The sequence below is a fragment of the uncultured Friedmanniella sp. genome (assembly GCF_964244285.1).
Taxonomy (GTDB): domain Bacteria; phylum Actinomycetota; class Actinomycetes; order Propionibacteriales; family Propionibacteriaceae; genus Microlunatus.
This window is the reverse complement of sequence record NZ_CAXTHT010000001.1, coordinates 455809-683762: the sequence shown is the minus strand read 5'-3', so window position 1 is coordinate 683762 and position 227954 is coordinate 455809. Positions and strand designations below refer to the sequence as shown.

Below are 227954 nucleotides of genomic sequence, written 5' to 3'. Positions count from 1 at the left end.
CCCGGCCGGCAGGCTGGTGCTGCCGTACCTGTTCCTGGGTGCGCTGGTCGTCTACTTCCTGATCCCGATCTGGTGGCTCTTCGTGGCCAGCACCAAGAACGTCACCGGGCTGTTCAGCGGCGCGCACGGGGCGCTCTGGTTCGACCGGGTCTTCGCCCTGGTGCCGAACCTGCACGACCTGGTCACCTACAACGGCGGGATCTACCTTCGCTGGCTCGGGAACTCCCTGTTCTACGCCCTCACCGGCGGGCTCGGAGCGACGATCCTCAGCGTTCTCGCGGGCTACGGTCTGGCGAAGTTCACCTTCCGGGGGCGACGGCTGATGCTCGCGGTGCTGCTCGGCTCGGTGATGGTGCCGTTGACGGCGCTCGTCATCCCGACCTTCGTGCTGTTCTCCAACCTCAACCTGACCGACACCATCTGGGCCGTCATCCTGCCGTCACTGCTGAATCCCTTCGGCGTCTACCTGATGATGGTCTACGTCAGCGACGCCGTGCCGGACGAACTGCTCGACGCGGCGCGCGTCGACGGAGCCGGCGAGGTGAAGATCTTCGCCCAGGTGGCCTTCCCGCTGATGCGGCCGGCGTTCGTCACCGTCCTGCTGCTCTCGATCGTCGCCACCTGGAACAACTTCTTCCTGCCGCTGGCCATGCTGTCCAACAGCAAGCTCTTCCCGATCACCGTCGGCCTCAACCTCTGGGTCGGCCAGGCCTCGTCCAACAACAGCGGTGGCACTTCGCTCTGGGGCCTGATCATCGTCGGCTCGCTGGTGTCGGTCATCCCGCTGGTGATCGCCTTCCTCTCCCTGCAGAAGTACTGGCAGGGTGGACTGTCCCTCGGCGCGCTCAAGTGACCCCGTAACCCTCTCCTCGGCCCCACCTCCTCACCCTCACGCAACCGGAAGCGGTACGACGACCATGCCCTCAGCCTCGCTCACCCTCGATCCCCACTTCACCGTCGGCACGGTGCAGCGCCGCCTCTTCGGCTCCTTCGTCGAGCACCTCGGCCGCTGTGTCTACGACGGGATCTATGAGCCCGGGCACCCGACCGCCGACACCGAGGGCTTCCGGGCCGACGTGATCGAGCTGGTCCGCGAGCTCGGCGTCTCGGCGATCCGCTACCCGGGCGGGAACTTCGTCTCCGGCTTCCGGTGGGAGGACGCCGTTGGGCCCCACGGTGACCGCCCGGCCCGGCTGGATCTGGCCTGGCACTCGACGGAGACCAACGAGGTGGGCCTCGACGAGTTCGCCGGCTGGCTCGACAAGGTGGGCAGCGAGCTGATGTACGCGGTCAACCTGGGCACCCGGGGCGTGCTGGAGGCTCTCGACGTGCTCGAGTACGCGAACATCCGCTCCGGCACCAAGCTGTCGGACCAGCGGATCAAGAACGGCCGGGTGGAGCCGTACCGGGTGAAGATGTGGTGCCTCGGCAACGAGATGGACGGACCCTGGCAGCTCGGTCACCGCAACGCCGAGGACTACGGCAAGCTCGCCTCGCAGACGGCGAAGGCGATGCGCCAGCTGGACGAGGGTCTCGAGCTCGTGGTCTGCGGCAGCTCGAACGCGAACATGCCGACCTTCGGCTCGTGGGAGCACACCGTGCTGCTGCACACCTACGACGACGTCGACTTCATCTCCTGCCACGTCTACTACGAGGAGCGCGACGGCGACGCGGCCAGCTTCCTCGCCACGGCCACCAACATGGACCACTTCATCGAGTCCGTGGTCGCGACCGCGGACACGGTCCGGGCGCAGCTCAACCGCACGAAGCGGATCAACATCTCCTTCGACGAGTGGAACGTCTGGTACCAGCAGCGGTTCCACGCCGAGGAGCAGATCACCGACATCGAGCAGTGGCCGGTCGCGCCGCGGCTGCTCGAGGACTCCTACTCCGTCATCGACGCCGTGGTGGTGGGGAACCTGCTGATCTCCCTGCTCAAGCACGCCGACCGGGTGACCTCGGCCTCGCTGGCCCAGCTGGTCAACGTGATAGCGCCGATCATGACCGAGCCGGGCGGGGCCGCCTGGCGCCAGACCACCTTCTTCCCCTTCGCGATCACCTCCCGCCTGGCGGTCGGCGAGGCGCTGGACGTCAAGCTGACCACCGGCACCTACGACACCGCCGTCTACGGCGCGGTCCCGCTGGTCGACGCGGTCGCCACCCACGACGCCGGGACGGGCCGGACGGCGATCTTCCTGGTCAACCGCAGCCTCGACGCCGCCACCACGGTCAGCGTCGACGTGAGCCACCTCGGTCCGGTCTCCCTGCTGGAGACCCACACCCTGGCCGACGACGACATCTACGCCACGAACACCCTGGCCGACCAGGACCGGGTCAGGGTGGCCCCGAACGAGAGCGCGGCCGTGGCGGACGGCACCCTGACCATCGAGCTGCCCGCCGTCTCCTGGACCGCCGTCTCCCTGGGCTGACCGTCTCCTGAGCGTGTTCTGTTCCTGAGCTGTCGAAGGTCGATGACTTTTGTCGGCGGTCCTGGTCATGATGGGCAGAACCGGCGGGGTGCCGGTCACCGGCTTCGAGGAGAGCGTCATGTCGTCAGTCCTGAGTCCCTACCTGAGCTTCGCGGGCAACGCCCGGGAGGCGCTGGAGTTCTATGCGTCGGTGTTCGGAGGGGACCTGCTGCTGACCACCTTCGCCGAGTTCGGGATGGACGCGCACGGCGCCGAGCCCGAGCAGATCATGCACGGCCAGCTGAACGCCGCGAAGGGTTTCGTCCTGATGGCCTCCGACACCCCGCCGGGCATGGGCCAGCCGTCCGGCAACAGCATCACCGTCTGCCTCAGCGGCACCGATGTCGACGACCTCCGCGGGTACTTCGACAAGCTCGCCGAGGGCGCCGAGGTCACCATGCCGCTGCAGAAGCAGGTGTGGGGCGACTACTACGGCCAGCTCACCGACCGGTTCGGAACCCCCTGGATGGCCAACATCTCGGGCAACCAGCCCGAGGCCTGACCCCGGCCGCCCCACCGCACACCAGGCCCAGCCCAACCCCACCCACCTCCGCCCCGCCCTCCCCGCTCGACCCCCCCGCCTGTCCTGGCCTGAGGTCGGCCGGTCACTTCACAGCCCTAGGAGTCGCGACACACCGCTCCGCGCGGCCCGTCGCGGCGCGTAGGGGTGTGAAGTGACCGGCCGGAAGGTCCGGGGGCGGGGTCCCGCGCCGGCGATCCCCGGGGCGGCGCCGGGCGGGGGTCGGGCGTCCGGGGTGGGGCCGGGGTGGCGGTCCCGCTCAGGCGGGCGGGCGGGTCATGGCCAGGACGTCGAGGGCGGAGTCGAGCTGGTCTTCGGTGAGGGATCCGTCGGTGACGTAGCCGGACTCGAGGACGACCTCACGGATCGTCTTGCCCTCCTTCAACGCCTTCTTCGCCACGGCGGCGGCCTTCTCGTAGCCGAGGTAGCGGTTGAGGGGGGTGACGATCGAGGGGGAGGACTCCGCCAAGGTGCGGCAGTGGTCGACGTTGGCGGTGATGCCGTCGACGCAGCGGTCAGCCAGCAGTCGGCTGACGTTGGCGATGAGCCGGATCGACTCCAGCACGTTGCGGGCCATCACCGGCAGCATCACGTTGAGCTCGAAGTTGCCCGCCGCACCTGCGAAGGCGACGGTGGCGTCGTTGCCGATCACCTGGGCGCACACCATCACCGTGGCCTCGCAGATCACCGGGTTGACCTTGCCCGGCATGATCGAGGATCCCGGCTGCAGGTCGGGCAGCGCGATCTCGCCGAGCCCGGCGCGCGGGCCCGAACCCATCCAGCGCAGGTCGTTACAGATCTTGTTGAGGCTGACGGCCACCGTGCGCAGCGCGCCGGACGCCTCCACCAGCGCGTCCCGCGCCCCCTGGGCCTCGAAATGGTTGCGCGCCTCCGTCAGCGGCAGTCCGGTTTGCTCGGCCACGATGGCAATCACCGACGGCGCGAAGCCGGCCGGGGTGTTGATGCCGGTACCCACGGCCGTCCCGCCCAGGGGCAGCTCGGCCACCCGCGGCACGACGGCCTGGATCCGCTCGACGCCGTAGCCGATCTGGGCCGCGTAGCCGCCGAACTCCTGGCCGAGGGTCACCGGTGTGGCGTCCATCAAGTGGGTGCGGCCACTCTTGACCACCGCCGCGAACTCGTCGGCCTTGGTGGCCAGCGACTGCTGGAGGTGCTGGAGCGCGGGCACCAGCACGTCGACCAGCCCCTGGGTGGCGGCGATGTGGATCGCGCTCGGGAACACGTCGTTGCTGGACTGGGAGGCGTTGACGTGGTCGTTCGGGTGCACCGTCTCGCCCAGCAGGCTGCTGGCGAGGGAGCCGATCACCTCATTGGCGTTCATGTTGCTTGAGGTGCCTGACCCGGTCTGGAAGACGTCGATGGGGAACTGGTCGTCGTGCTCGCCGGCGGCCACCTCGGCCGCGGCACTGACGATCGCGTCCGCCCGCCCGGGGGTCAGGACGCCGAGCCGGGCGTTGGTCTGCGCGGCCGCGCCCTTGATCTGAGCGAGCGCGGCCACCAGGGCCGGGTCGATGGGAACCCCGGAGATCGGGAAGTTCTCGACCGCGCGCTGGGTCTGCGCCTGCCACCGCGCGGTCGCGGGGACTCGGACCTCGCCCATCGTGTCGTGCTCGATCCGGAAGTCTTCAGCCATGCCGTCATTCTGCCCTGACCCGTCTGCGGGCCGCGCCACCGTGTAGATCACGTAGCTGAAGTCGCGGCCTTCGCGGCGCACCTGGTGGCGCTGCTCGGCGGCCGGACCGAGGGCGGCCAGCGCGGCGAGCAGGGCCGGCGCGCGACCCTGGCACCAGATCGCCAGCACGCCGCCGGGGGTCAACCGGTCGTACGCCCGCGCCAGCAGCTCCGCACCGTAGAGGCCGGCGTTGCTCTCGTGGATCAAGAAGTCAGGTCCGTTGTCGACGTCGAGCAGGACCGCGTCCCACGGTCCCGGCGGTCCGGCCGCGCCGCGCAGCACGGCCGCCACGTCAGCAACGTGCAGTCGAACCCGCGGATCGGTGGCCACGGTGGCCAGCACCGGCGTCCGCCCCTGCTGCGCCCAGCTGACGAGCAGGGTCTCCAACTCGACCACGTCGAGCCGCTCCAGGGCCGGACCGGCGGCGGCGTCGAGCGCGAGAACCGCAGCCGCGGTGTACCCGAGGCCGAGGCCGCCGACCAGTACCCGCCGAGCCCGAACCGGTACAAGAGCGCCGAGCGCGCGTTCGCTCGAGGTCTCCGTGCTGTCCATGGTGAACACGCCGTTCACGACGAGCTCGATCACCGGGCCGGTCGCACCGGGGCGGAGGCGCAGCAGCAGGTCGCCCCGGGACGACGTCCCCGCCGCCAGGATCCTCGGCTGGGTCATCCCCCCATCGTGGACGCTCCTCAGCTGGCCAGCGGACTCATCTCGTCCTCGCCGAGGTACTCCCGCAGCGAGCGCAGCACGCGGACCAGCCAGCGTGAGATCTGCATCTGGCTGACGCCGAACTCGGTGGCGATCTCCCGCTGGCTCAGCTCGGAGTAGAAGCGAAGGTAGACCAGCCGGCGGTCACGCTCGCTCAGTTGGCGGTAGGCCGGCTGCAGGGTCAACGAGGTTTCGACCAGGTCGTAGCGGGCCTCGACCTCGGACAGGCTCTCGCCCAGTGACTCCGCGCGCTGCCCGACGGGCGCGTCCAGCGACGACGCCTGGAAGCAGCCGTCCACCTGTCGTGCCGCCCGGACCTCGTCCTCGGTGAGCGAGAGGTGCGTGGCCAGCTCGCTGACCGTCGGCCACCGGAGCAGCTCCTGGGTCAGGTCCTCGCGGGCCCGGGCGATGCTCGCCGCGTTCTCCTGGATGCAACGCGGCGGCTTGACCGACCACGCCCGGTCGCGGAAGTGGCGGCGGATCACGCCCATCATCGTGGGCAGGGCGAAGCCGAGGAACGAGCCGAGCGCCGGGTCGTAGCGGACGCTGGCCTCGACCAGCCCCAGTCGAGCCACCTGGACGAGGTCCTGGTGGTCCTGGCCACGGCGGCCGTAGTGACGAGCCACCGACTCCGCGGCGTCCAGGTGCAGCAGCACCAGACGGCGCCGCAGCTCGGCGTTCTGTTGCCCGCCGTCGGCGACCAGGAGCTCGGCGGTGATCTGGGCCGAACGCTCGCGACGCAACAGGGCGTTGGTCTCGGGCGGTTCGACCACGGAAGAGAGGTCGAACATGGGGCGCGGCTCGACGGGCGCCGAGGGTTTCGGTGACGAACGGTGCAGGGTGGCGACCGTGGCCGGCGGCCGGTCGCTGCTCGCGGTGACGGTGCGAGTGGGGCTCGTCGGGGTGGTGCTGCGGGGAGTCGTCACCCGAAGCCGAGTGGTGGAGCTGGGCATGCAGCCGCCTCAGGATCTAGAGGACGACGGCAGACTGCTCGACCGACTGCTTTCGACAGTAGCGTGCCTACCCCAGATGCGCGAACACCCCTAGGGCTGGACTGGTTATCCCGCCGCCAGTTGGGTACCTGGACGGCCACGATGCGTTCCCGGCCCCGGGCTGGGTCTGTGTTGAGGTCGGCCGGTTGAGAGGACAGCCGTTCGACCGATCAAAGGTGCCCCCGTGTTTACACCGTAAAGCAGTGGGTACGGTGAGGGGGTGTCGCGCAACCGTGACACCACGTACTAGATCGATTGGAGATCACGTGACTCAGTCGCCATACCTCCCCTCCGACGGGGGACAGGAGCCTCAGACGGGCGAATGGGCGAGCACCGGATCGCCCGCCCCGACCCAGGCCGACTTCGACCCCGCAGCCCCGTACGGACAGTTCGACGAGCCGGTCACCGATCCGCTCGTCGTCAGCACCGCGACTGAGGAGCTCTACGTCCCGGTCGAGACCGACACCACCAGCGGCTCGTCGGCCAAGGAGACGGCCCAGGCCACGGCCGGCGCGGCCAAGGACGAGGCCAGTGACCTCAAGGACACCGCGGTCGACCGCGGTCAGCAGGTCGCCGGTGTCGCCAAGGAGCAGGCCTCGGCCGTCAAGGACACCGCGGTCGACAAGGGCCAGCAGGTCGTCGACGTCGCCAAGGAGCAGGCTGCCGCGGTGACTTCGGAGGCGACCAACCACGCCAAGGACCTGCTCGAGCAGGGTCGTGGCGAGGTCGCGAGCCAGCTGGTCACCCAGCAGCAGCGGCTCGGTTCGCTGGTGCACTCCTTCGCCGAGGAGCTCGGCTCGATGGGGTCCAGCGCCGACAACCCCGGTCCGCTGAGCGGACTGGCCAAGCAGGGCTCGCGGACCGTTGGGGAGCTCGCCCACCGGCTCGAGAACAGCGAGCCTGCCGACCTGCTCGAGGACCTCCGTAACTTCGCGCGTCGCCGGCCGGTCGCCTTCCTCACCGGCGCGGCCGTCGCGGGCATCGTCGTCGGCCGGCTCAGCCGCAGCCTGGCCTCGGAGGCCCACGACAAGAAGGTCGCCGCGGAGACCCCGGCCCTGCCGGCCTCCACCGGTACCTACGCCACGACCACGAGCGGGTACGACTCGGGCAGCTACACCACCGGCGGCTACGAGACCGGCACCTACGCCACCGGCGCCCCGACCTACGCCACCGACGCTCCCGTCGCCGGCTACACCGAGACTGTCGGATACGACGACACCGTCTCCTACGCCGAGCCCGGCCGGGGTGACATCACCCGATGACGAGTCCGTACCCCACCGGGGCCTCGTCGGTGGAGCCCGAGCGTTCCACGTCGGACGGGCCGTCCATCGGCGACCGGCTCGGTGACGTCACCCGCGACCTCAGCACCCTGATGCGCCAAGAGGTGGCCCTGGCCAAGGCCGAGGTCAGCCAGTCCGCGTCGAACGCCGGTAAAGGCATCGGCATGCTCGTCGGTGCCGCCCTCGGCGGCTTCTTCGTGCTGCTGTTCCTCTCGCAGACCCTGTGGGTCGCGCTGGGCAAGCACCTCGGCTACGGCTGGTCGGCCCTCATCGTCGCCGTGATCTGGGCGATCATCGCGGTCGTCCTGGCCGTCGTCGGCCGCGCCGAGCTGAAGAAGATCCGCGGTGTGCCCGACACCACCGAGAGCCTCGGCAAGATCCCGAACGCACTCAAAGGCCAAGAGGAGAAGAACCTGTGAGCAGCCAGAGCCCCGAAGAAATCCGTGCTGAGATCGAGCGCACCCGCGCCAACCTGAGCAGCGACGTCGACGCGCTGGCCGACCAGGCCAACCCGAAGAACATCGCCAAGCGTCAGGTCGACAAGGTCAAGGACAAGGGAGTCGGCATCAAGGACCGGATCATGGGCACCGTCGACGACGCGAAGGACGCGGTGACCGACAAGGTCCACGGCGCCACCGACTCGCTGCACGGTACGGCTGACAACGCCTCCGGCACCGCCTCCGACGTGGCGGGCTCGGTCTCAGACCGGGCCCACGGAGCCGTGTCATCCGCCCAGGGCGCGCTGTCCTCGGCGCAGGGCACCGTGGCCGACGCTCCGGCCCTGGCCAAGCGGCGGACCCAGGGCAACCCCCTCGCTGCCGGTCTGGTCGCCTTTGGTGCCGGTCTGCTGATCAGCTCGCTGATCCCGGCCACCACCAAGGAGAAGGACCTCGCCGTCACGGTCAAGGACAAGGCCGAGCCGCTCAAGGCCGGTATCACCGATGCCGCCAAGGAGGTCGCGTCCAACCTCAAGGAGCCGGCGCAGCAGGCGGCCCAGTCGGTCAAGGAGACCGCGACCGACGCCGTGACCACGGTCAAGGACGAGGGAACCTCCGCGGCCGCCGACGTCAAGGACCACGCGCAGCAGGCGACCGCCACGGTCAAGGACGAAGGTGCGTCTGCCGCGTCCGACGTCCAGGGCCAGGCCCAGGAGGCCAAGAGCAACGTCCAGGACACGGCAACGTCCTGAACGCCCACGCTGATCGCCCGACGATCTCGTCGACCCCAGGTCCCACCGCGCCGCTGGCTCTCGTAGCCGGCGCCTCGCGGGGCCTGGGGTTGCTCGTCGCCCGGGAGCTGGGACGCCGCGGACACCGGTTGGTGATCTGCGCCCGGTCAGGGGAAGAGCTCGACGCGGCGCGTGAGCAGCTGACGGCCGAAGGGCTGGCCGTGCGTACGGCCGTGTGCGACGTCAGCGACGCCGACGCCGTCGACGAGCTGGTGACCGCGGTCGAGACCCAGGACGGTCCGATCGAGGTCGCCGTCGTCGTCGCCGGCGTGATCCAGGTAGGACCGCTGGCCTCGCTGACCCGGGCCCACTTCGACGAGGCCATCTCGATCATGCTCTGGGGCCCGATCAACGTCGGGCTGGCCGTCTCGGGGCCGATGCGCGGTCGTGGCTCCGGCCGGATCGGCATCATCACCTCCATCGGCGGGCTGGTGCCCGTGCCGCACCTGCTGCCGTACAGCACGGCGAAGTTCGGGGCGGTCGGGTTCTCGGCCGGGCTGAGGTCCGAGCTCGCGGGGACCGGCGTCAAGGTCACCACGGTCGCCCCCGGGCTGATGCGTACGGGCTCGCACCTGCGCGCCACGTTCACCGGTCGACAAGGTGCCGAGTACGCCTGGTTCGCCCCCTCGGCGACACTGCCGCTGATCTCGATGAACCCCGAGAAGGCCGCTGCCACGATCGTGGACGGAGTGCTGGCCGGCCGCGCGTACGTCCTGCTGAGTCTGCTCACGAAGGTCGGCGCCCGGGTCAACGGGCTCGCGCCCACCACCACCGCCGCCCTGATGGGCATCTTCTCGCGCTTGCTGCCGGAAGGGCCGGCTCCGTCCGGCACGGACACGGTGCAGGGCTACCAGGTGGAGGAGCGGCTCAAGGCCGTGCCGGCAGCGCTGGTCAAAGCCGTGACGGTGCTCGGCCGGGCCTCGGCCCGGCGCTGGAACCAAGCACCAACCAAAATCTGAGTCGCTCAGGACGTCCCCCGCTGGGTAGGGACGAGAGACACCGCGGTCCCGACGGACCAGGGCCACCAAGGAGACACTGATGACCGATCAATACACGTTCGCCGACCCCTCGAAGCTCTACAGCGACATCACGACCAAGGCCCAGAGCCAGGATGGTCCGGGTCTCGATGCCGACCTCTCGAGCAAGGCCGATCTCGGCGAGGACACCTACCGTGGCCTCGGGCGGCTCGTCGGGCGCAAGGCCCTCATCACCGGTGGGGACTCCGGCATCGGTGGTGCCACCGCGATCGCGTTCGCCCGTGAGGGAGCCGATGTCGCCATCTCCTACTTGCCCGAGGAGGAGGAGGACGCCCAGCGCATCGCCGGCCTGATCACCGCGGCCGGGCAGAAGGCCCTGACGATCCCGGGCGACCTGACTGACCCGGTCTACTGCCGCGAGCTCGTGGCACAGGCGGTCGAGGGTCTCGGCGGCCTCGACATCCTGGTCAACAACGGCGGGAAGCAGCAGACGCGGGACTCTCTCGACGAGATCACCGACGAGCAGTTCGACGAGACCTTCAAGACGAACGTCTACGCCATGTTCTGGATCACCAAGGCCGCGCTGCCGCACCTCAAGCCCGGAGCCTCGATCATCAACACCTCCTCGATCCAGGCCTACTCGCCCTCGGAGACCCTCGTCGACTACGCCTCGACCAAGGCCACCATCAACACCTTCTCGAAGGCCCTGTCCCAGCAGCTCGCGCCGAAGGGCATCCGCGTCAACGTCGTCGCTCCGGGTCCGATCTGGACCCCGCTGCAGACCGCGGGTGGCCAGCCCACGGAGGCGCTGCCCACCTTCGGGGAAGACACCCCGCTCGGGCGCCCGGGACAGCCCGCCGAGCTCGCGCCGGCGTTCGTCTTCCTCGCGTCCGCCGAGTCGAGCTATGTGATCGGGGAGACCCTGCACGTCAACGGTGGGATGCCGACCCCGTGACCGCGGTCGACCTCGACCCCACCGGGTTCGCCGTCGTCACCGGGGCGTCCAGCGGGATCGGACTCGAGCTGGCCCTGCTCTTCGCCGGCGACGGCCACGACCTGCTGCTCTGCGCCGAGGACGACGGCCTCGAGGCGGCGGCGGCGCACTGCCGGGCGGCCGGCGTGGACGTGACGACCTTTCGCACCGACCTGGCCTCCGCCGAGGGGGTCGAGTCGCTCTACGAGGCAGTCATCGCCACCGGGCGGGCGGTGGACGCGGCCGCGCTCAACGCCGGTGTCGGCCAGGGGGGCGCCTTCGTCGACACCGAGGTGTCGGCGCTGCTGCAGGTGGTCCAGCTCAACGCGACCTCGACGATGCACCTGACCCGCCTGCTGCTGGCGGACATGGTGGCGCGCGGCCAGGGTCGGCTGCTGCTGACCTCCTCCATCGCGTCCACGATCCCGGGGGCCTTCCAGGCGGTCTACAACGCGTCGAAGTCGTTCGTGCAGTCCCTCGCCGAGGCGCTGCAGGAGGAGCTCCGCGACAGCGAGGTCACCCTGACCTCGCTGATGCCCGGACCGACGGAGACCAACTTCTTCCACCGTGCCGGGATGGACGACACGGTGATGGGCCGCGGCCCGAAAGACGACGCCGCCGATGTCGCCCGGCAGGGTTACGAGGCGCTGCTGGCGGGCAAGGACCGGGTCGTCGCCGCCTCCCTGATGACGAAGGCCCAAGAGCTGGGGGCGAAGGTGGTGCCGGACAAGATCAAGGCGGCGGTGCACCGCCAGATCGCCGAGCCGCGTCAGTCCGGCCCGGACCAGACCGCCGGCCCCGACGACGAGGTGAGCCGGTGAGCGAGCACGACGACCAGCAGACGTACGAGGACTTCCAGGACGCGGTCACCATGACCCGGAAACAGCTCACGGACTGGCTCGAGACCGACGAGGCCAAGGGTGCCGGCCAGAAGAAAAACGGCGACGCCGAGTCCACCGGGCACGAGTCGGGACGTCACATCCTCGACATCCTCGACAAGAACAAGGCCGACCTCGACGCCGACGACTACGCGCACATGCGCAAGGTGGTCAGCTACGTCAAGCGGCACTCGGCGCAGCGCCCCGACGGCGACGTCACCGAGACGCCGTGGCGGTACTCACTGATGAACTGGGGCCACGACCCGCTCGGCTAGTGGGTCGGCGGCCCGACTTGGCTGGGTCTGTGAGGATAGGGACGTGGCCCGCCCGAAAAAGCCTTCGTCCATGGGCGACCTCCTGCGGTCCATCGCCGTGATCGCGATCCCGCTGGTGATCATCACCTACTTCTTCACGCGCACACCGGACAACCCGCCCGTCCAGGTGGTGGACTACCGGCCGGTGCTGGCTCAGGCCCGCAGCAAGGCGCCTTTCGGGGTGCTCGCGCCGACGGCCGTGCCCGAGGACTGGCGCGCGACCCGGGCCAGCTGGCTCACCACCGGCCAGCCCGGGATCGGCGGGGCCCCCTCGCCGCGGAACCTGTGGCAGCTCGGCTTCCTCAACTCCGACGACGTCTACATCGAGCTCGACCAGGGCGACCTGCGGGGCAAGGACCTGATCGACGACCGCACCCGACAGGGACTGCCCGACGGCCAGAGCACGGTCGGTGGCCAGGTCTGGCAACGGGTGATCAGCCCGGACGAGCGCACCCGGTCCCTGGTGATGGCGTCCTCGGCCGTCACGACGGTCGTCGTCGGCGACCTGCCCTACACCGATCTGGAGTCCTACGCGGCCACCCTCAGCTCCGCCGCCTGAGGTCCCGCACCTGCTCGGAGGTGGGCGGCGCTCTGGCACGAGCGTGAGCGGCCGCAAGATTCCTGCCACTATGCTGACGCCCGTGTCCCCCCGGTCCCCGCTCTCGTCGGTCAGCGTGATCCTGGTCGAGCCCGTGTCGGTGTTCGAGTTCGGCGTGGCGGTGGAGGTCTTCGGACTGGACCGGACCGAGGACGGGGTGCCGCGTTTCGACTTCCGGGTCTGCGCCGAGCGTCCAGGGGGACCGCTGGCCACCACGACGACCTCGGCCCTGACCGTCTCGGCCACCCACGGGCTCGACACCGTGGTCGGCAGCGATCTGGTCATCGTCGCGGCCACCCCGGCCCGCGCGGGCTCGGAGTACCCGGCCGCGGTGCTCGACGTGCTGCGCCGGGCGCACGCAGCAGGGTCGACCCTGCTGAGCCTGTGCTCGGGATCGTTCGTCCTCGGCGCCGCCGGTCTGCTCGACGGGCGGCCCTGCACCACCCACTGGCGCCACGTGGCGGCGATGCAGCAGGAGTTCCCGCTGGCCCGGCTCGACCCACGCGCCCTGTTCGTCGACGACGGCGACATCATCACCAGTGCCGGTACCGCCGCGGGCATCGACGCCTGCCTGCACCTGGTGCGCCGCGAGCTGGGGACCGCCGTCGCCACCCGGATCGCCCGCCTGATGGTGGTGCCGCCTCAGCGGGATGGCGGTCAGCAGCAGTTCGTCGAGACACCTATCCCCACCTCGACGGCGGCCAGTCTGGCCCCGGTCCTGGCCTGGGTGCTCGACCACCTCGCCGACCAGCACACCGCGTCCTCGCTCGCGCGGCGGGCGGCGACAAGCGACCGCACCTTTGCCCGGCGGTTCAGCGCGGAGACCGGCACCACGCCTCACCGCTGGCTGGTCCAGCAGCGCATCCTCGCCGCCCGCAGCCTGCTCGAGGAGAGCGACCTCGGCGTGGAGCAGATCGCCGCCCGGGTCGGCTTCAACTCCGCGGTGGTGCTCCGCGAGCACTTCCGCCGCGAGATCGGTCTCGCGCCGGTCGACTACCGGCGCCGCTTCGTCGCCCCGAAGCCCGCTGCCACCCCGGCCGACCTGGAGCTCTCCGCCTGACCACCGTCGTGCCGCGGCCCCGACGGGTCAGCGCCCTTGGTCGCCCTGGCAACCACCCGCGCTGACAACTCGGTTCAGGAGGGCGGCGTGGTGGCTCGGGCAGCGTCGACCTTGGCCTTGGCGCCGTCCAGTCGCTGCTGGCAGACCGCGGCCAACTGCTCGCCGCGTTCCCAGAGGGCCAACGACTCGTCCAGCGGGACGCCGCCGGACTCGAGCCGCTGCACCACCTGGACCAGCTCGTCTCGGGCCTGCTCATAGGTCAGCTCGGCCAGGTCGACACCGTCCGCGCTCATCGGGCAGCGCCTGCGGTCGGCCAGCTGGCCGGACGCTGTTCCCGGGCCTCGAGCACCAGCTGCCCGTCGACCAGGTAGGCCAGCAGGTCGTCGCCCTCGTCGATCTCGGTCACCGAGGTGACGGCGTGCCCGTCCGGACCGACGAGAATCGAGTAGCCGCGTTCCAACGTCGCCTTCGGCGACATGGCCCGGACCCGGGCGAGCTGGTGGTCCAGACCCACCCGCTCCTGCTCCAGCCGGGCAGCGACCGCGCGCTCGCTGCGGTGCCGGAGACCCGCCAGCTGCTCGTAGCGGACCGCGAACGAGGCGGTCGGGTCGGTCAGCACCGGACGTGAGCGCAGGCCGTCCAGCTGTTGCTGCCGCCGGTCGAGCTGCGTGCGCACCGCCCGGTCGAGTCGGGTGCGGGCCTGACCCAGCCGGGCCAGCTCCTCGGTCACGTCCGGCACCACCCGCTTGGCGGCGTCGGTCGGGGTGGAGGCGCGGTAGTCGGCCACCAGGTCGAGGATCGGGTTGTCGGTCTCGTGGCCGATCGCGCTGACCACCGGCGTCCGGCAGGCCGACACCGCCCGGACCAGCCCCTCGTCGGAGAAGGTCAGCAGGTCCTCCAGGGAGCCGCCACCTCGAGCCACCACGATCACATCGACCTCCTCCAGGGCGTCCAGGGCCCGGACGGCGGTGATCAGCTGCTCGCCGGCCTGCGATCCCTGCACCAGGGCGTGGCGGGTCTCGATCCGGACGGCGGGCCAGCGGCGCCGGGCGTTCTCGACGACGTCGCGCTCAGCCGCACTGCCGGCGGCGGTCACGAGCCCGACGACGCGGGGCAGGAACGGGAGCGGCCGCTTGCGAGCCCGGTCGAACAGTCCCTCGGCCTGCAGCAGCCGCTTGGTCTGCTCGAGCCGGGCCAGCAGCTGCCCCTCGCCGACGGGAGTGATGGCGTCGCAGGCGAAGGAGAAGCGGCCTGAGCCCTCGTAGTAGGAGGGCTTGAGGTGGGCGACAACGGTCGAGCCCTCGGTCAGCGGGCCTGCCGCGTCCAGAGTGGTCGGCGAGACCGTCACCGAGACCGAGACCTCGGACAGCCGGTCTCGCAGGGTGAGGAAGATCAGCTTGCTGCCGGAGCGCCGGTTGATCTCGATCAGCTGGCCCTCGACCCAGACCGCTCCCAGCCGCTCGATCCAGCCGCGGACCAGGTGCACCACCAGCCGCAGCGGCTGCGGGTTCTCCGGTGAGGACTCCAGGGGCACGGGCCGAGCCTAATCGCCGAGCGGCGGCAACGACGGCGACCCGCCACCGCGCCCGGAACCTAGACTGGGGTCATGACCGAGACCACGAGCCCCGGCCTGACCGAGTCGCTGCCTGCCGGCCGTCAGGTCCTGCTCGCCGCTCCACGCGGCTACTGCGCGGGCGTCGACCGAGCCGTCGTGACGGTCGAGAAGGCCCTCGACACCTACGGCGCCCCCGTCTACGTACGAAAGCAGATCGTGCACAACCGGCACGTGGTCGAGAACCTGCAGGCCCGCGGTGCCGTCTTCGTGGAGGAGCTCGACGAGGTACCGGTCGGCGCCACCGTCGTCTTCTCGGCCCACGGGGTCTCACCCGCGGTGCACGCCGAAGCCGCCGAGCGCGGGCTGAAGGCCATCGATGCGACCTGTCCGCTGGTCACCAAGGTGCACCACGAGGCCCGGCGCTTCGCTCGCGAGGGGCTGGAGATCCTGCTGATCGGCCACGCCGGTCACGAGGAGGTCGAGGGCACCACCGGGGAGGCACCCGAGCAGATCACCCTGGTCCAGTCGCCCGCGGACGTGGCCGGCGTCGAGCTCCGCGACCCCAGCCGGGTGGCCTGGCTCAGCCAGACCACGCTCAGCGTGGACGAGACACTGCAGACGGTGGACAGGCTGCGCGAGAAGTTCCCGCAGCTGATGGACCCGCCCAGCGACGACATTTGCTACGCCACCTCCAACCGGCAGCTGGCCATCAAGCAGATCGCGCAGCGCAGCGACCTGGTCATCGTCGTCGGCTCGGCCAACTCCTCGAACTCGGTCCGGCTGGTCGAGGTCGCCCTGGAGGCCGGCGCTCGCGCCTCCTACCGGGTGGACAACGCCGGCGAGGTCGACCCCGCCTGGTTCGAGGGGGTCGAGAGTGTCGGCGTCACGAGTGGGGCGTCGGTGCCCGAGGACCTGGTCCGGGGGGTCCTCGACCTCCTGGTCCAGCACGGCTTCCCGGTCGCCCAGGAGGAGCGGCTGACCGAGGAGTCCCTGGTCTTCGCCCTGCCGCCCGAGCTCCGTCGCGACCTGCGCCGCGGGATCGCCGCGGACTGACCGGCGGCGGACTGACCTGCCGGGCGTCTGACCCGGGGGGACTCAGGACGTGGCCCGGCCCTGCTCGTCCTGCACCTCGGCGAGGTCGCTGGAGGCTTCGACGAGCTCGAGCAGGTCGGGCTCCGGCCGGACCAGCTCTGCGGCCTCCGGGATCGCGGACCGTCGCCTTTTGCGGCCCACCATCGGCTCGACCTGGACGGCGTCCTCGACCAGCTCGACCGCCTGGATCTGGCGGACCGGCTCGTGCACCGGGGTGAGGGCTTCCAGCTCCTTCTCGCTCACCTTGAGGTCACGGAACCGGCGGGCCTGCACCAGCACCGTCCCCTCGACGGTGGCGATGGTCTCGTTGTACGCGTTCACCGACGTCCGCAGGGCACGGCCCAGCTTGTCGAAGCGGTTACCCATCAGACCGAGCCGCTCGTGCAGGTCACGGCCGAGCTTGAACACCTCGGCGGCGCTCTCGGCCAGGGCGGCCTGCTTCCAGCCGTACGCCACGGCCCGCAGCATCCCGATCAGGGTGGTGGGCGTGGCCAGCACGACGTCGCGCTGGGCGGCGTAGTCGTAGAGGTCCGGGACCTGGTCGAGCGCGGCGGAGAAGAACATCTCGTTCGGCAGGAACAGCACCACGAACTCGGGCGTCTCGGCCGCCTTCCAGTACTGCTTGGACGACAGCTGGTCGACGTGGGTGCGGACGTGCCGGCCGTAGCGGGTGAGCGCTTCGGTCCGGACCGCGTCGTCCTCGGCCTCGGCCGCCTCCAGGAAGGAGCTCAGCGGCACCTTGGAGTCGACGAAGATGTGCTTGCCCTGGGCCAGGTTGACCCGCATGTCAGGCCGCAGCGTGCGGTCGTCGGCCCGCGTCGTGTGCTGCAGGTCGAAGTCGCAGCGCTCGATCATCCCGGAGAGCTCCGCCACCCGCTTGAGCTGGGTCTCACCCCACGAGCCGCGGACCTGCGGCTTGCGCAGTGCGGTGACCAGGGCGCTCGTCTCCCGGCGCAGCGTCTCGCCGGTGAGCTGGACGTTCTGCACCTGCGCCCGCAGCTCGGTGGAGATCGCCACCCGCTCCTTCTCCACCTCGGTGAGCCGCAGGTTGAAGCGGTCGAGGCTCTCCCGCACCGGCAGCATCAGCTGCTCGGTGGCCTTGAGCCGCTGCTCCGCGGCGGCGTCGGCCGTCTTGCCCTGACGTTCCAGGGTCTCGGCCGAGAGCACCTTGAAGCGGTTGAGCAGGCTCTCGCGGTCGGCCTCGATCTCCTCGGCGCGCTGCAGGGCCGCGTCCCGCGACGCCTGCATCCGCGCCCGGTCCGCCGACACCTCCGCCGCCTCGGCCTGGGCGTTCGCCGCCTCGGTCCGGGCCTCGGCCGCGTCGGTGCGCGCCGCCGAGAGCTGCTCGGCCACGGCCGCCCGGGTGTCGGCCGCGTTGGCCCGGACGTGCTCGACCTCGCTGCGGACCTGCGCGGTCTCGGCGCGGAAGCGTTCCGCGTCGCCCTTCGCCGCCGCCAGCTCAGCCCGCAGCTGAGCCGCCTCGGTGCGGTCGGTGGCCACCAGCACCTCGCGGCGCGACCGCGCCACGACCAGCGCCGCGGCCGCCCCGATCAGCAACCCCAGCACCAGCCCGCACAGCAACGCCACCACGCCCAACCCGTTCATGCCCTCGATCCTGCGCGAGACCACTGACAAAACCCGGGACGCCGCACCGGCGATAGCGTTGGGCCATGCCCATGGAGTACGTGACATGACTGCGCTCGACCATGCCGCCGACCTCGGCGCCTTCGTCTCCGCCTCGCCCAGCAGCTATCACGCCGCCGCCGAGGGCGCCCGCCGGCTGGCCGCTGCGGGCTTCGTCGCGCAGGACGAGGGAGCCGAGTGGGACCCCGGCCCGGGCGGTCACTACGTCGTCCGCGGCGGGGCGCTGCTGGCCTGGCGGGTACCGGAGGGTGCCGGTCCGACCACGCCGTTCCGGATGGCCGGCGCGCACACCGACTCACCGACCTTCGTGCTCAAGCCCCGGCCGGACATCGGTGGCTTCGGCTGGCAGCAGCTCGGGGTGGAGGTGTACGGGGGCCCGCTGCTCAACTCCTGGCTGGACCGCGAGCTCGGCCTCGCCGGCCGGCTGGTCCTGGGCGATGGCAGCACCCGGCTGGTGCGGACCGGCGCGATCATGCGGATCCCGCAGCTCGCGATCCACCTCGACCGCGGGGTGAACGCCGACGGGCTCAAGCTGGACCCGCAGCAGCACACCGCGCCGGTCTGGAGCGTCGGGCACCGGGGCTTGAGCATCCTCGACCATCTGGCCGATGCCGCCGGCTGCGCCGCCAGCCAGATCGACGGCTACGACCTCGTCGCCTTCGACACGGCGGCGCCGGCGGTCTTCGGGCCGCACCAGGAGTTCCTCGCCTCCGGGCGACTCGACAACCTGTCCAGCGTGCACGCGGCCCTGTCGGCCCTGCTGGCCTCCCCGGGCGGCGACCGGATCGAGCTGGTCGTCGCGTTCGACCACGAGGAGGTGGGCAGCGCCACCCGGTCCGGGGCGTCCGGACCGATCCTCGCCGACGTCGTCGGGCGCATCCTCGGCAGCCTCGGCGCGACGCCGGAGCAGCAGCACCAGGCGTTGGCTCGCTCGGTCTGCCTGTCCGCCGACGCCGGGCATGCCGTCCACCCGAACTACGCGGGGCGGCACGACCCGGCCAACCTGCCGCTGCTCAACGGGGGCCCGCTGCTCAAGATCAACGCCAACCAGCGCTACGCCACCGACGCCGAGGGCGAGGCGTTGTGGCGGCGGGCCTGCCGCCGCGCGGGCGTACCGACGCAGGAGTTCGTGTCCAACAACGCCCTGCCCTGCGGTTCGACCATCGGGCCGCTGACCGCGACCCGGCTGGGGGTCGCCACCGTCGACGTCGGCGTGCCCCTGCTGTCCATGCACTCCGCGCGCGAGCTGGCCGGGGTGGAGGACCCGTGGTCGCTCAGCCTGGCGATCGGGGCCTTCTGGACCCTCTAGGCTTGTCCGAATGGCCCTCAGTATCGGCATCGTCGGCTTGCCCAACGCAGGCAAGTCGACCCTGTTTAACGCGCTCACCCGTAACGACGTGCTCGCCGCGAACTACCCGTTCGCGACGATTGAACCCAACGTGGGCGTGGTCGGCGTACCCGACCCGCGGCTGGCCGTGCTGTCCGACCTCTTCTCCTCCGAGCGGGTCGTGCCGGCGACCGTGAGCTTCGTCGATATCGCCGGCATCGTCCGCGGGGCGAGCCAGGGGGAGGGGATGGGCAACGCGTTCCTGTCCCACATCCGCGAGGCGGACGCGATCTGCCAGGTCACCCGGGTCTTCACCGACCCGGACGTGACCCACGTCGACGGTGCGGTCAACCCCCCGGGCGACATCGAGACCATCTCGACCGAGCTGATCCTGGCCGACCTGCAGACCGTCGAGCGCGCGATCCCGCGGCTGGAGAAGGAGGCGCGGATGAACAAGGACCGCGCCGTCACCCTCGCCGCCGTGCGGGAGGCGTACGAGCTGCTGAACTCCGGCCGGGGCATCTTCGCCTCCGGGGTCGACCGCGAGCCGCTGCGCGAGCTGTTCCTGCTGACCGCCAAGCCGTTCCTCTTCGTCTTCAACTGCGACTCCGACGAGCTGGCGGACGAGGCGTTGCTGGACCGGCTCCGTGCCGCCGTCGCACCGGCCGAGGCGATCTTCCTGGACGCCAAGATCGAGTCCGAGCTGGTCGAGATGGAGCCCGACGAGGCCCGCGAGCTGCTGGCCGAGATGGACATCGCCGAGCCCGGTCTGGACGTGCTGGCCCGGGTGGGCTTCGACACCCTCGGCCTGCAGACCTACCTCACCGCCGGTCCCAAGGAGTCGCGGGCCTGGACGATCCCGAAGGGCGCCACCGCTCCCGAGGCCGCCGGCGTCATCCACACCGACTTCCAGAAGGGCTTCATCAAGGCCGAGATCGTCGGTTTCGACGACCTCGTCGCCACCGGCTCCATGCAGGCCGCCAAGGCCAAGGGCAAGGTCCGCCTCGAGGGCAAGGACTACGTGATGGCCGACGGTGACGTGGTGGAGTTCCGCTTCAACGTGTAGCGAGAGGTGAGACCTGACGGGGCGTACCTCGCGGACGGTCGACATCCGAGTGAGGGTTGCGACGGCTGAAGTCGCACGTGGCGAGGTCCCGAACCTGCAGGCGTACGGGGCGTCACGACGCTGTGACGAGAACGCTCAGGCTTCTTAGCCCCCTCGTCCACCCGGCCTTCCTGGCAACGCCCTGGCCTGTCAGGCAGAGGCGCACGGCGGTCGAGTCGAGGAGCAAGCTGTAGCACCCCTTGCTACGCTGGGGGGATGACGGAGTCGATCTCTCAGCGTGAGCTGCGCAACGACAGTGGTCGAATCATGCGGGGGCTCGATGAGGGGCAGTCGTTCATCATCAGCCGCAACGGCGTCCCGGTCGGCGAGCTGCGTCCGCTTCGGCGCCATCGTTTCGTTTCGGCCCATGCGGTGGTGGAGACGTTTCGTGATGCACCACGCGTGGACGCCGCCACGCTCAGGCGCGATCTCGACGACGTCGTGAACCAGGATCTGCCCGACCGTGTCTGATCGTCTCGATCAGGGCTTGCTCGACACGTCAGTCGTCGTGGACATGGATCTGCTGGACCCTGCGCTGCTTCCCAGAGAGGTGGCGATCTCGGTGATCACTCTCGCTGAGCTCTGCGCAGGGCCCTCAGCCACCAACGACGCTTCCGAACGCGCGCGGCGTCAGGATCGGCTGCAACGTACGGAGGCCGTGTTCGACCCGCTCCCCTTCGATGTCGAGTCCGCGCGCGCCTACGGCAGGGTCCACGCCGCAGTCCTGGAGCACGGCAGGAACCGGCGGCGGCGGTTCGCTGATCTGTTGATCGCCTCGACAGCCCTGGCTGCGCAGCTGCCCTTGGTCACCCGCAACGCGGGAGACTTCGTCGGGCTCGAACGACTCCTCACCATCGTCGAGGTCTGAGAGCGACCGATGGCGACGTGCGCAGCTGCTCGGCGGTCGCCGTGATCGGGGACCTGACCGAGCGCTGACCGCACCCACCCGGATGGTGAAGTCGACGGTCCTTTTGACCGCCGGTTTCACCGAGGCCCACCTGTGGGATGCGGGGACTGTCCTCCCGGGGGTCGACCGCGGTAGGCTCCGACAAGGTCGAATGTGAGGCGACGGGGGACGTGCACACCGACCAGGCCGCGGTGGATGAGGCGAATGCTCCTACCGCGGCCGCTCTATGCGAGGTCCCGCCTGACGCCTCAGCTGTGTTCGGTGGCGGCCCGTTCCACCGGCAGGGCAGCGACGAAGCGCTCCATGTAGGTCGCGAAACCGGCGACGTCAACGGGGTCGGGCTCGACGGTCTCCAGGCTGGCGCCGGCGAATACCTGGTGCTCGAGGTAGTCGGCCAGGCCCTGACCCTCGTCCTTCCGCACGAGGTAGGCGGCCAGGACGGCGATGCCCCAGGCGCCTCCCTCGGCCGCGACGTCACCGACGGAGACCGGGGTGTCGATGGCCGCAGCGAGGAAACCCTGGGCCACGCCTTTGGTCTTGAACAGGCCACCGTGGGCGAACATGTGGTCCAGCCCGACGCCCTCCTCCTGCAGCAGGACGTCCATGCCGATCCGCAGGGTCGCCAGGGACGCGAAGAGGTGGGCCCGCATGAAGGTCCCGAGGTCGAACCTGCTGTCGGGGGAGCGCAGCAACAACGGCCGGCCCTCTTCCAGCTCGGTGATCGGCTCGCCCGAGAGGTAGTTGAACGAGACGATCCCGCCGCCGTCGGGTGCGCCGTTGAGGGCCGCCCGGAACAGGGTCTCGAAGACGCGTCCGGAGTCTGCCTCGACGCCCAGGGCCCGCGCGAACTCGGCGAACAGGCCGACCCAGGCGTTGATCTCGCTGGCGCCGTTGTTGCAGTGCACCATGGCGACGAGGTCGCCGCCCGGGGTCGTCACGAGGTCCAGCTCGCGGTGAGCGCGGCTGAGCTCGTGCTCGAGCACGACCATCGCGAAGATGCTGGTGCCGGCGCTGACGTTCCCGGTGCGCGGGGCGACGGAGTTGGTGGCCACCATGCCGGTGCCGGCGTCGCCCTCGGGCGGGCAGAGCGGAGCGCCGGCCGCGAGCGTCCCGGTCGGGTCCAGCAGCCTCGCTCCGGCCTCGGTGAGCTCACCGGCCGGGTCACCGGCGAGTTTGACCACCGGTAGCAGGTCGCCCAGGTGCAGGTCGGCGCCGGCCTCGGCGGCGAGCTGGTCGAAGCGTGCCAGCTTGGCTTCGTCGTAGCCACCGGTGGTGACGTCGATCGGGAACATGCCGCTGGCGTCACCGACGCCGATGGCGTGCTGGTCGGTGAGCTGGGAGTGGACGTAGCCGGCCAACGTGCTCAGCTGGGCGATCCGCGGGACGTGCTCCTCGCGGTCCAGGACGGCCTGGTAGAGATGCGCGGCGCTCCAGCGGTGCGGGATGTTGGCTCCGAGCTCGACGCTCAGCCGCTCGATGGCCGCACCCGTGTTGGTGTTCCGCCAGGTCCGGAAGGGGGTCAGCAGCTCGCCGTCGCCGTCGAAGGCCAGGTAGCCGTGCATCATCGCCGAGACCCCGAGGGCCCCGACGCTGCTGAGCGCGACCCCGTAGCGGCCCTGCACGTCGGCGGCCAGCGCGGCGTAGCACTGCTGGATCCCTGACCAGACCGCCTTGAGGGAGTAGGTCCACAGCCGGTCGACGAACTGGTTCTCCCAGTCGTGGCTGCCGACCGCGAGCGGGGTGTGGTCCGGGCCGATCAGCACCGCCTTGATCCGCGTCGAACCCAACTCGATGCCGAGCGCGGTGCGGGCCCCGACGATGTCTTCGATGATCTGGCCGCGAGCGTCGGTGGTCACCGACCCGAGGCTAGCGGGCGCTCCCGGGGATCACGAGCGCGGCCGGACCGCGGTGGTCATCCCCGCGGGACAGGGTCAGGCGACGGAGACGGTCTCGCGCAGCAGCGCGTCGCGCCAGGAGGTCACGTCCGGCCGTTGGCGCAGCAGGGCCCGGCGCTCGCGCTCGGTCATCCCGCCCCAGACGCCCCATTCCATGTTGTTGTCGAGGGCTTCGGCCAGGCACTCCCGGCGGACCGGGCAGTCGTCGCAGAGCACGCGGACCCGACGCTGTGCGGCGCCCTCGGCGAAGAGGATGTCGCCGGTGCCCCGGCACCTGGCGTCGGCGGCCCAGTCTTCGCGGAATGAAGCGGTCATGATCATCTGTCCCTTCGGCTTGGCCCCGAGCTCGTCGTGACTAGATTCGGAGACAGACCTCCAGACGACGTGCGGAGAAGCCGCAGGAACGCCTAAGACCGGGTCAGGTTGTCATCAAGGGATGCTCAAGACGGCCGCTTTCCGGGTTCAGAAGAGGGCACGGGCGAGGCGAGAGCGACGTCAGAAGTAGTCGCGGATGTGCTGCTGACGGCCCCCGAAGAGCGCGTCCCAGTCGAGGTCCGCGTCGGCGTCACCGCCGCTCAGGTGCCCCGCCGTCCGTAGGTTGGCGGCTGACTGGGCGCCGGAGTAGAGCAGGGCGAGCCCACGCGGGGTCAGGACCCGGTCGTCGACCTCAACCCGCTCGCAGGTGGCCCGGCCGTTACGGACGGTCAGCCGGAAGCCGCCGTCGAGGTCGGTCAGGAAGTCACCGGCCAGTCTGAACTGCAGCCGGGTGGAGACCGAAGGCGGGTAGCGCAGGGCCGTCAGCGCGCCGACGACGTCCAGCACCTTCAGCATGTACGGCGAGGAGTGGGTGACGCGCCAGGCCGAGCCGGGCAGCTGCAGCCGGAGGAGGTCGTCGCCTGAGGACTCGAACCTGGTCGTCGGGGCCACGCTGGCGAAGCTGCCGAGCAGCCGGAGCAGGGCCTGGTAGCCCTCGGCGGTGGTGGCCAGCAGGTCCTCGACCTCGATCCCCGCGGCGTCGCCGTAACCCGGGCCGCGGTTCCAGGACGCGTAGCCGACGACGTCGCCGTCGGCCCCGACCGCGACGCTGACCCCGGTGAAGTCGCCGAGGTACTCCTCGGGAGTGGCCGGAAAGCTCACCCCGCGCCGCGACAGGGGGCCGTTCTGTGCGGCGGCCCACATGTCGTAGACCCGCCGCACGGCGTCGACGTCGGCCACGGTGGCCCGGCGGGTCGTGGTGGCCGTCGGCACCCGGGCAGCCATCAGGGCCGAGGTCGGCACCTCGGCGGTGACCAGCTCGGCCACCACCTCGTAGCCGAACCGCCGGTAGATGCCCGGCGCCGTCGGGAACAGGGTGGAGACGAGCGCGCCGCGGGCCCGGGCGTGCGCCAGCGTGGCTGCGAAGAGCGGTGACAGGACACCCCGGCCACGTGCCTCGGCGACGACGGTCACACCGGCGATCCCGCTGGTCGGCACCAGGACGCCGCCGAAGCAGGAGTCGTAGACCCGGTCGACCATCCGGCCCACCAGCCGGTCCTCCTCGAAGGCGCCGAACCACGCCCGGCCGCGCTGGTCCAGGGTCGCGGCCTCCGTCGGCGGGGTGGCCGGCAGCCCGAAGGCCTCCCAGCCCAGCTGGCGGGAGATCTCGGCGTCGGCGGGCTCGAGTGGACGGACGGTGATGCTCACCGCCTCATTCTGGCCCGTCCTGGTGACGTCGAGGAGCGGCTGCCAGACTTGGCCGGGTGACGAGCCCCGCCCAGCCCACTGACGCCTCCGGACCCGCTCCGGCCATCGTGGTGGAGGCGGAGCTGCTACCGCGGTTCGACGAGGTACTGACCCCGGACGCGCTCGACTTCGTCGCCGAGCTGACCCGGCGCTTCGGGCCGCGCCGCCTCGAGCTGCTGCAGGCCCGGGCCGACCGCTACGCCGCCGGGAGTCCCGGAGCTGGTCTCGGCTTCCTGGCCGAGACGGCCTCGGTCCGCGAGGACCCGACCTGGCGGGTCGCCCCGCCGGCACCGGGGCTGGCCGACCGACGGGCCGAGATGACCGGCCCGACGTCGCGCAAGATGACCATCAACGCGCTGAACTCCGGCGCCCGGGCCTGGATGGCCGATTTCGAGGACGCCACCGCACCCACCTGGTTCAACGTGGTCGACGGCCAGATCAACCTCTACGACGCCATCCGCCACCAGATCGACTTCACCGACGCCAACGGCCGTCGCTACGAGGTGGGCGCCACCACGCCGACGATCCTGGTCCGGCCTCGAGGCTGGCACCTGGACGAGCGTCACCTGACCCTCGGCGGTGTCCCCGTGCCCGGCGCGTTCGTCGACTTCGGCCTCTACTTCTTCCACAACGCCCAGACCTTGATCAACTCCGGCGCCGGACCGTACTTCTACCTGCCCAAGATGGAGTCCCACCTGGAGGCCCGGCTCTGGAACGACGTCTTCACCTACGCCCAGGAGCGGCTGGAGATCCCGTACGGCACGATCCGGGCGACCTGCCTGATCGAGACCACGCCGGCGGCGTTCGAGATGGAGGAGTTCCTCTACGAGCTGCGTGACCACTCCGCCGGCCTCAACGCAGGCCGCTGGGACTACATCTTCTCCATGATCAAGAACTGGGCAGAGTCGAGGGATCACCTGCTGCCGGATCGCAGCCAGGTGACGATGACGTCGCCGTTCATGGCCGCGTACGCCAGCCTGCTGGTGCGTACCTGCCACGCCCGCGGCGCCCACGCCATTGGCGGGATGGCGGCCTTCGTGCCCAGCAAGGCCAACCCGGAGGCGACGGCGGCGGCGCTGGAGAAGACGACGGCCGACAAGTCGCGGGAGGCCGCGGCCGGCTTCGACGGATCCTGGGTGGCCCACCCGGCCCTCGTGCAGACCTGCATCGACGCCTTCGACGCCGTGCTCGGGGAGGCGCCCCACCAGCTGGGGCGACAGCGCGACGACGTCACCGTGACCGCGGCCGAGCTGGTCGACGTGGCCAGCGCCGGTGGTGAGGTGACGCAGGACGGGCTGCGGACCAACATCCGGGTCAGCCTGGAGTACCTCGCGGCGTGGGTCGGGGGCTCGGGCGCGGTCGCGATCGACTACCTGATGGAGGACGCGGCCACCGTCGAGATCTCGCGGATGCAGGTCTGGCACTGGGTCCGGCACGCCGCGGTCACCGCCGACGGTACGACGGTGACCGACCAGCTCGCCCGGACGCTGCTCGCCGAGGAGGCCGCCCGGCTGTCCGAGGGAGCCGACGAGCGGACGGCCGGCCGGGTCGCCGCGGCGGTCGAGGTCTTCGGGGCCACCTGCCTCACCCCGGACTGGCCCCAGTTCTTCACCACGTACGCCTACGACCACTACCTGGCGAAGCGGTAGCGGTGCCCAGCCTGCTGCGAAGCGAGGCGGAGGAGCGCGCCGGCGCACTACGGGTCGACGAGGTCCTGGTCGAGCTGGACCTGACCCAGCCGGGGGGTGAGACCTTCGGCTCCCGCACGACCCTCACGTTCGCCAGCTCCGAGCCGACGACCTTCGTCGACTTCAAGGGCCGCGAGCTGCTCGGCGCCACCCTCAACGGCGTCGACCTGGACGTCGCGGCCTGGCAGGACGGCCGGATCGGGCTGACGGACCTGGGCCGGGAGAACACGCTGGTGGTCGAGGGCCGGATGGCCTACTCGAGCGACGGCGAGGGGCTGCACCGTCACGTCGACCCGGCCGACGGACAGACCTATCTGTACGCGATGTCGTTCCTGGACGCGGGACCGCGCTGGTTCGCCTGCTTCGACCAGCCCGACCTCAAGGCGCGCTACCGGTTCGAGGTCGCCGCACCGCCCGAGTGGACCGTGCTGGGCAACGGGCCGAGCACGGTCACGTCCCCGGGCCGGTGGACCGTCGTGGCGCCGCAGCCGCTGGCCACCTACTTCGTCACGCTGGTCGCCGGCCCGTACGCGTCGGTGCTGGCCCAGCACGACGGCATCCCGCTGGGCCTGCACGCCCGCGCCTCGCTCCGTGAGCAGCTGGAGGCCGAGGCGCCGGACCTGTTCGAGGTGACGGGGGCCTGCTTCGACTACTACCACCGCATCTTCGGGGTCCGCTACCCGTTCGGGGAGTACCACCAAGCCTTCGTGCCGGACTTCAACGCCGGGGCGATGGAGAACCCGGGCTGCGTCACCTTCCGCGACCAGTTCATCTACCGCGGCCGCGCCACCGAGGCCGACCGTGGCTCCCGCGCCGCGGTGGTGGCCCACGAGATGGCCCACCAGTGGTTCGGCGACCTGGTGACCATGCGCTGGTGGGACGACCTGTGGCTGAACGAGTCGTTCGCGGAGTACATGGGCCAACGCTGCTGCACCGACGCCACCCGCTACCCGCGGTGGACCGAGTTCGGCGTGCGGCGCAAGGACTGGGGAGCCGTGGCCGACCAGGCACCCAGCACCCACCCGGTCGCGGGCAACGGGTCGGTGGACGCGGCGGCGGCGCTGCAGGACTTCGACGGCATCAGCTACGCCAAGGGCGCGGCGGTGCTGCGGCAGCTGGCCGGCTACGTCGGGGACGAGGTGTTCCTGGCCGGGCTACGCCGCTACGTGGAGACCTACGGCTTCGGCAACGCCGAGTTCGCCGAGCTCATCGCCTGCTGGACCGCGGCGGGGGCCGAGGGGCTCGACACCTGGGCGGACGCCTGGTTGCGGACCCCGGGGATGGACACCGTCGACGTCGTCACGGAGGGCGCCGGGCTGCGCCTGCAGGTCACCGGACCCGACGGTGGGGCGTCCCCGCGGACGCACGCGCTGACGCCGGGCAGCGTCGACGCCGCCGGAGCCGTCTCGGCGGTGGCCGGCCTCCGGCTGCAGGGGCGGTCCGACGTGCTGGCTCCGGTCGGGGAGAGAGCGCTGCTGGTACCGGACTCGACGGACGCCACCTGGGCGAAGATCCGGTTCGGCCCGGACGGGTGGTCCCGGGTCGCCGAGGTGCTGCCGCGGGTGCAGGACGAGGCCGTGCTGGTGGTGGTCCACAACGCCATCCGGGACGCGGTCCGCGACGGCGGGCTGGATCCGAGGCTCGCGCTCGAGCTGGTCTGCGCCGCGGTGCCGGGTGAGGACTCCGAGGACCTCGTCGCGGTGCTGCTGGCGTCGGCGGCCGACCAGCTGGCCGGGCCGTTCAGCCCGGCGACCGAGCGGGCCGGGCGGCTGGCGCAGGTGCACGCGGCGGCGCTGGCGGTGGTGCAGGGCAGCCCGGCCGGCTCGGACCGTCAGCTGGCCGGCTTCCGACTGTCCGTGGGAACGGCCGTCGACCCGGCGCGACTGGACAGCTGGGCCGCCGGCCAGGAGCTGCCGGCCGGCGTGGTCCTGGACGCCGAGCTCACCTGGGGACTCGTGGAACGCCTGGCCGCGGTCGCGGGGGACGCCGACCTCGTCGAGCGGACGCTCGCGCGCGACACCTCCTCGGCCGCCTCCGTGCACGCGGCCCGGGCCCGCGCCCTGCTGCCCGACGCGGAGTCCAAGGCCGCGGCCTGGCGGCTGCTGATGCAACCCACCGCGACCAGTGCCTACGAGCTCTACGCCACCGCTGAGGGCTTCTTCGTCGCCGGCCAGGAAGAGCTCACCGCGCCCTACGTCGCTCGCTACTTCGACGAGGTGGCGGCCACCGCGGGGCACCGGCACGGTTGGGCCCTGGCTCGTATCGCCCGCAAGTCCTACCCCGCCCTGGCGATGGACGAGCAGACCGTGGCGTGGTCGGAAGAGCTGCTGGCCACCGACCTGCCCGCTCCGCTGCGGCGCGAGATCGTCGACGCTCTCGACCAGCTGCGCCGGGCGCTGGTCTCGGTCCGGCGCTACGGCTGACCTGCTCCGTGTCGACGAGCGCGGGACGCGTCTAGACCAGGGACCAGGCCTCGGTGAGGACGTAACGGAGCTTCTGCTCGATCTCGTCGAAAATGGCCTGGTCGGAGATGAGCATGGGGGCGACCTGGATGACGGGGTCCCCCCGGTCGTCGGCCCGGCAGTAGATGCCGTTCTCGTAGAGGGCGCCCGAGACGTAGCCGCGCAGGATCCGCTCGGACTCGGCCGCGTCGAAGGTCTCCTTGGTGTTCTTGTCCTTGACCAGCTCGATCCCGTAGAAGTAGCCATCGCCACGGACGTCGCCCACGATGGGCAGGTCGAGCAGCTTTTCCAGGGTCCGGCGGAAGGCGTTCTCGTTGCGGAGCACGTTGCCCAGCAGGTCCTCGCGCTCGAAAAGGTCGAGGTTGGCCAGCGCCACCGCGCAGGAGACCGGGTGGCCGCCGAAGGTGTAGCCGTGCGGGAAGACGGTGTCGCCGTGGCTGAACGGCTCGAAGACCCGGTCCGAGATCAGCGTCGCGCCCAGGGGGGAGTAGCCGGAGGTCAGGCCCTTCGCGCTGGTGATGATGTCGGGCTGGTAGCCGAACTTCTGGGCGCCGAACATGGTGCCCAACCGGCCGTAGGCGCAGATGACCTCGTCGGAGACCAGCAGCACGTCGTAGGTGTCGCAGATCTCGCGCAGCCGCTCGAAGTAGCCGGGCGGCGGCGGGAAGCAGCCGCCCGCGTTCTGCACCGGCTCGACGAAGACGGCCGCCACGGTGTCCGGGCCCTCCTCGAGGATGGCCTCCTCGACCCGGTTGGCGGCCCACAGCCCGAACGCCTTCTCATCCATCGCGACCGGCTCCGGTGCGCGGTAGAAGTTCGTGTTCGGCACGCGGTGACTGCCCGGGACGAGCGGTTCGAACGGCGCCTTGAAGGGCGGGATGCCCGTGATCGAGAGGGCACCCTGGGTGGTGCCGTGGTAGGCGATGGCGCGGGAGATGACCTTGTACTTCCCGGGCCGCCCGGTGAGCCGGAAGTACTGCTTGGCCACCTTCCAGGCGGTCTCGACGGCCTCGGCGCCGCCGGTGGCGAAGAAGACCTTGTTCAGGTCCCCCGGCGCCTCGGCGGCCAGCCGGTCGGCCAGCTCGACCGCCTTGGGGTGGGCGTAGGACCAGATCGGGAAGAACGCCAGCGTGCGTGCCTGCTCGGCCATCACCTCGGCCAGCTCGGCCCGGCCGTGGCCGGCCTGCACCACGAACAGCCCGGACAGGGCGTCCAGGTACTTCCTGCCGTTGGTGTCCCAGACGTAGGCGCCCTCACCGCGGGCGATGGTGGGCACCGGCTTGTCGGCGTAGCTCGACATCCGGGTGAAGTGCATCCACAGGTGCTCGGCCGCGTTCGTGCCGTGCGGGGAGGGCTCGGCCAGGCCGTGGTCGGTCACGCCGTCGAGGGTCGGGTTCGGGCTGGTCATCGGGTTCCCCACTGGTAGGTCTGCTTGGACAGCTTCAGGTAGACGAAGGACTCGCACGAGCGGACGCCGGGGATGGTGCGGATCTCGTTCTCCAGCAGGGCCAGCAGGTGGTCGTCGTCCTCGCACACCACCTCGGCCAGCACGTCGAACGAGCCCGCGGTGACCACCACGTAGTCCACCGCCGGCATCGCGGCGAGCGCCTCGACGACCGGCTCGAGCCGGCCCTCGGCCTTGAGCCCCAACATCGCCTGCCGCCGGAAGCCGAGCTGCAGCGGGTTGGTCACCGCGACGATCTGCATCACCCCGGCCTCGGTCAGCCGCGCGACCCGCTGCCGGACGGCTGCCTCGGACAGGCCGACCGCCGCGGCGATCCTGGCGTAGGAGCGACGGCCGTCCTGCTGCAGCTGCTCGATGATCGCCTTCGCGATGTCGTCGAGGTGCACCGGAGCCCGGTCGGCGTCGACGGTTCTCGACGGGACGGCGGTCAGCAGGCCGGCCTGCTCCGGGTGGGGGGGAGCCGGCATGACCGGTTCGACACCGAGACTGCTCACGTCCTCGATGATGACCCTCCCCTCGTGGCCAAGGCAAGCGGATCCGTAGCAGAAACGCAGAAGTAACACCGGATGCCTTGCCAAACCGTCTCCCTACTGCGATAAACGTAGGACCGGTTACGAAGTGAGGGGAACCCTTGGCTGGATCTGGAGAACGGCGGGGCCCGGTCAGTCGACGCTCGTTCCTGCGCGGGGCGGGTCTGGCCGGCGCCGGGCTCGCGGCGGGTGCGACGCTCTCCGGTTGCGGGATCCCGGGCATCAAGGTGGCCGACTACACCCCGGTGAAGGACACCTCCGCGAGCGACAAGACGCTGAACTGGTCGAACTGGCCCTTCTACATCGACGTGGCCGAGGACGGCTCGAAGGATCCGACGACGCTGGAGCTGTTCACCAAGAAGACCGGGATCAAGGTCGCCTACACCGAGGATGTCAACGACAACGACGAGTACTTCGCCAAGATCCAGCCGCAGCTCACGGGCGGCCAGGCGATCGCGGCGGACCTGTTCGTGGTCACCGACTGGATGGTCGGCAAGCTCATCCGGCTGGGCTTCCTGACCGAGCTCGACCACGCGCAGATGCCGAACCTGAAGAACCTGCGCGAGGACCTCCGCAACGTCAGCTACGACCCCGGCCGCAAGTACTCGGTCACCTGGCAGTCGGGCCTGGCCGGCATCGCGGTCAACCCGGCGGCCACCGGCGGCCGCAAGATCACCTCGATGGACCAGCTGCTCACCGACCCGGCCCTGCGCGGCAAGGTGACCCTGCTGACAGAGATGCGCGACACCGTCGGGCTCACGATGATGGACCTCGGCTACGACTGCTCCGACTTCACCTTCGCCCAGTTTGACGCCGCGATCGCCAAGCTGCAGACCGCCGTCGACTCGGGTCAGATCCGCCGCTTCACCGGCAACGACTACGGCTCCGACCTCGCCCAGGGCAACGTGGCCGCCTGCGTCGGCTGGACCGGAGACGTGGTCAGCCTGCAGGCCGACACCCCCGACCTCGGCTTCGTGGTGCCGGACGCCGGCTGCACCATCTGGAGCGACAACTTCGTGGCTCCGATCCGCAGCACCCGCAAGAAGAACGCGGAGACCTTGATCAACTTCTACTACGACCCGGAGATCGCGGCGCAGTCGGAGGACTACATCAACTACATCACCCCCGTCGACGGCACGGCGAAGGTGATGGAGGACTACGACCCGGACCTGCTGGCCAACCCGCTGGTCTTCCCCGACGACAAGACGCTGGCCAAGGCCCAGGTGTTCATGGGGCTGACCGAGGAAGAGGAGAACCGATGCAACCGTGCGTTCGCGAAGTTGACCGGAGCATGAGGGCTGACGGGGGCCTGCGGCCATGACGGCGACCCAGACGGCCGCGCCCGCGCAGGCCCTGCCCGGCGAGGAGGGTAGCGGCCTCGACATCCGCGGCCTGCACAAGCACTACGGCAGCTTCCGCGCGGTGGACGACATCGACCTCGCCGTGCCCGAGGGCAGCTTCTTCGCGCTGCTGGGCCCGTCCGGCTGCGGCAAGACGACCACGCTCCGGATGGTGGCCGGGCTGGAGGAGCCGACGTCCGGCGAGATCCGCATCGGCGGCGCCGAGATCTCGCACCTGCGCCCGTTCCAGCGGCCGGTGAACACCGTCTTCCAGAGCTACGCGCTCTTCCCGCACATGACGATCTTCGAGAACGTCGCGTTCGGCCTGCGGCGGCGCAGGGAGCCCGACATCGACCGCCGGGTCAACGAGATGCTCGAGCTGGTGGAGATGTCGCACCTGGCCAAGCGCAAGCCCACCCAGCTCTCCGGTGGCCAGCAGCAGCGGATCGCGGTGGTCCGGGCCCTGGTCAACAAGCCGAAGGTGCTGCTGCTGGACGAGCCGCTCGGCGCGTTGGACCTCAAGCTGCGGCGTCAGCTGCAGCTGGAGCTGAAGCGGATCCAGGGCGAGGTCGGTATCACCTTCATCCACGTCACCCACGACCAGGAGGAGGCCATGACCATGGCCGACACCATCGCGGTGCTGAACAAGGGCAAGGTCGAGCAGGTCGGGGCACCCGTCGAGCTGTACGAGAACCCGCGCTCGGCGTTCGTGGCCGGCTTCCTCGGCCAGACCAACCTGCTCAGCGTCAACGTGATCAGCCGGGACGCCTCGACGGTGGCCGTGGACTTCCACGGCGTCCGGCTCACGATGCCGGCCGACCGGCTGTCGGCCAGCGGCACCGCGGTCGAGGCGGGCGTGCGGCCGGAGAAGATCTCGATGGCCGACCTCGGCCAGGCCCCCAGCGGGATGAACACCATCGACGGCACGATCATCGACGCCTCGTTCATCGGCGTCTCCACCCAGTACGTGGTGCGTGCGGTCGCCGACGCCGAGGAGGAGGTGGCGGTGTTCAGCCAGAACAGCGCCACCCGGATCCGCCAGGTCGGCGAGCAGGTCAGCCTGCACTGGCACCCCGAGCACACCTTCGGCCTGCACGAGGGCGCCTGGATCGAGGCCGAGGCCGCGGAGGTCGCCTCGTGAGCGTGGCGGCTGCTCCGGTCGGGCCGGCGGTCGGCCAGAGCACCGGCACCAGCGACGGGGCGAGCGGCGCCCGCTCCAGCAAGCTCACGCCGTACTTCCTGCTGCTGCCGCTGGCCCTGGCCCTGATCGTCTTCTTCCTGCTGCCTCTGCTCAGCCAGATCAACAGCTCGCTCACCAGCGGCGGTCTGGAGGAGGGCTACACGTTCAGCTGGGCGTTCGGCAACTACCGCGAGGTCTGGGTCGACTACTGGCCGCAGTTCCTGCGCTCCTTCGGCTACGCCGCCGTCTCCACCTTGCTGGCGCTGCTGATCGCCTACCCGCTGGCCTACACGATCGCGTTCAAGGTGGGCGACCGGGTGCGGCCGCTGATGCTGGTGTTGATCATCGCGCCGTTCTTCACCAGCTTCTTGATCAGGACGTTGGCCTGGACCACCGTGCTGGCCGACGACGGGCCGGTGGTGGGCTTCCTGCACGGGATCGGCTTCCTCAGCCTCTCCGACGCGGTGGGCCTGACCAGCGACGGCCGAGTGCTGGCCACACCGCTCGCGGTGATCCTGGGCCTCACCTACAACTTCCTGCCCTTCATGACGCTGCCGCTCTACGCCTCGCTGGAGAAGCAGGACCGCTCGCTCATCCAGGCCTCCGGCGACCTGTACGCCAGTGCCTGGGCCGGCTTCTGGAAGATCACCTGGCCGCTCTCGCTGCCCGGGGTGGTCTCGGGCACGCTGCTCACCTTCATCCCCGCGACCGGGGACTACATCAACGCCACCTTCCTCGGCTCGATGCGCGAGTCGATGTCGGGCAACGTGATCGACGCCCTGTTCCTGCGGGTCCGCGACTACAACCACGCCGCCGCCCTGTCGATCTCGCTGATGGTGGCCATCGTGGTCCTCGTCGTCTACTACGTCCGCAGGGCCGGAACGGAGGACCTCGTCTGATGGCCGTGCTCACCAAGCCGAGCGACCCGCCGCAGGAGGCCAGGCCGAGCAAGCAGGCCCCGGCCGACCCGCCTCGGCGCAAGATCAAGGGCCGGACCGGACGTTGGGTCCGCGACCACCTGGTCACCCTGTTCGGGGTGCTGGCGCTGGTCTACCTCTTCATCCCGATCGTCGTCGTGGTGGTCTTCTCGTTCAACAAGCCGGAGGGCTCGTTCAACTACACCTGGACGAAGTTCTCCCTCGACGCCTGGGCGCACCCGTGCAGCGTGGAGGGGATGTGCGGCGCCCTGGGGCTCAGCCTCAAGATCGCCGTGCTCGCCACCCTCGCCGCCACGGTGCTCGGAACGCTCGCCGCGTTCGCCCTGGTCCGGCACGAGTTCCGCGGCAAGGGGTTGGCCAACGTGTTGATCTTCGTGCCGATGGCCACCCCCGAGGTCGTCGCCGGCTCGTCGCTGCTGGTGCTCTTCGTCGGGATGGGCTTCCCGCTGGGCCAGACCACCATCTGGATCGCCCACACGGTCTTCTGCATGAGCTTCGTCGTCGTCACGGTGAAGGCCCGGCTGGTCGGGCTCGACCCGAGGCTCGAGCAGGCGGCGCAGGACCTCTACGCCAACCGGGTGCAGACGTTCATCCGGATCACCCTGCCGTTGATCATGCCGGGGATCGTCGGCGCCGCTCTGCTGTCGTTCTCGCTGTCCTTCGACGACTTCATCATCACCAACTTCAACTCCGGCTCCGAGGTCACCTTCCCGATGTTCGTCTGGGGTGCGGCCAAGAAGGCGCTGCCGCCGCAGATCAACGTGATCGGCACGGCCATGCTGCTCGTCGCCCTGCTGCTGACCGTCGCCGGCCGGATGGTCAGCGAGCGCCGCAGCCGGTGAGGCTGCCGGGCCTGTGACGGTGCGTTTCCTGCCCGGAGGCCCCACGTCACAATCATGTTGCGTGTCCAGCGGGCAACAGCGGCAAGACTTGCAGTTGTCTGCCCGGTGATCTAAGACTTGACCCCGGCGCGGGCCGCGAACTGGAGTCCGCCTTCGACGCCTCTCGAGGGGCGCAACACTTTCTGTGGAGGATGAGCATGCGAGGACGCACTCGCGCAATGGCTGCGGCCGGCCTCACGACGATCGCCCTGGTGGCGTCGGCGTGCGGCGGCGGTGGCGGCAACACCCCTGAGGCCAGCACGAGCGCGGGCGGCGGTGCCGGCGGTGGCGAGATCACCATCAACGGCTGCACCCCGGAGGCACCGCTCATCGCGGGGAACACCTCCGAGACCTGCGGTGGCAACATCATCGACGCCTTCACCGCCAAGCTGGTGCACTACAACTCCGACACGGCGGCCGCGGAGATGGACCTCGCGCAGTCGATCGAGAGCAAGGACAACCAGAACTTCACCGTCAAGCTGAAGCCGGGCCTGACGTTCACCGACGGCAGCCCCGTCGACGCGAAGAGCTTCGTGGACGCGTGGAACTACACGGCCTACGGCCCCAACGGCCAGGCCGGCTCGTACTTCTTCTCCGCCTTCGCCGGCATCGGCGACGTCAGCTGCCCCGACGCGGACTGCAAGCAGAAGCCGAAGGCCAAGACCCTCTCCGGCCTCAAGGTCGTCGACGACACCACGTTCACCATCAAGACGACGGACAAGGTCTCCAACCTGACCACGCGGCTGGGCTACTCCGCCTTCTCGCCGCAGCCGCCGTCCTTCTTCGCCGATCCCGACGCGTTCGCCAAGAAGCCGATCGGTGCCGGCCCGTTCAAGGTCGACAGCATCTCCTCGACCGAGACGGTGCTCAGCAAGAACGCCGACTACAAGGGTGTCGCCCCGGCCAAGGTCGACAAGGTCACCTTCCGCGTCTACCAGGACCCGTCCGCGGCCTACAACGACGTGGTGGCCAACAACCTCGACGTGGTGGACGCCATCCCGCCGGACCAGCTGATCGGGGACCAGTACAAGACCGACCTGGACGGCCGCAACGGCCAGCGCGAGATCGGTGGCAACGACTGGGTCACCTTCTCACCGAACGACCCCCAGCTGAAGGACAACCCGGCGCTGCGCAAGGCGATCTCGATGGCCATCGACCGGGCGGGCATCACCCAGACGGTGTTCAACGGCACCCGGACCCCGGCCACCGGCTGGGTGCCCCCGGCCGTGGACGGCTACAAGGCCGGCGCCTGCGGTGACGCCTGCACCTTCGACGCGGCCAAGGCCAAGGCGGCCTTCGACGCCGCCGGCGGCTACAAGGGCACGCTGACCTACACGACCAACGTGGACGGTGCGGGCAACGCCCAGGCAGGGGAGGCCGTCTGCAACTCGATCAAGAACGCCCTCGGGGTGGACTGCCGGCTCAACTCGGTCAACGACTTCGCGACCTTCAACAAGGGCCTCGACAGCGGGGACTACAAGGGCATCTTCCGGTCCGCCTGGCAGATGGACTACCCGTCGATCGAGAACTTCCTGGCCCCGATCTACGGCAAGGGCGCGGACAGCAACTACTCCGAGTACGCCAGCCCCGACTTCAACTCCCTGCTGCAGCAGGCTGCCGCGGCCGGCACCCCGGACGAGGCCAACGCCCTCTACCAGCAGGCCGAGGCCAAGCTGGGCGAGGACTTCCCGACCGCGCCGATCGACTACAAGAAGGCCACGTTCGGCTGGTCCACCAAGGTGGACAACGTCAAGATCACGCCGTTCGGCACGCCTGACCTGAGCTCGATCACGGTCAAGTGAGCTAGACCCGGCGGCCGGTCACGGGCAACCCCGTGACCGGCCGTCGGCGCTCCGGCCCATGATGGGCCCCAAGACCGACGACAGAGCACCAACGACAGGGGGGTGGCGTGCCGGCCTACATCGCTCGACGACTGCTGCAGATGGTCCCGGTGATCATCGGGTCGACCTTCCTGATCTTCGTCATGGTCTTCGCCCTGGGCGACCCGGTCGGCGGACGGTGCGGCCAGCGGCCGTGCCCCCCCGCCTACGTCGCCAAGTTCCGAGCCGACAACTACCTCGACCGGCCCATCCTGGTGCAGTACGGCCACTACGTCGGCCGGCTGCTCCACGGAGACCTCGGCACCTCGTTCAGCGGGGCGTCGGTGGCCCAGGACCTGCTCACCCGGTTCCCCACGACCATCAAGCTCGCTCTGATCGCGGTGCTGCTGGAGGCGGTCGTGGGTATCGTCGCCGGCGTGCTGGCCGGCATCCGCAAGGGCCGGTTCCTCGACTACCTGGTCACCCTCTCCAGCCTGGTGGTGATCTCCATCCCGGTCTTCGTGATCGGCGGCCTGGCGCAGCTCGTTTTCGGCCTGCGGCTGGGCCTCTTCCCGGTGACCGCGACCCAGGGGACCATCGGCCAGCTGATCCTGCCCGGCATCGTGCTCGGCGCCCTGTCGTTGGCCTACGTGGCGCGGCTGATGCGGGCCACGCTGGTGGAGAACCTGGGCAGCGACTACGTCCGTACCGCCAAGGCCAAGGGCCTCACGCCGACGCGGACCGTGGGCGTGCACACCCTCCGCAACTCCCTGATCCCGGTGATCACCTTCATCGGCACCGACGTCGGCGCCCTGATGGGCGGCGCGGTGGTGACGGAGCGGATCTTCAACATCAACGGCATCGGTGGCTACCTGTACCGCGGCATCACCCTCAAGGACGGCACGATCGTCGTCGGCACGGTGACCTGCCTCGTGCTGGTCTACCTGCTGGTGAACCTGCTCGTCGACGTGCTCTACGGCGTCCTGGACCCGAGGATCAGCAATGACTGACAGCCTGGTGGGCCAGGCCCGCAGCGGATCGGACGGCGACGGCTCGACGCTGCCGTCGAACGCTCCGCCGCCGGGTCCGGCCCAGAGCGACTACGGCAAGCCCGCCTCTCTGGCCTCCGACGCCTGGCGCGACCTGCGGCACAACCCGATGTTCTGGATCGCGGCGGTGCTGATCCTGGTGCTGCTGGTGATGGCGGTGGCCCCGGGCCTGTTCACCTCGGTCGACCCGACCTACGCCGTGCTCAGCGAGGCACGCCAGGGACCGTCGGAGAAGCACGCCTTCGGCACCACCGCCCTCGGCTACGACGTGTACGCCCGGACGATCTACGGCGCCCGGGCCTCCATCCTGGTGGGCATCTTCTCCTCGCTGGTCACCGCGGTGGTCGGGGTGGTCGCCGGCCTCCTGTCGGGCTTCTACGGGGGCTGGTTGGACGCGGTGCTGTCCAGGGTGGGGGAGATCTTCTTCGCGATCCCGCTGCTGCTGGGCGGCATCCTCTTCCTCTACGTCTTTCCCAACGGCCTGGAGACCCCGCTGTGGCAGCAGGTCGGCAAGATCGTCCTGGTCATTGCGGTGTTCGGCTGGCCCAGCGTGGCGCGGCTGATGCGCTCGTCGGTGCTGCAGGTGAAGCCGAACGACTACGTGACCGCAGCCCGCGCCCTCGGCGGCTCGCCGTTCCGGCTGATCGTCCAGCACATCCTGCCCAACGCGGTCGCGCCGGTCATCGTCATCTCCACGCTCAACCTCGGGGTGTTCATCTCCGTCGAGGCCACCCTGTCGTTCCTGAACATCGGGCTGCGGCCGCCGGCGGTCTCGTGGGGCATCGACATCTCCAACGCCTCCTCGATCGGGCTGGTGCGGGCGGCACCCAACATGCTGCTGTTCCCGTCGATCTTCCTGTCGGCCACGGTGCTGGCGTTCATCATGCTGGGCGACGCGGTCCGCGACGCCATCGACCCGAAGCTCCGCTAGGAAGAAGGGACCCACATGGCGCAGGCGACCCAGGCCGAGAAGCTGAGCGGCAGCCGCTACTCCGCCCAGGACGGCCTGCTGCTGGCCGTGGACGACCTCCACGTCGAGTTCCGCACCCACGAGGGAGTGGCGAAGGCCATCAACGGGGTCAACTTCGAGCTGCACGAGGGCGAGACGCTGGCCATCCTCGGCGAGTCCGGCTCGGGCAAGTCGGTGACGGCACAGGCGGTGATGGGCATCGTCGACTCCCCGCCCGGCTTCGTGACCGGCGGTGAGATCCGCTACTGCGGCCAGGACCTGCTGACCATGCCGGAGGAGCAGCGTCGTGGCATCCGGGGGCCGGAGATCTCGATGGTCTTCCAGGATGCCCTCAGCTCGCTGAACCCGGTGTTCACCGTGGGCTGGCAGATCGGGGAGATGTTCCGCATCCACCGCGGGATGAACAAGACCGACGCCCAGGAGCAGGCCGTCCGGCTGATGGAGCGGGTGTCGATCCCGGGCGCCCGGCAGCGGGTCAAGGCCTTCCCCCACCAGTTCTCCGGCGGGATGCGGCAGCGGATCATGATCGCCATGGCCATCGCGCTCGACCCGGCCGTGCTGATCGCCGACGAGCCCACCACCGCCCTCGACGTCACGGTGCAGGCCCAGATCATGGACCTGCTGTCGGAGCTGCAGGAGGAGCGCAAGATGGGGCTCATCCTGATCACCCACGACCTCGGCGTCGTCGCCGACGTCGCCGACCGGATCGCCGTCATGTACGCGGGCCGGATCGTCGAGCACGCCGACGTCTACGACCTCTACGCCCGGCCCGGCCACCCGTACTCCAAGGGTCTGCTCGAGTCGATCCCGCGGCTGGACCAGAAAGGGACCCAGCTCGCCGCCATCGGCGGGCTGCCCCCGAACCTGACGCGGATCCCGGCCGGCTGCTCGTTCAACCCGCGCTGCCGGTACGCGGCTGACGTCTGCCGGGTCGACCCGCCGCCGCCGCTGCGTGAGATCGGCCACCGCTGGCGCAGCGCCTGCCACTTCGCGGAAGAGGTACTGGCCGGCACGGCGGAGGTCACGAAGGGGACCCTCGACGGGGTCGTCCAGCCCGACCCGGCGGCTGACGAGCTGGAGCCCAGCGCCGGGGCGACGGCGATGCCGAACGAGGGGGACCGTCGATGAGCACGACCGGTGAGGTGATCCTCAAGGCCGAGGGTCTGGTCAAGCACTACCCCATCCGGGCCGGCGTGCTGCGCCGGACCGTGGGGCACGTCAAGGCCGTGGACGGGGTCTCGTTCGAGCTGCACCGGGGGGAGACCCTCGGCATCGTCGGGGAGTCCGGCTGCGGCAAGTCCTCGCTGGGCCGGTTGCTGATGCGGCTGGAGGAGCCGACGGCCGGCAACCTCACCTTCGACGGTGTCGACATGTACACCCAACGGGGCGCGGCGATGCGCCGGCTGCGTCGCGACATCCAGATCGTCTTCCAGGACCCGTACACCTCGCTCAACCCGCGCCGGACGGTCGGCGACATCATCGGCGAGCCGTTCGACATCCACCCCGACGTCGTGGTGCGGGGCAGCCGGCGGCGCAAGGTGCAGGAGCTGCTCGACCTGGTCGGGCTGAACCCCGAGCACATCAACCGCTACCCGCACCAGTTCTCCGGCGGCCAGCGGCAGCGGATCGGGATCGCCCGGGGCGTCGCCCTCAACCCCAAGGTGCTGATCTGCGACGAGCCGGTCTCGGCGCTGGACGTCAGCGTCCAGGCCCAGGTGGTGAACCTGCTGGAACGGCTGCAGGACGAGCTGGGACTGGCGTACGTTTTCATCGCCCACGACCTGTCGGTGGTCCGGCACATCTCCGACCGGGTCGGCGTGATGTACCTGGGCAACCTGGTGGAGATCGGCGACGAGGACCAGATCTACTCCCGGCCCACCCACCCGTACACCCAGGCGCTGCTCTCCGCGGTCCCGGTACCCGACCCGACGTTGCGGAGCAGCCGGCAGCAGATCAAGCTGACCGGCGACGTGCCCAGCCCGGCCAACCCGCCGTCGGGGTGCCGGTTCCACACCCGCTGCTTCAAGGCGGCCGAGAAGTGCAGTGTCGACGTGCCGCTGCTGGAGCCACGTCCAGACGGCGTCTCCGCGCACGACTCGGCCTGCCACTTCGCTGCCCCGATGTCGCTGGTCGGCAGCTAGGACATGGGTCGCTCGAGGCGCGGCTCCGCATAGGCTGGCGCGGTGACTTCGACCGCTACTGCGGACCGGCGGCTGATGCTGGTCCACGCCCACCCCGACGACGAGACGATCGGCAACGGCGTCACGATGGCCCGCTACGCCGCGGAGGGGGCGCTGGTCACGCTGGTGACCTGCACCCTGGGCGAGGAGGGCGAGGTCCTCGTCCCCGAGCTGGAGCACCTCGGCGCCGACCACGACGACCTCCTCGGCCCGCACCGGCTGGGCGAGCTGGAGCAGGCCATGGACGCGCTCGGGGTCACCGACTTCGTCCGGCTGGGCGGCGACTTCGGCTACCGCGACTCCGGGATGGCCTACGACGACAGGCGGCGGGCGATCGCCCGCGACGTGCTGCGGGACGGGATCTTCTGGACCGCCGACCTGACCGCCGCGTCGAACGAGCTGGTGGCGCTGATCCGCGACCGGCGCCCGCACGTCCTCCTCACCTACAACGAGATCGGCGGCTACGGCCACCCCGACCACGTGCAGGCGCACCGGGTGGCGATGTACGGCTACCTGCTGGCGGGTGTGCCCACGTACCGGCCCGACCTCGGCGAGGCGTGGTCGGTGCCGCGGGTGCTCTGGAACACGATGAGCCGCGAGCGGATGCGGCAGGGCATCGAGGCGCTGCGGGCCTCTGGTGACACCGAGACCTTCGCCGACTGGGACGTCGACAACCCGGACCTGCCGATGGTGTCCGCCGACGCCGACATCGCCGCTGAGATCAGCGGCGAGGAGTACGTGGAGGCCAAGCTCAAGGCGATGCGGGCCCACGCCACCCAGATCACCGAGGACGGCCCCTTCTTCGCCGCCGGCAAGGCGCTGGGGGACCAGATGTGGGGGCACGAGTACTACCGGTTCGTGGCCGGCGTCCCCTTCCCGGCCGCCGACGGCTGGGCCGACGACCTCTTCGCCGGCCTGGTCTGACCCTGTCCACCACGGTTCCCGCCCCAACCGCCCGACCGGACGGTCGACGCCGCCGGCGCGCGCTCCGCGCCGGTGCGGTCGTTCTCGGGGCGGTCGCCGCGCTCTACCTGCTCGGCCACCTGCTGGCGGGTCACAGGCTGCCGGCCGACGCCGCGGTGTCCGGGGTGGCCGTCGGGGGGCTCAGCCCCGCCGCGGCCCAGCAGCGGCTGACCGACCAGCTCGCTCCCAGGATCGACGCTCCGCACCCGGTGACGGCCGGTACGACCACGACCACGCTGGTTCCCGCCGACGCCGGGCTCGGCGTCGACTACGCCGCCAGCGTCCGGGCCGTGGGTGGCGGCTCCAGCTGGAGCCCGCGCCACATCGCGCTGGTCCTCCTCGGCGGCAGCGCGGCCACGGCGGCGGTGGCGACGGTCGACCAGCCCCGGCTGGACGCGGCGGTCCAGGGGGTGGCCACCCGGGTGGACCGGCGCCCGTCCGACGCCGGCCTGGCCCTGCGGGACGGGTCCTACCGGGTGACGAAGGGACGCACCGGCCTCGAGCTGCAGCAGCCCGCGGCGGCCGCGGCGCTGGTCGATGGCTGGCTGGGCGAGGCACCCGTGGCCCTGCCGGTCGCCGCGACCGACCCCGCGGTGACCACGGCCGAGGCCGAGCAGGTCCGGACGGCCGTCGCCCAGCCGGCGCTCAGCGGCCCCGTCCGGGTGCGGGCCGGGGACGCCGGCCGCTTCTCGGTGACCCCCGCCATGATCCGGACCGCCCTCACCTTCCCGGCCAAGGACGGCACCCTGGCCGCCTCCCTGGACGCCGACGCCCTGCGGAAGGCGGCCGAGCCGGCGTTGCGGACCGTCGTCTCCAGCCGTCCGCGCGACGCACGAGTCCGGCTGGTGGGCGGTGAGCCGAAAGTCGTGCCCGCCGTCGACGGCACCGAGGTCTCCGCCTCGGCCCTGGCCGCGGCGGTCGAGCCGGTGCTGACCAAAGACGGTTCCGAGCGGACCGCGACGGTGGAGCTGACGGGGGCGAAGGCCGCGTTCTCCACCGCCGACGCCAAGGCCCTGGGCATCACCGAGGTGACGGGTGAGTTCACCACCTACTTCCCGTACGCGGAGTACCGCAACGTCAACATCGGCCGCGCGGCCGAGCTGATCAACGGCACCGTCGTGCGGCCGGGCAAGACGTTCTCGTTGAACAAGGTGGTGGGCGAGCGGACCAGGGCGAACGGCTTCACCGAGGGCTTCATCATCTCCGGCGGCAAGTTCAAGCGGGAGCTCGGCGGCGGGGTGTCCCAGAGCGCGACCACGACCTACAACGCCATGTTCTTCGCTGGACTGACCGACATCGAGCATGAGCCGCACACCCTCTACATCGACCGCTACCCGCCCGGCCGCGAGGCCACCGTGGCCTGGCCGAACCTGGACATGGAGTTCGGAAACGACACCCGCTACGGCGTGCTCGTGGCGGCAGAGGTGACCAGGGCGACGCCCAGCCGACGCGGCTCGATCACCGTCACCATGTGGTCGACCAAGACCTGGGACAAGGTCACCTCGACGACGCCGCAGAAGTCGAACTTCACCACCGGTCGCGACCTCGTCGACGACTCCGCCTCGTGCGAGCCCCAGGTGCCGGCCCAGGGCTTCGACGTCAGCTACGCCCGGCTGTTCTACCGTGACGGCCAGGTCGCCAAGCGGCAGAACTTCTCCTGGCGCTACGGGCCCACCGACCGGATCCGCTGCGACTGAAATCGGTGTTGACACTTCCGAGGCGACTACGCCTCGGACGTGACAACGGTCCGGGCCGAGGCCGGGGCCAGGTAGCGGTACCGGTGGTGCAGGGTGAAGCCCATCCGCTCGTACGCGGACCGGGCGGCGCCGTTCGCGGTGGCCACCTGGAGGTAGGCGTACCGGGCGCCGCGGCGGGCGGCCCAGTGCCCGAGGACGGCCATCATCCGGCTCGCCCGGCCCTGCTGCCGGTGCTCGGGCCGCGTCCAGATCGCCGCGTAGCCCAGCCAGTCCCCGCTGAGGTGCCCCCGGGCGATGGCCTGCGGCGTGCCGTCGGGTCCCGGGACGCTGGCGAAGGCGCGCGGCGGGTGGCCGGCCAGGATGAGCCGCAGCAGGCCGGGGTCCGGTGCCCCTGACTGGTCGAGGGCGCCGGGCCGGCTCTCCCCGTAGGCGTGCCACCAGGCCACCTCGAGATCCTCGGTGAGCCGGACGCCCGGCGGGGGCGGGTCGCGGCCGAGCAGGTCGGCCAGCCGTAAGGCCAGCACGTCGGTGTCCACGTAGTCCTCGGCCCAACCGAGGGCCCGGAGCTCGGCCTCGGGCTCGCCACCCTGGACCACCTGGGCGCGGGCCGGGATGGCGTTGAGCGCCGCGTAGGCCTCGATCCGACGGGCGGCCTCGGCGACGGGCATCCCAGGATCGCCGACGGCGAGGCAGCTGTTGGCCCGGCCGGTGAAGCCGCCGCCGGAGCGCAACGTCCACTCCCCGAGCGGGTCGTGCAGGGCCAGCCAGCCGGGCAGCGCGAGCCGCTCCAGCTCCTCGGGGCTCACCCGGGCGACCGGGGGCCCGCCGGGCGCCACCGTGACGCGGCGGGCGGCCAGCACGTCGGCCCGTTCGACGACGACCCGATGGCCGTCACCGGCCGTGCTGAGGTGCAGGTGCGTGTCGGCCAGCAGGTCGACCCAGCCGACCGCGTCGGTGGCCGAGCCGTCCGGCAGCCGGTGCCGCACGACCCACCGCTCGCCCGGTCGCGCCGACCGGAGCCGGTCGTGGGGGTGCAGATTGCGCATCGTGGCCGTTTCTGAGGTATGCCTGCGTGGAGTGCGGTGTGCGCCGGAGGTGATACTAGGGCGAGCACCAACCGCCAGCCCGAACGAGGAGTCACCCGTGACGTACGTCATCGCCCAGCCCTGTGTGGATCTGAAGGACCGGGCGTGCGTCGAGGAGTGTCCGGTCGACTGCATCTACGAGGGCAAGCGGATGCTCTACATCCACCCCGACGAGTGCGTCGACTGCGGCGCCTGCGAGCCGGTCTGCCCGGTCGAGGCGATCTTCTACGAGGACGACACCCCCGAGGAGTGGAAGGAGTACTACAACGCGAACGTGGACTTCTTCACCGACCTCGGCTCGCCCGGCGGGGCGGCCAAGCTCGGCGTGATCGAGAAGGACCACGCGCTGATCGAGGCGCTGCCCCCGCAGGCGCAGCCCGAGTGACCTTCCCGGCGTCCTCGTCGTGAGGGTGTCCGCCGGACTGCCGGACTTTCCGTGGGACACGCTGGCGGGGGCCAAGGCCACCGCCGTCGCGCATCCCGACGGCGTCGTCGACCTGTCCATCGGGACGCCCGTGGACGCGACGCCCGCCCTCGGTCGGCAGGCGCTCGCGGCCGCGGCGGACAGTCCCGGCTACCCGACGGTCGCGGGCACTTCGGAGCTGCGGGCCGCGATCGCGACCTACCTGGACGATCGCTGGGCAGCCGGGGGCATCGCCCCTGACGCGACCCTGCCGGTGATCGGCACCAAGGAGCTGGTGGCCTGGCTGCCCACCCTGCTCGGGCTGGGGCCCGACGACCTGGTGGTGGTGCCGCGAACGGCCTACCCGACGTACCTGGTGGGCGCCCGAGTGGCCGGCTGCCGGACCGTCGCGGCCGACGACCTCACCGGGCTCGGCGACGAGCGGCCCGCTCTGGTCTGGCTCAACTCCCCCTCCAACCCGACCGGGCAGGTGCTGGCGGCCGAGGTGCTGGCCGAGCGGGTACGCGAGGCGCGTGCCCGGGGAGCCGTCGTGGCCTCCGACGAGTGCTACGGCGAGTTCGGCTGGGAGGCCGAGCCCGTGTCCGCGCTCGCCCCGCAGGTCAGTGGCGGGGACCACCGCGGCGTGCTGGCCCTGCACTCGTTGTCCAAGCGCTCCAACCTCGCCGGCTACCGCGCGGGCTTCGTGGCCGGCGACCCGGAGCTGGTCGCGGAGCTGCTCGCCGTCCGCAAGCACGTCGGGATGATCGTGCCCCGACCGGTGCAGGAGGCGATGCGGGTGCTGCTGGGGGACGACCTGCACGTCGCAGAGCAGCGCGGCCGCTACCTCGGCCGTCGGGCGGTGCTGCGGCCGGCCCTGGAGGCGGCCGGATTCCGGATCGACCACTCGCAAGGCTCGCTCTACCTCTGGGCCACTCGGGACGAGGACTGCCGGACGTCGGTGGACTTCCTGGCCGGCCTCGGCATCCTGGCCGCACCGGGGGACTTCTACGGGGCCGACGCCGCGCAGCACGTCCGGCTCGCCCTGACCGCGACGGACGAGCGGATCGCCGCCGCCGCTTCCCGGCTGGTCAGCAGCGGCGGTCGTGCGAGCGACCACACGCGCTGACCAGTCGGGGCAGAAGCGGGCTTCAGCGCAGGGTGACCCGGACCTCGCCGGCCGGCAACGCGGTGCGGTTGACCTCCCAGGCGGCCAGGGTGACGCCGTCGCTGGTCCAGGTGCGGTCACCGACGGTGACCGACGCGACACCGTAACGGGCGGCGTTGGCGACGGCATGATGTCCGTACGCCCACGCCCGCCGCGCCTTGCCGGCGTCGACGGTCACGGTGGCTCCCTCGCTCGTGTGGTCCACCGGACCGAGCGTCTTCTGCATCGAGGCGACCAGGGCGTCCGCGTTCCCGGGCTTGCCCTGCCGTTCGAGGCAGCTGAGCCCGCCGGGTGAGCTGCCGGTCAGGGCGCTGGCGAGCACCCGGCCGTCAGCCTCGTGGTCGCGGTAGGCGTCGGGGTACCCGCTGCGCTGCACCTTCTGCGCGACCTCGGTGATGTCGTCGCTCTCCCAGTTCTTGACCTTCACCAGAGCGTCGTAGAAGGCGTCCGTCGCGTAGTAGGGGTCACGCAGCTGCGTGACGGTGCCCCAGCCCTGGGACGGACGCTGCTGGAACAGCCCGACCGAGTCCCGGTCGCCGGCCGTCAGGTTGCGGATCCCCGACTCCTGGTAGACCGTGGCCATCGCGATCGAGGCGGCGCGGGGAACCAGGCCGCGCCGCACGGAGAGCCCGACGATGATCGAGGTCAGGTGCGCCTGCTCGAGGGTCAGGGTGACCGAGCGGTCCCCGGCCGTCGCGACGCAGCGCTGCTGGCCGGGCACCGGAGCGGTCACGCCGCGGTCCCGCAGCAGCGCAACGGTGGCGACGATGCCGCCGAGGACCAGCAGCAGCGCCAGCACCAGGCAGCCCAGCCCGCGGCGGGTGGCTCGGGTGGTCACCGGCTCAGTTGGCGTGCAGTGCGGCGTTCAGCTCGATCCCCACGCCCACCCGCCGGCGGACCTCGATGGTGCCGGTGAGGGAGTTCCGCAGGAACAGCAGGTTCGACTCACCGGACAGGGTGCGGGCCTTGACCACCTTGCCGCCGGGCAGCGTGACCTTGGTGCCGGCGGTCACGTAGAGGCCGGCCTCCACCACGCAGTCGTCCCCGAGGGCGATGCCGACGCCGGCGTTCGCCCCCACCAGGCAGCGCTCGCCGATCGAGATGACCTCGGTCCCGCCGCCGGACAGGGTGCCCATGATCGAGGCGCCGCCGCCGACGTCGGAGCTCGGGCCGACGACCACGCCGGCGGAGATGCGGCCCTCGACCATCGACGTGCCCAGCGTCCCCGCGTTGTAGTTGACGAAGCCCTCGTGCATCACCGTCGTGCCCTCGGCCAGGTGGGCGCCCAGCCGGACGCGGTCGGCGTCGGCGATCCGGACGCCGGCGGGCAGCACGTAGTCGACCATTCGCGGGAACTTGTCCACGCCGAAGACGGTGACGTGGCCCAGCCGCGCGCGTAGCCGGGCCCGGACGTCCTCGAAGCCCGCGACGGCGCACGGCCCTGCGTTCGTCCAGACGACGTTCGGCAGCTGTCCGAAGACACCGTCCAGGTTCAGGCTGCGGGGCGCGGCGAGCCGGTGGCTCAGCAGGTGCAGTCGCAGGTAGACGTCGGAGGTGCCCTCTGGCGGCGCGTCGAGGTCGATGACCACCCGGACGATCGCGGTGCGGACCGCGCGGTCGGCGTCGGTGCCGGCGGCGGCCTCGAGGGCGGCCGGCGGCTCCTGGCCGGGCGGCGGTCCGCCGAGCGCGGGGGAGGGGAACCAGGTGTCGAGCACGCCTGCGGTCTCGTGCACCGTGGCCAGGCCCCAGCCCCAGGCGGTACGGCTCTCGCGGCCCGAGTCGGTCGTCATGGGCCACGAGCGTACCGGTGACGGCGGGAGGGCCGGCCGGCCGACCGCTAGGGTGCCGGGGTGGCTGCTCCCCTTGATCTCGAAGGCGACGTCGTCGCCCTGTTGCGCGCACTGGTCGATGTCGAGTCGGTCAGCGGCAACGAACGGGCCGTGACCGACCTGGTCGAGCAGGCTCTGCGCCCGTACGCCCACCTGCAGGTCAGCCGGTACGGCAACGTCGTGGTCGCCCGGACCGAGCTGGGCCGAGACGAGCGCGTGGTCGTCGCCGGCCACCTGGACACCGTGCCGATCGCGGCCAACGTGCCCTCCCGTGTCACGGAGGAGGACGGCCGGACGCTGGTCTGGGGCCGTGGTGCCTGCGACATGAAGGGCGGCGTGGCCGTCCAGCTGGCGGCGGCGGCCGCGCTGACCGAGCCCCGGCACGACCTCACCTGGATCTTCTACGACGGCGAGGAGATCGAGGAGGACCACAACGGGTTGAAGGCACTTGCGGCCTCCCACCCTGAGCACCTGGACGCGGTGTTCGCGGTGCTGTGCGAGCCCACCAGCGCCCGGATCGAGGGGGGCTGCCAGGGGACGATGCGTGCCCTGGTCGAGCTGACCGGCGTCGCGGCGCACTCCGCCCGCGCGTGGAAGGGCCACAACGCCATCCACGACGCCGGCGCCGTGCTGCAGGTCTTGGCCGACCACACCCCGGCGGAGGTGCTGGTGGACGGGCTGACGTACCGCGAGGGCCTCAACGCCGTCCGGATCGGCGGCGGCATCGCGGGCAACGTCATCCCGGATCGGTGCGAGATCGAGGTCAACTACCGCTTCGCCCCCGACAAGTCGCCCGAGCAGGCCGAGGCGTACCTCCGTTCGGTGCTCGCCGGCTTTCCCGTCCAGATCACCGACGCCGCCGCCGGCGCCCGGCCGGGCCTGGACCAGCCGGCCGCGGCGGAGTTCCTGGCGGCCGTGGGCGGGGAGCCCAGCGCGAAGTTCGGCTGGACCGACGTCTCCCGCTTCAGCGCCCGCGGCGTGCCGGCCGTCAACTTTGGTCCCGGGGACCCCAACCTGGCCCACGCCGACGACGAACGGTGCCCGGCTGAGGAGGTCGTCGCCTGCCGCGACGCGCTGCTGCGCTGGCTCGGCTGAACGGTTGCCTAGGCTGGGCCGATGTCTGACCACCGCTACGTCCAGGGGCCTGTCGTCCGCGAGGGCGACCAGGTCCCGGACACCACGACCGACCAGCGCCTGCTCGACGGGCCGGGCTCGAACGAGTGGCTGCACAGCGACCCCTGGCGGGTGCTGCGGATCCAGGCGGAGTTCGTCGAGGGTTTCGGCACGATGTCGGAGCTGGGACCGGCGATCAGCGTCTTCGGCTCCGCCCGCACCAAGCCGGACGACCCCTTCTACGCCGCCGCCGAGCTGATCGGACGCCGGCTGGCCGAGGCCGGCCGGGCGGTGATCACCGGCGGCGGCCCCGGGATCATGGAGGCGGCCAACCGGGGCGCGTCGGGGGCAGGCGGGGTCTCGGTCGGTCTCGGGATCGAGCTGCCGATGGAGTCCGGGCTCAATCCCTACGTCAACCTCGGGATCAACTTCCGCTACTTCTTCGTCCGCAAGACGATGTTCGTCAAGTACGCCCAAGGGTTCGTGGTGATGCCGGGCGGCTTCGGCACGCTGGACGAGCTGTTCGAGTCCCTCACGCTGGTGCAGACGCGCAAGGTCACGTCATTCCCGGTCGTGCTCTTCGGTCGCGCGTACTGGCAGGGCCTGCTGGACTGGCTGAGCGGGTCGGCGCTGAGTGAGGGCACGATCTCACCGCGCGACCTGGACCTCGTCCACCTCACCGACGACGTCGACGAGGCGATCGAGCTGGTCCTGGGCTCGGCCTGAGCACAGCGAGTAGGGATCTGCCGCGTACTCGCGGCAGATCATTACTCCCTCTTCGGCCTCTGGCACGATCGGGGGATGGAATGGTTTATCGCGGCAGCCGCGATCGTGGCTCTGGGGGTCGCGGCGATGGCGGCGGCCGGAGGCGGAGGCGGCATGAGCAGGGAACCGGTTTACGACGTCTACCGCCAGCAACTGCCGGACCGCCCGCTCACCGCGGACGACATCCAGCAGGCCCGGTTCGGCGTCGCCCTCCGCGGCTACGCGATGGGCCAGGTGGACGACCTGCTGGAGCGGCTCGGTCGGGAGATCGCCGAACGGGACGCCCGGATCGCCGCGCTCACGGGTGAGAGCAGCGCGCCGGCGGAGCCACCGGCGCTGGACCAGGACCCGGAGCCGGTGCGTCCGTGAGCACCCGCCTCGAGGTCGCTGCCACGACCGAGGCCGACCTCGACCGCTCCTGGGAGGTGCTCGTCGACTGGGCCGGCCAGTCCCGCTGGATCCCCCTGACCACCGTGGACGTGGCCCAGGGCGACGGGCGCGGCGTGGGCAGCCGGCTGGTGGCGCTCTCGGGCTTCTGGCTGGGTCGGGTCCCGGTGGGGCTGCTCGACCGGTTCGTGGTCACGGGCTGGTCGCCACCCCGCGAGGGCGAGGCCGAGCTGGAGGTGCTGCACCTCGGCCCGTACTTCACCGGCGAGGGCGTCTTCCACCTGCACGACCTCGGCGACCGGACGGAGGTCCGCGCGACGGAGGTGTTCACCGTGCCCGGGGGACCGCCGACCAACGTGCCGGCCCGCTGGCTGCTGCCGCTGATGCGGGTGGCCTTCGGTTCCAGCCTGCGCCAGTTCGCGGCCGTCGCCGAGGGACGGGGTCGCTCGTGAGCGTGCTGCCGGGGGCCGACGGCCGGCTCCGCTGCTCCTGGGCGCTCGGGGCGCCGGAGTACGTCGACTACCACGACCTGGAGTGGGGTCGGCCGGTGCGCACCGTGACGGGCCTGTACGAGCGGATGACCCTGGAGGCGTTCCAGTCCGGACTGGCCTGGATCACCATCCTGCGCAAGCGCGAGGGCTTCCGGGCCGCCTTCGCCGGCTTCGACCCCGAGCGGGTGGCCGCGTTCGGCGAGGACGACGTGGCCCGGCTGATGGCCGACGCCGGCATCGTCCGGAACCGGGCCAAGATCGAGGCCGCCATCAGCAACGCCCGGGTCGTGGCCGAGCTGGGACCGGCGTACGCGGAGCTGATCTGGTCCCACGCCACGCCGGACCGGCCGCGGCCCACCGCCGAGGACGTACGGCCCACCACGCCCGAGTCGGTCGCCCTGGCCAAGGCCCTGAAGGGGGCGGGCATCCGCTTCTTCGGCCCGACCACCGCGTACGCCCTGATGCAGGCCTGCGGACTGGTGGACGACCACCTCGTCGGCTGCTTCGTCGCTCCCCACCCCGACTTGTCAGAACCTGGTTGCCCTATGGGCCAACTGGGTTCTGACAAGTCGGCTACAGCGAGGATCAGCGGCCCGTGAACTCCGGCGGACGCTTGGCCAGGAACGCTTCCACGGCGGAGCGGTGGTCGGCCGAGGCGCCCGTCCGCCGCATCTGCTCGGCCTCGAAGCCGAGCGCGGCGGCCAGCGGTACGCCTGCCGCGTAGCCGACCGCCTGCCGGATCGCCCCGTACGCCAGGCTCGGGCCGGTGGCCAGCGCCCGGGCCCGCTCGGCCACCCGGGCGGCGAACTCCTCGTCCGGCACCACCTCGGTGGCGAGGCCCAGCCCCAGGGCCTCCGCGGCGGACACCGTCCGGCCGCTCAGCAGCAGCTCCAGCGCCCGGCCGGCACCGACCAGCCGGGGGAGCGTCCAGGAGCAGCCGGTGTCGCAGGAGAGCCCGACGCCGGCGAACGCCAGGGTGAAGCTGGCGGACGCGGCCAGCACCCGGACGTCGGCGAGGAAGGCCAGCGAGGCGCCCGCCCCGGCCGCGACGCCGTTGACCGCAGCGAGCACCGGCTTGTCCATCGTGTGCAGGACGAGAGCGATCGGGTTGTACTGCTCGGGCACGGTCCGCCACACGGCCTCCGCCGAGGAGTGCAGCAGGCCCTCGACGTGCTCGCGCAGGTCCTGGCCGGCGCAGAAGGCGCGCCCGGTCCCGGTGAGCACGACACAGCGGACGCCGTCGTCCGCGGCGAGCTCGCGCAGACCGGCCAGCAGCGCGGTCTTGGTCGCGTCGTCCAGGGCGTTGAGGGCCTTCGGCCGGGTGAAGGTGACGGTGCCGACAGCGTCGGTCACCTCGATCCGCAGGCCCGCCGTCGTCATGGCTGCGACTGTAACCGGCGCCGCTCCCCGAAATCCGGACCCACCTGTTCGGCCCCGGTGCAGGCGCGGGTTTCGCCAGTACGGAATAATTGTCCTAAACGCCGGAAGACGACAGACAAGGATGGACGATGGCTGCAATGAAGCCGCGGACTGGTGACGGCCCCATGGAGGTCACGAAAGAAGGCCGGGGAATCGTCATGCGCGTGCCGTTGGAAGGCGGCGGACGGCTGGTCGTCGAGCTGAACGCGGCCGAAGCCGCCGAGCTGGCCGGCGCTCTCAAGGCTGTCGTCGGCTAGGTCTCCGCCCGACCCGTACGTCGAGAGCCCCGCTGCACCTCACGCGCAGCGGGGCTCTCGCCGTTCCTCAGCCTGCGGAAGGGGTCGGCACCTACCCGTGGACTCGGATGGCCTCGCGGTAGACGTCGACGGTCTCGGCGGCGATCTTGGCCCAGCTGAACTCGTCGATGCAGCGCTGCCGGCCGGCGAGGCCGAAAGCCGCGGCCCGGTCGCGGTCGGCGGTCAGGGAGTTGATGCGCTCGGCGAGGGTGGACTCGAAGGCGGCCACCGCCCCGGGGTCGCCGGCGGCGGCGGGGTCGTAGGGCACCAGGTAGCCGGTCTCGCCGTCGACCACGACCTCGGGGATCCCGCCGACGGCCGAGGCCACGACGGCGGTCTCGCACGCCATGGCCTCGAGGTTGACGATCCCGAGCGGCTCGTAGACCGACGGGCAGGCGAACACCGTGGCGTGGCTGAGCACCTGGCGCACCGAGGCACGGGGCAGCATCTCCTGGACCCAGATCACGTTGCCGCGCGCGGTCTTGAGGTGGGCGAAGGCGTCGTCGAACTCGGCGGCGATCTCCGGGGTGTCCGGGGCGCCGGCCAGCAGCACGAGCTGGGTGTCGGCGTCCAGCTGCTCGGCGGCGCGGACGAGGTGGACCAGCCCCTTCTGCCGGGTGATCCGGCCGACGAAGACCACCGAGGGCCGGTCGAGGTCCATGCCCAGACCGGTGACGACGTCGGTGCCGAGGTCGGGAGAGAACTCCTCGGTGTCGATGCCGTTCTTGACCACGTGCACCTTGGCCGGGTCGAGGTCGGTGTAGGACTCCAGGACCCCGGTGCGCATCCCGTTGCTGACCGCGATGACGGCGTCGGCACCCTCGAACGCGGTCCGCTCGGCCCAGGAGGACAGCTGGTAGCCCCCACCCAGCTGCTCGGCCTTCCAGGGACGGTGCGGCTCCAGGGAGTGCGCGCTGACCACGTGCGGGATGCCGTGGAGGAGCCCCGCCAGGTGCCCGGCCAGGTTCGCGTACCAGGTGTGGGAGTGCACGAGGTCGACGTCGGGTACCGCGGCGGCCATCGACAGGTCGGCGCCGAAGACGCGCAGAGCCGCGTTGGCGCCTGGCGGGTAGGTCTCGGCGTGCGCCGTCGCGCCCTCGCGGGGCTCGCCCATGCACTGCACGTCGACGTCGATCAGGCGTCGCAGCTGCGGCACCAGCTGGGCCACGTGGACGCCGGCGCCGCCGTAGATCGAGGGCGGGTACTCGCGGGTGAGCAACGAGATGGACAGCCGGGCGTCGTTGGCGGTCGTCATGTCCGGCATGCTCCCACAGCGCGGCCGTCCGCGGCACGGGACGGTCGACCCCCCCTTGTCCCCCTGACGGCCCACACCCTAGGTTTCTGGGTATGGCAGCGCGACCGAAGGTGCTCTCGATTGTCCTGGCTGGTGGCGAGGGGAAGCGGCTGATGCCGCTGACCATGGACCGGGCCAAGCCTGCTGTCCCCTTCGGTGGCACGTACCGGCTGATCGACTACGTGCTGTCCAACCTGGTCAACGCGGAGATGCGGCAGATCGCGGTGCTCACGCAGTACAAGTCGCACTCCCTCGACCGGCACATCTCGCTGACCTGGCGGATGTCGACCATGCTCGGCAACTTCGTCACCCCGGTGCCGGCCCAGCAGCGGCTCGGCCCGCACTGGTACCAGGGCAGCGCGGACGCCATCTACCAGTCGCTGAACCTGATCCTGGACGACGAGCCGGACTACGTCGTGGTCTTCGGCGCCGACAACATCTACCGGATGGACGTCAAGCAGATGCTGGACGCCCACATCGAGGGCGGTCGGGCCTGCACCGTGGCGGCCATCCGGGTGCCGCGCAGCCAGGCGAGCGCGTTCGGGGTGATCGACGCCGGTCCCGACAACAAGATCGAGCAGTTCCTGGAGAAGCCGGCCGACCCGCCCGGCCTGGTCGACGACCCGAACTCCTCCTTCGCGTCCATGGGCAACTACATCTTCACCACCAAGGCGCTGATCGAGGCGCTGACCAGCGACGCCGAGCTGGACGGCTCCCGCCACGACATGGGGGGCGACATCATCCCCAGCTTCGTTGGCAGCGGTGACGCCCAGGTCTATGACTTCAGCAGCAACGAGGTCCCCGGCAGCAGCGACCGCGACCGGGCCTACTGGCGCGACGTCGGGACGATCGACGCCTACCACGAGGCCCACATGGACCTGGTCTCGATCGACCCGGTCTTCAACCTCTACAACCTGGACTGGCCGATCTGGACCTACCCGGTGCAGATGCCGGGGGCGAAGTTCACCCTGCGCGGGCTCTCCCTCGACTCCATCGTCAGCCCCGGCTGCATCATCTCCGGCGGTTCCATCGAGACCTCGGTGCTGTCACCGAACGTCCGGGTGGCCGAGAACTCCAAGGTCAGCCGCTCGGTCATGCTGTCGAACGTCCGGGTCGGCAAGAACGCCGAGATCCGCAACGCCATCCTGGACAAGAACGTCGTCGTCCCCGACGGCGGCAAGGTCGGCGTGAACAAGGCCGACGACCTCGCCCGCGGCTTCACGATCTCCGACACCGGCATCACCGTCGTCGGCAAGGGCGTGAAGGTCCTCCCCGTCTAGCCCGTCCACCGGCTCACCGGACTCGACGGTCGGTCTCGGCTCGTCGGCCCCGGCTCGGGCCGGTTCAGCCGCCCGCCGCTGCCAGCTTCCCCGGGTTGCGAAGCAGCAGCACTGTCGCGACGAGGCCGCCGTCGAGGACGAGCACGAAGACGCTGTCGAGCAGCCGGGATCCGTCGGGCGCCGTCTGGTAGAGGCCGACGGCCGGCTGGCCGTTCACCTCCAGCGCGTCTGGGGTGAGTGCCGTCGCTTCGGCCTGGCCGAGGACGCCGACGGCGAACCGCAGGACCTTGTCGCGGCCCTGGATCGGGCGCAGCGCCGCCCGGCGCACCCCGCCGCCGTCGCTGACCAGGACCACGTCCGGCGCGAGGAGCTGCACGAGGTCGCCGATCGACCCGTCCCGGGTGGCGCGCAGGAAGCGGGACGTGACCTCGGCGTGGGTGGAGGGGTCCACCGGGTGCCGCGGTGCCCGCTCGCGCAGCCGCACCTTGGCCCGGTGGACGAGCTGGCGGACGCCGGCCTCGGTCCGCTCGAGGCTGTCCGCCACCTCGGGGTATCCGACATCGAAGACCTCGTGCAGCACGAAGGCCGCCCGCTCGGCGGGGGTGAGGCTCTCCAGCAGGACCAGCATCGCGTAGGAGACCGACTCGGCGACCTCGACGTCGTGCTCCACTCCCACCCGGTCGAGGTCGACGACCGGTTCGGGCAGCCAGGGGCCGACGTAGTCCTCCCGCTGCCGGGTCAGCTGGCGGGCCCGGTTGAGCGCCAGCCGGGTGCCGATCCGGACGAGGTAGGCCCGGGGGTCCCCGATGGTGCCCGGATCGACGTCGGACCACCGCAGCCAGGTCTCCTGGGCGACGTCCTCGGCGTCGCTCAGGCTGCCGAGCACGCGGTACGCCGCGCCGACCACCGCTCCCCGGTGTGCTCCGAACAGGGCGGCCGCCCGGCCCTCCGGTTCCACGGTCCGGGCCGGGTCGGTCAAGCCGGGGTCCGCTCGGGCAGGTCGCACTGGTCGCGGAAGCCCTGGCCGGTCAGGCCCATCGCCGCGTTCGTGCGGGACCGCCAGTTCTCCAGGGCCACCAGAGCGGTCAGCTCGACGACCTGGGCGTGGTCGAACCAGGTGCCCAGGGCGGCCACCAGCTCGTCGGTCACCTGCGGTGGCGTCGCGGTCATCGCCTCGGCGTAGCCGAGCACGCAGCGCTCGCGTTCGGTGAAGGTCCCCGGAGCGGCGTCGCGCCAGTGCGGGGTGGCCGTGAGCTTGGCGGCAGGCACCCCCTCGTGCCGGGACTGCCAGTAGCCGAAGTCCAGGCACCACTCGCAGCCGATGGCCGCCGCCGCGGCGAGAGTGGCGAGACCCCGGACGGTCGGGTCGAGGGTGTTCCAGCGGGCGGCGCTGGTCTCCGTGCGCATCAGCGTGGTCAGGACGCGCCGGTTGTGCATCGCGACGAGCCCAGGCTGGAGGACGGCTCCGTAGCGCCGGCGGCTCCAGGCCTCGATCGCCCGGATGACCAGGGTCCGACGGTGCTGCAGCGGGACCCGGGCCTGCTGCTGGACGGCGATCGGACGGGTGGTGGCAGACATGGCTCCTACTTCCTCACGGCTCGGTCGTGCCGTTCACTGCGAGGACACCGGCGAGCCGCGGTTTGTGACAGCCGCCGCGTCCAGCCTCTTCGGTGCCTGCTCAGCCCTTGACGGCCACCAGCAGACCGTCGCCGACGGGAAGCAGTGAGGTGACGAGGTCCTCGTCGTCGCGGACCAGCTCGAGGGCCGCGCGCACCGACTCGGTCTCCTCGTCGGTCTGGGCGGGGTCGGCGATCCGGTCGTGCAGCAGCGCGTGGTGCACCACGAGGACACCGCCGTGCCGCAGCAGCCGGATGCCCTGCTCGACGTACTCGGGGTACTCCATCAGGTCCCCGTCGACCAGCACCAGGTCGTACGCGCCGTCGCTGAGCCGGGGCAGGACGCTGAGAGCGGCGCCGGTGATCAGCCGGAAGCGCTGGGTGGGGATGCCGACGGAGACGAAGGCGCGACGGGCCGACTGCTGCGGCCCGGGCTCGACGTCGACGCTGGTCAGGATGCCGTCGGGCTGCATCCCGGCGAAGAGCGCCAGCCCGGACACGCCCGCCCCGGTGCCGATCTCGACCACGGCCTTGGCCGCGATGGCCCGGGCCAGGAAGGTCAGCACGTCGGCCGGGCCGCGGCCGACAGCGCTCACCCCGAGCGGGGTACCGCTCTCGCGGGCCGCGGCGGCTGCCTCGCTCTCGGGGACGAACTCCTCGGCGTAGGCCCAGCTGGGCGGCTTCGGGGCGGTCTTGGGGGAGGTCCTGGCGGGCGCGGTCACGGGGGCGAGCATAGCGAAGCGGGGCCGCGCCACCCCTACGATGTCGTCATGAGCCATACCGTCGTCGCCGAGCTCGTGGCTGCCGTCCTGCGGGTCGAGGTCGCGGTGGGGCAGCGGGTCGCGGCGGAGGACCCGGTCGTGCTGCTGGAGTCGATGAAGATGGAGATCCCGGTGCTCGCCGAGGTGGCGGGCACGGTGGCCGAGGTGGTCGTCGAGGTCGGGGACGTGGTCAACGACGGCGACCCGCTGGTAGTCATCGAGCCGGCCAAGACCTGACCTCCCGCCAGCCGCTGCGCCGGTAGACTCCAGGCCATGACTGCACCGCCGTTCGGTCGTCTGCTGACCGCCATGGTCACCCCGTTCACCCCCGACGGCGACGTCGACCTCGACCGGGCCGCCGAGCTGGCCAGCTACCTGGTCGACGAGCAGCAGCACGACGGCCTGGTCGTCAACGGCACCGGTGGTGAGTCGCCCACCACCAGCGACACGGAGAAGGCCGACCTGCTGCGGGTGGTGCTGGACACGGTCGGCGACCGGGCCGCGGTCGTCGCCGGCGTCGGCACCTTCGACACTGCCCACACCTGCGAGCTCGCAGCCGAGGCGGCCAAGCTCGGCGTCGCGGGCCTGCTCGTCGTCACGCCCTACTACTCCAAGCCACCGCAGACGGGCCTGCTCGCCCACTTCCGTACGGTGGCCGACGCCACCGACATCCCCGTGATGCTCTACGACATCCCGCACCGCTCCGGCGTGCCGATCGCCACCGACACCATGCTGCGGCTGGCCGAGCACCCCCACATCGTGGCGGTGAAGGACGCCAAGAGTGACCTCGCCGCGTCGGCGCGGGTCACCGCCGAGACCGACCTCGCCTACTACTGCGGAGACGACGCCCTCACCCTGCCGCTGCTCGCGATCGGGGCGGTGGGCGTGGTCGGCACCTCCACCCACTTCGTCGGGCCGCCGACCAAGGAGCTGATCGAGGCCTACCTGACCGGTGACGTCGGCCGGGCGCTGGCGCTGCACCGGCGGCTGCTGCCCCTGTACACCGGTATCTTCGCGACCTCGGGAGCGATCCTGGTCAAGGCGGGTCTCGACCTGCTGGGCCGCCCGGTCGGCGGCCTGCGGCTGCCCCTGGTACCGGCCACCCCGACCGAGCGGGCCGCTCTGGCCACGTGCCTGACGGCGGTCGGGCTGCCGGTTCCCGGCTGAGGGGAACGCGGCGCGGCTCCGGGCCGTTGTGCCGACGAGGAGGCAGGACGCATGCACAGGTGGTTGACAGGTTCGGGCCAGCGCCCTGCCAGCGTCATCGCCCACGCTGGCTATGGCGCGACATCTGTCCCGGGTCGCGCCGACCCCGAGGAGAGCGACCTGATGGCGACGACGCAGCAGTGGCCTGCACCGGACCCGACGCACTGGCAGCCCCCGGTCGACGCTCCGCCGATCAGTGAAGCCGCGGCCCCTGATCCCGACGTCGAGGCGTGGGTGCCGCCCAGCTGGGAAGAGATCGTGCGCGACCACAGCGCCAGGGTGTACCGCCTGGCGTACCGGCTGACCGGCAACGCCCACGACGCCGAGGACCTGACCCAGGACGTGTTCATCCGGGTGTTCCGGTCCCTGCACCGCTTCCAGCCGGGCACCTTCGAGGGCTGGCTGCACCGGATCACCACCAACCTCTTTCTCGACGGCGCGCGCCGGCGGCAGAAGATCCGCTTCGACGGGCTGGGCGAGGGCGCCGAGGAGCGGCTGCGGAGCGCGTGGCCGACCCCCTCGGAGCAGCTGGCCGACGCGGACCTGGACCACGACGTGGCTGCGGCGCTGGCCGCCCTGACCCCGGAGTTCCGGGCCGCGGTGGTGCTGTGCGACATCGAGGGCCTGAGCTATGAGGAGATCAGCTCCGTGCTCGACATCAAGATCGGGACGGTCCGCAGCCGCATCCACCGCGGTCGGGCCCAGCTGCGGACGGCGCTGGCCCACCGGCGGCCGACCGGGGACCGGGCACGGTACCTCGGCGTGGCGGTCGAGCCGGGGGAGATCCGGCGGTCCCGCGTCACGCGGGAGCGGGTGCGGTGAGTCGCAGCCGCTCACCCCGGAGCGGCTCCTGTGCTGATCTCGCCGAGGAGCGTTCCGCCCTCGTCGACGGCGCACTCGACCTCACGCGTCGGGAGCTGCTGCTGTCGCACCTGGTCCACTGCCCGTCCTGCCGCTCCGACGTGGCCGACCTGCGCCGGCTGCGGGACGCCCTGCGAAGCCCGGCTGGCGCCGAGGCGCCCAGCGAGCTGGCCCAGCGCCTGGTCTCCATCGCCGGTACCGAGGCGGCGGTCCCGCTGTGGAGCCGGCCGTTCCGGCGGACCCGACCGGGCTCCCTGACCAGCCGCCGCCGCACCCAGCGGCTCCGACGGACCGCCGCAGCCGTGGCGGCCGGAGCGACCGTCGTCTCCGTGGCGGTGGTCGGCTACGTCTCGGCCCCGCCCGCCGCCCTGGCCGAGGTAGCCGACCCGGGAGCGGAGGCGCGGACCGAGTTCAGTGCCGTCCTGGCCCAGTTCCCCCTGGCGGGCGACGCGGTGAGCGCGGTGATGTCGGCCCGGACGGCGACGCTCGGCAGTGCCCCCGCCAGCGGCGGCGCCGCTCTGGCGGCCGGCTTCCCGAAGGCGGGCGGTAGCCGTGCCCTCTCCGCGGCCGAGACCCGTCAGACGATGGAACGAGCCGCCGCCGTGGCCGACACGGTCGGCTACACCGGGCGGCAGTCCTTCCTCGCCAGCTCGGCCGGCCACCCCGTCAGCGCGACCGTCGAGATCCAGTCCGTCGCCGGTCAGGGCACCTGGTCGCGGGTGCTCGACGCGGCCGGTCAGCTGGTCAGCCAGGGCTTCACCCGGCAGGTCTCGACCGCCCGGGTGGCGGACTCCGACCTGGTGGACCTGCTGGAGGACAACTACACCCTGCGTGCCTGGGCGGGGGCCCGAGCCGCCCAGCGGTCCGCGACCATGGTCGAGGCCCGCCGGCAGGGCCGGATCGCGGCCCGGTGGTGGGTCGACGACGCCAGCGGGCTCGTGCTCGCCCAGCAGAGCTTCGACGCGCAGGGCCGACCGGCGCTGCAGGTGGCCTTCACCTCACTGCAGCTGCTCGGCGCGCGCGGCGTGCCGGTGGTGCGGCCCGCCCAGCTGGCGCTGCTGCCGCCGACCGACACGGTGCTCACCCTCGCCGCCGTTCCCGAGCTCGACCGCAGCGGCTGGCTCTGCCCGACCACGCTGGACCGGCTCAGCCTGGTCCGGCTGCGGAGCAGCTCGGGCACCCCGACCGCCCTGCACCTGGTCTACAGCGATGGCCTGCAGACGGTCAGCGTCTTCGAGCAGCGCGGACGGCTGAGTGAGGCCCCGAGCGGCTCCACCTGGGACGCGACCCTCGGCGCCTACGTGCAGCGCGGCACCTCGAGCGTGGCCAGCTGGCAGTCCGGCGGCACCGTGGTCACCGTGGTCACCGACGGGTCGGCCGACCTGCTGGCCGCAGCGGTCGCGTCATTGCCCCACGAGCCGGCGCCCCGGCCAACTACGATGGACAAGATTCGAGCGGGTTGGGGACGGATTCTCGCCGACGTGACGGGCTAGCGGCCGTGGAGGGATGGGTAGCTTGACGTCGTCCGACGAGGGCCGGGACGGTCCTGCCCACGGTGACCGCTACTACGGCCCCTTCGGTCCGCCCGAGGACGACTCCTCCTACACCCCCCGGGGTCCCGGGTTCGACGCCACCCCGCCCGCCTGGACCCCCGCCGCCCCGCTGCCCGAACCGCCGTACGGCTCCGGTGTACCGGTCGCGGCCACTGCGCTGCCCGGACCGGGCCGACGCGGTCCGCGGGCGGCGGCCGTCGTCGCGGTCGCCGCGCTGACCGCCCTGGTGGTCGGCGGTACCGCCGGCTACGGAGGGGCGCGGCTGGCCGAGCAGTCCGCGGCGGCGCCGTCCGTGGCGCCTCCCGCCCGCACCACCGCGGCCCCGGCCAGCGACTCACCGACCCCGGAGCCGTCCGTCTCCGCCAGCCCGCTGCCGCCGGCACCCACCCAGGCGAACACGGTCGAGATCGCCAAGCGGGTCGTGCCCGCCACGGTGATGATCCAGGTGGGCAACGGCACCGGCTCGGGCTTCGTCCTGGACGGGGCCGGCCGGATCATGACCAACAACCACGTCGTGGCCGCGGCCGCTGACGGCAGCAAGATCCGGGTCGTCCTCGCGAACGGGAAGCGCCGGACGGCCACGCTGCTGGGCCGCAGCCCCTCCTACGACCTGGCCGTGATCAAGGTCGACCCGAGCGGGCTCACGGCTCTGCCGGTCGGCCGCTCGGCCAGTGTCCAGGTGGGTCAGCCGGTGATCGCGGTCGGCGCGCCGCTGGGCCTGCCCGGCACCGTCACCCAGGGCATCGTCAGCGCGAAGGACCGTCCGGTCGTGGTGAACGCCAGCTCGGCCGCGGACGCCCCCACCGCCTACATCAACGCCATCCAGACCGACGCCCCGATCAACCCGGGCAACTCCGGCGGCCCGTTGGTGGACGCCGGCGGGCGGGTGATCGGGGTCAACTCGGCGATCCTCACCCTCGGACAGAGCGAGGGCCAGACGGGCAACATCGGCCTGGGCTTCGCGATCCCGATCGACCAGGCCACCTCGATCGGCCGGCAGCTGATCGCCCGGGGCAAGGCCCGCTACCCGGTGATCGGCGCGACCGTCGCCGACGGCTCGGGGTCGGGGGTCCAGCTCGAGACGGTCGAGACCGGCGGCCCCGCGGCCACCGCAGGACTGCGGTCGGGCGACGTGATCAGCGCGATCGACGGCCAGGCCGTGACCACGATGGAGGAGCTGATCGTCACCGTCCGCACCCACCAGCCCAAGGACGTCGTGACGCTCACGTACTCCCGCGGCACGTCCCGCCGCTCGGCCCAGGTCACCCTGGGCAGCAAGGAGGGCTGACGTGAACCTAGGATCGTCCCCGATGCTGATGACGCCCCTGCTGCTCGACGTCAACGCGCCCGAGTTCCTGCTGCTCCTGGTCCTCGCGATCATCCTCTTCGGACCCGAGCGGCTGCCCGACCTGGCCCGAAAGGCCGCCCGGATCGTCCAGTACGTGCGCACCCTCGCCGGGAACGCGCAGGACCAGCTCAGCAAGGAGCTCGGTCCGGGTTTCGAGAACCTGGACTTCCGCGACCTCAACCCGAAGGCCTTCGTCCAGAAGCACCTGCTGGACGAGGTTCAGCCGATCGTCGCCGACGTCAAGGCCGAGCTGACCGATGTGTCGACCACCGTCACCGGCGCCGCCGGCGACATCAGTGCCGCCATCGAGGGCGCCCGGGACGGCGACCCGGTCACCGCGGCCGTCTCGTCGGAGCCGCGGACGCCGTTCGACCCCGACGCGACCTGAGCGCAGATCTTGTGTCGAGAAGTCGTTGGACGACGAACGACTCCTCAGCACAAGGTCCGCCGATCGCCTATCGACCGGCGGGGGCGAGGCCGAGCTGGCGGCCAACGAGGTTGCGTCCGCGCCGGTCCAGACCGTCGGCCAGGGCCTGCAGCGCGCGGGCGGCGGGCAGGCCCGGCGCCCCGCTGACCACGGGGACGCCCTCGTCTCCGCCCGCCCGCAGCTGCGGGTCCAGCGGCACCTGCGCCAGCAAGGGGACCGGGTAGCCCAGCCGGGTGGTCAGGGTGTCGGCGGTGTCCTGGCCGCCGCCGCTGCCGAAGACCTCGTGCCGCTGCTCCTCGCCGCAGTGCGGGCAGGTGGCGGCGAGGTAGGACATGTTCTCCACCACCCCGATCACCCGCTGGTTCATCATCGAGGCCATCGTGCCGGCGCGCTCGGCGACCTCGGCGGCCGCGGCCTGCGGGGTGGTCACCACCAGCACCTCCGCGTTCGGCAGCTTCTGGCCCAGGGAGATGGCCACATCACCGGTCCCGGGCGGCAGGTCGAGCAGCAGGTAGTCCAGGTCGCCCCAGTAGACGTCGGCCAGCATCTGGGTCAGCGCCCGGTCGAGGATCGGTCCGCGCCAGGCGATCACCTGGTCGCGCCGCGGCTTCAGCATGCCGATGGACATCACCTTCAGACCCAGCGTCGGCACCGGCAGGATCATGTCCTCGACCGAGGTGGGACGGGCGTCGGCGATGCCGAGCATCGCCGGGACGGAGTGGCCGTAGATATCGGCGTCGAGCACCCCGACGCTGCGGCCGGCTGCGGCGAGCGCGAGAGCCAGGTTCACCGTCACCGAGGACTTGCCGACCCCGCCCTTGCCCGAGGCGACCGCGATCACCGTGGTCAGCGTGTCCGGCCGGGCGAACGGGATCTCGCGGTCGGGCTGGCCGCCCTTGAGCTGCTCGCGGAGGGCGACGCGCTGCTCGTCGCTCATCACGCCGAGGTCGACGCGCACCGCCGTCACGCCCGCCACCGACGAGACCGCCGCGGTGACCTCGCGGGTCAGCGTGTCCCTCATCGGGCAGCCGGAGACCGTGAGCAGCACCTCGATCCGGGCCCGGCCCTCCGCGTCCACCTCGACGGCGTTGACCATCTTCAGCTCGGTGATCGGCCGCTTGATCTCGGGGTCGTCGACGCGAGCCAGGGCGGCGTTGATCGAGGGCAGCAGGGGGTGGTCGAGAACAGCGGCGGACATGCCCCCAAGCCTAGGTGAGGCGCACCAGCGGGCTGACTTCGTTCGTCGGGACCTCAGCGGCGTTCGGATTCGCGGCTGCTCGAGCGGTGGCCGTTCTCGCCCTCGCGCGCACCTGGTCGGGCGTCCTCGGCGGCGTCCAGCTCGGCCAGGATCGTCCGCAGCTCGGCGCGCAGCTCGGATCGGACGTAGTCGCGGGTGGCCAGCTCTCCGACGGAGTTGCGCAGGCTGGCGATCTCTCGGGCCAGGAAGTCCATGTCGGCCCGGTTCTGCGCGTTCTGGGCGCGGTCGGCGTCCAGCCCGACCCGGTCACGCGCCTCCTGCCGGTTCTGCGCCAGCAGGATCAGGGGCGCGGCGTAGGAGGCCTGCAGCGACAGCACCAGGGTCAAGAAGATGAACGGGTAGTCGTCGAAGCGGGGCCGCGCCGGCCCGGCCGGCACGTTCCACAGCACCCAGACGACGACGATGACCGTCATCCAGGCCAGGAACCGGGCTGTCCCCATGAAGCGGGCGAACCCCTCGGCGAACTGGCCGAAGGCGTCCCGGTCGAACTCGAACCGCGGCATCTCGAAGCGTCGACGGCGGCCGCCCGGGGTGTTCAGCCGCGCCGAGGCCCGCTCGGCCCTAGCCACGGCTCACCGGCGAGGCAGCCGCCAGCCCGTCCAGCTGCGTGCCGCGCCAGTCCTGCGGCAGCACGTGGTCGAGCACGTCGTCGACGGTGACGGCACCGATCAGCCGGTGCTCGCCGTCCACGACGGGGGCGTTGACGAGGTTGTAGGTGGCGAAGTAGCGGCTGACGGCGTGCAGGTTGCCACCGGCGGACAGCGGCTCGAGGTCGCTGTCGATCAGGGCCGAGACGAGGGTCGACGGCGGTTCGCGCAGCAGCCGCTGGAAGTGCACGGCCCCGATGAACCGGCCGGTCGGGGTCTCCAGCGGCGCCCGGCAGACGTAGACCATGCAGGCCAGGGCCGGGGTGAGCTCGACGTCGCGGACCCGGGCCAGCGCCTCGGCGACGGTGGCGTCGGGCGGCAGTATCACCGGCTCCGGCGTCATCATGCCGCCGGCGGTGAACTCGGCGTAGTTGAGCAGCCGTCGGACGTCCTTGGCGTCCTCAGGCTCCATCCGGGCCAGCAGCACCTCGGCCAACTCGGGGGCGAGCTCGGCGATCAGGTCGGCGGCGTCGTCGCGGTCCATCTCCTCCAGCACGTCGGCCGCCCGGTCGGGGTCGAGCGCGGTGATAAGCAGCACCTGCTCGTCCTCGGGCAGCTCCTCGAGCGCATCGGCGAGCTTGCCGTCGTCCAGCGCCGACGCGATCTCGGCGCGCCGTTCGGGGGACATCTCGTGCAGCTCGCGGGCGACGTCGGCGGCCTTCATCTCGTCCAGCTGGGCGAGCGTCTGCTCCGTCCCCTGGCTGTGGTCGACGCTGAGCATGGTGATGGTCGACCAGTCGACGATGGTCGTGTGGTTGCTGCGCCGGCTGAAGCGGCCGGGCTTGGCCCCCAGCCGCAGGGCCACCTCCGAGAGCTCCCACTCCAGCGTCCGCGCCGGTCGCATGGCCACGTCGAAGATCGTCGCGCTCTCAGGGTGGTCGAGCCGGTCGACGGTGAGGTCGAAGAGGTCGTCGATCACCAGCGTCTCGGACTCGCGTCGCTCGAAGCGCTTGGTGTTCACCGGTCCGCTGACCGTCGCCTGGACGGCGTCGAGCCGCTGCACCGAGCCCATCGGGACGAAGATCCGCTGTCGGGCGAACTGCTCGACGACCAGTCCCTTCACCCGGGGCGGCCGTCCGGCGGCCCGGCGCTGGATGACGACGTCGCGCACCTTGCCGACCTGGTCCCCGCCGGCGTCCAGCACCGGCAGCCCCCGGATCCGGGAGATGAAGACCGACGTCGCGTTGGAGGCTGCCACGGGTCGAGTATCCCGCAGCAGGACGCCCGCAGTGACGGCTGCCCGGCGAAGCTAGCCGTGCCGTGTGGGCTGGACGTGGATCTTCGGGCCGGGCCCGGCCCCGGCCGGTCGGACCCCGCGGAGCACGTCGGGGATCTCGGCCAGCCCCACCACGGCGGCCACCAGGTCATCAGGCACCACCTCGCCGGCGGCGTACCAGACGATCGCCCCCTCCAGACCGGCGGAGGCGCCGAGCAGGCCGGACACCGTCAGGTCGCCGAAGACCAGCTCCCGACTGTCGATCATGGCGGGCTGACCGGGCAGCCCGACCAGCACCAGGCGCCCACCCGGTTCGGTCAGCTGGACGCCGCGCGCCGGGCTCTCGGCGGCGCCGCTGGCGTCCACCACCACCTCGAAGGCCGGCTCGTCGGGCAGGTCGTCGACCGCGACGGCTGCGGCGCCGTAGCGACCGGCCAGCGCGAGCCCCTCCGGACGCGGGTCGGCCACGGTGACCCGGGCGCCGCTCACGGCGGCGAACGCGGCGCAGAGCAGGCCGATCGTCCCGCCTCCGAGCACGAGGACCTCCTCACCGCCGGTCAGCCCGGCCGCGCGGACGGCGCGCAGAGCCGTCCCCCCGGGCTCGACCAGCGCACCGGCCGCCGGGCTCAGCACCTCGGGGATGGGGTGCAACGCCCAGGCCGGGACGACGAGCCGCTCGGCCAGCGCCCCGGGCTGGTCTCCCCGGATACCGATCTCGGTGCGGATCGCGCACAGGTGGTGCCGGCCGGCCCGGCAACGGGCGCAGCGGCGGCAGCCGAGCATGGTGTCGGCGATCACCCGCTGCCCGACGAGCGCGTGGTTGACCCCGGCGCCGACCGACCGGACGCGGCCGCACCACTCGTGCCCGGGTCGGATGGGGAAGGTCGTGAAGCCGTCGCGGATGTAGGACAGCGTGCCGTGGAACAGCTCCATGTCGGTGCCGCAGACCCCGGCCTGCTCGACCTCGACGACCACCTCGCCACCGTGCGCCCGCGGCGCCGGCACCTCACGGACCTCCGCCTCGCCCGGGGCGGTGATCAACAGCGCGCGCATGGCCGGTCAGCATAGGGCCTCCCAGCCGCCGGGCCCCGCGCGGGCGCGCGCTACGGTGACGACGTGCGGCCGGCGGGTCCCCCGAGGATCCTGGGGACCGTGGAGGGGAGGCCCGTGAGTCCCGTCGAGGGTGTGGCTGGTCGGCTGCGCTACCAGGACCTGTGCCTGGACGCCGTGGACGCCGCCCTGGCCGCCCGGTTCTGGAGCGCGGCGCTGGGCCTCACCGCGGAGCGGCGCGGGGACCTCTACCGGCTGCACGACGACGACCCTGCCCACACGCTCTGGGTCAACGCGGTGCCCGAGCCGCAGACCGTGAAGCAGCGCGTGCACCTGGACCTCCTCGTCGGCTCGGTCGGGGACCTGGTCGGGCTGGGAGCCGAGGTCACCCGGGAGCTGCCGCACTGGACGCTGATGCGCGACCCGGAGGGCGGCGAGCTCTGTGCCTTCGTCCGGCCGGCCGACCAGCTGCCGCGCTACCGCCTGTACGAGCTGGTCGTCGACGCAGCCGACCCCGAGCGGATCGCCGCCTGGTGGGCCGACCGCTTCGGCGTTCCCGTCCAGCGAGACACCGAGCAGGGCTTCTGCTGGCTCGAAGGTGTCCCGGGAATGCCCTGGGAGCTGGTCTTCCAGGCCGTTCCCGAGGCCAAGCAGGTCAAGAACCGGGTGCACTGGGACGTATGCGGCGACCCGGCCGACGCGGTCGCCGCCGGGGCGCGGCTGCTCCGGACCCGCGACGACGAGATCGCCTGGGACGTGCTGGCCGACCCCGACGGCAACGAGTTCTGCGTCTTCGCCCCACCGGGGTAGTTCGCCGGCTCGCTCACAGGCAACGGTCAGCATCAGCCGCTAGATTTGACTCCTCGCCTCCAGGAGGACAGATGAGCATGTCGCAGCAACGGCCGCTGGGTTCGATCTTCGAGCTTCAGTTCCCCCAGTCGGTGGGCATCTACTCCAGCTACGCCGACGCGCAGAAGGCGGTGGACTTCCTCTCCGACGAGAAGTTCGAGGTGCAGAACCTCGCCATCGTGGGGACCGAGCTCAAGTCGGTCGAGCGGGTGCTCGGTCGCCGCAGCTGGAGCACGGTGATCCTGGCCGGGGTGCAGTCGGGGCTCACGACCGGCGTCCTCGTGTCGTTGTTGATCTTCGTTTTTCTACGTCCACAGGGATTCCTGGCGTTGTTCGTGCTGGCCCTGGTGACTGCGGTGATCTTCGCCGTGGGCATCGGCGCCCTGGGCTACGCGGCGACCCGGGGCAAGCGTGACTTCACCTCGGTCACCCAGACCGTCGCCACCAAGTACGAGGTGCTCTGCGAGCACAAGGTCGCCGCTCAGGCCCGCGAGATGTTGCTCCGGCTGCCCGGCGCCCGCGCCGCCGCCTTCGAGTAGACCCGGCTTCGAGTAGGCCCCCCTCGAGCAGCCCCGGCCGCGTGTCGAGATGACGTCTGCGGCTCCGACGTCTCGGCGGAGGGTCAACCGGGCCCCCGTGACCGCCGAGGAGCGCCACCGTGAAGTACGTCATCCTGATCCACTCCAACCCCCAGCCCTGGGGACACCCGACCAGCGACTTCGTGGCCGAGCACCAGGCGCTGCCTGCCGAGGAGCGGGCCCGGCTGGGAGCCGACTTCGACCGGGTCCTCGAGGAGATGTCGGAGCGCGGCGAGCTGCTCGGCGGCCAGGCCCTGGGCGACCCGTCCACCGCGACGCTCTACCGCTGGCGGACCGGTGAGCCGCTGGCCACCGACGGGCCGTACTCGGAGACGAAGGAGCACCTGGCCGGCTTCTTCCTCATCGACGTCGAGACCCGCGAACGCGCCGAGGCGGTCGCGGCCCTGTTCTCGGGGCCCGGCGAGACGGTCGAGCTGCGTCCGGTGATGGGAGGCGGTGGCGAGGACCAGTGACCCTCGCTCCGCGGGACGGGCTGGAGGACGTGTGGCGGCGGGAGTCGCCGCACGTCCTGGGTGCCCTGCTGCGTCGCCACCGCGACCTCGAGGACTGCGAGGACGCGGCTCAGGAGGCGCTGGCCGCCGCGTCCGTCCAGTGGCCGAGGGACGGGACGCCGGACAACCCGCGGGGCTGGCTGATCCGCGTCGCGTCGCGGCGTCTGGTCGACCACATCCGGGCCGAACGTGCCCGCGCCGGACGCGAGAAGGCTGACGCCGGCGCTCGGCCGCCCGCTCTCGCCGCCCCCGCCGCCGACGCGGACCAGCCCCCGACCGACGACAGCCTGCAGCTCGTCCTGCTCTGCTGCCACCCGTCGCTGACCCGCCCGTCCCAGGTGGCGCTGACGCTGCGGGCGGTGTCGGGCCTGACCACCGCGCAGGTCGCGGCGGCCTTCCTGGTGCCCGAGTCGACGATGGCCCAGCGGCTGAGCCGGGCCCGGGCCAGCTTGCGTGCAGCGGGCGCCACGTTCGCGCGGCCGTCGGCGAGTGAACTGCCCGAGCGTGTCGCCGCGGTGCTGGACGTGCTGCACCTGGTGTTCAACGAGGGGTACACGGCCAGCTCGGGCAGCGCGCTCGTCGACGACGAGCTGACCGGCGAGGCGATCCGGCTCACCCGTCAGCTGCGCCAGGCCCTGCCCGACCACGACGAGGTCGCCGGCGCGCTGGCGCTGATGCTGCTCACCCAGGCGCGTCAGGCGACGCGGACCGACGGCTCCGGCGACCTCGTCCCGCTGGCCGAGCAGGACCGGACCCGCTGGGACGCCGACCTGGTGGCCGAAGGGGTGGCCCTGCTGGAGCTGGTGCTGCCGCGGGGCCACGTCGGCCGCTTCCAGCTGCAGGCGGCGATCACCGCGGTGCACGCGGAGGCCCTGACCTGGGCGGCGACCGACTGGCCCCAGATCAGCCGGCTCTACGCGATGCTCGAGCGGGTGGCCCCCGGTCCTGCCGTCACGCTCAACCGCGCCGTGGCGGTGGCCATGGCCGAAGGTCCCGGCGCGGGCCTGGCGATGGTGGAGGCGTTGCTGGCGGACCCGGCGATGCAGCGGTACCACCGCAGCTTCGCGGCGCGGGCGCACCTGCTCGAGCTGGTCGGCGACGCGGAAGGTGCGGCCCGCGACTACGCCCGTGCGGCCTCGCTGACGGCCAGCCTGCCCGAGCAGCGCTACCTGAGTCGGCGCGCGGCCGCACTGACGCGATAGCCTCCCCGCGTGAGCGCCCGGGTGGTCCGCGACGCGACGCCGGCGGACGCGGCCGCCTGTGCGGGGATCTATGCCCCTTATGTGCGCCAGACGGCGGTCTCGTTCGAGACGGAGCCGCCGACCGTGACCGAGATGGCGAGCCGGATCGCCGTCGCCCAGGCCGGGCACGCGTGGCTGGTGCTGGAGGAGGACGACCAGCTGCTGGGCTACGCCTACGGAGGGCTGTACAAGAGCCGGGAGGCCTACCGCTGGGCCTGCGAGGTGAGCGTCTACCTGGGGTTGGGTCGGCAGGGCACGGGTGGCGGCCGGCAGCTCTACGAGGCGCTGCTGACCCGGCTGCGTGAGCGCGGCTACCAGACCGCGACCGCGGCCATGACCCTGCCCAACGACGCCAGTGCCGGGCTGCACCGCGCGTTCGGCTTCGAGTCGGTGGGGGTCCTGCGGCAGGTCGGCTGGAAGTTCGACACCTGGCACGACGTCGCCCTGCTGCAGCTCGATCTCGACCCGGGCCAGGGCCCGCCCGCCGAGTTGCGCTGACCTCAGCTGAGCCGGGGCTCGGACGGGCGCCGGCCCTGCTCAGGCAGCCAGCCGGAGCTTCTCGTGGTAGAGCTCCGCGGCGTCGCGGAAGGCGGCCAGCGCGTACGCCGGCACCGCGAGCCCCTCGTGGCGGGCGTCCAGCAGGGACGTCTCCACGCGGACGATGTCGCGGAGGTGGTGCTCGATGTTCTCCTCGAGACCCAGCTCGACCAGGACGCTGCCGAACTGGGTGCGCTGTTCGCGGGTCTTGGCCCCGACGAGGCCGAAGGTCTTGGAGCGCAGGATGCGGGCCAGGTGCAGCTGCCACGGCGCGAGGACGCCGCGCTGCACCATCTCGGTGGCGCTCAGCCGGTAGAACGCGAAGTGACCCGGCTCCTGGACCTTGATGGGGTCGACCACGGTGTTCTTGATCGCGGTCTCGCCCATCTCGCCCAGGCCGGTGCTCATCGCCTGGTAGGCGAGCATCGCGGACTTCTCGGTGGCGGCACCGGTGAGGTAGTAGAGCAGCCGGATCACCTCGTGCACCACCGGGAGGTGGGAGAGCGCGCCGAGCACCCGGATCCGTGGCGCGACGGTGAGGTCGGGCGTGGCCGGCGCCATGCCGAGCTGCTGGCCGAGGGTGTCGAGCAGGATGCCGTGGTGCTCCTCCTGGGGCCCCCAGACGTCGGCGTAGAAGAGCCGGTCGGTCTCGCTCACCCCGGGCAGCATCATCGCCAGCTCGAGCACGTTCCGCTCGACCTCCATCTCTACCCGGGCCATGTACTGCAGCGGCCCGGCGAAGCGCCGTCGGAGAGCGTCCGCGTCGCGCGCGCTGTAGTCGGCCGTGGCCAGGTCGACGGGTGGGTGGCGTTCGCCGAGCCGCTCCACGTGGGCGAGGATTCGGGCGGCGTCCGCGCGAGGCTGGGTCATGGGTTGCTCCTTCGGCAAAGCGTCACCCGTCCTTCGTCGCGCCGCGGGCCCGGGATTGTCCGGCGACGCTGTGAAGTGCCGGTTCGGCTCTCAGCCAGGTCACGGATCGGTCGTGCGCGGTGCGGTCGCGCACGAACGGGTCGCGAGGTGTGCATACTGGGGTTCTCGGGTTCGTGTGGTCGACCAAACGAACACCGAGGAGAGCCGGTATGTCGGGTCCGATCGATCCGGTCCTGCTGATGGAACCGGGATGCCCGCTCGAGCAGCTGCTGCGCGAGGCGCGGCACGGGGTCGAGGGGTCTTTCGAGGAGCTGCACCTGCGGACCCGTGGTCGGGTGCGCGCCGTGGTGCTGCGGGTGGTCCGCTGTCCCGAGCTGGCCTCCGAGGTCACCCAGGAGACCTACCTCGAGGTGTGGCAGCAGGCCGAGCGTTACTGCCCCGAGCGGGCGTCCGTGCTGGGCTGGATCACGATGATCGCCCGCCGCCGCGCCATCGACCGGGTCCGGTCCATCACCCGCACCATCGGCCAGGAGCGGCGCTACACCTCGGGGGCGCCGGACTTCCTGGAGGACGACCACGCCGACCAGGTGGTGGCGCGCCTCGACGCCGAGCAGGTGGGGCCGATGCTGGCCCTGATCAGCCCGCGGCAACGGGAAGCGCTCAGCCTGGTGTACCTGCAGCGACGCTCCCCCCAGGAGGCGGCCGCGCTGGCCGGCATCCCCCTCAGCACGCTCAAGACACGGATGCGGGACGGGCTTCAGCAGCTCCGGCTGCAGCTGCCGGCGGCCGGCGGTTCCGCGTGAAGGCGGGCGGCGACGAGCTCAGAGCCAGCGGTTCCGCTTGAAGCCGAGGTAGAGGCCGATCATGATCGCCGCGATCAGGCCGAGGGTGAAGAAGTAGCCGTCGTGCCACTCCAGCTCGGGCATGTACTTGAAGTTCATGCCGTAGATCCCGGCCACCATGGTCGGGACGGCGACGATGGCCACCCAGGCGGAGATCTTGCGCATGTCCTCGTTGTCGGCGACCGAGGCCCGGGCCAGTCCGGCCTGCAGGATCGAGCTCAGCACCTCGTCGAACGAGGCGACGGCCTCCTTCGCCTCGGTGTGGTGGTCGGCCAGCTCGCGGAAGTAGGCGCGGCTGTCCTCGGGCACGCCGGGGAGCTCCCGGGTGGCCAGCCGCAGCAGCGGTCCGCCGAGCGGGAAGACGGAGCGCTTGAACTCGATCAGCTCCCGCTTGAGCTGGTAGACCCGGTCCACCTCGTGCTGGCCGCCGCGGGAGAAGACGCGGGTCTCGACCTCGTCCACGTCGGTCTCGAACTCGTGCACCACGCCGAGGTAGTCGTCGATGATCTTGTCGGCCACCGCGTACAGCACCTCCGACGGCCCCCGCGACAGCCGGGCGGGGTCGGCCTCCAACGAGCGCCGCAGCGCGCTCAGCTGCGCGTGCTCACCGCGCCGGACGGTGATCACGAACCCCTCGCCGAGGAAGACCATCACCTGCCCGGTGGCGACGACCTCCGAGCTCTCGGTCAGCTCCTCGTGGTCGACGTAGGCCACGGTGGACACGACCATGAACAAGGTGTCGCCGAAGACCTCGAGCTTAGACCGGGTGTGGCCGTACGCGGCGTCCTCGACGGCCAGCGGGTGCAGGTCGAACTGCTTGGCCAGGGCCGCCAGGTCCGCGTCCAACGGGTCCTTCAGCCCGAGCCAGACGAACCCCTCGCCGGCCTGGGCCTGCCGGGCGGCGAGGGAGAGGCTGCCCACGGGGCGGCGGACCCCGTTGACGTACCAGGCCCACGCCACCACCGAGTCCGCGCTCCTCGTCGACGCGCCCGTCGGCTCCAGCCGCCGGTTCAGCGCCGGGAGGTGCGGCAGGTGGCGGCGCTGGGGCGTGGTGGTCATCGGCGTCAGTCTCGGGTGGGCGCGGCCGTGGCCGGGCCCCAGATCGAGGCCATCCAGGCTTCGACCTCGGTGCTGCTGCGGGGCAGCTGGGCGGAGAGGTTCTCGTTGCCGTCCTCGGTGATCACGATGTCGTCCTCGATCCGGACGCCGATGCCGCGCAGGTCCTCGGGAACCAGCAGGTCGTCGGACTTGAAGTAGAGCCCGGGCTCGACCGTCAGCACCATCCCGGGGGTCAGCGTGCCCTCCCGGTAGTTCTCGCGGCGCGCCTGCGCGCAGTCGTGCACGTCGATGCCCAGGTGGTGCGACGTCCCGTGCACCATCCAGCGGCGGTGCTGGCCGCCCTCCTCGGTCAGCGACTCCTCGGCGCTGACCGGTAGCAGGCCCCAGTCGGCCAGGTGCCGGGCGATGACCGCGACCGCCGCCCGGTGGACGTCGGAGAAGGTCGCGCCCGGCTGGGCGGCGGCGATGCCGGCGTCCTGAGCCTCCAGGACCGCCTCGTAGACCCGGCGCTGGGCGTCGCTGAACTCACCCGAGATGGGCAGCGTGCGGGTGACGTCGGCGGTGTACAGGCTGTCCAGCTCAACTCCGGCGTCCAGCAGCAGCAGGTCCCCCGGCCGCACGTCGCCGTCGTTGCGGATCCAGTGCAGGGTGCAGGCGTGGTCGCCGGCGGCGGCGATCGTGTCGTAGCCGACCGCGTTGCCGACGTGTCGGGCGTGCAGGCCGAAGACCCCCTCGACCCAGCGCTCGCCTCGGCCCCGCTCGACGGCCGCCGGCAGGTCGGCCACGACGGCGGCAAAGCCCTCGGCCGTCTGGCGACACGCCTCCCGCAGCTGCTCGATCTCGAAGGCGTCCTTGACCAGGCGCAGCTCGCTCAGCGCGACCCGGAGCTCCTCGTCCGCCTCGGCGACCGCCGCCTCGTCGCCGCGGACCTCGGCGAGCCGTTCGGCCACGGGACCGTCGAGGGTCTCGGTCAGCGTCCGGATCCCGACGGTGTCGGCGTCCTTGGCCAGCCGGTCGGGCAGCTCGTCCACCGGCGCGCAGGCGATGCCGCAGAGAGCGGCGAGCTCGTCCAGCGAGGGCCGCCGGCCCACCCACATCTCGCCGTACCGGCTGCTGGCGTAGAACTCCGTAGAGTCCCGGGGCGCGCGCGGGCGGAAGTACAGCGTCGACTCGTGGCCACCGTCGACCGGCTCCAGCACCAGGACGGCGTCGGGTTCGCGGTCGGTGCCCAGCCCGGTGAGGTGTGCGAACGCCGAGTGCGGCCGGAAGCGGTGGTCGGTGTCGTTGGAGCGGACGGTGAGCCCGCCGGCCCCGACCACGACCCGGTCACCGGGGAAGAGGGCGCTGACGGCGTCCCGGCGCGCGCCCGCCACGTCCGAGGCCGGCAGCGGCGCGGGTGGCTCGGCCGGGTAGGGGGCCCAGCCCTCCCCGATGAACTGCTTGAACGCGTCAGAGAACGGGGTCTGGCGGTTCGGCAGGGCAGGCTGACGATCGCTCATGTCTGCATTCTTGCACCCGCTCCCACGCCTCTAGGGTGTGCAGATGCCCGCCACCGACGACTTGCTGCTGGGCCTCGAGCTCCCCGGCTGGCTGGACCGGCTGGGCCTGCGCCCCGACGACCGGTCCGATCTCGAGGCGGTGCTGGTGCAGGTGCGGGACGCGCCGGACCAGCTGGCCGTGGTGGACCGGCTGGCGACCGCGTTGCGTGGGGTGGTGGGCCGTTTTCCCGGGGAACCCGACCGCGACCTCTGGCCCGACTTTGACGTCTCGGCCGACCCGTACGGCGTGGGCGTGCTGCCGCTGCTGGCCCTGGTGGCCACCGCGCCGGACCTGGTGGCGTTCCACCGCTCTCGCGGGGTGCCCGAGGAGGTCAGCGCCCAGACCCTGACCGAGCTCGGCCAGCAGGTCTGGGTGCACCGGCAGACCTACGGAAGTTTCGGGCTGCACACGTACTGGTGGGTCCCGGTGGCCTGGTCGGGCTCGCTGTACTGGCTCGGCCGGCTCCAGTTCAACCTCGAGCTGCTGCCGACCGGCTGGGTCGTCTCCACCCACATCCCGCAGTCCGGACGGCTCGACGCGGCGGCCGTGGACGACTCGTTCGCGCGGGCGGCCACCTTCTTCCCGCGGCATTTCCCGGAACGTCCCGCGACCGACTTCTGGTGCCACAGCTGGCTGCTCGACCCGGCGCTGGCCCAGGCCCTGGACCCGGCGTCCAACATGGCCCGTTTCCAGCGTCGGTGGCACCTGTACGGTGACCCCATGCCCGGGGACGAGGACGCGCTGTTCTTCACCTTCGCGCGCCGGGGCGAGGTCGATCTCGACACCCTGCCGCAGCGGACGAGCCTCCAACGGGTGATCGTGCAGCGGCTTCAGGCGGGTGAGCACTGGTCGGTGTGGGCCGGGCTGATCCCGATGAGCGAAGCCGGCCCGGAGAGACTCCGCGCGTGACCGATCTCTGGGTGGTCCGGCACGGCCAGACCGAATGGAGTGCCAACGGCCGGCACACCTCCGTGACCGACCTGCCGCTGACCGGGCACGGCGAGGAGCAGGCTCTGGCCCTGTGCGGGCACCTGAGGCCGGACGACTTCGGGCTGGTGCTGAGCAGCCCGCGACGCCGGGCCCGGCACACCGCCGAGCTGGCGGGCTTCACCGGGGCACACGAACCGGTCCTGGACGACGACCTGGCCGAGTGGGCCTACGGCGACTACGAGGGCCGCACCAGCGACGACATCCAGCAGGACGTCCCCGGCTGGACGATCTGGACCCACCCCGTCCCGAACGGCGAGTCCGCCGACCAGGTCACCGAACGGCTGGACCGGGTGGTCGCCCGGGTCCGCGACTCCGGCGTCGAGCGGGCCATCTGCTTCGGCCACGGGCACGCCCTGCGGGCCCTGGCGATGCGCTGGCTCGGCTTCGACCTCCGCCTCGGCCTGCACTTTCCCCTGGACACCAGCACCATCTCGGTCCTGGGCCAGGAGAAGGGCGAGCCGGCCCTCGAGCGCTGGAACGCCCGGGTCTAGGAGTCACCCCAGCCCGCGCCGGCAGGCGCTACTCGTAGGAGACGCTGGTCAGGCTCCGGCGGGAGGTGAGCAGCAGCGCCAGACCGACGGCGCTGGTCCCCAGCAGCACGGCGGCCATCGGGACGGCGGTGCCGTCGGCGAGGGCGCCGACCAGGGGCGCGATCATCCCGCCCAGGACGAACTGGGCCGAGCCGAGCAGGGCGGCGGCGCTGCCGGCGGACTCGCCGTGCCGGTTGAGGGCGATCGCCGGGGCGTTCGGGAACGAGAGGCCGGCGGACGCCACCACGAACCACAGCGGCACCAGGAAGCCGAGCAGGCCGCCGAAGCCGGTGAGGGCGGTGGCGACCAGGGCGGCCGAGGCGACCGTGGACACGGCCACGGCGACCATCAGCACCCTGACCGGGCTCACCCGGCGGATCAGGACCGGGTTCAGCTGGGTCATCAGGATGAGGCCGAACGCGTTGACGCTGAACGCGAGCCCGAACTGCTGCGGCGTGAGCCCGTACAGCTCCTGCAGCAGGAACGGCGCGCCGGAGATGTAGGCGAACAGGGTGGCGAAGCTGAAGCCGGAGACCAGCACCATCACGACGAACAGCCGGTCACCGAACAGCCCGCGGTAGGCCCGCAGCGAGCCGCCCAGGCTGGCGCGGGAGCGCCGAACGGTCGGCAGCGTCTCGGGCAGGGCCACCAGCGCGAGGACGAGGAGGGCCACCGCGGCGACCGCGAGGACCACGAAGATGCCGCGCCAGGAGGTGAGGGTCAGCAGTGCGCTGCCCAGCGAGGGAGCCAGCACCGGCGCTACGCCGACGACGAGCATCAGCCGGGAGAGCAGCTGGGCCGCCTTGACGCCGCTGAACAGGTCGCGGACGATCGCCATCGACACCACGGCCACGGCCGCGCCGCCGACGCCCTGCAGGGTCCGGGTGAGGGCGAGCAGGGTGATCGAAGGGGCCAGTGCGCAGAGCACCGACATCGCGCCGTGCAGCGCGAGCCCGACCAGCAGCGGCTTCCGCCGACCGAGAGCGTCGGAGAGCGGACCGATCACCAGCTGGCCGAGACCCATCCCGACGATCAGGCCGGTGATGGTGAGCTGGGCCTGGGAGTCGCTGGCGCCCAGGTCGGCGCTCAGCCGCGGCAGGGCCGGCAGGTAGGTGTCGATGGTCAGCGGACCGATGGCGCTGAGCGCGCCCAGCACCAGGACCAGCTGGAGGTAGCGGCGGCCGACGAAGTGGGTGGCGGAGGCTGTGGTCCCCGCAGCGGCCTGCGACAGGGCAGCGGACGTGGTGGGTTCGGCGATGGTGGTCATGCGTCGTCCTCGGAGGGTCGAAATCGGCTCCGGCGAACGGAGCGGCAGGCACGACGGTGTGTGCTGGCGGCAACCAGACATGGGACAGATTCATTCCCGGCCCACGGGAGGCGATCGCGAGCGTGAGAGACGTAGGGTTAGCGCATCCGGGGGCCTGCGGCGGCGCCCGTCGTGGAGGGAGCTCGCGATCAAAGCCGACCCAGCCGACCAACGGCGTCTGCTCGACCTGCAGGCGGTGGACACGGCGCTGGCCCAGCTGGCACACCGCCGCCGGACGCTCCCCGAGCTCCTCGAGATCCAGCGGCTGCACTCCAGCCTCACCTCCCTGGCGTCGGACCTGGTCGGGGCGGACACCGTCGTCTCGGACCTGGAGCGTGAGCAGCGGCGGGCGGAGAACGACCTCGAGCCGGTACGCGAGCGCCTCAGCCGCAACCAGCACCGGGTGGCCGACGGCACGATCGCCGACCCCCGCGCGCTGAACTCGATGATCGAGGAGATCGACCACCTCAAACGCCGGATCGACAACCTCGAGGACGCCGAGCTGGAGGTGATGGAGCAGCTGGAGACGGCCACCGAGGGTCGCGACAGGCTGCGGATGGAGGCCGCCGAGATCGACAGCCAGCTGGGCGTCCTCTCGGCCAAGCGCGACCGGCAGCTGCGCGAGCTCGAGCTCGAGATGGCGGACCGGCAGACCGTGCGGGAAGGGATCGTGCCGCTGCTGCCCGGCCCGCTGGTCACGCTCTACGACAAGATCGGCGGCACCCACGCCGGCATCGGGGCCGCCGAGCTGCGGGCCCGGCGTTGCACCGGCTGCCGGCTCGAGCTCAACTCCGCCGACCTGCGGGCCTTCGCCGCCGCCCCGCCGGATGAGGTGCTGCGCTGCGAGGAGTGCGGCCGGATCCTGGTCCGGACGCCCGAGTCGGGTCTGTGACGGCGCGGGCTCGGGACGTCAGGGCCCCCGACGAGGCACGGAGCCACGTCAGGTTCGTGCTCGAGCAGCTGGTCGGCCGGTAGGGGCCTTGTAGTCTGCGGCCATGCCTGCGCGCAAGGTCGAGCTGCCCGTCGTCGTGCCGCCGGAGCTGGCGGCAGGGCTGGCCCGGATCCGCTCCGAGCAGCAGGTGCCGGACGGCTTCCCGGCCGACGTCACCGCCGCGGCCGAGCGGGCTGCTGCGGCCCCGCGGTTGCCGACGCTGGACCGGACCGACCTCGAGCTGGTCACGATCGACCCGGCCGGGTCGCGCGACCTCGACCAGGCGCTGCACATCGCCCGAGCCGAAGATGGCTTCGTCGTCTCCTACGCCATCGCCGACGTCGCCGCCTTCGTCACCGCCGGCGACCCGGTCGACCAGGAGGCGCACCGCCGGGGGATGACCCTCTACGCGCCGGACCACCGCACCCCGCTGCACCCGCCGGCGCTGAGCGAGGGAGCCGCCAGCCTGCTGCCGGACCAGGTCCGGCCGGCCCTGCTGTGGACGCTGCGGCTGGACGCGGGCGGGCAGATGACCGACGCCGAGGTCGTCCGGGCGCTCGTGCGCAGCCGCGAACAGCTCGACTATCCCGGCGTCCAGGCCGAGATCGACTCAGGCTCGGCGCGGGAGTCGCTGGCCCTGCTCCGGGTGGTCGGGAGGTGGCGCGAGCAGCGTGAGCGCGAGCGCGGCGGCGTCAGCCTGCAGATCCCCGAGCAGGAGGTGGTCCCGGCTGAGGACGGCTGGCGGCTGGAGTTCCGGGCGCCACTGCCGGTTGAGGGCTGGAACGCGCAGATCTCGCTGCTCACCGGGATGGCCGCCGCACACCTGATGCTCTACGGCCAGATCGGCATCCTGCGCACCATGCCACCCGCGGACGCCGGCTCGCTCCGCCGGCTGCGCCAGACCGCGAAGGCGCTGCACATCGCCTGGCCGGCCGAGCTGGACTACCCGGAGTTCGTCCGTCGGCTCGATCCGCACGTCGCCGCCGAGGCGGCGATGCTGAACGCGTGCACCACACTGTTCCGCGGCGCGGGCTACCAGGCGTTCTCCGGCAGCGTGCCCGAGGACGCGGAGCACTCGGCGTTGGCCATCGACTACGCCCACTGCACCGCTCCGCTGCGCCGGCTGGTCGACCGCTACGCCGGGGAGGTCTGCCTCGCGCTCTGCTCCGGCACCCCGGTACCGGAGTGGGTCACCCGCGCGCTCGACGCCCTGCCGGCCGAGATGGCGGCCGCCGGCCACCGCGCGAGCGCGTACGAGCGGGCGGTGATCGACCTGGTGGAGGTCGGGCTGCTCGCCGGCCGGATCGGTGAGGTGTTCCCCGCGACGGTGATCGAGGTCGACAGGTCGCGGCAGCGCGGCGTCGTCATGCTCGCCGCGCCGGCCGTCGAGGCGAAGGTGGTCGGGCCGGACCTGCCGCTGGGGCATGAGGTCTCCGTCCGCCTCGCCACCGCCTCCTTCGAGGCCGGCGCGGTCACCTTCGAGCTGGCCACGGCGAAGCCGTGAACGGTCCGGTGACGTCGTCGTCACCGCCTCGCCCCCAGGTGGAGGAGCTCAGCCCAGCTGCTCGATCAACCGGCGGGCCTCGGTCGTCGTGAGCCGGGGGCCGGCGTCGGTCAGGATCACGAGGGTGACCCGGGCGCCGGAGCGTCGGGCGACCTCGGTCCACCTGCTGTCGGGGTAGGTCCGGCGGTCGATCAGCCCGTCGGGCCCGGTCGACGAGGCGGCGACCAGCTCGGTGTGCACCGGGTCGTCCAGGGTGGTGCAGGCGCGGACCTGGTCGACGTACCGCGTCCAGTAGCGGCCGGCGGCGTCGGCGTCGGCGAACTGCAGCGCCAGCCCGACGCCGGGATGGTCCGCCGCGTCGACATAGTCCCCGGCGAGCGCCGCCACCGGGTCGGGGTAGTCGTCGCGGGTGACGTCGGCACAGCCGATGGTGATGACGTCCTGGGCTGCGTAGCGCGGGTCGCGGGCGTGCACCCAGGTGCCGTTACCGCGGTAGCCCTCCTCCTCGCTGCCCGTGCGGGCGACCGTCCGCCAGCCGGCCGGGACGGGCAGGGCGGACGCCTCGAGGTCACCGGCGCTCGAGGGCGCTGGGGCGGTGGGCTCCGGTGGTGGGGGCAGGGTGTTGGTCGTGGTCGGTTCGTCCGGCACGAGGGCCGGGTCGGGGCTCGAGCTCGACGCTGTGGGGGACGGCGCGGTCGACGTGGCGGCCGGGCTGGGCTGCGGCGCCGCGGGTGCCGGGGCCGAGCAGCCGCCGACCAGGGCGAGCGCCAGCGCCGCCAGCAGGGTCGGCGCGACAGCCGGCCCGCGCGTCAGGCGCTCCGGCACGCGCTCACGGCCGGTACTCGAAGTGCTGGTAGTCCCGGCCCGGGTTCCAGCGGCCGCCCCAGAAGAAGTCCTCGCTGGTGAGCTTCTTGGTCAGGGTCGAGAACTTGCCCAGCATCCCCTTCTTCAGCGGGCTGCGGTCGCGGTACTTCTTGCCGTTCGAGGGCCACCACTTCCCGTGACCGTCGCGGTAGGGGTTCTGCACGGTGTTGACGTCGATGGCGATGCCGTAGGAGTGCGGCGACTGCGCGTACGGGTTGCCGACGACCTTGCGGCAGTTGAAGCCACTGGTGTTGTTGGCCTTCATCTGCTTGGGGTCGTTGCCGCCGTACGCGTTCGGGTTCTTCATCTTGGCGATCGGGTACCGCGCCGCCAGTCCGGCGCGGAACGAGCGGGTGATCTCCGGCACCAGGTCGGTGCGGATGATGAGCACACCCCGGTGCATCCGGTGGTCGAAGCCGTAGTAGTTCATCCGGACGGTCTGGAGCTTCGACCGTCCCACCGGGCAGCCCCGGCGGTAGGTGTCGGCCACGTCGGCCTTGGTGGTGTCGGTGGCCACCGCGTCCAGGACGGCGACGCGGCGGAGGACATGGCTGGCGCTGGTCTCCCAGCGGTCCCGGTTGGCCGCGTGGAACGCGGTCCGGACGCGGTAACGGGCCAGGTGGGTGCGGCCGTGCGCGAAGGTCGCGCTGAACTGCCCTCGGGCGTTGGTGACGGGCGAGGCCACGACCTTGTAGGTGCTGCCGATGCGGACCGCGAGGTGGAGGTGGACGCCGGCCCGGGCCGGACTGACCGAGCCCTTGAGCGTCGGGTTCTTGAGGCTGTTGACTCCTGCGGGCACGGTCAGGTGCACGGTGGAGTCAGCGACGGTCACCCGGGCCGCCGCGCTGGACACCTCGTCCCCGCTGCCCGGGGCGCCGCCCGTCGTGGCCTGGAAGCTCGTCACGCCCTTGGCCGTCACCGGGAGGCTGGTGGCGTAGACGCCCGATGCGACCGTGGCGGTCGCCACCTTCGCCCAGGTGCCGCTGGCGGACCGGCGGTAGACCTCGATCGCGCTGCCGTCGGCGATGCCGCTCACCTGGCCCGAGAAGCCGTAGCGCCCGAGGTCCTCATAGAACCGGCCGGCCACCGGGCTACCGAGCGCGGCGACCCGCAGCGTGAGGCTGCCCGGGTCGGACTCCGTCTGGGGCACCACTCGACCGCTCGGGGTGGGCGCCGGAGTCGGGCTGGTCGTGGTGTCGACCCCGGTCGACGCCGTGGGGGTGGGGGTCGGCGCCGTCGGTGGTCCCGGGTCCGCGGAGGGCGCAGGGGAAGGTGACGCGGACGGCGGTGTGGGGGAGGGGGCTGGGGACGGCGTCTCCGCTCCGGCCGGCGCGGCGGCCAGGGTCAGCAGCGCACAGAGGGCGCCCGCCAGGACGGTGCCGTGGGCGGTGCGCGAGGGGGGAGTTCGCACGGTCGACGCCTTCGTTCGGTGAGCGGGGTTCGAGGTCCGGCGATCGTACCCCGCAGTTCTCACCGGCGCTGCTCGTCGTCCCGGCTAGCGCTGCTCCTGCGGGCACCACCAGGTGGTCCGGCCGCCGACCGTCGCGACCTGCATCTCGGCCCCGCACCGCGGGCAGTGCCGGCCCTGGCCCCGGAAGTCGATCACCTCGCCGGTGTGCACGCCGCCGTGCTCGATGGCGGCCAGCGTTGCCGCGTGCAGGGCGTCGTGCAGGGTCCGCAGCTCGGCGGGGCTGAGCTCGTCGGCCGGCCGCCGGGGCGAGAGCCGCGCCTGCCACAGGGTCTCATCAGCCAGCAGGTTGCCGACCCCGGCCACCACGGTCTGGTCCAGCAGCCGCGCCTTGAGGGGAGCGCGGCCGCGACCCACGCGCTCGGCGAGCTCGTCCGCGCCGACCGTTTGAGCGTCCGGTCCCAGGGCGCTGAGGTCGGGATCCAGCCGGACCCGGCCGAGCCGCCGCTTGTCGAAGAGCCGCAGCGTCCCACCGTCGGTGAAGGTCAGGGTGAAGCGGTCCCATACCGGCTTGCGCTCGGGCCGCTCGCCACCTTGGCCGTAGCGCCCACCCTCCCAGTCCCCGCCCTCGGTCAGCTCTCCGCGAGAAGAGGTGATCAGGATCCGACCGCTCATCCCGAGGTGCACGCCGAGCACCGGACCGGGCCGGCGGGACCGGCCGACGCCGGAGGTCTCGCACCACATCGACTTGCCTCGACGGAAGGCGCCGGTGAGCGTACGGCCGACGAGCGCGTCGCGGATCTCGCCGGGCGGGTGCGGCCGGCACTCCCAGGTGTCCGCGTCGTCGACCTCGGCGATCCTGCGGCGCAGCCCCGCGCGTTCGATGGCTGCGCGGGCGCTCTCGACCTCGGGCAGCTCCGGCACGCGCTCAGTCTGCCCGGCCGGCCAAGCAGGGACACCAGCGGTCGTGCCTAGGCTTCCGAGCATGAGGGTGGACGGTCCGCTGCCGGTGACGGAGGGTTTCGTGCTCGAGCCCGACGAGCTGCGGTGGCGTTTCTCCCGCTCGCCCGGACCCGGTGGTCAGGGCGTCAACACCACCGACAGCCGGGCCGAGCTGATCTGGCGACCGGACGCCTCGCCCGCGGTGGCCCGGCTCAGCCCGGCCCTCCAGGAGCGGTTGCACGCTCGGCTGGCCGGCGCGCTCGTCGACGGCGCCCTGGTGGTGGCCGCCTCGGAGTACCGGGCGCAGCTACGCAACCGGCAGGCCGCGCGGGAACGGCTGGTCCGCCAGCTCCGGCAGGCCCTGGCCGCGCCAGCCCCTCGCCGACGGCGGACCGCGACCACCCGGGGCTCGGTCGAACGGCGGCTGAAGGCTAAGCAGCTCCGCTCGCAGGTCAAGGCCCGGCGCGGGGGTCGGGGCGCCGACTGGTCGTAGCGTCCTCGTCGGGCTTGGTGCCTTCCACGCAGAGCTGGGTGGCGACCTCGGCCGGGTGCATCCGGTACTCCAGCCCCTGCAGCTCGGGATGGCTGCTCTCCCCGGCCCGACACCGGTGGACCTCGAAGCCGACGGCACCGAGCTCGGCGGCGAGCGCCGCGTAGTCGTAGCAGAAGCCGAGGTAGTGCTCCGCACCCACGTAGACCTCGGCCAGCAGCTGGACGGGGTGCTCGAGCACGTGGCCGAGCTCGGCGTTGCGGGCCATGCCCAGCCGGGCCAGGTCCCCGTTCTCGAGGTAGCTCCGGGCGCTGGCCTCGACGTCCGGCGTGGACAGCCGGATCACCCCTCCCGGCGCCAGCGCGACGTAGGCCTGTCTGAGCAGGTCGCGGCTCTGGGGCAGCGTCAAGTGCTCGATCATGTTGTCGCCGTAGACGAAGCGCAGGCTGCTGGTGGGCACCGGCCACGGCGCGGTCGCGTCCAGGTACGCCGGGCAGGGCCAGGAGATGTCGGTGTTCACCCAGCCGGGCAGCCCGCGTCGGCCGGCACCGAGGTTGACCTTCACGGGCAGCCCCGTCCTACGGGCCTGGGCGATCTCGTCGAGGAACCGGTGTCGTCGGCGGCGTGAGGACGCCACGTCGTAGACGCGTCGTCGCCAGCTCCCGAGGACACGGCGCAGTGCGCTGCGTGTCATGACGGAACCGTACGCAGCCAACCGGCCGTCGTCGACCGGCCGCGCGGAAGCTGTGGACAACTGCGACGTGCTCGCAGGCTGTGCACGAGCCGCGTCGCTGCCCCATGCTGTGGATCACCATCGTTCCTGTCCTGGAGGTACCCGTGCGCCGACTGCTCGCTGTCACCGTGGCCGTTGGCCTCACCGCGCTGGCGGCGTGCACCTCGGCCGCTCCCGCCGGTCCGGTCACCTCCGGTACCGCCCTGTCCAGTCCCCTGCCCTCGAGCCCCCTGCCTTCGAGCCCCCTGCCTTCGAGCCCCCTGCCTTCGAGCACTGCAACTCCGAGGAAGAGCCCGTCGGCCACCTCCAAGCCGTCCGACGACGGCAGTGTGGAGGAGCAGGGCGACGACACCTCCGACAGCAAGAACACCTCCTTCGACGACGCGTACACCTACAAGGACGGCGTCCGGATCGAGATCACGAAGGTCAGGCACGGCACGGTCACGGCCAAGGACGTCACCGCCGGAGCCCGGCTGAAGAAGGGCACCCCCTGGGTCCAGCTGACCGTGCGCGTCGAGAACGGGTCGAAGCACCGGATGTCGGAGCTCGTGGGCGACTACGAGCTCTCCTACGGTCCGGACAAGGAGCCCGCCGACCCGATCGGTCTGCCCGGGCAGCACGACAGGGGCCTGTCCGGCAGCATCGCGTCGGGGAAGGACGAGGTCATCTCGAGCACCTTCAGCATCCCGGTGAAGGACCAGGACGACGTCGTGCTGGGGTTCACCCCCGACATCGACCACCACACCGCGTACTTCTCGGGCTCGATCGCCTGACTCCCGTCCTCGTGGTCCGACCGGCTGAGCGGGCGGCCCCTGGCGGGAGGCTGTGGGGACGAGTCGGTCGATAAGCCGGATTCTGTCTCCGGCCCGAGGGCCGGGGGCGATCATCCATCTGCGACCGCTGTTGCCAGCGGCCTGGTGCGACCTACCCGGAGACTCGGGCGAGCAGCCCTCGGACGCCTCCGCAGACACGCACGCGTGTCCTCTTGGTCTTGCTCCCGGTGGGGTTTACCGAGCCACCCCAGTCACCTGGGGTGCTGGTGGTCTCTTACACCACCGTTTCACCCTTACCCCCGCGTTGCCGCGAGGGCGGTCTGTTCTCTGTGGCACTGTCCCGCGGGTCACCCCGGGTGGGCGTTACCCACCACCGTGCTCTGTGGAGTCCGGACTTTCCTCGACCACCCCGGAAGGTGACCGCGACCGCCTGACCGACTCGTCCGGGCGTCACTCTAACCGAGTTGTCGCCACGTCAGAGGGCCCGAGCCCTCGGACAGTCTGTCCAGGGATCACGGCAGGGTCAGGATCTCGGCACCGGTCTCGGTGACCACGAGGGAGTGCTCGAACTGCGCGGAGCGGCTGCCGTCGGCGGTGACGACGGTCCAGCCGTCGTCCCGCAGGCGCCACCGCTCGGTCCCCAGGGTCAGCATCGGCTCGATGGTGAAGGTCATCCCGGGCCGCATCACCGTGTCCCGCCGCGGGTCGTCGTAGTGGGGGATGACCAGCCCGGAGTGGAACGCCGTGTGGACGCCGTGGCCGGTGTACTCGCGCACCACGCCGTAGCCGAAACGGCGCGCGTAGCTCTCGATCACCCGCCCGATGACGTTCACCTGCCGGCCCGGCCGGACCGCAGCGATGCCCCGACGCAGGGCCTCGGCGGTGCGCTCGCTCAGCAGCCGGGACGCCTCGTCCGGCTCGCCGCAGGGATACGTCGCGCAGGAGTCGCCGTGCACGCCGTCGACGTAGGCGGTGATGTCGATCTTGACCAGGTCGCCCTCGGCGAGCGGTCGCGCGTCCGGGATGCCGTGGCAGACGACCTCGTTGACCGAGGTGCAGCACGACTTCGGGAAGCCGCGGTAGCCCAGCGTCGAGGGGTAGGCGCCTGCGTCGACCAGGTACTCGTGCGCCACCCGGTAGAGCTCGTCGGTGGTCACCCCCGGCGCGATCGCCGCGGCCGCTGCCCGGATGGCGCGGGCGGCGATCCGTCCGGCGACGCGCATCCTGGCCACCGTCTCCGGCGACTGGACGTCTGGGCCCTCGTACGGCTGCGGAGCCGGATGACCCACGTACGCGGGGCGGGTGATGGCCGCGGGCACCGGCCGGGCGGGGGACACCCGGGCGGGCAGGATCGAGGTCACGACCGGCAAGCGTAGTGACCGAGCCCCAGCGGTAGCCTCAGCCCATGGCGGATGGTGAGTGGTGGTACGACCTCAAGTCCAAGTCGGCGGTGCAGGACGGTCGGGCCGGGAAGTCGGCGGACCGGCTGGGCCCCTACGCGAGCCAGGAGGAGGCCGAGCGCGCCCTGGACAAGGTCGCCGAGCGCAACGAGACCTTCGACAACGACCCGCGCTGGAACGACGACTGAAGGTCGCGGTCTCCTGAGCCTGGTCAGCGGGCGACGAGCCGGCGTAGGGCCACCCCGGCGACCGGGGCGTAGCCGAGCAGGAGGGCGCCGGGCCCCTCCATCATCAGCGTGGTGCCCGAGCCGACGGCAGCGGCCTGCACCGCGTGGGTGAGGGTCAGCGCGACCGGTCCGAGCCGGACCACCCACGTCCAGCTGCGGGCGGCCGGGTCGACCGCCGTCACGGTGAACGGCAGCCCGAGTCCGCCCGGGACCACGACGGTGCCGTGCACGCCGGCGCCGATCCGCGGCGCGTCGGCCTCCACCCGCCAGATCTGGGGCGACCACGTGGGCCACAGGGCGATCCGTTCGTAACGCTCCCAGACCACCGCAGGGGAGGCCTGGCCGCGGGCCCTGAGCCGGCGTACGGCCATCGTCTGCCTCCTCGGCGGGCCCGCTCGTTACGCCCGGGTTTCGGCGGTGGCTCCCCTCGTCGGGGCCGGTCGGGCTCATCGTAAACTGCCGGTTCCGGGCGCCGCCGTCGTGCGTCCGAGCAGTTCCGCACCCTTCGGAGGAGACGCGATGAAGATCGTCAAGATCAGGACAGTGCTGGTGGCCGGGCTCGCCGGCGGCGTCGGCTACGTGCTGGGCACCCGGGCCGGCCGCACCCGCTTCGACGAGCTGAAGGTCCAGGCCGACAAGCTCCGCGCCCAGGCCGAGAAGCTCGCGAGCAGCCCGAAGGTGCAGGAGACCGTGGGCAACGTCGCGGGCCTGGTCAAGGAGAACGCGGCGAAGCTGCCCGACCCGGTCGCCGACGTCGTGACCAAGGCCGCCGACAGCGTCACCGAGGCCGCCGCGTCCGTCGGCGCCGAGGACTCCGAGCCCACCGGCACCGGCGACGGCGACCCGCTGTCCGGCGTGACCGTGGAGGACGCAGGTGCCGTGGAGCCCGACTCCGAGCACAACCCGGGCGTCTGAGTCGGTGAGCACCCGCACCCTCTCCATCGGATGCGAGTTCGTCCACCAGTCCCGGTTCGACATCCCCACGGTCTTCCAGGTCGAGCCGCGCGCCGACCAGGACGTGGAGGTGGTCGAGTCCGGTTGGACCTTCGAGCCGGACGTCGCCACCACGGTGTACGCCGACGTCTACGGCAACCCCTGCCGCCGGACGACGATCAGCGCCGGTCGTTCGGTGATCGGCTACCACGCGACGGTCGTGGTCCCGGACGCGGTCGAGGACGCCGACGAGGACGCTCCGGAGATCGCGCCGCAGGACCTGCCTGACGACGTGCTCATCTTCACCCTGCCCAGCCGTTACGCCCTGCCGGACGTGCTGGGCAAGGAGGCGTGGAACCGGTTCGGCAGCGTCGAGCCCGGCTACCGGCGCGTGCAGGCGATCTGCGACTACGTCAACAGCCACCTGACCTTCCAGTACGGCTCCAGCACCCCGCGCTCCACCGCGGCCGACGTGCACGCGTCCGGCTACGGGGTGTGCCGCGACTTCACCCACCTGGCGGTCTCGCTCTGCCGGGCGCTCAACATCCCGGCCCGCTACGTCTTCGGCTACCTGCCGGAGATCGAGGTGGACGTGAAGCCCTCACCGATGGATTTCGCGGCCTGGATGGAGGTCTACCTCGGCGACCGCTGGTACACCTTCGACCCGCGCAACAACGAGCGCCGCAAGGGCCGGGTGCTGATCGGCCGCGGCCGCGACGCCGGCGACGTCGCCATGGCCACCACCTTCGGCTCGCCGTACCTGGAGAAGATGGAGGTCGTCGCCGAGGACAAGGCGGCCTGACCGCCTGAGGGGCGTCCCCACGCCGACTTGTCAGACTCCAGTTGTCCCCGAGGCCAACTGGTGTCTGACAAGTCGAGGATCAGCGGGGGACGTTGCGGTCGAGCTCATCCAGCCAGGCGCGGGCGTTGCCGTCGGAGGGGGCCCGCCACTCGCTGCGCGGGGACAGCGAGCCGCCCGCGACCACCTTCGGGCCGTTCGGCAGGGCCGAGCGCTTGAACTGGGCGAAGCCGAAGTAGCGGCGCAGGAAGACGTCGAGCCAGTGCCGGATCGTCGGCAGGTCGTAGGAACGTCGCTGGTCGGCGTCGAAGCCGGGCGGCCAGTCGCCGGCCTCGACGTCGGACCAGGCGTGCCGGGCCAGGAAGGCGATCCGGCTGGGCGGGAAGCCGTAGCGCAGCACGTGGAACAGGGTGAAGTCCTGCAGCGCGTACGGTCCGACCTTCTCCTCGGTGCTCTGCGGCCGCTCGCCCTCGGCGACCGGGACCAGCTCGGGGGAGATCTCCTGCTCGACGATCGCCTGCAGCACCTGGTTGGTGTCGTCGGTGAACTGTCCCGTGCCGACCACCCAGCGGATCAGGTGCTGGATCAGGGTCTTGGGCACGCCGGCGTTGACGCCGTAGTGCGACATCTGGTCGCCCACCCCGTACGTGCACCAGCCCAGCGCCAGCTCGCTCAGGTCACCGGTGCCCAGCACGATCCCGCCGCGCTGGTTGGCCAGCCGGAAGAGGTAGTCGGTGCGCAGCCCGGCCTGGACGTTCTCGAACGTGACGTCGTAGACGGGCTCGCCCCCGGCGAACGGGTGGTCCATGTCGGCCAGCAGCTGACGGGCGGCCGGGCGGATGTCGAGCTCGGCGAAGGTGACGCCCAGGGCGTGCGAGAGCCGGGTGGCGCTGTCCTTCGTGCCGGCGCTGGTGGCGAAGCCGGGCATCGTGAAGGCGAGGATGTCGCTGCGGGGTCGGCCCAGCAGGTCCATCGCCTTTGCCGCGACGATCAGGGCGTGGGTGGAGTCCAGGCCGCCGGACACCCCGATCACCAGCCTGGGACCGCCGATGGCGTCCAGCCGCTGCTGCAGCGCCGAGACCTGGATGTTGTACGCCTCGTAGCAGTCCTGCGCCAGCCGCGCCGGGTTGTCGGGCACGAAGGGGTACCGGTCGACGCGACGCCGCAGCCCGAGGTCGGTCCGCGGCGGGTCGAGGGCGAAGTCGACGGTACGGAACGGCTGGCCGCCCCGAGGGTCCAGCGTCCGCCGGTTGTCGTCGAACGTGCCTTGGCGAATCCGCTCCTGCCGCAGCCGCATCAGGTCCACGTCGGCGACCGCGCGCTGGTCGGTGGGGGTGAAGCGCTCGGTCTCGGCCAGCAGCTCGCCCAGCTCGTAGACCATCGTCTGCCCGTCCCAGGACAGGTCGGTGCTGGACTCCCCGGCGCCGGCCGCCGCGTAGACGTACGCGGCCAGGCACCGGGCGGACGCCGACCGGACCAGCAGCCGCCGGTCCTCGGCCCGGCCGACGGTGATGGGGCTGCCGGACAGGTTGAGCAGCACCGTCGCCCCGGCCAGGGCCGCGGGCGCGCTCGGCGGCACCGGAACCCACATGTCCTCGCAGATCTCCACGTGCACGACCAGCCCCGACACGTCGGTGGCGCGGAACAGCAGGTCCGGTCCGAACGGCACCTCGACCCCGTCCAGCACGATGGTCTGGCCGGCCCGGTCGTCGCCGGGCGCGAAGTGCCGGCGCTCGTAGAACTCCCGGTACGTCGGCAGGTAGGACTTCGGTACGACCCCGAGCACGGACCCGTGGTGGATGACGACCGCGGTGTTGAGCAGCCGGCTCCCCTGACGGAGCGGAGCGCCGACGACCAGCAGCGTCGGCAGGCTGGACGACGCGGCGACCAGCTCGGCGACGGCTGCCTCGACCTCGTCGAGCACCACCTCCTGCAGGAACAGGTCCTCGATCGAGTAGCCGCTCAGGCACAGCTCGGGGAACAGGGCGACACCGACGCCTTCCTCGGCGCAGAGCCGTGCCTGGGCGATCACGGCGGCGGCGTTCGCCCGGGGATCGGCGATGCTGACCGGCGTCGTGCACGCCGCGACCCGGACGAAGCCCTGGTCGTACACCGAGTCGAAGTTCACGCGTTGCAGTCTGCCGCACCAGGCGCTGGAACCGGCGAGGGCCGCTGACCAGTGCTCCCCCGTGGGCGTGATCGGGCTCTGAACGTGCGTTGTCGGCATCGAGGGAGCCTTGGTCAGCGGATGCCGGGCGGCGGCGCCGAGAGTCTCGCCAGCGGCGTCGAGCCTCGCTAGGGTCGCTCAGGTGAGCTCCCGCCGTCCGCTCGCCGGCTTCCGCACCTCTCGCCTGCTGACCACCGAGACGGCGCAGGAGGGGGACCGCGTCACCACCCTGGAGCTGCTGTTCGACCTCGTCTACGTCTTCGCCTTCACCCAGATCACCGAGCTGATGGTGCACGGGCACAGTGCGGAGGCCGTGCTGCAGGGGATGGCCGTGCTCGGGATGCTCTGGTGGTCCTGGGTCTCCTACACCTGGCTGGCCAACCAGGCCCATGCCGACCGCGGTCTGACCAGGATCGCGGTGGTCGTGGCCATGGCGGCGATGTTCGTGGTGTCGCTGGTCATCCCGGAGACGTTCGAGGACCTCGAGGGCGGTCTCCACGCCCCGGCCGTCTTCGTGGTGGCCTTCGAGCTGGTCGTCCTCACCCACGCGACCGTCTACGTCGTCGCGGCCGGCGCAGACGCCGGGCTCCGGCGGCAGGTCGTGCGCACCATGGGCCTGGCCAGCGTCCCGGTCGCGGTCCTGCTCGTGGTCGGGGCGGTGATCGGCGGTCACGCGCAGACCTGGCTCTGGTTCGCCGCGGTCCTGGTGGAGGGGGTGCTGGTCTTCGTGACCTCGCACGGAGGCGACTGGCGAGTGAACTCGATGGCCCACTTCTCCGAGCGGCACGGCCTGATCGTGATCCTCGCCCTCGGGGAGTCGATCGTGGCCATCGGGGTGGGGGTCGCCGAGCTGCCGATCGACATCCCGATCCTCCTCGGGTCGCTGCTGGCGGTCGGTCTGGCCGTGGGCCTGTGGTGGAACTACTTCCACCACCTGGCGCCGAGAGCCGAGCACGCCCTCAACGCCCGCACCGGTGTCGACCGGGTCAACGCCGCGACCGACGTGTACACCTACCTTCACCTGCCCCTGGTGGCTGGCGTCCTGATCGTCGCCCTCGGGGTCGAGCTGGCCATGCACGAGGTCGGCTCGGACCACCGGCTCGGCGGGTTCGCCGCGACAGCCCTGGGTGGCGGGCTCGCCCTCTACCTGGTCGCGACCAGCGTGATCTGGGGGCGGGTGGCGAGGGAGTGGTCGGCGCTGCGCCTCGGAGGCGCCGTGCTCGCCCTGGTCCTGGTCCCGGTGATGGCCCTCGGCCCTGCCCTGGTGGCCCTCGCCGTCGTCACCGCCCTCGCCGTCGGCGTCGGGTTGGCCGAGGGTGGGCTACGGTCCGCAGCGCTGGCTCGTCAGGCGGCAGCTCCGGCCGGCTGACCCGGACGACTGACCCGGACGGCTGACCCGGACGACGGTCACGGCAGACCGTAAGACCGTCGGGGACGCTCGTGTTGACATGGGCGAGGGGTCTTGTGTGCTCGGTGAGCGCGGTGTGCTTCCGCTGCGTACCAGCTCGAAGGAATCGATCGCACCGCTCGCCACAGCTCGCCTCTCGGAGCCGAGCGCAGGGGCCGACCGGGACGACGTCCACGCCGTCCGTCGGCATCACGGCCGCCCTGTCCTGGGGCCAGCGGGTGCGCGAGGATGACCCTGTGGACAACCCGTCGACCGCCGGTTCCCCGCCCTACGCTGAGGGCATGACGGCAACCGTGGCGAACTACCGCTGGAACGCCGGCGAGTTCGTGGGCGCGTGGGAGGCCAGCGTGTTCGACTCCCGGGCCGAGCTGGTCGAGGGCGAGGTCTGGCCGGTGGCGATGGGGGACTGGCCTGGTGAGGCCGTGGGGAGGGTGATCCTCGCGTTGGGCAGCCGGGGCCTGCGACCGACGACCTCGATGCTGCCCAGCGGGACGTCGCTGCCCGACCCGGACTGCTGGGTGCGCCGGGACGGCGCAAACCCGACGGGGACGCTCGGCCGCCGGCTGTCCACCTGGGCGCCGGACGTCCTGCTGGTCGTCGGAATGTCGGACGAGACGCTGATGGCCGACCTCACGATCAAGGCCCGCGTCGACGGCGCCGCGGCTTGGCCGGTGTACTGGGTGGTCTCGCCGGAGGTCGTCTACGTCCACACCGACCCGCACGCGAGTGGTGACCGGCAGCGCGTGGAGTACCGCTCCGGCGAGCAGGTGGCTTTGCCGTTCGCCGAGGACAGCATTGCCGTCGACGACCTGGTCGGCTGACGTGCGCATCGCTCTCGCGCAGATCCTCAGCGGTCCGGACCCGGCGGCCAATCTCGAGCTCGTGGCGGACTACACGCAGCAGGCGGCCGAGCAGGGGGCTGCGCTGGTGGTTTTTCCGGAGGCGACGATGCGCTGCTTCGGGCGCAACCTGGCCGAGGTGGCCGAGCCGCTGGACGGGCTGTGGGCGACGGCCGTCCGACGTCTCGCCGCCGACAACGGCACCACCGTGGCCGTCGGCATGTTCACCCCCGCCGAGGACGGCCGGGTGCTCAACACCCTGCTCGTCACCGGACCGGACGTCGACGCGGCCTACGACAAGATCCACCTCTACGACGCGTACGGGTTCGCCGAGTCCGACACGGTGGCGCCGGGGGACAAGCCGCTGGTCCTGGACGTCGCCGGCGTGAGCGTCGGCCTCACCACCTGCTACGACGTCCGGTTCCCGGGCCTCTACACCGCGTTGGCCGAGGACGGCGCCGACGTCATCGGTGTCGCTGCCTCGTGGGATGCCGGTCCGGGCAAGGTCGAGCAGTGGCAGCTGCTGACCCGCGCCCGGGCCCTGGACACCACCACCTTCGTGCTCGCCTGCGGTCAGGCCGATCCGGCCGCCCTCGGTCTCAGCCCGGCGGGGACGGCTCCGACCGGCATCGGGTACAGCGCAGTCGTCGGTCCGACGGGTGAGACTCTCGCGGCGCTCGGTCCCGAGCCCGGGCTGCTTCTCCACGACCTCGACCTGAGCCTGGTCGAGGCGGCCAGGCGAGCGATACCGGTGCTGGCCAACCGGCGCTTCTGACCGGCCCCCCGACACGTGCGTCGTCGTAACGCCGACGTTACGTACCGGACGGCAGACTGAGGCCGTGGACAAGCAAACCGAGTTCGTGCTCCGGGCCATCGAGGAACGCGACGTCCGGTTCGTCCGCCTCTGGTTCACCGACGTGCTGGGCTTCCTGAAGTCGGTGGCCATCGCGCCCGCCGAGCTCGAGGGCGCATTCGCCGAGGGCATGGGCTTCGACGGCTCGGCCATCGAGGGCTTCGCGCGGGTCTACGAGTCCGACATGGTCGCCCACCCCGACCCCTCGACGTTCCAGATCCTGCCGTGGCGGGACTCGAGCCCGGCGACGGGCCGGATGTTCTGCGACATCTCGATGCCCGACGGCTCACCCTCCTACGCCGACCCGCGCTACGTGCTCAAGCGCGCGCTGAAGAAGGCCGCCGACCTCGGCTTCACCTTCTACACCCACCCCGAGGTCGAGTTCTTCCTCTTCAAGGACCCGCTGGACCCCAGCGTTCCGCCGGTGCCCGTCGACCAGTCGGGTTACTTCGACCACACCCCGCAGAGCCTGGGCAGCGACTTCCGACGCAAGGCGATCACCATGCTCGAGCAGATGGGCATCTCGGTCGAGTTCTCCCACCACGAGGGCGGTCCCGGCCAGCAGGAGATCGACCTGCGCTACGCCGACGCGCTGTCCACCGCCGACAACCTGATGACGTTCCGGGTGGTGGTGAAGGAGGTGGCCCTGTCGCAGGGCATCCACGCCTCGTTCATGCCCAAGCCCTTCACCGAGCACCCGGGCTCGGGGATGCACACGCACATGTCGCTGTTCGAGGGCGACAACAACGCCTTCTACGACGCGAGTGCCGAGCACCACCTGTCCAAGGTCGCCCGCCACTTCATCGCCGGGTTGCTGCGGCACGCCGGCGAGATCACCGCGGTGACCAACCAGTGGGTCAACTCCTACAAGCGGCTGGCTGGCGGCGGCGAGGCGCCGAGCTACATCTGCTGGGGCCGCAACAACCGTTCGGCCCTGGTCCGGGTGCCGATGTACAAGCCCAACAAGGGCGCCTCGGCCCGGATCGAGCTGCGCTCGATCGACTCCGCCGCCAACCCGTACTTGGCGTTCGCGCTGATGCTCACCGCCGGCCTGGCCGGGATCGAGGGCGAGTACGAGCTGCCCGAGGGAGCCGAGGACGACGTCTGGTCGTTGACCGAGCGGGAGCGGCAGGCGCTGGGCATCTCACCGCTGCCGCGCAACCTCGACGAGGCGATCCGGGCCATGGAGCGTTCGGAGCTGGTGGCCGAGACCCTGGGCGAGCACGTCTTCGATTTTTTCCTGCGCAACAAGCGGGCCGAGTTCGAGGAGTACCGGCGCCAGGTCACGCCGATGGAGCTGCAGCGCCTGCTGCCCGTGCTCTGACCGGCGGCTGACGCGGCCCGAGCGCTCGGAGCCCCAGCAGTCCGAACCCGCCGGCGACCAGCGGCGCGGCACCGACGCCGAGCAGCAGGGTGGTTGTCGGCAGGCCTGCGAACACTCCGGCCAGCGCGGCCCCGGCGGCGGCGCAGCTCATCTTGACCCCGGCGCCGAGGGTGAAGACCGACGCTCGCAGCTCTTCGGGCGCGTGCTGCTGCCTGACGGTGAAGAGTGCTCCGGTCAGCGGCCCGAGGAAGGCGCCGGACACGGCGAGCAGGACCGCCAGTCCGGGCAGCGACCGCAGACCGGCAGCCGCCACCAGCGGCAGCCCGACCCCGAGCAGGCTGACCATCACCACCAGACCGGCCCGCTCCGCGCGGACCGGACGCCACGTCCAGAGCAGCGAGCCGACCAGGCCGCCGGCGGCCACCGCCGTCAGCAGCCAGCCGGTCGCGGACGGGTGGTGCTGGCGGGCCGTCAACACGGCAATCACGACGGGCAGGGCACCGCCCCCGAGCTGAGCAAGGCTGGTCGCCAGGGTCACCTTCGCCAGTACCGGCTCTCGCAGCATCACCGTGACCCCGGCGGTAACGGCGGGCCGGGCGGTGTTCGTCCGCCGCGACCCGAGCGGCAAGCCGGCCAGCAGCAACGCGCTCACGGCGGCTGCGGCCGCGAGGACCCAGGTGGCCCCGGCCGCGGAGAGGGCGGTGGCGAGCACGGCCGCGAGTGCCGGCCCGGCGACGCCGGCGGTGTTGTAGGTGAGCGAGTCGAACCCGTAGGCGCGGGGCAGTGCGGCCGGGGCGACCAGCGTCTGCAGCTGGCTGGTCACGCCGCCGGTCAGGGCTGGTCCACAGCAGCCGCCGACCAGCAGCACCGCCAGCACCAGCCCGAACGGGAGCCGGCCCAGCCCGAGAGCCGCCGTGGCGAGGCAGGCCGCGAAGCCGACCGCAGCCACCGCGAGCACGCGTCCGGGCCGCCGGGCCCGGTCGGTGAGCAGCCCGACGACCGGTGCCGCGACGACGTGCGGGACCAGCAGGGCGGCGACCAGCACGCCGCCGCGGCCTGCGCTGCCCGTCCGCTCCAGCGCGAGCAGCAGCAGCGCCACCCGTGCGCCCTCGTCGGCGAGCCGGACCAGGACGGCCGCGGCGAGGTAGAGGAGCATGCGGCCGCGCGGCGCTCCGGGCTGCTTCGTCATGAGGTGCCTCTCGATTGTCGTCACCGGCTGAACCGGTGACGCTACCCTTGCTGACACGTCCGTCACCTGTCAAGGTGGTGACATGTTCGAGTTCATCGCCGATCGTCGGGCGCTCGACTTCGTCGCGACGGTCTCCGAACGGCGCACCGCACAGCAGGAGCAGCTGCGGACTCCCGCAGACCTCGTGGCCTGGGTGAGGGCCTCCGGCCTGGTCGACGACCAGGTGACGGTCGACGGGGCCCGGCTGAGGGACGCGCGTCAGCTGCGGGAGTCGATGTTCGGCCTGGTCAGCGCGCTGATCGACGGGGCCGCTCCCGATCCGGCCGACCTCCAGGCCGTGAACGCGGCCGCCGCCCGGCCGCGCCCGGTGCTCGACCTCGAGCCGGACGGGACGCTGCGTCGTCGGGGCGACCTCGACGCCGTCCTCGCCGAGCTGGCCACCGACGCCCTCGACCTGGCCGGCAGCCCGGACCGGCGGGCGCTGCACTGGTGTGCCGACACGACCTGCACGCGGCCGTTCGTGGACCGCTCGCGAGGGCAGCGCCGTCGCTGGTGCGGCATGAAGGGCTGCGGCGACCGGGCCAAGGCGGCCGCGTACCGACAGCGTCGGGCGAGCATCGCTCCGGCCTGACGCTCAGCCCTGAGTGACGGGGCGCATCGTCAGCTCAGTGGGCGGCGAAGGTCCAGCGCAGCCGCAGCCCTCTGCCGGCCTGCTCGACGTTCAGGGTGCGGCCCAGCTGCTCGGCCTGCTGCCACAGCTGGCTCAGTCCCCAGCTGCGCTGGCCGAAGCCGGCTCCGTCGTCGGTCAGCACCAGGCTGAAACCCTCGCCCTCCCCGACGAGCTCGATCTGGACCGAGGTGGGGCGGCTGTGCTCGGCCAGGTCGGCAAGAGCAGTCCGGAGGATGTCGGCGACATCGGCTCCGATCGGCGGCAGCTGGTCGAACGAACCGGTGAGCACGACTGCCGGGCGGAAGCCCAGCAACGCCTCCACCTCAGCCGCGGCCGCCAGGGCCACCGCGTGCAGCTCGTAGCCGACCGAGGGGCGTCCCGCGGTGTGCGGGTCGATCGAGGAACGCACCTGTCGGATCGTCTCGTCGATGTCGGCGATGGCCTGGCTCACCCGCTCACGGCCGGGGCCGCTGACCTCGCCCCGCGCGGTGCTCTGCAGGCTCAACCCGATCGAGAAGAGCCGCTGGACCACCTGGTCCTGGACGCTCTCCGCGATCCGCTCCCGGTCCTCGCGCGCCTCCAGCGTGTGCTGAGCGGAGCGGGCCTCAGCCAGCTCGAGGGCCAGCGCCGCCTGGGTGGCGAAGTCGCCGGCCATCACGATGTCGCTGGCGGCGAAACTCGGTTGGTCGGCCGCGCGGCTGACCATGATGGCGCCCTGGGTGCTCAACCGGCCCGTCAGGGGTAGCGAGATGACGTGACCGAGGTCGACCTCGCCGGTCACCTCGGAATGGATGCACGGCAGCTCGCCGGCCACGATCATCTGCACGGTGCCGGCGAGGATGGCTCGCTCGGTGAGGCTACCGGCCGCCTCGTACCGCCGGTTCTCGAGCTCTGCTGCGCCGAGGCCGGCCGCCACACGGACGTCCATCAGGTCCGGGTCGTCCTCGCTGGGGATGCAGACGGTCACCGTGCGCGCGTCGGCGAGCAGCTGGACGCTCTCCGCCACGCTCCGCAGGATCTCGTCCTCGTCCTCGACGCCACCCAGCAGCTTGCGGCTGATCTCGCTGGAGGCGATCAGCCAGTGCTGGCGGCGCCACGCCTCCTCCAGCTGGGTGGCGTTGTTGATGCCCGCTGCCGAACTGTCCACGAAGTCCGCGAGCAGCTGCTGGTCCTGTTCGGAGAACACGGCGCCGCCCATCGGGCGCATCGCGTACAGGTTGCCGCTCAGCCCGAGGTGGGTCTGGACGGGCAGGTCGATCAGGTCGCCGCCGATCTCCTCGTTCCCCCGGCGGCCGGCCGAGAGGCGGGACCGGCTGGTCCGACCCAGCGCCAGTGGCAGCTGCTCGGCGTCACCGACACCGTGCGCGGCGAGGATGCCCTGCATCGCTCGGAGCTCGCCGGGAACGTAGGAGCTGAAGACAAAGCGGTCGACCGTGCCGTCGGGCAGCCGGACGGCGAAGGCTGCGTAGGCGGCGTTGCCGATGGCTGCGGCCAGCTCGACCATCGAACGCAGCCGGCCAGCCACGGTCAGCTCGCGCGAGACGTCCCGCAACGACGTGACGAGCAGCCGGAGCCGCTGCTCCATCGAGTCGATGGGAACGACACCGTGCGGAATCCCCACGACCTCCGAAGGCCGTGCCTGTTGGCGCGGGGCACCTTCTGGCCCACGGGAGCTGGTCACCCTCAAATGCTAGGAACGGCGGCGGGGGAGGTAAAGAACCCGCCGCATCTACGGGCAGATTCAGGACTTTAGTCCCGAACGACGGTCAGGGGCAGGACCGAGCTCAGGTCGGCCCGGAGCCCGGAGGCGTGCACCGCGCCCGAGGCCACCGCCGCGGACCAGCTCAGAGCCCCGCCGGCCAGACCGAGGAAGGTGATGGCGTCGGTCTCGACGACGTTGGGCGGGGTGCCGCGGGTGTGCCGCGGGCCCGGGTCGCCGATCGCGCACTGGACGGCCGCGTACGGGGGGATGCGGACCTCGACCGAGCGGCCCGGGTGCCGGTCCGCCAGCACGCCGGCGAGCGCCCGGCTGACGTGGCGAACGGCGCCGCGGACCAGGGCCACCGGTTCCGTGCCTGGTGGGCGGGAACGGTTCTGGGCGTCCACGTCGAGCACCAGGGCGACCAGGTGCAGCAGCACCGCGTCCTCCCGGGTGGCCGCCCCGACCCGGGTCGCGACGACGGCAGGACCGGGCGTCGCCAGCGCGAGCTCCAGCGCGGCCAGCAGCTCGGCACGGTCCCGTCCCTCGGTCGGGACGCGACCGGGTCCGACCAGCCGAGGCAGCCTGGCCAGGAGCGACTCCAGCGCCAGCGGTCGCTCGATCGCGGAGGTGGCGAGGCTCTGCAGCAAGGACCGCCAGACCATCAGCGCCAGGCCCTCGGCGGCGTCGGGGATCGCGTGGGACTGCTCGACCAGGGCCGCGTCCGGCGCTTGTCGCCTGCTCGCCCCGGGACCCGCCATCAGATCAGGAACGTTACCCCGCGGTCGAGGTCTGGCGGCGCCGGCACCACCTCGCTACGATCGGCGCACGGCTCGGGGTCGCAGCTGAGGAGACCTCGCGGTGAGACTCACGATCCTGGGCGGCGGTGGCGCCTGGCCCACGCCCCAGCAGGCCTGCAGCGGCTACCTCCTCGAGCACGAGGGCGCGACCGTCCTCATCGATCCCGGGTACGCCGTGCTGCCGCAGCTGCTCGGGCTGCACGCCGCCGACGCGGTCGACGCCGTCCTGATCAGCCACGGTCACCTCGACCACTGCGCCGACCTCCCCGCCCTGCTGATGGCCCGGGCGACGGCGGGCGGCTGCGGACCGCTGCCGGTGTACGCGCCGCACGGCGCGCTGGCCGACCTGCTACGCGCCGGCCGCAGCCGGTCGCTGAGCCGGTCGGTCGCGCTGACCGAGCTGCGCGACGGCGACGCCTGCGAGGTCGGGCCGTTCCACGTCGAGGCGGCCCTGCTGCCGCACCACGTCGCCAACGCCGGGTTCCGGATCAGCGCCGCCGGCCACGTCGTCGCGTACACCGGGGACAGCGGCGACGCCGCCGAGCGGGTGCCGCTGGCCAGGGGCGCCGACGTCCTGGTGGTCGAGGCCACCTACACCGACGTCGTGCCCCGGCACCAGGCCCGCTTCCTCTCCAGCGCGGCGCAGGCAGCACGGCTGGCCCTGGCCGCCCAGGTCGACCACACCCTGCTCACCCACCACCTGCCGGGCCAGTCGGTGGCGCCGTGGCTGGCCGCCGCGCGGGCGGAGGGCCTCGGCTCGGTGCTGGCCGCGGCCGCCGGGATGAGCGTCGACCTCAGCCCCGACCGGGTTCCGTGGGCCCGTCGGGCGTCGGCGATGACGGCGCCGACGCAGCTGGTGCCGGTGCTGCCACGCCGGGCGCGCTCGGACCGCCCCGAACCGCTGGAGCGGCGCCGCCTCGACAGTGGGGGACGGGGCTTAACGCGCCGGTAACATCTCGGTGTGACACGGCTGGAGACCACCCAGGGCACCCTGGCCCGGCGCGGCTTCGCCGATGCCGGGGGAGCGCTCGCCGTGGTGCAGGGCTGGGACAGCGCGCAGGAGCCGGTGCTCGAGCTGCTGGCCCGGGCCGCCGACCCCGATCTCGCCCTGGTGGGCCTGGACCGGCTGTACGACCAGGTGCCCGAGCTGCCCGCCCGGCTGGCCGCCTCGCCGCTGCTGGCCCGGCACCTGGTGACGGTCCTCGGTGCCAGCGCCTCCCTGGCCCAGCACCTCAACGCCCACCCCGAGCACCTCGACCTGCTCGACCGTGAGCTGGACAAGGTGCCGGCCGCCGCGCTGCGCGCCCAGCTGGTCCGGGTCACCGGGGCCGATCCCGACGCGGCGATGCCGGTGGCCACCGAGCTGACCGGCGACGCGCTGCGGATCGCCTACCGCGGCGAGCTGCTGCGGATCGCCGCCCGCGACCTCTGCTCGCCCGAGCCGATCGAGGTGGTGGACGAGGTCGCCGACGAGCTCTCCGACCTCGCCGACGCCACCCTGGAGGCGGCCCTGGCGATCGCCCGCGCCAAAGGAGGCGAGGCCGCGCGGCAGACCCGCCTCGCGGTCGTCGGCCTGGGCAAGTGCGGGGCGCAGGAGCTCAACTACGTCAGCGACGTGGACGTCCTCTTCGTGGCCGAGCCGGTTCTCGACGCCGGCGGCGAGCCGCTGATCGCCGTCGAGGCCGCCGTCAACGCGGCCACCCGGATGGCGGCCGAGCTGAGCCGCATCTGCTCCGCGCACACCGCCGCGGGCACGATCTGGGAGGTCGACGCGGCGCTGCGGCCCGAGGGGCGTGCGGGCCAGCTGGTCCGCCGGCTCGCCAGCCACCAGGCCTACTACGAGCGCTGGGCCAAGACCTGGGAGTTCCAGGCGATGCTCAAGGCGCGGCCGTGCGCCGGTGACCTCGCGCTCGGCCAGGCGTTCGTCGACATGGTCTCCCCGATGGTGTGGCGAGCGGCCGAGCGCGAGAACTTCGTCGCCGACACCCAGGCGATGCGGTTGCGGGTGGTGGCCCACATCCCCGCGCGTGAGCAGGGCCGGGAGCTGAAGCTGGGCGAGGGCGGGCTCCGCGACGTCGAGTTCTCCGTCCAGCTGCTGCAGCTGGTGCACGGCCGGGTCGACGAACGGCTTCGGGTCCGGCCCACGTTGCTCGCGCTCAAGGCGCTGGTCGACAACGGCTACGTCGGTCGTGAGGACGGCAAAGGCTTCGGCCTGGCCTACCGGTTCCTGCGCACCGTCGAGCACCGGATCCAGCTCCACCAGCTGCGGCGGACGCACGTGCTGCCCGACGGCGAGGCCGACCTGCGTCGCCTCGGCCGCTCGCTGGGCTACGCGAACCCGGCGGCGGAGCTGGTCTCGACCTGGCGGCACTGCGCGGCCCGCGTCCGTCGGCTGCACGAACGGCTCTTCTACTCCCCCCTGCTCGACGTCGTGGCCCGGATCCCCAGCCCCGAGCTGCGGCTGACCACCGACGCCGCACTGGACCGGCTCAAGGCGCTGGGCTACGCCGACCCCCAGGCCGCGCTCCGGCACATCGCCGCGCTGGGCCAGGGCGTCACGCGGCAGGCTGAGATCCAGCGTCAGCTGCTGCCGGCGATGCTGGGCTGGTTCGCGGACGCGCCCAACCCCGACTCGGGCCTGCTCGCCTTCCGCCAGGTCTCCGAGGCTCTCGGCACCACCCCCTGGTACCTGCGGGCGCTCCGCGACGAGGGAGCGATGGCCGAGCGGTTGGCGCGGATCCTGGCTTCCAGCCGCTACGCCGTCTCACTGCTCACCCGGGCCCCGCAGACCGTCCAGATGCTCGCGAGGGAGCAGGAGCTCCGACCGCACAGCCTCGTGGAGCTGAGTACGGAGATGCAGGCGGCCGCTCGCCGGCAGAACGGGGTCGCCGCGGGGGTGGAGGCGATCCGGGCGATCCGGCGCCGGGAGCTGTTCCGGGTGGCCGCCGCCGACCTGCTCGGTGAGCTCGACGTGCTCGAGGTCGGGTCCGCCCTGACCGACCTCGCCTCAGCCACGATCGACGCCGCCCTCCGCGTGGTCCGCACCGCGGCCGGCGGGGACGGCGTGGTACCGCCGATCGCCGTGGTGGCGATGGGCCGCTGGGGCGGTCACGAGCTCTCCTACGCCTCCGACGCCGACGCGATGTTCGTCATGGGCGACGCCTCCGGCGCGCGGTTCGTCATGGGCGATGGGGGCCGTGAGCCCGACCCCACCCGCGCGTCCGCCGCGGTGATCAGCGAGGTGCGCCGGCTGCTGGCCCGGCCCGGGGTCGACCCGGCCCTGGTCGTCGACGCTGACCTTCGCCCCGAGGGCAAGGGCGGCGCCCTGATCCGCTCGTTGACCGCGTACCGCAACTACTACGCCCGCTGGTCCTCCACCTGGGAGCTGCAGGCCCTGGTCCGGGCGGACTCGCTGGCCGGTGACGCCGAGCTCGGCGCCGAGCTAATGGCCGAGATCGACGGCCGCCGCTGGCCGGCGGCGGGCCTGACGCCCAGCCAGCTGGGCGAGATCCGCAAGCTGAAGGCCCGGGTGGAGGCCGAACGGCTGCCGCGTGGAGCCAATCCGGCCACCCACACCAAGCTCGGCCCGGGCGGGCTCGCCGACGTCGAGTGGACGGTTCAGCTGCTGCAGCTGCAGCACGCCCACGAGGTGCCGGAGCTGCGGTCGTCCCGGACCATCGTCGCGTTGCGGGCGGCCCGCGACGCCGGCCTGCTCGACGGCACCGACGCCGGCCACCTCGAGGCCGCCTGGATGCTGGCCGGCCGGATCCGCAACCAGATCATGCTGGTCCGGGGCCGCGGCTCGGACTCCCTGCCCACCGACACCCGTGAGCTCGCCGCGCTGGCCGAGCTGTTGGGCTACGGCCGCGCCGAGTCCTCGCACCTGCTGGCGGACTACTTCCGCGTCACCCGCCGGGCCCGCGGCGTCGTCGACCGGGTCTTCTGGGGCGTCTGACTGCTCGATCAGGCGACGCTGGTGTGCTGCTCCAGGTCGGGACGGCGGGTCAGCAGCGCGCCGAGCACGATCATGCCGACGGCCAGCGCCGCATGCAGGACGTTGTCGGCGGTGTTCATCGGGACGAAGTTGGCCCCGGACGTCATCGGCACGGCCACGCCGTAGACGAAGAGGACGGCGTAGATGATCCCGCCGATCACCAGGTAGGACTTGGCGGCGCCGATCGTGCGGGCCAGGGCCAGGCCTGCGATGCCGAACAGCAGGTGGACGACGTTGTGCAGCACCGAGACCTGGAACAGGCCCAGCAGCCTGGCCTCGGACATGTGGCCGGCGATGCTCATCGAGCCGTAGTGCGTGGTGATGCCGGGGATGAAGCCGAGCACGCCGACGGCCAGGAAGACGATGCCGACGAGGGCCGCGGCCTTCTGCACCGCCGTTCGACCGGAGGTGGCGCGACCGGCGGTGCGGGAGTCGGAGACCGTGGGCGAAGCGGGGTTGGACATGGAGCATGACCTCAGAGACCTCGGGGAGATGTGTCGAAGCTGTGAGGTACCCGTGGCAGGTGGGGCCAAACGGTCGCCGGCTACTCCTCGAGCACCGATCGGACCAGGCGCAGCACGGCAGCGGGGGAGAGGCCCTGGTCCAGCAGCGGCTGGACGGCGGCCCGGATCGCTCGTCGGGTCTGCTCCGTGGCGCCCGGGTGGAGGTCGGCCACGACCGTGCCCAGCCGGCCGGCGGTGGTCAGGAAACCCTCCTGCTCCAGCCCGCGGTAGACCTTGGCCACCGTGCCGGGGGCGACGCCGAGCTCGGCGGCCAGCGCCCGGACGGCCGGCAGCCGGGCACCGGCGGCCAGCGTGCCGGACTCGACCAGCGCGACCAGCTGGGTGCTGAGCTGCTCCGACATCGGCACCGCCGCACCGGGGTCGAGGGTGAGGGGCAGGGAGGTCATCGGCGTCCTTCGATAGGCTCAGGGAGCGGGGACGGGTCCGGGGCTGCCACGGTCAACGTGACGCCCCGCGGCGGACGGTCGCCGCGTGGTAGGCCGCGAGGGTGGCGGCGGCGCTGTTGTCCCAGCTGAAGCGGGAGGCGTGGGCGGCGGCGTTCGCGCCGAGACGCGCGTGGGTGGCCGGGTCGTCCAGGACGGCGGCCAGCGCGTCGGCCCAGGCGCCGGGCTCGTGCCCGCGGACCAGCAGGCCGGTCTGACCGTCACGGACGGCGTGCCGCAGGCCGCCCACGTCGGTGGCCACCACCGGCCGTCCGCAGGCCTGGGCCTCCAGGGCCACCAGGCCGAACGACTCGTTGTGCGAGGGGACCCCGACCACATCGGCGACGCAGTACCAGCGGAAGAGCTCGGCGCGCGGGGAGTGCGGTCGCAGCTCGACCAGGTCCGCCACGCCGAGGGACTCGACCAGGGGCACCAGGTTCCGCGACCACTCCGACTGCGGCCCGCTGGGACTGCCGATGATGATCAGCCGTAGCCGGTCCCGTCGGCCCGGCTGCCGGTCCACCAGCTCGGCCACCGCGCGAACCAGCACGTCCGGGGCCTTGAGCGGCTGGATCCGGCCGACGAAGAGGACCACCTGGTCGTCCTGCCCGACGCCCAGCTGAGCGCGCGACTTCGGCTGGTTGCAGGGGTGGAAGGTGTGCAGGTCGACCCCCGGCGGCACCACCACCACCTGCTCCGGCTGGGCGCCGTAGTGGTGCTCCAGCTCGGCGGCCTCGTCGACGGTGTTCGCGGTCAGTACGTCGGCGCCGGCCACGATGGCCGCCTCGCCGCGGTCGCGGACGGCCGGCTCCGGAGTCTGTCCCTGCCCGAGGGCGGTGTTCTTGACCCGGGCCATCGTGTGCATGGTGTGCACCAGGGGCAGGCCGCAGCGGTCGGCGAGCTCCAGGCCGACCAGGCCCGAGAGCCAGTAGTGGCTGTGCAGCAGCTCATGGCCCGCCAGCCGTCGGCCGAGCGCCTCGGTGAACGCCGGCAGCAGCGCCGGCAGCTCCTCCTTGGCCACGGGGGAGCGGGGACCGGCCTCGACCTGGACGACACGCGTGTGCTCGTTGACCTCGACGACGTCGGGACCGTCGTCCTCGGCGCGGGTGAACACGTCGACCTCGATGCCGCGCTCCCCGAGCCGGCGCGCCACCTCGGCGACGTAGACGTTCAGTCCGCCCGCGTCCCCGACCCCCGGCTCGGCCAGTGGCGAGGTGTGCACGCTGACCATGGCGATCCGCTGCGGGTACTCGACGGCACTGGTCATCGCCAGACGCTAGAGCCTGGACCGGGGTCGAGAAGGACCGCGTGGATGCGCGGTGCCCGGAAACGACGGTCGTAGTTGGTCGACTTCCGGACCGGCTCGAGGATGCCCAGCTCGACCAACTGCGCGATGAGACCGTTGGCGCGGGCGTAGGAGATCGCAAGATCGGCCTCCACCTGACGAGCGGTGAAGGAGGGTCGGGCCACCGACACGTCGACGAGCTTGAGGGCATTGTCAGCGCGCAGCGGCGACGCTCGCACCCTCTCCTTGAGCTCATCCTGGACAGCGAGCAGTCGCTGCAGCTGCTGATGGGTATCTCGGGCTGACTGCTCGAGCCCGGCGGCGAAGAAGTGGACCCAGGCGTCCCAGGCTCCCTCGGTGCTCACCGCGAAGAGTCGGTCGTAGTACTCCGATCGTCGCGACTCGAACCAAGGGGAGACCGTGAGGGTCGGTTCGGAAAGCACACCGGTCAGCAGCAGCTGGAGCACCACCAGCAGCCGTCCCAGTCGACCGTTGCCGTCGTGGAACGGGTGCAAGCTCTCGAACTGGTAGTGAGCCACGGCGGCGGCAACCACCGGGTCGACCTCTTCGATACCCCCCTGACCGATCCAGGAGAGCAAGTCACGCACCCGCGCCTCGAGATCCGGTCCGGGAGGCGAGGGGACGAACCGAGAAGCGTGGATCGGCAGCGCGGATGGTGGAGCGTCCGGCCGGTGACCGATGACTACCTGGACGTCGCGGATACGTCCGGACGACGGCCCTTCGCCGGGCGTTCTCCGGACCAGCATGGCTTGCAGATCAGCGAGAAGCCCGACGTTCAGCGGCCCTCCTGACTGCATCCAGCTGAACGCGTACTCCGCCATGACCACGTAGTTCAGGATCTCGCGAACCTCCACCGAGGAGGGATCGTCCAGGTCCTCGACCAGCACGTCGCTCAGCGGCGCATAGGTGCCCTCCAACGCCGAGGTGCTCTGTGCCTCACGGTTCAAGGTGGGGCGTCTCAGCAGTCCGGGGTTCGGTAGCTGTCGTGCGGTGCTGTCCAGGGCAGCCAACGCAGCACGGGTGCGGGCAACCTGCCGATAGGTCGCGGCCAGCAGGGCCGGCTCCTCGTTGGCGAGGGGCGAGGGCAGGAAGGCGCGATGGTGCCACGACCCACCCCGCGGATCGACACCAGCAATGGGAACCAGGTTGCCCGGACTGGCAATGCCGAACATTTCGAGATCCACAATGTCAGACTAGCGGCACTTCCTGAATATAGCCGCTGCCTGAATGCTCGATGGCGAGCATTAACCTGCGTAGTCGCCGCCGGGCCGCAGCTGCTCGACGTCGGCCCAGGAGGTGACGGCGGCCACCGCTCGCCGGTGATCGCCGATCGGGCCCTCGCCGAGACACCGCTCCCGGGCCTGGGACGGCAAAGCAGCACATCTTGAGGCAGACCTCAGGTGGTGCCGACCGCGGCCTGACCTTCGCCTGAGGTCGCGCTCCTAGCGTCAGCATCACGGTCGCCGGCTGACCCTCGGGGGAGGACGGTCGGCGGCCCAGGCCGGGTGGTCGTCCTCACGCCCACCCGGCCGCCCGCCAAGCGACTGAGCCCATGCCCGGACCAGAACAGACCTCAACCGGATTAGACCATCCAGGAGAGACGACCATGACCAATCTCCACCGCGACGAACGCGGGAACCTGCTCGGCTTCGGCCTCCACGTACCGACGTCCCACCCCTGCCCGCCTTGGTGTGTCAACCAGCACGGCCACGGCTTCGACGCCGAGGTCATCCCCGGTTACCCGAGCCGCTGGCACGAGGCCCTCGACGAGCACTTCGAGGTCGAGGACCTGCACCTGCTCGGCACGGCGCACAAGGAGGTCGGCGTCTCGGTGCACACTCTCGAGACCGTCGACGCGGCCAGCGGCCGCGTCGTCTGGGTGGAGGAGCCGGAGCTGTGGCTCGGCGCCGACGACATGGTCCGGCTCACCGCCCTGGAGGCCCGCCAGCTCGCCGCCGCTCTGCTGCAGGGTGCCCAGCAGCTCGAGGCCGTCCAGCAGGCTACGACCGTCCAGACCTGAAGCCCTCCGCCCTGATCTCTCGACCCCAGGTGCCCAGAACGAGCCCGATCGGGTCGTTCTGGCCCCCTGGGGTCGGCGTTTCAGGGCGCAGCCGTCAGATATCCGGGCCTAGCAGTCGTAGTAGAGCTCGAACTCGTGCGGGTGCGGACGCAGCCGGACGGCGTCGATGTCGGCGCGCTTCAGCTCGACCCAGGTCTCGATCAGGTCGGGGGTGAAGACGTCGCCGCCCAGCAGGAAGTCGTGGTCGGCCTCCAAGGTGTCGAGGACGCCGCCCAGGCTGTCGGGGACGGTGGGGACGGAGGCGTGCTCCTCGGGCGGCAGCTCGTAGAGGTCCTTGTCCACCGGGGCCAGTGGCTCGGTCTTGGACTGGATGCCGTCGATGCCGGCCATCAGGATGGCCGCGAACGCCAGGTACGGGTTCGAGGACGGGTCGGGGCAGCGGAACTCGACGCGCTTGGCCTTCGGGTTCGAGCCGGTGATCGGGATCCGCATCGCGGCTGAGCGGTTGCGCGAGCTGTAGACCAGGTTGACCGGGGCCTCGAAGCCGGGCACCAGTCGGTGGTAGGAGTTCACGCTCGGGTTGGTGAAGGCCAGGATCGAGGGCGCGTGCTTGAGGACGCCGCCGATGTACCAGCGGGCCAGGTCCGAGAGCCCGCCGTAGCCGGCCTCGTCGTAGAACAGCGGGACGCCGTCATTCCAGATCGACGAGTGCACGTGCATGCCCGAACCGTTGTCGCCGAAGATGGGCTTGGGCATGAACGTCGCCGTTTTTCCGGCCGCCCAGGCGGTGTTCTTGATGATGTACTTGAATTTCTGCACGTCGTCGCCGGCGGCCAACATCGTGTTGAACCGGTAGTTGATCTCGGCCTGGCCGGCCGTGCCCACCTCGTGGTGCGCGCGCTCCACGGTGAGGCCGGAAGCCTCGAGGTGGAGGGTCATGTCGTCGCGCAGGTCGGCGAAGTGGTCGACCGGCGGCAACGGGAAGTAACCGCCCTTGTACTTGACCTTGTAACCGCGGTTGCCACCCTCCTCGATCCGGCCCGTGTTCCAGGCCCCGGCCACGGAGTCGATCGCGTAGTAGCCGGTGTTGGCCTTGGTCTCGTAGCGCACGTCGTCGAAGACGTAGAACTCCGCCTCGGGGGCGAAGAAGGCGGTGTCACCGATGCCGGTGGAGGCGAGATAGTTCTCGGCCTTACGTGCGATGTTGCGCGGGTCGCGACTGTAGGGCTCCTTGGTCAACGGGTCGTGCACGAAGAAGTTCAGGCAGAGCGTCTTGACCTTGCGGAAGGGGTCCAGGTAGGCCGTCGTCGGGTCGGGCAGCAGGGCCATGTCCGACTCGTGGATCTTCTGGAAGCCGCGGATCGAGGAGCCGTCGAAGGCGAGACCGTCCTCGAAGACCTCCGGCCCGAAGGAGCCGGCGGGGACGGTGAAGTGCTGCATCATGCCGGGCAGGTCGCAGAACCGGACGTCGATGATCTCGACCCCCTCGTCGCGCACGTAGGCCAACAGGTCGTCGGCGCCTTGGAACATGGGTCTCCTCCGGTGGAGTCGGGTGCCGGGCGGGCCCGCCTGCGGCACTGGTCGCCATTATGGCCGTCGGCAGTCCACAGCGGCCAGAGCGGTCCCCGACCAAGGTCCCGCGCCCGACACGCAGGTGCAGGACCTCGGAACCCATTGATTCCGCTTACGTGGTAAACGGCGCGACACCTGTTGTAGCATGCTGCGCATCCGGGGGCGGTCCATCTACCACCTACAGAAGGCGTCCCCGATGTCTGCAACCCTGGCCGGTCCCCGCTCCGGTCGTTCGGCCCGCACGTCCGGTCGTTCCCAGCGTCTGCCCTGCGTCGCCGCGCTGACCGTCCTCGCCGCTGCTCTGGCCACCTCCAGCGTGCTGCCCGCGTCGGCGGTGCCCCTGACCGACTCCGACTCGACGACGGCGAACGTCGCTGTGTCGTCCGTCATCACGCTGACCGGGCTGACGTCGGGCTTCACCCTCACGGGCATCCCGGGAGCGACCGTCGCCACCCTCAACGCCGTCACCATGAACGTCGAGACGAACAACGTCGCGGGGTACGACGTGACGGTCGAGGCCGCGTCGGACGTCCTGGACCCGGCCGACACCGTTGCGAACCCCGATACCATCCCGATCGACGCTCTCAGCGTGCGGGAGAACGGGACCCCGACCTATACCCAGCTCAGCGACACGACCCCGGTGACCGTGCACACCCAGGACTCGCGCTCCGATGACGGCGGGGACGTCATCGGCAACGACTACTCCGTCGACATCCCGTTCGTGAACGTCGACACCTACTCGGTGACGCTCAACTACATCGCCACCACGCTCTAGCGGGGTGAGCTCCTCCTCGGGACCTGCTCGGCCTCGGCTCCTCCGCCTCCTTGCCGCCGTAGTGGGCGCCGTCCTCGCGGGCGGACTCGGCCCGGCGACGGCGGTCGCCGTCTCGCCCTCACCGGCCCCCCAGCCGAGCGCGTCCGTCTCCTACGGCACCAAGCCCACGCCGTTCTCGTTGACGGTCAGTCCGACGCGCCTGGTGATCGATGCCGCCGACATCGAGCGCTCACAGCAGTTCACGGCGGTCAACCGTGGCGAGCACGCGCTCACCGTGATGGTCGACAAGCGCAACTTCGTCGCCCGGCCCGACGGCAGCATGGCCTACCAGAAGGCGGCCCCCTTCGGCGCGGAGAGCTGGTTGACGATCAGCCCCAGGCAGTTCGTGGTTCAGCCCGGAGCCGCGCAGGTCGTCACCGCAACTGTCCGGCCGCCTGATCGGACCGAGCCGGGGGACCACCAGGCCGCCATCGTCTTTATGGTGCCTTCGGGCCGCGCGGCCGGCAACATCGCCATCAACCGGGGCGTGGCCACCCCGGTGTACGTGACCGTCCCCGGTCCGGTCGAGGACACGGTCGTGCTCACCCACTTCTCCGCCCCGTCCGTGACCGCCGGCGGCACCGTGCCACTGTCCCTCTCGGTAGAGAACCGCGGCACCGTGCACCGCGACTTCCGCGGCCCCACCGCCATCACCGTGCACGCCGCCGGCAAGCCAGCCAGCTTTCCCGACTTCACCGTGCCGCGGGGTACCTCCCGCGACACCAGCACCACCTGGCAGCCACCTCTGGTGTGCATCTGCCACCCGTCGGTGTCCTTCCCGAACGCCGACGGCACCCTCCAGACGAGCACCATCCGGGTAGTCGTCTTCCCGTGGCCGCTGGCCCTCGGCGTGCTCGCCGCGCTGCTGGTGGTGCTGTTGCTCCTCCGGCTACGTCGACGACGCACAGCACCGGCGGTCGTCCCCGCAGCGTCGTCCGCAGTGAGCAGCGGTGATGCCTGAGGGCCGCTCTTGGGTACGCCCCCTGGAGGACCGGTTGATCCGGCGCACGGCGGGCGTGGTCGTGCTCACCCTGGCTGCCGGCCTGCTCGCGGTCACCGGCGTCACCCCGGCCGCTCCCGCGGCTGCGGGCACTCCGTCGGGCCTGATCGGGCGGTGGAAGTTCGACGCGGGCAGTGGGACGACGGCTGCCGACTCGGTGGGCAGCAAGCCGCTCACCCTGTCCGGTACAGCCGGGTGGTCGACGACGCCGATCCAGGGCGCGTCGGCGCTGGCCACCAACGGCTCCAACGGCTCAGCGGCATCAGCGAGCTCGGTGCTCACCACGAGCTCCAGCTACACCGTCTCGGCCTGGGTCAAGCTGAACAGCTCGAGCGGCTACCAGACGTTCGTGAGCCAGGACGGCAGCCAGGTCAGTGGCTTCTACCTTCAGCTCCGGGGCGACACGGGCAAGTTCGCCTTCACCCACCTCGCCTCCGACTCGACCGCCGCCGCGACCTACGTCGCAGGCGGGACCGTGCCCGTGTTGGGGCAGTGGTACCACCTCGTGGGGGTGTACGACTCGACGGCCAACACCGTCGCGTTGTACCAGAACGGCCGCTTGCAGCAGACCACGACGGCCAGCGGCACCTGGGCGGCGACCGGGACCCTGGCGGTCGGGCGGGGGAAGTTCGGTGGCTCGGTCGACTTCGTGAACGGCACGACCGACGACGTCTCGGTCTACTCCGGTGCCCTGTCGGCGAGCGACGTCGAACAAGTGACCGAGTCGGCGCGGTGGAAGTTCGAAGAGGGCAGCGGGGCGACCACGGCCGACGACTCGACCAACGGCTACACCGCCACCCTGCAAAACTCACCGGCCTGGACGCCGGGGGAGATCGGCACCTACGGCCTCCTGTTCAACGGCACCAACGCGCACGCCTACCCCTCGAGCAGTGTCATCGACACGTCCAAGAGCTTCTCGGTGAGCGCCTGGGCCCGTCCTGACGGGGACACGAGCGGGTACAACATGGTGGCCTCGGTCGACGGGGCGAACTACTCAAGCGGCTTCTACCTGCAGCTGACGGATGGCGGTAGGTGGGCCTTCAACCGCTCGTCGGCCGACGTGGCCAGCCCTGTCTATGCCGCCTCCAACTCGACGGCTGCCGCGGTCTCTGGCACCTGGTACCACCTCGTCGGTGTCTACGACAGCGTCGCCAAGACGTTGACCCTCTACGTCAACGGGGTCAAGCAGGCCTCGGTGAGCTACACCACCGGGTGGAACGCGACGGGCAACTTCATCATCGGCCGGGGCAAGGTGGGTGGTGCGGCCGTCGGCTTCTGGAACGGCGCGATCGACGACGTCCGCGCCTACTCCTACGTTCTCGACGACGCCGCGGTCGCGGCCCTGGCCGGCACCGCGCCGACCGCGCCGGTCAGCCCGAGCGCCACCGCGGGCGGCAGCAGCGTCACGGTCACGTGGGCGGCGCCGTCGAGCAACGGGGGCAGCAACATCACCGGGTACGTGGTGACCCCGTACAAGGACGGTGTCGCGCAGACCCCGGTCAGCGACAACGCCAGCACGACGACGCGGACCCTGACCGGCCTCACCCCCGGCAGCGCCTACCGCTTCACCGTGGCGGCGGTGAACCCCATCGGCACCTCGCCGGCGAGCGCGCAGTCGACCGCCGTCACCCCGTTCGACGTCCCCGGCGCGCCGACGATCACGGCGGCGACCGCGGGAGACAGCCGGGTGACCCTGACCTGGTCCGCTCCGGCCAGCACCGGGGGCAGCGCGATCACCGGGTACGTGGTGACTCCCTACATCGGCTCGACGGCTCAGGCGGGGACGACGTTCTCCAGCACCGCGACGACGCAGACGATCGTGGCGTTGACCGCGGGGACGGCGTACACGTTCAAGGTGGCGGCGCAGAACGCCGCCGGGACCGGAACGCCGTCGGTGGCCTCGACCTCGGCGACCCCGAACGCGAATCCGACGCTCACCTTCGCGGCCCCGCCGCCGGGGGTGGTCGGGACGGCCTACAGCACGCAGCTGACGGTCAACGACGGCACGTCCCCCTTCACCTGGTCGGTGGCCAGCGGCACCCTGCCGGCGGGGATCTCCTTGTCCTCGGCCGGCCTGTTGAGCGGCACCCCGACGACCGCCGCCAGCTCGACGTTCACCGTGCAGGTGAGTGACGCCAGCAGCCAGACCGCGACCAGGACGGTCACCCTCGTGGTGGGCTCGACGACACCGGCGGCACCCGCGCCCCCGACCGCGGCGGCGGGGGTGACGAGCGCGACGGTGTCCTGGACGGCGCCGGCCAGCAACGGTTCGACGATCACCGGGTACAGCGTGACCCCGTACCTGTCCGGGCTGGCGCAGACGCCGACGAGCTTCGACGCCAGTGTCACCGCGCGCACCATCACGGGCCTGACCGCAGGCGGCTCCTACACGTTCACGGTGGCGGCGGTGAACGCGAACGGGACCGGTGCGGCTAGTCAGCCGTCCAACGCGGTGACCGCCTACGACGTGCCGGCGGCGCCGGCGATCAGCAGCGTGACGGCCGGGGACACTCGGGTGACCGTGTCCTGGACGGCCCCGGCCAGCAACAACGGCCGGGCGGTCACCGGTTACGTCGTGACCCCCTACATCGGTTCTACGGCCCAGACCGCCACGACGTTCGCCAGCACCGCCACCACGCAGACGGTCACAGGGTTGGCCGCCGGGACCGCCTACACCTTCACCGTGGCCGCGCAGAACGCGGCGGGGACCGGTGCCCAGTCGGCCGCCTCGTCATCGGTCACGCCGAACGCGAACCCCACGGTGACCTCGACCACCCCGCCGGCCGGGGTCGTGGGGAGCGCGTTCGGCTACCAGCTGACCAACAGCGCCGGGACGGCGCCGTTCACCTGGTCGGTGACGACCGGCAGCCTGCCGGCGGGACTGACCCTGAGCTCGGCCGGCTTGTTGAGCGGGACCCCGACCACGGTCGGCAGCTCGACCTTCACCGTGCAGGTGTCCGACGCCAGCAACCAGACCGACACCCGGTCGCTCACCGTCGTGGTGACGGCTCGGCCGGCCACGGTCGCGACACCGACGGCGACGGCGGGCCTGACCAGCGCGGTGCTCACCTGGACGGCGCCGGCGAGCAACGGCTCCACGATCACCGGCTACGTGATCACCCCGTACCTCGGTGGCACCGCGCAGGCCACCATCACCGTGGACCCCTCGGCCAAGACCCGGACGCTGAACAACCTGACCGCCGGCAGCATCTACACCTTCACCATCGCCGCGCTGAACGCGAACGGCACCGGGACGGCCAGCGCGGCGTCCAACCCGGTCACCCCCTACGCTGCGCTGAACGCGCCGACGATCGGCTCGGTGACTGCGGGCACCACCTCGGCGACCCTCAGCTGGGCCGCCCCCACCAGTACCGGGAACAGTGCGATCACCGGCTACGTGGTCACCCCCTACATCGGCTCCACCGCCCAGACACCGCAGACCTTCACCGGTACCGCGACCACCCGCACCCTGACCGGGCTCACCCCGGGCACCGCCTACACGTTCACGGTGGCGGCCCAGAACAACTCGGGCACCACCGTCGTCAACCGGATCGCCAGTGCCGGCACGGTGGCCACCGTCGACGGTGGCCCGAGCTGGGTGGACAACGGCTCCTACCGCAGCGGTGCCTCCGCCGCGACCGGCTTCGGGTCGATCGACGGCGTCGACTCGACCGTCCCCTCGACCACCCCGCTGGCCCTGTTCTACACCGAACGCTACGGCTGGGACGCCGGAAACGAGATGGCCTACGCCATCCCCGTCGCTTCGGGCATCCCGATCAAGGTGCGCTTGTTCTTCGCCAACCAGTACTCCGGCACGACCACCGTGGGCAGCCGTGTTTTCGATGTCGCGCTGGAGGGGACGACCGTGCTCCCGGCGTTCGACGTCATCGCGGCGGCAGGCGGGAACCGGATCGGCACCATGCGTGAGTTCACCACGACCAGTGACGGCACGGTCAACCTCACCTTCACCCACACCCCCAAGTCCGACCCGGTCGTCTACGGGGTCGAGATCCTGCAGACCGGCACCGCGACCACCGGCCCCGACTCGTCAGCGTCGGCTGCCGTCACCCCTCATGACAACCCCACCCTGAGCTTCCCGACCCCGCCGGCGGGCCAGGTCGCGGTCGCGTACAGCCAGCAGCTGACCGTGAACGGCGGCACCGGCCCCTTCACCTGGACGGTCCTCAGCGGCACGCTGCCTGCCGGCCTCACCCTCGGTGGGAGCAGCGGCATGCTGAGCGGCACGCCTACCGCAGCGGGCTCGAACTCTTTCACCGTCAGGGTGACCGACGCCAGCGGCCAGACCGCCACCCGTGACGTCACCCTGGTGATCGCCGCCCAGCCCAGCATCGCGTTCAGCCCGGCGGCAGGCGAGGTGGGCGTCGCCTACAGCCAGCAGCCCACCCTCAGTGGCGGCACCAGCCCGATCACCTGGTCGATCAGCGCGGGCAGCCTGCCGGGGGGCCTGAGCCTCAACACCTCGACCGGGCTGGTCGCTGGTACCCCGACCGCGTCCGGCACGTTCTCGGTGACGGTCCGGGTCGTGGACGCGAACAACCAGGTCGCGACCAGGACGGCGAGCATCGTCATCGCCCCGCTGCCCACGCTGACCTCGACACCGCCGAAGCAGTACCAGCAGGCCGGTTTCGCCGTCAACTTCGTCGCGACCGGGGGCACCAGCCCGTTCAGCTACGCGGTGGTGAGCGGATCGCTCCCCTCGGGGGTGAGCCTCTCGACCGCCGGGGTGCTGTCGGGCCAGACGAACCAGGGCAGCTACTCCTTCACCGTCAGAGCGACCGACGCCAAGGGCCAGACCGCGGACGATCCGGTCACCCTGGTGGTCGACGTGCCGCCCGTCCAGCTGGTCAAGACCGCCAGCCCCACCAGTGTCGCCCCGGGCGGCACGGTCACCTTCACCCTCACCGCGACCAACATCTCGAGCACCTCCTACGAGAACACCCACTTCTACGACCCGCTGGCCGACGTGCTCGACGACGCCACGTACAACGCCAACGCCTCGGCCAGCGCCGGCAGTGTCTCCTACAGCGGCTCGACCCTGGACTGGGCGATCCCCCTGAACGCCGGCCAGAGCGCGACCCTCACCTACACCGTCACGGTGGCCAGTCCCGACCCCGGCAACCAGATCCTGACCGGCCAGGTCGACGGGATCTATGCCAGCACCAGCTGCAGCGGGTCGCAGCGCACCAGCGCCTGCACGGCAGCCGTCACGGTGTCCGGGCTCTCGGTCACCACCACGGCGAACACCAGCAGCACCACCCCGGGCAGCACGGTGAGCTACAGCGTGGTGATCGCGAACACCGGCCAGACGGCGTACGCCAGCACCGGCGTCAGCCAGAACCTGAGCGGCCTGCTCGATGACGCGACCTATCTGGGCAACGCGGCGGCGACCGCGGGCGCCGTGGCGTACTCGAGCCCGACCCTGACCTGGACGGGGCCGCTGGCCGTGGGCGCGAGTGTCACCGTCAGCTTCTCGGTGCGGGTCCTCGATCCCGACCCGGGTAACCGTTCGCTCACCGTGACCGCGGTGTCTTCCGCGGCCGGGAGCACCTGCCCCAGTGGCAGCCCCGCCGCCTCGTGCTCCTCGACCGTCCCGGTGTTGGTGCCTGCCCTGGCGATCAGCATCTCGGCCGACACCAGCACGACCACGCCGGGCAGCACGGTCGCGTTCGCCGTGACGCTGGCCAACACCGGCCAGACGGCCTACACCGGCACCACGGCAGCGCTTGCGCTCAACGGCTCACTGGACGACGCGACCTACGTCGGCACCACCGCCAGCGCCGGCAGCTACAGCTACGCGTCGGGCACGGTGACGTGGACGGGGACCATCGCGGTGGGAGCGACGGTCACGCTGACGTCCACGGTGACGGTCGGCGACCCCGACCCGGGAGACAAGTCGCTCACCGCAGTCGCCTCGTCGGCGGCGGCCGGCAGCACCTGCCCGGCGGGCAGCACGACGACCGCCTGTTCCACGACCGTCCTGGTGCTGGTCCCCGCTCTGACCATCGCGGCGTCGGCCGACGTCGGCAGCACCACGCCCGGCTCGGTCGTGCACTACACGGTGCTGGTCACCAACAGCGGCCAGACCGCCTACACCGGGGCCGCGGTGAGCGTTCCGCTCAGCGGCGTGCTCGACGACGCCACCTACAACGGCGACGTCAGCGCCACCCCGGGCACGGCCTCCTACGCGAGCCCGACGATCAGCTGGAGCGGTGACCTGGCCGTCGGGGCCACCGCCACCATCACCTACGCGGTCACGGTCCGTCAGCCCGACCCCGGTGACCTCAGCCTGACCAGCACCGCCGTCTCCGCCACCCCGGGCAGCACCTGCCGGTCGGGGGGCAGCGATCCACGCTGCACGACCACCGTCCCCGTGCTGATCCCGGCGCTGACCCTCACCAACACCGTCGACGCCGGAGCCACGACGACCCCGGGCGCCCGGGTCCGCTACACGACCACCGTCGTCAACACCGGACAGACCAGCTACTCCGGCGCGGTGGTGACGATCGACATCAGCGACGTCGTCGACGACGCCACCTACCAGAACGACCGCACCGCGAGCACCGGCACCCTGGCCGAGGGCGCCTCCTCGATCCGGTGGACGTTGAGCCTCAGCGCGGGCCAGAGCGCGACAGTCACGGCTTCCTTCCGGGTGAACGACCCGGTGACCGGGAACAAGACCCTGGTCACCAGTGCGACCTCCCCGGCGGCCGGGAGCACGTGTCCCACCGCCGACGCCGGCTCGTCCTGCCACACCAGCGTCGCCGTGCTGGTGCCCGGTCTGACCCTCAGCACCACCGCCGACGCGACCACCGTCACGCCAGGCGACGTCGTGACGTACACCGTCGTGGCGACCAACACCGGTGAGACCGCGTTTGCGCCGGCGGTGGTCACCGACGACCTGGGCGGCCTGCTGGGTGACGCGGTCTACAACGGCGACGCCACGGCGGACACCGGCTCAGGCACCCTCTCCTACAGCGCCCCGACGCTGACCTGGTCGGGACCGCTGGCGGGCGGGGCCTCGGTGACCCTGACCTTCTCCGTGACCGTCCGGGACCCCGATCCCGGGAACAAGCAGCTGGTCAACCGGGTCGTCTCCAGCTCGGCCGGGAGCACCTGCCCGGCCCGGAGCGCGAGCCCGTCCTGCACCGCGACGGTCGGCGTGACCGTTCCGGGGCTCACCATCACCACGAGCACCAACGCGGTGACCACGACCCCGGGCGCGGGAATCCTCACCACGGTGACGGTGAGCAACTCGGGGGCGACGGCCTACCCGGCGGCCTCCTTCTCCACGTCGCTGTCCCGCACCCTGGACGACGCCACCTACGACGCGGGGTCGGTAGCCGCGAGCAGCGGCACCGCCGGATTCAGCAGTGGGGTCATCAGCTGGACCGGGCCACTCGCCCCGGGTGGGTCCGCCACCCTCACGTACGCGGTGACCGTGCACACCGCTGACGGTGGCGACAACCGGGTGCGGTCCACGGTCGTCTCGAGCGCCCGCGGCAACAACTGTCCCAGCGGAGGGGCGGACGCCCGGTGCTCGACCGACGTACCGGTCGCGCGCCTGGTGCTTACGCAGACGGCCGCCGAGGCGACGACCACGCCGGGCTCGCTGGTCCACGTCGCCACCACCTGGGCCAATACCGGCCAGGTCCCCTACACCGGCATCAGCGTCGTCAGCCCGCGGGCCGACACCTCCGATGACACCAACCCGACCGGTGACCAGACCACCAGCTCCGGCACCCTGAACCGGACGGCCACCTCGTTGATCTGGACCGGCGACATCCCCGTCGGCGGGACGGTCACCGGCACCCGGACGCTGCGGGTCAAGGATCCGGACCCGGGCAACAAGGTGATCACCGCCACGCTCGTCTCGAGTGCGCCGGGTAACAACTGCCCGGACGCGACGACGGACCCGGCGTGCACGTTCTCGGTGACGGTGCTCGTCCCGGCACTGACGATCACCAAGACCGCCAACACCTCGGCCACGGTGGCCGGCGGCACCGTCGGCTACACCATCACGATCGCCAACAGCGGCGAGACCGCCTACACCGGCGCCTCGGTGAGCGACTCCCTGGCCGGGGTGCTCGACGACGCCAGCTACAACCTGGACGCGTTCGTGAACCGGGGGACGGTGACCTACTCCGCCGCCGTGCTCTCCTGGTCCGGGGACCTGGCGGTCGGGCAGACCGCCACCATCACCTACTCCCTCACTGCCACCAGCCCGGCGTCGGGCGACAAGACCATGGTGAACGTGGTCACCTCCGACACCCCGGGCAGCACCTGCCCCACCGGGGGCACGGCGGCGGCCTGCCGGTCCACGGTGGTGGTCCTCACCCAGCAGCTCACCATCGTCAAGACCGCCTCGGTGCGGAACGCGACGCTGGGCAGCACGGTCGGCTACTCGGTCACCGTGACCAACTCCGGTCAGACGTCGTACTCGGGCGCCTCGTTCAGCGACTCACTGGACGGGGTGCTGGACGACGCCGGGTACGACGCGGACGCTGCCTTGAGCGGACCGGGGACCGTCGGCTACGCCTCGGGAGTCCTGAGCTGGTCCGGCAACCTGAGCCCGGGTGCCTCCGCGACCCTGACGTACTCGGTGACCATCGACGACCCCTCAACCGGTGACCTGAACCTCACCAACACGGTCATCTCCCCGACCACCGGCAGCAACTGCGCCTCCTTGAGCACCGACACCCGCTGCACCGCGGACGTGGCGGTGACCAACGCCGTCACGCTGACCCTCACCAAGACCGCGGACGTCCTCGCCACGACGGCCGGCTCGGTCGTCCACTACACGGTGACCGCCGTCAACTCCAGCGCGACGGAGGTGGACGGGGCCGACTTCACCGACTCCTTGGACGGCATTCTCGACGACGCCGAGATCGAAGGCACCGTGACCGCCAGCACGGGCACAGTCTCCCTGACAGGCTCGAGCATCTCCTGGATCGGGAACGTGCCGGCGGGGGACAGCGTCACCGTGAGCTACGCCGTGCGTGTGCTTGCCTCCACGCCTACGCCCGGGGACATGATCCTGACCAGCAGCTTGACCTCCACGGCACCGGCCGCCAGCAACAACTGCCTGGCCGGCAGCACCGATCCCCGCTGCGGCAGCCAGGTGCCGGTGGCCGCACTCGTGATCGAGCGCTACTACACCCAGACCAGCACGACCCCGGGCTCGACGATCAGGCTCAACGCCCTGTTCACCAACACCGGCCGGTACGCCTACCACGGCATCTCCGTCTCCTCCCCGACCGCCGATTCCTCCGACGACGCCGTACCCGTCGGGGATCAGACCGCCACGTCGGGCTCGCTCGTGCTGACGGCGACCACCCTCACCTGGACCGGCGACATCCCCGTCGGCGGCAGCGTCTTCCTGACCGGCACCCTCGTGGTCAAGAACCCGGACACCGGAAACCGGAACATCACCGCGACGTCGAGCTCGAGCGCGCTCGGCAACAACTGTCAGGCCGGTAGCCCCGACCCGAGGTGCAGCTCGTCCCTGCCGGTTCTGCTGCCTGAGCTGACCATCGCCAAGAGCGCCGATGTCGAGCAGGCCGCGCCGGGTGACGTGGTCACCTACACCGTCACCGTCACCGACTCCGGTGAGACGCCCTACCCCGGCGCCGTGGTCACCGACGACCTCACCGACGTGCTCGACGACGCCGACTGGGGGGCCGACGCCACGGCCACCAGCGGCGACCTCGACCTGAACGGCAACACCCTCACCTGGACCGGTGACGTGGCGGTGGCGCAGAGCGTCACCATCGTCTACTCGGTCCAGGTGTCGACGGCGGAGGCCGGTAACCGTTACCTGGTCGACCAGGTCAGCACGGCAGCCGTGGGCAGCAACTGTCCGGCGGACTCCGCCGACGCGGCCTGTTTCAGCGAGGTCAACGTCCTCCAGCCGGGCCTGCAGTTCTCCGTCCAGAGCGACCACGTCACCGCCCAGCCCGGCCAGGTGGTCACCACCACCATCACCATCGCCAACGACGGTGAGACCACGTACGCCGCCGCGCAGGTGAGCGTGGCCCTGGCCGACGTCCTGGACGACGCCAGCTACGACGGCGACGCCGCGATCGTGGACGGCCGTGACGACGGGGAGGTGACGGTCGCCAACGGGGTGCTGGGCTGGGCCGGCTCCCTGGCGCCGGGGGAGGGTGCGGTGGTCACCTACTCCGTGACGGTGGACGATCCGGTCGGGGGTGACTTCCGTCTGGACCAGACCGCCACCTCCGACTCCCTCGGCAGCTCCTGCGTCAGCGGGACCGCCGACCGGTGCGCCAGCTCGGTACCCATCGCCAGCCTGCACCTGTCCGACGTGGCGAGTCGGCCGCGCCGCGCCGAACGACGTCGTCCGCTTCACCGAGACGTACACCAACGTCGGTCAGGTGCCGCTCTACGGGGTGCACATCACGATCGACGGCCGGGATGTCTTCGACGACGCGAGGTACAACGGTGACGCGACTCCCAGCTCGGGCAGCCTCGGTCTCGACCCCGACACGGGGCTGCTGACCTGGACGGGCGACCTGGCCGTCGGGGCCAGTGTGGTGACGACCGGCTCGGTCACCGTGGACAACCCGCTGGACCCGGGCGGCAACCGCCATCTGCGGACGCGGATCGCCACCACCGATGTGCCCAGCAACTGCCCGCCCGCCAGCACCGACCCGGAGTGCCTGATCGACGTCCCAGTCCTGACCCCCGGGCTGAGCATCGTCACGACCGCCAACCGGACCACCGCGACTCCGGGGGCGACGGTGGGCTACACCCTCACCATCGCCAACACGGGCGAGACGGCCTACACCGGCGCCACGGTCGCCGACGACCTGTCCGGGGTGCTCGACGACGCGACCTACAACGCTGACGTCTCTTCCGGCGGGGTGGGGACCGTGTCCGTCATCGGGTCGACGCTGACCTGGAGCGGAGACCTCGCGGTGGGTGCCGGTCCGGTCACCGTCACCTTCAGCGTGCGGGTGCAGGCGCCCGACAACGGCGACCTCAACCTGGTGGACGCCGTGACCTCGGAAGACCTCGGCAGCAGCTGCGCGTCCGCTGACCCCGGTCCCACCTGCTCGAGCATGGTCACGGTGCTGATCCCGGCGCTGGACGTCAGTGTCGCGGCGGACAGCACCACGGCCTACCCGGGGGCGGTCGTCACCTACACCGTGACGGTGACCAACTCCGGTCAGGCGGACTATGCGGGAGCGTCGGTGTCCATCGCGCTCGGCGGAGTGCTCGACGACGCGATCTACAACGCCGATGCCGCCGTGGCCACCGGCGCGGTCGGCTACCTGGCGCCCAACCTGACCTGGACCGGCGACCTGGCCGTCGGCCACTCGGAGTCGATCACCTACAGCGTCACCGTCCGGGACCCCGACCCGGGCAACCGTTCCCTGCTCACGTCGGTGAGCTCGCCCGCACCCGGTAGCACCTGCCCGCCCGACAACCCGTGCACGAGTACGGTGACCGTCCAGGTGCCAGCGCTGTCGGTCTCCATCACCGCCGACTCGGCCACGACCACTCCGGGCGACCGGGTCACCTTCACGATCCGGCTGAACAACACGGGGCAGCGGATCTACCTCGGCACGACGACGACCGCCTCACTGGCCGGCGTGCTGGACGATGCCACCTTCAACGGCCAAGTCGCCTCCTCCTCGGGTGTCGCGACCTACAGCGCGCCGAACGTGAGCTGGACGGGGACCCTGCTGCCGGGTCAGCAGGCCACGATCGTCTACAGCGTCCGGGTTCGTGAGCCCGACACCGGCGACCACCGGCTCGCGGCCAGCGTCACCAACGACGCCGCGGGCAGCACCTGTCGGCCGGGCAGCGACAGCTCGCTCTGCGCCGCGGACGTGGCGGTGCTGGTACCGGCGCTGGCGGTCTCGGTCGTGGCCGGGGCGCCAACCACCACCCCGGGCGGGTTGGTCACCTTCACGGTGCTGATCGCCAACACCGGCGAGACGCCCTACACCGGGGCGAGGGTCACGAGCTCGCTGAACGGCCTGCTCACCGACGCCGACTACGCCGGCGACGCACACGTGACCACCGGCGGCGGCAGCCTCGGCTACGCCGACGGGCAGCTGAGGTGGACCGGCGATCTGGCGGTGGGTGCCAGCGCTACCGTCACGTACTCCGTCACCGTGCACGACCCGGTCACCGGGGACAAGCAGCTGGTCGCCACCGTCGTCTCGACGGCGCCCGGCAGCACCTGTCCCACGGCAGGGACGACGGGCTGCTCCGCGACCGTCCAGGTGCGGGTCCCCGGCCTGACGGTTCGGCTGAGCGCCGCCCCGGCCACCGTGACCGCCGGCGGGCAGGTCGCGTACACCCTTCGCCTACTGAACTCAGGCGAGACGGACTACGTCGGCGCGACGGCGGCCGTCTCCCTGGCCGACGTGCTGGACGACGCCACCTTCGACCCGGCAGGCGTGGTCGTCGGCGCCGGCACCGTGACGTACGCCGACCAGACCCTGACGTGGAGCGGTTCGCTGGCCCAGGGTGACGAGGCGACCGTCACGTTCTCGGTGACGACGAACCTCCCCAGCACGGGCGACCAGAGCCTCGACGCCGCCGTCGTCGCGCCGGAGGTGGGCAGCAACTGCCCCGGTGGCAGCACCGATGCGCTGTGCTCGGTCACGACCGTGGTCAAGGTTCCCGAGCTGAGGATCACCAAGACGGCGAGCGCCACCCACGTCGTCGCCGGACAGTCGCTCTCCTACACCGTCACCGCCACCAACACCGGCGAGGCCGACTACGCGGCCGCCGCGCTGACCGACGACCTCAGTGCGGTGCTGGACCACGCCGGCTACAACGAGGATGCGACGGCGACGAGTGGCGGCGTCAGTCTCGAGAACGGTGTGCTGACGTGGTCCGGACCGCTGGCGATCGGGGCGTCGGTGGTCCTCAGCTACTCCGTGACGGTGACGCCGGCGCAGGTCGATTCCGTGTTCGTGCTCAGCAACCGGGTGTTCTCGCCGAGTCCTGGCGCGACCTGCGTCGACGGCGGCAACAACCCGCTCTGCACGACCTCGACGACGGTCGACGCCGGCACGCTGGAGCTGAGCGGGCTGTCCTCGTCGTTCACCCTGACGGGCCAGCCGGGCGACACGGTCAGCCTGGACGACGCCGTGGTCGGCACGGTGGTCACCAACAGCCTCTCGGGCTACTCCGTGACGGTCCAGGCCGAGGACGACCAGCTGCGCGGCAGCTCGCCCGGCAATACCGACACGATCCCGATCGACTTGCTGGAGGTACGCGCGAACGGGACCTCGGCGTGGACCCCGCTCTCGGCCACGACCGCGACCAGGGTCGGCGGTAGCGACAGTGCCTCGGCACCCGGCGGTGACGCCGTCAGCAACGACGCCCAGATCCAGATCCCTGACGTCAGCTCGGACACCTACTCCGGCACCCTCGACTACGTCGTCGCCACCCAGTGAGGAGAACCCGATGACCGAAGCCCCCCGGGCCCGTCCCCGTCGCCGGTTCAGACCCGGTCGCGGACGCGCGGCTGCGCTGCCGCTGCTGCTCGCCCTGCCCCTCGTGCTCGGACCCCTCGGCTCCTGGCTCGGCCCGACGGCGGCCGAGGCGAAGGCGGCGCAGCCCCAGCTGAGCGTGGCCATGGACAACGGTCAGAGCTCCGCGACCCCGGGCGGCCGTAGTCGCTACACCGTCACCGTGACCAACCTCGGCACGGCGAAACTGAAGACCCTGCGGCTCAGCCAGACCGTGCCGGAGGGGGCACGGCTGGTCTCGGCCGGCTCGAGCGGGAAGGTCGGCCGGGGGCAGGTGAGCTGGACCCTCGACGTGCCGGCGACCGGTCACCGGACGGTCTCCACCACGTTGGAGGTCGGTAGCCACCCGGCACCCGACCTGCTGCGGCTGGCGTCGGTGGCCTGCGTCCGGGCGACGCCGTCGGGGCCCCCGCTGGTCTGCGCCACCGACTCCGACGAGCTGCCGGCCGGAGCCGCCGCCGCGTCGGCCGCATCGGCCGCATCGGCCGCGCCCGCTGCGTCATCCTCGGCGTCGGTCGGGGTGACGGGCTGGAGCATCGCGGCGGGAGTCGCGGCACTGCTGGCTGCGGCGGTGGCGGTGCTGGTGGTCCGGCGCCGTCGGCGGTCCGCTCCGGTGAGGTCGATCGCCGCGCAGCCCCAGCCGGAGCAGGAGCCGGCTCGGGCTGGTCCTCCGCAGTAGCCTCGAGAGATGGCAGATCTCCGGACCGATCCCGCACCGGGTGGGGACTACCCGGGCGAACGGCTGGGCCTGCCGCCGGACGGTCGCGGGGCCCTGGCCTCCTGGCGGGCGCGGGTGGCGGCCCTGGTGCTCGACTGGGCGGTCTGCATGCTGATCGCCGTCGGGTTCTTCGGCTCGGGCGTGCTGACCGGCGGCGGCTGGCGGTCCTGGATGATCCTCGCCACGTTCTTCGTGGAGTCGGCGCTGCTGACCGCGGTGGCCGGCGGCAGCTTCGGCCAGCTGATCTGTCGGATCGCCGTGGTCCGGCTCGACCGGGTCCCCCTCGGCCTCGTCCGTGCGGTCACCCGAGCGGCCCTGGTCTCGCTCGCCCTGCCGCCGATGATCGTCGGCGCGGACCGGCGTGGGCTGCACGACCTGGCGGTCGGCACGGTTGTCGTCAGCCGCCGCTGACTCGTTACCCGATCGGGACCGGTTCAGGTTGTCGGGACCCTGGGCCGCTGGTACACATGAGCCATGATTAACGTGTCCGTAACATTCGACCCGAGCAGTGCTGCTGACCTCACCGCGGCTCGGGCCGTCCTCGACCACTTCGCCGCCCAGCACGCGAGCGAGCCCGAGGCGCCTGCAGCTCTCGAGGCTCCGGCTCCGGACACCATCCACCAGAAGGTGATCGCTCTGCTCCGCGGCAACGGCCGCCGCCGGAGCGCCCTGATCCGCGAGGTGGCGCGCTGCTCGCCGGACTGGTCGCAGCGCGACATCCTCGCCGGCATCGTGGGCTCCAGCGCTGCCCTGCTCGGCATCTCCGCCTCGGTGGAGAAGTCCTGGCGCACGCTCGGCATGGTCGGCCCGTTCTTCCAGGCCGACGACGAGGGGAACCTCCGGATGGAGATGAGCCTCGCCGACATCGTCCTCTTCGCGCTGCACGAGATCGACGAGCCCGACCCCCTGGTTGCCGCCCGCTACTGAGCCTCGACCCCCTTCTTGGTGCGATCCTGACGCGACTACGCGTCAGGATCGTTCACGGGGAGTTGTCCACCGGCTGCGGAGAGTGTGTCCGCTTTCCACAGGTCCGGCCGGTGGCCCCTCCAGGACCTCTTGGGCGACCACGATGGCCCCGTGCACAGCCGCCAGGAAGTCCCCGCCGCACTGCAGCGCCTCGCCATGCTCCAGGACGGGGCCGTCAGCCGTGAGCAGGCTCTCGGCCTCGGACTGACCGACCACGTGGTGAGCCGGCTCGTCCGGTCCGGCACCTGGCAGAGCGTGGGGGTCGGCGTCTACGCGACGAACCCGCTTCCTCCGTCGTGGGCCACCCTCGCCTGGGCCGGGGTGCTGTTGGGCGGGCCGTCGGCTCGGCTTGGACCAGAGGCATCGGGGCATCTGCATGACCTTCGGCCCGAGGCGCCGGATCCGGTGGACATCCTCGTGCCGCGGACGGGGCGCTTTCGCACCGACGGTCCGTGGAGGTTCGTCCGGGAGAGTCCTGGCGTTCGTTCTTCCCGCTCGACCGGCTCGCCGCCGCGGCTGCTCATCGAGGAAGCGGTGCTGGACCTGGCCGCCGTGGCCGACCCCGGTGAGGTCGTCCGCCTGGTGACCCGGGCGGTACAGCTCCGGCGCACGAGGGCCTCCCGCATCGCGGTCGCCCTGGCCGAGCGGCCTCGGCACCCGCACCGGGGGTTCATGCGTCAGCTGCTGGGCGACGTCGCGGAAGGTGCCGAGTCGTCGCTGGAGCTGAGCTACCTCCGCAACGTCGAGCGTCCCCACGGGCTGCCGAAGGGCACGAGGCAGGCCTCTCGACGAGGGCTGCCCTACGTGAGCGACGTCGGCTACGACGACTGGTCACTCCTCGTCGAGCTGGACGGGCGCCTGGGTCACGAGGGGGAGGGCCGCTTCCGCGACATGTGGCGCGACAACCAGTTCGCCCTCGGAGACCTCTTCAGCCTTCGCTACGGGTGGATCGACGTCAGCGACCGCCCCTGCCTGGTCGCCACACAGGTCGGCTCGGCCCTGGTGCGACGCGGCTGGGACGGTGAGCTGCTGCGCTGTTCGCGCTGTCGGCTTGCCAGCGACGCCGACCTGTGGTCAGCGTGAACGATCCTGACGCATAGTCGCGTCAGGATCGTTCACGGAAAGCAACCGCGACCTACTCGGACTCGGCTAGGGCCTCGCAGCAGGTGTTGATGATCATGCCGGCGACGACGTAGGGGTCCATGTTGGCGTTGGGACGACGGTCCTCGAGCCAGCCCTTTTTTGCCTTCTCGACGGCCCACGGGATGCGGATCGAGGCGCCACGGTCGGAGGCGCCCCAGCTGAAGCTCTCCCACGAAGCCGTCTCGTGCGCACCGGTCAGGCGGTCCTCGATGCCGGCGCCGTAGGCGAGCACGTGCTCCTTGGCCTTGCGGCCGAGCGCCTCGCACGCGGTGACGATGGCGTCGTAGCCCTCCATCGTGGCCTTGGTCGAGAAGTTGGTGTGCGCGCCGGCGCCGTTCCAGTCACCCTTCATCGGCTTGGCGTCGAAGCTGACGACCACGCTGTAGTCCTCGGCGATGCGGTGCAGCAGCCAACGGGCCACCCACATCTGGTCGCCGATGGCTGGGGCCGGCAAGACCCCGATCTGGAACTCCCACTGCGCCATCATGACCTCGGCGTTGGTGCCCTCGATCGCGAGGCCGGCGTCCAGGCAGGCCTGGGTGTGCGCCTCGATGATCTCGCGCCCCACCATCTTCTCGCCACCGGTACCGCAGTAGTACGGGCCCTGCGGGGCGGGGTAGCCGTTCTCGGGCCAGCCCAGCGGGCGGCCGTTCTGCATGAAGGTGTACTCCTGCTCGATGCCGAACATCGGGCTCTGGTCGGCGTACTTCTCGGCCGCCTCGACGCAGAACGCCCGGGTGTTCGTCGGGTGCGGGGTGAAGTCGGTCAGCTCGACCTCGCAGAGCACGAGGATGTTGCTGCCGCCGCGGATCGGGTCCGGACAGGTGAAGACCGGTCGCAGCACGCAGTCGGAGTTGGCACCGGGAGCCTGGTTGGTGCTCGAGCCGTCGAAGCCCCAGATGTCGGGCTCCTTGCCGTCGGCGACGATCCGGGTCTTGTTACGCATGATCGGGGACGGCTTGGTGCCGTCGATCCAGATGTACTCCGCCTGGTACGGCATCGGCATCCCTTCGCTGGTGGACGGCTGCTCCCCGCAGCCTTGGCCATCCTGGCGGGGCTGGGTTTCAGGGGTGTGTCGACCAGGTATCAGCCGCCGAACCCGGCTGGCAGCAGCCTGTGAGGTTCACAGCACCGCGCCGGGGTTGAGGATCCCGGCCGGGTCGAGGGCGTCCTTGATCCGGCGGGTCAGCGCCATCACGTCCGCGCCGAGCTGGGCCGGCAGCGCCCCCTTCTTGGTCCGGCCGACCCCGTGCTCGCCGGTGATCGTGCCGCCGAGGCTGAGCGCGAGCGTCATGATCTGCTCGAACGCCTGCTGGGCCCGGGCGGCCGCGGCAACGTCGGTCGCGTCGAAGACGATGATCGGGTGGGTGTTGCCGTCCCCGGCGTGCGCCACCACCGGCACCTCGACGTCGAGCGCCGCCGCGATCGCCGCCACCCCCGTGACCAGCTCCGGCAGCAGCGGCACCGGGACGCCGACGTCCTCCAGCATCAGGGTCCCGCGGGCCTCGATCGCGGTGAACGCGAGTCGTCGGGCCGCGCAGAACATCTCGCCCTCGGTCGGGTCGTCGGTGACGAAGACGTCGTCGCAGCCGGCCGCCCGGCAGGCCGCCTCGATCGCTGCCACCTCGGTGCCCGCCGCGGAGGCGGGGGCGTCGGACTGGGCGATCAGCAGCGCGCCGGCGCTCCGGTCGAGGCCCATCGGCCGGTAGTCCTCGACGGCGTTGACCGAGGGGGAGTCCATCAGCTCAAGCATCGACGGCCGGACCGTCCGGCCGATCGCCACCACCGCGCGCGCCGCGTCCCCGACCGTGGGAAAGCTCGCCACCAGGGTCGCCCGCGGCGGCTGCGCGGGAATGAGCCGCAGCAGCACCCGGGTGATGATGCCCAGCGTCCCCTCGCTGCCCACGAAGAGCTTGAGCAGGCTCAGGCCCGCGACGTCCTTGATCCGCTTCCCGCCGAGGGTGATCAGGGTGCCGTCGGCCAGCACCACGTCCATGCCCAGGACGTAGTCGGTGGTGACGCCGTACTTCACGCAGCACAGCCCGCCCGCGTTGGTGGCGACGTTGCCGCCGATGGAGCAGATCTCGTAGGAGGAGGGGTCCGGCGGGTACCAGAGCCCGTGCTGAGCGGCCGCGGCCTTGACCTCGACGTTCAGGGCGCCCGGCTCGACCACGGCCACCCGGGTCTCGACGTCGATCTCGACCGCTCGCATCCGCTCCAGGCTGATCACGATGCCGCCGTCCACGGCCGAGGACCCGCCGGACAGCCCGCTACCCGCACCGCGCGGCACCACCGGGACGCCGTGGGCCGAGGCCCAGCGCACCGCCTGCTGCACGTCGGCCGCCGTCCGGGCCCGGACCACGGCGATCGGCGTCCCGGCGCTGGGGTCGCGGGCCCAGTCCTGGCGGTAGTTCTCACACGTCACCGCGTCGGTCCGGACCGCGCCGCCCAGGGCCTCGACCAGCTCGGTCAGGGCCGTGGTGGTGAGCTCTGACGTCGTCACTGCCATGGTCTTAACCTACCCACGCCTGCCGACAGGCTCAGGAAACGGGGCTCAGCCCACCTCCTCGGCCGCCTCCAGCCAGGTCAGTTCCAGCCCGTCCTTCTCCGCCGTGAGGGCGTCCAGATCCCGCTGCAGACCGGTGAGCCGGGAGTAGTCGCTGGCGGCCTCGGCCATCTGGGTGTGCAGCCGCGCGATCCGGCTGTCGACCTTGCCCAGCTGCTGCTCGACCCGGGCCAGGGTCTTCTTCGCCTGCCGGGCCTGCGTCGACGTCGAGGGTGGGGCTGCCGCGGCCGCCGACGCGCCCGGTCCCGCGGTGGGCGCCGACGTCCGTCGGGTCTCCAGGTACTGCTCGACGCCGCCCGGCAGCAGCACGCAGCGGCCGTCGCCCATCAGGGCGTAGGTGACGTCGCAGACGCGCTCGAGGAAGTACCGGTCGTGCGAGACCACCACCAGGGTGCCGGGCCAGCTGTCGAGGTAGTCCTCGATCACCGTGAGGGTGTCGATGTCGAGGTCGTTGGTGGGCTCGTCGAGCAGCAGCACGTTCGGCTCGCTGAGCAGCAGTCGCAGGAACTGGAGCCGCCGGCGTTCACCACCCGACAAGTCACCCAGCCGGGTGGTGAGCTTGTCGCCGGTGAAGCCGAAGTCCTCCAGCAGGGTGCTGGTCGAGGTCTCCTTGCCCGAGGCCAGCTGCGTCGAGCGGCGCATCTCGTTGACCGACTCGAGCACCCGCTCCGAGCCCCGCAGCTCGAGCACGTTCTGGGAGAGGTGTCCGATGGCCAGCGTCCGGCCGCGTCTGACCGTGCCGGTGTCGGGTGCGACCTCGCCGGTCAGCAGCCGCAGCAGCGTGGTCTTGCCCGCGCCGTTGACCCCGATCAGGCCGATCCGCTGGCCGGGTCCGATCGACCAGCTGAGGTCGCGGAGCAGCTCGCGCCGTCGCTCGCCCTCCCCGACGCCCAGTCCGACCCGGACGAGGTCGAAGACGTCCTTGCCCAGCCGGCTGACCGAGAACCGCTCCAGCGCCAGGCTGTCCCGCGGCGGCGGCTCGTCGGCGATCAAGGTGGTTGCGGCGTCGATCCGGAACTTCGGCTTGGACGTACGGGCGGGTGCGCCGCGACGCAGCCAGGCCAGCTCCTTGCGCAGCAGGTTCTTCCGTCGTGCGGCCATCCCGGCCGCCTGCCGGGCGCGCTCGGCCCGGGCCAGCACGTACGCGGCGTACCCCCCGTCGTAGGAGTCGACGACACCGTCGTGCACCTCCCAGATCCGGGTGCAGATGGCGTCGAGGAACCAGCGGTCGTGGCTGACCACGAGCATCGCGATGTCGCGGGCCTGGAGGGCGCGGAGGTGCTCGGCGAGCCAGGCGACGGCCTCGACGTCCAGGTGGTTGGTCGGCTCGTCGAGGACGAGCAGGTCGTGCGGCCCGAGCATCAGCGCGACCAGCGCGGTCCGCCGCCGCTCCCCGCCGCTGAGCGAGCCGACGGCGGCGTCGAGGTCGACGTCGGCCAGCAGGTGCTCGACGACGGCGCGGGTGCCGGCGTCCGCCGCCCAGACGTGGTCGGGGCGACCGCCCACGATGACGTCCCGTACCGAGGCGTCCGCGGAGAAGTCGTCGGCCTGGTGCAGGTAGCCGATGGAGACCGCGCCGGTCCGGGTGACCCGACCGGCATCGGGCTCGGTGAGCCCGGTCAGGATGCGCAGCAACGTCGTCTTGCCGTCGCCGTTGCGGCCGACGACGCCGATCACGTCACCGCGGGACAGGCCCAGGCTGAGGTCGTCCAGCAGGACGCGAGTGCCGTAGGTCATCGTGATGTGCTCGGCGTTGACCAGGTTGGCCATCGGGTCTCCTCTCGTCGTCAAGCCCGGGCTCTGCGACCGGGGTCTCGATTCATCGTCGCGGCCCTCGGTCCCTGGTCTGGACCTCGGCCGCAGCCCTGGTCTGCGTCGAGACGAGGGCCGAAGGTAGCTCCATGGACTCTTCGCGCCCGCTGGTACCGCTTCCCACGACCGCGCTGCACCAACGCGCCGGCGACGCCGACCGGAGCGCTGTCTGTGACCAGCTGTCGACCCACTTCGCGGCCGGCCGGCTCAGTCCCGAGGACCTGGACGCCCGGTTGAGTGCGGCCATGACGGCCGGGACCGTGCTCGACCTCCGCCGCCTGCTCCAGGACCTGCCGCTGGCTCCGGCCCCGGGGCTGGCGCCCGCCAGGCCTCCGACCTCCGGCGCGGGATGGAACGTTCTGGACGTGCTCGCCCTGCTCGCGGTCATCGGCTGCCTCGCGGTCGCCGCGGTGGCGATCCTGGGTCTGGGGATCAACGGCCAGTCCGCGCTGCTCGTGGCGGGCTTCGCCGGCGGCTGTGTGGCTGCCCTGGGCGGAGCCGCCCTCGCCCACCTCGTGCACCGGGGTGTTGCCGCCCTTGGCCGGTGATCAGCGGCCGCGCATCGCCTGACGCGAGCCGCGCGCCTGGCGGGCGCTGGTGGGCATCGGGCCCTTGGGGACCGGGATCGGGGGCCGGACCGCGTCGAGCGCGCGCAACCGGGCCTTCACGTCGGTGACCTGGTTGGCCTGCAGCGTCTTCGGCAGCTTGCGGATGTGGTCCGCCAGCTGGCTGAGAGGCACCTGCCCCGCGCTGTCGCCCATCACGATGGTGTGGACCTTGACGCCGTAGGCGACCCGCTCGTGCTTGCGGACCTCGCCGGCCAGCAGCTGACGAACCCGGCCCGGCTCGCCCTCGCCGATCAGCACCAGGCCGCCCGGCCCCAGGGTGCGGTGCACGACGTCGCTGGTGCGGTTGGCGGCGATCACCGGTGAGGAGATCCACTGCTTGGGCAGCATCTGCAGGGCGACCTCGGCCGAGCCGGCCTGGCCGGCGTAGCGGCGGTAGGTGGCCGCCTTGGCCCGCCGGACCAGCACGATCATGGCGAGCAGCACCCCGACCAGCAGACCCAGCACAGCGGCGTAGACGGCGTGACCGGTCAACAGCCCGATGACCAGGCCCAGCACCACCGGCAGCAGCAGCGCGCCGAGCATGACGTAGGGCAGCTTCGGATCGAACTCGTGGGTCAGCTGGTAGGCGCGCTGGACCTGCTTCACCCGGCCCATGTCGGCCGGGTCGGTGCTGTTCTTCTTCCGCTCCCGCTCGGCCCGCTTGGCGTCCCGGGCGGCGCCCTTGACCTCCTTGGCAGACGGGGGGACGACGGCGACCGGCCGCTGCTGGGCCGCAGTCCGGGGCGGCAGGGGGGTGGCGCCGCTCTTGCGCGGCGGCACGGCCGAGGACGCGGACTTGCGAGGGGGCAGCGCGGTGGACCCGGTCTTGCGGGTCGGGCGGTCAGCCATGACGCGCTCCTGACGTGGTGGCGTAGCGAGATTCCAGAGCCTGACGGTACAGCCGACCGGCCCGGTAGGACGAGCGGACCAGCGGACCGCTCATCACCCCGGCGAAGCCGATCTCGGTCGCCTCGGCGCTCAACTCGACGAACTCCTCGGGCTTGACCCAGCGCTCCACCGGATGGTGCCGCGGGGAGGGCCGCAGGTACTGGGTGATGGTGATCAGCTCGGTGCCGGCCTCGTGCAGGTCGCGCAGGGCCTCGCTGACCTCCTGCCGGGTCTCACCCATGCCCAGGATCAGGTTCGACTTGGTGACCAGGCCGGCGTCGCGGGAGGCGCTGAGCACCCCGAGAGAGCGCTCGTACCGGAAGCCCGGCCGGATCCGCTTGAAGATCCGTGGCACCGTCTCGACGTTGTGGGCGAACACCTCGGGCCGGGTGCTGAACAGCTCGTCGAGGTACTCGGTGTTGCCGGAGAAGTCCGGGGCGAGCATCTCCACCCCGGTGTCGGGGTTCAGCCCGTGGATCTGACGGATGGTCTCGCTGTAGAGCCAGATGCCCTCATCAGGCAGGTCGTCGCGGCAGACCCCGGTGACGGTGGCGTAGCGCAGGTTCATCTTCTGGATCGACTCCGCGACACGCAACGGCTCACCCGCGTCGAAGTCGGCCGGCTTGCCGGTGTCGATCTGGCAGAAGTCGCAGCGGCGGGTGCACTGGTCGCCCCCGATGAGGAAGGTGGCCTCGCGGTCCTCCCAGCACTCGAAGATGTTGGGGCAGCCGGCCGACTGGCAGACGGTGTGCAGCTCCTCCGACTTCACCATCGCCTGCAGCTCGCGGTACTCCGGGCCCATCTTCGCCGTGGTCTTGATCCACGACGGCTTCTTCTCGATCGGCACGGCAGCGTTGCGGACTTCCAGCCGCAGCAGCCGGCGACCCTCCGGAGCGATTGTCACCGGGTCAGACTACCCGTCGGCTCAGGTCCTCAATTGACGTCCCGGCGGCGGAAGACGAGGTAGCTGACCGCCAGCAGCACCACCACCAGCACCACCCAGTAGACCGAGGCCTGGGCCAGTGTGATCGTGTGCTCGATCGTGTTCACCTCGACGCCATCGGCCGTCGCGACCCGGACCTCGGTGGTGTATGTGGCCCCGTGGTTGAGCAGGGCCAACGCGTTGTTCTCGGGCATGAACCGTTGACCCTGCTGCAGCACCGGTACCGCGTACATCACGATCGTGAAGACGAACCGTAAGAAGAAGTAGCCGAGCAGGGTGCCGGACGCCGCGATCGTGTGCCGGGTCAGCATCGCCAGCGAGAAGCCGATCACCACCGCGACCAGACCGATGACGATGCCCCGGGCCGCGGCCGCATCGACCTTGCCCAGGTCAGAGACCGAGGCTCCGGCGATCCTGCTCACCAGCAAGGTCAGCCCCACCGACAGGCCCGAGACCACCGCTGTCGCGACCATGCCGACGAGCGCCAGGGCGCCGAGCTTGGACGCGTACACCTTGGCCCGCTGCGGCACGAAGCTGAGCCAGTTCGCCATCGAGCCGCTGGAGAATTCCGCGCCGATCAGGGAAGCGCTCAGGAAGAGCAGGGCCAAGCCCGAGACGAAGACGCCGACGGTGACCGCAAGGTTGGCCATCTCGGAGAAGGAGGACACCGAGCGCGTCGCGTAGTCCTCGAGCTGGGGCTCGGTGTACTCGCAGGCCTCGGGCGGGTTCCCCTGGTCGATGCAGTCCTGCGCCTCCTTGGCGTACTCGTCCTTGTGCTGGTCGTAGTCGGCCTTGGACTGCTCGTAGTTCGTCTGCGCCTGCGCCCGCTCGTTGTTGCTGAGTGGTCGGACCGACGTGTAGACCGCCACCTGGGTGAGCGCGACGATCAGCAGCACGCAGCCCAGCGCGATCCAGGTGAGCTTCCGGCTGCGCACCCGCAGCAGCTCCGCGCGGAGGAGGGCGATCATCGCGGGCCTTCGTGTGCTCGGCTCGGTGCTGCCTGGGGTGGGGGTGGCCCGGGTGGCCCGCCCGGATGGCTGGCCCCGAGGTGCTCCTCGGCGGTCAGGTCGAGGAACACCGACTCCAGGTCGGCCTGGATCGGCATCAGCTCGAAGACGAACAGCCCCTGCTGGGCGAGCAGCCAGGTGATCCGGGCCGGGTCGAAGCCGCCCGGCTCACCCGGACGGTCGGTCGTGGCCCGCACCTCCATCCGTGACTGCGGCAGCGGGGTGACCGAGAAGCCGGCCGGAGCCAGGATGGAGGCGGCGCGCGCCGGGTCGGCCACGCCGATCCGGACGGCCTGGCCCCCCCGGGAGGCGATGATGTCGTCGACCTCGCCCTCGGCCAGCAGCTTGCCGCGGCCGATGATCGAGACGGTGTCGGCGACCAGAGACACCTCGCTCAGGATGTGGCTGGAGACCAGGACGGTCTTGCCGCGGTCGGCCAGACCGCGCATGGTGGCCCGGATCTCATGGATGCCGGCCGGGTCGAGGCCGTTGGTCGGCTCGTCGAAGATCAGCAGGTCCGGGTCCTTGAGCAGCGTGCCGGCGATGGCCAGCCGCTGCTTCATGCCGAGGGAGTACTTGCGGAAGGCGTCCTTCTCGCGGCCGAGCAGGCCCACCTCGTCGAGCACCTCGTCGACCCGCTTGCGCGGGGTGCCGATCGCGGTGGCGAGCAGCTCCAGGTTGCGGCGGCCGGAGAAAGCGGGGAAGAACTTCGGCTGCTCGACGATCGCGCCGATCCGGCCGATCACCCGGGGCAGGGCCGTCGGCACGTCGGCTTCGAAGACGCGGATGTGGCCGGAGTCGGCCCGGATCAGGCCCAGCACCATCCGGATCGTCGTGGTCTTGCCCGACCCGTTCGGCCCCAGGAACCCGTGCACGCCACCCAGCGGCACCTTGAGGTCGAGCCCGCCGACGGCCTGGTGGCGGCCCTTGCGGGTGCGGTAGGACTTGCGGAGGTCGGTGACCTCGATGGCGTAGCCGCGCGGGGCCGTGGGCAGGGCCCGGCGGGGGACGGTCACCGACATGAGCGGCCTTTCGGGTGGGGAGGTGCCTCACCCTAGAGGAACGCGGTGCCGCATTCGTCCTACCTGGGTCGTGTCAGGCGGCCCCGACCGTCAGCCCGTAGGTGGCCTCGGGAACCGATCGCAGGGTGGTGGCCGCGACGGTGACACGGTCGACGGTCTCGTCGGATCCATGAGCCCGCCGAAGGGCGGGGGACTGCTCGTACGGCTCGAACGCGAGGTAGCGCTCCAGGTGCGGACGCAGCAGGTGGGTCACCTCGGGCAGGCTCGGGGACTCACCCAGCTCGGCGGCCATCGAGGTCACGCCGACGTCGCTCAGCCCGCAGGGGACGATCCCGGCGAAACCGCTCATCTCCGGGTCCACGTTGATGGCCAGGCCGTGCATCGTCGTGCCGGACGCGACCCGGACGCCGATGGCGGCGATCTTCCGCTCGGGTCGTGCGTCACCGGCCGCCAACCAGACGCCGGAGCGGCCGCGGACCCGGCCGGTGGCCAGCCCGTACTCCTCGGCGAAGAGAGCGATCATCGCCTCCTCCAGCCGGCGGACGTAGTCGACGACGCCGAGCGCCTCCGGCAGCCGGATGATCGGGTAGACGACCAGCTGACCCGGTCCGTGCCAGGTGATCTTGCCACCACGGTCCACCTCGACGACCGGGATCGAGGAGTCGAGCGGACGCTCGTGCGCCTCGGTCCGCTTGCCGGCGGTGTAGACCTCGGCGTGCTCGAGGACCAGGACGGTGTCGGGGCGCTCTCCTGCGGCGACCTCGGCGTGCAGCGTCCGCTGCAGCTGCCAGGTCTGCTCGTAGTCGCAGAGCTCGGTACCCAGTCCGAGGTGGAGGAAGTCGAGAGCCATGCGGCGATCCTAGGGCGAAGCCCGGGCCCGGCACCTGGGCGCAGGCTGTGGATCTGCCCTCAACTCGGTGCGAGGACGAACAGGTTGTCGTCGGCGACGAGTGAGCGGTGCGGTGACGTCAGCGATGGAGGGCGGCGGCGATGGTCTGGTCGACGTCGGCGGCGGCGAACACGTAGCCGTCGGTGGTCAGCCGGTGGGGCAGCACCCAGCAGTCACCGACGAGCTGCTCGGACAGCTCGCCCAGGGCCCGGCGCAGTACGAAGGCCGGGGCCTTGAGCAGCCTTGGCCGGTGCAGGGCCGAGGCCAGGGAGTCGGTGAACTCGGCGTTGGTCGTCGGCCTGGGGATCGTGAGGTTGTACGGGCCCGAAGCCGAGGGGGTGGCCGCGGCCCACAGCGCGACCCCGAGGTAGTCCTCCAGACTGATCATCGGCATCCGCTGCCGGCCGCTGCCCAGCGTGGTGCCGAGGCCGGCGGACCAGGCCAGGTTCATCGGCACGAAGGACCCACCGCTGCGGTCCAGGACCGGGCTGGTCCGCAGGAACACGGTCCGGACGCCCGCGTCGACGGCCGGTTGCGCCGCCGCCTCCCACCGGGCACTCAGCTGGGCCAGGAAGTCCGGGGCCGCCGGGGTCTCCTCCGTGGCCGGGGCGTCCCGGCTCTCGGTGCCGTACCAGGCGATGCCGCTGGCCTGCAGCAGCACCCGGGGACGGCCGTCGCCGGCGCGCGCCGCGAGGGCCCGAGCCAGCGTGCCGGTCGTATCGACCCGGGAGCTGAGCAGCAGCTCGCGCCGGGCCGGCGTCCAGGGCCGGGTGAACACGCCTGCCCCCGCCAGGTTGACCACCACGTCGACGCCGTCCAGCAGCGCTGGGTCGAGCTGGCCGGCGTCGGGGTCCCATCGGCCCTCGGACGACGCCGCCGGCTCGCGCCGGACGAGGCGACGGACGTCGTGGCCCTCGCTCGCCAGCCGGACCCGGAGCGCCGTCCCGAGGAACCCCGATGCACCGGCCAGCAGCCAGGTCGTCATCGCCGGAGGCTCCACGGAAGGTGCGGCACCATCAGAACCCGAGCTCGCCGCCGAAGTCGCCCTCCTCGAGCCGCGCCTTCAGCGCACTCAGGAAGCGGGCGGCGTCCGCCCCGTCCACGATCCTGTGGTCGTAGGACATCGAGAGGTACATCATGTCGCGGACCGCGATCACCTCGCCCAGCCTCGGGTCCTGGATCACCACGGGCCGCTTCACCAGGGCGCCGGTGCCGAGGATGGCGACCTGCGGCTGGTTGATGATCGGGGAGTCCATCAGCGTGCCGGCCGACCCGTAGTTGGTGATGGTGAACGTCCCGCCGCTGAGCTCGTCCGGCGTCACCTTGTTCGACCGGGTCCGCGAGGCCAGGTCGCCGATCTTCTTGGCCAGGCCGGCGATGTTGAGGTCGCCGGCGTCCTTGATCACGGGGACGAGTAGCCCCTTCTCGGTGTCCACGGCGATCCCGATGTGCTCGGCACTCGGGTAGGTGACCTCGCCGGCCTCGGTGTCGATGGTGGCGTTCACCTTCGGGAACACCTTGAGCGCCTCGACGGCGGCCTTGGTGATGAAGGGCAGGTAGGACAGGCTCGCCCCCTCTCGGCGCTTGAAGTCGTCCTTGGCCCGGGCCCGGATGCGCGAGATCGCGGTCAGGTCGACCTCGACGGTCGCGGTGAGCTGGGCCGAGACCTGCAGCGACTCGACCATGCGACGGGCGATGGTCTTGCGCAGTCGCGACATCTTCTCCGTGGTGCCCCGCAGAGAGCTCGGTGCGGCGGCGGCGGCCGCAGCCGGCGTGGCCGCGGGTGTCGGAGCAGCCTGGGCTGCCGGTGCGGCCTTGGCCTGCTCGGCGGCGACCCGGGCGGCTTCCTTGGCGGCCTCGGCTGCGGCCAGCACGTCCTGCTTACGGATCCGACCGCCGACCCCGGTACCGGTGACCGACGCCAGGTCGACGTCGTGCTCCTTGGCCAGCTTGCGCACCAGCGGAGTCACGTAGACCGAGTCGCCCTCAGCCGCAACCGGGGTGGAGGACCGGCCGGCGGGCTCGGCGGGCCCGTGGCGCTCGGGCTGCGGGTCGGCCGCGGCCGGGGTGCGGGGCGCCGGGGCGGGCTCGGCCTCAGCTTCGGGCTCCGGCTCCGGCTTCGGCTCCGGGGCGGGGATCGGGGCCTGGCCGCCCTCGTCACCCGCAGCGGCCTGGTCGGCGACCTCGGTGCCGTCGGTGACCTTCGCGGTCGCCTCGGGGACGGACTCCTCACCCTGGCTCGATGCCTCGTTGGCGTCGTCGCCGTGCGGAGCGACCTCCTCGGACGAGTTCGCCGCGGGAGCCGCGTCCCCGGCCGGGGCGCTGCCGGCGGCTGACGCGTCGCCGACGACGGCCAGCACCGCGCCGACCTCCACGGTCTCGTCCTCCTGCACCCGGATCTCCAGCACCGTGCCGGAGGTGGGGGAGGGGATCTCGGTGTCGACCTTGTCGGTGGAGACCTCGAGCAGCGGCTCGTCGGTCTCGATGGTGTCGCCGACCCGCTTCAGCCACCGGCTGACGGTGCCCTCGGTGACGCTCTCGCCGAGGGCCGGCAGCGTGACCTCGGTCCTGCCACTGCTGCTGGCGCCCTGGGTGGCCTCCGGGGTGGGGGCCGGGGGGTTCTCGTCGGCGATCTCCTCGTCGGCCTGGGACTCCGGCTCGGGCTCGGTGGTCGCGGCAGCCTCCTCGGGTGCCTCCGACGGAGGCTCGTCGGCCGTGCCGCCCGCCTCGCTCTCCTCGCCGATCACGGCCAGTACGGCGCCGACCTCGACGGTCTCGTCCTCAGCCGCCTTGATCTCGAGCAGGACGCCGGCGGTCGGGGAGGGGATCTCGGTGTCGACCTTGTCGGTGGAGACCTCGAGCAACGGCTCGTCGGCCGCGATCGTGTCGCCGACCTGCTTGAGCCACCGGGTCACGGTGCCTTCGGTGACGCTTTCGCCCAGGGCGGGAAGAGTTACATCGGTCGACATCGTTGTTCGTGACTCCTTCATCGGCTTACCTGGTCCTGGCTGCGAGTCAGCCTAGCGGGCGGGTGCCGGGGTCTCGACGGTCCTCCCGTGGCGCGGGGGAGGATCCACGCGGCGACGGTTGGGACTGCTACCCGTGCACGTGCAGCGGCCGGCCGGCCAGGGCGAGGTGCGCCTCGCCGAGGGCCTCGTGCTGGGTCGGGTGCGCGTGCGGCATGGCCGCCACCTCCTCGGGGTAGGCGTCCCAGCCGGTGATCAGCTGCGCCTCACCGATCAGCTCGCCGACCCGGGCGCCCACCAGGTGCACCCCGACCACTGGTCCGTCCACGCGTCGGATGAGCTTGACGAAGCCGGCGGTGCGCAGGATCTGGGAACGCCCGTTGCCGGAGAGGTCGTAGGTGAGGGTCTCGACGTCGCCGTGCTCGGCCCGGGCCTGCTCCTCGGTCAAGCCGACGGAGGCGACCTCGGGGTCGCTGTAGGTGACCCGCGGGATGTCGCGGTCGGCCACCAGCACGGGCGCGGCCTCGAGGCGTCCGGTCCGGTGCGCCACCTCCTCGGCCACGAACATGCCGTGGGCGAACCCGCGGTGGGCCAGCTGCAGCCCGGAGACCAGGTCGCCGACGGCGAAGACGCCCGGCACGCTCGTCTCCAGCCGCCCGTCCACGGTGACGAACCCGCGGTCCAGGGCCACCCCGGCCTCGGCGTAGCCCAGTCCGGCGGTGGCCGGAGCCCGGCCGACGGCCACCAGCAGCACGTCGGCGGTGAGCGTCCTGCCGTCGGCCAGCTCGACGTCCACGCCCTTCCCGGTCCGGGCGCAGGAGCGCAGGGCGACGCCGGTCAGGGCGGTGATGCCGCGCTTCCGGAACGCCCGTTCCAGCGCGGCGGAGGAGGCCGGCTCCTCGGTCGGCAGCAGCCGCGGCAGCGCCTCGACGACGGTGACCTCGACCCCGAAGGAACGCCAGGCCGACGCGAACTCGCAGCCGATCACTCCGCCGCCCAGCACGATGGCTGAGCCGGGCAGCTGAGCGAGCCGCAGGGCGGAGTCGCTGGTCAGGACGACCTCGCCGTCGACCTCGACGCCGGGCAGCGTCCGGGTCCTCGAGCCGGAGCCGAGCACGACGTACGGCGCCCGGTGGACCTCGCCGGCGACCCCGACCGCCGGCTTGCCGTCGGCCAGCACCAACCGCCCCTCGCCCCTGACCACCGTGATGCCGCGGGACCTCACCAGCCCGGTGAGGCCCTGGTAGAGCTTGGCCACCACAGCATCGGAGTAGGACTGGACGCCGGCCAGGTCGATGCTGTCCACGGTGGCGTGGACGCCGAAGCGGCTGCCCTCACGGGCGGCATCGGCCACCTCGGCCGCGTGCAGCAGTGCTTTCGTGGGGATGCAGCCGCGGTGCAGGCAGGTGCCGCCCACGAGGTCGCGTTCCACCAGGCCCACGTTCATCCCCAGCTGCGCGGCTCGCAGGGCACAGGCGTAGCCGCCGCTGCCGGCACCCAGCACGACCAGGTCGAAGTCCATGCCGCCATCTTGTCAGGACCCTCCGACCGCGCCCGGAGTCGGCGGACCAGAGCGATTTCCGGCCGACGGGGGAGGGTGTTGCCATACTGGTCAGATGGGATGGATGAGCCGGACGGCGCGGCGGGTCAAGCGCAGCCGGCGGGTCGCCGCCGACGACCGCACCGTCGACGACGCCGTGACCGCCCACCTGACCGAGTTCGCGCGGACCCACCGCGGTGTCGAGGCGTTCATCGAGCCGCAGACCTCGGTCACCCGGGTCACCCTGCTGCTCGTCGCCTACGACGGGGAGTGGACGCGACGCGTCATCCCGTCCCCGGAGTGGGGCCACGCCTTCGCCGGGCACCTGCAGATCCCGGGCTACGACGCGGCCGTCGTCGGGTACCCGCAGCGGATGCGGGACTACAACACGCGTCACAAGAAGCACCCCGACCTGCGCTGAGGCCGCTTGCCGAGCACCTGCCCGGCCGCTGTCCGGCCCCACCCATCCGGCCCGGCACCTGGCTTCGAACCGAGATGGAGCGGGACGTCGGCGGGCCGGAATGGTGCAGGACACCCCGTCCCTCAGGGGCTGCGTACCGCTTGGGCCGTGCTGGCGCGGCGGGGGCGTGACCTCAGATGGACCGCCTGCCGCCGGGAGCCGCCAGCACGGCCCGTCCGAGCCCGGCCCTGGCATCGCGGAAGGGTCGCTCAGCTGGTCATGGAGCGCGCGAGCGCGATCAGCGTCCGCACGCCGACGCCGGTGCCGCCCGGACCGACGTAGCCGTACGGCTTGCCGTCGAAGTAGGCCGGGCCGGCGATGTCGAGGTGTGCCCACGGGATGCCGGCCGGCACGAACTCGCGGAGGAAGGCCGCCGCCACGAGGGCGCCTCCCGTCTTGTCGCTCCCGGTCGACTTCAGGTCGGCCACCTTCGAGTCGAGCTTGCCCCGGGTCTCCCGCGGGATGGGCAGCTGCCAGAAGTCCTCGCCCGCCGCCTCGGCCGCGTCCAGCACCCGGTCGGCGGTCTCGTCGTCGGTGGCCATCAAGCCGGCCGTCCGGTCGCCCAGCGCCACGATGCAGGCACCGGTCAGGGTGGCCACGTCCACGACGAGGTCCGGGGCATCCTCTCCGGCCCGGACCAGGGCGTCGGCCATGACGATCCGGCCCTCCGCGTCGGTGTTGCCGTTCTCGACGGTGGTGCCGCCGTACATGGTGAGGACGTCCGAGGGCCGGTAGGCGGTGTCGGAGGGCAGGTTCTCGGCCAGGGCCGCGTAGGTCGTCACGTTGACCGCCAGCCCGAGGCGGGCGATCGCGTGGGTGGCGGCCAGCACGGCCGCGGCGCCGGCCATGTCGCACTTCATCGTGTACATGCTCTCGCCGGGCTTGAGGTTCAACCCGCCGGAGTCGAAGGTGATGCCCTTGCCGACCAGCGCGAGATGCTGTTTCGCGCCGCGCGGCCGGTAGCTGAGCCGGACCAGCCGAGGCGGCCGTGAGGAGCCACCACCGACGGCGAGGATCCCTCCGTAGCCGCCCTTCGTCAGCGCCGGTCCGTCGAGCACCTCGATGGTGATCTTGGCGTCCTTGACCAAGGCCCGCGCCTCGTCGGCGAAGGACTCCGGGTAGAGCAGGTTCGGCGGCACGTTGACCCACTCGCGGGTCGTCACCACGGCACGGGCCACCACGGGGGCGACGGCGGTGACGTCGGCAGAACCGGCGACCCGCGTCGATCCCGCGTGCACCACGGCCACACTCTCCACCGGCAGGGGCCTCGGTTCCTTGCCGCTGACCGGTGCGTACCGGTAGCTGCCGATCAGCGCCCCCTCGGCGACCGCCTCGAGCTCGCTGAGCGAGGTGGTGCCGAACGAGATGACCACCGCGATCGCCCGGCCCTCGGCCGCGGACGCCCCCGCCTGACGGACGGCCGAGCCCGCGGCCTGACGCAGGTCCTCGGAGCCCGGCTCACCCGCGCCGAGCCCGATCACCATCAGCTGCGGGCCGTCGCCGGTCGGGGGCAGGGTCCGTCGGGAGCCGGCGGCCGTCCGTGCCCCGAGGGACGTCGCCATCTCCGCGACCCCGACCCCGAACCGCTTGACGTAGGCCTGCTCGACCGAGTCCGGCACCCCGCGGAGCCCGGCCTCGGCCAGCCCGACCACCAGCAGGTCCGCTCGACGGGGCAGCCCCGGGGACACCGAGAGGGTGGGCAGAGCAGGAGCAGGCACCGGAGAGCCCACCTTTCGGGTCGTCGCGCCGCCCCGCCTGGGCAGCCCGTTGGCTCGCTCAGGCTAACCGGCCCCGCTGAGGAGCCGTGCGATAGGTTCGCCTCGATGAATCGAGCAGCAGAGCTGAGCCAGGACGCCACGCGGGTCTCGCCCCTGCACGATCGTCACGTGGCCGCGGGAGCCAAGTTCGCCCCCTTCGGCGGCTGGTCGATGCCGCTGGAGTACGCGGGTGCCGGCGTGCTGGCCGAGCACCACGCCGTCCGCTCGGCGGTCGGGATCTTCGACGTCAGCCACCTCGGCAAGGCCCGGGTGAGCGGTCCGGGTGCGGCCGAGTTCGTCAACCGCTGTCTGACCGCCGATCTCGGCAAGCTCGTCCCCGGTCAGGCCCAGTACACGCTGATCTGCACCGACGAGGGCGGGGTGGTGGACGACCTGGTCGCCTACCTGGTGAGACCTGAGGAGGTCTTCCTGATCCCCAACGCCGCCAACGGGGCTCAGGTGGTGCAGCTGCTCCGCGCCGCCGCGCCCGCCGACGTCACCGTGATCGACGAGCACGACGCGCACGCGGTGCTGGCGGTCCAGGGACCGCACGCCGACAGCGTGCTCGGAGGGGCCGGGCTCCCCAGCGGTCACGCCTACATGTCCTTCGTGCTGGCCGAGAACGCCGGCGCCCCGGTGATCGTCTGCCGGACCGGCTACACCGGCGAACGCGGCTACGAGCTGGTGACCCCTTCGGCCGCGGCGCCCGCTCTCTGGGACGCGCTCCGGGTCGCGGGTGAGCCGTACGGGATGCAGCCGGCGGGACTCGGCGCCCGGGACACCCTGCGCACCGAGATGGGCTACCCGCTGCACGGGCAGGACCTCTCCCCGAGCATCACCCCCGTCCAGGCCCGCCTGGGCTGGGCCGTCGGCTGGGGCAAGGAGACCTTCTTCGGCGCCACCGCGCTGCGGGCGGAGAAGGCGGCCGGACCGGCTCGGCTGCTCCGCGGGCTCAAAGCCGTGGGCCGCGGCATCCCCCGGCCGGGCATGACCGTCCTCGACGCCGACGGCGAGCCGGCCGGCGTCGTCACCTCCGGCACGTTCTCCCCGACCCTGAAGACCGGCATCGCCCTGGCCCTGCTGCGCCCCGACCTGACCGAGGGAGCCCCGGTCGCCGTCGAGGTGCGTCGTCGCTCGGAGGGTTTCGTGGTGACGAAGCCCCCCTTCGTCTCGGCCGGGGTGCGCGAGCCGTGACCGCCGTCCACTCCACCGGGTCCCCGGTCGCACGCCGACGAGCAGTCCTGGCGGCCCATGTGCTGGTGGTCGTGGTGGGGCTGCTGGTGCTCGTCTACCCGTTCACCGTCGGAGCCTCCCCCTCGGTCACCTGCCGCGGCGTGGTGATGCAGCCCGGCGACACCTGCGCCAAGGCCGGGGACAACGGCACGCAGACCTACGAGCAGCGCGCCGCCGACGTCCGCAACGCCCGCCCGGTGATTGCCGCCGGGGGTCTGCTGGTGGCCGGTTTCGGCGCCGTCCTGCTTCGCGGCGAGCTCCGCCGCTCGCGAACCTGAGCGCGGCTCAGACCTCGAAGCGACACTCCTGACGCTCGCTCAGCGCCGTGTCGATGGCGTCGCGCTCCTTCGTCTGGAGCTCCGGCAGCGCGTCGAGGTCGAACCAGTCGACGGCGGAGGACTCCTCGTCGCCGACCGCGGCCTCGCCGCTGACGTAGCGGCACCGGAACACCGACGTGATGAACTGGCACCGGTCGCCGTTGGGATAGACCAGCTCTGGCTGGGCGACGACCCAGGCCAGCCGCTCGACGGTGACCACCACCCGGGTCTCCTCCCACAGCTCACGCACCAGCGTGGTCGCGGGCTGCTCGCCCGGCTCCACGATGCCGGCCGGCAGAGCCCAGCGGCCGGTGTCGCTGCGCCTGCCCAGCAGCAGCTGCTGCCGCCCGGTCGCCGGGTCGTCCCGCAACACCACACCGCACACGCCCGGCAGCAGCAGCGGGCCTGAGCCGTAGGCCAGGCGGAGCTTGGTGATGTACGGCGGCGTCGGCACCTGGTGACCCTAGCCGAGCGGCGTCAGTCGACGTCCAGGCTCATCGGTCCGTAGACGACGCGGTCGGCCTCGTGCAGGGTGACCGCCCGTACCCCCTGGGCCAGCAGGTCGGGGTAGACCTCGCCCAGCCAGGACTCCGCCTCCCCCTGGGTCGGGAAGCCCTGGTCGAGTGCACCGCCGCCGGGGTCGCGGTCGGCGATCCAGTGCCAGCCTCCGGTCGACCCTGCCGCTGGGCTCATCAGCGGCTCAGACCACCCGGGTCTTCGGCGACATGTCGCCGACGATCGAGCCGTCGGCCTGCACGACGTCGCCGAGGGCCTCGTCGATCCCGGCCATCGTCTCCGGGAGGAGCTTCTTGCCGGCGGCGGCCGCGTTGTCGTGCACCTGCTCGGGCCGCGAACCGCCCGTGATCGCCGACGCGACGTTGTCGTTCTGCAGCACCCAGGCCACGGCGAGTTGGGCCATGCTCAGCCCTTCGGCCTCGGCCAGGGGGGCGAGCTTCTGCACGCGGGTCAGCACCTCGTTCGACATCGAGCCCTTGATGAAGTTGGCTCCGCCGCCCGCAGTGTCGGTGGCGCGCGAACCTTCCGGCGGGGGCTGGCCCGGCTGGTACTTGCCGGTCAGGACGCCCTGGTCGATGGGGGAGAACACGACCTGGCTGATGCCCAGCTCACGAGACGTCGGCACGACCTCCGCCTCGATCACCCGGAAGAGAGCGTTGTACTTCGGCTGGTTGGACACGAGCTGGAAGCCGAGGTCGCCCGCCAGGGCGTGCCCGGCGCGCAGCTGGTCGGGCGTCCACTCGCTGACCCCGATGTAGAAGGCCTTACCGGCGCGGACGACGTCGGCGAACGCCTTCATGGTCTCTTCCAGCGGCGTCTCGTAGTCGTAGCGGTGCGCCTGGTACAGGTCGACGTGGTCGGTCCGCAGCCGCCGTAGCGAGGCGTTGATGGACTCCGAGATGTGCTTGCGTGAGAGGCCGGTGTCGTTCGGTCCCTTGGGTCCGGTGGGGAAGTAGACCTTGGTGAAGATCTCCAGGCTCTCCCGACGCTCGCCGGCCAGCGCGTCGCCGAGGATCGTCTCGGCGGCCCCGTTGGCGTAGACGTCAGCAGTGTCGAAGGTCGTGATGCCGGCCTCCAGGGCGGCCCGGACGCAGGCGGTCGCCTGCTCGGCCTCCACCTGGGACCCGTGGGTGACCCAGTTGCCGTAGCTGATCGCGGACACCTTCAGCCCACTGTGGCCGAGATACCGGAACTCCATCTGATCTACCTCACTCGTCTCGGGTGCATCTGCGCTGACCAGTCAACCCCGCCCCACTGACAGTTCTGCCGTCGGGTCTCGGCCGTAGGGGCCGGGCGTGTGGTCAGTAGGTGTCGCCGCGCTTCAGCCGGGGTGCCGGCATCCGGAAGCGTCGGATCTGGATCATCCGGTTGACGCCGTACATCATCAGGCCGCGGGTGGAGGCGTTCGGCTGGCGCTGGGACAGCACCTGCTTGAAGCCCCGCCACATCCGCCAGGCGTCGAACAGCACGAGCAGGATGAAGGCGTACATCAGCAGGGTGCTGATCGAGGTGATCGAGGGGACCGCAGTGGCCAGGAAGCTCAGCGCGAGGATGACCACGAGGCTCGGCAGCAGGAACTCACCGAGGCTGAAGCGGGCGTCCACGTAGTCGCGCATCAGCGCCTTCTCGGGCGTGCTCTCACGGGCGTTGACGGCCTTCATCCGCTGGGTGCGGTTCTGCTGGCTGGTCAGCCGGCGGGACTCCTTGGGCGTCAGGGTGGTGATCGCCCGCTGCCGGCGGGCCGCCTCGGCCTCACGCCGGCTGGGCGTGGGTCGGTCCTTCTTGGCCGAGCCGGTCGACCCGGCGGGGACGACCGGGGTCGACTCGCTGGGGGTGATGGGAGTGCTGCCCTGGCGGGTGCTGTTTCGACGGAAAGGTGACACGGGTGCCTCTCGGTGCTGGCCCCGGCGGCTCAGGTCGCGCTGCGCGCCTCTCAGGGGCGTCCGGGGAGTGCCCCGAGTCTCTCAGGGGTTCCACCCAAAGACGAAACCCCGTGCGGCCAGGCTGCTCGGCTGCCTGTCCCCGGTCGGGCTGCCGAGATACGGTGGAAGCCTAGGCGCGTCGTGACCGGCGCTGCCGACGAACCCTCGGAAGGACCAGCTGACCTCACATGAGCGGCATTTTCCAGCGCATCTCCTTGATCTTCCGCGCCAAGACCGACCAGGCCCTGGACAAGATGGAGGACCCCCGGCAGACGCTGGACTACTCCTACCAGCGCCAGCTCGAGCTGCTGCAGAAGGTGCGTCGTGGCGTGGCCGACGTGGCCACCAGCCGCAAGCGGGTCGAGCTGCAGGCCACCCAGCTCTCGACCCAGGCCGACAAGCTCACCGCCCAGGCGCAGAAGGCGCTCGAGGTGGGCCGCGAGGACCTGGCCCGCGAGGCGCTCACCCGCCGCTCGGGGGTGCAGCAGCAGCTGAGCGACCTGCAGGCCCAGCACGCGCAGCTGCAGGGTGAGGAGGAGAAGCTCACCCGGGCCAGCCAGCGGCTGCAGGCCAAGGTGGACGCCTTCCGCACCCGGAAGGAGACCATCAAGGCCACCTACTCCGCGGCCGAGGCGCAGACCCGGATCAACGAGGCCTTCTCCGGCATCAGTGAGGAGATGGGCGACGTCGGCCTGGCCATCCAGCGGGCCGAGGACAAGACCCAGCAGATGCAGGCCCGGGCCGGGGCGATCGACGAGCTGCTGGCCAGCGGGGCCCTCGACGACCCGACCGGCATGGCCAAGGACGACATCACCCTGGAGCTCGAGCAGCTCGCGTCGACCTCCGACGTCGAGGACGAGCTGTCCCGGATGAAGGCCTCCATCGGTGCCGGACCCAGCCAGAGCACGCCGGCGATCGCCAGCCAGCCGTCCACGACCACCCCGGTCGCGCCGCCGGTGACGCAGGTGCAGCCGGAAGCCCAGCCGAACGCGGGTGACCTCCGATGATCGTCCGGATCTTGAACGAGGGTCAGTGGCGGGTCGACGACGGCGCTCTGTCGGACCTGAACCGGCTGGACGACGCCGTCGAGGACGCTGTGTCCACCGACGACGAGACCGAGCTGAGCTCGGCCCTGCTCGCTCTGCTGCAGGAGGTCCGCTCCGTCGGCACCCCGGTCCCCGACGACGAGCTCGCCGACTCCGACCTGATCCTGCCCAGCGGCGACGCCACCCTGGAGGAGATCCGCGAGCTCCTCAGCACCTCCGACGAAGGCCTCATCCCCGGCTGACCTCCGGCTCCGCCCGCTCCTCCCACCCCTGCCCGCCCCGGACGCTGCCTCGAGGCCTGACGGTCACTTCACACCCCTACGGACTCTCTCGGCCTGCGCCCCAGGGTGTGAAGTCGTCCGCCCGGCTGTGAAGTGACCGTCATGAGGTGGCCCCCGGGGCGGGGCGGGGGCGGTGGGCGAAGAGATCGCGGAGCAGGGCGATCTCGGCACAGTGATGGATCGCCTCGCGGTTGATGTGCTGGACCAGGCCGGCCATCGGGTCGGACTCGAACCCCGGTTCGCGACAGTGTTGGACCAGGTCGGCGCCCGTCAAGCCGCGGACGCCGGCCAGCCACCGGTCGACCTCCCGGTCGAGGCGGTGCAGAGGGTCGGCGGCCGTCGGGGGGTAGTCGGTCGAGTGGTAGCTGACGTCCGGCCCCCCGAAGTACCGCGCGTTGCGCTCCCCGAACACCCCGACCAGCAGGTGCGCGAGGCGCCAGGCGATGGTCGTGACCGGAGCCGGGTCGGGTGCGGGGAACGCGACGTCGAGGACCATCGCACCCGCGCCGACCTCCTCGGCCACCCCGCGGCCCCGAGGCCGGACGCTCCAGCAGCCGGGCACCGGCTCCCAGAAGTACTCCTCGTCGGCGAGGCCGGTCAGCCGGGGCGGGACCTGCACCGACCAGAGCCAGCCGCACTGGTCGGCGAGCAGCTCCGTCCAGTCGAGCGGCGTCGGGTCCTCGGTCACGGGACCGACCCCGGCACGCCTCGCCGGCACTCGGCCAGGGAAGTCGGCCGACGGTGCTGCCAGGATGTCGGCATGCGGGTGCTGGTGGTGAGCGACGCCGTCGGCGCGATGTCGAGCCTCCAGGCGGGGAGCGCGCTGGCCGAAGGGTGGCCACGCGCCCAGGTGGTCGTCACCCCCGTCGGGGTCGCCGGCGCCGGTTTCGCCCGCGCCACCGCCGACTCCTGGGGAGCGCCGCTGCAGACCTCCGTCGGCGAGGGTGTCGTGGTCACGGCGGCCGTGGCCAGCGGCCGGGCCGTGCTGCGGGTGGAGCGCGCGTCGACCCCGCTGCCCGGACTGCCGCTCACCGCAGGCTCGGGCCCGCTGGGCGAGGCGCTGTCCACCCTGCTCGCCCGCGGCCCGCTGCGGCAGGTCCACCTCGACCTCACCGGTCTGGCCGTGCACGACGGGGGCGCCGGGCTGCTCGCCGCCCTCGGCGCCACGGCGGACGTATCGCTCACCGACGGGGTGAGGGGGCTGTCCGGTCTGCAGCGGCTCGACGTCGGACCGGCGCGGGAGCTGCTGGCGGGCGTCGACCTCGTCGGGGTCGTGCCGGCGGACGAGCTGGGGCAGCCGCTGCTCGGGCTGCGCGGGATCACCTCGCGGCACGGTCGGACTGCCGGCCTGGACGCCGAGGTGCTGCTGCGTACCGACGCCGACCTCGAGCGGTTGGCGCGGCTGGCGGCGCCGGAGCAGGCGTCCGCCCCCGGAGCCGGCGCCTGCGGAGGCCTGGGTCTGGCCGTCCTCGCGCTGGGAGGTCGGCTGAGCACCGGGCCGGCCCTCGGCCTGGCCGCCGGCCCGCTCGGCGACGGCCGGTCGGCGCCCGACCTGGTGGTCACCGGCTGCGGCGTCTTCGACTTCGCCGCGCGGGGCGGCGGGGTGGTCACCGAGGTGGCGCACCGGGCCGGCGAGGCGCTGCGGCCGTGCATCCTGGTGGCGGGTGAGGTGCTGGTGGGCGCGCGGGAGATGCGGACCATCGGGATCGAGGCCGCCTACGCCGTGCGCGAGGCCACCGGGGACGCCCCGGTCGACGGCGACTTCGGCGCCACGGAGCTGGCCGTCACCGCTCGCCGGGTCGGCCGGTCCTGGTCGTGGTGAGCTCCCGGCCCATCCCGACGCCGGCCGTGAGGCTTGGACGGGGTCCGTGCTCGCTCTACACTGGGCCGACAGGCAGAGCCGGGGTCAGTGGGAATAGTCGCTGGTCAGGTCCGGTTCCCACCCTGACGGACGTGCCAACTCAGCGGGAGACAGATATGACGGCAACTGACCAGACCAACCTCGGGATGCCTGCCCTGGCCGACGGCGTGCTGCTGACCGACGTCGCGGCGCACAAGGTGAAGTCGCTGATCGAGGGCGAGGGTCGTGACGACCTGGCTCTCCGCGTCGCCGTCCAGCCCGGTGGCTGCTCGGGCCTGCGTTACCAGCTCTTCTTCGACGAGCGGAGCCTCGAGGGCGACGTCGTCAAGGACTTCAGCGGCGTCAACGTGGTCACCGACCGGATGAGCGCGCCGTACCTGATGGGCGCCACCATCGACTTCGTCGACACGATCGAGAAGCAGGGCTTCACGATCGACAACCCGAACGCGACCGGCTCCTGCGCCTGCGGCGACAGCTTCCACTGACCCGCCTGCGCTGAGCCTCGCGCTCGGCCCACGACCAGAGCTCTCTGCCCCCACCGAGTCCGGGGGCAGGGAGCTCTGTCGTTTCGGACGTCGGCCCTGGGCAGCAGCGTCGCGTCGGTCAGGGGGCGGTGACGAGCAGGCCGGCCGCGTCCACCGCCACCGAGACAGGCGCTCCCTCGGCGAGGCCCGCAGCGGCCGAGCCGCTCAGCTGAGCGACCAGGTCGGTGCCGTCGGCCGTCCGGACGGTCGCCCGTGAGATCGGGCCCTGGAACGACACCGACACCACCCGGGCGCCGCCGCCCTCGCCCCTGGTCAGCACCAGCTGCTCCGGCCTGATCAGCGCGAGGCCGCGACCGGTCCGGATGGAACCGTCCAGGGTGGGCACGCGCGAGCCCAGCACGCTCACCGAGCCGTCGACGACCTCGGCCGGCACCCGGTTCATCAACCCGACGAAGTCGGCCACGAAGGTGTTCCTCGGCGCCGAGTACAACACCTGTGGAGCGTCCAGCTGCTCGAGCCGGCCGGCGTTCATCACCCCGACCCGGTCGGCCATGGCCAGGGCCTCGTCCTGGTCGTGGGTGACGAACAGCGTGGTGGTCCCCACCTCCAGCTGGACCCGGCGGATCTCGTCGCGCAGCTGGGCCCGCACCTTGGCGTCCAGCGCCGACAACGGCTCGTCGAGCAACAACACCGACGGCTGGAAGGCGAGCGCCCGGGCCAGGGCCACCCGCTGCTGCTGGCCGCCGGAGAGCTGGTTGGCGTAGCGCTCGGCGTGCACCGCCAGCCCGACCAGCTCCAGCATCTCCATCGCCCGGGTCCGCCGCTTGGCCGCGTTGACGCCGCGCAGCTTGAGACCGAACTCGACGTTCGCCCGCGAGGTGAGGTGCGGGAAGAGCGAGTACGCCTGGAAGACCATCCCCATGTCGCGCTTGTTCGCCGGTACGGCGGTCAGGTCCCGCCCGCCCACGACGACCCGGCCCGAGGTCGGCTCGTCGAGGCCGGCGAGGATGCGGAGCGCGGTCGTCTTGCCGCAGCCGGAGGGGCCGAGCAGGGCGACGAGCTCACCGGCCGCGAGGGTGATCGACAGCCCGTCCAGAGCGTGCACCGTGCCGTAGGTGCGGCGGAGGTCCTCCAGCCGGACCTCGACCGAGGTCCGGTCGGTCGCGGAGGAGCGGGCGGTGCTGGGTGCGGTCACGAGTTGGCTCCAGGAGTGGCGGCGGTGGCCTGGGTTGGTGGCGCGGGGACGAGGGCGTTCCCGACGGTGCGCCGGGCGCGACGGCCGCCGCTCACGAACGACAGGCCGATCAGCAGCACCGCCGCGAACAGGATGGAGGCGAGCGAGGCGGCCACCGACTCCTGGGCGTTCGCCTTGCTCTGCTGGGCGATGACGACCTGCAGGGTGTTGAAGTTCAGCAGCGAGGCGAAGGTGTACTCACCGAGCACCAGCGCGATGGAGATGAACGAGGCCGAGATCAGTGCGGTCTTGATGTTCGGGACGATGACCCGGGCGATCACGGTGAACCAACCGGCACCCAGGCTGCGGGCCGCCTCGGCCAGGGTGGCGACGTTGATGGCCGACAGCCCCGCGTCCAGGGCGCGGTAGGCGTACGGCAGCACCAGCACGACGTAGAGGAAGGCGAGCCAGTTGGGGGTGTCGCCGAACAGGTAGGCGAGCCAGGCGGTCACGTTCGTCAGCCCGACGATGATGACCAGCGGGGGCACGGTGAGCGGCAGCAGGCAGAGGAACTCCACCGTCCGGGCCAGCCACTGCACGCGCAGCCGGACCCAGATCAGGGTCGGGACGAGCAGCACCAGCATCCCGAGCACCGTGAGCAGCGACAGCACCAGTGAGGTGCCGATCGCCCCGCGCAGCAGCGGGTCGGTCACGAGCAGCTTCCAGGCCGCCCAGGTCCGGCCCTCGCCGCCGAGGACGCGGGTGCTGAAGCCCAGCATCGCCAGCAGGGGGATGACGAAGAACGCGCCGGTCAGCACGAGGACGACGACCCGGAACACCCGGAGCCGGGTCCGGGCCCGCTGCCGGGGCGACCGGGCAGCAGATCCGGACGCGGCCAGGGCGGGTGTGGCGGTCATCCCAGCCACCGGGAGGTCCGCTTGAGCAGCAGGCTGTACCCGGTCATGACCAGGGCCACGATCGCGATCATCTCGAGGGCGAGCGCGTAGGCGAAGTTCGCGTGGCCGAGGACGACCTCGCTGGTCAGGGCCGACCGGATCCACAGCGGGATGATCGGGTTGCCCTGGCTGACGAGGGCGGCCGCGGTGGCGTAGGCGGCGAAGGCGTTGGCGAACAGCAGCAGCACCGAGCCGAGGAAGGCCGGCGTCAGCAGCGGCAGCCCGACGAGGCGCCAGTACTGCCAGGTGGTGGCGCCGAGGTTCTCCGCGGCCTCGCGCCACTGCACGCGGATGCCGTCGAGCGCCGGCAGGAAGACGATGACCATCAGCGGGATCTGGAAGTAGGCGTAGACCAGCACCAGTCCCTTCAGCCCGAAGAGCCAGGTGCTGCTGGTCATGCTGGTGCCGAGGTGGGCGTCCAGCCAGACCGACACCACGCCGGAGATGCCCAGCGTCGCGATGAACGCGAACGCCAGCGTGACGCCGCCGAACTGCGCGAGCACGCCGCAGATGCTGGTGACCAGCCGCCGCAGCAGCCCGTCCGCGGGGCCGGTCACCACCGCATACGCCAGCAGGGCGCCGACGACGCCGCCGATCAACGCGGTCACCGCCGAGAGCGCCACGCTGTTGGCCAGCGAGGTGAACACGGCGGAGTCGCCGAGGTCGCGCAGGTTCGCCAGGCTCGGGCGGCCCTTCTCCACGAAGGCGCCCACCACCACCGTGAGGGTGGGGATCACCAGGAAGATCACCAGGTACGCGAGGAAGGGCACGACCCCGAGCGCGGCGCTCAGCCGACGGATCCGGCCCCGTCCCCGGCCCGGGGCGGGGGCCGCGGGGCCGGTCGCGCTGCCGGTCGCCGAGCCGAGGAGGGTGCTGGCGGTCATCGTGGGTCCCCTCAGCCCGTGACCTTGGCCCATTCCTTGCTGAGCACGCCGGCGGCCTTCGTGGTCTGCTCGGTGGTCAGCAGCACCGGCGTCCCTGTCACCTTCGGCAGCTTGGCGAACGCGGCCTTGTCGATCGTCCCGGCCTTCTCCATCGCGTCGGCTCGGACCGGACGGGCGCCCCCGCCGAGGTAGAGGTTCTGGCCCTCGTCGGAGTAGAGAAACTCCTCCCACAGCCGCGCGGCCGCCGGGTGGGGGGCGTCCTTGCTGATCGCCTGGTAGTAGTAGCCACCGACCTGGGCGTTCGAGGGGACGATCACCTTCCAGCTGGGCAGCTTGGCCGTCTCCGCGGCGTTGGTGTAGTCCCAGTCGATGACGACAGGGGTCTGGCCGGACTCGATCGTGGCCCCGGTCGGGTCGACGGGCAGGAAGTTGCCGGCCTTCTTGAGCGAGCCGAAGAAGTCGATGCCGGGCTGGATGTCATCGGCCGAGCCGCCGTTGGCGACCGAGGCCATGACCACGCCGCTGAACGCGGCGCCCGCCTGGGTCGGGTCACCGTTGAGGGCGACCTTGCCCTTGAACTCGGGCTTGAGCAGGTCGGCCACCGAGGTGACGTCGGGAACCTTCTTGCTGTCGTAGCCGATCGCCATGTACCCGCCGTAGTCGTTGACCCAGGTGCCGTTCGGGTCCTTGAACGAGGAGTCGATGCTGTCGAAGGTCGACACCTTGTACGGGGCGAACAGGTCGGTGTTGGCCAGCGCGACGGACTGGCCGAGGTCGAAGACGTCCGGGGCGCGGTCGGTGCCCTTCAGCTGCTTGGCGGCGTTGATCTCCTCCTGGCTGGCCGCGTCGGGCTGGGCAGACTCGACCTTGAGGTTGTACTTGGCCTTGAACGCCTCGATGACCTTGCCGTAGTTGGCCCAGTCCGGGGGCAGTGCGATGACGTTGAGCGTGCCCTCGGCCTGCGCGGCCTTCACCAGGCCGTCCATCCCGCCCACGTCGGCCGCGGACGTGGCCGTAGCGGCACCGGTCGAGCTGGAGGCGGCCGGTGCGGCCGCGGGCGGGGCGCAGGCCGCGCCCACCAGGAGCAGTCCGGAGGCGGTGGCAAGAGCGACGAGGCTGGTACGGATTCTCGGTGCACGGAGATGGGTCACGGAGTTCCTTCGACGAAGCGGTAGGGGCGGAGGCGAGCAGGGCGGATCACGCCCCAAGCCCAGCGGGGACAGCGTGACACGTCCACGCCTGCGCGGCCAGCACCTGTGTGCGACGTCGGGCGGATGTCACCCGCTGGTCACCGGCCGGTCACTGTCCCAGCTCGTGCATCCGCGTCGCCCTGCCGGGCTGAACCACTGACGTGCACTTCTCCCCGAAGCAGCGTTCCCGGCGCGTTCCCGCGGGCGCGCGACCAGCAGGCGCTTCGTCGCCGGGCTGGGTTAGGGTGAGGTCGCAGGACTGGGCCGGCGGCCCGGGGGACAGCTTCGACGAAAGGCACGACGTGGGTCTTCGCACGGCACGGCCCGCTCAGCAGGTGGCGTCGTCCTGGGTGCGGCGGGGAGTGGTCCTCGCCACGGGGGCGGTTCTGCTCGTCCTCACCGGCTGTTCGTCCCAGGACGTGGCGGCGCTCAAGCGCCTCGGTCTGCCGCAGGCGGCCAGCGCTCAGGCGCCCGAGATCGCCCACCTGTGGATCGGCACCTGGATCGCGGCCGGGACGATCGGCGTCTTCGTCTGGGGACTGATCGGTTGGGTCGTGATCCGCTACCGGTCCCACACCAACGAGATGCCTCGGCAGAACCGCTACAACCTGCCGATGGAGATCTTCTACACGATCGCCCCGTTCGTCGTCATCGGCGTCCTCTTCTACTACACGATCCTGGCGCAGAACGCTGTGACGGCGGAGTCGAAGAACCCTGACGTCACGGTGGACGTCGTCGGCCAGAAATGGTCATGGACTTTCAACTACAAGTCGGCGCAGGACCCGGCCGTCGGGGCCGACGTCTACGAGGTCGGCACCATCCAGGCGACGCCCGACCTCTATCTCCCGGTCAACAAGTCGGTCCGCTTCAACCTCTCCTCGCCCGACGTCAACCACTCGTTCTGGGTTCCGGCCTTCTACGAGAAGCGGGACATCATCCCGGGCCGCAACAACAACATCGAGATCACCCCGAACCGGATCGGTACCTACCGGGGCAAGTGCGCCGAGCTGTGCGGCACCTACCACCAGTCGATGCTGTTCAACGTCCACGTGGTCACCGAGGACGAGTACACCGCCTACCTCAAGACGCTGGCCGCCAAGGGTCAGGTCGGCGAGGCCAAGGGCGCCAGCAACGCCGACCCCCAGGGCTCGGCGAAGATCTACCAGGGAGAAGAGGTCGGCGACCGATGACCACGCTGCAGCGCACCGCGACGGTCCGCGAGATCGCGCCCGCGCGTCGAGAGCTCGGGACGATCTCCTGGAAGTGGGTCGTCACCACCGACCACAAGGTGATCGGCAACCTGTACTTCATCACCTCGATGGCGTTCTTCCTGCTGGGCGGCCTGCTCGCCCTCGGCATCCGTGCCGAGCTCGCGTTCCCCGGCCTGCAGTACCTGTCGCGCGAGACCTACAACCAGTTCTTCACCATGCACGGCACGATCATGTTGCTGCTGTTCGCGACCCCGCTGTTCGCCGGCTTCGCCAACGCGATCATGCCGCTGCAGATCGGCTCGCCTGACGTCGCCTTCCCGCGGCTCAACATGCTGTCCTACTGGCTCTACCTCTTCGGCGCGCTCGTCACCGTCTCGGGCTTCCTCTCACCGTCCGGCGCCGCCAGCTTCGGCTGGTTCGCCTACACCCCGCTGAGCGACTCGGTGAACTCACCCGGCGTCGGCGGGGACCTGTGGATCATGGGCCTCTACATGGCCGGTCTGGGCACGATCCTGGGCGCGGTCAACTTCATCACCACGATCCTCTGCATGCGGGCCCCCGGCATGACGATGTTCCGGATGCCGATCTTCACCTGGAACATCCTGGTCACCTCGATCCTGGTCCTGATCGCCTTCCCGATCCTCGCTGCGGCCCTCCTGGTTCTCGAGGCCGACCGCAAGCTCGGTGCTCACGTCTTCGACGCCGTCAACGGCGGGCCGATCCTGTGGCAGCACCTGTTCTGGTTCTTCGGGCACCCCGAGGTCTACATCATCGCGTTGCCGTTCTTCGGGATCATCACGGAGATCCTGCCGGTCTTCAGCCGTAAGCCGCTGTTCGGCTACGTCGGTCTGGTCGGTGCCACGCTGATGATCGCCGCACTGTCGGTGGCCGTCTGGGCCCACCACATGTACGTCACCGGCGCGGTCAACCTGCCGTTCTTCTCCTTCATGACGTTCCTGATCGCGGTGCCCACCGGGGTGAAGTTCTTCAACTGGATCGGCACGATGTGGGGCGGCAACATCGCGATGCGAACGCCCATGCTCTGGGCCGTCGGCTTCCTGACCACCTTCCTCTTCGGTGGTCTGACCGGTGTGGTGCTGGCGAGCCCGCCGCTGGACTTCGCGCTCTCGGACTCCTACTTCGTGGTCGCGCACTTCCACTACGTGGTGTTCGGCACCGTGGTGTTCGCGATGTTCGCCGGCTTCTACTTCTGGTGGCCGAAGTTCACCGGGCGGATGCTCGACGAGACGCTGGGCAAGGTCCACTTCTGGCTGCTCTTCATCGGCTTCCACACGACCTTCCTCGTTCAGCACTGGCTCGGCGCCGAGGGCATGCCCCGCCGGTACGCGGACTACCTGCCCAACGAGGGCTTCACCGTGCTGAACCAGATCTCCTCCGCCGGTGCCTTCCTGCTCGGCGCATCGATGATCCCGTTCTTCTACAACGTGTGGAAGTCGCGCAACTCACCGCTGGTCAACAACGACGACCCGTGGGGCTGGGGCCGCTCGCTGGAGTGGGCGACCTCGTCCCCGCCGCCGCGGCACAACTTCACCTCGATCCCGCGGATCCGGTCCGAGGCCCCGGCCTTCGACCTGCACCACCCGGAGGTCGCGCTGAGTGAGTACGAGGGTACCGACGGCAAGCTTGCCGACACCCTGGTCGACTCCGCCGAGGACCACGGGCGGTCCGAGGAGCTGAAGGCCCGCGTCGACGGCACGACCGACGACCCGACGGCCTCCTACGAGCGTGACCACCCGAGCCAGTCGCCGAAGCCGGGGGAGCCCCGATGAAGACCGAGTCCTGGGTCTTCGCCGCACTGGCTTTCTTCGTGGCGGTGGTGACGCCGATCTACTGGATCCTGTCCCGGGACGCCACGGGAACCGCAGCCCTGATCATGACCTTCTTCCTGGTCCTGATGATCGGTGGCTACCTGGCCCTGATCAGCCGTCGGCTCGACGCGCGGCCCGAAGACAAGAAGGCCGGCGAGATCGCCGAGGGTGCCGGCGAGCTGGGGTTCTTTCCTCCTCAGTCGATCTGGCCGCTCTTCGTCGCCATGACCTTTACCCTGGTCTGCCTCGGCCCGGTCTTCGGCTGGTGGCTCACCATCCTCGGTTTCGGAGCCGGTGCGATCAGCCTGACCGGCCTGCTGTACGAGTTCTACCGCGGCGACCACGCGCACTGAGGTTCCCCCGCTCGCTCTCGGGCTAGGTCGTGGGCCTCAAGACCCTGTCTTCCTTCCTCGTTCGGACGACGGAAAAGCGTGTCGCCCTCGCTCGGTCGTCCAGACAGGGCCCGAGCCTGACCTGCCCGACGCTCGCGGGGGCGCGGTCGAGCCGGTGCCTCTGGAGTCTGGCTGGCGGCCTCTGTTAGGCGCCGTGAGCTTGTCGAGGGCCTCGACGAGGTTGCGCCTCTCCTGTGTCACCCCGTTCCCTGAGCTTGTCGAAGGGCGCGAGAATGACGGCATGTGCCGCAACATTCGACCGTTGAACAACTTCGAGCCGCCGGCGACGGGGTCCGAGGTGCATGATGCTGCGTTGCAGTACGTGCGCAAGATCGCGGGGACGAGCAAGCCGTCGAAAGCCAACCAGGAGGCGTTCGACCGGGCGGTGCACGACATCGCGCACGCGACAGAGCATCTGCTGGCCGATCTGGTGCCGACGACGCCGCCGAAGAACCGCGAGGAGGAGGCGGCCAAGGCTCGGGCGCGGTCGGCCAAGCGGTTCGCCTCGGCGTAGGCCCTATCCGGGAGCGCTCACCAGCTGGTGCTGAGCGGGCGGCCTTCGTCGTACCCGGAGTTCGACTGGACGCCGACGACGGCGAAGCGCGCGAACTCCTCCAGGCTGGAGGCGCCGGCGTAGGTGCAGCTGCTCCGCACGCCCGCGACGATCGAGTCGATCAGGTCCTCCACGCTCGGGCGTTCGGGGTCGAGGTACATCCGCGAGGAGGAGATGCCCTCCTCGAAGAGGCCGGCGCGGGCGCGGTCGAAGCCGGAGGAGTCCTTGGTCCGCACCTTGACCGCGCGGGCCGAGGCCATCCCGTAGGACTCCTTGTACTGCCGGCCCTGCGCATCGGTCATCAGGTTGCCGGTGCTCTCGTAGGTGCCGGCGAACCAGGACCCGATCATCACGCTGCCGGCTCCCGCGGCCAGGGCCAGGGCGACGTCGCGGGGGTAGCGGACGCCACCGTCGGCCCAGATCGAGCGGCCGGCCTCGCGGGCCGCCTCGGCGCACTCGAGCACCGCACTGAACTGCGGCCGACCGACGCCGGTCATCATCCGGGTGGTGCACATGGCGCCGGGTCCGACCCCGACCTTGACCACGTCAGCGCCCGCGTCGACCAGATCCCGCACTCCGTCGGCGGAGACGACGTTGCCGGCGACCAGCGGGACCCGTCGACCGCGCTCCTCAGCCAGCCGGTCCCGGACCTCGCGGACGCTCTTCAGCACCTGCAGCATCTTCTCCTGGTGGCCGTGAGCAGTGTCGACGACGAGGACGTCGATCCCGGCGGCGAGCAACGCCTCGGCGCGACCGGCCACGTCCCCGTTGATGCCCACCGCGGCACCGATCATCAGCCGCCCGTCCGGGTCGAGCGCCGGTCGGTAGAGCGTGGAGCGAAGCGCAGACTTGCGTGTCAGCACCCCGAGCAGCCGGCCCTGCTCGACCACCAGGGCGGCCTCGAGGTGACGGCTGGTCAGCGCGTCGAAGGTCGCGACCGGCGTGCTGTCGGCCGTGAGGGTCAAGACGTCGTCCGACATCACCTCGTGGACCTGGGCGAACCGGTCGACCCCGGCGGCGTCCGCCTCGCTGACGGTGCCGACCGGTCGGCCGTCCTCGACCACCACCGCGATCCCGTGGGCCCGCTTGGGCAGCAGCGACAACGCCTCACCGACCGTGGTGTGCGGCGCGACCGAGACCGGGGTGTCGAACAGCGGGTGCGAGCCCTTCACCCGGGCCACGACCGACGCGACGACGTCGGTGGGGATGTCCTGGGGGATGATCGCCACCCCGCCCCGCCGGGCGACGGTCTCGGCCATCCGGCGACCGGAGACGGCGGTCATGTTCGCCACGACCAGCGGCAGGGTGGTGCCGACGCCGTCGGTGCTCGCCAGGTCGACGTCGAGGCGGGAGGTGACCGAGGAGCGTCGGGGCACCATGAACACGTCGGAATAGGTGAGGTCATGGGCCGGGGGCGTGGTCAGGAATCGCACGCGTTCATTGTCCTCAAGCCCGCCGACTTTGGCGATTCCTGACCCTGTCCTGAGCCGGGGGAGATCTGTCTCTGCGGCAACGCTGGACCGACGGGCCGTAACATTTCCGTTCGGGCCCGCTCGTCGACGCCGGGCCGAGAGACCCGCGTCGGCTCGAGTTGGGAGCTATCTCATGAAGGACGGATTGGTCCGCGCTGGTCGCGTTCTCGCGTCCGCGGCGATGGGTACGGCACTGCTGACCGGCCTGGCCCTGACGCCCGGTACGGCTCAGGCGCTGCCCAAGACCGTGCCGGCTGTCGCGTCCCGTTCGTCTGCCGTGGTCACGGCCGACGCTCTTCCCACCGTGCAGATCGACGGGGTGGTGTGGACGCAGGCGATGATCGGCAACACCGTCTACGCCGCCGGCGAGTTCACCACCGCCCGTCCGGCCGGGGCCGCGCCCGGCACCTCCACCACCGCCCGCAAGAACCTGCTCGCCTACGACATCGTCTCGGGCAAGCTCGACACCGCCTTCAAGCCGATGGCCCTGAACGGCCAGATCAAGGCCATTGCGGTCTCGCCCGACCACAAGACGCTCTACGTCGGAGGCGACTTCACCAAGGTGGGTACGGCCACCCGCAACCACTTCGCCGCCTTCAACCCCCGTACCGGTGCCCTGCGCCCGGTCGCCCCGTCCTTCAACTCCCGGGTCAACGCCATCGCCGTGGTGGGCAAGAACGTCTACGTCGGCGGCTGGTTCACCCAAGCCGGGACGAAGCTCCGGAGCCGTCTGGCCGCCGTGAGCAGCACCACCGGCAAGCTCACGAGCTGGGCCCCGGTGGCCTCGGACGGCGTCAACGCCCTGGTCGCCACCCCCGACCACAAGAAGATCATCGCCGGTGGCATGTTCACCACGATCAACGACAAGGCCGCGTACGGGATGGGGGCCATCGCGGTCTCGACCGGCAAGACCATGACGTGGAAGGTCAACAGCGTCGTCCGTGACGCCGGCCAGAGCGCGGCCATCCTGAGCCTGGCGGTCGACAAGGACACGGTCTACGGCACCGGCTACGCCTACGGTCAGGGCAACTTCGAAGGGACGTTCGCCGTCGACCCGGACGACGGCTCGATCCGTTGGCTCGAGGACTGCCACGGCGACACCTACGGCGTGGCGCCGATCGGCAACACGATCTACGTCGTCGGCCACGCCCACTACTGCGCCAACATCGGCGGCTTTCCCGACACGAGCCCCCGGACGCGCTGGCAGCGCGCCCTCGCGATGACCAAGGCCGCCAAGGGCACCGTGGCACACAACGGCCAGGTCAGTGCCAAGTGGAAGTACGGCGACTTCGCCGGCCAGCCTGCCCCGGCCCTCTACAACTGGTTTCCGGACCTCACCATCGGGACCTACACCGGTCAGGACCAGGCCGCCTGGTCCATCGTCGGAAACGGCACCTACATCTCCGCCGGTGGCGAGTTCACCGCCGCGAACGGCACGCCGCAGCAGGGTCTGGTCCGCTTCGCGGTGGCGGCAGCGGTGCCTCAGCAGCAGCAGGGTCCGCGGCTCGTGGACGACAGCACGGCTCCCCAGCCGGTGGCGGGGCCCGACGGTGGCGTGACCCTCAGCTGGGAGACCAACGTCGACCGGGACGACCGGACGCTGAGCTACCAGGTGCTGCGGGACGGGACGCCGGTGTCGCCGGTGATGAAGGTGGCTGCGCTGTTCTGGAACCGCAAGACCCTGACCTGGACCGACTCCGCCGTCACCGTCGGCCAGACGTACGCCTACTCCATCCAGGCGACCGACCCGGCCGGCAACACCGTCGAGTCCCCGACGACCTCCTACACCGTGCCGGTGTCCGCGGGCAGCGATCAGGCGAGGGCCAACGCGAGATCGCGCCCTGCCGCCACTCCCACGCCCGACCCCACCGCCACCCCGACCGCAAGCGCCACGCCTACCGCCAGCGCCACGCCTACCGCCAGCGCCACGCCCACCGTGTCCCCGACCACCAGCGCCACCCCCACCGCCTCGCCGTCCGCGGGCGGCTGAGCCCAGGACGCCCGGCTCGGGCCGGCTGGGTAGGTTGACCAGATGAGCGAGGACCATGGCACGACCGGTGCGTACGTGACCACCGGCAGCGAGTTCACCCGGGACACCAACTACATCGCCACCAGGATCACCCGCGACGGACGGGACGGCTACCCCGTCGAGGCGGGCCGCTACCGGCTCGTCGTCGCCCGCGCCTGTCCGTGGGCGAACCGGACCATCATCGTCCGTCGGCTGCTCGGGCTCGAGGACGCCATCTCGATGGGGATGTGCGGCCCGACCCACGACGCGCGCAGCTGGACCTTCGACCTCGACCCGGGCGGTCGGGACCCGGTGCTCGGCTACGAGCGGTTGCAGGAGGCCTACTTCGCCAGGTTTCCCGACTACGAGCGGGGCATCACCGTGCCGGCGGTGGTCGACATCCCGACGAGAGCCGTGGTCACCAACAACTTTCCCCAGATCACCGTCGACTTCGAGACCGAGTGGACCGAGTTCCACCGCGAGGGCGCACCCGACCTGTACCCCGAAGCCCGCCGCGACGAGATCGAGGAGGTCAGCCACCGGGTCTTCACCGAGGTGAACAACGGTGTCTACCGGTGCGGCTTCGCCGGCTCGCAGGAGTCCTACGAGAAGGCCTACGACCGGCTCTTCACCGCTCTGGACTGGCTCAGCGAGCGGCTCGCCGGCCAGCGCTACCTGGTCGGGGACGCCATCACCGAGGCGGACATCCGGCTCTTCACGACGCTCGCCCGCTTCGACGCCGTCTACCACGGCCACTTCAAGTGCAACCGGGAGAAGCTGTCGGAGATGCCCGTCCTGTGGGCGTACGCCCGCGACCTCTTCCAGACCCCCGGTTTCGGAGACACGACCGACTTCGTGCAGATCAAGCAGCACTACTACATCGTCCACAGCGACATCAACCCCACCGGGGTCGTACCCGTCGGCCCCGACCTCAGCGGCTGGCTGACCGAGCACCACCGTGAGCAGCTGGGCGGCCGTCCCTTCGGCGACGGCACTCCGCCGCCGGCCCCCCAGCCGGACGAGGTCGTGCCCGAGGGCCACGGCGTCGGGTAGGTTCGTGCGGCCGCGGCGCGAGCCCCGGATCCGCAACGCCGACGAAACAATGGCTCGGTACGGTGCCAACTGATCCACCGGGGTAATTGATCGACCGGCCCGCTGAGGTGGTCACGTCGAAGCGCGGAGGGAGCCCCCATGAACCTGATGCCGTCGGAGACCGAGAAGCTGCTGCAGGCGGTCGCCGGGATGGTGGCCCGGGACCGGCTGGCCCGCGGAGTCAAGCTGAACTACCCCGAGTCGGTGGCTTTGCTGAGCACCTGGGTGATCGAACGCGCGCGGGAGGGAGCCGGCGTCGAGGAGCTGATGTCGTCCGGGCGCGAGGTGCTCACCCGGGCCGAGGTGATGGACGGCGTCGCGGAGATGATCCCCGACGTGCAGATCGAGGCCACCTTTCCGGACGGGCGCAAGCTTGTCACCCTGCACCAGCCCATCCAGTAGCAGGAGAGGACCTGAGGTGGCCGGAGTGTCGAGCACGGGACCGGGAGCGATCCGGGTGGCTCCCGGTGAGCTGGAGCTGAACGCGGACCGCCGCCCGGACGAGCGGGGCGAGCTGACGTTCACCAACACCGCCGACCGGCCGATCCAGATCGGCTCCCACATCCACCTACCCGAGGTCAACGCCGGACTGGAGTTCAACCGAGCCGCGGCGGCCGGCTTCCGGCTGGACATCGCGGCCGGGACGTCGGTCCGCTTCGAACCCGGCGTCTCGCGCACGGTGGGCGTCGTGGCGCTGCGGGGCGCCCGATCCGTACCCGGCATCCAGGTCAAGACCCCTGACCAGGCTGCGGTGGGGGAGGCCCGGTGAGCCGGATCAGCCGCGAGGACTACGCGGCGATCTTCGGCCCCACCGCCGGTGACCAGATCCGCCTGGGCGACACCGACCTCTGGATCGAGATCGAGCAGGACCTCACCTTCGGTGGTGAGGAGTCGGTCTTCGGTGGCGGGAAATCGATCCGCGAGTCGGGCAACCAGTCGCTGGTCACCTCCGCCGAGGGTGCGTTGGACACGGTCATCACCAACGTGGTGGTCCTCGACCACTGGGGGATCGTCCGCGCCGACGTCGGCCTCCGGGACGGCCGGATCGCCGGCCTGGGCCGCAGCGGCAACCCCGACCTCGCCGACGGCGTGGACCCGGCCCTGGTGATCGGCCCCGGCACCGACGTCATCTCCGGCGAAGGCAAGATCCTCACCGCGGGCGGCTTCGACTCCCACGTCCACTTCCTGTCCCCGTCCCAGATCTCGGAGGCGCTGGCCGCCGGGCTGACCACGCTGGGCGGTGGCGGCACCGGACCCTCCGAGGGCTCCAAGGCCACCACCGTCACCCCGGGGGCCTGGCACCTCAAGCAGACGCACCGGGCGCTGGACTCCTACCCCGTCAACCTGCTGCTGCTGGGTAAGGGCAACACCGTCTCGATGCCGGCGTTCGAGGAGCAGGCCCTCGCCGGCGCCGGCGGCTACAAGGTGCACGAGGACTGGGGCTCCACCCCGGCGGCCATCGACGCCGCCCTCCGGGGGGCCGAGGAGTGGGGCCTGCAGGTGGCCCTGCACGCCGACTCCCTCAACGAGGCCGGGTTCGTCGCCGACACGGTCCGGGCCATCGGCGGCCGCAGCATCTGCGCCTTCCACGTCGAAGGTGCGGGCGGCGGCCACGCGCCGGACATCCTGACCATCGCCGGGCTGCCGCACGTCCTTCCCGGTTCGACCAACCCGACGCTGCCGCACACCGTCAACACCGTGGCCGAGCACCTCGACATGCTCATGGTCTGCCACCACCTGAACCCGGCCGTGCCCGAGGACCTGGCCTTCGCCGAGTCGCGGATCCGGGCCAGCACGATCGCCGCCGAGGACCACCTGCACGACATGGGGGCCATCTCCATCACCTCCTCCGACGCCCAGGCGATGGGCCGGATCGGTGAGGTCATCACCCGTACCTGGCAGGTCGCGCACGTGATGAAGCACGTCCGCGGCGAGCTGGCGGGCGGGTTGCCCGCGGACAACTTCCGCGCCCGCCGCTACGTGGCCAAGTACACGATCAACCCGGCCATCAGCCACGGCGTCGATCACGAGATCGGCTCGGTCGCCGTCGGCAAGCTGGCCGACCTGGTGCTGTGGGAGCCGCGCTTCTTCGGCGTCCGGCCGAGCCTCGTGATCAAGGGCGGCGGCATCGTCGTGGGCGCGCTCGGCGACCCGAACGCGTCCATCCCCACCCCCCAGCCGGTGCTGATGCGACCGGCGCTCTACTACGACAGCGGTTCCTACCGCTCGCAGAGCTACGTGGCCCCGGCCGCCCTGGAGGCGGGCCTGGCCGAGGAGCTCGGCCTGCGGCGGACGCTGGTCGCCACCCGGTCGACCCGCGACGTGGGCAAGGCCGACATGGTGCTGAACGACACCCTGCCCGCGATCGTGATCGACCCCGAGACCCACCGGATCGAGGTCGACGGCACCGAGATCACCCCCGACCCGGCCCGCGTGCTGCCCCTCGCGCAGCTCTACCACCTCTTCTGATGGTCCCGACCCTGATGAGCGCCCCGTACCTGACGATGCTGCTGGCGGACGGGCGGCTGCCGAGCGGCGCGCACACCCAGTCCGCCGGGGTGGAACCGGCGCTCACCGGCGGCGGGATGCGGCTCGCCGAGGTGCCCGACTACGTGACCGTCCGGCTGCGCACGGTCACCGAGGTCGAGGCGGCGGTGGCGGTGGTGGCGAGGTCGCTGTGGCTCGCTGGTGCACCGGGCGCCCGGCTGCCGGCTCTGGTCGGGCTGGACGCTGCCTGGCGGGCCCGGACGGTGTCCGACGCCCTGCGCGAAGCCGCCGACCTCCTCGGCCGCAGCTACCTCCGGATGGCCGCCACCGTCTGGGACCTGGCCGAGCTGGCTGACGCCCGCCGGACCTGGTGCCGGGCCGTGGTCGTCGGCGTCACCGCGGCGGCCGCCGGCAGCTCGGCCACGGAGACGGCCCGACTCGTCGCCTTCGACGACGTGCAGACGGTGCTGGCGGCCGCGCTCAAACTGGTGCCCTTCGACCCCAGCCAGAGCGTCGCCTGGGCCGTCGGAGCCTCAGCGGAGGTCGAGGCGCTGGTGCAGCGGGTGTCGGCCCTGACCTCCTCGACCGACCTGCCTGCCCCGAGTGCCCCTCTGGTCGAGCAGTGGGGGCAACGACACCGTGACACCGAGAGGCGACTGTTCCGTGCCTGAGAGCCCAGACATCCCACCCACCGCGCCGGCCCCGCCGGCCAGAGCCCTCCGGCTGGGGGTTGCCGGTCCGGTCGGCACCGGGAAGAGCTCCCTGATCGCGCTGCTCTGCCGGGAGCTCGGGAAGGTGCTCAGTGTCGCCGTGATCACGAACGACATCTACACCGACGAGGACGCGCGGTTCCTGCGCTCGGCCGGCGTGCTGGACCCCGAGCGGATCCGGGCCGTCGAGACCGGCGCCTGTCCGCACACCGCGATCCGCGACGACGTCAGCCAGAACCTGCTCGCCGTGGAGGACCTGGAGCGGGACTTCGACCCTGTCGACCTGGTGCTGGTGGAGTCCGGCGGTGACAACCTGACGGCCACCTTCAGCCCGGCCCTGGTCGACGCACAGTTCTTCGTCCTCGATGTGGCCGGCGGGGGAGACGTGGCCCGCAAGGGCGGACCGGGGATCGCCCGCGCCGACGTGCTGGTGGTCAACAAGACCGACCTCGCTCCCTACGTCGGCGTCGACGTGGCGCAGATGGTCCACGACGCCGAGCACGCCCGGGACGGCGGCCGGGTGATCGCCCTGTCCCGCACCGACCCAGCCTCGGTGGCGGAGCTGCGGGCCTGGGTGCTGGAGACGCTGGACCGCTTCCGGGCCGGCCAGCACGTCGCCACCGACCCCGGTCCGATGGCACCGCACTCCCACGCCAACGCCGACGCTCACGTCCATCTGCACGCCTCGGGCGAGGTCCACACGCATTGACCGTGGCGACCGCCGAGCCCGCACGGGTCGCGGTGTCTCTCGACGGGCCGCGACACCGGACGCGGCTGCGCAGCGGTCTGCTCCGTCCCCAGCAGGTGCACGGCCCGGTCGACCGCTGCCGGATCGGGCTGCTCGCCACCACGGCGCTGCTACTCGGCGGTGACGTCGTGGAGCTCGACGTCGAGGTCGGCCCGGGGGCGACGCTGGAGCTCTTCGACGTGGCCGGCACCGTGGCCTACGACGGCCGTGGCCGACCGGCGCGGTGGGACGTCCGGGTCCGCGTCGGCGAGGGCGGCCGGCTGCGCTGGAGCGGGGCGCCGTTCGTGGTGGGCGACGGGACCGATGTGACCCGCACCGTGAGGCTGGACCTGGCCGTCGAGGCGCGGGCGCTGATCCGCGAGACCCTCGTGCTGGGCCGGGCCGGCCAGACGGGAGGCCGGGTCCGCAGCCGGACCGAGGTCACGCGAGCGGGAGCGCCGGTCCTGGTCGAGGACCTCGACCTGGACCCCGCCCGGCACCGCCGGCTGCCGGGCATGCTGGGCCCCTGGCGGGTGCTGGACAGCGTGCTGGCCCTGGGGGCACCGTTGCCGGCAGCATCCGGCGAGGACCTGGTGCGGTTCGCGCTGCCCGAGCCCGGCTCCGTACTGCTCCGACATCTGGGCACTGAGCTGGACCGCTCACCGGTGCACCGGGCCTGGGCCGCCGCGGCCCTCGACGCCGACAACGAGTAGCGATGTGCCGCGAGTATGCGGCAGATCGCTACACGATCTCGTCCTGGATGGCTGACTCAGCCCTGAGCTTCCGTCCCGGACCCCTCATCAGCGCTTCCGTCACCCGCGCTGGGGGTGGCGGTGTCGCTGGGGGTCGGGCTGCTCGAGGGAGCGTCGCTGGCCGAGGAGGTCGGCTCGGCCGCGCTGGGCGTCGCGCTGGGCTCGCTGCTGCCGCTGGCGCTCGCGGAAGGCTCAGGGCTCTCCGAGGCGGTCGCGCTGGGGGAGGCCGTGGCTGCGGTGGTCGGGTCGGTCGTGGGGTCGGCGGCCGGCTTCTGCTCGGCCACCTGGCTGATGGTGGTGCCCTGACCCCCGGACAGCGACTGGCCGCTGGCCAGCTCCAGACCGGTCAGCACGGCCACGGCCAGAGCGAACGCGGCCAGCGCGCCGACGACGACGCTGCGCCACTGGATGCGGCTCCGGACGGGGACGGCCGCAGCAGGGGCGTGCCCGGCCGCCGAAGACAGGCTCGGCGCCTGGTCAGCGTCGGGACGCGGCTCGAGGCTCACCGGCACCCCGGAGCCGGCCGTGCGGCCGCGGAACACTGTCTGCACCTTCTCGCGGGTGGTCTGCAGCGACGCCGTGTAGAGGTTGCTCGCCACCGCGGCCACGACACTGGCCATGGCGGCGCCGACGACGGTTCCGGCCACGCTGAGCCGGGAGCCGAGAAAGGCTGCGGTCATCGCCGCCAGGGCGCCGCCCGCCACTTGGGTGAACGACAGGTCGATCTTGGGTTTGGTGGCCGCGGGCCGAGGGGCCCCGGGCTCGTGAAGGGGCGCGGGTCGTAGGTCGGTGCTCATGTCCTCAGTTCGTCTCGGGCGTGGTCGACCGCCTCGCGGCAGGTCGTCGTCCAGTCCGGCACAACGCGTCGGGCCCCCAGATCGTTGCCAGTCGAGTCCCGACGTGACCGAACGCACAGCTCGGCCGACCAGCCGTACGTCGGGGAACGCAAAGACGCTCCCGATCCCCGAGGGGGATCGAGAGCGTCCGGTGCCGGCTTGGCGGCGCTGCTAGTCGGCAGCGTTCTGGTGTCCGACCCCCGAGGAGATGGCGTGGTGCCCGTTGCCGTTGCTGATCTCGTGGCCGTCGCCGTCCTCGCCGCTGGTGGCCCCATGGCCGCCGTGGTGCGCGGCCTCCTCGAGCTCGGTCGCCGTCGGCTTGCGCAGGTCGTCGACGAAGTAGAACCGCGTCGCCCGACGCCGCAGCTGCTCCAGCCGCAGCTTCCGCGGAGACACGTCGGTGTCGGCGGCCGGCAGCAACGCCGGGTTCTGAGCGTGCTGGGTGAGGGTGTAGGCCTCGCCGGTGCTGATCGGGGCGTGCCGCTCGGAGTAGGAGCCGGACGGGTCCCGCTCGATGACGCCGGTCTCGGCGCCGTGCAGCAGCCGGTCCCGGTCGGCCCGCTGGAGGCCGATGCAAATCCGCTTGGTGATGAGGAAGGCCAGGACCGGAGCCAGGAAGACCGCCACCCGCAGGACGTAGGTGACCGTGTTCAGGGACACGTGGAACTGGGTCGCCACCAGGTCGTTGCCGCCGCCGATCCAGAACATGCCGTAGCAGGTCATCGCCGCGACGCCGAATGCGGTGCGCGTCGGGTTGTTGCGGGGGCGCTCGAGGATGTGGTGCTCGGTCTTGTCACCGGTCACCCAGCCCTCGACGAACGGGTAGGCCGCCAGCACCACGAAGAACAGACCCAGCAGACCCACGCCCGGAATCGCCACGTTCCACGACCAGGTGGTGCCACCGAGGTGCCACTCCCAGTTCGGCATGATCCGGATCGCGCCCTCGACGAAGCCCATGTACCAGTCGGGCTGGGAGCCCGCCGTGACCTGCGAGGGGTTGTACGGACCGAAGACCCAGACCGGGTTGATCTGCATCAGACCGCCCATCAGGGCGATGACGCCGAACACGATGAAGAAGAAGCCACCGGCCTTGGCCATGTAGACCGGGAAGACCGGGTAGCCGACGACGTTGCCCTCGTTGCGGCCCGGGCCGGGGAACTGGCAGTGCTTGTGGTAGACGACCAGCGCCAGGTGCGCGGCGATCAGGCCGAGGATCAGCGCCGGGATGAGCAGGATGTGGACCATGTACAGCCGGGGCACGATCAGGCTGCCCGGGAACTCGCCACCGAAGACGAAGAACTCGACCCAGGTGCCGATCAGCGGGATCGAGCGGACCAGGCCGTCGACGAACCGCAGGCCGGTGCCCGAGAGCAGGTCGTCTGGAAGTGAGTAGCCTGCGAAGCCCTCGATGATGCCCAGCAGCAGCAGGCCGACGCCGAGGATCCAGTTGAGCTCGCGGGGCTTGCGGAACGCGCCGGTGAAGAAGACGCGCAGCAGGTGGGTCAGCATCGCCGCCAGGAACAGGGCCGCGGCCCAGTGGTGCATCTGGCGGACGAGCAGGCCGCCCCGGATGTCGAAGGACAGGCTCAGCGTCGAGGCGTAGGCCTCCGACATGGGCAGGCCGCGGAGCAGCTGGTAGGTGCCCTCGTACTCGACCTCACCCATCGACGGCTTGAACCAGATCGTCAGGAACACCCCGGTGATCAGCAGCACGATGAAGGAGTACAGCGCGACCTCACCCAGCAGGAACGACCAGTGGTCGGGGAACACCTTGCGGATGAACGGCCGGCTGAGGGTGGCGACGCCCAAGCGCTCGTCCGCCCACTTGGCGGGGCCGGACGCGGCCTTGAAGACCGGGCCGAGCTCCTTGTCGGGCACATGCCCTTCGACAGCCTGCCCGCCCTCGACGGTCGGTGCTGATTTGGCCATCAGTTGTCACCTTCTTTGAAGTCATGCTGGGAATTCCGCTCGAAGTAGCTCGGGCCGACCGGAACGGTGAAACCACTGCGGGCGACGAGGTAGCCGTCGGCGTCGGTGGTGATGGGCAGCTGCGGCAGCGAACGAGCTGCCGGGCCGAAGACGACCAGACCTGAGTTGCCGAGGTCAAAGGTCGACTGGTGACAGGGACACAGCAGGTGGTGCGTCTGCTGCTCCCACAGGCTGATGGGGCAGCCGACGTGCGTGCAGATCTTGGAATAGCACAGGATCCCGCCGACCTGCCAGGACTCACGCGAGGCAGGGATCTTGATGGAGTTCGGGTCCATCCGGACGATGATGATCGACGCCTTCGCGCGCTGGGTGAGCTCGTCAGTGCCTTCGAGATCCTTGAGGTTCTCAGGCTGCGCGTTCACCAGCTGGCCGATGACCATCTCGCTGGCCTTGATCGGCTCGAAGGTGACGTCGTGGCAGAGGCGGATGCCCTCTTTCCAGATCGTGGTGCCGATGGTCGCCGCCCGGAGCCGCTTGGTCGGCTTCGGGCCGAGGTCGGCGAAGCTGACGATCAGCGGCAGCGCCAGCGCACCCAGGGCTCCGACCAGGCTGTAGCCGAGGATCTTGCGGCGGCGGATCTGGGACTCGTCGGTCCCCGCCTCGAGCTCGCGGAGCACGTACGTCACGTCCTCCTCGGTGGAGGCCGCGCCGTGCCGGTGGTCGACCATCTCGTGGTCGTCCATCAGCTGCCGGCCCCACTGCACCGCACCGACGCCGATCAGCAGCAGCGACATGCCCGCCGTGATGCCGAGTCCGAGGTTCTTGGCGTTGGCGTCGATGAAGCCGAAGTGCACGAACAGCGAGGTCGGCACCGCGAAGTAGATGACGACGAAGCCGATGGCGAGAACGGGCACGATGCCGAACATCGTCGCGACCTGACGGGTTGCCCGGTCGTTCGCCTTCTCGTCGACGTCGGTCAACCGGGGGAGGTGCTCCTCCATGCCCGGGTCGGGCACGGGGTAGCGCGGGTCCCGCACCGTGTCGAGCTCGGCCGCGTGCTGGGCCTCGGGGTCGACGCGGTTGCCGTCGCGGTGGCTGAGGTCGGTCATTTTGCCTTTGCTCCCTTGGCTGCGATCCAGACGGCGATACCCATCAGGGTGCCCAGGCCGAGGATCCAGGCCCACAGGCCCTCCGAGACCGGGCCGAGCCCGCCCAGGTTGAGTCCGCCCTCGTTCGGCTGGCTGTGCAGGGTGTTGAGGTAGGCGATGATCGCCCGCTTGTCCTCGGGGCGGACCACGCCGTCGGAGAAGACCGGCATCTGCTGCGGGCCGGTGATCATGGCCTCATAGATCCGGCGGTCAGGGACGCCGTAGAGCGAGGGTGCGTACTTGCCGCCGGGCAGCGCGCCGCCGGCGCCCTCGAAGTTGTGGCAGGCCGAGCAGTTGGTCCGGAAGAGCTCGCCGCCGCGCGCGACGTCCTCGGCGCTGACGCCGGACGGGTCGTAGTCGGCGGGGGCCGGGACGTCTGGGCCGGGGCCGAGGGAGGCGACGTAGGCCTCGAGGGCCGCGACCTCCTCCGGGGTGTAGCGGTTCGGCTTGACCGGGGCTTGCGCCTCGGGCTTGGCCAGCGGCATCCGCCCGGAGGAGACCTGGAAGTCGACCGCCGCAGCGCCGACGCCGACGAGCGAGGGGCCCTGGATCTCGGTGGTGGTGTCGCCACCGGTTTCGACGCCGCTGCCGGCACCGACCTGGCCCTCGCCGTTCAGGCCGTGGCACGACGCGCAGCCGACGGCGAACAGCGCCTTGCCCTCAGCCACCTGCTGGCTGGTGGTGGTGTCGGCCGAGACCTGCGTCGCAGGCGCCAGGACGGTGTAGAGGGCACCCATGACGAACAGCCCGAGCACCAGCAGCAAGGCCTTCGCTGCCGGGTGTCGTCGTCTTGAGGACAGGAATCGCACGGAAGGTGCCTCTCGGATCTGCTCGTGGTCTTGCTGAGCGGGCTGACAGGTATTCGGTTGTGACCCGGGAGGCGGATGCGCCCGGACGAGCCGGAGCCCGGCTTATTTCAGGAGGTAGATCACACCGAAGAGCGCGATCCAGACCACGTCGACGAAGTGCCAGTAGTAGGAGACCACGATGGCACTCACCGCCTGCTCGTGGGTGAAGGTGCGGGCGAGGAAGGTACGGCCGAGCAGCAGCACGAAGGCGATCAGACCGCCGGTGACGTGCAGCCCGTGGAAACCGGTGGCCAGGTAGAAGACCGAGCCGTAGACGTCGCTGGAGAGGGTCATGGACGCTTCGTGGATCAGCGACGCGTACTCATAGGTCTGGCCGCCGATGAAGAAGGCGCCCATCACGAACGTGAGCACGTACCACTCGCGCAGCCCCCAGCTCTTGATGGCCAGCAGGGAGCCGGCACGCGAGACCTGGCCGCGCTCGGCGGCGAAGACGCCCATCTGGCAGGTGAAGGAGCTCGCGACCAGCACGCTGGTGTTGATGATCGCGAAGTGCACGTTGAGGAGCTCGGTCCGCTGATGCCACAGGCTCTCGAAGCCGCCGCCCGCGGCCTGGGCGTTGGTCACGTTGCGGATCGTGAAGTAGGCCGCGAACAGTGCCGCGAAGAACATCAGCTCCGAGGCGAGCCAGACGATGGTGCCCACGGCGACCATGTCGGGACGGCCCGGACGGCCCCGGAGACGGGACTGCGGGAGCGGGTGCAGAGAGCTCTCCGGCTTGGTCATCGAGCCGGAGACGGCGTGCGAATGTGAGGCCACGCGCTCATTATTGCCTCAGGATGGAAATGGGTCACCTAGGGGCGCGCGCAGAGGCGTCAAGCGGTCCTCGGGGCGAGGGGGACATGCCCTAGGCTCGACCCGGCCGACCAGTGATGTGGAGACGATTCTCAGATGAGCAGCGCAGCGACCACCCCGCCCTCAGACGCCCCGGAGGCGGCCGCGGTGATCCTGCTGTACGCCTCGGACCGGCTGACCCGGGAGAACGTGCGGCTGGCGCTGGGCCGCAGGGTGGCCCAGGACCTGCCGCCCGTCAAGGTGCTCGAGGTCGCCACCCAGCCGGCGGTGCTCAGCGCGATGGACGCGGGCGGGATCGACCTCGCGATCCTCGACGGCGAGGCGGTGCCGGGCGGGATGGGTCTGTGCCGCCAGCTCAAGGACGAGATCTTCGACTGCCCGCCGGTGCTGGTGCTGACCGCCCGCCGGGATGACGCGTGGCTGGCCACCTGGTCGCGTGCCGACGGCGTACTCGCGCACCCGGTGGACCCGATGCGGCTCCCCGACGTCGTCGCCCGCCTGCTGCGCGGGTCCGACGCCAGCACCGCCCGAGCCTGAGCGCGCCGTGACGTGGTCTGAGCTGCTCGGCGCACTGGTGCAGCGTCGCGACCTCACCCACGACCAGATGTCCTGGGCGATGGAGCAGATCCTCGGCGGCGGCACGACGCAGGCCCAGCTGGCGGCCTTCGCCGTCGCGCTGCGCAGCAAGGGCGAGACCGTCGAGGAGATGGCGGGCCTCGCCGACGCCATGCTCGCCTTCGCCACCCCGATCCAGATCACCGGCTCGGCCGTCGACGTGGTCGGCTCGGGCGGGGACCGCGCGAACACCGTCAACATCTCGACGATGGCCGCCATCGTCGCGGCCGGCGCCGGGGCGCGGGTGGTCAAGCACGGCAACCGTGCGGCCTCCTCGGCCTGCGGCTCGGCCGATGTGCTCGAGGCGCTCGGTGTCGTCCTGGACCTGGCGCCGACGGCTCAGCAGCAGGTCGTCGACGCGGCGGGCATCGCCTTCCTCTTCGCTCCCCACTACCACGCCGGTCTGCGTCACGCCTCGGCCGTGCGGCGCGAGCTCGGCATCCCGACGACCTTCAACTTCCTCGGGCCGCTGGCCAACCCGGCTCAGCCCCGCGCCCAGGCGGTGGGGGTCGCCGACGCCCGGATGGCCGAGCTGATGGCGGGCGTCTTCGCGGCCCGCGGCCACCAGGGCCTGGTGGTGCACGGCGGCGACGGGCTGGACGAGCTGACCACCACGACGGCCTCCGACGTCTGGGTCCACGCCGGCGGCTCGGTGACCCGGACCACGCTGGAGCCGCTCGACCTCGGACTGGCCCGGGCGACCGCGGCCGACCTGGTGGGCGGGGACGCCGCGCACAACGCCGCCGTCGTCGGGGACCTGCTGGACGGGGCGCCCGGCCCGGTCCGCGACATCGTGCTGCTCAACGCCGCCGCCACCCTGGTGGCCGAGGCGGGCCCCGAGCCGGACCGGCTGGCCGACCAGCTCGCGACCCAGCTCGTCCGGGCGGAGGATTCGGTCACGTCCGGTGCCGCGAAGGACACCCTGGCCCGCTGGGTCGCCGCGACGCAGGCTGCCCGCGCCTCCTAGCCCGACGAAGGCCTCGGCGAGGTCGCGTTCGGAGGCCGGCTCAGCCGATCGCCAGCGTTCGCAGTGACGCCGCCGCGCAGGTGGTGACGGCGGAGTCCGCGTCGTTCGGCACCGAGCTCACCGCGGCGACGACCGACCCGTCGTCCAGGCCGACGAGCACCGCCGTCAGCTCGTCGTAGCGGCTCGGCAGCCGTTCGATGTCGTAGTGCACCCGGGCTGTGACCTGCAGGCCCGGGTGGCCGTCGACGGCGTGGTCGGCGACCACCACGTGGTCGAGCCGGGTCGCTCGGCTGCGGTAGAAGGTTCGGCTCAGGCCCTGCAGGGTCTCGTCGGCGCGCGTCCGCAGGTCCGACTCCGCTCCCGGTCCGGCGAGCCTTCCGAGCAGCACGGCGGACGACCAGCTGTCCGACCCGTCGTAGGCGGGGTGGACCGGCGCGTCGGCGATGAAGAAGACGTCGAGCAGTCCGGCGACCGTCATCGGCCGCGACATCAGCCCGTACGGCGCCTCCGGCAGCCGCATGGTGGCGGCCCCGATCCGGGCCTCGCGGGTCTTCTCGTCCAGCGAGCCCGAGTCCGGCAGACCGGTCGGTAGGCTGGCGGCAGGCGTGGCGGGCGTCGACGCCGGTTGGCGGCTGCCGCGCTTCACCATCGGCGGGTCGTGCCAGATGATCAGACCCACCCCGACCGTGGCGCTGAGGAACAGCGCCAGGCAGAGCACCAGCGCGACCACGGCCCGGAAACGGGATGGACGCCGCCGCGCGAGCTCGTCACCGGCTTCGGCCGGCAGCGAGGTCCGCGGGCTCGGGGCACGGGGGGACTCGCTGATCGCGTCCGTCCAACCGGCGCCGTCCCACCACCGGTACAGCTCGGAGGTACCCGCCGGGTCCGGGTACCAGCCTGGCCGCGGGGCAGCGCTCACGTCGCGAGCGTAGCCGGGGCGACAAGGACGACCACGTCGACGGCTACCGCCCGGTCTGGGGTGGGCGGCCATACTTCTGGGGTGATCTCACGCGACCTCGCCACCGAGCTGGCTTCGCTGCTGACCTGGACCCCGGCCAACGGCGACCAGTTCTTCATCCCGCGGCCGGAGATCTCGGAGTCGGTCTTCACCCTCAGCGACATGGTCGTCGAGCTGGTCACGGCCTACGACGAGACCCGCTTCCACTTCAACGGCACCGTGGAATGGGCGCTGGACTCGGTCGAGTCCGACGCCGTGGTGTGGCTGCCGCGCGAGGACCAGCTGCGCGACCTGCTCGGCTCCTGGTTCCTGTCCCTGGATGCCTCGGCCGCCGGCTACGAGGTCACGGTCAGCGGACCGGGCCGGGCTTTCCACACCAGCCCGGAGGCCGACGCGGCCGACGCGTACGGCCGCGCTCTGCTCTACGTACTCCGCCAGGCCGCCGTCACCGCCTCGTGAGCCTGTGCACCCGGCGGCGCGTACCGGCGTGACCGCTCACCGCAGCAGCGACTGCGCCAGGGCCGCCAGGTAGCTGCCGCCCAGCATGGCCGGTGCGTAGGGGAAGCCGCCGCGACGACGGGCGACCAGCCGGACGAGGCCCTGCAGCCCTCCGACCAGGGAGCCGGCGACCAGAGCCCCGAGCAACAGCTGGCTGCTCTCGGCCGCCGAGGCCGCCCCCAACAGCGGCGCGAACCGGACGTCGCCGAAGCCGAACCCGCCGCGGGAGACCCACCAGACCACGAAGTACATCCCTCCGGCCACACCCGCTCCGACCGTGGCCCGGAGCAACATGGGCCAGCTGCCGGCCAGAGCGGCTCCGGCCAGGGCTGCGGCGGCCATCGCGGCCCACACCAGCCGCACTAGGGGCAGCGGCAGCCAGGTCGTGCCGGCGTCGATCGCCGCCAGCAGCACCCCGCCGACCGAGAGCACCGACCACAACGGCTGCACCTCGACCGGCAGGGTGGTCCAGGCGACCGCGGCCGCCAGGGCCGAGCAGAGCCCGCAGCCGAGGACGAACCGGTGCCGCGCGAGGCTCGCGTAGGCGGTCTTCGGACCGTCGGTCGGCGGTTCCTCCGGCTCCGGCAGCCAGCGGAGCACGGGGCGTACCAGCGCCGCGCTCACCAGGCCCGTCAGCACCACGGCCAGGCTGAGCAGCAGCAGCGGCGACGGCGTCACGCCGAGATCCTAGTGACGCGGTGCCGAGGTGCCTGGGCGCCCAGGAGTGTCGACACCACGACACCAGGGACCCTCAGCTCCCTCGCGCTCACGCCGCCCGCTGCGCCGCGGCGGGCTGCGGCGCGCCCGAGCAGATGACGGCCGGCGGCTGAACCCGGACGAGCGTCACCAGACGTAGGGCGAGGAGGGCGGGACACCAGAGCAGCGAGCCGTCCACCAGGTCGGCCACGGTGTCGGGAACCGTTCCCAGTCGTTCGGCCAGCTCGGCCACCGTCGCCCCCGCGGCGAGCAGCCGGAGCAGCCGGCGCTGCGACTCGGCCGCAGGGACGTGGCGGCTGCGCAACCCTTCGGCGTGCTGCGGCCGGACGTCGTAGAGGGCCCTGGCCGTGGCGTGGCTGATTCGCCGCACCGGTCGGCCGTGTCGGCCGACCAGCAGGGAGTCGGTGGCCCGGGGAGAGATGCCGGCGAGCGCCGCCACCTCCGTCGCGGTGAGGTCGCCGGTGGTCATCAGGTGCTGCAGGTGGGTCCGGAACGGTCCGGCGTCGACCCAGGTCGCGGTGGTCATGGTCTTCCCTTCGTCGTGGTCCTCTATGAAGGGAGGGCCCGGCGAAGGGGTCGGATGTTAACGAGCGAAGCCCAGAATCTCACCAGTTGGGACAGAAAGCGCTGCCCCCGCCGAAAACCGGCGAGGGCAGCGCTCAGAGCGTGCGGGTGTCAGTGCTGCGCGCGGACGAAGCCAGCGCTCTCCGCGGCTTCTTCGCTGTCGAACCAGACCTCCGCGATGGTCTGGTTGTAGCCCCGACCGCCGGGCAGGTGGAACTTCATCGAGTTCTCGTTGCCCTTGATGGAGAAGCCCTCCGGCGGCTCAGTGCCGATGTAGGAGCCCGGTCCGTACGGCGAGGGGGTCTCGCTGATCTCGGGCGTCGGCTCGGGGTCGGCCAGGACCGTGTCGTCCGAAGCGGCGTCCTCGGTCACCTCGGTGCTCTCGGTGGCCACGTCGGGTGTGGTCTCGGCCGCCAGGTCGCCCGACTCGTCGACGTCGGTGACCTCGACCGAAGCCAGGTCCTCCGTGGCGACAGCGGCGGCGTCGGCGTCGGCGGTGCTGGTGGGGGCCGGCGTCGGTGCGGGCGCTGCGGGGACGTACGGGGCCGACGGGCGCGCGGCCTGCCAGCCCGAGTCCTTGCTGCCGCCGAGGAAGCGGCGAGCCACCAGGGCCACGACCCCGGCCACGGCGGCGACGACGGCGAGCCGCTTGACCCAGCTGCCACCCTTCTTCTCCTCGACCTCGGGCAGGCTGAGCTCACCGCGGGCGGCGGCGTAGGCCGCCCGGCCACGTCGGCTCGCCTCCACCGCGATCGGCGAGGCAGCTGCGGCGGTCAGGGCCGTCGAGACCCGCGGCAGCAGCTCGTCGGACACCTTCTCCTTGACGGCCTCGACGGCCGGCCCGATCCGCTCGGCGGCCTCGTGGGCAGCCAGGGCGCCACCGGCGGCCAGCGGCGCGAGCCGTTCCGCGTAGGGGCCGACCTTGTCGGCGACCGTGTGCGCGTAGGGCGACACCGCGTCGGCGGCCTGCTGGGCGTAGGGGGTGACGGCGTCCACCGCCTGCTGGGCGTAGGGGGCGGCGAACGAGACCGCCTGGTTGGCCAGCGGGGCGACGCGCTCTGCCGCGGTGTGGGCCAGCGGTACAGCCTTGGCGGCTGCGCCCTGGGCGAACGGGACGGCCCTGGCGGCTGCTCCCTGGGCCAGCGGGACGATCCTGTCGCCGGCGGACTGGGCGAGCTCAGCGACCGGGAGCCTGCTCGGGGCGGCGTCGACGCGTGTCTTGCGCTTCACGTTTCCTCCGTGGGGTGACGAGGCGGTTGGCGACTCGGCGAACACGAGTCGGGGGCGGGACTGCGACGGCTGCCCCTTGTCTGGCCACCGTACCGCTCAGCGGTCGTCGGGCGTCGCGTGCGGGGCCCCCGCCCGCCGCTCCCCGGCCCTGGAAGGTGCGCCCGGCTTGGCGCGTCTGGGAGGATGGTCCGGCGTCGGCGCCTGCGGGCACCGACCGCCCGGCGGACGGCGCGTCCTGCGCCGCCTGCCACCTGACGAGCACGACGAACCAGCAGAGAGGTGCCCCGACGTGGCCCAGACCGCCATCCTCCACACCAACCACGGTGACATCACGATCAACCTCTTCGGTGACCACGCCCCGAAGACCGTCGCCAACTTCGTGGGGCTCGCCACCGGCACGAAGGAGTACGCCGACCCGAAGACCGGCAAGCCGACCACCGGCAAGTTCTACGACGGCGTCGTCTTCCACCGCATCATCGACGGCTTCATGATCCAGGGCGGCGACCCGCTAGGCACCGGCACCGGTGGCCCGGGCTACACCTTCGCCGACGAGTTCCACCCCGAGCTCGCCTTCAGCAAGCCCTACCTGCTGGCGATGGCGAACGCCGGTCCCGGCACCAACGGCTCCCAGTTCTTCATCACCCTCGGCCCGACGCCGCACCTGAACCGCCGGCACACGATCTTCGGCGAGGTGGCCGACCAGGCCGGCCGCGACGTCGTCGACGCCATCGGCAAGGTCCGGACGGCGCGCGGCGACCGTCCGGTGGACGAGGTCGTCATGACCTCCGTCGACGTCACCGAGTGAGCTCCAGCCCGGCCGGCCCCGACTTCTCCCCGCCCGGGTTCGACGGGTGCTACCGCCATCCGGAGCGGAGCACCGGGATCCGGTGCCAGCGCTGCCGGCGGCCCATCTGCGGAGAGTGCATGCAGCCGGCGTCGGTCGGGTTCCAGTGTCCGAGGTGTGTCGGTCGGGGCCAGACCGGCGGCAGGCTGCCGAAACGCTCCTTCGGCCGGACCCTGACCACCGGCGGGGGGACGGCCACCAAGGTGGTGATGGGCGTCCTCGTCGCGGTCTACGTGCTGGACCTGATCAGCGCCAACCTGCTCCAGGGCCTGATGGTGATGAGCAACTTCGACGTCGCCGGTGGTCAGTTCTGGCGCCTGGTCACGGCGGCCTTCACGTCGGGGACCATCCTGGGTCTGCTGATGAACCTGCTCGTGCTCTGGCTCGCCGGACGGGCGATCGAAGCCGAGATGGGCGGCTGGCGCTTTCTGGCGCTGTACCTGGCGGCCGGGCTCGGCGGCAGCACCCTGTTCTTCGTCCTCGGCCCCTTCAGCGGGGCTGCCCTCGCGGCCTCGGCGGCGGTGATCGGGCTGCTGGCGGCCAACGCGATCGGCAAGCACAAGGGCGGTGAGGACATCCGTGGCGACGTCGGCCTGCTCGTCCTGCTCGTGCTCTACGCGATCCTGATCGGCTTCGACAGCTTCGGCTGGCTCACCCTGGTCGGCGGCATCGTCGTCGGTGCCCTGGTGGGGGCGATCATGGCGTACGCGCCGCGGCGCAACCGCGGCACGATCCAGGTGGTCGGGCTGCTCGGGGTCGTGGTCCTCTGCGGCCTCGCGGTGGTCGCCAAGCTGCAGCTGTTCTAGGACGCCCGACAGAGCCGACGGTGTCCCTCGCCTGGGTTCAGGCGGCGGACACCGTCGGCAGCGGGACCGGGGCCACCGGAGGCGTCCGCAGCATGAACAGGGCCACGACGACCGCGACCGCGAGGACGACCGCGAGCGCGATCACCACGAGGGTCAGGGTGCGGGTGCTAACCGCCAAGGGAGAAGGCCGCCTCGAGATCGTGGGCGGAGTAGGCCTGGAACGCGATGTGGGTCTCGGTGCTCAGCACGCCCGGCACCCGGTTGAGGTGGTCGGTGACGACGGCGGCGACCTGGTCGAGCTGGGCGACCCGGACCATCGCGATCAGGTCGATCGCACCCGTCACGGAGTAGACCTCGCTCACCCCGGTCAGGGCGGCGATGCCCTCGCCGACCTGAGGGATGCGGGCCACGTCGGCCTTGACGAAGACGATGGCGGTTACCATGCGGCTCATCGTAGTGCGCGGCAGGTCGGCGGCCGGTGCGCCCGTGCGATCACTGGACGCCGGCCGAGACCACCTCACGGAGACCCGCGAGCACCGCGACGTCGCCCGACAGGTTCACCTCGCCCGGCGGCGGCCGGCCCCACAGCCAGCAGTCGAGGTCGGCAGCGGCGGCGCTGACGTGGGCCGCCGTCGGGGTGCCGGGGTCGAGGAGGGCGATCTGGAGCGTGCCCCCGGCCTGGTCCGTCCCCTCCTCGTCGGTGCCGGCGTACCGGGCCAGGCTGACGTGCCAGGCGTGCCCGGTGTCGGTACAGGTGACGCGGACGGCCGCGTGCTCGTCGACGGTCAGCTCAGCCCAGGACGGAGCCCCGCCGAACATCACCCGCAAGGCCTCGTCGACGCCGTCGGCCGCCAAGGTTGGGTCCATCCCGCTGCGCTCGTCGGTCACGCACTCGGCGTCGACCCGGTGGATCAGGGCCTCATGGGCCTGCCGCCGCAGCACGAAGCCCGCCGACTGGTCCTCGGCCCATGTCCAGACCGGCGTGCCGGGCGGGGTGCGCCGCAGGACCGCGACCAGGTCGCGGGTGCAGCGGTCGGACAGCCGCAACAGCTCGCGGTACTTCACCGGCCGGGTCAGGTTCTCGGTGTCGACCCGGTCGAGGTCGGTCTGCTGCTGCCGGACCACCGCCGCCCAGAAGTACTGCACCTCGGTCAGGTGCCAGACCAGGTCGGCGACGTCCCAGTCGGGACAGGTGGGAACCCGGGCGTCGGGTGCGGCGTCCTGCAGCACCGCCCGGAAGCGGGCCGACTCCACCCCGAGGTGCCACAGGCGGTCGAGGTCGGGGGACATGGCCGTCACCCTAAGCTCTCGGTCGCCGCCGTCGGCCGGGCGTCCAGCCCGGCGCCGAGGGCGTGCGTCACCAGCGTCTCGTGGTCGATCACCGCGTGCAGCGGCCAGGCCCAGTCGCCGGTGATCTCGATCAGCCGCACGCCCGGCTGCTCCAGCCAGTCGCAGATCCGCTCCGCCTCCTCAATGCTGGCGGCCGGCAGCGGAGCCGGCGACGGCAGCACGCTCTCCGCCGTGGCCCGGAGCGCGCGCGCCACCGCCTGCGGGACGTCGTGCGGGCCGGCCCGCCCCGAGGCCGCCAGCCGGCCGTGCCGGACGACGTGGATCTCCCAGTCCGGCCCGTCCCGTCGGGCTGCGACGATCTCGGCACAGCGGGCCAGGCTGGCGACGCGGTGGAAGCGGGCCCCGGTGCGGGTCAGGGTCTCCAGCCGTCGCCGGATGGTTGCCGCCTCCTCGAAGCGCTGCTGGTCGACCAGCCGGAGCAGTCGCGTCCGCACGCCCGCGACGGCCGGCCGGGCGTCGGCGGAGAACGTGTCGCGGACCTGGGCGACGATCCCGCCGTAGGCGTCAGGGGAGACGCTGCCGTCGCAGGGGGCGCAGCAGCGGCCCATTCCGGCCAGGGCGCAGGCCGTTCCGGTACCCGCCGCGCTGAGCCGGGGCGTGCACTGCCGCAGCGGGAAGCTGTCGTAGACCGCGAGCACCACGTCCTCGGCCGCCTGACGGCGGGAGAACGGGCCGAAGTAGGTGGCGCCGTCCTCGCGCACCGTCCGCACGACCGACAGCCGGGGAAACGCCTCTTCGGTGATCTTGATCCACTGCATCCGGTCGGGGTGCTTGGACCGGCGGTTGTAGCGGGGGGAGTGCGCGGCGATCAGCCGCAGCTCGGTCACGTCGGCCTGCAGGCCGGTGGCACAGGGGACGGCCTCGACGCCGGTCGCGACCCGGACCATCTCATCGATCCGCGGCCGCTTCTCGGCGGCGGTGAAGTAGCTTCGCACCCGGGTCCGGAGGTTCTTGGACTTGCCGACGTAGAGGACCTGGCGCTCGCCCTCGTGCTCGGACACGAACAGGTACACCCCGGGGCGCTCCGGCAGGTCCGCCGCCCAGGTGCGCTTGGCCCGGCGCTGCGGGGAGACGCGTCGGGTGAACTCCTGCAGGTCCTCGATGGTGCCGACGCCGAGGTTGCCGACGCGCTCGATCAGCCCGTGCAGCACGTCGACGGTCGCCTGCGCGTCGGTCAGGGCGCGGTGGTTGGGCGTGACGGCGGTGCGGAAGTGCGCCGACAGGGTGCGCAGCTTGCAGTTGCGGACCTCGTCCCGCAGCAGGATCTGCCGGGCCAGGGCCGCGGTGTCGAGCACCGGCCAGCGGGGAAAGGGATAGTCCAGCGACTCGCACGCCCGCCGCAGGAAGCCGACGTCGAAAGGTGCGTTGTGAGCTACGACGACCGTGCCGGCGGCGAACGCGAGGAAGGCGGGCAGCACCTCGCGCAGCGGTGGCGCGGAGGCGACCATGGTGTTGGTGATCCCCGTGAGGACCGCGATCAGCGGTGGGATGTGCGAGCGCGGGTTGACCAGGGTCTGGAACTCACCCAGCACCTGTCCGCCACGGACCTTCACCGCCCCGAACTCGGTGATCATGTCGGTCTCCGCGCCGCCCGTGGTCTCCAGGTCGACGACGCAGAACGTCACCTCCGAGAGGTGGGTGCCGAGGTCGGTCAGCGAGCTCTGCAGAGCGGGTGCGGGTGCGGGTCTGGCCACGTCGAGGACCCTAGGCAGGACCGCTGACAGTTCCTGTCGGGACCTCTCGGACGCTCAGCAGTCCGGCGCGCCACCAAAGGCGTCGGCCGCCTTCTCGTAGGCCTTGATGTGCGGTGGCGCAGCCCGCCAGGCGTCCACCCAGATCTGCTCCGCGTCGTCCATGTGGTGCATCCGCGAGCGGGTCATGGCCGCCAGGTGGCTCTTCCAGTCCGCCATCGCCGGGGCCGCGGCCTTCAACACCGGGCGCTGCGCGTCCCGCCGGTCCCGACAGCTGCTCAGGGCGGCCGCTTCCTTCGTGGAGGCGCCGTCCACCGACGAGCACGAGCCGTCGTCGTCCTCGTACGCCGACAGGGCCTTGCGGTAGTGGTCCTGGTCGTCTGGACCGGCGAGCCGGGTGCGGGCGAAGATGGCGTTCATCTCCGCCACGGTGATCCGGCCGTCGTTCGCGTCGGTCTGGGCCTGGACGTGCTCGGCCCAGTGCGTCGCGCCGGTCTTGGCCGCGGCGAGGACCGTGTCCGCTCGGTCGACCCGCTGACGGCAGCTCTTCAGCTGGGTCGCCGCGTCGTCCCCGGCCTGGGCGTCGGTGCCGGGGCTGGGGCTCGGGGTCTGGGTGCTCCTGAGGCTGGCGCTGGCCGAGGGCGAGCCGGACGCGACCGCGGTCGGGCCCCCGGCCTGGGCGTTGGTGGTCCGGGGCACCACCTGCCACGCGACCACGGCCGCCACGGCCACGGCGGCGACCAGGATCGGGACCACGACCCGGCTCGGCCGGGCCTTCGCTCGTCGTGCTCTGGCCACGTCTCCCCCGAGATTGGCTGGTTCCTGCTCGTCCGTCGGCCCGGGACGCTCTCCCCGGTGACCGTGCCCCTGACGCTACCGGCCGACCGAAGGGCGCGGACCCGCAGGTGCTGACGCTCGCCGGTCAGCGGCGGGCGAGCACCTCGCCGTGCAGCACGCTGAACCAGGCGTCGGGCTGATCGCCCCACGCCCGCCAGGCCCGGGCGAGCTCAGCCAGCTCTTCCGCGTCACTCAGCCCGAGGGCGGTCGCCTGCTCGGCGAAGGTCGACGCCGTCACCCGCTCGGCCCACGTCCGAGTCCACCACGCGACGTCCTCGGCGGAGGCGAAGCACCAGACGGAGGCGCTGCTCGTGACCTCGGCGAAGCCCGCGGCGAGGGCCCAGGACCGCAGCCGGCGGCCGGCGTCGGGCTCGCCTCCCCCGGCACGGGCCAGCGACCGGTAGAGCTCGAGCCAGCGGTCGAGCCCAGGGGAGGCGGGAAACCAGGTCATAGCGGCGTAGTCGGCGTCGCGGGCCGCCACCATCCCGCCCGGCCGGCAGACCCGGCGCATCCCGGCCAGCGCCGCGACCGGGTCCGCGAGGTGCTGCAGCACCTGGTGGGCGTGCACGACGTCGAAGTGCTCGTTGGGGAAGTCCAGGGCGTAGACGTCGCCGACCGTCGCCTCTACCGGGACGCCCTCGCGGGTCGCGAGATTGCGGGTCGCCTCGACGGCTGCGGCTGCGTTGTCGATCCCGGTGACCGAGCCCGCGGACAGCCGGTGGGCGAAGTCGACCGTGATCGAGCCGGGGCCGGTACCCACGTCGAGCAGGCGCTGGTCGGGACGCAGGTGGGGCAGCAGGTAGGCGGCGGAGTTCTCCGCCGTCCGCCAGCCGTGTGAGCGGAGCACGGACGCGTGGTGGCCGTGCACGTAGGTCTCGGTGGGCGGGGTGGTCACGTGATGATCCTGCGCCCGCCGGCGGTCCGCGAACGGCCGCGGCTACGGGCTGAGACGGCCACGCCAGACCCGTGCGACAAGAACTGTCAGTGGCTTCCCGCAGAGTCCTCCGTGCGGGGCCGACGAGACGAGGAGACCGAGATGGACGTGTTGCACGTGGACTGTGACAGCTGCGTGGCCCGAGGACCGACGTGCGAGGACTGCGTGATCAGCGTGCTGCTGGGATCGCCGGTGCACGGCGTCGACCTCGATGGCGATGAGCAGGCCGCGCTGACGGCACTGGCCGACCAGGGGCTGGTCCCGCCGCTGCGGCTGGTGCGCGGTGCCCGTCCCGCCCGTGCAGTCCAGTCGCCGCTGACCTGGCAGGACTACGCCTGATGTGCCTCCGACCAGGGGAAGCGGTGGGTTTGCCTGTGACCTACTCGTGACCTAACCTGAAGTCCTCGTACCGTCGTTGCCGTACACTTCAAGCTTCGGGTGGACTGCTCGGACGGTGGGGCAGGTTCCAGCTCGGGGGAGCAGGTGCGTGCGGGGGAGGCGGTTTCGGCTGCGGGACCCGCGACGCCCGGTCAGCCCACCGTTCCGCTGGCTCTCAGATCGACGTTCGACGACGGAAGGAATGTGCGCGTGACCTCACGCCACCGCGGGACGAACCGCGGCGACCAGCGCTCCAGCGCTGCCGTAGGCCCGCGTGTCCTGCGTCGGTTGGTCGTCGGCGGATCGTCTCTGGCGTTGGCCGTCGTCGCCTTCGCGCTTCCCGGGCCGGAGCTCGCGCAGGCGGCTCCGACCGCTCTCACCGTGGCTGAGGCCAAGGCCCAGATCGAGCAGCTCCAGACCGAGTCCGAGGCGATCGACCAGCAGTACGTGTCCGTGCAGCAGCAGATCGACGCCGGCAAGGTCGAGCTCTCGCAGAAGCAGTCCGACGTTCAGGTGCAGACTGCCAAGGTCACGCAGACCAAGCGTCAGGTGGGTCAGGTCGCGCTCGCGCAGTTCCAGAACCGCAACGTCGACACCGCGGCCAGGATCTTCTTCACCTCCGACACCGACAACCTGCTCAGCCAGGTCTCGACGGTCGAGAAGGTGAGCGAGAACCAGAACACGGTGCTCCAGACCTACCAGGAGCAGCAGGCCGCGCTCGCCGAGCTCGAGCACTCGACGCAGACCGACCTGGCGGTCCTGACCGACCAGCAGAAGCAGCTGACCACGCTGCGGGCCGACTCCGAGGCCAAGGTCGCCGAGTCCAAGAAGGTCCTCGCCAAGCTGACGGCCGCCGAGCAGGCCGCGCTGGCCGCCGCCGACAAGAAGGCGGCCGCGGACGCGCAGGCCATGGCCGAGGGCGGGTCAAGCACCACCACGGCGACGACCGACGACACGTCGGGCACGTCCAGCATCACCGGTACCGGTCGCGGCGCCAAAGCGCTCGCCTTTGCCCGCGATCAGCTGGGCAAGCCGTACGTCTACGCCGCCGCCGGTCCGAACTCCTTCGACTGCTCCGGCCTGACCATGAAGGCTTGGCAGGCCGCCGGCGTGACGATCCCGCGGATCGCCGCGGCGCAGAGCCGGGTCGGCCAGGTCGTCAGCAAGGCCGACCTCCAGCCGGGCGACCTGGTGTTCTTCTACAACGCCGCCAACCCCAGCCACGTCGGGATGTACGTCGGCAACGGCCAGATCATCCACGCGCCCCACACGGGTTCCGTGGTCAAGTACGCGGCTCTGTCGTCGATGCCTTTTGTCGGCGCCCGCCGTCCTGGCTGAGCGGTCTTCCTCCGCGCTCGCCGTGAGCGGCCGGACCTGGCGGGGACGGCTGTCCGCGCTGGTGCTGGCCGTGGGCATGGCCGCCAGCGGCTGCACAGCCGCTGGCGACCGCTCACCCGGCCCGACCTCCAACTCGTCCCCGTCAACCAGTGCAGCGTCAGCGGCCAGCGCGTCGTCGGCGGCCCAGACGGTGGTGGACGAGCTCGTCCGGGCCGCGCGGGCCGGTGACCGGACTGCGTTCGCCGCGATGATCTCGAGCCGGGACCCCTCGTTCGCCGACCGGGCCCGGCTGCTCTACGGCAACCTCTCCGCCCTGCCGCTGGACCGGTTGCAGCTCCGGCTGCGAGGCGCACCACAGCCGCTGACCGCGTCCCGCCAACAGCTGCTGGGCGTGAACGCCTGGAGGCAGCAGGCCACGGTCAGCTGGCGGCTGACCGGTGAGTCCGCGGCGGCCGAGCAGGCCGTCTGGCTGACCTTCGCCTCCGACCGGGGCCAGGTGCTGCTCGCCGGCACCCTCGACGAGCCGGCCGGCACCACCGAGCCGGAGCCGATCTGGTGGACCGGTCCGGTGGACGCCGTCCAGGACGGCCGGCTGACCGTGCTGGTCGGCTCGGGTCAGCCCGGTGACCGCTGGTTGGAGCGCACCCGGGACGCCGTCCGCGAGGTCCGCCGCCGGCTGAGGACCGGCGTCGCCCGCACCTGGACCGGCGCGGCCGTCGTGGAAGTCCCGGCCAGCCGGGCCGATTTCGAGTCGGTGGTGGGGGCGGCTCCCGGCAGCTACGCCGACGTCGCTGCGGTGACGCTGGCCGAGGGGTCCACCTCCAGCGCGGTGCTGCGCGTCGTCGTCAACCCGGACGTGACCCGCACCCTGACCGAGGTCGGCGTGGCGACCGTCCTGACCCACGAGCTCGTGCACCGGGCGACCCGGTCTCCCGACTCCCCGGCGCCGACCTGGGCGGTCGAGGGGTTGGCCGACTACGTGGCCTTCACCGCCCACCCCGCGGCGGCCGTGGGGTCGCAGAAGCTGCTGCTCGAGCGGGTGCGGCAGCACGGGGCGCCCCGGGCGCTGCCGGCCGACGACCGGTTCGGGGCCGACCGCGCCGATCTGGACCTGACCTACGCGGAGGCGTGGTCGGCCTGTCGTTACGTCGCCACGACCTGGTCGGCGGCCGGTCTGGAACGGCTGTACACCGCGCTCGACGACGGCGCCTCCCTGGACACCGCCGCCCGCGACGAGCTCGGGGTGTCTGCGTCCGCGCTGACTACGGGCTGGCGTCGATGGCTCCAGCGCCAGGCTCCCTGACCGTGCCGCGCACCCTGGTCCTGACCAACGACTTCCCGCCGCGGATCGGCGGCATCGAGTCCTTCGTGGCCGACGCGTGTGAGCTGCTGGACCGCGACGTCGTGGTCTACGCCTCCGGTCCGGCCGGCGACAGGCGCGGCGACACCGGCCGGGGAGACGTCGGACGCGGGTACCCGGTGGTCCGCGGCGGTCCCGTGCTGACCGCCGGACCGGCGACCATCCGGGCAGCCGTGCGGGTCCTGCAGGAACACGGGGCGGACCGGGTGCTGCTCGGCGCGGCAGCCCCTCTCGGGCTGGTCGCGCCGGCTCTGCGGCGGGCCGGCGCCACGAGGGTGGTCGGACTGACCCACGGGCACGAGGTCTGGTGGGCGCGGGTGCCCGCGGCGCGACGGCTGCTACGCCGGATCGGGGACTCGTGCGACCACCTGACCTCGATCTCGGACTTCACCACCGCGCAGATAGCGCCTGCGCTGTCGGTCGAGGCGCGAGCCCGGATGCTGCGGCTCGCGCCCCCGGTGGACGGGACGCTGTTCCGTCCGGAGCCCGGCGCCCGCGACCCTCGGCCGCGCTGCGTCGCCGTCGGTCGGTTCGTGGTCCAGAAGGGGCTGGACGCGTTGGTGACGGCCTGGCGCTCGGTCCAGGACGGGTGGCCGACCGGGGCCGTCCGTCCGCTGCTGGTGCTGGTGGGTGACGGCCCGCAACGGACCGCGCTGCTGCGTCAGGTGGCCCATCTCGACCTGACATCAGCCGTCCGGTTCACAGGTCCGCTGCCGCGAACGGCCGTCGTGGCCGAGCTGCAGGCGGCGCAGGTCTTCGCGTTGCCCGTCCGCACCCGCTGGGCCGGGCTCAACGCCGAAGGGCTCGGTCTGGCCGCCATCGAGGCGGCCGCGTGCGGTCTGCCCGTGGTCGTCGGCGACTCCGGCGGGGCGCCGGAGACCCTCGTCGAGGGACGGAGCGGGCACGTCGTCGTCGCGAGCAACCCCGGACGGCTCGCGGCGGTCCTCACGGGGCTGCTGCTCGAGCCGGAGCGGGCGGCGGCGATGGGTGCCGCCGGCCGCCGGTACGTGCTGAGCCGGTACAGCCCCGAACGGGCCCGGTCCACGCTCCGGCGGGCCTTGGGGCTCGACTGACCGAGCCGCGTACTGTGGCTGCCACCCTGACCGGTAGAGGTGGCCCGTGCCCGACCAGACCGACGGCGTGGTGTCCCTCGCCCCTCCGCACCGCCGTGCGTCGCGGCCCGTCGTCCCGGTGCTGAGCATCGGCATCGACATCGGCGGGACCAAGGTCGCCGCCGGTGTGGTCGACGAGCAGGGCCTTGTCCTCGAACGTCGACAGCTGCCCACCCCCTCCCACAGCCCGCAGGCCGTCGAAGAGGCGATCGTCGGCCTGGTGGCTCAGCTCGGCGCCCGGCACCGGGTGGCCTCGGTCGGCATCGGGGCGGCCGGCTGGGTGGACAACGAGCAGGCGGTGGTGCGTTTCTCCCCGCATCTGGCGTGGCGCTCCGAGCCACTCAAGGCCCGGCTGAGCGAGCGGATCGCGCTGCCGCTGATCGTGGACAACGACGCCAACGCGGCGGCGTGGGCGGAGTACCGGTTCGGCGCCGGGCGGGGCGCCTCGGTCATGGTCTGCATCACCCTGGGCACCGGGATCGGCGGCGGCCTGGTGATCAACCGGCAGCTGTTCCGTGGCACCTACGGGATGGCGGGGGAGTGGGGCCACATGATCACCGTGCCTGAGGGGCACTGGTGTGAGTGCGGCAACCGAGGCTGCTGGGAGCAGTACGCCTCCGGCAACGCGCTGGTCCGCGACGCCCGCGCTCTGGCCCGGACGAAGTCACCCGCCGCGCACGGGCTGCTCGAGATCTGCGGCGGCGACCCGGACCGGATCACCGGGCCCGACGTGACGGCCGCCGCGATCGCCGGCGAGCCGAACTCCATCGAGCTGCTGGCCGACGTCGGGACCTGGCTGGGTCGCGGGATCGCCGACCTCGCGGCCGCCCTCGACCCGGAGGTCGTGGTCATCGGGGGTGGCGTCAGCGCGGCCGGCGACCTGTTGCTGCAGCCCGCCCAGCGCGCCTTCAGCCGGACGTTGACCGGTCGCGGCTTCCGCGAGGAAGCCCGGCTGGTCCTCGCCCACTTCCGCAACGACGCCGGCCTCATCGGGGCCGCCGACCTCGCCCGGCACGCCATGATCGAGCCCCCCGACTCCGCCGGCGTAGGCTTCTGGCCACGCCGCAAGCGCCGCCCGCGAGTGGGCCACCGGCGCCGCGAGCGCATCCGCGCTGTCCGGGCTTAGGCCGGACCCCCACTTCACAGCCCTACGGACGCTCGCGCGCCCGGCGGAGGGGTGTGCCGCGACTCCTAGGGCTGTGAAGTGACCGTCCGGAGTCTCCCCGGAAGGCGGCTGGCGCGAGCGGGAGCTAGAGGACGGCGCCGTCGCCGGCGTCGGGCGGACGGTGGCGGGGCAGGCGGCTGATCAGCACCCCGAAGCCGGCGAGGAACCCGACCACCGCGATCCAGCCGACCCAGGTGGGGAACCGCGCCCCGAAGGCTGCGGCGAGCACCACCAGGACGGCCCAGCCGATGCCCAGCCAGCCGAGCAGCACGGCGACACCGGGCCGGCCCAGGGGTGGCATCGGCTCGGGGACGTAGTGCTCGATCGGGTTCAGCGGCTTGGCCGGGGGCTGCGCGGGCAGGTGGAAGAGCGGGTGGTTGTCGGCCCAGTGCGGGTCGGGCTCGACGCCGGCTTCCGGCTCCAGCACGGCGCGGCCACCGGGAGCCTCCGCGTCGCTGAGGGTCTCGGCCGGCTGTTCCAGCGGGGGGCGGTCGGCGGTCAGGTGGTAACCCGCCACCAGCTCGGCGAAGGCGCGGTCGACCGAGGCGCGGTCGTCCTCGTCCGGCCTGGTCATGCCCGTTCCCCCCTGGTCATCCCCGACTGCCCTGGTCCTCGGTCCGGCCCCCCTGAGGGCCTGATGTCGCGTGCCGGCGGAAGAACTCTCCGGAGCCCCGGAAGATGTCGGCTGCGTCGTAGTCCAACGTGGCTACATGGTAGCTGCGTTCCAGGACCACGACCTCGAGCTCGGCACTGCGGACGCCGGCCTTGATCAGGGCCAGCGACGACGGGTCGACGACGTGGTCCTGCCGCGACCAGTAGACCAGGACCGGCTGTGAGACGCGGCCGAGGTTCGACCGTACGTCGGCCCAGAGGTGGGTCTGGGAGGCCAAGGCGCGCAGGGGGTTGCGGTCGTACCCACCCTCGTCGACTCCCGGCATCGCGATGTCGTTCGCGATCCCCGGTAGCGAGGGGACAGCGCTGAGCAGCCTCAGCACCTTGATCCGCGGGTCGACGATGTTGATGCACGGGTTGACCAGCGCCAGTCCCGCCACCTGGTCCCCGTACTGCTCGGCCAGCCTCAGCGCGAGCGCGCCGCCCATCGACAGCCCGGCGACGAAGACCTGCTCGCACTCGGCGGCCAGCGCCGTGAAGGCCCGGTCCACGGCGGCGTACCAGTCGGTCCACCGGGTGCGGTTGAGCTCCTGCCAGCTGGTGCCGTGCCCGGGTAGCCGAGGTAGGTGCACCCGGAAGCCTGCCGCCTCCAGGTCCTGGGCCCACGGCCGCATCGAGTGCGGGGACCCGGTGAACCCGTGGCAGAGCAGGACCCCGACCGGTCCGGCACCACCGACGTAGGGCTCGGCCTCCGCCCGGACGGCGGCCGAGGTAGGCCCATCGTGCACTGTCGCGACGCGGCGGCGGCCGGGCAGGAAGCTCACCGACGCATCCTGACACGTTGCCGAGCGCCACGGGAACGTCCGACCCCGCAACGCCACCACGTCCGGAGGTGCCCACTAGGCTCGCGGGGTGCTCTACTGGGTGCTCAAGTGGGTTGTCTTCGTGCCGGTCATCCGGGTGCTGTTCCGACCCTGGGTGCAGGGTCGGGAGAACATCCCCACGTCCGGGCCGGCGATCCTGGTCGGTAACCACATCTCCGCCGGGGACACCTACCTGCTGCCGGCGATGATCAGCCGGCGGGTGACGTTCCCGGCCAAGGCGGAGGCGTTCGAGGGTCGCGGATTCCGCGGCCGGGTGCTGAAGTGGTTCCTGGAGGGCGTCGGCATGCACCCGATGGACCGGTCCGGCGGCCGCGCCAGCGCGACCAGCATGGTCGGCATCGCCGATGTGCTCCGACGTGGCCAGCTGCTCGGCATCTTTCCCGAGGGCACCCGGTCGCCCGACGGGCGGCTGTACAAGGGCAAGACCGGCGTCGCCCGGCTGGTGCTGCAGACCCGCGTCCCCGTGGTCCCGGTGGGCATGGTCGACACCCAGTTCGTCCGGGTGCTCGGCATCCCGATGATGCGTAAGCCCGGTTTGCGGATCGGTGAGCCGCTCGACTTCAGCCGGTACGCCGGCGCCGGCAACGACCGGGACGTGCTGCGCTACGTGACGGACGAGATCATGGCCGCCGTCCAACAGCTGTCGGGCCAGACCTACGTCGACGCGTACGCCGCCTCGGTCAAGTCGGCCGGGGCCGAGGGACGCCCGTTCCCGGTGACCGTGCTGTCCCGCCCCGGTGAGGGCCGGCCCGTGCCGCCGCTTCCCGACCCGGCACCGCCGGCCGCCGCGCAGCCCGCGTCGGATCCTGCGTGAGCGAGCCCCTGCCGCCGAGTGGTGAGCCCGGCGCCGACCTGGTCTCGGTGGGGGCCGACGGACGGGTCAGCGTCGAGCCGGGCCACGCCTCCGGCCGGGGCATCTACTGGCTGCTCCGGCACGTGCTGCTCGGGCCGGCGATCACCAGGGTCTTCCGTCCCGTCGAGGAGGGCGTGCATAACGTCCCACGGACGGGTGCGGCCATCCTGGCCAGCAACCACCTGTCCTTCGCCGACTGGCTGTTCATGCCGCTGGCTCTGGACCGCCGCGTCACGTTCGTGGCCAAGTCGGACTACTTCACCGGCGTCGGGGTCAAGGGCTGGGCCCAGAAGCGGTTCTTCGCCGGCACCGGTCAGGTACCGATCGACCGCACGGGCGGCCGGGCCAGCGAGGGCGCGCTGCGCGCCGGACTGAAGGTGCTCGAGCGCGGCGAGCTGTTCGGGATCTACCCCGAGGGCACCCGCAGCCACGACGGCCGCCTCTACAAGGGCCGGACCGGCGTCGCCCGGATGGCCTTGCTGGCCAAGGTGCCGGTCATCCCGACCGCGGTCATCGGCACCGACGTGATCGCGCCGCCCGGCAAGATCGTCCGGCGGATCGTCAGCCCGACCGTACGGTTCGGCACCCCGCTCGACTTCTCCCGGTACGAGGGGATGAGTGAGGACCGCTTCATCCTGCGCTCGATCACCGACGAGATCATGTACGCGATCATGGAGCTGTCCGGCCAGGAGTACGTCGACCTGTACGCGCCGACGGCCAAGGAGCTGGCCGCCCGCGAGGCGGCCGCCGCCGAGCGCGACGAGGTCTCGCCCCAGGCCTGAGGCCTCTGAACCCCCTCGCTGCTCAGTCGGTGAATCTCGCGAGCCCGGGGGGTCCGGCCCGTCTAAGGTGTACGTCGTGCTCGAAACGTCCTCGGTCCCCTCGCTGGCGGAGCTGCACGCTCTGAACCCCCTCCAGCAGCCGACCTACGCCGACGCGGGCGCGCTCGACTCGGTGATCGGCAAGCTGCGGACGCTGCCGCCGCTGGTCTTCGCCGGGGAGTGCGACGAGCTGCGGGCCAAGATGGCCAGCGTCGCGGCGGGGGAGGCGTTCCTGCTGCAGGGCGGCGACTGCGCGGAGACGTTCGAGGGCGTGACGGCCGCCAACATCCAGGGCAAGCTGCGCACGCTGCTCTCGATGGCCGTCGTGCTGACGTACGCCGCGCAGGTACCCATCGTCAAGGTCGGCCGGATGGCCGGCCAGTACGCGAAACCCCGCAGCTCGGCCTCGGAGACCCGCGACGGCGTGACCCTGCCGGCCTACCGCGGCGACGCGGTGAACGGCTTCGACTTCAACCCCACTTCCCGCGAGCCCGACCCGCAACGGCTGCTCGGGGTCTACAACGCCTCCGCGGCTACGCTGAACCTGACCAGGGCCTTCGTCACCGGCGGCTTCGCCCACCTGCGCCGGGTGCACAGCTGGAACGCCGACTTCGTGCTCAGTTCCGCCGCCGTGCAGTACCAGGCCCTGGCCGGCGAGATCGACCGGGCGCTGGCCTTCATGGCGGCGTGCGGCATCGACGACGACATCTTCCGGACCGTCGACTTCTACTCCAGCCACGAGGCCCTGGTGCTGGAGTACGAGCACGCGCTGACCAGGATCGACTCCCGCACCTCGCTGCCGTACGGCACCTCGGGCCACTTCCTCTGGATCGGGGAGCGGACCCGCCAGCTGCACGGCGCGCACGTGGAGCTGATGCGGCACGTCCGCAACCCGCTGGGGGTGAAGCTCGGCCCGACCACGACCGCCGACACCGCACTCGAGCTGGCCGACCGGCTGGACCCGGACCACGAGCCGGGCCGGATCACCTTCATCACCCGGATGGGCGCCGGCAAGGTGCGCGACCTGCTGCCGGAGGTGGTGGCCAAGGTGACCGCCAGCGGTCGCCAGGTGGCCTGGGTCTGCGACCCGATGCACGGCAACACCTTCGAGGCCCGCAACGGCTACAAGACCCGGGCGTTCGCCGACGTGGTGGAGGAGCTCAACGGCTTCTTCGACGTGCACGAGGAGCTGGGGACCTGGCCCGGCGGCGTGCACGTGGAGCTCACCGGCGACGACGTCACCGAATGCGTCGGCGGCAGCGACGACCTGGTCGAGGCCGACCTGGTCAACCGGTACGAGACCCTCTGCGACCCCCGCCTCAACCGCAACCAGTCCCTGGAGCTGGCCTTCCTGGTGGCCGAGCGGCTGACCAGTGGTCGGATCAAGCGCGCGGCCCTGGCCGTCGAGCGCCCTCTCGTGCCCTCGACCGCTCCGTGAGCCCGTCGAAGGGCTAGCGGCTGATCCCGCCGGTCAGGGTCCGGGCCAGCAGCTGCGTCACCTCCGCGGTGGTGGCGTCCTCGGACCGGATGACCAGCCAGGCACCGAACAGCGTGGTCCAGGTGTGGGTGGCGATCCACTCCGCGGGCAGGTCGGAGGCGACCGATCCGTCCCGCTGCCCCCGCAGCAGCCCGGCGGTCATGACCTCCGGGCCCGAGCCGGCACCCCAGCTGTCCGGGTCGACCAGAGCGCTGTCGGCGAAGATCAGCCCCAGCACCGGACCCAGCTGCAGCACCTCGGCGCACATCCGGACCACCGCCGCCAGGCCGTCGTCCGCGTCCGGCCGGGCTCCGCGGATGGCGGCGTCGAACCGGATCCGGCACTCCTCGTCGACCGCGGCCACCAGCGCCGCCCGGGACGGGAAGTACCGGTTGAGCGTCGTCCGGCCGACCCCCGCGGCGTGCGCCACCTCGCCGAGCGACCGCGTGTTGTCGACCGACCAGCTCTCGATGGCCGCCTGGACGAGGTCGCGGCGGGTCCGGGCGGACTTCCCGGCCGGCGGAGGGGTGGGCACGACAGCAGTCTAGGAGCGGTCTTGACCAGAATGGAACAGTAATGCTCCACTGAGGAACATGGATGCACGACAGCCGCAATCCAGGAGTCGGCTGCGGAGCCAGCGCCGCGGGTGGACGGCCGCGTCGGTCATCGGCCTGCTGGTCCTGGCTCCGGTCTCGGCGGAGTACCTGAGCGCCTACGACGACACGACCGGAAGTGCCGTCGCCCTGCTGGCCGGACTGGTGATCTTCGTGCCGCTCTACGGCTGCCCGGCGCTGGTCATCCGTGAGGTCGCGCGTCGCTACGGACTCGGCTGGCCCGGCATCCTGCTGCTGGGCCTGACCTTCGGGCTGCTGCAGGCCGGGGTGGTCGATGAGTCGCTGTTCAACGACGACTACCGCGACATCGCCGGCTGGGAGGAGACCTACGGCAGCACCCTGATCCGCCCGCTGGGGCTCAGCGTGGTGAACCTGCTGAACTTCGTGGGCGGACACGCGGTCTTCAGCATCGCCGCACCGGTCGCCCTCGTCGAGGCGGCCCGGCCGCGCACCGCCGCCCGTCCGTGGCTCGGTCGGACCGGGTTGGCGCTGGCCGTGCTCGGCTGGCTCGGCGCGTCCGCCCTGGTACTCATCGACTCCCGGCGCACCGAGGGCCCGCAGGCCTCCGCCGTCCAGCTGACCCTCACCTGCCTGCTGGCGCTCGGCCTGGTGGCTGCCGCCGTCCTTCCCGCCCGGCGCCGCACGCCGGTCGAGCCCCGGCGGCCCCCGGTGGGCGTTCCCGTGGTCCTCGGATCCGCGCTGGTCCTGGCCTACGTCCAGTCGGTGGCGCCGGAGAGCTGGGTCGGGGTAGCGATGGTGCTGGGGACGGACGCGGTCGCGGTGGTCGGCTTCGTCCTGGGGTCTTGCGGCGCCGGCTGGGGCGCGCGGCACGTGGCGGCGGCCGCCCTGGCGGCCCTGCTGGTGCGGGTAGTGCTCGCGTTCACCTACGCACCGCTGGTCGGGCAGGTCACCCCGGCGGCCGCGCTGGGCCATCACGTGGTGATGCTGGGGCTGGTCCTCGTGGTCGGCGCGCTGGCCCTTCGTCCGATCGCCGGAGGACCATCTGACGGTCCGAGCGTGGTCAAACCGGAAGGGGCGGGTACAAAGGCGGGGTGATCGATCTGCGCTCCGACACCGTCACCCGGCCGACCGAGGGGATGCGGGCAGCCATGGCCGCGGCGCCGGTGGGGGACGACGTGTACGGGGAGGACCCGACCGTGCTCGAGCTGGAGCGGCGGACGGCGGAGCTGATGGGGCACGAGGCAGGGCTGTACTGCGCGACCGGCTCGCTGACCAACCTGCTCGGCGTCTGGCTGCTGGCCCAGCCCGGCCAGGAGGTGCTCTGCGACGTCGGGGCCCACATCGCCCGCGCCGAGATGGGGGCGCACGCGGCGGTACACGGGCTGACGATGCGGACGTGGCCGTCGCAGCGGGGCCGGCTGGAGGTCGATGCCGTCCGCGCGATCCTGTCCCCGGCGGCCGGACCGTACCTGGTCTCGACGGCGGCGGTCGCGGTGGAGAACACCCACAACTTCGGCGGCGGCACCATCCAGCCGCTCGAGCAGCTCCAGGCCACCAGCGACCTCTGCCGCGAGCACGGGGTCGGCTTCCACCTCGACGGTGCGCGGCTCTGGAACGCCCACGTCGCCACCGGCGTGCCGCTGGAGACCTACGGGCGGCTGTTCGACACCGTCAGCCTCTGCTTCTCCAAGGGTCTCGGTGCGCCGGTCGGTTCGGTGCTGGTCAGCTCGGCGGCGAACATCGCCCGCGCCCGGGTGCAGCGAAAGCGGCTGGGCGCCGGGTGGCGGCAGGCCGGCGTCATCGCCGCCGGAGCGGCCTACGCCCTCGAGCACCAGCTCACCCGGATGGCCGACGACCACATCGCCGCCCGGCGGCTGGGCACCGCGGTGGCCGAGAGCGCCCCGACGGCGGTGGACCTGGACAGCCTGGAGACCAACATCGTCGTGCTGCACACCGGCGACCTGCCCGCCGCGCCGATCGCGGCCGCGGCCGCCGAGCAGGGCGTCCTGGTGTCCGCGCTCGGCCCGTACCTGATCCGGGCGGTCACGCACCTCGACGTCACGGGCGACGACTGCCTCGAGGCCGGCCAGGTCCTGGGCCGGCTGCTGGCGGCCTGACTCTCGACGATCGAGGCGAGCACCAGACTCGATCGGGCGGGTTAGCCGGTTGAGCCCAGGGCCGCGACCAGTAGCGTGTCGACATGCGCATCGCACACCTCGGCCACGCCGCCGTCCTCGTCGAGACCGACGCGGCTCGGATCCTGATCGACCCGGGCAACCTGGCGGACGGTTGGCACGGGCTGAGCGACCTCGACGCCGTCCTGGTCACCCACCAGCACCCGGACCACCTGGACCCGGCCGCCCTGCCTGCCCTGCTGGCGGCCAACCCGCAGGCGAGGGTGTACCTCGAGCCGTCGATCCTGCAGCAGGTCCAGGCCGGGGACCTGCCGCCGCTCGGTGACGCGCAGGCGCTGGCCCCGGACGAGCAGACCACGGTCGGTGACGTCCTGGTCACGGCGGCGGGCGGTCGGCACGCGATCATCCACCGCGACATCCCGGCCATCGGCAACGTCGGCTACGTGCTGCGGTCCGAAGGCGAGCCGACCTTCTTCCACCCCGGCGACGCCTACGACACGGTGCCGAGCGGCGTCGACGTGCTGGCCGTCCCCGCGTACGGGCCCTGGGCGGCGCTCAAGGAGACGATCGACTTCGTCCGTGCGGTCGGTGCGCTGGAGGGCTTCCCCATCCACGACGAGCTGCTCAACGACCGCGGTCGCGGTCTCGTCAGCGGCCGCGTCGACGCGATGACCGGCACCCGGGTGGTCGACCTGCGTGGCGGGACCACGCACCAGTTCTGAGGCTCAGGGCCGGTCCGGCGGGTGAGCGGTGACGCAGAAGGCCATCCCGGCCGGGTCCTGCAGCAGCACCCAGCCGTCGCCCTCGCCCAGCCGGAGGGCACCGAGCCCGACCAGCTCGGTCGCCGTGGCCTCCCGGTCGTCGGAGCCGACGTCGAGGTGGGCCCGGACCGTGGCACCCCCGTCGTCGGGGCCGAGCTCCTGCAACAGCAGCTGCAGTGGCGCTCCCGGCGGCGGTACCAGCCGGCCGAGGAACTCGGGGTCCTGGACCTCCTCCCAGCGCCACGGCACCACCGAACGCCAGAAGGCGGCTTCCTCATGGCTGCGGCCGGGCGGGATGTCGAGGCAGACCTGCACCAGCCGACGGCGCACCCCGCCCGCGCCGACTACCGGTGGCGGCCGGTCCTGCGACGCCGGCCCGATGACCAGGCAGAACACCGCGCCGCCCGGTGAGCTGAGCGTGACCCACTCCTCGCCCACCCGCCGGCCCGGCGTGGCCCCGAGCAGCCGCAGCCGCTCGGTCTCGGCCTGGAGGTCGTCGACCTCGAGATCGAGGTGCACCCGTGGCGGGCCGTCGCCCACGAGCTGACGGTGCACGCTGCGGTCTCCGGCGGGCGGCAGGAAGCTGGCGAGCTCGGGGTGCCCGTCCCAGGGATCAGCGAGCGAGCCGCCGAACACGGACGACCAGAACGGCTCGTCAGCCGACCGGGCAGCCTCCGGGAGGTCGAGGATGACGTGCGCCCAGGTGATCATGCCGTCGCCCGGGATCCGACGCCGACGGCCGGCGCGCGGAACGGTGGTGGCGTCACCCGGAGGTTGTCCCAGACGAAGGACGGCACCCGGGAGAAGAAGTCGTGGGCGAAGTCGGCGCAGAATCCGAGGAGCTCGCTGTCGTGCTGGGAGACCAGGAAGCGCATCACCCGCCCCTCGATCCGGAACCCGGGTGGCCGCACCGCCATCAGGAACTCCATCGTCCGCGGGTGGACCACGTCGTAGGCGAACCGACTGTCCGCGCTGCGGACCTTGAACTGGTCGTTGAACGCCTCGCTCTCGAACTGCACCCGGTCCCCACCCCGGCCGCCGTCGACACTCAGCAGAGGAAACTCGAACGGCAGCGTCACCGCGGCGAGCACCTCGTCGTGGTGGTCGGTGACGGTCCGGGTCTGGGTCCGGCCCTCGCTGTCGGTGCTGGTCTCGGTGTGCTCGGTCTTCCAGCGGTGCACCAGACCTTCGACGCGCAACCCGTCGTTGTCGCCGCGGACCACCTTCTCGGTGGTGTGGCCGAAGCCCGTGGTGGTGAGGTCGTAGCGGGTGATGGCGGTGTCGTCCTGGCCGATGAGCACCCAGTCGGGCCGGCCGTAGAAGGCGAAGGCCGGTGCCGTCGGGGCGATCGCGTAGCCGGCGAGGGCGGCCGGGTCGATCGCCACCGCCACCGGGGCCAGGGCGTCGAGGTAGGCCTCGAGCTCGTCGGGGTCCTTCGGGGCGCCGACGGCGACCAGGTGGGCGCCGTCGACGCTGAGGTCGAGGCGGTGGCCGGCCTGGCCGAACGCTGCGACGGCGGCCAGCACCGGCGCGCTCAGCACCCCCCGGGCGTAGCCGGGGTCCGCGGCCTGCACCTGCAGGGCGGGGTCGACGGGGACCAGCGGCTGCCGGACACCGGTCCGGAGCGCGCCGGTGGAGACGAACAGCTCGGGCAGCGGCACCCGCAGCGTCAGGCTGGCGATGCGCTCGTCGAAGGGCGGCCCGCCCTCCTTCGCCGTGTACTCGAGAACCCGGAACGGCACACCGGACCGGGTCATGCCGGTCACCTCCTCGTCGACGGAACGCTCGAAGCCGAGCCCGAAGGGGGGTGCGCGGTGGTCGAGCACCGCCTCCAGCACGGGGCTGGACACGAACCTCCAGCCGCGGCTGCGCAGCCCCCGGACGTAGAGCTGGCGCCGGACGATGAGCAGGGCGAGGACCGCCACGACCACGAGCACGACGACCAGGGCGATCAGCCCACCGCGGCTCACGGCGAGGTCTCCTCGGCGGGCACGGCGGGCGGGGAATGGACCTCGGCCGCGGGGTCACCCCGGCGGCGCCGGGGGGCGAGCTCGACGAGATACATGGCGGCGAGGATAGCGAGCCCCCCGGTCACCATCCGGATCGTGAGCCGCTCGCCGCCGAACGCGACGGCGAACGCCGCCGCCCACACCGGCTCCATCGCCATCACCACCGCCGCCCGGGCCGGCTCGACCCGGGCCTGGGCCCACGTCTGCAGCACCATGGTGAGGGCGCCGGCGACCACGCCGAGGTAGGCCACGGTCAGCCAGTCCCGGGCGGAGGTGGGCAGCTGCAGCCCCGCCCCACGTCCGCTGCCCGGCCAGCAGGCGGCCACCGAACAGACCAGCGTGATCACCGCGACCTGGACGACGCTGAGGGCGAGAGCCTCACCGGGCCGGCTGAGCCGACCCATCACGATGATGTGCACGGCGTAGACCAGCGCGGACGCGACGGTGAGCAGCTCGCCGTAGCCGACGGAGAACCCGTGCAGCGAGAGCACGCCGAGCCCCACCGTGGCCAGTCCGGTGGCCAGCCATACGGTCGGCGTCACCCGAGCCCGCAGCGCCACGGCGGCCAGCAGCGGGGTGGCCACCACGTAGAGGCCGGTGAGGAAGCCGGACACGCTGGCGGCCGTGTGCGCCAGACCGACGGTCTGCAGCACCTGCGCCACCCCGTACAGCAGGCCGAGCACGCTGCCGGCCCGGACGGTGGACCAGCTCATCCGCAGCCGACGGCCGGTGATCAGCACCAGGGCCACCGTGGCCATCGCGAACCGGACCGCGAGCATGTCGGTCACAGGCAGCCGGGTCAGCAGGTCGTGGATGACGAAGAACGTCGAGCCCCACACCGCCGTCATCACCAGCAGCGCGACCAGCGCTCCCGACGAGCCACGGACCCGGTTGGCTGACATCACTCGGTCCTGTCGTGGGTAATGTTCACACTCCGAGCGATAATGTTAAGAATATGAGTATTAAGCACTCACCCTTGTTGGCGATCTTCCGGTCGCCGCTTCAGGGGCGAATCCTGGCGGAGGTCTACCTCCACGCCCGCGACGAAACGCTCACCATCACCGCCCTTGCCCGTCAGCTCGAAGCGCCGTTTCCCTCGGTCCGCCGCGAGGTGAACCGTCTCATTGAGGTAGGACTTCTCGCCGAACAGCAGGTCGGCCGCGCGCGGACGCTATCGCGGCCTGCTTCCAGCCTAGTGGTGGGGCCCCTGACTGACCTGTTGAACGTGACTTTCGGTCCGCTGCCGGTGATGACCGAGCTGCTCTCTGGGGTCGAGGGCGTCAGCGAGGCGTACCTCTACGGGTCCTGGGCGGCACGGTACAGGGGTGAGCATGGAGCCGAACCCCGCGACGTCGACATCCTGGTCGTGGGCGAGGCAGACGTCGACGCCCTCGACCATGCTGCTCAGGAAGGGGAGCGGCGCCTGAGGCGTGAGGTCAACATCCGGCGGATCAGTGAGGGGCGGTGGGCGGACCCGGGCAGCGACCCCTTTCTTCGACATGTGCAGGACAGGCCGCTCGTGGCCATTACCGCGGCAGACGCGCTGGCGACCATCCCTGCGGTCGTCGGCGAACCCCGATGAAGTGGGACCAGGGTCGGACGAGGATCGATCAGTTGCTGTTCGAAGGCCGGCTGGAGCGGGTGCCCCCGAGCCGTGAACAGGCCGACTTCCTGATCCGGCAGGCGCGCCAGCATCTTCAGGCCGCGACTGCCATCGCCAAGCTCGACCCTCCCGGTGGATACCAGCTCGCCTATGACGCTGCGCGGAAGTCCCTGACGGCCGTGCTCGAGAACCAGGGCCTGCGCCCGACCCATACCGGTGGGCATGTCGTGGTCTACGAGGCATTGCGTGCGCAGCTGGATCCTCCGCTCGGTGCCGTCATCACCCCGTTCAACCGGATGCGTCGGACGCGCAACGAGTCGGAGTACCCCCGGCTGGACCGGCCAGGGCTCCACGAGGATGACGTCCGGGAAGTGCTCCCGAAGGTTGAAGCCCTCATTGATCTGGCCGAACGAATCCTGGACCAGATGGACGTCTTCTGAGCCGTCTGCGGCGTTCCTCGAGACCCTTCGCGACGTCTCGCCACCCCGGGGCGACTCCCCAGGCGTCGGCTCAGACGACGTAGAGCGTGATGGTCGAGCCTTTCGGTGCCTGGGTGCGGATCCTGGGCCGGGTGGTGACGACGTAGCCGAGGCCGAGGTAGTTGATGGCGGCCGGGCGGACCCTGGTCTTGAAGCCCGCTTCGCTCATCACCTTCTCGGCGGCACGGATGCCCATGGCGCGGACGTTGGGGATGGTGACCAGCACCGGGCCGAGCGACCGGGTCACGGTGACGATGTCGCCTTTCGCGCCGGAGCCCGAGTCGGGGGACTGGCTCAGCACCAGACCGGCGGCGACGGTGTCGGAGTGGCCGGTCTTCTCCACGACCTTGAACCCGCGCTTCTTCAGCACCGCGACCACGGTGTCGGCCGACTTGCCGGTGAGGTCGGTGATCGGGATGGGCTTCGGTCCTCGGGAGACGGTCAGGGCCACCGGCGTCTGTGGCGCGACGCTTCGGCCGGCGTCCGGCTCAGCGCTCACCACCATCCCGACCGGCACGGTCTCGTTCCACTGCCGGGTCACGTCCCCGGCGCTGAGGTGAGCCCCGGTCAGGGCCGTGGTCGCAGCGCTCTGGGTGAGCCCCACCACGGTCGGCACCGGGTAGCGCTCCGGCCCGATCGAGACGACGGCCTCGATCGGGCCGCCGTCGACGACCTTGGCACCCGGACCGGGATCGGTGGAGATGACGGTGCCGCGCGGCGCGGTCTCGCTGTAGGCCTCCTCGGTCCGCAGCTGCAGCCCGGCGAGGTCGGCGACCTGCTCGGCCTCGGCCTTGCTCAGGGTGACCAGCGCCGGCGCGGTGGTGAAGCGGCCCTCGGTCCAGTAGTAGACGCCGAACGCCACCACCGCGGTCAGCAGCAGCACCAGCAGCAGGGCCAGCCACCCCCGCCGGCGCTTGCGGCGCTGCCGCTCACGCTGGTCGATGGCTCGCGCCGCGACGGGCGGACGCGGGGCCGGAACCGGGACCACCGGTGCCGGCGTCGGGGTGTACCGGACGGTCGGCGGGGCCTGGGCCGCAGGCGAGGGGCGGGGTGCCGGGGCCTGACCGAGTACCGGGGTCTGACCAGACACCGGGGGCTGACCGGGCGAGGGCACCAGCTGGGTGACCTCCCCGTCGGCGTCGTCGACCGGTCCCCGGACCAGACTGAGGTCCTGGGTCAGCTCCTCGTCGTCGGTCAGCCCCTCGAGCAGGGCCGTGCGGACCCGGCGTACCTGGGCCAGCAGGACCCGCGCGTCGTGGGGTCGGGCGTCGGCGGAGCGCGCGGTCGCGCTGGTCACCAAGGCGTCGAGGTAGGGCGGGATCGGCACCACCCCTCGGCCCGCGGGCAGCACCGTCGACGGCGCCGGCACGTTGGAGTGCACGTGCGCGTAGGCGACCTGGATCGGCGTCTCGCCGGTGTGCGGCTTGCGACCCGTCAGCAGCTCGAACAGCACGACCCCGGCGCTGTACACGTCGGAGCGGGCGTCGGCGCGGCCGGAGACCACCAGCTCGGGCGGCAGGTAGGAGACGGTACCGATCAGCAGCCCCTGGGTGGCGGTGGAGGTCTGGGAGCTGACCGCCTTGGCCAGACCGAAGTCGGCCACCTTGACCTGGCCGCGCTGGCTGATCAGGACGTTCTCGGGCTTCACGTCCCGGTGCACCAGACCGGCGTCGTGGGCGGCGGCGAGGGCGGCCAGCATCGGCTCGAACACCTCGAGCGCCCGGAGCGGCGGCATCGGCGCCTCGCGCACGATCACGTCACGCAGGGTCGGGCCCTCGACGTACTCCATCACGATGTAGGGCCGGACGGTGTGCCCGTCCAGCATGGCCTGGCCCTGGTCGAAGACGGCGACGACGTTGGGGTGGGACAGCCGGGCCGCGGCACGGGCCTCGCGGTCGAACTTGCGCGCGAACTCGGCGTCGTCGCCCAGACCCACGTGCATCACCTTGACCGCGACGGTCCGGGTGAGCCTGGTGTCGACGGCCTGGTAGACGGTGGCCATCCCGCCGCGCGCCAGCCGGGCGGTGATCTGGTAGCGACCGTCGAGCACTTGTCCGACCAGAGGGTCGCCGACGCTGGTCATGGTCACGCCCGCTCCAGACATCTCAGGGGTGGTGGCCGTCCGGGCCTCGGCCCTGATCCTAGGTCTCGGCCGGGTCTGGTCCCCGGCAGGCGCGCCGCCGACCGGTCAGCCGCGGGGGCGCAGGGCGGCGTACACGGCGGCGATGTCCTCGCTGCCGTGGCCTCCGGCGCTCGCCTCGGCGAACAGCTCCCGGACCGCGGCCAGCAGCTGGTCGGGGACTGCGCCGGCCCCGGCCGCGTCCACGATCAGCCCGAGGTCCTTCAGGCCTCCGTCCAGCTCGAAGGCGGGCGCCAGGGAGCCCGACAGCATCGCTCGGCCCTTGAGCTGGGCGTAGGCGCTGTCGGTACCGCCGCCGGCGATCGCCTCCAGGAACAGCATCGGCTCGACGCCCTGCGCCGAGGCCAGCACGAGCGACTGCGCGGTGGCCGTGGTCAGGGTCAGCACCCACGCGTTGCAGGCGAGCTTGAGCGCCGAGGCCATCCCCGCGCGGTCGCCGGCCCAGACGACGCGGCTGCCGATGGCCGCGAAGACGGGTTCGGCGCGGTCCCGCAGCGCCGGGTCGCCGCTGGCCAGCACGACCAGCGCGCCGTCCTCGGCCGGCTTCTGGGTGCCCAGCACCGGCGCGTCCAGGAAGCCGAGCCCGTGCTCGGCGGCGAGCGCGGCGAGCACGGCGGTGCCCTCGGGCCCGACCGTCCCGGTCTGCACCCACACCGCGTCCGTGGCGAGGGACGGGGCCGCCTGCACGATGGTCTGTCGGGTGGCGTCGAGGTCGAACAGCATGGTCAGCACCACCTCGGCACCGTCCACCGCCTCGGCGGGGGAGCCCGCAACGGTGGCACCGTCCTCGGCCAGCGGAGCGGCCTTGTCGGCGGAGCGGTTCCAGACCCGGACGCGGTGGCCGGCGGCCAGCAGGTTGCGCGCCATGGGCGCACCCATCGTTCCGGTACCGAGGACAGCGATGTCGACCATGTTCTGGTTCTACCCCGGCGGACGGGGCGGTAACCGAGGTGCCGTCGGCGGTCGGCGCGCTGGGATGTCGGCGCGGGAACATAGCGTGGCGTCCGTGGAGGGAGTCGCTCAGCTGGTCGCCGCCGTGGAGGCCGACCGCGCCTTCGACGCGGGGACCCGCCAGCGCGGGGCTGGCTACGCCCGCGGCGGCCGGGTCAGCCACGTCGAGCACGAGTGGTCGGCCGGCCGGCTGACCGCCAGCGGCCTCGTCCGCGGGGGCGCCGCCTACCACACCAGGGTCTCGGCGGGCCGCACGCCCAACGGCGCGGTCGACCTGAGGACGTCCTGCACCTGTCCGGTGGGCCAGGACTGCAAGCACGCGTACGCGCTGGTCGTGACTCTGCGCGACCAGCTCGTCGTCCGTCCGCCCCACTGGCGCTCGGTGCTGGACGCGGTGCTGGACGAGGCCTCGTTCGACGCCGCCGACCCGGCTCCAGCTCCGGCTCCGGTGGCCGTGGAGCTCGTGCTGTCGAAGCACCGCGGCCCCACCGGGTTCGCCGGCCAGGAGGGTCGCGCACCCCGGGTCGAGGTCCGGGCGCTGCGGCGGGGGGCGAGCGGGCGCTGGGTGCGGGGCGGGATGGAGTGGGCCCGGGTGGGCACCGAGCCGTACCCCACGCCGTGGCACGGGGCCCAGGTCTCACCGCCCGTCGACCCCGCCGACCTGGACGCCCTGTCGGAGCTCAAGATCGCCCTGCTCGGCCGCCGGGGGTACCTCGCCACCACGTCCGACGGCCTGGACCTGCACGGCGCCGGGCCCGGTCTGTGGCGGGCTCTCGACCGGCTGGCGGAGCGCGGGATCCCGCTGATGTGTTCCGACCGTGAGGTGGACGCCGAGGTGTCCGTGCCGCCGGCGGGCGTGGCGGTCGACGTCAGCGCCCGGGGGGACGACGTCGCGGTGCACGCCGGAGTGAGCCTGGAGGGTGCCTGGTGCGACGCCCGGGACGTCCGGCTGGTGGGCGAACCCGCGCACGGGGTGGTCCTGCGCTTCGGCGCGAGCGAGGGGACGGCGGCCAGGCTGGTGCTCGCGCGCCTGGACCGGCCGGTCTCGCGGACGATGCGCAGCTGGTTCGACGAGGCGACCCCGCTGACGGTGGAGCGCACCGGCGTGGCCGAGCTGGTGGGGGACTACCTGCCCTCGATCAGCCAGGCCGTGCCGGTCGCCTCCCGCGACGGCTCGGTGGACCTCCCCGGACCGGCCACGGTGACGCTGCACGGCGACCTGACCTGGGACGACGAGGGCCGCTTGGACCTGGACTGGCGCTGGCACTACCGGCGGGGCGACCAGACCCAGCAGTTCCCGGTGGACGGGCCGACCCAGCCCCGGGGTTGGCGCGACCGTGCGACCGAGATCGCGCTGGTCGAGCGGCTCGGCTGGGGCGACGACCTGGACGTGCTGCTCGGCCTCGGCCTGCACGGTCCCGGCTCCCTCACCGCGCGGCTGCGCCTGCGTGACGCCGAGGCGATGCGGTTCGCGAGCCTCCACCTGTCGCGGCTGCAGGCCCACCCCGACCTCGACATCGTCACCAACGGCGCCCCGGCGGCCTTCCGTGAGGTGACCGGGGTGCCGGAGGTCCGGTTCGCCGAGCGCGGCGCCGCGGCACGCAAGAACCGGACGGACTGGCTCGACCTCGAGGTGGTCGTGTCGGTGGACGACGAGGAGCACGGCACGATCGCTCTGGGCCTGCCGCGGGTGCTGGCGGCGCTCGCGTCCGGCGACACCGTCGTGCTGGTGCGGAAGGGGGTCTGGGTCGACCTCGACCGGCCCGACCTCGACCGGCTGGCGCGACTGGTGCAGGAGGCGCGGACACTGGTCGACCAGCCCCAGGACGGCCTGCGGGTGACCCGTGAGGCGCACGGCCTGCTGGCCGAGGTCCGCGAGGTCGGGGCCACCGAGGGCCAGCTCGCGCACTGGGCCACGGCCTCGGCGGCGCTGCGCGACCTGGCCGAGAGGGACGAGCCGCTGCCCGCGGTCCCACTGCCGCGGGGTCTGCACGCGACGCTGCGGCCCTACCAGGAACAGGGCTACGCGTGGCTGGACTTCCTGCGCCGGCACGCACTCGGTGGCGTGCTGGCCGACGACATGGGCCTGGGCAAGACGCTGCAGACCCTCGCCATGATCAGCCGCGCCCGCGAAACCGGGCCTGACCAGGACTTACGCCCCCCGTTCCTGGTGGTCGCGCCGTCCAGCGTGGTCGGCACCTGGCGCTCCGAGGCGGCCCGGTTCACCCCCGACCTGCGGGTGGTGACGGTGACGGCGTCGACGGCCCGCCGCGGGTGGCCGCTGCGCCAGGTGCTCGAGGGGGTGGAGGGGGCCGAGCCGGCCGACGTCGTGGTCACCACGTACACGCTGCTGCGGCTGGAAGCCGAGCAGTACGCCGCGATCGGCTGGGCCGGGCTGGTGCTCGATGAGGCGCAGATGGTGAAGAACCACCGCAGCAAGACGTGGGCGGTGGTGCGCGACCTGGACGTCGAGAGCCGGTTCGCGATCACGGGGACGCCGTTGGAGAACAACCTGATGGAACTGTGGGCGATCCTTCTCCTCACCGCGCCCGGTCTGTACCCGCACGCCGAGGCGTTCCGGACCATGGTGGCCCAGCCGATCGAGCAGGACGCCGACGAGGAGGTGCGGACGGCCCTGCTGCGCCGGATCAGGCCCGTGCTGCTGCGTCGGACGAAGGAGCTGGTCGCGGCCGACCTGCCCGCCAAGCAGGAGCAGCTGGTCGAGGTCGAGCTGTCCCCGCGGCACCGGAGCCTCTACGACACCCACCTGCAGCGGGAGCGGCAGCGGATCCTGCAGCTGCTGGAGGAGGACCCGGAGGGGAGCCGGATCACCGTCCTCGCCTCGCTCACCCGGCTGCGGCAGCTCAGCCTGGACCCCGCGCTGGTCGACCCGGCCCACGCGGGCGTGGGGTCGGCGAAGATCGACCAGCTCCTCGACCAGCTCGCCGAGGTGGCCGGGGAGGGCCACCGGGCGCTGGTGTTCAGCCAGTTCACCGGTTTCCTCGCCCGGGTCCGGGCGCGACTGGACGCCGAGGCCATTCCGTACGCCTACCTCGACGGCCGGACGCGGAAGCGCCAGCAGGTGGTCGACGGGTTCCGCAACGGCGACGCGCCGGTGTTCCTGATCAGCCTGAAGGCCGGCGGGGTGGGGCTGAACCTGACCGAGGCCGACTACTGCTTCGTCCTCGACCCCTGGTGGAACCCCGCGGTCGAGGCCCAAGCCGTCGACCGCACCCACCGGATCGGCCAGACGCGGCCGGTCATGGTGTACCGCTACGTTGCTGTCGACACCGTCGAGCAGAAGGTCGTCGAGCTCGCGGCCCGCAAGGCCACGCTGTTCGCCAGCGTCCTCGACGGCGACGCCGACCTGGGACGAGGCCTCAGCAACGACGACATCGCGGCGATCCTCAGCTGACCGGACCGCGCCGGACTGACCCAGGAATAATTGAGCGATCAACTATGCTGAGTTGCAGGACGTGAGGAGAGCGACATGGAGTTCGGACTGACCACCTTCGCCGAGATCAGCGAGGCCGGCGTCACGCCGGGGCAGCGGCTGCGGCAGGTCGTCGAGGAGGGCGTGCTGGCCGACCAGCTCGGCCTGGACGTGTACGGCATCGGCGAGCACCACCGGCCCGACATGGCCGCCTCGGCACCCGAGATCATCCTGGCCACGATCGCCGGGGCCACGAAGCGGATCCACCTGAGCAGCGCGGTCACCGTCCTCAGCTCGGCGGACCCGGTACGCACCTTCCAGAACTTCGCGACCCTGGACCTGGTCTCGGGCGGCCGGGCCGAGCTGATGGCGGGCCGCGGCTCGTTCACCGAGTCCTTCCCGCTGTTCGGCTACTCCCTGGGCGACTATGACGAACTCTTCGCCGAGAAGCTCGACCTGTTGCTGGCGCTACGCGAGGAGGGCCCGACCACCTGGTCCGGCCGCTTCCGGGCCGCTCTGGACGGCGTCGTCGTGCACCCCCGACCCGAGGGCCGGCCGCTGCCGGTCTGGGTGGCGGTCGGCGGCACGCCCAACTCGGTGGTCCGCGCCGGCACCCTCGGGCTGCCGATGGCCCTGGCCATCATCGGCGGCCAGCCCGCCGCCTTCGCTCCGCTGGCCGACCTCTACCGCCGCGCTCTCGCCCACGGCGGCCACGACCTGGCCACCCCGCTGGCGGTGCACAGCCACGGCTACCTCGACCGCGACGAGCAGCGGGCCCGAGCCGACTTCCTGCCCGGCTACCGCGCCAGCTTCGCCAGGCTCGGCCGTGAGCGCGGCTGGCCGCCCATGTCGGATGCGCAGGTGGAGGGCCTGATCGGCCCGGAGGGCGCGTTGTTCTTCGGCCACCCGGAACGGGTCGCGGACAAGATCGTGACGCTGCACGAGCGGCTGGGGATCAGCCGCTTCGAGCTGCACGTGAGCCACGTCGACCATGCGAAGACGATGCGCTCGATCGAGCTGTTCGCCACCGAGGTGGCGCCGCTGGTCCGCGAGCGCCTCGCCGCCGTCCCCGTCCCGGCCTGAGGGCTGCTGCTCGGCCCAGCACCGGCTGACGGCGACTACTAGGGTGAGCGCGTGACGGTGCTCCAGGGGCTCGAGGCCCGGCTGCGGTTGGCCCGGCTCTGCCTGGTGACCGACGCCCGCGAGGCCCGCGGAGACCTGGCCGACTTCCTCGCTGCCGCCTTCGCCGGTGGGGTCGACCTGGTCCAGCTGCGCCCACCCGGGCTGGGTTGGCAGACCGTGGAGATCGCGCGCCAGGCGGCCGCCGCCTCCCAGGGGATCGTCGGCCTGCGCGGGTCGGACGGGCTGGCGGGTGAGGTGCAGGCCGATCTGCTGCACCTCGGCCAGGCGGACCGCACCGGGGCGTCCGGTCGGCCGCACCCGTACGCGCTCCTCGGCCGCTCGACCCATGACCAGGCCGAGCTGGCGGACGCCGTGGCCGACGACGACCTCGACTACCTCACGGTGGGGCCGGTGTACCTCGGCCCCGACTCGGCCTACCCGGCCGTCGGACTGGAGCTGGTCCGGGCGGCCGCCACCGCCGCGCCGGTGTACGACATGGGCGCCAAGCCCTGGTTCGCCGTCGGCGGCATCACACCCGACACCCTGGCCGGCGTGCTCGAGGCCGGCGCCCGTCGGGTCTGCGTGTCCGCGGCGATCACCGAGGCGGCCGACCCGCGGGCCGCCGCCCGGACGCTCGCGACCGCCCTGCGGGACGCCTGGCGGGCCGACGCCGAGTCCGAGCGCTACACCTTCGCGGCCGCCGCCAGCCCCGGCCGCCGGCGGTGAGCCCCCGGGCCAGGGCGGTCGGGAGCGTCCTGGCGCTGGTCGTCCTCGGGCTGCTGTTCTACCTGCTCGGACCCGGCGACGACGGCACCTCCACCGCGAGGCCGGCCGCGACCGTCGTCGGCTCGGCCACCGTCGCCGGCTCGGCCACGGCGTCAGCCGGGCCGGACCCCGAGACGGGGCTCCCCCAGACCGCGCTGGCCTCGCTGCCCGTCGAGGCCCGGCGGACGGTCACCCTGATCGACCGGGGCGGCCCCTTCCCCTACCGCCAGGACGGCGCCGTCTTCGCCAACCGCGAGGGCCGGCTGCCCCGCCACCCGTCCGGCTGGTACCACGAGTACACCGTGGTCACCCCCGGCTCGGACGACCGTGGCGCCCGCCGGTTGATCACCGGCGACGGCAGCCGCCAGATCTTCTGGACCGCCGACCACTACGCCTCGTTCTCGCGGGTCCAGCGCTGACGGCTCAGAACACCCGGCGGACGGCAGCCTCGGCCAGCGCGGTCAGCCCCTGGCGCCCCGCGTCGGTCAGCTCGGCCGCCTCCAGCGCGACCAGGCTGCGCTGGTAGCCCTGCTCGATCATGGCCTCGACGGCGTCCCGGGCGCCCGAGTCGTCGATCACCTGCTGCAGCGCGGCCACCCCGGCGGCGTCGAGAGCCGGGTCGCCGAGCCGCTCCCGCAGCAGCTGCTGCCCAGCCGGGCCGGCGTGGGCGTACGCGTGGGCGATGAGCACGGTGCGCTTGCCTTCGCGCAGGTCGTCACCGGCTGGCTTGCCGGTCACCGTGCTGTCGCCGAACACCCCCAGCTCGTCGTCGCGGAACTGGAACGCCCGGCCCAGCGGTGACCCGTATGCGGCGAGCGCCGCCTGCAGCCGCTCGTCACCCCCGCCGAGGGCGGCCCCCAGCTGGCAGGGGCGTTGCACGGTGTAGCGCGCGGACTTGTACTCCACCACCCGTTCCGCCTCGTCGAGAGCCAGCGTCGGGTCCTCGCCCAGCGGGGAGGACTGGGCGACGATGTCGAGGTACTGCCCGCAGGTCACCTCGGTCCGCATGGTCTCCGCGATCGGCGTCGCCGCATCCAGCACCGCCGGGTCGAGCCCGCAGCGCTGCAGCAGCTGGACCGACCACATCACCAGCAGGTCGCCGAGCAGGATCGCCCCGGCGCGGCCGAACGCCGCCGGGTCGCCGAGACGGCCCGAGGCGGTGTGCTGGACCTCGAACTGACGGTGCGCGGCGGGCTGTCCCCGGCGGAGGTCGGAGCCGTCCATCACATCGTCGTGGACCAGGGCGCTCACGTGCAGCACGTCCAGGCTGGCGGCCGCCCGCAGCAAGGCCGTCGGATCCCCGGTCGGCAGGCCGGCCGCAGCGACGTAGCCCCAGACGCAGAAGGCGGGCCGGAGCCGCTTGCCGCCGGCCAGCAGCCGGGTCGCCAGGGACTGCACGGCGGCCAGCTCGGGTCCCATCGCGGCCAGCGCCGGGGCCTGCTCGTCGCAGAAGGTCGTCAGCACCCGGGCGACGGCGTCGGTGAACGCGGCCGAGAGCGGGGCCCCGGGCTGCAGCACGGCGGCGGCGTCGCGAGGAGCAGGGGCGGGGACGGCTGTGACCACAGGCCGAGCCTACGGAGAGGGGTGGGCAGCGCCACTAAGGTGGGGCGCATGTCCGGCCGTGCCCCCTCAGCCCTGCGGCAACGCCTGCCCACGATCGCGGAGGTCTTGGCGACCTCGACCCGGCCGCTCTTCTCGTTCGAGTTCTTCCCGCCGCGCGACGAGACCTCGTCCCGGCAGCTGTGGCAGGCCGTCCGCGAGCTCGAGTCGCTCGGTCCCGACTTCATCTCGGTCACCTACGGCGCGTCCGGGTCGACCCGCGAGCGGACCATCACCGCGACCGAGGCCATCGCCCAGAACACCACGCTGCGGACCGTCGCCCACCTCACCTGCGCCAGCCAGAGCCGCGACCAGCTACGCCGGGTGATCGGCTCCTACGCGGCCGCCGGGGTCCGGCACGTGCTGGCCATCCGCGGGGACATGCCGGGCGGGCCGACCGAGCCGTGGGTGCGTCACCCCGAGGGGCTGGCCAACGCCACCGAGCTGGTCGCGCTGGTGCGTGAGCTCGGCGACTTCTGCGTGGGGGTCGGCGCCTTCCCCGACCCGCACCCCGCCAGTGCGGACGCCGAGCTCGACGCCCGGATCCTGGTGGCGAAGGCCGAGGCGGGCGCGAGCTTCGCCATCACGCAGCTGTTCTTCGACGTCGCCAGCTACGTCAGCCTGGTGAGACGGGTCCGGGCGCTCGGCTGCGACCTGCCGATCATCCCGGGCATCATGCCGATCACGAACATCCGCCAGGTGGCCCGCTTCGCCGAGCTGTCCGGGGCCGACCTGCCGCGCACGGTCACCGAACGGGTGCAGGCCGTGGCCGACGACGAGCACGAGGTCCGGAGGGTCGGGATCCAGATCGCGACCGAGATGTCGGAGGCGCTGCTGGCCGCCGGCGCGCCCGGGCTGCACTACTACACCCAGAACCGCTCGCGGGCTACCCGAGAGATCTACGCCAACCTGCACCGCTAGCGGAGTCGAGAGTGACCAGCCGCTGGGTCGGCCGGGTCAGGGCCACGTAGAGCGAGCGCACGCCGCCCTGGGACTCGGCGACGATCCGGTCCGGCTCGACCACCAGCACGCCGTCGTACTCCAGCCCCTTGGACTGCAGCGAGGTGACCACGGCGAGCCGCGCGGCGCCCTCGAGGGCGGCCACGTCCAGGGTTGCCGCGACCTCGTCGGCGGTGGTCGGCGGGCAGATGACACCCACCGTCCCGGCCACCTCGGCCAGCAGGTCGCGCACGGCCGTCAGCACCGCGGCGTCCAGCCTGCCCTCCGGCGCCACGCGCAGGTCCGGCGCGACCCCGGTCGACCGGACGGCATTGGGCAGGTCGGCCTCGGGGTAGTCCTGGACGACCACGGCCGCGGCCAGCTCGAAGACCTCGGCCGGGCTGCGGTAGTTGGTGCTCATCCGGAACCGTCGGACCGGCGCGGTGCCCACCAGCTCCGACATGGCCCTGGCCGTCTCGGCCGGGTCCGGCCACGAGCTCTGGGCCGGGTCGCCCACGATCGTCCAGGACGCACTGGCCCCGCGGCGGCGCAGCATCCGCCACTGCATCGGCGTGATGTCCTGCGCCTCGTCGACCAGCACGTGGCTGTAGGTCTGGTACGGCAGCTCGAACGGGTCGACCTCGCGCGTCGGTGACAGCCGGTCGGCCGTGGTGACCACCTCGGCGTACTCCGCGTCCTCGGGCAGGAAGAGCGGCTCCTCGCGGTCCTCGGACTCCGGTACCGGTCCGAGCAGGTTGACCAGCTCGTCGAGCAGCGCGGCGTCTGCCACGGTCCAGGTGCCCCGGCGCGCGTGCTCGGTCGCGTCGGCGTAGCTCGTGGCGAGCAGGTCCTGCTCCTGGCTGGACAGCACGGGCTCGGACAGCCGGGACAGCAGCGCCCGGTCGCGGAGCCGGGCGAGAGCCTCGGGCGCCCCGACCGCCGGCCACCAGGCCAGGCAGAACATGGTGAACGCGGCCGTGTCGGTGACGGCGTCCTCGAACTCGTCGCGCTCCAGATCCAGCTCGGTCGGCCGTCCCCGCCACAGCGCGGTCAGGAGAGCCTTCTCCGCCGCCTCCCGGCCGGCGTTGAGCTTGTGGCGGGCCAGCACCTCCGCGCGGATCCGCGCCAACGCGTCCACGGCCAGCACCAGGACGTGACCCTTCAGGGTCAGTCGCAGCTCGAGCGGCACGGCCTGGGGCGGCTCGGCCACCAGCCTGCGCAGCACCCGGGCCATCCGCAGGCTGCCCTTCACGGCCGCGGTCGGGGCCGGGTCGACCCGCTCGCCGGCCAGTCTGACGACGTCGCCGGCCACGGCGCCGATCGGCCGCAGGGTCACCGACTCCTCGCCGAGGGAGGGCAGCACCCGCTCGATGTAGTTCATGAAGACCCGGCTGGGTCCGACCACCAGCACGCCACCGGACTCGAAGCGACGCCGGTTGGAGTAGAGAAGGTACGCGGCCCGGTGCAGCGCCACCACGGTCTTGCCGGTGCCCGGGCCACCGGAGATCAGCGTGAAGCCCTGGTACGGCGCGCGGATCGCCTCGTCCTGCTCACCCTGGATCGTCGCCACGATGTCGCGCATCGTGTGGCCACGGGCGCGGGACAGCGCGGCCATCAGGGCGCCCTCGCCGATCACCGGCAGATCGCTGTCGTCGGACCGGGAGTCCAGCAGGTCGTCCTCGATCCCGACGACGGCCTGCCCCTGGCAACGCAGCACCCGGCGCCGCAGGACCTGCATCGGCTCGGCCGGCGTGGCCCGGTAGAACGGCTCGGCCGCCCGGGCGCGCCAGTCGATCACCAGCGGCTCGTAGTCGGCGTCACGGACGCCGATCCGGCCCACGTAGCGGATCTCCCCGTCGGTGCGGTCCAGCCGGCCGAAGACCAGGCCCTCATGTTCGGAATCCAGCACGGCCAGCCGCTTGGCCGCCTGGAAGGCGAAGACGTCACGCTCGTACAGGCCGGTCCCGTCCTCCTCGCGCACGTAGGAGCCGCGGTCGGACTGGAACAGGGAACGGCCGGCGGACGCGACCTGCTGCGCGGTCCGGGTCGCCTCGGCGAGGCGGGTGTAGACAAGGTCGACGTGCGCCTGCTCGACGGCGAGCTCGCGCTCGACCAGGTCGTCAGCGCTCTCCGGCTGCTCGTCGGGTTCGGTCTCGCGATACGCAGAAGACAAGCTCGTTCGTCCTATCGCCGGAAAGTGGACGTCTCACTATATAGAGGTCACCTGTCCTCGGCGGCCGACAACCGGTCGTGACAGGCGTAGGAGGCCAGGGCGCCGGACAGGATGACCGAGGACGGCGCGCTGCCCGCCGGTGAGGAGGCGCTGGCCGTGTAGAGCCCGGGGAGATCGGGCACGACCGGTGGACGTCGGCGCCACTGGCGGAAACCGCGCCACGCCACGCCGGCCCCGGGGTCGGGCTGGGTGCGGGTGAAGTCGTGCCGGCTGACCAGGGTGCCCGCGGCCACCGGCCGGAGGTAGCTGATCACCGGGACGCCGCGGTCGGTGAGCGTGACCGTCTCGCGGACGCCCGCGCCGGGGCCGGGCCGCAGCTCGTGGGTCACCGTCGGCGCCTCGGCCGGGGTCAGTCGGCGGAGGTCTCGCCGCAGCCGGAGGGCCGCGTTCCCGGGCAGCAGGGCGCCGAGCCGGCGGGGGTCGGTGGTCACGACGACCGCGGCGGCGCGGGTCTCACCGCGGAGGGTGCGGACGCCGACGGCGCGGCCGGCCTCCACCAGGACCGCGTCGACCGGCTCGTCCGGGTGCAGCGCGACCCGCCGCAGCGCGAGCCGGGACGCGAGCGCCTCGGCGAGGACCGACGAGCGGCCCGTGTCCCCGGGGCGGTCGGCCGGGCCCTGGACCTGCCAGCGGCCGAAGGTGCGGCTGACCACCAGGTCGACGGCGACCCAGGCCGGCGTCCGTTCGGGGCTGGCGCCGTGCCGGTACGCGATGCTGCGGACCAGTGCCGTCAGGTGCGGCTCCGCCAGGCTCGCGGCGATCGTGGCCAGGTTGTCGCGGGCGCGCAGCCTCGCACGGACCGGACGGGGGAGCGGGCGGTGGTGCTCGAGCTCGCGCTCCAGGCCCAGGGGACGCAGTGTCTGCCAGACCTCGTCCAGCCCGTCGAGCAGGTCCCGCCAGCGGGCCGCCACGCCCGGTCCGTACGCCTGGCTCAGCACCGCGTACTGCTGGCCACGCTCGGTGGGCAGGTCGAGGGTAGACCCGTCGGCGAAGGTGTGGCGGACGGGCTCGGCCGGGACGAGAGCGTGCCCCGAACGCGCCAGCTCGGCCTCCAGCGGCCGTCCGCTCTTGCGGAACAGGTCCCGCCAGGGGGCGGGGAAGGCGAACACCCCGGGTGCGGCGTCGACCAGGCCGACCCCGGGCAGGTCGAACGCCTGCCAGTGCCCGCCGAGCGTGTGCTGCCGTTCGAAGAGCTGGACCGGGTGCCCGGCCTTGGCCAGCCGAGCGGCGGCGGCCATCCCGGCCAGGCCGCCGCCCACCACGACCACGGGATCGGAGGGGCGCGGCATGGCAGCAGCGTAGGTGGCCGGGTGGACGGGCCCCGGGTTCAGGCTCGAGTGCCACGCCCCGGGAGCCGGGACCCAGGTGCCAGGCTGGAGCCATGACTGAGCTGCCGACCGTTCCCGAACCCGCTCGGCCGCGGGTCGAGATCACCTACTGCACGCAGTGCCGCTGGCTGCTGCGGGCTACCTGGCTGGCCTCGGAGCTGCTCACCTCGTTCGGCACCGACCTCGGCGAGGTCGCCCTGCGGCCCGGTACGGGTGGGGTCTTCCGGGTCCGGGTGGCTGAGGAGGTGGTCTGGGACCGGAAGGTCGAGGGCGGGTTCCCCGAGCTCGGCCCGTTGAAGCGGCTGGTTCGCGACCGGGTCGCTCCCGGCAGGAGCCTCGGACACACCGACCGGGCGGCGGCGGCCGCCGCGCCGACGAGGACCGAGCCCCCGGAGACCCCTTGACCTGTCGGTGCCACCGTGTAGATTGATCCGTGTTCGAACAGGCGTTCCATTACCTCACCGGGAACCGGTGGGGTGACCGAGCCGGGGAAGGCTCACCGGGCCGCCTGAGGACATGGCAGCGGGTGTTCGCGGCACGCGCTCCTTGCGTGTCCCGGCGTGGACGGACCTCGACCCCCGTCCACGCCGGGGCTTCCGCCGGGCGGGCCGCCGCCCCAACCCCTGTCGACCACGTCCCCTGTCAACCACACCTCGAGGGAGAGTTCACCATGCCGTCCCCAGCCCCAGTCCGCGCTCGTCGACCTGCCCTCCCTGCCCACGCCACCGTCACCGCGGTTGTGGCTCCGGCTCCCCCCGAACCTGTCGAGGTCCGGGGACTCTCGGACGGGGCCGGACCGCCGACCCAGATCCTGTGGCGGAACGAGCTCTGGCTGGTGCGTGAGGCGCGTCCGGACCGGTGGGCTCCGGGGGCCGCGTCCTGGCGGGTGCTGGCCGGACAGGGCCCCGACCGTCCGCAGCAGACGTTCGGGCTCGCCTGCGACGAGGGCGGCCGCTGGTGGCTCCAGCCGGCCTCGACGTGAGCGGGAGCGGGCTGCCCGGGGACCTGGCGCGGGCCCGGGTCGCGCTGCTCGAGGCCGAGCGCACGGTCGCGCCCGACGACCGCTTCCTGGCCGGACACCTGGCTGCGCTGCGCGTCGCGGCTGTGGTCCTCGCGCTCGGCTCCTGCCCGGAGCGGATGCGGCGGCCCCGGAACGCCTGGCGCGCGGTGGCCGAGATCGCTCCGGGTCTGGCCGGGTGGGCGTCCTTCTACGCCGCGTCCGAGGACCGGCGCGACGCCGTCCGTGGGGGCCGGACCGGCGTGGTCAGCGCGGTCGAGGCCGACGAGCTGGTCCGCGGTACCGAGCGCTTCCTCGATCTGGTGGACCGGGCGCTGACCGTACGGTCGCAGGTCTGCGAGCCCGCCGCCGGGGCGGGTCGCCGGTGACGACGACGTGGCCGGTCGCCCGCCCAGCACTAGGCTGCGAGCCGAGACGGCCGGTCCTCGGCCGGCCGATCGTGTCCGAGGAGGGCTCCGTGGCTGAGTACCGACGACGTCGGCCCGACTCCTCGACCTTCGTACTGGACCTGCTGGCCGAACAGCTGGACGCCCTGGCGCCGGACGGCGGTCGCAGCCATGACGTCGTCGACCTCGGCGGCGGTACCGGGGGAAGCGCCACCGCGTTGGCTGGCCGCGGCCACCGGGTGACGGTGGTCGAGCCGAGCCCGGACGCACTGGCCTCGCTCGAGCGCCGGACCGCTGAGGCTGGCCTGACGGGCCGGATCACCGGCCGGCAGGGCGATGCGGCCGACCTCCTCGACCTCCTCGGCCCGGCCAGCGCCGACGTGGTCGTCTGCCACCGGGTGCTCGATGTGGTGGACTCCGCCGCCGACGCGCTCGCGGCGATGGCCGCGGTGCTCCGTCCGGGTGGTCTGCTCAGCCTGCTCGTCGCCCAGCGCGACGCCGCGGTGCTCGCTCACGCGCTGGCCGGTCACCTTGCACTGGCTCGCCAGACCTACGCCGACCGGAGCCGCTTCGACCACGGCTCGGTCGTCCGGCTGGTCGAGGCGGCCGGGTTCACCGTGGTCGCCAGCCACGGCGTAGGGGCCATCGCGGCTCTGGTGGCCGAGTCGGTCCTCGACGCCCAGCCGGGCGCTCGCGCCGACCTGGCCGCACTCGAGTCCGAGGTGAGCCAGGACCCGGCCTTCCGGGCCCTGGCGCCGCACCTGCACGTGCTCGCCCGGGTCGACTGACGCCGCCGTGGCTGAGGCTGGGAGAGCTGGGGGCGGTGAGTCGGAGCGGTCCGACGCGCCGGTCCCCGTGATCATGCACGTCGACATGGACGCGTTCTACGCCTCCGTCGAGCTGCGCCAGCGACCCGAGCTGCGAGGTAGGCCGGTCATCGTCGGAGGCTCGCACCGCGGGGTGGTGCTGTCGGCGACCTACGAGGCCCGGGCGTTGGGCGTCCGCTCCGGTATGTCGTCTGGGCAGGCCCGCCGGTTGGCCCCCGGTGCGGTCTTCCTGCCGCCGGACTTCGACAGCTACGGCGAGGTGTCCCGGGCCATCGTCGCGGTCTTCGCCGGGGTCTCGGCCGCGGTGGAGTCCGCCTCCATCGACGAGGCCTTCCTCGACCTCACGGGCAGCCTGCGGATGTACGGTCCGCCGGCCGCGATCGGCGAGCGGCTCCGGGCCACGGTGGCCGACGAGCAGGCGATCACCTGCTCGGTGGGCATCGGGCCGTCGAAGTTCGTTGCCAAGGTGGCCTCGCGGGCCGCCAAGCCGGACGGTCTGGTCGAGGTGCTGCCCGAGGACGTCGTGGCCTTCCTGCACCCGATGCCCGTGCAGGCGATGTGGGGGGTCGGGGTGCCCACCGCCCGTAGGCTGTACGGCCTCGGCATCGAGACGGTCGGCGAGCTCGCCCACGCCCCCGCCTCGACCTTGCGCCGGGCCTTCGGGCCGCACGCCGGCCGGGGTCTTCAGGAGCTGGCCTGGGGACGGGACCGGCGGCGGGTGGTGGCCACCCAGCCCGAACGCAGCATCAGCTCCCAGGAGACCCTCGGTCGCGACACCGACGAGCCGGAGACCGTCCGTCGGGAGCTGCTGCGGATGGCGGACCGGACCAGCCGGCGGATGCGCAAGGCGGGGCTGGTCGGCCGGACGGTCGCGGTGTCGCTGCGGTTCGCCGACTTCACCGAGGTGACGCGCTCGGTGACGCTGGCGACGCCGACCGACGTGACCGAGGAGGTCTACGGCGCTGCCGTCGCCCTGTACGAGCGGATGGGCCTGACCCGAGCCCGGATCCGGCGGGTCGGCGTCCGGGTCGAGGGCCTCGGGCCGGTCCGACGGGCCTACCGTCAGCCGCAGCTGACCGACCCCGAGCACGGCTGGCAGGAGGCCGACCAGGCCGTCGACGCGGCCGTGCGCAAGTTCGGTCCGACCGCCGTACGGCGTGCCGCCTTGACTCGTCCGCGCTAATTCCTGGTATCCGTTTCGCTTGGCCTGATCGCCACCTAAACTGGCCTTCGACTCTCCCCACCAGGGCAGGTCGTCTGGCCACGAAGTGTCTCGAGCATCGTCGGTACGCAGTCCTGCCGTCGAGTCCCTAGATTTGGCGCGTACCATGACGGCGGAGCGAACGACGAGACTGGCGGGAGGTGGCCGATGGCCCTCTCAGACGAGGAGCAGAGGCTTCTCGAGCAGATGGAAGCGGCCTTGGCCGCCGAGGACCCGAAGCTGGTTAACGCACTTCGGGGGACCGGCGTACGCCGGGTGCACCGCCGGCGTGCGGCCCTGGCGGGCGTCGGCTTCTTCGCGGGACTGGCGCTGCTGGTGGTCGGCATCTCGACCAACCCCGTGGTCAGCGTCCTCGGCTTCGTCGTGATGGTGGCGGCCGCGGTCACCGCGATCTACTCCTGGCAGCACGTGGGCACCAGCGCCGACCTCGGCCGGTCCCACGACCGGGCCAAGACGGCCCAGGGCTCCCGGCCCGCGGACAACCAGGGTTTCATGGACAAGATGGAAGAGCGCTGGCGCAAGCGCCGCGACGAGTCCGGCTTCTGACTTCACGGCTTCCCAGGACGCACCTGCTCAGTGAGCGGGTGCGTTCTGTCGTTCCGGGACGGCGCGGTTGAGACGGCGGGCGCTCCTGGCCGGCGTGGTCGGTGGCGCGGGCGCCTGGGCCTCCGGCTGCTCGGCCGGCACCACCGCACCAGCCGAGGAGAGCCCGATGCCTGCGACCTTCACCTACGGCGACCACCCCAGCCAGTTCGCCGAGCTCTCGCTGCCTGAGGGCGAGGGTCCCGTACCCGTCGTGGTGGTGGTGCACGGCGGGTTCTGGCGGACCGGGTACGGGGCCGAGCTGGGCCGGCCGCTGGCCCAGGATCTCCGTGGCCGGGGCTGGGCGGCGTTGAACGTGGAGTACCGCCGGGTCGGCAGCAGCCGGCAGGCCGGTGGCGGCGGCTGGCCGCGGACGATGCTCGACGTCGCAGCCGCGGTCGACGCTCTGGCCACCGACGGACAGCGGCTCGCAGCCGACCGACTGCAGCTCGACCGGGTGGTCGGGCTCGGGCACTCCGCCGGCGGTCAGCTCGTCGGCTGGCTGGGTGCGCGGCCCGGCCTGCCCGCCGGCGCTCCGGGGGCCGGCCCGGTGGTCCGGCTGCGCGGGCTGGTGGCCCAGGCCGGCGTGATGGACCTGGCTGGCGCCGCCCGCGACGGGGTCGGCGGAACGGCCGTCCCCGACCTGATGGGCGGCGGGCCGGACGCCGTGGCCGACGCCTACGCTCTCGCCTCGCCCCTGGCGCGACTGCCGCTCGGTGTCCCGACGGTCTGCGTGCACGGAAGAGCGGACAGCAACGTGCCCCTCAGTCAGTCCGAGACGTTCACCGCCGCCGCCCGCGCGGCCGGCGACGACAGCCGGCTGAGCACCTTCGCCGGCGACCACTTCGCCCCGATCACGGTCGGAACCCCCGCCTGGACCCTCTGCACCAACGCTCTGACCGGCCTGCTGGCCTGAGTCAGGCCGGGCTGGGCTACGAGCCCGGGTCAGAGCTCGCGGGCGCCGCGGCGGAAGAGAGAACGGGGGACCAGCAGGCCGAGGACCCGTCGGCGCCGGCTGAGGGGTGCGGCGAGGCCGCGCCGGATCTCGTCGGTCAGCTGCGGTACCAGGGCCGCCGCGGCGGCGTCGTCGAAGCGACGGGAGTACCTCGACCGCTCGACCAGGGTTGCGACCTGGCCCATCGCGGCAGACTCCTCGGCGTCGAGCCGGTGTGCCACCTCGGCGCTGATGACGTGCGGGGAGCCGCTGGGCCAGGAGCCGCCGTAGTCGAGCACCGTGTCGCGGATCTCCGCCCACGCGGCCTCGACCTGGTCATCAGCCAGCTGTCCGGCAGCCAGCCGGGCGCTTCGCCGTCGTACCCGGACGGTGGCGGGAGCGGCCAGCAGCAGCAGCACCAGCAGTCCGACGCCCGAGCCGGCCAGCGTCTTGCCCCACGGGAAGGTGGCGGTGTCGCCCGAAGTCGTACCCGGGTCGACCGGCGCCTGCGTCGCCTGCGCGCTCGCCGACGGCTCGTCCTCCGAGGGCTTGACGCTCGGCTCCTCCGACGGCTTGGTGCTGGGTCCGTTCGACGTGTCCACCGTCCAGGGCGGCGCCGAGCCGGTGACGCTGCCGGGGGTGGGCTCGAAGCGCACCCAGCCGTAGCCGGCGAAGTACAGCTCAGGCCAGGCGTGCATCTCGCGGATCGAGACCCGCCAGGTGTCGCCGTCCTGCTTGCCCGGCAGGAAGCCGACCGAGACGCGCGAGGGGATGCCGGCGATCCGGGCCATCATCGCCATCGAGGCGGCGAACTGCTCGCAGTACCCGCGCTTGTCCCGCAGCAGGAAGTTCTCCAGCGCCTTGTAGCCGTTGCCCGGCAGCGGCCTGACGTCGTAGGTGAAGGCGCCGCTGCGCAGGTACGCCTGGATGGCGGCGGCCTTGCCGGCCGGGGTGTCCTCGCCGCGGACGACGTCCTGGGTGAGGGTGATGAGGTCCTGAGGCAGGTCTTTGGGGATCGCGCCCGTGATGGAGGCGTCGAGCGGGGTGCCGGCCACGGCCTTGTCCAGCTGCGCGGCGCTCGGGGTCACGTCCACGCTGGTGACGCTGTAGGTGAGGTTGCGCAGGGCCGAGGCCTGGTTGGCTCCGTTGACCACGGTCAGGGAGTTGGCGTCGTAGCGCCAGTCCCCGGCGGCGTTGAAGCCGCGCGGGGCGTAGGGCATCGGGAGGTACTGCGAGGCGAAGTCCTTGACGCTGATGGTGACGTTGCGCTGCTCGCCGGTGGTGTCGCTCAGCCCGGGCACCGCCGGTAGCTGGTTGCCGGTGTTGAGCCTGATCTGCACGTTGCCCCAGCCTGAGGAGTTGAACTGGGGCAGGGAGGCCAGCCGGAGGTAGAGCCCGCCCGGTGCGTCGGTGCGGTAGTCGATGACCTCCTTGTCCTGGGGCTGGTTCAGGTTGCGCCGCAGATCCAGACTCGGGTCGGTCAGCTGCAGCGGCCCGTCGCCGCCCGCGCCGTTGCCGATGCCCAGGCCGGACAGGCTCAGCGTCGGCAGCAGGGAGCCGAGCACCAGGGTGCCGATCAGGGCGGGGACGCCGATCAGGGTGGCCGCCCGCCAGACCACCGGGGTCGCCCCCACGGTCTCGGCGGAGTCGCGCGAGAGACCGCGGGTCCAGCGGCCGGTGGTGTTCAGCCCGTCGGCGATCAGCACGGCCAGGTAGCCGATCGCGACGAGCAGGAAGCTCCGCACCCCGGTGTCGGTGCCGAGGCCGATCGCCGGGACCAGGAACAGGGCCGCGAGCGGGGCGATCGTCCAGGCCGGACGGCGCAGACCCGTAGCCAGCAGGTCGGTGATGATGAGCAGTGCCGCCACCGCGGTGGCGAAGATCAGGATGACGCCGTCGTTCGGGTCCATCGGCGTGCCCTGGGTCTGCATGTGCTCGACGCCGCCCTGCCACAGGTCGAGGTAGTGGAGGTACCAGGGGTCGCCCGTCCAGGACAGGGTCAGGCTGAGCGCGGCGCTGAGCAGCGCGCCGATCAGGACCTGCACCGACAGCACGGCGGCGGCGGAGAGCCGGGCACGGTGCAGCAGCGCCGACGCCACCCCGAGGACGAACAGGAAGCCCCAGCTCGCCCCGAGGTAGCGCAGGTCCGAGGTCAGCGGCACGAGGGTGAACCCGGCGAGGAACAGGGCGAGGACGACGGCTGCGGTGGTCCGGTCGCTGGCGCGCATCAGGCCACCGCCCGCAGCTCGCCGAGGGCGGCCCATGCGTCCGCGACCCCCAGGCCGCGCGGCACGTCCACCACCCGCCACGCGTTCTCGCGCAGGATCTGGCCGGCGAGCTCGTGCTCGGCGCGCTGCCGGGGGCTGGCCGGGGTGTCGGCGAAGGTGTCCACATCCAGCATCAACGCCATGCCCTGGGAGCGGTTCCGCTGGAGCCGCAGCAGCGTGTGCGCGTCCGCGGCGTCCATCCGTCCCAGCACCGCCACCACCAGCTGGCCGGCCCGCTCCTCAGCGGCCGACTGGACCGCGTAGTGCAGGCTCGAGGTCACCTTCGGGGTCAGGTCGGTGAGCCGGCTCATCACCAGCTCGGCCGACGCGGAGCTGTGCTGGCCCATGCTGCCGGTGATGTGCAGCGGGCCGTCGGCCTCGAAGATCTCGACGCTGTAGCCCTGGTCGAGGAAGTGCAGGGCCACCGAGGCCGCCGCCGAGATGGCCCACTCGAGCGAGCTGTGCAGACCGCGACCGGCGTGCGCGCCCACCCGGGAGTCCAGCACCAGGTTCGCGCTCGGGTCCCAGGCCTGCTCCTCGCGCCGCACCATCAGCTCGCCCCGGTGCGCGGTCGAACGCCAGTGGATCCGCCGGACCTCGTCGCCCTGGCGGTACTCCCGGACCAGGGAGTCGTCCTGCCCGACCACCCCGATCCGGTGCGGCCGGGCCTCCCCGGTGCTGCCGCCCCCGCCGGAGGCCCGCATCGGCCCCAGCGCCACGACCTGCGGGGTGACCATCACGTCGCTGGTGGCGACGAACTGCCGGTCCAGCTGCACCAGTCCGAACGGGTCGGTGGTGCGGACCATCAGCGGACCTGTCGTGAAGCGGCCGCGCACCCGGCCGAGCAGCGGGTACTCGACCTCGCGGCGCCAGCTCAGGTCGGCCTTGTCCACCAGGAAGCGGGGCCGCAGCCCCAGCTCGCGGGGGACCGAGTCCTCCAGCATCAAGATCCCGGCCGGCAGCCGTCCGTCCTGGCCGAGGGTGATCCGGCCGCGCATCGGCGAGCCGAGGGGCACCTCGGCGGGCTCGATCGCCCGTTCGCAGGACAGCCGCAGCCGGGCGCGGGAGACCATCACGGCCGCTACGGCGGGCAGGGCGAGCAGCAGCAGGGCGAGCCGC

Annotated in this window: 217 protein-coding genes and 1 other RNA gene (2 of these 218 only partly in view); 126 read left to right on the top strand and 92 right to left on the bottom strand. The window is 71.9% G+C overall.

Annotated elements, in window-relative coordinates; all coding sequences use genetic code 11:
- The 3 genes from ACFE7W_RS03230 to ACFE7W_RS03220 all read left to right on the top strand — a co-directional run.
- On the top strand, positions 1-853 hold the 3' portion of the coding sequence (locus ACFE7W_RS03230) for a carbohydrate ABC transporter permease (RefSeq protein WP_375423321.1). The gene continues 77 nt to the left of window position 1, outside the view; 853 of the gene's 930 nt are visible here — the last part of the coding sequence; its start codon lies beyond the left edge, outside the window; it ends in the stop codon at positions 851-853.
- A 64-nt stretch (positions 854-917) separates the two neighbouring features.
- Positions 918-2429, top strand: a complete 1512-nt coding sequence (locus ACFE7W_RS03225) for an alpha-N-arabinofuranosidase (protein WP_375423320.1) — start codon at positions 918-920, stop codon at positions 2427-2429.
- Between the two features lie 118 nt (positions 2430-2547).
- The gene (locus ACFE7W_RS03220) at positions 2548-2970 is read left to right on the top strand and encodes a VOC family protein (protein WP_375423319.1); all 423 of its coding nucleotides are present in this window, start codon (positions 2548-2550) and stop codon (positions 2968-2970) included.
- Positions 2971-3247: 277 nt separating this feature from the next.
- Here ACFE7W_RS03220 and ACFE7W_RS03215 read toward each other — a convergent pair whose 3' ends face one another.
- Entirely contained in the window at positions 3248-4642 is a 1395-nt protein-coding gene (locus ACFE7W_RS03215; protein WP_375423537.1) for a class II fumarate hydratase, read from the bottom strand.
- Positions 4643-5370: 728 nt separating this feature from the next.
- A complete protein-coding gene (locus tag ACFE7W_RS03210) occupies positions 5371-6342 on the bottom strand; it encodes a sigma-70 family RNA polymerase sigma factor (protein WP_375423318.1) in 972 nt (323 codons plus the stop codon).
- Between the two features lie 305 nt (positions 6343-6647).
- Between ACFE7W_RS03210 and ACFE7W_RS03205 the strand changes: the two genes are divergently transcribed.
- From ACFE7W_RS03205 to ACFE7W_RS03165, 9 genes are all read left to right on the top strand, one after another.
- The gene (locus ACFE7W_RS03205) at positions 6648-7643 is read left to right on the top strand and encodes a hypothetical protein (RefSeq protein ID WP_375423317.1); all 996 of its coding nucleotides are present in this window, start codon (positions 6648-6650) and stop codon (positions 7641-7643) included.
- Positions 7640-8080, top strand: a complete 441-nt coding sequence (locus ACFE7W_RS03200) for a phage holin family protein (RefSeq protein WP_375423316.1) — start codon at positions 7640-7642, stop codon at positions 8078-8080. The genes ACFE7W_RS03205 and ACFE7W_RS03200 overlap by 4 nt, the downstream gene beginning before the upstream one ends.
- Positions 8077-8850, top strand: coding sequence for a DUF3618 domain-containing protein (locus tag ACFE7W_RS03195; protein WP_375423315.1), 774 nt, complete (start codon positions 8077-8079; stop codon positions 8848-8850). Before ACFE7W_RS03200 ends, ACFE7W_RS03195 begins: the two co-directional genes overlap by 4 nt.
- Positions 8847-9848, top strand: a complete 1002-nt coding sequence (locus ACFE7W_RS03190; RefSeq protein ID WP_375423536.1) for an SDR family NAD(P)-dependent oxidoreductase — start codon at positions 8847-8849, stop codon at positions 9846-9848. The genes ACFE7W_RS03195 and ACFE7W_RS03190 overlap by 4 nt, the downstream gene beginning before the upstream one ends.
- A gap of 79 nt (positions 9849-9927) precedes the next feature.
- Complete coding sequence (locus ACFE7W_RS03185) at positions 9928-10821, top strand: SDR family oxidoreductase (RefSeq protein WP_375423314.1); 894 nt, start codon at positions 9928-9930, stop codon at positions 10819-10821.
- Positions 10818-11660: an SDR family NAD(P)-dependent oxidoreductase gene (locus ACFE7W_RS03180; protein ID WP_375423313.1), complete on the top strand. Its 843-nt coding sequence runs from the start codon at positions 10818-10820 to the stop codon at positions 11658-11660. The genes ACFE7W_RS03185 and ACFE7W_RS03180 overlap by 4 nt, the downstream gene beginning before the upstream one ends.
- Positions 11657-11992 carry a DUF3140 domain-containing protein gene (locus ACFE7W_RS03175; protein WP_375423312.1) on the top strand — a complete coding sequence of 112 codons (336 nt, stop codon included), beginning with the start codon at positions 11657-11659 and terminating at the stop codon, positions 11990-11992. Before ACFE7W_RS03180 ends, ACFE7W_RS03175 begins: the two co-directional genes overlap by 4 nt.
- 70 nt (positions 11993-12062) lie before the next feature.
- Positions 12063-12590 carry a DUF4245 domain-containing protein gene (locus ACFE7W_RS03170; protein WP_375423311.1) on the top strand — a complete coding sequence of 176 codons (528 nt, stop codon included), beginning with the start codon at positions 12063-12065 and terminating at the stop codon, positions 12588-12590.
- A gap of 82 nt (positions 12591-12672) precedes the next feature.
- Complete coding sequence (locus ACFE7W_RS03165; protein ID WP_375423310.1) at positions 12673-13689, top strand: GlxA family transcriptional regulator; 1017 nt, start codon at positions 12673-12675, stop codon at positions 13687-13689.
- 74 nt (positions 13690-13763) lie between these two features.
- Here ACFE7W_RS03165 and ACFE7W_RS03160 read toward each other — a convergent pair whose 3' ends face one another.
- Both ACFE7W_RS03160 and xseA read right to left on the bottom strand, forming a co-directional pair.
- The gene (locus ACFE7W_RS03160) at positions 13764-13982 is read right to left on the bottom strand and encodes an exodeoxyribonuclease VII small subunit (protein ID WP_375423309.1); all 219 of its coding nucleotides are present in this window, start codon (positions 13980-13982) and stop codon (positions 13764-13766) included.
- Entirely contained in the window at positions 13979-15223 is a 1245-nt protein-coding gene (xseA, locus tag ACFE7W_RS03155; RefSeq protein ID WP_375423308.1) for an exodeoxyribonuclease VII large subunit, read from the bottom strand. Before xseA ends, ACFE7W_RS03160 begins: the two co-directional genes overlap by 4 nt.
- A gap of 72 nt (positions 15224-15295) precedes the next feature.
- On the opposite strand from xseA, the gene ACFE7W_RS03150 reads away from it, so the two are divergent.
- The gene (locus ACFE7W_RS03150) at positions 15296-16297 is read left to right on the top strand and encodes a 4-hydroxy-3-methylbut-2-enyl diphosphate reductase (protein WP_375423307.1); all 1002 of its coding nucleotides are present in this window, start codon (positions 15296-15298) and stop codon (positions 16295-16297) included.
- A 42-nt stretch (positions 16298-16339) separates the two neighbouring features.
- Here the strand turns inward: ACFE7W_RS03150 and rmuC are convergent, their stop codons facing one another.
- Positions 16340-17941, bottom strand: coding sequence for a DNA recombination protein RmuC (gene rmuC, locus ACFE7W_RS03145; RefSeq protein ID WP_375423306.1), 1602 nt, complete (start codon positions 17939-17941; stop codon positions 16340-16342).
- A gap of 85 nt (positions 17942-18026) precedes the next feature.
- On the opposite strand from rmuC, the gene ACFE7W_RS03140 reads away from it, so the two are divergent.
- The 4 genes from ACFE7W_RS03140 (at position 18027) to ACFE7W_RS03125 (ending at position 21280) form a co-directional block, all read left to right on the top strand.
- On the top strand, positions 18027-19289 hold the full coding sequence (locus tag ACFE7W_RS03140; RefSeq protein ID WP_375423305.1) for a M18 family aminopeptidase: 1263 nt from the start codon (positions 18027-18029) through the stop codon (positions 19287-19289).
- Between the two features lie 10 nt (positions 19290-19299).
- Complete coding sequence (gene ychF / locus ACFE7W_RS03135; RefSeq protein ID WP_375423304.1) at positions 19300-20373, top strand: redox-regulated ATPase YchF; 1074 nt, start codon at positions 19300-19302, stop codon at positions 20371-20373.
- A 255-nt stretch (positions 20374-20628) separates the two neighbouring features.
- Complete coding sequence (locus ACFE7W_RS03130) at positions 20629-20883, top strand: type II toxin-antitoxin system Phd/YefM family antitoxin (RefSeq protein ID WP_375423303.1); 255 nt, start codon at positions 20629-20631, stop codon at positions 20881-20883.
- Positions 20876-21280 (top strand): type II toxin-antitoxin system VapC family toxin, encoded by a 405-nt coding sequence (locus ACFE7W_RS03125; RefSeq protein ID WP_375423302.1) that lies wholly within the window; start codon positions 20876-20878, stop codon positions 21278-21280. Before ACFE7W_RS03130 ends, ACFE7W_RS03125 begins: the two co-directional genes overlap by 8 nt.
- A 287-nt stretch (positions 21281-21567) precedes the next feature.
- On the opposite strand, the gene ACFE7W_RS03120 is transcribed toward ACFE7W_RS03125, so the two are convergent.
- From ACFE7W_RS03120 to eis, 3 genes are all read right to left on the bottom strand, one after another.
- The gene (locus ACFE7W_RS03120; RefSeq protein WP_375423301.1) at positions 21568-23175 is read right to left on the bottom strand and encodes a xylulokinase; all 1608 of its coding nucleotides are present in this window, start codon (positions 23173-23175) and stop codon (positions 21568-21570) included.
- A gap of 75 nt (positions 23176-23250) precedes the next feature.
- The gene (locus tag ACFE7W_RS03115; RefSeq protein WP_375423300.1) at positions 23251-23529 is read right to left on the bottom strand and encodes a WhiB family transcriptional regulator; all 279 of its coding nucleotides are present in this window, start codon (positions 23527-23529) and stop codon (positions 23251-23253) included.
- 180 nt (positions 23530-23709) lie between these two features.
- On the bottom strand, positions 23710-24897 hold the full coding sequence (gene eis / locus ACFE7W_RS03110; RefSeq protein ID WP_375423299.1) for an enhanced intracellular survival protein Eis: 1188 nt from the start codon (positions 24895-24897) through the stop codon (positions 23710-23712).
- A 56-nt stretch (positions 24898-24953) separates the two neighbouring features.
- Between eis and aceB the strand changes: the two genes are divergently transcribed.
- Together aceB and pepN are read left to right on the top strand one after the other, a co-directional pair.
- A complete protein-coding gene (gene aceB / locus ACFE7W_RS03105; RefSeq protein ID WP_375423298.1) occupies positions 24954-26585 on the top strand; it encodes a malate synthase A in 1632 nt (543 codons plus the stop codon).
- A gap of 2 nt (positions 26586-26587) precedes the next feature.
- On the top strand, positions 26588-29047 hold the full coding sequence (pepN, locus tag ACFE7W_RS03100; RefSeq protein ID WP_375423297.1) for an aminopeptidase N: 2460 nt from the start codon (positions 26588-26590) through the stop codon (positions 29045-29047).
- Between the two features lie 31 nt (positions 29048-29078).
- Here the strand turns inward: pepN and ACFE7W_RS03095 are convergent, their stop codons facing one another.
- Together ACFE7W_RS03095 and ACFE7W_RS03090 are read right to left on the bottom strand one after the other, a co-directional pair.
- Positions 29079-30494 carry an aspartate aminotransferase family protein gene (locus ACFE7W_RS03095; protein WP_375423296.1) on the bottom strand — a complete coding sequence of 472 codons (1416 nt, stop codon included), beginning with the start codon at positions 30492-30494 and terminating at the stop codon, positions 29079-29081.
- A complete protein-coding gene (locus tag ACFE7W_RS03090) occupies positions 30491-30922 on the bottom strand; it encodes an Lrp/AsnC family transcriptional regulator (RefSeq protein WP_375423535.1) in 432 nt (143 codons plus the stop codon). The genes ACFE7W_RS03095 and ACFE7W_RS03090 overlap by 4 nt, the downstream gene beginning before the upstream one ends.
- A gap of 260 nt (positions 30923-31182) precedes the next feature.
- Between ACFE7W_RS03090 and ACFE7W_RS03085 the strand changes: the two genes are divergently transcribed.
- The 11 genes from ACFE7W_RS03085 (at position 31183) to ACFE7W_RS03035 (ending at position 44099) form a co-directional block, all read left to right on the top strand.
- Positions 31183-32376, top strand: a complete 1194-nt coding sequence (locus ACFE7W_RS03085) for a spermidine/putrescine ABC transporter substrate-binding protein (protein WP_375423295.1) — start codon at positions 31183-31185, stop codon at positions 32374-32376.
- A 22-nt stretch (positions 32377-32398) separates the two neighbouring features.
- Positions 32399-33562: an ABC transporter ATP-binding protein gene (locus ACFE7W_RS03080; RefSeq protein ID WP_375423294.1), complete on the top strand. Its 1164-nt coding sequence runs from the start codon at positions 32399-32401 to the stop codon at positions 33560-33562.
- A 2-nt stretch (positions 33563-33564) separates the two neighbouring features.
- A complete protein-coding gene (locus ACFE7W_RS03075; protein ID WP_375423293.1) occupies positions 33565-34500 on the top strand; it encodes an ABC transporter permease in 936 nt (311 codons plus the stop codon).
- Positions 34500-35381 (top strand): ABC transporter permease, encoded by an 882-nt coding sequence (locus tag ACFE7W_RS03070; RefSeq protein WP_375423292.1) that lies wholly within the window; start codon positions 34500-34502, stop codon positions 35379-35381. Before ACFE7W_RS03075 ends, ACFE7W_RS03070 begins: the two co-directional genes overlap by 1 nt.
- Before the next feature lie 197 nt (positions 35382-35578).
- On the top strand, positions 35579-37222 hold the full coding sequence (locus ACFE7W_RS03065) for an ABC transporter substrate-binding protein (RefSeq protein WP_375423291.1): 1644 nt from the start codon (positions 35579-35581) through the stop codon (positions 37220-37222).
- A gap of 107 nt (positions 37223-37329) precedes the next feature.
- Positions 37330-38250: an ABC transporter permease gene (locus ACFE7W_RS03060; RefSeq protein ID WP_375423290.1), complete on the top strand. Its 921-nt coding sequence runs from the start codon at positions 37330-37332 to the stop codon at positions 38248-38250.
- Positions 38243-39220 (top strand): ABC transporter permease, encoded by a 978-nt coding sequence (locus ACFE7W_RS03055; protein ID WP_375423289.1) that lies wholly within the window; start codon positions 38243-38245, stop codon positions 39218-39220. Before ACFE7W_RS03060 ends, ACFE7W_RS03055 begins: the two co-directional genes overlap by 8 nt.
- Before the next feature lie 15 nt (positions 39221-39235).
- The gene (locus tag ACFE7W_RS03050; RefSeq protein WP_375423288.1) at positions 39236-40387 is read left to right on the top strand and encodes an ABC transporter ATP-binding protein; all 1152 of its coding nucleotides are present in this window, start codon (positions 39236-39238) and stop codon (positions 40385-40387) included.
- Complete coding sequence (locus tag ACFE7W_RS03045) at positions 40384-41400, top strand: ABC transporter ATP-binding protein (protein WP_375423287.1); 1017 nt, start codon at positions 40384-40386, stop codon at positions 41398-41400. Before ACFE7W_RS03050 ends, ACFE7W_RS03045 begins: the two co-directional genes overlap by 4 nt.
- Before the next feature lie 42 nt (positions 41401-41442).
- Positions 41443-42363: an N-acetyl-1-D-myo-inositol-2-amino-2-deoxy-alpha-D-glucopyranoside deacetylase gene (mshB, locus tag ACFE7W_RS03040; protein WP_375423286.1), complete on the top strand. Its 921-nt coding sequence runs from the start codon at positions 41443-41445 to the stop codon at positions 42361-42363.
- Between the two features lie 164 nt (positions 42364-42527).
- Positions 42528-44099: a VanW family protein gene (locus ACFE7W_RS03035; protein ID WP_375423285.1), complete on the top strand. Its 1572-nt coding sequence runs from the start codon at positions 42528-42530 to the stop codon at positions 44097-44099.
- 26 nt (positions 44100-44125) lie between these two features.
- Here ACFE7W_RS03035 and ACFE7W_RS03030 read toward each other — a convergent pair whose 3' ends face one another.
- Positions 44126-45145 (bottom strand): GNAT family N-acetyltransferase, encoded by a 1020-nt coding sequence (locus ACFE7W_RS03030; protein ID WP_375423284.1) that lies wholly within the window; start codon positions 45143-45145, stop codon positions 44126-44128.
- 97 nt (positions 45146-45242) lie between these two features.
- Here ACFE7W_RS03030 and fdxA point away from each other — a divergent pair, with 97 nt between their 5' ends.
- Both fdxA and dapC read left to right on the top strand, forming a co-directional pair.
- Positions 45243-45569: a ferredoxin gene (gene fdxA / locus ACFE7W_RS03025; protein ID WP_375423283.1), complete on the top strand. Its 327-nt coding sequence runs from the start codon at positions 45243-45245 to the stop codon at positions 45567-45569.
- A gap of 19 nt (positions 45570-45588) precedes the next feature.
- A complete protein-coding gene (gene dapC / locus ACFE7W_RS03020) occupies positions 45589-46713 on the top strand; it encodes a succinyldiaminopimelate transaminase (RefSeq protein WP_375423282.1) in 1125 nt (374 codons plus the stop codon).
- Between the two features lie 22 nt (positions 46714-46735).
- On the opposite strand, the gene ACFE7W_RS03015 is transcribed toward dapC, so the two are convergent.
- Together ACFE7W_RS03015 and dapD are read right to left on the bottom strand one after the other, a co-directional pair.
- Entirely contained in the window at positions 46736-47590 is an 855-nt protein-coding gene (locus tag ACFE7W_RS03015) for a hypothetical protein (RefSeq protein ID WP_375423281.1), read from the bottom strand.
- Between the two features lie 4 nt (positions 47591-47594).
- On the bottom strand, positions 47595-48542 hold the full coding sequence (gene dapD / locus ACFE7W_RS03010) for a 2,3,4,5-tetrahydropyridine-2,6-dicarboxylate N-succinyltransferase (protein WP_375423280.1): 948 nt from the start codon (positions 48540-48542) through the stop codon (positions 47595-47597).
- A gap of 60 nt (positions 48543-48602) precedes the next feature.
- Between dapD and dapE the strand changes: the two genes are divergently transcribed.
- The 5 genes from dapE (at position 48603) to ACFE7W_RS02985 (ending at position 51936) form a co-directional block, all read left to right on the top strand.
- Positions 48603-49676, top strand: coding sequence for a succinyl-diaminopimelate desuccinylase (gene dapE / locus ACFE7W_RS03005; protein ID WP_375423279.1), 1074 nt, complete (start codon positions 48603-48605; stop codon positions 49674-49676).
- A gap of 21 nt (positions 49677-49697) precedes the next feature.
- Complete coding sequence (locus ACFE7W_RS03000; protein ID WP_375423278.1) at positions 49698-50420, top strand: TIGR00730 family Rossman fold protein; 723 nt, start codon at positions 49698-49700, stop codon at positions 50418-50420.
- Between the two features lie 75 nt (positions 50421-50495).
- The gene (locus ACFE7W_RS02995; RefSeq protein ID WP_375423277.1) at positions 50496-50828 is read left to right on the top strand and encodes a DivIVA domain-containing protein; all 333 of its coding nucleotides are present in this window, start codon (positions 50496-50498) and stop codon (positions 50826-50828) included.
- A complete protein-coding gene (locus tag ACFE7W_RS02990) occupies positions 50825-51298 on the top strand; it encodes an SRPBCC family protein (protein ID WP_375423276.1) in 474 nt (157 codons plus the stop codon). The genes ACFE7W_RS02995 and ACFE7W_RS02990 overlap by 4 nt, the downstream gene beginning before the upstream one ends.
- The gene (locus tag ACFE7W_RS02985) at positions 51295-51936 is read left to right on the top strand and encodes a DNA-3-methyladenine glycosylase I (protein WP_375423275.1); all 642 of its coding nucleotides are present in this window, start codon (positions 51295-51297) and stop codon (positions 51934-51936) included. Before ACFE7W_RS02990 ends, ACFE7W_RS02985 begins: the two co-directional genes overlap by 4 nt.
- Here ACFE7W_RS02985 and ACFE7W_RS02980 read toward each other — a convergent pair.
- The gene (locus ACFE7W_RS02980) at positions 51923-52717 is read right to left on the bottom strand and encodes an enoyl-CoA hydratase/isomerase family protein (RefSeq protein ID WP_375423274.1); all 795 of its coding nucleotides are present in this window, start codon (positions 52715-52717) and stop codon (positions 51923-51925) included. The two genes, ACFE7W_RS02985 and ACFE7W_RS02980, sit on opposite strands and share 14 nt — an antisense overlap.
- 128 nt (positions 52718-52845) lie before the next feature.
- On the opposite strand from ACFE7W_RS02980, the gene ACFE7W_RS02975 reads away from it, so the two are divergent.
- Complete coding sequence (locus ACFE7W_RS02975) at positions 52846-53013, top strand: DUF3117 domain-containing protein (protein WP_375423273.1); 168 nt, start codon at positions 52846-52848, stop codon at positions 53011-53013.
- Positions 53014-53104: 91 nt separating this feature from the next.
- On the opposite strand, the gene glgA is transcribed toward ACFE7W_RS02975, so the two are convergent.
- Positions 53105-54283 carry a glycogen synthase gene (gene glgA, locus ACFE7W_RS02970; protein ID WP_375423534.1) on the bottom strand — a complete coding sequence of 393 codons (1179 nt, stop codon included), beginning with the start codon at positions 54281-54283 and terminating at the stop codon, positions 53105-53107.
- Positions 54284-54399: 116 nt separating this feature from the next.
- Here glgA and glgC point away from each other — a divergent pair, with 116 nt between their 5' ends.
- Entirely contained in the window at positions 54400-55626 is a 1227-nt protein-coding gene (gene glgC, locus ACFE7W_RS02965) for a glucose-1-phosphate adenylyltransferase (protein ID WP_375423272.1), read from the top strand.
- 64 nt (positions 55627-55690) lie between these two features.
- On the opposite strand, the gene sigJ is transcribed toward glgC, so the two are convergent.
- The 3 genes from sigJ to ACFE7W_RS02950 form a co-directional block, all read right to left on the bottom strand.
- Positions 55691-56605 carry an RNA polymerase sigma factor SigJ gene (gene sigJ / locus ACFE7W_RS02960; RefSeq protein WP_375423271.1) on the bottom strand — a complete coding sequence of 305 codons (915 nt, stop codon included), beginning with the start codon at positions 56603-56605 and terminating at the stop codon, positions 55691-55693.
- Complete coding sequence (locus ACFE7W_RS02955) at positions 56602-57204, bottom strand: carboxymuconolactone decarboxylase family protein (RefSeq protein ID WP_375423270.1); 603 nt, start codon at positions 57202-57204, stop codon at positions 56602-56604. Before ACFE7W_RS02955 ends, sigJ begins: the two co-directional genes overlap by 4 nt.
- A gap of 100 nt (positions 57205-57304) precedes the next feature.
- Entirely contained in the window at positions 57305-57964 is a 660-nt protein-coding gene (locus ACFE7W_RS02950; protein ID WP_375423269.1) for an O-methyltransferase, read from the bottom strand.
- Positions 57965-58012: 48 nt separating this feature from the next.
- Here ACFE7W_RS02950 and ACFE7W_RS02945 point away from each other — a divergent pair, with 48 nt between their 5' ends.
- From ACFE7W_RS02945 to ACFE7W_RS02920, 6 genes are all read left to right on the top strand, one after another.
- A complete protein-coding gene (locus ACFE7W_RS02945) occupies positions 58013-58240 on the top strand; it encodes a biotin/lipoyl-binding carrier protein (RefSeq protein WP_375423268.1) in 228 nt (75 codons plus the stop codon).
- A gap of 36 nt (positions 58241-58276) precedes the next feature.
- Positions 58277-59170: a 4-hydroxy-tetrahydrodipicolinate synthase gene (gene dapA, locus ACFE7W_RS02940; RefSeq protein ID WP_375423267.1), complete on the top strand. Its 894-nt coding sequence runs from the start codon at positions 58277-58279 to the stop codon at positions 59168-59170.
- 162 nt (positions 59171-59332) lie between these two features.
- Positions 59333-60031 carry an RNA polymerase sigma factor SigE gene (sigE, locus tag ACFE7W_RS02935; RefSeq protein WP_375423266.1) on the top strand — a complete coding sequence of 233 codons (699 nt, stop codon included), beginning with the start codon at positions 59333-59335 and terminating at the stop codon, positions 60029-60031.
- Complete coding sequence (locus ACFE7W_RS02930) at positions 60028-61563, top strand: sigma-E factor regulatory protein RseB domain-containing protein (RefSeq protein WP_375423265.1); 1536 nt, start codon at positions 60028-60030, stop codon at positions 61561-61563. Before sigE ends, ACFE7W_RS02930 begins: the two co-directional genes overlap by 4 nt.
- A 22-nt stretch (positions 61564-61585) precedes the next feature.
- Positions 61586-62911 (top strand): trypsin-like peptidase domain-containing protein, encoded by a 1326-nt coding sequence (locus tag ACFE7W_RS02925; RefSeq protein WP_375423264.1) that lies wholly within the window; start codon positions 61586-61588, stop codon positions 62909-62911.
- Positions 62912-62933: 22 nt separating this feature from the next.
- Positions 62934-63359 carry a sec-independent translocase gene (locus ACFE7W_RS02920; RefSeq protein ID WP_375423263.1) on the top strand — a complete coding sequence of 142 codons (426 nt, stop codon included), beginning with the start codon at positions 62934-62936 and terminating at the stop codon, positions 63357-63359.
- A gap of 67 nt (positions 63360-63426) precedes the next feature.
- Here the strand turns inward: ACFE7W_RS02920 and ACFE7W_RS02915 are convergent, their stop codons facing one another.
- From ACFE7W_RS02915 to ACFE7W_RS02900, 4 genes are read right to left on the bottom strand one after another with little or no spacing between them, the layout of a single operon-like run.
- The gene (locus tag ACFE7W_RS02915) at positions 63427-64596 is read right to left on the bottom strand and encodes an Mrp/NBP35 family ATP-binding protein (RefSeq protein WP_375423262.1); all 1170 of its coding nucleotides are present in this window, start codon (positions 64594-64596) and stop codon (positions 63427-63429) included.
- A 53-nt stretch (positions 64597-64649) separates the two neighbouring features.
- Positions 64650-65159, bottom strand: coding sequence for a DUF1003 domain-containing protein (locus ACFE7W_RS02910; RefSeq protein ID WP_375423533.1), 510 nt, complete (start codon positions 65157-65159; stop codon positions 64650-64652).
- Positions 65160-65217: 58 nt separating this feature from the next.
- Positions 65218-66501 (bottom strand): magnesium transporter MgtE N-terminal domain-containing protein, encoded by a 1284-nt coding sequence (locus tag ACFE7W_RS02905; protein ID WP_375423261.1) that lies wholly within the window; start codon positions 66499-66501, stop codon positions 65218-65220.
- A gap of 51 nt (positions 66502-66552) precedes the next feature.
- Entirely contained in the window at positions 66553-67572 is a 1020-nt protein-coding gene (locus tag ACFE7W_RS02900) for a zinc-binding dehydrogenase (RefSeq protein WP_375423260.1), read from the bottom strand.
- Between the two features lie 114 nt (positions 67573-67686).
- Here ACFE7W_RS02900 and ACFE7W_RS02895 point away from each other — a divergent pair, with 114 nt between their 5' ends.
- The 5 genes from ACFE7W_RS02895 to ACFE7W_RS02875 all read left to right on the top strand — a co-directional run bounded on the left by ACFE7W_RS02895 (position 67687) and on the right by ACFE7W_RS02875 (position 71247).
- Positions 67687-68379, top strand: a complete 693-nt coding sequence (locus ACFE7W_RS02895) for a VOC family protein (RefSeq protein ID WP_375423259.1) — start codon at positions 67687-67689, stop codon at positions 68377-68379.
- 71 nt (positions 68380-68450) lie between these two features.
- Entirely contained in the window at positions 68451-68957 is a 507-nt protein-coding gene (locus tag ACFE7W_RS02890; RefSeq protein ID WP_375423258.1) for a general stress protein, read from the top strand.
- Between the two features lie 119 nt (positions 68958-69076).
- Entirely contained in the window at positions 69077-69469 is a 393-nt protein-coding gene (locus ACFE7W_RS02885) for a YciI family protein (protein WP_375423257.1), read from the top strand.
- Positions 69466-70710 carry an RNA polymerase sigma factor gene (locus ACFE7W_RS02880; protein ID WP_375423256.1) on the top strand — a complete coding sequence of 415 codons (1245 nt, stop codon included), beginning with the start codon at positions 69466-69468 and terminating at the stop codon, positions 70708-70710. The genes ACFE7W_RS02885 and ACFE7W_RS02880 overlap by 4 nt, the downstream gene beginning before the upstream one ends.
- 9 nt (positions 70711-70719) lie before the next feature.
- Positions 70720-71247: a GNAT family N-acetyltransferase gene (locus tag ACFE7W_RS02875; RefSeq protein ID WP_375423255.1), complete on the top strand. Its 528-nt coding sequence runs from the start codon at positions 70720-70722 to the stop codon at positions 71245-71247.
- A 39-nt stretch (positions 71248-71286) separates the two neighbouring features.
- Here ACFE7W_RS02875 and ACFE7W_RS02870 read toward each other — a convergent pair whose 3' ends face one another.
- On the bottom strand, positions 71287-72156 hold the full coding sequence (locus ACFE7W_RS02870; RefSeq protein ID WP_375423254.1) for a GTP-binding protein LepA: 870 nt from the start codon (positions 72154-72156) through the stop codon (positions 71287-71289).
- A 209-nt stretch (positions 72157-72365) separates the two neighbouring features.
- Between ACFE7W_RS02870 and ACFE7W_RS02865 the strand changes: the two genes are divergently transcribed.
- Positions 72366-72959, top strand: coding sequence for a sigma-70 family RNA polymerase sigma factor (locus tag ACFE7W_RS02865; RefSeq protein WP_375423253.1), 594 nt, complete (start codon positions 72366-72368; stop codon positions 72957-72959).
- A gap of 18 nt (positions 72960-72977) precedes the next feature.
- Here ACFE7W_RS02865 and ACFE7W_RS02860 read toward each other — a convergent pair whose 3' ends face one another.
- The gene (locus tag ACFE7W_RS02860) at positions 72978-74057 is read right to left on the bottom strand and encodes a magnesium and cobalt transport protein CorA (RefSeq protein ID WP_375423252.1); all 1080 of its coding nucleotides are present in this window, start codon (positions 74055-74057) and stop codon (positions 72978-72980) included.
- A gap of 5 nt (positions 74058-74062) precedes the next feature.
- Positions 74063-75556: an aminopeptidase P family protein gene (locus tag ACFE7W_RS02855; protein ID WP_375423251.1), complete on the bottom strand. Its 1494-nt coding sequence runs from the start codon at positions 75554-75556 to the stop codon at positions 74063-74065.
- Positions 75557-75599: 43 nt separating this feature from the next.
- On the opposite strand from ACFE7W_RS02855, the gene ACFE7W_RS02850 reads away from it, so the two are divergent.
- Both ACFE7W_RS02850 and ACFE7W_RS02845 read left to right on the top strand, forming a co-directional pair.
- Positions 75600-76505, top strand: a complete 906-nt coding sequence (locus ACFE7W_RS02850; RefSeq protein WP_375423250.1) for an acyltransferase domain-containing protein — start codon at positions 75600-75602, stop codon at positions 76503-76505.
- Positions 76502-77077, top strand: coding sequence for a histidine phosphatase family protein (locus ACFE7W_RS02845; protein WP_375423249.1), 576 nt, complete (start codon positions 76502-76504; stop codon positions 77075-77077). The genes ACFE7W_RS02850 and ACFE7W_RS02845 overlap by 4 nt, the downstream gene beginning before the upstream one ends.
- Before the next feature lie 28 nt (positions 77078-77105).
- On the opposite strand, the gene ACFE7W_RS02840 is transcribed toward ACFE7W_RS02845, so the two are convergent.
- On the bottom strand, positions 77106-78383 hold the full coding sequence (locus ACFE7W_RS02840; protein ID WP_375423248.1) for a multidrug effflux MFS transporter: 1278 nt from the start codon (positions 78381-78383) through the stop codon (positions 77106-77108).
- Positions 78384-78618: 235 nt separating this feature from the next.
- Here ACFE7W_RS02840 and ACFE7W_RS02835 point away from each other — a divergent pair, with 235 nt between their 5' ends.
- Positions 78619-79314, top strand: coding sequence for a zinc ribbon domain-containing protein (locus ACFE7W_RS02835; protein WP_375423247.1), 696 nt, complete (start codon positions 78619-78621; stop codon positions 79312-79314).
- A 103-nt stretch (positions 79315-79417) separates the two neighbouring features.
- Positions 79418-80857 (top strand): RNB domain-containing ribonuclease, encoded by a 1440-nt coding sequence (locus ACFE7W_RS02830; protein WP_375423246.1) that lies wholly within the window; start codon positions 79418-79420, stop codon positions 80855-80857.
- A gap of 48 nt (positions 80858-80905) precedes the next feature.
- On the opposite strand, the gene ACFE7W_RS02825 is transcribed toward ACFE7W_RS02830, so the two are convergent.
- The 3 genes from ACFE7W_RS02825 to ACFE7W_RS02815 all read right to left on the bottom strand — a co-directional run bounded on the left by ACFE7W_RS02825 (position 80906) and on the right by ACFE7W_RS02815 (position 84053).
- Complete coding sequence (locus ACFE7W_RS02825; RefSeq protein ID WP_375423245.1) at positions 80906-81682, bottom strand: hypothetical protein; 777 nt, start codon at positions 81680-81682, stop codon at positions 80906-80908.
- Positions 81683-81686: 4 nt separating this feature from the next.
- Positions 81687-83132, bottom strand: coding sequence for a M15 family metallopeptidase (locus ACFE7W_RS02820; RefSeq protein WP_375423244.1), 1446 nt, complete (start codon positions 83130-83132; stop codon positions 81687-81689).
- An 84-nt stretch (positions 83133-83216) separates the two neighbouring features.
- On the bottom strand, positions 83217-84053 hold the full coding sequence (locus ACFE7W_RS02815; protein WP_375423243.1) for an Fpg/Nei family DNA glycosylase: 837 nt from the start codon (positions 84051-84053) through the stop codon (positions 83217-83219).
- 61 nt (positions 84054-84114) lie between these two features.
- Here ACFE7W_RS02815 and arfB point away from each other — a divergent pair, with 61 nt between their 5' ends.
- Complete coding sequence (gene arfB, locus ACFE7W_RS02810) at positions 84115-84564, top strand: alternative ribosome rescue aminoacyl-tRNA hydrolase ArfB (RefSeq protein ID WP_375423242.1); 450 nt, start codon at positions 84115-84117, stop codon at positions 84562-84564.
- Here arfB and ACFE7W_RS02805 read toward each other — a convergent pair.
- Positions 84524-85255, bottom strand: coding sequence for a hypothetical protein (locus ACFE7W_RS02805; RefSeq protein ID WP_375423241.1), 732 nt, complete (start codon positions 85253-85255; stop codon positions 84524-84526). The two genes, arfB and ACFE7W_RS02805, sit on opposite strands and share 41 nt — an antisense overlap.
- A 143-nt stretch (positions 85256-85398) precedes the next feature.
- Here ACFE7W_RS02805 and ACFE7W_RS02800 point away from each other — a divergent pair, with 143 nt between their 5' ends.
- Complete coding sequence (locus tag ACFE7W_RS02800; RefSeq protein ID WP_375423240.1) at positions 85399-86067, top strand: hypothetical protein; 669 nt, start codon at positions 85399-85401, stop codon at positions 86065-86067.
- A gap of 55 nt (positions 86068-86122) precedes the next feature.
- On the opposite strand, the gene rnpB is transcribed toward ACFE7W_RS02800, so the two are convergent.
- Both rnpB and map read right to left on the bottom strand, forming a co-directional pair.
- Positions 86123-86509, bottom strand: an RNA gene (rnpB, locus tag ACFE7W_RS02795) — RNase P RNA component class A.
- Between the two features lie 70 nt (positions 86510-86579).
- Positions 86580-87428 carry a type I methionyl aminopeptidase gene (gene map / locus ACFE7W_RS02790; protein WP_375423239.1) on the bottom strand — a complete coding sequence of 283 codons (849 nt, stop codon included), beginning with the start codon at positions 87426-87428 and terminating at the stop codon, positions 86580-86582.
- 44 nt (positions 87429-87472) lie between these two features.
- Between map and ACFE7W_RS02785 the strand changes: the two genes are divergently transcribed.
- Entirely contained in the window at positions 87473-87655 is a 183-nt protein-coding gene (locus ACFE7W_RS02785; protein ID WP_375423238.1) for an SPOR domain-containing protein, read from the top strand.
- Between the two features lie 23 nt (positions 87656-87678).
- On the opposite strand, the gene ACFE7W_RS02780 is transcribed toward ACFE7W_RS02785, so the two are convergent.
- Complete coding sequence (locus tag ACFE7W_RS02780) at positions 87679-88065, bottom strand: SRPBCC family protein (protein WP_375423237.1); 387 nt, start codon at positions 88063-88065, stop codon at positions 87679-87681.
- Positions 88066-88213: 148 nt separating this feature from the next.
- Here ACFE7W_RS02780 and ACFE7W_RS02775 point away from each other — a divergent pair, with 148 nt between their 5' ends.
- Together ACFE7W_RS02775 and ACFE7W_RS02770 are read left to right on the top strand one after the other, a co-directional pair.
- Entirely contained in the window at positions 88214-88609 is a 396-nt protein-coding gene (locus ACFE7W_RS02775; RefSeq protein ID WP_375423236.1) for a hypothetical protein, read from the top strand.
- Between the two features lie 4 nt (positions 88610-88613).
- The gene (locus tag ACFE7W_RS02770; protein ID WP_375423235.1) at positions 88614-89429 is read left to right on the top strand and encodes a transglutaminase family protein; all 816 of its coding nucleotides are present in this window, start codon (positions 88614-88616) and stop codon (positions 89427-89429) included.
- A gap of 79 nt (positions 89430-89508) precedes the next feature.
- On the opposite strand, the gene ACFE7W_RS02765 is transcribed toward ACFE7W_RS02770, so the two are convergent.
- Positions 89509-91563 (bottom strand): NAD(+) synthase, encoded by a 2055-nt coding sequence (locus tag ACFE7W_RS02765; protein WP_375423532.1) that lies wholly within the window; start codon positions 91561-91563, stop codon positions 89509-89511.
- Positions 91564-91735: 172 nt separating this feature from the next.
- Here ACFE7W_RS02765 and ACFE7W_RS02760 point away from each other — a divergent pair, with 172 nt between their 5' ends.
- The 4 genes from ACFE7W_RS02760 (at position 91736) to ACFE7W_RS02745 (ending at position 96017) form a co-directional block, all read left to right on the top strand.
- A complete protein-coding gene (locus ACFE7W_RS02760; RefSeq protein WP_375423234.1) occupies positions 91736-92962 on the top strand; it encodes a low temperature requirement protein A in 1227 nt (408 codons plus the stop codon).
- Positions 92963-93282: 320 nt separating this feature from the next.
- Complete coding sequence (locus ACFE7W_RS02755; RefSeq protein ID WP_375423233.1) at positions 93283-93822, top strand: Uma2 family endonuclease; 540 nt, start codon at positions 93283-93285, stop codon at positions 93820-93822.
- A 1-nt stretch (position 93823) separates the two neighbouring features.
- Entirely contained in the window at positions 93824-94615 is a 792-nt protein-coding gene (locus ACFE7W_RS02750) for a carbon-nitrogen hydrolase family protein (protein ID WP_375423232.1), read from the top strand.
- Positions 94616-94679: 64 nt separating this feature from the next.
- A complete protein-coding gene (locus ACFE7W_RS02745; RefSeq protein WP_375423231.1) occupies positions 94680-96017 on the top strand; it encodes a glutamine synthetase family protein in 1338 nt (445 codons plus the stop codon).
- On the opposite strand, the gene ACFE7W_RS02740 is transcribed toward ACFE7W_RS02745, so the two are convergent.
- Complete coding sequence (locus ACFE7W_RS02740; protein WP_375423230.1) at positions 95977-97206, bottom strand: MFS transporter; 1230 nt, start codon at positions 97204-97206, stop codon at positions 95977-95979. The genes ACFE7W_RS02745 and ACFE7W_RS02740 overlap by 41 nt on opposite strands.
- 82 nt (positions 97207-97288) lie before the next feature.
- Here ACFE7W_RS02740 and ACFE7W_RS02735 point away from each other — a divergent pair, with 82 nt between their 5' ends.
- Complete coding sequence (locus tag ACFE7W_RS02735; protein WP_375423229.1) at positions 97289-97837, top strand: CGNR zinc finger domain-containing protein; 549 nt, start codon at positions 97289-97291, stop codon at positions 97835-97837.
- A 34-nt stretch (positions 97838-97871) separates the two neighbouring features.
- Here the strand turns inward: ACFE7W_RS02735 and ACFE7W_RS02730 are convergent, their stop codons facing one another.
- Both ACFE7W_RS02730 and ACFE7W_RS02725 read right to left on the bottom strand, forming a co-directional pair.
- Positions 97872-99461 (bottom strand): sensor histidine kinase, encoded by a 1590-nt coding sequence (locus ACFE7W_RS02730; RefSeq protein ID WP_375423228.1) that lies wholly within the window; start codon positions 99459-99461, stop codon positions 97872-97874.
- 164 nt (positions 99462-99625) lie between these two features.
- Positions 99626-100336 (bottom strand): sterol carrier family protein, encoded by a 711-nt coding sequence (locus tag ACFE7W_RS02725; RefSeq protein WP_375423227.1) that lies wholly within the window; start codon positions 100334-100336, stop codon positions 99626-99628.
- 100 nt (positions 100337-100436) lie between these two features.
- Between ACFE7W_RS02725 and ACFE7W_RS02720 the strand changes: the two genes are divergently transcribed.
- Positions 100437-101327 carry an MBL fold metallo-hydrolase gene (locus tag ACFE7W_RS02720; protein WP_375423226.1) on the top strand — a complete coding sequence of 297 codons (891 nt, stop codon included), beginning with the start codon at positions 100437-100439 and terminating at the stop codon, positions 101325-101327.
- 9 nt (positions 101328-101336) lie between these two features.
- The gene (locus ACFE7W_RS02715) at positions 101337-104330 is read left to right on the top strand and encodes a bifunctional [glutamine synthetase] adenylyltransferase/[glutamine synthetase]-adenylyl-L-tyrosine phosphorylase (protein ID WP_375423225.1); all 2994 of its coding nucleotides are present in this window, start codon (positions 101337-101339) and stop codon (positions 104328-104330) included.
- 8 nt (positions 104331-104338) lie between these two features.
- On the opposite strand, the gene ACFE7W_RS02710 is transcribed toward ACFE7W_RS02715, so the two are convergent.
- The 4 genes from ACFE7W_RS02710 to ACFE7W_RS02695 form a co-directional block, all read right to left on the bottom strand.
- On the bottom strand, positions 104339-104833 hold the full coding sequence (locus tag ACFE7W_RS02710) for a DUF4383 domain-containing protein (protein WP_375423224.1): 495 nt from the start codon (positions 104831-104833) through the stop codon (positions 104339-104341).
- An 80-nt stretch (positions 104834-104913) separates the two neighbouring features.
- Positions 104914-105279 carry a GntR family transcriptional regulator gene (locus tag ACFE7W_RS02705; protein ID WP_375423223.1) on the bottom strand — a complete coding sequence of 122 codons (366 nt, stop codon included), beginning with the start codon at positions 105277-105279 and terminating at the stop codon, positions 104914-104916.
- A gap of 52 nt (positions 105280-105331) precedes the next feature.
- A complete protein-coding gene (mshA, locus tag ACFE7W_RS02700; RefSeq protein ID WP_375423222.1) occupies positions 105332-106582 on the bottom strand; it encodes a D-inositol-3-phosphate glycosyltransferase in 1251 nt (416 codons plus the stop codon).
- Positions 106579-107805 carry a Fic family protein gene (locus ACFE7W_RS02695; RefSeq protein WP_375423221.1) on the bottom strand — a complete coding sequence of 409 codons (1227 nt, stop codon included), beginning with the start codon at positions 107803-107805 and terminating at the stop codon, positions 106579-106581. Before ACFE7W_RS02695 ends, mshA begins: the two co-directional genes overlap by 4 nt.
- Positions 107806-108227: 422 nt before the next feature.
- Here ACFE7W_RS02695 and ACFE7W_RS02690 point away from each other — a divergent pair, with 422 nt between their 5' ends.
- Positions 108228-108641: a DUF6907 domain-containing protein gene (locus tag ACFE7W_RS02690; RefSeq protein ID WP_375423220.1), complete on the top strand. Its 414-nt coding sequence runs from the start codon at positions 108228-108230 to the stop codon at positions 108639-108641.
- Between the two features lie 108 nt (positions 108642-108749).
- On the opposite strand, the gene glnA is transcribed toward ACFE7W_RS02690, so the two are convergent.
- Positions 108750-110171: a type I glutamate--ammonia ligase gene (gene glnA / locus ACFE7W_RS02685; RefSeq protein ID WP_375423219.1), complete on the bottom strand. Its 1422-nt coding sequence runs from the start codon at positions 110169-110171 to the stop codon at positions 108750-108752.
- A 238-nt stretch (positions 110172-110409) separates the two neighbouring features.
- Here glnA and ACFE7W_RS02680 point away from each other — a divergent pair, with 238 nt between their 5' ends.
- The 8 genes from ACFE7W_RS02680 (at position 110410) to ACFE7W_RS02645 (ending at position 128326) form a co-directional block, all read left to right on the top strand.
- Entirely contained in the window at positions 110410-110988 is a 579-nt protein-coding gene (locus tag ACFE7W_RS02680; RefSeq protein WP_375423218.1) for a hypothetical protein, read from the top strand.
- A gap of 61 nt (positions 110989-111049) precedes the next feature.
- Positions 111050-111988 (top strand): hypothetical protein, encoded by a 939-nt coding sequence (locus ACFE7W_RS02675; protein ID WP_375423217.1) that lies wholly within the window; start codon positions 111050-111052, stop codon positions 111986-111988.
- Positions 111981-122510, top strand: a complete 10530-nt coding sequence (locus tag ACFE7W_RS02670) for a fibronectin type III domain-containing protein (RefSeq protein WP_375423216.1) — start codon at positions 111981-111983, stop codon at positions 122508-122510. Before ACFE7W_RS02675 ends, ACFE7W_RS02670 begins: the two co-directional genes overlap by 8 nt.
- Positions 122440-125484 carry a hypothetical protein gene (locus ACFE7W_RS02665; protein WP_375423215.1) on the top strand — a complete coding sequence of 1015 codons (3045 nt, stop codon included), beginning with the start codon at positions 122440-122442 and terminating at the stop codon, positions 125482-125484. Before ACFE7W_RS02670 ends, ACFE7W_RS02665 begins: the two co-directional genes overlap by 71 nt.
- A 10-nt stretch (positions 125485-125494) precedes the next feature.
- A complete protein-coding gene (locus ACFE7W_RS02660; protein ID WP_375423214.1) occupies positions 125495-126238 on the top strand; it encodes a hypothetical protein in 744 nt (247 codons plus the stop codon).
- 9 nt (positions 126239-126247) lie between these two features.
- Entirely contained in the window at positions 126248-126688 is a 441-nt protein-coding gene (locus ACFE7W_RS02655) for an RDD family protein (protein WP_375423213.1), read from the top strand.
- 63 nt (positions 126689-126751) lie between these two features.
- Entirely contained in the window at positions 126752-127204 is a 453-nt protein-coding gene (locus tag ACFE7W_RS02650) for a hypothetical protein (RefSeq protein ID WP_375423212.1), read from the top strand.
- Between the two features lie 150 nt (positions 127205-127354).
- Entirely contained in the window at positions 127355-128326 is a 972-nt protein-coding gene (locus ACFE7W_RS02645; protein WP_375423211.1) for a hypothetical protein, read from the top strand.
- Positions 128327-128378: 52 nt separating this feature from the next.
- Here the strand turns inward: ACFE7W_RS02645 and glnII are convergent, their stop codons facing one another.
- The 3 genes from glnII to ACFE7W_RS02630 all read right to left on the bottom strand — a co-directional run bounded on the left by glnII (position 128379) and on the right by ACFE7W_RS02630 (position 132722).
- Positions 128379-129386: a glutamine synthetase GlnII gene (glnII, locus tag ACFE7W_RS02640; RefSeq protein ID WP_375423210.1), complete on the bottom strand. Its 1008-nt coding sequence runs from the start codon at positions 129384-129386 to the stop codon at positions 128379-128381.
- A gap of 123 nt (positions 129387-129509) precedes the next feature.
- On the bottom strand, positions 129510-130895 hold the full coding sequence (locus ACFE7W_RS02635) for an FAD-binding oxidoreductase (protein ID WP_375423209.1): 1386 nt from the start codon (positions 130893-130895) through the stop codon (positions 129510-129512).
- A 45-nt stretch (positions 130896-130940) separates the two neighbouring features.
- Positions 130941-132722 (bottom strand): ABC-F family ATP-binding cassette domain-containing protein, encoded by a 1782-nt coding sequence (locus tag ACFE7W_RS02630; protein WP_375423208.1) that lies wholly within the window; start codon positions 132720-132722, stop codon positions 130941-130943.
- 131 nt (positions 132723-132853) lie between these two features.
- Here ACFE7W_RS02630 and ACFE7W_RS02625 point away from each other — a divergent pair, with 131 nt between their 5' ends.
- The gene (locus tag ACFE7W_RS02625; RefSeq protein ID WP_375423207.1) at positions 132854-133312 is read left to right on the top strand and encodes a DUF1707 domain-containing protein; all 459 of its coding nucleotides are present in this window, start codon (positions 132854-132856) and stop codon (positions 133310-133312) included.
- Here the strand turns inward: ACFE7W_RS02625 and ACFE7W_RS02620 are convergent, their stop codons facing one another.
- The 8 genes from ACFE7W_RS02620 to lpdA all read right to left on the bottom strand — a co-directional run bounded on the left by ACFE7W_RS02620 (position 133313) and on the right by lpdA (position 142609).
- Positions 133313-134221 carry a DUF4191 domain-containing protein gene (locus tag ACFE7W_RS02620; protein WP_375423206.1) on the bottom strand — a complete coding sequence of 303 codons (909 nt, stop codon included), beginning with the start codon at positions 134219-134221 and terminating at the stop codon, positions 133313-133315. It abuts the gene before it with no gap.
- Positions 134214-135164: a lipoyl synthase gene (lipA, locus tag ACFE7W_RS02615; RefSeq protein WP_375423205.1), complete on the bottom strand. Its 951-nt coding sequence runs from the start codon at positions 135162-135164 to the stop codon at positions 134214-134216. The genes ACFE7W_RS02620 and lipA overlap by 8 nt, the downstream gene beginning before the upstream one ends.
- Positions 135165-135193: 29 nt before the next feature.
- Positions 135194-136171 (bottom strand): ABC transporter permease subunit, encoded by a 978-nt coding sequence (locus ACFE7W_RS02610; protein ID WP_375423204.1) that lies wholly within the window; start codon positions 136169-136171, stop codon positions 135194-135196.
- A complete protein-coding gene (locus ACFE7W_RS02605; RefSeq protein ID WP_375423203.1) occupies positions 136168-137232 on the bottom strand; it encodes an ABC transporter ATP-binding protein in 1065 nt (354 codons plus the stop codon). The genes ACFE7W_RS02610 and ACFE7W_RS02605 overlap by 4 nt, the downstream gene beginning before the upstream one ends.
- A gap of 73 nt (positions 137233-137305) precedes the next feature.
- Positions 137306-138082 (bottom strand): lipoyl(octanoyl) transferase LipB, encoded by a 777-nt coding sequence (gene lipB, locus ACFE7W_RS02600; protein WP_375423202.1) that lies wholly within the window; start codon positions 138080-138082, stop codon positions 137306-137308.
- 118 nt (positions 138083-138200) lie between these two features.
- Entirely contained in the window at positions 138201-139106 is a 906-nt protein-coding gene (locus tag ACFE7W_RS02595; protein ID WP_375423201.1) for a TIGR01777 family oxidoreductase, read from the bottom strand.
- 31 nt (positions 139107-139137) lie between these two features.
- A complete protein-coding gene (gene sucB / locus ACFE7W_RS02590) occupies positions 139138-141090 on the bottom strand; it encodes a 2-oxoglutarate dehydrogenase, E2 component, dihydrolipoamide succinyltransferase (protein ID WP_375423200.1) in 1953 nt (650 codons plus the stop codon).
- Between the two features lie 127 nt (positions 141091-141217).
- Positions 141218-142609: a dihydrolipoyl dehydrogenase gene (gene lpdA / locus ACFE7W_RS02585; RefSeq protein ID WP_375423199.1), complete on the bottom strand. Its 1392-nt coding sequence runs from the start codon at positions 142607-142609 to the stop codon at positions 141218-141220.
- Positions 142610-142703: 94 nt separating this feature from the next.
- Here lpdA and ACFE7W_RS02580 point away from each other — a divergent pair, with 94 nt between their 5' ends.
- Positions 142704-143048 (top strand): hypothetical protein, encoded by a 345-nt coding sequence (locus tag ACFE7W_RS02580; RefSeq protein WP_375423198.1) that lies wholly within the window; start codon positions 142704-142706, stop codon positions 143046-143048.
- A gap of 248 nt (positions 143049-143296) precedes the next feature.
- On the opposite strand, the gene ACFE7W_RS02575 is transcribed toward ACFE7W_RS02580, so the two are convergent.
- Positions 143297-144805: a leucyl aminopeptidase gene (locus ACFE7W_RS02575; protein ID WP_375423197.1), complete on the bottom strand. Its 1509-nt coding sequence runs from the start codon at positions 144803-144805 to the stop codon at positions 143297-143299.
- Between the two features lie 105 nt (positions 144806-144910).
- Between ACFE7W_RS02575 and gcvT the strand changes: the two genes are divergently transcribed.
- The gene (gcvT, locus tag ACFE7W_RS02570; RefSeq protein ID WP_375423196.1) at positions 144911-146038 is read left to right on the top strand and encodes a glycine cleavage system aminomethyltransferase GcvT; all 1128 of its coding nucleotides are present in this window, start codon (positions 144911-144913) and stop codon (positions 146036-146038) included.
- Positions 146035-146355, top strand: coding sequence for a hypothetical protein (locus ACFE7W_RS02565; protein WP_375423195.1), 321 nt, complete (start codon positions 146035-146037; stop codon positions 146353-146355). Before gcvT ends, ACFE7W_RS02565 begins: the two co-directional genes overlap by 4 nt.
- A 7-nt stretch (positions 146356-146362) precedes the next feature.
- On the opposite strand, the gene ACFE7W_RS02560 is transcribed toward ACFE7W_RS02565, so the two are convergent.
- From ACFE7W_RS02560 to ACFE7W_RS02545, 4 genes are all read right to left on the bottom strand, one after another.
- Complete coding sequence (locus ACFE7W_RS02560) at positions 146363-146848, bottom strand: NUDIX domain-containing protein (protein WP_375423194.1); 486 nt, start codon at positions 146846-146848, stop codon at positions 146363-146365.
- Between the two features lie 23 nt (positions 146849-146871).
- Positions 146872-147087, bottom strand: coding sequence for a hypothetical protein (locus tag ACFE7W_RS02555; RefSeq protein WP_375423193.1), 216 nt, complete (start codon positions 147085-147087; stop codon positions 146872-146874).
- A 7-nt stretch (positions 147088-147094) separates the two neighbouring features.
- Positions 147095-148108, bottom strand: coding sequence for an aldo/keto reductase family protein (locus tag ACFE7W_RS02550; RefSeq protein ID WP_375423192.1), 1014 nt, complete (start codon positions 148106-148108; stop codon positions 147095-147097).
- Positions 148109-148211: 103 nt separating this feature from the next.
- The gene (locus tag ACFE7W_RS02545) at positions 148212-148793 is read right to left on the bottom strand and encodes a DUF3043 domain-containing protein (RefSeq protein ID WP_375423191.1); all 582 of its coding nucleotides are present in this window, start codon (positions 148791-148793) and stop codon (positions 148212-148214) included.
- Positions 148794-149020: 227 nt separating this feature from the next.
- Here ACFE7W_RS02545 and ACFE7W_RS02540 point away from each other — a divergent pair, with 227 nt between their 5' ends.
- Both ACFE7W_RS02540 and ACFE7W_RS02535 read left to right on the top strand, forming a co-directional pair.
- On the top strand, positions 149021-149839 hold the full coding sequence (locus ACFE7W_RS02540; protein WP_375423190.1) for a PspA/IM30 family protein: 819 nt from the start codon (positions 149021-149023) through the stop codon (positions 149837-149839).
- On the top strand, positions 149836-150120 hold the full coding sequence (locus tag ACFE7W_RS02535) for a hypothetical protein (RefSeq protein WP_375423189.1): 285 nt from the start codon (positions 149836-149838) through the stop codon (positions 150118-150120). The genes ACFE7W_RS02540 and ACFE7W_RS02535 overlap by 4 nt, the downstream gene beginning before the upstream one ends.
- Positions 150121-150259: 139 nt before the next feature.
- Here ACFE7W_RS02535 and ACFE7W_RS02530 read toward each other — a convergent pair whose 3' ends face one another.
- Complete coding sequence (locus tag ACFE7W_RS02530; RefSeq protein WP_375423188.1) at positions 150260-150847, bottom strand: DinB family protein; 588 nt, start codon at positions 150845-150847, stop codon at positions 150260-150262.
- Between the two features lie 72 nt (positions 150848-150919).
- On the opposite strand from ACFE7W_RS02530, the gene ACFE7W_RS02525 reads away from it, so the two are divergent.
- Complete coding sequence (locus tag ACFE7W_RS02525; protein ID WP_375423187.1) at positions 150920-151981, top strand: glycerate kinase; 1062 nt, start codon at positions 150920-150922, stop codon at positions 151979-151981.
- Positions 151982-152166: 185 nt separating this feature from the next.
- Positions 152167-152505: a HesB/IscA family protein gene (locus ACFE7W_RS02520; protein ID WP_375423531.1), complete on the top strand. Its 339-nt coding sequence runs from the start codon at positions 152167-152169 to the stop codon at positions 152503-152505.
- A gap of 118 nt (positions 152506-152623) precedes the next feature.
- Here the strand turns inward: ACFE7W_RS02520 and ACFE7W_RS02515 are convergent, their stop codons facing one another.
- Genes ACFE7W_RS02515 through ACFE7W_RS02500 form a run of 4 tightly spaced genes read right to left on the bottom strand, consistent with a single transcriptional unit; the run spans position 152624 to position 156670 of the window.
- A complete protein-coding gene (locus ACFE7W_RS02515; protein WP_375423186.1) occupies positions 152624-153700 on the bottom strand; it encodes an ABC transporter ATP-binding protein in 1077 nt (358 codons plus the stop codon).
- Entirely contained in the window at positions 153697-154596 is a 900-nt protein-coding gene (locus ACFE7W_RS02510) for an ABC transporter permease (RefSeq protein WP_375423185.1), read from the bottom strand. The genes ACFE7W_RS02515 and ACFE7W_RS02510 overlap by 4 nt, the downstream gene beginning before the upstream one ends.
- On the bottom strand, positions 154593-155519 hold the full coding sequence (locus ACFE7W_RS02505; protein ID WP_375423184.1) for an ABC transporter permease: 927 nt from the start codon (positions 155517-155519) through the stop codon (positions 154593-154595). The genes ACFE7W_RS02510 and ACFE7W_RS02505 overlap by 4 nt, the downstream gene beginning before the upstream one ends.
- A gap of 11 nt (positions 155520-155530) precedes the next feature.
- Positions 155531-156670: an ABC transporter substrate-binding protein gene (locus tag ACFE7W_RS02500; protein ID WP_375423183.1), complete on the bottom strand. Its 1140-nt coding sequence runs from the start codon at positions 156668-156670 to the stop codon at positions 155531-155533.
- A gap of 374 nt (positions 156671-157044) precedes the next feature.
- Here ACFE7W_RS02500 and coxB point away from each other — a divergent pair, with 374 nt between their 5' ends.
- From coxB to ACFE7W_RS02480, 4 genes are all read left to right on the top strand, one after another.
- Entirely contained in the window at positions 157045-157899 is an 855-nt protein-coding gene (gene coxB, locus ACFE7W_RS02495) for a cytochrome c oxidase subunit II (protein WP_375423182.1), read from the top strand.
- The gene (gene ctaD, locus ACFE7W_RS02490; RefSeq protein ID WP_375423181.1) at positions 157896-159710 is read left to right on the top strand and encodes a cytochrome c oxidase subunit I; all 1815 of its coding nucleotides are present in this window, start codon (positions 157896-157898) and stop codon (positions 159708-159710) included. The genes coxB and ctaD overlap by 4 nt, the downstream gene beginning before the upstream one ends.
- Complete coding sequence (locus ACFE7W_RS02485) at positions 159707-160102, top strand: cytochrome c oxidase subunit 4 (protein WP_375423180.1); 396 nt, start codon at positions 159707-159709, stop codon at positions 160100-160102. The genes ctaD and ACFE7W_RS02485 overlap by 4 nt, the downstream gene beginning before the upstream one ends.
- A gap of 280 nt (positions 160103-160382) precedes the next feature.
- Entirely contained in the window at positions 160383-160655 is a 273-nt protein-coding gene (locus tag ACFE7W_RS02480; protein WP_375423179.1) for a DUF2277 domain-containing protein, read from the top strand.
- A gap of 17 nt (positions 160656-160672) precedes the next feature.
- Here the strand turns inward: ACFE7W_RS02480 and ACFE7W_RS02475 are convergent, their stop codons facing one another.
- Entirely contained in the window at positions 160673-162127 is a 1455-nt protein-coding gene (locus ACFE7W_RS02475) for a GuaB1 family IMP dehydrogenase-related protein (RefSeq protein ID WP_375423178.1), read from the bottom strand.
- Between the two features lie 172 nt (positions 162128-162299).
- Between ACFE7W_RS02475 and ACFE7W_RS02470 the strand changes: the two genes are divergently transcribed.
- The 8 genes from ACFE7W_RS02470 to ACFE7W_RS02435 all read left to right on the top strand — a co-directional run bounded on the left by ACFE7W_RS02470 (position 162300) and on the right by ACFE7W_RS02435 (position 169903).
- The gene (locus tag ACFE7W_RS02470) at positions 162300-164156 is read left to right on the top strand and encodes a hypothetical protein (protein ID WP_375423177.1); all 1857 of its coding nucleotides are present in this window, start codon (positions 162300-162302) and stop codon (positions 164154-164156) included.
- A 42-nt stretch (positions 164157-164198) separates the two neighbouring features.
- On the top strand, positions 164199-165227 hold the full coding sequence (locus tag ACFE7W_RS02465; RefSeq protein ID WP_375423176.1) for a glutathione S-transferase family protein: 1029 nt from the start codon (positions 164199-164201) through the stop codon (positions 165225-165227).
- Between the two features lie 138 nt (positions 165228-165365).
- The gene (locus tag ACFE7W_RS02460) at positions 165366-165668 is read left to right on the top strand and encodes an urease subunit gamma (protein ID WP_375423175.1); all 303 of its coding nucleotides are present in this window, start codon (positions 165366-165368) and stop codon (positions 165666-165668) included.
- A 25-nt stretch (positions 165669-165693) separates the two neighbouring features.
- On the top strand, positions 165694-166035 hold the full coding sequence (gene ureB, locus ACFE7W_RS02455; protein ID WP_375423174.1) for an urease subunit beta: 342 nt from the start codon (positions 165694-165696) through the stop codon (positions 166033-166035).
- Complete coding sequence (locus tag ACFE7W_RS02450; RefSeq protein WP_375423173.1) at positions 166032-167735, top strand: urease subunit alpha; 1704 nt, start codon at positions 166032-166034, stop codon at positions 167733-167735. Before ureB ends, ACFE7W_RS02450 begins: the two co-directional genes overlap by 4 nt.
- On the top strand, positions 167735-168424 hold the full coding sequence (locus ACFE7W_RS02445) for an urease accessory protein UreF (protein WP_375423172.1): 690 nt from the start codon (positions 167735-167737) through the stop codon (positions 168422-168424). The genes ACFE7W_RS02450 and ACFE7W_RS02445 overlap by 1 nt, the downstream gene beginning before the upstream one ends.
- Entirely contained in the window at positions 168417-169172 is a 756-nt protein-coding gene (gene ureG / locus ACFE7W_RS02440) for an urease accessory protein UreG (protein ID WP_375423171.1), read from the top strand. The genes ACFE7W_RS02445 and ureG overlap by 8 nt, the downstream gene beginning before the upstream one ends.
- Before the next feature lie 2 nt (positions 169173-169174).
- Positions 169175-169903 (top strand): urease accessory protein UreD, encoded by a 729-nt coding sequence (locus tag ACFE7W_RS02435; protein ID WP_375423170.1) that lies wholly within the window; start codon positions 169175-169177, stop codon positions 169901-169903.
- A 56-nt stretch (positions 169904-169959) separates the two neighbouring features.
- Here the strand turns inward: ACFE7W_RS02435 and ACFE7W_RS02430 are convergent, their stop codons facing one another.
- The 5 genes from ACFE7W_RS02430 to ACFE7W_RS02410 all read right to left on the bottom strand — a co-directional run bounded on the left by ACFE7W_RS02430 (position 169960) and on the right by ACFE7W_RS02410 (position 175366).
- The gene (locus ACFE7W_RS02430; protein ID WP_375423169.1) at positions 169960-170739 is read right to left on the bottom strand and encodes a hypothetical protein; all 780 of its coding nucleotides are present in this window, start codon (positions 170737-170739) and stop codon (positions 169960-169962) included.
- Between the two features lie 210 nt (positions 170740-170949).
- On the bottom strand, positions 170950-172707 hold the full coding sequence (locus ACFE7W_RS02425; protein WP_375423168.1) for a cytochrome bc complex cytochrome b subunit: 1758 nt from the start codon (positions 172705-172707) through the stop codon (positions 170950-170952).
- The gene (locus ACFE7W_RS02420) at positions 172707-173708 is read right to left on the bottom strand and encodes a Rieske 2Fe-2S domain-containing protein (RefSeq protein ID WP_375423530.1); all 1002 of its coding nucleotides are present in this window, start codon (positions 173706-173708) and stop codon (positions 172707-172709) included. Before ACFE7W_RS02420 ends, ACFE7W_RS02425 begins: the two co-directional genes overlap by 1 nt.
- A gap of 104 nt (positions 173709-173812) precedes the next feature.
- A complete protein-coding gene (locus ACFE7W_RS02415; protein ID WP_375423167.1) occupies positions 173813-174664 on the bottom strand; it encodes a c-type cytochrome in 852 nt (283 codons plus the stop codon).
- Positions 174665-174766: 102 nt separating this feature from the next.
- A complete protein-coding gene (locus ACFE7W_RS02410; protein ID WP_375423529.1) occupies positions 174767-175366 on the bottom strand; it encodes a heme-copper oxidase subunit III in 600 nt (199 codons plus the stop codon).
- Between the two features lie 246 nt (positions 175367-175612).
- On the opposite strand from ACFE7W_RS02410, the gene ACFE7W_RS02405 reads away from it, so the two are divergent.
- Together ACFE7W_RS02405 and trpD are read left to right on the top strand one after the other, a co-directional pair.
- Entirely contained in the window at positions 175613-176053 is a 441-nt protein-coding gene (locus ACFE7W_RS02405) for a response regulator (RefSeq protein WP_375423166.1), read from the top strand.
- A 7-nt stretch (positions 176054-176060) separates the two neighbouring features.
- Positions 176061-177098 carry an anthranilate phosphoribosyltransferase gene (gene trpD / locus ACFE7W_RS02400; protein ID WP_375423165.1) on the top strand — a complete coding sequence of 346 codons (1038 nt, stop codon included), beginning with the start codon at positions 176061-176063 and terminating at the stop codon, positions 177096-177098.
- Between the two features lie 40 nt (positions 177099-177138).
- Here trpD and ACFE7W_RS02395 read toward each other — a convergent pair whose 3' ends face one another.
- Positions 177139-178017, bottom strand: coding sequence for a DUF2510 domain-containing protein (locus ACFE7W_RS02395; RefSeq protein WP_375423164.1), 879 nt, complete (start codon positions 178015-178017; stop codon positions 177139-177141).
- Between the two features lie 81 nt (positions 178018-178098).
- Between ACFE7W_RS02395 and ACFE7W_RS02390 the strand changes: the two genes are divergently transcribed.
- Positions 178099-178515, top strand: coding sequence for a pilus assembly protein CpaE (locus ACFE7W_RS02390; protein ID WP_375423163.1), 417 nt, complete (start codon positions 178099-178101; stop codon positions 178513-178515).
- Positions 178516-178551: 36 nt separating this feature from the next.
- On the opposite strand, the gene ACFE7W_RS02385 is transcribed toward ACFE7W_RS02390, so the two are convergent.
- The 3 genes from ACFE7W_RS02385 to ACFE7W_RS02375 all read right to left on the bottom strand — a co-directional run bounded on the left by ACFE7W_RS02385 (position 178552) and on the right by ACFE7W_RS02375 (position 181065).
- The gene (locus ACFE7W_RS02385) at positions 178552-179232 is read right to left on the bottom strand and encodes a hypothetical protein (protein ID WP_375423162.1); all 681 of its coding nucleotides are present in this window, start codon (positions 179230-179232) and stop codon (positions 178552-178554) included.
- A gap of 88 nt (positions 179233-179320) precedes the next feature.
- Entirely contained in the window at positions 179321-179797 is a 477-nt protein-coding gene (locus ACFE7W_RS02380; RefSeq protein ID WP_375423161.1) for a hypothetical protein, read from the bottom strand.
- A 149-nt stretch (positions 179798-179946) separates the two neighbouring features.
- Complete coding sequence (locus tag ACFE7W_RS02375; RefSeq protein WP_375423160.1) at positions 179947-181065, bottom strand: hypothetical protein; 1119 nt, start codon at positions 181063-181065, stop codon at positions 179947-179949.
- Between the two features lie 289 nt (positions 181066-181354).
- Between ACFE7W_RS02375 and ACFE7W_RS02370 the strand changes: the two genes are divergently transcribed.
- Complete coding sequence (locus ACFE7W_RS02370; protein WP_375423159.1) at positions 181355-181870, top strand: peptidylprolyl isomerase; 516 nt, start codon at positions 181355-181357, stop codon at positions 181868-181870.
- Between the two features lie 119 nt (positions 181871-181989).
- Positions 181990-182715, top strand: a complete 726-nt coding sequence (locus tag ACFE7W_RS02365) for a rhomboid family intramembrane serine protease (RefSeq protein ID WP_375423158.1) — start codon at positions 181990-181992, stop codon at positions 182713-182715.
- Positions 182716-182752: 37 nt separating this feature from the next.
- Here ACFE7W_RS02365 and ACFE7W_RS02360 read toward each other — a convergent pair whose 3' ends face one another.
- The 6 genes from ACFE7W_RS02360 to ACFE7W_RS02335 all read right to left on the bottom strand — a co-directional run bounded on the left by ACFE7W_RS02360 (position 182753) and on the right by ACFE7W_RS02335 (position 187488).
- Complete coding sequence (locus tag ACFE7W_RS02360; protein ID WP_375423157.1) at positions 182753-182893, bottom strand: hypothetical protein; 141 nt, start codon at positions 182891-182893, stop codon at positions 182753-182755.
- Entirely contained in the window at positions 182883-183158 is a 276-nt protein-coding gene (locus ACFE7W_RS02355; protein WP_375423156.1) for an Lrp/AsnC family transcriptional regulator, read from the bottom strand. The genes ACFE7W_RS02360 and ACFE7W_RS02355 overlap by 11 nt, the downstream gene beginning before the upstream one ends.
- A 49-nt stretch (positions 183159-183207) precedes the next feature.
- Positions 183208-184005, bottom strand: a complete 798-nt coding sequence (locus ACFE7W_RS02350) for a maleylpyruvate isomerase family mycothiol-dependent enzyme (protein WP_375423155.1) — start codon at positions 184003-184005, stop codon at positions 183208-183210.
- A 5-nt stretch (positions 184006-184010) separates the two neighbouring features.
- Complete coding sequence (locus tag ACFE7W_RS02345; RefSeq protein ID WP_375423154.1) at positions 184011-185759, bottom strand: DEDD exonuclease domain-containing protein; 1749 nt, start codon at positions 185757-185759, stop codon at positions 184011-184013.
- A 54-nt stretch (positions 185760-185813) separates the two neighbouring features.
- A complete protein-coding gene (locus ACFE7W_RS02340) occupies positions 185814-186554 on the bottom strand; it encodes a hypothetical protein (RefSeq protein WP_375423153.1) in 741 nt (246 codons plus the stop codon).
- A gap of 124 nt (positions 186555-186678) precedes the next feature.
- Positions 186679-187488, bottom strand: coding sequence for a class I SAM-dependent methyltransferase (locus tag ACFE7W_RS02335; protein ID WP_375423152.1), 810 nt, complete (start codon positions 187486-187488; stop codon positions 186679-186681).
- A 141-nt stretch (positions 187489-187629) separates the two neighbouring features.
- Between ACFE7W_RS02335 and ACFE7W_RS02330 the strand changes: the two genes are divergently transcribed.
- The 5 genes from ACFE7W_RS02330 to ACFE7W_RS02310 all read left to right on the top strand — a co-directional run bounded on the left by ACFE7W_RS02330 (position 187630) and on the right by ACFE7W_RS02310 (position 192841).
- Positions 187630-187866 (top strand): hypothetical protein, encoded by a 237-nt coding sequence (locus ACFE7W_RS02330; RefSeq protein WP_375423151.1) that lies wholly within the window; start codon positions 187630-187632, stop codon positions 187864-187866.
- Positions 187867-188115: 249 nt separating this feature from the next.
- On the top strand, positions 188116-189243 hold the full coding sequence (locus ACFE7W_RS02325; RefSeq protein ID WP_375423150.1) for an NlpC/P60 family protein: 1128 nt from the start codon (positions 188116-188118) through the stop codon (positions 189241-189243).
- Positions 189244-189265: 22 nt separating this feature from the next.
- Positions 189266-190546, top strand: coding sequence for a peptidase MA family metallohydrolase (locus tag ACFE7W_RS02320; protein WP_375423149.1), 1281 nt, complete (start codon positions 189266-189268; stop codon positions 190544-190546).
- Positions 190547-190548: 2 nt separating this feature from the next.
- On the top strand, positions 190549-191676 hold the full coding sequence (locus tag ACFE7W_RS02315; RefSeq protein ID WP_375423148.1) for a glycosyltransferase family 4 protein: 1128 nt from the start codon (positions 190549-190551) through the stop codon (positions 191674-191676).
- Between the two features lie 118 nt (positions 191677-191794).
- Complete coding sequence (locus ACFE7W_RS02310; RefSeq protein WP_375423528.1) at positions 191795-192841, top strand: ROK family glucokinase; 1047 nt, start codon at positions 191795-191797, stop codon at positions 192839-192841.
- 124 nt (positions 192842-192965) lie between these two features.
- Here the strand turns inward: ACFE7W_RS02310 and ACFE7W_RS02305 are convergent, their stop codons facing one another.
- Complete coding sequence (locus ACFE7W_RS02305) at positions 192966-193454, bottom strand: hypothetical protein (RefSeq protein ID WP_375423147.1); 489 nt, start codon at positions 193452-193454, stop codon at positions 192966-192968.
- Between the two features lie 16 nt (positions 193455-193470).
- Positions 193471-194316 (bottom strand): alpha/beta hydrolase, encoded by an 846-nt coding sequence (locus tag ACFE7W_RS02300; RefSeq protein ID WP_375423146.1) that lies wholly within the window; start codon positions 194314-194316, stop codon positions 193471-193473.
- Positions 194317-194404: 88 nt separating this feature from the next.
- On the opposite strand from ACFE7W_RS02300, the gene ACFE7W_RS02295 reads away from it, so the two are divergent.
- The 3 genes from ACFE7W_RS02295 to ACFE7W_RS02285 all read left to right on the top strand — a co-directional run bounded on the left by ACFE7W_RS02295 (position 194405) and on the right by ACFE7W_RS02285 (position 197488).
- Positions 194405-195190 (top strand): lysophospholipid acyltransferase family protein, encoded by a 786-nt coding sequence (locus ACFE7W_RS02295; RefSeq protein ID WP_375423145.1) that lies wholly within the window; start codon positions 194405-194407, stop codon positions 195188-195190.
- 101 nt (positions 195191-195291) lie between these two features.
- Positions 195292-196011, top strand: a complete 720-nt coding sequence (locus tag ACFE7W_RS02290) for a lysophospholipid acyltransferase family protein (protein WP_375423527.1) — start codon at positions 195292-195294, stop codon at positions 196009-196011.
- A 76-nt stretch (positions 196012-196087) separates the two neighbouring features.
- A complete protein-coding gene (locus ACFE7W_RS02285) occupies positions 196088-197488 on the top strand; it encodes a class II 3-deoxy-7-phosphoheptulonate synthase (protein ID WP_375423144.1) in 1401 nt (466 codons plus the stop codon).
- A gap of 13 nt (positions 197489-197501) precedes the next feature.
- Here the strand turns inward: ACFE7W_RS02285 and ACFE7W_RS02280 are convergent, their stop codons facing one another.
- Positions 197502-198062 (bottom strand): TetR/AcrR family transcriptional regulator, encoded by a 561-nt coding sequence (locus tag ACFE7W_RS02280; RefSeq protein ID WP_375423143.1) that lies wholly within the window; start codon positions 198060-198062, stop codon positions 197502-197504.
- 58 nt (positions 198063-198120) lie between these two features.
- Here ACFE7W_RS02280 and ACFE7W_RS02275 point away from each other — a divergent pair, with 58 nt between their 5' ends.
- The 3 genes from ACFE7W_RS02275 to ACFE7W_RS02265 all read left to right on the top strand — a co-directional run bounded on the left by ACFE7W_RS02275 (position 198121) and on the right by ACFE7W_RS02265 (position 200959).
- A complete protein-coding gene (locus tag ACFE7W_RS02275; protein WP_375423142.1) occupies positions 198121-199197 on the top strand; it encodes a hypothetical protein in 1077 nt (358 codons plus the stop codon).
- Positions 199194-200219, top strand: coding sequence for a threonine aldolase family protein (locus ACFE7W_RS02270; protein ID WP_375423141.1), 1026 nt, complete (start codon positions 199194-199196; stop codon positions 200217-200219). The genes ACFE7W_RS02275 and ACFE7W_RS02270 overlap by 4 nt, the downstream gene beginning before the upstream one ends.
- A gap of 83 nt (positions 200220-200302) precedes the next feature.
- Positions 200303-200959, top strand: coding sequence for an MBL fold metallo-hydrolase (locus ACFE7W_RS02265; protein WP_375423140.1), 657 nt, complete (start codon positions 200303-200305; stop codon positions 200957-200959).
- Positions 200960-200962: 3 nt separating this feature from the next.
- Here ACFE7W_RS02265 and ACFE7W_RS02260 read toward each other — a convergent pair whose 3' ends face one another.
- Genes ACFE7W_RS02260 through ACFE7W_RS02250 form a run of 3 tightly spaced genes read right to left on the bottom strand, consistent with a single transcriptional unit; the run spans position 200963 to position 203909 of the window.
- A complete protein-coding gene (locus tag ACFE7W_RS02260) occupies positions 200963-201709 on the bottom strand; it encodes a VOC family protein (RefSeq protein WP_375423139.1) in 747 nt (248 codons plus the stop codon).
- Positions 201706-202968, bottom strand: a complete 1263-nt coding sequence (locus ACFE7W_RS02255) for a hypothetical protein (protein WP_375423138.1) — start codon at positions 202966-202968, stop codon at positions 201706-201708. The genes ACFE7W_RS02260 and ACFE7W_RS02255 overlap by 4 nt, the downstream gene beginning before the upstream one ends.
- Complete coding sequence (locus tag ACFE7W_RS02250; RefSeq protein ID WP_375423137.1) at positions 202965-203909, bottom strand: DMT family transporter; 945 nt, start codon at positions 203907-203909, stop codon at positions 202965-202967. Before ACFE7W_RS02250 ends, ACFE7W_RS02255 begins: the two co-directional genes overlap by 4 nt.
- 53 nt (positions 203910-203962) lie before the next feature.
- Between ACFE7W_RS02250 and ACFE7W_RS02245 the strand changes: the two genes are divergently transcribed.
- Both ACFE7W_RS02245 and ACFE7W_RS02240 read left to right on the top strand, forming a co-directional pair.
- Entirely contained in the window at positions 203963-204589 is a 627-nt protein-coding gene (locus tag ACFE7W_RS02245; protein WP_375423136.1) for an ArsR family transcriptional regulator, read from the top strand.
- Positions 204590-204621: 32 nt separating this feature from the next.
- Entirely contained in the window at positions 204622-205050 is a 429-nt protein-coding gene (locus ACFE7W_RS02240; protein ID WP_375423135.1) for a HEPN domain-containing protein, read from the top strand.
- 70 nt (positions 205051-205120) lie between these two features.
- On the opposite strand, the gene pknB is transcribed toward ACFE7W_RS02240, so the two are convergent.
- Both pknB and ACFE7W_RS02230 read right to left on the bottom strand, forming a co-directional pair.
- Positions 205121-207172, bottom strand: a complete 2052-nt coding sequence (gene pknB / locus ACFE7W_RS02235; protein WP_375423526.1) for a Stk1 family PASTA domain-containing Ser/Thr kinase — start codon at positions 207170-207172, stop codon at positions 205121-205123.
- Positions 207173-207277: 105 nt separating this feature from the next.
- Positions 207278-208141 (bottom strand): NAD(P)-dependent oxidoreductase, encoded by an 864-nt coding sequence (locus ACFE7W_RS02230; RefSeq protein ID WP_375423134.1) that lies wholly within the window; start codon positions 208139-208141, stop codon positions 207278-207280.
- Between the two features lie 94 nt (positions 208142-208235).
- Between ACFE7W_RS02230 and ACFE7W_RS02225 the strand changes: the two genes are divergently transcribed.
- From ACFE7W_RS02225 to ACFE7W_RS02210, 4 genes are all read left to right on the top strand, one after another.
- Positions 208236-211595 carry an SNF2-related protein gene (locus ACFE7W_RS02225; protein ID WP_375423133.1) on the top strand — a complete coding sequence of 1120 codons (3360 nt, stop codon included), beginning with the start codon at positions 208236-208238 and terminating at the stop codon, positions 211593-211595.
- Between the two features lie 75 nt (positions 211596-211670).
- Entirely contained in the window at positions 211671-212696 is a 1026-nt protein-coding gene (locus ACFE7W_RS02220) for an LLM class flavin-dependent oxidoreductase (protein WP_375423132.1), read from the top strand.
- A 51-nt stretch (positions 212697-212747) separates the two neighbouring features.
- Positions 212748-213461, top strand: coding sequence for a thiamine phosphate synthase (locus ACFE7W_RS02215; RefSeq protein WP_375423131.1), 714 nt, complete (start codon positions 212748-212750; stop codon positions 213459-213461).
- Entirely contained in the window at positions 213458-213919 is a 462-nt protein-coding gene (locus ACFE7W_RS02210; RefSeq protein ID WP_375423130.1) for a ribonuclease domain-containing protein, read from the top strand. Before ACFE7W_RS02215 ends, ACFE7W_RS02210 begins: the two co-directional genes overlap by 4 nt.
- A 4-nt stretch (positions 213920-213923) precedes the next feature.
- Here ACFE7W_RS02210 and ACFE7W_RS02205 read toward each other — a convergent pair whose 3' ends face one another.
- Complete coding sequence (locus ACFE7W_RS02205; protein WP_375423129.1) at positions 213924-215063, bottom strand: polyprenyl synthetase family protein; 1140 nt, start codon at positions 215061-215063, stop codon at positions 213924-213926.
- Positions 215064-215111: 48 nt separating this feature from the next.
- Here ACFE7W_RS02205 and metF point away from each other — a divergent pair, with 48 nt between their 5' ends.
- Positions 215112-216020 carry a methylenetetrahydrofolate reductase [NAD(P)H] gene (gene metF, locus ACFE7W_RS02200; protein WP_375423128.1) on the top strand — a complete coding sequence of 303 codons (909 nt, stop codon included), beginning with the start codon at positions 215112-215114 and terminating at the stop codon, positions 216018-216020.
- Here the strand turns inward: metF and ACFE7W_RS02195 are convergent.
- Positions 215986-218211, bottom strand: a complete 2226-nt coding sequence (locus ACFE7W_RS02195) for a HelD family protein (protein ID WP_375423127.1) — start codon at positions 218209-218211, stop codon at positions 215986-215988. The two genes, metF and ACFE7W_RS02195, sit on opposite strands and share 35 nt — an antisense overlap.
- Positions 218212-218258: 47 nt before the next feature.
- Positions 218259-219560 (bottom strand): phytoene desaturase family protein, encoded by a 1302-nt coding sequence (locus ACFE7W_RS02190; RefSeq protein WP_375423126.1) that lies wholly within the window; start codon positions 219558-219560, stop codon positions 218259-218261.
- Positions 219561-219652: 92 nt separating this feature from the next.
- Here ACFE7W_RS02190 and ACFE7W_RS02185 point away from each other — a divergent pair, with 92 nt between their 5' ends.
- The 7 genes from ACFE7W_RS02185 (at position 219653) to ACFE7W_RS02155 (ending at position 224550) form a co-directional block, all read left to right on the top strand.
- A complete protein-coding gene (locus ACFE7W_RS02185) occupies positions 219653-220003 on the top strand; it encodes a SelT/SelW/SelH family protein (protein ID WP_375423125.1) in 351 nt (116 codons plus the stop codon).
- 335 nt (positions 220004-220338) lie between these two features.
- Positions 220339-220581 carry a hypothetical protein gene (locus ACFE7W_RS02180; protein WP_375423124.1) on the top strand — a complete coding sequence of 81 codons (243 nt, stop codon included), beginning with the start codon at positions 220339-220341 and terminating at the stop codon, positions 220579-220581.
- Positions 220557-220985 (top strand): SAV_6107 family HEPN domain-containing protein, encoded by a 429-nt coding sequence (locus ACFE7W_RS02175; protein ID WP_375423123.1) that lies wholly within the window; start codon positions 220557-220559, stop codon positions 220983-220985. The genes ACFE7W_RS02180 and ACFE7W_RS02175 overlap by 25 nt, the downstream gene beginning before the upstream one ends.
- A gap of 89 nt (positions 220986-221074) precedes the next feature.
- The gene (locus ACFE7W_RS02170) at positions 221075-221791 is read left to right on the top strand and encodes a class I SAM-dependent methyltransferase (RefSeq protein WP_375423122.1); all 717 of its coding nucleotides are present in this window, start codon (positions 221075-221077) and stop codon (positions 221789-221791) included.
- A gap of 7 nt (positions 221792-221798) precedes the next feature.
- Positions 221799-223013, top strand: a complete 1215-nt coding sequence (gene dinB / locus ACFE7W_RS02165; RefSeq protein WP_375423121.1) for a DNA polymerase IV — start codon at positions 221799-221801, stop codon at positions 223011-223013.
- A gap of 186 nt (positions 223014-223199) precedes the next feature.
- Positions 223200-223598 (top strand): DUF3040 domain-containing protein, encoded by a 399-nt coding sequence (locus ACFE7W_RS02160; protein WP_375423120.1) that lies wholly within the window; start codon positions 223200-223202, stop codon positions 223596-223598.
- A gap of 166 nt (positions 223599-223764) precedes the next feature.
- Complete coding sequence (locus tag ACFE7W_RS02155; RefSeq protein ID WP_375423119.1) at positions 223765-224550, top strand: alpha/beta hydrolase family protein; 786 nt, start codon at positions 223765-223767, stop codon at positions 224548-224550.
- A 29-nt stretch (positions 224551-224579) separates the two neighbouring features.
- Here ACFE7W_RS02155 and ACFE7W_RS02150 read toward each other — a convergent pair whose 3' ends face one another.
- Together ACFE7W_RS02150 and ACFE7W_RS02145 are read right to left on the bottom strand one after the other, a co-directional pair.
- Positions 224580-226796, bottom strand: coding sequence for a transglutaminaseTgpA domain-containing protein (locus tag ACFE7W_RS02150; RefSeq protein WP_375423118.1), 2217 nt, complete (start codon positions 226794-226796; stop codon positions 224580-224582).
- A protein-coding gene (locus ACFE7W_RS02145; RefSeq protein WP_375423117.1) for a DUF58 domain-containing protein crosses the window boundary here: on the bottom strand, positions 226796-227954 show its 3' portion. Its footprint extends 104 nt past the window's final position; 1159 of the gene's 1263 nt are visible here — the last part of the coding sequence; the start codon falls outside the window, past its right edge; its stop codon occupies positions 226796-226798. Before ACFE7W_RS02145 ends, ACFE7W_RS02150 begins: the two co-directional genes overlap by 1 nt.

Bases quoted from the DNA above. Each gene is read 5' to 3' on its own strand.
- ACFE7W_RS02710 (WP_375423224.1), bottom strand. From the start codon at position 104,833: ATGTCCAACCCCGCTTCGCCCACGGTCTCCGACTCCCGCACCGCCGGT.
- ACFE7W_RS02470 (WP_375423177.1), top strand. From the start codon at position 162,300: ATGAAGGACGGATTGGTCCGCGCTGGTCGCGTTCTCGCGTCCGCGGCG.
- ACFE7W_RS02185 (WP_375423125.1), top strand. From the start codon at position 219,653: ATGACTGAGCTGCCGACCGTTCCCGAACCCGCTCGGCCGCGGGTCGAG.
- glgC (WP_375423272.1), top strand. From the start codon at position 54,400: ATGGCAGCGCGACCGAAGGTGCTCTCGATTGTCCTGGCTGGTGGCGAG.
- ACFE7W_RS02445 (WP_375423172.1), top strand. From the start codon at position 167,735: ATGGTCCCGACCCTGATGAGCGCCCCGTACCTGACGATGCTGCTGGCG.
- ACFE7W_RS03220 (WP_375423319.1), top strand. From the start codon at position 2,548: ATGTCGTCAGTCCTGAGTCCCTACCTGAGCTTCGCGGGCAACGCCCGG.
- ychF (WP_375423304.1), top strand. From the start codon at position 19,300: ATGGCCCTCAGTATCGGCATCGTCGGCTTGCCCAACGCAGGCAAGTCG.
- ACFE7W_RS02550 (WP_375423192.1), bottom strand. From the start codon at position 148,108: ATGGAGTTCCGGTATCTCGGCCACAGTGGGCTGAAGGTGTCCGCGATC.
- ACFE7W_RS03200 (WP_375423316.1), top strand. From the start codon at position 7,640: ATGACGAGTCCGTACCCCACCGGGGCCTCGTCGGTGGAGCCCGAGCGT.
- ACFE7W_RS02620 (WP_375423206.1), bottom strand. From the start codon at position 134,221: ATGGCTGACCGCCCGACCCGCAAGACCGGGTCCACCGCGCTGCCCCCT.
- ACFE7W_RS02735 (WP_375423229.1), top strand. From the start codon at position 97,289: ATGTTCGAGTTCATCGCCGATCGTCGGGCGCTCGACTTCGTCGCGACG.
- lipB (WP_375423202.1), bottom strand. From the start codon at position 138,082: ATGGCTCTCGACTTCCTCCACCTCGGACTGGGTACCGAGCTCTGCGAC.
- ACFE7W_RS02865 (WP_375423253.1), top strand. From the start codon at position 72,366: ATGTCGGGTCCGATCGATCCGGTCCTGCTGATGGAACCGGGATGCCCG.
- ACFE7W_RS02850 (WP_375423250.1), top strand. From the start codon at position 75,600: ATGCCCGCCACCGACGACTTGCTGCTGGGCCTCGAGCTCCCCGGCTGG.
- ACFE7W_RS02580 (WP_375423198.1), top strand. From the start codon at position 142,704: ATGGGATGGATGAGCCGGACGGCGCGGCGGGTCAAGCGCAGCCGGCGG.
- ACFE7W_RS03055 (WP_375423289.1), top strand. From the start codon at position 38,243: ATGACTGACAGCCTGGTGGGCCAGGCCCGCAGCGGATCGGACGGCGAC.
- ACFE7W_RS02890 (WP_375423258.1), top strand. From the start codon at position 68,451: ATGAGCATGTCGCAGCAACGGCCGCTGGGTTCGATCTTCGAGCTTCAG.
- ACFE7W_RS02740 (WP_375423230.1), bottom strand. From the start codon at position 97,206: ATGACGAAGCAGCCCGGAGCGCCGCGCGGCCGCATGCTCCTCTACCTC.
- ACFE7W_RS02365 (WP_375423158.1), top strand. From the start codon at position 181,990: ATGCAGCCGGCGTCGGTCGGGTTCCAGTGTCCGAGGTGTGTCGGTCGG.
- ACFE7W_RS02275 (WP_375423142.1), top strand. From the start codon at position 198,121: ATGGATGCACGACAGCCGCAATCCAGGAGTCGGCTGCGGAGCCAGCGC.
- ACFE7W_RS02995 (WP_375423277.1), top strand. From the start codon at position 50,496: ATGGAATGGTTTATCGCGGCAGCCGCGATCGTGGCTCTGGGGGTCGCG.
- ACFE7W_RS02630 (WP_375423208.1), bottom strand. From the start codon at position 132,722: ATGGCCAACCTGGTCAACGCCGAGCACATCACGATGACCTACGGCACT.
- ACFE7W_RS02785 (WP_375423238.1), top strand. From the start codon at position 87,473: ATGGCGGATGGTGAGTGGTGGTACGACCTCAAGTCCAAGTCGGCGGTG.
- ACFE7W_RS02350 (WP_375423155.1), bottom strand. From the start codon at position 184,005: ATGTCCCCCGACCTCGACCGCCTGTGGCACCTCGGGGTGGAGTCGGCC.
- sigE (WP_375423266.1), top strand. From the start codon at position 59,333: ATGGCGACGACGCAGCAGTGGCCTGCACCGGACCCGACGCACTGGCAG.
- ACFE7W_RS02420 (WP_375423530.1), bottom strand. From the start codon at position 173,708: ATGGAGGAGCACCTCCCCCGGTTGACCGACGTCGACGAGAAGGCGAAC.
- ACFE7W_RS02430 (WP_375423169.1), bottom strand. From the start codon at position 170,739: ATGAGCACCGACCTACGACCCGCGCCCCTTCACGAGCCCGGGGCCCCT.
- ACFE7W_RS02595 (WP_375423201.1), bottom strand. From the start codon at position 139,106: ATGACGACCTGGCTGCTGGCCGGTGCATCGGGGTTCCTCGGGACGGCG.
- ACFE7W_RS03050 (WP_375423288.1), top strand. From the start codon at position 39,236: ATGGCGCAGGCGACCCAGGCCGAGAAGCTGAGCGGCAGCCGCTACTCC.
- rmuC (WP_375423306.1), bottom strand. From the start codon at position 17,941: ATGAACGGGTTGGGCGTGGTGGCGTTGCTGTGCGGGCTGGTGCTGGGG.
- ACFE7W_RS02480 (WP_375423179.1), top strand. From the start codon at position 160,383: ATGTGCCGCAACATTCGACCGTTGAACAACTTCGAGCCGCCGGCGACG.
- ACFE7W_RS03140 (WP_375423305.1), top strand. From the start codon at position 18,027: ATGACTGCGCTCGACCATGCCGCCGACCTCGGCGCCTTCGTCTCCGCC.
- ACFE7W_RS03225 (WP_375423320.1), top strand. From the start codon at position 918: ATGCCCTCAGCCTCGCTCACCCTCGATCCCCACTTCACCGTCGGCACG.
- ACFE7W_RS03030 (WP_375423284.1), bottom strand. From the start codon at position 45,145: ATGCGCAATCTGCACCCCCACGACCGGCTCCGGTCGGCGCGACCGGGC.
- ACFE7W_RS02635 (WP_375423209.1), bottom strand. From the start codon at position 130,895: ATGGCAGTGACGACGTCAGAGCTCACCACCACGGCCCTGACCGAGCTG.
- ACFE7W_RS02465 (WP_375423176.1), top strand. From the start codon at position 164,199: ATGAGCGAGGACCATGGCACGACCGGTGCGTACGTGACCACCGGCAGC.
- ACFE7W_RS03130 (WP_375423303.1), top strand. From the start codon at position 20,629: ATGACGGAGTCGATCTCTCAGCGTGAGCTGCGCAACGACAGTGGTCGA.
- glnA (WP_375423219.1), bottom strand. From the start codon at position 110,171: ATGTTCCAAGGCGCCGACGACCTGTTGGCCTACGTGCGCGACGAGGGG.
- ACFE7W_RS02460 (WP_375423175.1), top strand. From the start codon at position 165,366: ATGAACCTGATGCCGTCGGAGACCGAGAAGCTGCTGCAGGCGGTCGCC.
- ACFE7W_RS02805 (WP_375423241.1), bottom strand. From the start codon at position 85,255: ATGACACGCAGCGCACTGCGCCGTGTCCTCGGGAGCTGGCGACGACGC.
- pknB (WP_375423526.1), bottom strand. From the start codon at position 207,172: ATGACCAGCGTCGGCGACCCTCTGGTCGGACAAGTGCTCGACGGTCGC.
- ACFE7W_RS02405 (WP_375423166.1), top strand. From the start codon at position 175,613: ATGAGCAGCGCAGCGACCACCCCGCCCTCAGACGCCCCGGAGGCGGCC.
- ACFE7W_RS02690 (WP_375423220.1), top strand. From the start codon at position 108,228: ATGACCAATCTCCACCGCGACGAACGCGGGAACCTGCTCGGCTTCGGC.
- ACFE7W_RS03185 (WP_375423314.1), top strand. From the start codon at position 9,928: ATGACCGATCAATACACGTTCGCCGACCCCTCGAAGCTCTACAGCGAC.
- lpdA (WP_375423199.1), bottom strand. From the start codon at position 142,609: ATGGACTTCGACCTGGTCGTGCTGGGTGCCGGCAGCGGCGGCTACGCC.
- gcvT (WP_375423196.1), top strand. From the start codon at position 144,911: ATGAATCGAGCAGCAGAGCTGAGCCAGGACGCCACGCGGGTCTCGCCC.
- ACFE7W_RS02625 (WP_375423207.1), top strand. From the start codon at position 132,854: ATGGACTCTTCGCGCCCGCTGGTACCGCTTCCCACGACCGCGCTGCAC.
- ACFE7W_RS02510 (WP_375423185.1), bottom strand. From the start codon at position 154,596: ATGACCGCCACACCCGCCCTGGCCGCGTCCGGATCTGCTGCCCGGTCG.
- ACFE7W_RS02955 (WP_375423270.1), bottom strand. From the start codon at position 57,204: ATGTCTGCCACCACCCGTCCGATCGCCGTCCAGCAGCAGGCCCGGGTC.
- sucB (WP_375423200.1), bottom strand. From the start codon at position 141,090: ATGTCGACCGATGTAACTCTTCCCGCCCTGGGCGAAAGCGTCACCGAA.
- glnII (WP_375423210.1), bottom strand. From the start codon at position 129,386: ATGCCGTACCAGGCGGAGTACATCTGGATCGACGGCACCAAGCCGTCC.
- ACFE7W_RS02220 (WP_375423132.1), top strand. From the start codon at position 211,671: ATGGAGTTCGGACTGACCACCTTCGCCGAGATCAGCGAGGCCGGCGTC.
- ACFE7W_RS02190 (WP_375423126.1), bottom strand. From the start codon at position 219,560: ATGCCGCGCCCCTCCGATCCCGTGGTCGTGGTGGGCGGCGGCCTGGCC.
- ACFE7W_RS02705 (WP_375423223.1), bottom strand. From the start codon at position 105,279: ATGACCTCCCTGCCCCTCACCCTCGACCCCGGTGCGGCGGTGCCGATG.
- ACFE7W_RS02655 (WP_375423213.1), top strand. From the start codon at position 126,248: ATGGCAGATCTCCGGACCGATCCCGCACCGGGTGGGGACTACCCGGGC.
- ACFE7W_RS02425 (WP_375423168.1), bottom strand. From the start codon at position 172,707: ATGGCCAAATCAGCACCGACCGTCGAGGGCGGGCAGGCTGTCGAAGGG.
- ACFE7W_RS02980 (WP_375423274.1), bottom strand. From the start codon at position 52,717: ATGACGACGGCGGGCCTGCGGATCGAGGTGACCGACGCTGTCGGCACC.
- ACFE7W_RS02505 (WP_375423184.1), bottom strand. From the start codon at position 155,519: ATGACCGCCAGCACCCTCCTCGGCTCGGCGACCGGCAGCGCGACCGGC.
- metF (WP_375423128.1), top strand. From the start codon at position 215,112: ATGTCCGGCCGTGCCCCCTCAGCCCTGCGGCAACGCCTGCCCACGATC.
- ACFE7W_RS02520 (WP_375423531.1), top strand. From the start codon at position 152,167: ATGCCTGCCCTGGCCGACGGCGTGCTGCTGACCGACGTCGCGGCGCAC.
- ACFE7W_RS02330 (WP_375423151.1), top strand. From the start codon at position 187,630: ATGGACGTGTTGCACGTGGACTGTGACAGCTGCGTGGCCCGAGGACCG.
- ACFE7W_RS03000 (WP_375423278.1), top strand. From the start codon at position 49,698: ATGTCTGACCACCGCTACGTCCAGGGGCCTGTCGTCCGCGAGGGCGAC.
- ACFE7W_RS02605 (WP_375423203.1), bottom strand. From the start codon at position 137,232: ATGTCGGTGACCGTCCCCCGCCGGGCCCTGCCCACGGCCCCGCGCGGC.
- ACFE7W_RS02910 (WP_375423533.1), bottom strand. From the start codon at position 65,159: ATGCCGCGGTTCGAGTTCGACCGGGACGCCTTCGGCCAGTTCGCCGAG.
- dapA (WP_375423267.1), top strand. From the start codon at position 58,277: ATGACTGCACCGCCGTTCGGTCGTCTGCTGACCGCCATGGTCACCCCG.
- ACFE7W_RS03210 (WP_375423318.1), bottom strand. From the start codon at position 6,342: ATGCCCAGCTCCACCACTCGGCTTCGGGTGACGACTCCCCGCAGCACC.
- ACFE7W_RS02725 (WP_375423227.1), bottom strand. From the start codon at position 100,336: ATGGCGGGTCCCGGGGCGAGCAGGCGACAAGCGCCGGACGCGGCCCTG.
- ACFE7W_RS02260 (WP_375423139.1), bottom strand. From the start codon at position 201,709: ATGATCACCTGGGCGCACGTCATCCTCGACCTCCCGGAGGCTGCCCGG.
- ACFE7W_RS03160 (WP_375423309.1), bottom strand. From the start codon at position 13,982: ATGAGCGCGGACGGTGTCGACCTGGCCGAGCTGACCTATGAGCAGGCC.
- ACFE7W_RS02730 (WP_375423228.1), bottom strand. From the start codon at position 99,461: ATGGAGCAGCGGCTCCGGCTGCTCGTCACGTCGTTGCGGGACGTCTCG.
- mshA (WP_375423222.1), bottom strand. From the start codon at position 106,582: ATGACCAGTGCCGTCGAGTACCCGCAGCGGATCGCCATGGTCAGCGTG.
- ACFE7W_RS02525 (WP_375423187.1), top strand. From the start codon at position 150,920: ATGCGGGTGCTGGTGGTGAGCGACGCCGTCGGCGCGATGTCGAGCCTC.
- ACFE7W_RS02265 (WP_375423140.1), top strand. From the start codon at position 200,303: ATGCGCATCGCACACCTCGGCCACGCCGCCGTCCTCGTCGAGACCGAC.
- ACFE7W_RS02670 (WP_375423216.1), top strand. From the start codon at position 111,981: ATGCCTGAGGGCCGCTCTTGGGTACGCCCCCTGGAGGACCGGTTGATC.
- arfB (WP_375423242.1), top strand. From the start codon at position 84,115: ATGAGGGTGGACGGTCCGCTGCCGGTGACGGAGGGTTTCGTGCTCGAG.
- ACFE7W_RS02230 (WP_375423134.1), bottom strand. From the start codon at position 208,141: ATGGTCGACATCGCTGTCCTCGGTACCGGAACGATGGGTGCGCCCATG.
- ACFE7W_RS02975 (WP_375423273.1), top strand. From the start codon at position 52,846: ATGGCTGCAATGAAGCCGCGGACTGGTGACGGCCCCATGGAGGTCACG.
- ACFE7W_RS03215 (WP_375423537.1), bottom strand. From the start codon at position 4,642: ATGGCTGAAGACTTCCGGATCGAGCACGACACGATGGGCGAGGTCCGA.
- ACFE7W_RS02855 (WP_375423251.1), bottom strand. From the start codon at position 75,556: ATGAGCGATCGTCAGCCTGCCCTGCCGAACCGCCAGACCCCGTTCTCT.
- ACFE7W_RS02945 (WP_375423268.1), top strand. From the start codon at position 58,013: ATGAGCCATACCGTCGTCGCCGAGCTCGTGGCTGCCGTCCTGCGGGTC.
- ACFE7W_RS02860 (WP_375423252.1), bottom strand. From the start codon at position 74,057: ATGACCACCACGCCCCAGCGCCGCCACCTGCCGCACCTCCCGGCGCTG.
- ACFE7W_RS02660 (WP_375423214.1), top strand. From the start codon at position 125,495: ATGACCGAAGCCCCCCGGGCCCGTCCCCGTCGCCGGTTCAGACCCGGT.
- ACFE7W_RS03150 (WP_375423307.1), top strand. From the start codon at position 15,296: ATGACCGAGACCACGAGCCCCGGCCTGACCGAGTCGCTGCCTGCCGGC.
- ACFE7W_RS02920 (WP_375423263.1), top strand. From the start codon at position 62,934: ATGCTGATGACGCCCCTGCTGCTCGACGTCAACGCGCCCGAGTTCCTG.
- dapD (WP_375423280.1), bottom strand. From the start codon at position 48,542: ATGACGACCGACTCGGGCCGCGAGAGCCGTACCGCCTGGGGCTGGGGC.
- ACFE7W_RS02540 (WP_375423190.1), top strand. From the start codon at position 149,021: ATGAGCGGCATTTTCCAGCGCATCTCCTTGATCTTCCGCGCCAAGACC.
- ACFE7W_RS02650 (WP_375423212.1), top strand. From the start codon at position 126,752: ATGATTAACGTGTCCGTAACATTCGACCCGAGCAGTGCTGCTGACCTC.
- ACFE7W_RS02610 (WP_375423204.1), bottom strand. From the start codon at position 136,171: ATGATCGCCCTCCTCCGCGCGGAGCTGCTGCGGGTGCGCAGCCGGAAG.
- ACFE7W_RS02900 (WP_375423260.1), bottom strand. From the start codon at position 67,572: ATGCGCGCGCTGTTGATCACCGCCCCGGGCGAGGCGGAGGTCCGTGAG.
- ACFE7W_RS03070 (WP_375423292.1), top strand. From the start codon at position 34,500: ATGGCCGTGCTCACCAAGCCGAGCGACCCGCCGCAGGAGGCCAGGCCG.
- ACFE7W_RS02150 (WP_375423118.1), bottom strand. From the start codon at position 226,796: ATGCGCGCCAGCGACCGGACCACCGCAGCCGTCGTCCTCGCCCTGTTC.
- ctaD (WP_375423181.1), top strand. From the start codon at position 157,896: ATGACCACGCTGCAGCGCACCGCGACGGTCCGCGAGATCGCGCCCGCG.
- ACFE7W_RS02485 (WP_375423180.1), top strand. From the start codon at position 159,707: ATGAAGACCGAGTCCTGGGTCTTCGCCGCACTGGCTTTCTTCGTGGCG.
- ACFE7W_RS02160 (WP_375423120.1), top strand. From the start codon at position 223,200: ATGGCCCTCTCAGACGAGGAGCAGAGGCTTCTCGAGCAGATGGAAGCG.
- ACFE7W_RS03065 (WP_375423291.1), top strand. From the start codon at position 35,579: ATGCGAGGACGCACTCGCGCAATGGCTGCGGCCGGCCTCACGACGATC.
- ACFE7W_RS02155 (WP_375423119.1), top strand. From the start codon at position 223,765: ATGCCTGCGACCTTCACCTACGGCGACCACCCCAGCCAGTTCGCCGAG.
- ACFE7W_RS02780 (WP_375423237.1), bottom strand. From the start codon at position 88,065: ATGGCCGTACGCCGGCTCAGGGCCCGCGGCCAGGCCTCCCCTGCGGTG.
- ACFE7W_RS03115 (WP_375423300.1), bottom strand. From the start codon at position 23,529: ATGACCGCTTCATTCCGCGAAGACTGGGCCGCCGACGCCAGGTGCCGG.
- ACFE7W_RS02870 (WP_375423254.1), bottom strand. From the start codon at position 72,156: ATGACCCAGCCTCGCGCGGACGCCGCCCGAATCCTCGCCCACGTGGAG.
- ACFE7W_RS02305 (WP_375423147.1), bottom strand. From the start codon at position 193,454: ATGACCAGGCCGGACGAGGACGACCGCGCCTCGGTCGACCGCGCCTTC.
- ACFE7W_RS02840 (WP_375423248.1), bottom strand. From the start codon at position 78,383: ATGACCACCATCGCCGAACCCACCACGTCCGCTGCCCTGTCGCAGGCC.
- ACFE7W_RS02680 (WP_375423218.1), top strand. From the start codon at position 110,410: ATGTCTGCAACCCTGGCCGGTCCCCGCTCCGGTCGTTCGGCCCGCACG.
- ACFE7W_RS02775 (WP_375423236.1), top strand. From the start codon at position 88,214: ATGAAGATCGTCAAGATCAGGACAGTGCTGGTGGCCGGGCTCGCCGGC.
- ACFE7W_RS02245 (WP_375423136.1), top strand. From the start codon at position 203,963: ATGAGTATTAAGCACTCACCCTTGTTGGCGATCTTCCGGTCGCCGCTT.
- ACFE7W_RS02535 (WP_375423189.1), top strand. From the start codon at position 149,836: ATGATCGTCCGGATCTTGAACGAGGGTCAGTGGCGGGTCGACGACGGC.
- ACFE7W_RS03080 (WP_375423294.1), top strand. From the start codon at position 32,399: ATGACGGCGACCCAGACGGCCGCGCCCGCGCAGGCCCTGCCCGGCGAG.
- ACFE7W_RS02250 (WP_375423137.1), bottom strand. From the start codon at position 203,909: ATGTCAGCCAACCGGGTCCGTGGCTCGTCGGGAGCGCTGGTCGCGCTG.
- ACFE7W_RS03045 (WP_375423287.1), top strand. From the start codon at position 40,384: ATGAGCACGACCGGTGAGGTGATCCTCAAGGCCGAGGGTCTGGTCAAG.
- ACFE7W_RS02830 (WP_375423246.1), top strand. From the start codon at position 79,418: ATGCCTGCGCGCAAGGTCGAGCTGCCCGTCGTCGTGCCGCCGGAGCTG.
- ACFE7W_RS02555 (WP_375423193.1), bottom strand. From the start codon at position 147,087: ATGAGCCCAGCGGCAGGGTCGACCGGAGGCTGGCACTGGATCGCCGAC.
- ACFE7W_RS02755 (WP_375423233.1), top strand. From the start codon at position 93,283: ATGACGGCAACCGTGGCGAACTACCGCTGGAACGCCGGCGAGTTCGTG.
- ACFE7W_RS02915 (WP_375423262.1), bottom strand. From the start codon at position 64,596: ATGTCCGCCGCTGTTCTCGACCACCCCCTGCTGCCCTCGATCAACGCC.
- ACFE7W_RS02380 (WP_375423161.1), bottom strand. From the start codon at position 179,797: ATGACCACCGCGACCTGGGTCGACGCCGGACCGTTCCGGACCCACCTG.
- ACFE7W_RS03170 (WP_375423311.1), top strand. From the start codon at position 12,063: ATGGGCGACCTCCTGCGGTCCATCGCCGTGATCGCGATCCCGCTGGTG.
- ACFE7W_RS03095 (WP_375423296.1), bottom strand. From the start codon at position 30,494: ATGACCAGCCCGAACCCGACCCTCGACGGCGTGACCGACCACGGCCTG.
- ACFE7W_RS02355 (WP_375423156.1), bottom strand. From the start codon at position 183,158: ATGGTAACCGCCATCGTCTTCGTCAAGGCCGACGTGGCCCGCATCCCT.